The 230,686-nt window shown below is 38.8% G+C and carries 203 protein-coding genes, 1 tRNA gene, 3 rRNA genes, 1 other RNA gene and 2 pseudogenes (2 of these 210 cut by a window edge); 143 read left to right on the forward strand and 67 right to left on the reverse strand.

Annotation, left to right across the window (positions count from 1 at the left end):
- The 5 genes from ACZ48W_RS09715 to rrf all read left to right on the forward strand — a co-directional run.
- A protein-coding gene (locus ACZ48W_RS09715; protein ID WP_464828214.1) for a citrate/2-methylcitrate synthase crosses the window boundary here: on the forward strand, positions 1 to 1,253 show its 3' portion. 562 nt of this gene lie to the left of the window's left edge; 1,253 of the gene's 1,815 nt are visible here — the last part of the coding sequence; its start codon lies off the left edge, out of view; its stop codon occupies positions 1,251 to 1,253.
- A 564-nt stretch (positions 1,254 to 1,817) separates the two neighbouring features.
- A 16S ribosomal RNA gene (locus tag ACZ48W_RS09720) occupies positions 1,818 to 3,329 on the forward strand.
- Between the two features lie 173 nt (positions 3,330 to 3,502).
- A tRNA-Ala gene (locus ACZ48W_RS09725) sits at positions 3,503 to 3,578 on the forward strand.
- Positions 3,579 to 3,943: 365 nt separating this feature from the next.
- Positions 3,944 to 6,818: ribosomal RNA gene (locus ACZ48W_RS09730) — 23S ribosomal RNA — on the forward strand.
- Between the two features lie 157 nt (positions 6,819 to 6,975).
- Positions 6,976 to 7,091 (forward strand): 5S ribosomal RNA (gene rrf, locus ACZ48W_RS09735).
- Together the 16S, 23S and 5S rRNA genes with 1 tRNA gene alongside form the textbook arrangement of a ribosomal RNA operon.
- An 87-nt stretch (positions 7,092 to 7,178) precedes the next feature.
- Here the strand turns inward: rrf and ACZ48W_RS09740 are convergent.
- Positions 7,179 to 8,153: an IS30 family transposase gene (locus tag ACZ48W_RS09740; protein WP_464827468.1), complete on the reverse strand. Its 975-nt coding sequence runs from the start codon at positions 8,151 to 8,153 to the stop codon at positions 7,179 to 7,181.
- A 1,435-nt stretch (positions 8,154 to 9,588) separates the two neighbouring features.
- On the opposite strand from ACZ48W_RS09740, the gene argH reads away from it, so the two are divergent.
- The 3 genes from argH (at position 9,589) to ACZ48W_RS09755 (ending at position 13,576) form a co-directional block, all read left to right on the forward strand.
- Positions 9,589 to 10,977, forward strand: a complete 1,389-nt coding sequence (gene argH, locus ACZ48W_RS09745) for an argininosuccinate lyase (RefSeq protein ID WP_464828215.1) — start codon at positions 9,589 to 9,591, stop codon at positions 10,975 to 10,977.
- 340 nt (positions 10,978 to 11,317) lie between these two features.
- Complete coding sequence (locus ACZ48W_RS09750) at positions 11,318 to 11,764, forward strand: REP-associated tyrosine transposase (protein WP_464830496.1); 447 nt, start codon at positions 11,318 to 11,320, stop codon at positions 11,762 to 11,764.
- A gap of 216 nt (positions 11,765 to 11,980) precedes the next feature.
- The gene (locus ACZ48W_RS09755) at positions 11,981 to 13,576 is read left to right on the forward strand and encodes an IS1182 family transposase (protein ID WP_464828216.1); all 1,596 of its coding nucleotides are present in this window, start codon (positions 11,981 to 11,983) and stop codon (positions 13,574 to 13,576) included.
- Between the two features lie 89 nt (positions 13,577 to 13,665).
- Here ACZ48W_RS09755 and ACZ48W_RS09760 read toward each other — a convergent pair.
- From ACZ48W_RS09760 to ACZ48W_RS09770, 3 genes and pseudogenes are all read right to left on the reverse strand, one after another.
- Positions 13,666 to 14,905 (reverse strand): annotated as a pseudogene (locus ACZ48W_RS09760) (IS256 family transposase).
- 73 nt (positions 14,906 to 14,978) lie between these two features.
- Entirely contained in the window at positions 14,979 to 16,574 is a 1,596-nt protein-coding gene (locus tag ACZ48W_RS09765) for an IS1182 family transposase (protein WP_464828216.1), read from the reverse strand.
- 122 nt (positions 16,575 to 16,696) lie between these two features.
- Positions 16,697 to 17,263, reverse strand: coding sequence for a lytic transglycosylase domain-containing protein (locus ACZ48W_RS09770; protein ID WP_464830497.1), 567 nt, complete (start codon positions 17,261 to 17,263; stop codon positions 16,697 to 16,699).
- A gap of 817 nt (positions 17,264 to 18,080) precedes the next feature.
- Here ACZ48W_RS09770 and ACZ48W_RS09775 point away from each other — a divergent pair.
- The 3 genes from ACZ48W_RS09775 to ACZ48W_RS09785 all read left to right on the forward strand — a co-directional run bounded on the left by ACZ48W_RS09775 (position 18,081) and on the right by ACZ48W_RS09785 (position 20,747).
- Positions 18,081 to 19,358 (forward strand): putative glycoside hydrolase, encoded by a 1,278-nt coding sequence (locus ACZ48W_RS09775; RefSeq protein WP_464828217.1) that lies wholly within the window; start codon positions 18,081 to 18,083, stop codon positions 19,356 to 19,358.
- A 7-nt stretch (positions 19,359 to 19,365) separates the two neighbouring features.
- Entirely contained in the window at positions 19,366 to 20,151 is a 786-nt protein-coding gene (locus ACZ48W_RS09780) for a polysaccharide deacetylase family protein (RefSeq protein WP_464830498.1), read from the forward strand.
- A 131-nt stretch (positions 20,152 to 20,282) separates the two neighbouring features.
- Positions 20,283 to 20,747, forward strand: a complete 465-nt coding sequence (locus tag ACZ48W_RS09785) for an OsmC family protein (RefSeq protein WP_464828218.1) — start codon at positions 20,283 to 20,285, stop codon at positions 20,745 to 20,747.
- A 24-nt stretch (positions 20,748 to 20,771) separates the two neighbouring features.
- Here the strand turns inward: ACZ48W_RS09785 and ACZ48W_RS09790 are convergent, their stop codons facing one another.
- Positions 20,772 to 21,389 (reverse strand): EF-hand domain-containing protein, encoded by a 618-nt coding sequence (locus ACZ48W_RS09790; protein ID WP_464828219.1) that lies wholly within the window; start codon positions 21,387 to 21,389, stop codon positions 20,772 to 20,774.
- A gap of 481 nt (positions 21,390 to 21,870) precedes the next feature.
- On the opposite strand from ACZ48W_RS09790, the gene ACZ48W_RS09795 reads away from it, so the two are divergent.
- Positions 21,871 to 23,706 carry an ABC-F family ATP-binding cassette domain-containing protein gene (locus ACZ48W_RS09795; RefSeq protein ID WP_464828220.1) on the forward strand — a complete coding sequence of 612 codons (1,836 nt, stop codon included), beginning with the start codon at positions 21,871 to 21,873 and terminating at the stop codon, positions 23,704 to 23,706.
- A 266-nt stretch (positions 23,707 to 23,972) separates the two neighbouring features.
- On the opposite strand, the gene ACZ48W_RS09800 is transcribed toward ACZ48W_RS09795, so the two are convergent.
- The gene (locus ACZ48W_RS09800; protein ID WP_464828221.1) at positions 23,973 to 24,326 is read right to left on the reverse strand and encodes a histidine triad nucleotide-binding protein; all 354 of its coding nucleotides are present in this window, start codon (positions 24,324 to 24,326) and stop codon (positions 23,973 to 23,975) included.
- A gap of 178 nt (positions 24,327 to 24,504) precedes the next feature.
- On the opposite strand from ACZ48W_RS09800, the gene pheS reads away from it, so the two are divergent.
- The 33 genes and pseudogenes from pheS (at position 24,505) to rnpB (ending at position 65,206) form a co-directional block, all read left to right on the forward strand.
- Positions 24,505 to 25,497 carry a phenylalanine--tRNA ligase subunit alpha gene (pheS, locus tag ACZ48W_RS09805; protein ID WP_464828222.1) on the forward strand — a complete coding sequence of 331 codons (993 nt, stop codon included), beginning with the start codon at positions 24,505 to 24,507 and terminating at the stop codon, positions 25,495 to 25,497.
- Positions 25,494 to 27,827: a phenylalanine--tRNA ligase subunit beta gene (pheT, locus tag ACZ48W_RS09810; RefSeq protein WP_464828223.1), complete on the forward strand. Its 2,334-nt coding sequence runs from the start codon at positions 25,494 to 25,496 to the stop codon at positions 27,825 to 27,827. Before pheS ends, pheT begins: the two co-directional genes overlap by 4 nt.
- Positions 27,828 to 27,829: 2 nt before the next feature.
- Positions 27,830 to 28,666: a 4-hydroxy-3-methylbut-2-enyl diphosphate reductase gene (locus tag ACZ48W_RS09815; RefSeq protein ID WP_464828224.1), complete on the forward strand. Its 837-nt coding sequence runs from the start codon at positions 27,830 to 27,832 to the stop codon at positions 28,664 to 28,666.
- Positions 28,667 to 28,676: 10 nt separating this feature from the next.
- Positions 28,677 to 29,960 (forward strand): 3-phosphoshikimate 1-carboxyvinyltransferase, encoded by a 1,284-nt coding sequence (gene aroA, locus ACZ48W_RS09820; RefSeq protein WP_464828225.1) that lies wholly within the window; start codon positions 28,677 to 28,679, stop codon positions 29,958 to 29,960.
- A gap of 116 nt (positions 29,961 to 30,076) precedes the next feature.
- Complete coding sequence (locus ACZ48W_RS09825; RefSeq protein WP_464828226.1) at positions 30,077 to 31,729, forward strand: 30S ribosomal protein S1; 1,653 nt, start codon at positions 30,077 to 30,079, stop codon at positions 31,727 to 31,729.
- A 133-nt stretch (positions 31,730 to 31,862) separates the two neighbouring features.
- A complete protein-coding gene (serA, locus tag ACZ48W_RS09830; protein WP_464828227.1) occupies positions 31,863 to 33,452 on the forward strand; it encodes a phosphoglycerate dehydrogenase in 1,590 nt (529 codons plus the stop codon).
- Between the two features lie 197 nt (positions 33,453 to 33,649).
- Complete coding sequence (locus ACZ48W_RS09835) at positions 33,650 to 35,005, forward strand: TolC family protein (protein WP_464828228.1); 1,356 nt, start codon at positions 33,650 to 33,652, stop codon at positions 35,003 to 35,005.
- Positions 35,002 to 35,799, forward strand: a complete 798-nt coding sequence (locus ACZ48W_RS09840; RefSeq protein ID WP_464828229.1) for an efflux RND transporter periplasmic adaptor subunit — start codon at positions 35,002 to 35,004, stop codon at positions 35,797 to 35,799. Before ACZ48W_RS09835 ends, ACZ48W_RS09840 begins: the two co-directional genes overlap by 4 nt.
- A 2-nt stretch (positions 35,800 to 35,801) precedes the next feature.
- Entirely contained in the window at positions 35,802 to 37,409 is a 1,608-nt protein-coding gene (locus ACZ48W_RS09845; RefSeq protein WP_464830499.1) for an efflux RND transporter permease subunit, read from the forward strand.
- A complete protein-coding gene (locus ACZ48W_RS09850) occupies positions 37,409 to 39,130 on the forward strand; it encodes an efflux RND transporter permease subunit (protein WP_464828230.1) in 1,722 nt (573 codons plus the stop codon). The genes ACZ48W_RS09845 and ACZ48W_RS09850 overlap by 1 nt, the downstream gene beginning before the upstream one ends.
- A 94-nt stretch (positions 39,131 to 39,224) precedes the next feature.
- Complete coding sequence (efp, locus tag ACZ48W_RS09855; protein ID WP_464828231.1) at positions 39,225 to 39,791, forward strand: elongation factor P; 567 nt, start codon at positions 39,225 to 39,227, stop codon at positions 39,789 to 39,791.
- Positions 39,792 to 40,254: 463 nt separating this feature from the next.
- Entirely contained in the window at positions 40,255 to 41,208 is a 954-nt protein-coding gene (locus ACZ48W_RS09860; RefSeq protein ID WP_464828232.1) for an NAD(P)-binding domain-containing protein, read from the forward strand.
- A gap of 9 nt (positions 41,209 to 41,217) precedes the next feature.
- Complete coding sequence (locus ACZ48W_RS09865; protein ID WP_464828233.1) at positions 41,218 to 41,778, forward strand: DJ-1 family glyoxalase III; 561 nt, start codon at positions 41,218 to 41,220, stop codon at positions 41,776 to 41,778.
- 94 nt (positions 41,779 to 41,872) lie between these two features.
- Entirely contained in the window at positions 41,873 to 42,208 is a 336-nt protein-coding gene (locus ACZ48W_RS09870; protein WP_464828234.1) for a hypothetical protein, read from the forward strand.
- A 38-nt stretch (positions 42,209 to 42,246) separates the two neighbouring features.
- Positions 42,247 to 42,810 (forward strand): annotated as a pseudogene (locus tag ACZ48W_RS09875) (alpha/beta hydrolase); the annotation flags it as partial.
- Between the two features lie 290 nt (positions 42,811 to 43,100).
- Entirely contained in the window at positions 43,101 to 46,670 is a 3,570-nt protein-coding gene (gene dnaE, locus ACZ48W_RS09880) for a DNA polymerase III subunit alpha (protein WP_464828235.1), read from the forward strand.
- 652 nt (positions 46,671 to 47,322) lie between these two features.
- Positions 47,323 to 48,012, forward strand: coding sequence for a rhodanese-like domain-containing protein (locus tag ACZ48W_RS09885; protein WP_464828236.1), 690 nt, complete (start codon positions 47,323 to 47,325; stop codon positions 48,010 to 48,012).
- A gap of 280 nt (positions 48,013 to 48,292) precedes the next feature.
- Positions 48,293 to 50,227 (forward strand): hypothetical protein, encoded by a 1,935-nt coding sequence (locus ACZ48W_RS09890; protein WP_464828237.1) that lies wholly within the window; start codon positions 48,293 to 48,295, stop codon positions 50,225 to 50,227.
- Positions 50,228 to 50,393: 166 nt separating this feature from the next.
- Complete coding sequence (locus ACZ48W_RS09895; RefSeq protein WP_464828238.1) at positions 50,394 to 52,577, forward strand: NADP-dependent isocitrate dehydrogenase; 2,184 nt, start codon at positions 50,394 to 50,396, stop codon at positions 52,575 to 52,577.
- A gap of 165 nt (positions 52,578 to 52,742) precedes the next feature.
- Positions 52,743 to 53,705 carry a malate dehydrogenase gene (locus tag ACZ48W_RS09900; RefSeq protein ID WP_464828239.1) on the forward strand — a complete coding sequence of 321 codons (963 nt, stop codon included), beginning with the start codon at positions 52,743 to 52,745 and terminating at the stop codon, positions 53,703 to 53,705.
- Between the two features lie 6 nt (positions 53,706 to 53,711).
- Positions 53,712 to 54,668 carry a malate dehydrogenase gene (locus tag ACZ48W_RS09905; protein WP_464828240.1) on the forward strand — a complete coding sequence of 319 codons (957 nt, stop codon included), beginning with the start codon at positions 53,712 to 53,714 and terminating at the stop codon, positions 54,666 to 54,668.
- A 2-nt stretch (positions 54,669 to 54,670) separates the two neighbouring features.
- Entirely contained in the window at positions 54,671 to 55,522 is an 852-nt protein-coding gene (locus ACZ48W_RS09910) for a fumarate hydratase (RefSeq protein ID WP_464828241.1), read from the forward strand.
- Between the two features lie 9 nt (positions 55,523 to 55,531).
- Entirely contained in the window at positions 55,532 to 56,089 is a 558-nt protein-coding gene (locus ACZ48W_RS09915) for a Fe-S-containing hydro-lyase (protein WP_464828242.1), read from the forward strand.
- Positions 56,090 to 56,314: 225 nt separating this feature from the next.
- A complete protein-coding gene (gene fumC, locus ACZ48W_RS09920; protein ID WP_464828243.1) occupies positions 56,315 to 57,712 on the forward strand; it encodes a class II fumarate hydratase in 1,398 nt (465 codons plus the stop codon).
- Positions 57,713 to 58,059: 347 nt separating this feature from the next.
- Entirely contained in the window at positions 58,060 to 59,232 is a 1,173-nt protein-coding gene (gene sucC / locus ACZ48W_RS09925) for an ADP-forming succinate--CoA ligase subunit beta (RefSeq protein WP_464828244.1), read from the forward strand.
- A gap of 3 nt (positions 59,233 to 59,235) precedes the next feature.
- Positions 59,236 to 60,108, forward strand: coding sequence for a succinate--CoA ligase subunit alpha (sucD, locus tag ACZ48W_RS09930; RefSeq protein WP_464828245.1), 873 nt, complete (start codon positions 59,236 to 59,238; stop codon positions 60,106 to 60,108).
- 261 nt (positions 60,109 to 60,369) lie between these two features.
- A complete protein-coding gene (locus ACZ48W_RS09935) occupies positions 60,370 to 60,648 on the forward strand; it encodes a heavy-metal-associated domain-containing protein (protein WP_464828246.1) in 279 nt (92 codons plus the stop codon).
- A 163-nt stretch (positions 60,649 to 60,811) separates the two neighbouring features.
- Positions 60,812 to 61,144 carry a 4Fe-4S dicluster domain-containing protein gene (locus ACZ48W_RS09940; protein WP_464828247.1) on the forward strand — a complete coding sequence of 111 codons (333 nt, stop codon included), beginning with the start codon at positions 60,812 to 60,814 and terminating at the stop codon, positions 61,142 to 61,144.
- Positions 61,144 to 62,283 carry a 2-oxoglutarate synthase subunit alpha gene (locus ACZ48W_RS09945; RefSeq protein WP_464828248.1) on the forward strand — a complete coding sequence of 380 codons (1,140 nt, stop codon included), beginning with the start codon at positions 61,144 to 61,146 and terminating at the stop codon, positions 62,281 to 62,283. The genes ACZ48W_RS09940 and ACZ48W_RS09945 overlap by 1 nt, the downstream gene beginning before the upstream one ends.
- Positions 62,284 to 62,285: 2 nt before the next feature.
- Complete coding sequence (locus tag ACZ48W_RS09950) at positions 62,286 to 63,143, forward strand: 2-oxoglutarate ferredoxin oxidoreductase subunit beta (RefSeq protein ID WP_464828249.1); 858 nt, start codon at positions 62,286 to 62,288, stop codon at positions 63,141 to 63,143.
- Between the two features lie 9 nt (positions 63,144 to 63,152).
- Positions 63,153 to 63,707, forward strand: coding sequence for a 2-oxoacid:acceptor oxidoreductase family protein (locus tag ACZ48W_RS09955; RefSeq protein WP_464828250.1), 555 nt, complete (start codon positions 63,153 to 63,155; stop codon positions 63,705 to 63,707).
- 204 nt (positions 63,708 to 63,911) lie between these two features.
- Positions 63,912 to 64,835 (forward strand): glutaminase, encoded by a 924-nt coding sequence (locus tag ACZ48W_RS09960; RefSeq protein ID WP_464828251.1) that lies wholly within the window; start codon positions 63,912 to 63,914, stop codon positions 64,833 to 64,835.
- Positions 64,836 to 64,859: 24 nt separating this feature from the next.
- Positions 64,860 to 65,206, forward strand: an RNA gene (rnpB, locus tag ACZ48W_RS09965) — RNase P RNA component class A.
- On the opposite strand, the gene ACZ48W_RS09970 is transcribed toward rnpB, so the two are convergent.
- Positions 65,207 to 65,455, reverse strand: coding sequence for a hypothetical protein (locus ACZ48W_RS09970; protein WP_464828252.1), 249 nt, complete (start codon positions 65,453 to 65,455; stop codon positions 65,207 to 65,209). It lies immediately after the preceding RNA gene.
- Positions 65,456 to 65,636: 181 nt separating this feature from the next.
- Between ACZ48W_RS09970 and ACZ48W_RS09975 the strand changes: the two genes are divergently transcribed.
- The 7 genes from ACZ48W_RS09975 to ACZ48W_RS10005 all read left to right on the forward strand — a co-directional run bounded on the left by ACZ48W_RS09975 (position 65,637) and on the right by ACZ48W_RS10005 (position 75,023).
- Positions 65,637 to 65,777 (forward strand): hypothetical protein, encoded by a 141-nt coding sequence (locus tag ACZ48W_RS09975; RefSeq protein WP_464828253.1) that lies wholly within the window; start codon positions 65,637 to 65,639, stop codon positions 65,775 to 65,777.
- 327 nt (positions 65,778 to 66,104) lie between these two features.
- Positions 66,105 to 66,896, forward strand: a complete 792-nt coding sequence (locus ACZ48W_RS09980; RefSeq protein ID WP_464828254.1) for an HlyD family secretion protein — start codon at positions 66,105 to 66,107, stop codon at positions 66,894 to 66,896.
- Positions 66,896 to 68,686, forward strand: a complete 1,791-nt coding sequence (locus ACZ48W_RS09985) for a molybdopterin-dependent oxidoreductase (protein WP_464828255.1) — start codon at positions 66,896 to 66,898, stop codon at positions 68,684 to 68,686. Before ACZ48W_RS09980 ends, ACZ48W_RS09985 begins: the two co-directional genes overlap by 1 nt.
- Before the next feature lie 146 nt (positions 68,687 to 68,832).
- Positions 68,833 to 70,659, forward strand: coding sequence for a site-specific DNA-methyltransferase (locus tag ACZ48W_RS09990; RefSeq protein ID WP_464828256.1), 1,827 nt, complete (start codon positions 68,833 to 68,835; stop codon positions 70,657 to 70,659).
- Complete coding sequence (locus ACZ48W_RS09995) at positions 70,659 to 71,954, forward strand: AAA family ATPase (RefSeq protein WP_464828257.1); 1,296 nt, start codon at positions 70,659 to 70,661, stop codon at positions 71,952 to 71,954. Before ACZ48W_RS09990 ends, ACZ48W_RS09995 begins: the two co-directional genes overlap by 1 nt.
- Positions 71,951 to 72,469 carry a DUF4276 family protein gene (locus tag ACZ48W_RS10000; RefSeq protein ID WP_464828258.1) on the forward strand — a complete coding sequence of 173 codons (519 nt, stop codon included), beginning with the start codon at positions 71,951 to 71,953 and terminating at the stop codon, positions 72,467 to 72,469. Before ACZ48W_RS09995 ends, ACZ48W_RS10000 begins: the two co-directional genes overlap by 4 nt.
- Before the next feature lies 1 nt (position 72,470).
- Positions 72,471 to 75,023, forward strand: coding sequence for a restriction endonuclease (locus tag ACZ48W_RS10005; protein ID WP_464828259.1), 2,553 nt, complete (start codon positions 72,471 to 72,473; stop codon positions 75,021 to 75,023).
- Between the two features lie 552 nt (positions 75,024 to 75,575).
- Here the strand turns inward: ACZ48W_RS10005 and ACZ48W_RS10010 are convergent.
- Positions 75,576 to 76,895 (reverse strand): IS1380 family transposase, encoded by a 1,320-nt coding sequence (locus tag ACZ48W_RS10010; protein WP_464827689.1) that lies wholly within the window; start codon positions 76,893 to 76,895, stop codon positions 75,576 to 75,578.
- A gap of 213 nt (positions 76,896 to 77,108) precedes the next feature.
- Between ACZ48W_RS10010 and ACZ48W_RS10015 the strand changes: the two genes are divergently transcribed.
- From ACZ48W_RS10015 to ACZ48W_RS10035, 5 genes are all read left to right on the forward strand, one after another.
- On the forward strand, positions 77,109 to 77,312 hold the full coding sequence (locus ACZ48W_RS10015; RefSeq protein ID WP_464828260.1) for a hypothetical protein: 204 nt from the start codon (positions 77,109 to 77,111) through the stop codon (positions 77,310 to 77,312).
- Between the two features lie 5 nt (positions 77,313 to 77,317).
- Positions 77,318 to 77,791, forward strand: a complete 474-nt coding sequence (locus ACZ48W_RS10020) for a nucleotidyltransferase (RefSeq protein WP_464828261.1) — start codon at positions 77,318 to 77,320, stop codon at positions 77,789 to 77,791.
- Positions 77,792 to 78,103: 312 nt separating this feature from the next.
- Positions 78,104 to 79,288 carry an acetylornithine transaminase gene (locus ACZ48W_RS10025; RefSeq protein ID WP_464828262.1) on the forward strand — a complete coding sequence of 395 codons (1,185 nt, stop codon included), beginning with the start codon at positions 78,104 to 78,106 and terminating at the stop codon, positions 79,286 to 79,288.
- Positions 79,263 to 80,456, forward strand: coding sequence for a TolC family protein (locus tag ACZ48W_RS10030; protein WP_464828263.1), 1,194 nt, complete (start codon positions 79,263 to 79,265; stop codon positions 80,454 to 80,456). Before ACZ48W_RS10025 ends, ACZ48W_RS10030 begins: the two co-directional genes overlap by 26 nt.
- The gene (locus ACZ48W_RS10035; RefSeq protein ID WP_464828264.1) at positions 80,446 to 81,438 is read left to right on the forward strand and encodes an SAM-dependent methyltransferase; all 993 of its coding nucleotides are present in this window, start codon (positions 80,446 to 80,448) and stop codon (positions 81,436 to 81,438) included. The genes ACZ48W_RS10030 and ACZ48W_RS10035 overlap by 11 nt, the downstream gene beginning before the upstream one ends.
- A gap of 4 nt (positions 81,439 to 81,442) precedes the next feature.
- On the opposite strand, the gene ACZ48W_RS10040 is transcribed toward ACZ48W_RS10035, so the two are convergent.
- The 3 genes from ACZ48W_RS10040 to radA all read right to left on the reverse strand — a co-directional run bounded on the left by ACZ48W_RS10040 (position 81,443) and on the right by radA (position 83,643).
- Positions 81,443 to 81,829 (reverse strand): hypothetical protein, encoded by a 387-nt coding sequence (locus tag ACZ48W_RS10040; protein WP_464828265.1) that lies wholly within the window; start codon positions 81,827 to 81,829, stop codon positions 81,443 to 81,445.
- A gap of 86 nt (positions 81,830 to 81,915) precedes the next feature.
- On the reverse strand, positions 81,916 to 82,266 hold the full coding sequence (gene acpS / locus ACZ48W_RS10045) for a holo-ACP synthase (RefSeq protein ID WP_464828266.1): 351 nt from the start codon (positions 82,264 to 82,266) through the stop codon (positions 81,916 to 81,918).
- A gap of 24 nt (positions 82,267 to 82,290) precedes the next feature.
- The gene (gene radA / locus ACZ48W_RS10050; RefSeq protein WP_464828267.1) at positions 82,291 to 83,643 is read right to left on the reverse strand and encodes a DNA repair protein RadA; all 1,353 of its coding nucleotides are present in this window, start codon (positions 83,641 to 83,643) and stop codon (positions 82,291 to 82,293) included.
- Positions 83,644 to 83,834: 191 nt separating this feature from the next.
- Between radA and ACZ48W_RS10055 the strand changes: the two genes are divergently transcribed.
- The gene (locus ACZ48W_RS10055) at positions 83,835 to 84,521 is read left to right on the forward strand and encodes a lysophospholipid acyltransferase family protein (RefSeq protein ID WP_464828268.1); all 687 of its coding nucleotides are present in this window, start codon (positions 83,835 to 83,837) and stop codon (positions 84,519 to 84,521) included.
- A 3-nt stretch (positions 84,522 to 84,524) separates the two neighbouring features.
- Here the strand turns inward: ACZ48W_RS10055 and ftsY are convergent, their stop codons facing one another.
- Together ftsY and ACZ48W_RS10065 are read right to left on the reverse strand one after the other, a co-directional pair.
- Entirely contained in the window at positions 84,525 to 85,391 is an 867-nt protein-coding gene (gene ftsY / locus ACZ48W_RS10060) for a signal recognition particle-docking protein FtsY (RefSeq protein WP_464828269.1), read from the reverse strand.
- 3 nt (positions 85,392 to 85,394) lie between these two features.
- Positions 85,395 to 86,093 carry a TlpA family protein disulfide reductase gene (locus ACZ48W_RS10065; protein ID WP_464828270.1) on the reverse strand — a complete coding sequence of 233 codons (699 nt, stop codon included), beginning with the start codon at positions 86,091 to 86,093 and terminating at the stop codon, positions 85,395 to 85,397.
- A gap of 66 nt (positions 86,094 to 86,159) precedes the next feature.
- On the opposite strand from ACZ48W_RS10065, the gene ACZ48W_RS10070 reads away from it, so the two are divergent.
- From ACZ48W_RS10070 to ACZ48W_RS10100, 7 genes are all read left to right on the forward strand, one after another.
- Positions 86,160 to 86,723, forward strand: a complete 564-nt coding sequence (locus ACZ48W_RS10070) for a 5-formyltetrahydrofolate cyclo-ligase (RefSeq protein WP_464828271.1) — start codon at positions 86,160 to 86,162, stop codon at positions 86,721 to 86,723.
- 29 nt (positions 86,724 to 86,752) lie between these two features.
- Positions 86,753 to 88,279 (forward strand): ribonuclease Y, encoded by a 1,527-nt coding sequence (rny, locus tag ACZ48W_RS10075; protein WP_464828272.1) that lies wholly within the window; start codon positions 86,753 to 86,755, stop codon positions 88,277 to 88,279.
- A 183-nt stretch (positions 88,280 to 88,462) separates the two neighbouring features.
- Positions 88,463 to 88,756, forward strand: a complete 294-nt coding sequence (locus tag ACZ48W_RS10080; RefSeq protein ID WP_464828273.1) for a hypothetical protein — start codon at positions 88,463 to 88,465, stop codon at positions 88,754 to 88,756.
- A gap of 1 nt (position 88,757) precedes the next feature.
- A complete protein-coding gene (locus tag ACZ48W_RS10085; protein ID WP_464828274.1) occupies positions 88,758 to 89,315 on the forward strand; it encodes a peptidylprolyl isomerase in 558 nt (185 codons plus the stop codon).
- Positions 89,316 to 90,221: a tRNA 5-methoxyuridine(34)/uridine 5-oxyacetic acid(34) synthase CmoB gene (gene cmoB, locus ACZ48W_RS10090; RefSeq protein WP_464828275.1), complete on the forward strand. Its 906-nt coding sequence runs from the start codon at positions 89,316 to 89,318 to the stop codon at positions 90,219 to 90,221.
- A gap of 144 nt (positions 90,222 to 90,365) precedes the next feature.
- Positions 90,366 to 91,025: a winged helix-turn-helix domain-containing protein gene (locus ACZ48W_RS10095; protein ID WP_464828276.1), complete on the forward strand. Its 660-nt coding sequence runs from the start codon at positions 90,366 to 90,368 to the stop codon at positions 91,023 to 91,025.
- Positions 91,026 to 91,368: 343 nt separating this feature from the next.
- Positions 91,369 to 91,752 carry a hotdog domain-containing protein gene (locus ACZ48W_RS10100; RefSeq protein ID WP_464828277.1) on the forward strand — a complete coding sequence of 128 codons (384 nt, stop codon included), beginning with the start codon at positions 91,369 to 91,371 and terminating at the stop codon, positions 91,750 to 91,752.
- Positions 91,753 to 91,827: 75 nt separating this feature from the next.
- Here the strand turns inward: ACZ48W_RS10100 and ACZ48W_RS10105 are convergent, their stop codons facing one another.
- Complete coding sequence (locus tag ACZ48W_RS10105) at positions 91,828 to 92,433, reverse strand: MBL fold metallo-hydrolase (RefSeq protein ID WP_464828278.1); 606 nt, start codon at positions 92,431 to 92,433, stop codon at positions 91,828 to 91,830.
- 176 nt (positions 92,434 to 92,609) lie between these two features.
- Between ACZ48W_RS10105 and ACZ48W_RS10110 the strand changes: the two genes are divergently transcribed.
- The 7 genes from ACZ48W_RS10110 (at position 92,610) to ACZ48W_RS10140 (ending at position 101,868) form a co-directional block, all read left to right on the forward strand.
- Positions 92,610 to 93,425, forward strand: a complete 816-nt coding sequence (locus ACZ48W_RS10110; RefSeq protein ID WP_464828279.1) for a ferritin-like domain-containing protein — start codon at positions 92,610 to 92,612, stop codon at positions 93,423 to 93,425.
- Positions 93,422 to 94,351, forward strand: a complete 930-nt coding sequence (locus tag ACZ48W_RS10115; RefSeq protein ID WP_464828280.1) for a tetraacyldisaccharide 4'-kinase — start codon at positions 93,422 to 93,424, stop codon at positions 94,349 to 94,351. The genes ACZ48W_RS10110 and ACZ48W_RS10115 overlap by 4 nt, the downstream gene beginning before the upstream one ends.
- Positions 94,352 to 94,392: 41 nt before the next feature.
- Positions 94,393 to 95,247 (forward strand): acetylglutamate kinase, encoded by an 855-nt coding sequence (gene argB / locus ACZ48W_RS10120; RefSeq protein WP_464828281.1) that lies wholly within the window; start codon positions 94,393 to 94,395, stop codon positions 95,245 to 95,247.
- Positions 95,232 to 96,170, forward strand: coding sequence for a cytochrome-c peroxidase (locus ACZ48W_RS10125; RefSeq protein WP_464828282.1), 939 nt, complete (start codon positions 95,232 to 95,234; stop codon positions 96,168 to 96,170). The genes argB and ACZ48W_RS10125 overlap by 16 nt, the downstream gene beginning before the upstream one ends.
- Positions 96,170 to 99,037: an EAL domain-containing protein gene (locus ACZ48W_RS10130; protein WP_464828283.1), complete on the forward strand. Its 2,868-nt coding sequence runs from the start codon at positions 96,170 to 96,172 to the stop codon at positions 99,035 to 99,037. The genes ACZ48W_RS10125 and ACZ48W_RS10130 overlap by 1 nt, the downstream gene beginning before the upstream one ends.
- Positions 99,038 to 99,181: 144 nt before the next feature.
- A complete protein-coding gene (thrC, locus tag ACZ48W_RS10135; protein WP_464828284.1) occupies positions 99,182 to 100,648 on the forward strand; it encodes a threonine synthase in 1,467 nt (488 codons plus the stop codon).
- A gap of 11 nt (positions 100,649 to 100,659) precedes the next feature.
- Positions 100,660 to 101,868 (forward strand): 3D domain-containing protein, encoded by a 1,209-nt coding sequence (locus tag ACZ48W_RS10140; RefSeq protein WP_464828285.1) that lies wholly within the window; start codon positions 100,660 to 100,662, stop codon positions 101,866 to 101,868.
- Here ACZ48W_RS10140 and ACZ48W_RS10145 read toward each other — a convergent pair whose 3' ends face one another.
- Positions 101,869 to 103,803, reverse strand: coding sequence for an ABC-F family ATP-binding cassette domain-containing protein (locus ACZ48W_RS10145; protein WP_464828286.1), 1,935 nt, complete (start codon positions 103,801 to 103,803; stop codon positions 101,869 to 101,871).
- Positions 103,804 to 104,145: 342 nt separating this feature from the next.
- Here ACZ48W_RS10145 and ACZ48W_RS10150 point away from each other — a divergent pair, with 342 nt between their 5' ends.
- The 5 genes from ACZ48W_RS10150 (at position 104,146) to ACZ48W_RS10170 (ending at position 108,274) form a co-directional block, all read left to right on the forward strand.
- Positions 104,146 to 105,432: a M48 family metallopeptidase gene (locus ACZ48W_RS10150; protein ID WP_464828287.1), complete on the forward strand. Its 1,287-nt coding sequence runs from the start codon at positions 104,146 to 104,148 to the stop codon at positions 105,430 to 105,432.
- A gap of 5 nt (positions 105,433 to 105,437) precedes the next feature.
- On the forward strand, positions 105,438 to 106,265 hold the full coding sequence (prmC, locus tag ACZ48W_RS10155) for a peptide chain release factor N(5)-glutamine methyltransferase (protein WP_464828288.1): 828 nt from the start codon (positions 105,438 to 105,440) through the stop codon (positions 106,263 to 106,265).
- A gap of 43 nt (positions 106,266 to 106,308) precedes the next feature.
- Positions 106,309 to 106,788: a DUF4149 domain-containing protein gene (locus ACZ48W_RS10160; protein WP_464828289.1), complete on the forward strand. Its 480-nt coding sequence runs from the start codon at positions 106,309 to 106,311 to the stop codon at positions 106,786 to 106,788.
- A gap of 170 nt (positions 106,789 to 106,958) precedes the next feature.
- Positions 106,959 to 107,447 (forward strand): DNA-deoxyinosine glycosylase, encoded by a 489-nt coding sequence (locus ACZ48W_RS10165; RefSeq protein ID WP_464828290.1) that lies wholly within the window; start codon positions 106,959 to 106,961, stop codon positions 107,445 to 107,447.
- Positions 107,447 to 108,274 carry a symmetrical bis(5'-nucleosyl)-tetraphosphatase gene (locus ACZ48W_RS10170; RefSeq protein ID WP_464828291.1) on the forward strand — a complete coding sequence of 276 codons (828 nt, stop codon included), beginning with the start codon at positions 107,447 to 107,449 and terminating at the stop codon, positions 108,272 to 108,274. Before ACZ48W_RS10165 ends, ACZ48W_RS10170 begins: the two co-directional genes overlap by 1 nt.
- A 321-nt stretch (positions 108,275 to 108,595) precedes the next feature.
- Here the strand turns inward: ACZ48W_RS10170 and ACZ48W_RS10175 are convergent, their stop codons facing one another.
- The 5 genes from ACZ48W_RS10175 to ACZ48W_RS10195 all read right to left on the reverse strand — a co-directional run bounded on the left by ACZ48W_RS10175 (position 108,596) and on the right by ACZ48W_RS10195 (position 114,553).
- Complete coding sequence (locus ACZ48W_RS10175; RefSeq protein ID WP_464828292.1) at positions 108,596 to 109,774, reverse strand: glutathionylspermidine synthase family protein; 1,179 nt, start codon at positions 109,772 to 109,774, stop codon at positions 108,596 to 108,598.
- A gap of 3 nt (positions 109,775 to 109,777) precedes the next feature.
- A complete protein-coding gene (locus ACZ48W_RS10180; protein WP_464828293.1) occupies positions 109,778 to 110,371 on the reverse strand; it encodes a UPF0323 family lipoprotein in 594 nt (197 codons plus the stop codon).
- Positions 110,372 to 110,502: 131 nt separating this feature from the next.
- Positions 110,503 to 111,657, reverse strand: a complete 1,155-nt coding sequence (gene ftsZ, locus ACZ48W_RS10185) for a cell division protein FtsZ (protein WP_464828294.1) — start codon at positions 111,655 to 111,657, stop codon at positions 110,503 to 110,505.
- Positions 111,658 to 111,698: 41 nt separating this feature from the next.
- Positions 111,699 to 113,081: a cell division protein FtsA gene (gene ftsA / locus ACZ48W_RS10190; protein ID WP_464828295.1), complete on the reverse strand. Its 1,383-nt coding sequence runs from the start codon at positions 113,079 to 113,081 to the stop codon at positions 111,699 to 111,701.
- Positions 113,078 to 114,553, reverse strand: coding sequence for a peptidylprolyl isomerase (locus tag ACZ48W_RS10195; RefSeq protein WP_464828296.1), 1,476 nt, complete (start codon positions 114,551 to 114,553; stop codon positions 113,078 to 113,080). Before ACZ48W_RS10195 ends, ftsA begins: the two co-directional genes overlap by 4 nt.
- A gap of 84 nt (positions 114,554 to 114,637) precedes the next feature.
- Between ACZ48W_RS10195 and ACZ48W_RS10200 the strand changes: the two genes are divergently transcribed.
- On the forward strand, positions 114,638 to 115,948 hold the full coding sequence (locus ACZ48W_RS10200; RefSeq protein ID WP_464828297.1) for an adenosylmethionine--8-amino-7-oxononanoate transaminase: 1,311 nt from the start codon (positions 114,638 to 114,640) through the stop codon (positions 115,946 to 115,948).
- A gap of 117 nt (positions 115,949 to 116,065) precedes the next feature.
- On the opposite strand, the gene ACZ48W_RS10205 is transcribed toward ACZ48W_RS10200, so the two are convergent.
- Entirely contained in the window at positions 116,066 to 117,325 is a 1,260-nt protein-coding gene (locus ACZ48W_RS10205; RefSeq protein ID WP_464828298.1) for a tetratricopeptide repeat protein, read from the reverse strand.
- 57 nt (positions 117,326 to 117,382) lie between these two features.
- Positions 117,383 to 117,973 (reverse strand): class II aldolase and adducin N-terminal domain-containing protein, encoded by a 591-nt coding sequence (locus ACZ48W_RS10210; protein WP_464828299.1) that lies wholly within the window; start codon positions 117,971 to 117,973, stop codon positions 117,383 to 117,385.
- 106 nt (positions 117,974 to 118,079) lie between these two features.
- Between ACZ48W_RS10210 and rsmH the strand changes: the two genes are divergently transcribed.
- Genes rsmH through ACZ48W_RS10225 form a run of 3 tightly spaced genes read left to right on the forward strand, consistent with a single transcriptional unit; the run spans position 118,080 to position 122,396 of the window.
- On the forward strand, positions 118,080 to 119,003 hold the full coding sequence (gene rsmH / locus ACZ48W_RS10215) for a 16S rRNA (cytosine(1402)-N(4))-methyltransferase RsmH (protein WP_464828300.1): 924 nt from the start codon (positions 118,080 to 118,082) through the stop codon (positions 119,001 to 119,003).
- A complete protein-coding gene (locus ACZ48W_RS10220; RefSeq protein ID WP_464828301.1) occupies positions 118,993 to 119,271 on the forward strand; it encodes a hypothetical protein in 279 nt (92 codons plus the stop codon). Before rsmH ends, ACZ48W_RS10220 begins: the two co-directional genes overlap by 11 nt.
- The gene (locus tag ACZ48W_RS10225) at positions 119,268 to 122,396 is read left to right on the forward strand and encodes an efflux RND transporter permease subunit (RefSeq protein ID WP_464828302.1); all 3,129 of its coding nucleotides are present in this window, start codon (positions 119,268 to 119,270) and stop codon (positions 122,394 to 122,396) included. The genes ACZ48W_RS10220 and ACZ48W_RS10225 overlap by 4 nt, the downstream gene beginning before the upstream one ends.
- Positions 122,397 to 122,703: 307 nt before the next feature.
- On the opposite strand, the gene ACZ48W_RS10230 is transcribed toward ACZ48W_RS10225, so the two are convergent.
- Entirely contained in the window at positions 122,704 to 123,516 is an 813-nt protein-coding gene (locus tag ACZ48W_RS10230; RefSeq protein WP_464828303.1) for a lysophospholipid acyltransferase family protein, read from the reverse strand.
- Positions 123,517 to 123,643: 127 nt separating this feature from the next.
- Here ACZ48W_RS10230 and ACZ48W_RS10235 point away from each other — a divergent pair, with 127 nt between their 5' ends.
- The 17 genes from ACZ48W_RS10235 to ACZ48W_RS10315 all read left to right on the forward strand — a co-directional run bounded on the left by ACZ48W_RS10235 (position 123,644) and on the right by ACZ48W_RS10315 (position 140,570).
- A complete protein-coding gene (locus ACZ48W_RS10235; protein ID WP_464828304.1) occupies positions 123,644 to 125,557 on the forward strand; it encodes a TonB-dependent receptor plug domain-containing protein in 1,914 nt (637 codons plus the stop codon).
- A gap of 71 nt (positions 125,558 to 125,628) precedes the next feature.
- Entirely contained in the window at positions 125,629 to 126,009 is a 381-nt protein-coding gene (locus ACZ48W_RS10240; RefSeq protein WP_464828305.1) for a hypothetical protein, read from the forward strand.
- Positions 126,006 to 127,904: an EAL domain-containing protein gene (locus ACZ48W_RS10245; RefSeq protein WP_464828306.1), complete on the forward strand. Its 1,899-nt coding sequence runs from the start codon at positions 126,006 to 126,008 to the stop codon at positions 127,902 to 127,904. The genes ACZ48W_RS10240 and ACZ48W_RS10245 overlap by 4 nt, the downstream gene beginning before the upstream one ends.
- 46 nt (positions 127,905 to 127,950) lie before the next feature.
- Positions 127,951 to 128,226: a DUF2018 family protein gene (locus ACZ48W_RS10250; protein ID WP_464828307.1), complete on the forward strand. Its 276-nt coding sequence runs from the start codon at positions 127,951 to 127,953 to the stop codon at positions 128,224 to 128,226.
- Positions 128,227 to 128,241: 15 nt separating this feature from the next.
- Positions 128,242 to 129,138, forward strand: coding sequence for a polyprenyl synthetase family protein (locus ACZ48W_RS10255; protein ID WP_464828308.1), 897 nt, complete (start codon positions 128,242 to 128,244; stop codon positions 129,136 to 129,138).
- The gene (hemA, locus tag ACZ48W_RS10260) at positions 129,138 to 130,445 is read left to right on the forward strand and encodes a glutamyl-tRNA reductase (RefSeq protein WP_464828309.1); all 1,308 of its coding nucleotides are present in this window, start codon (positions 129,138 to 129,140) and stop codon (positions 130,443 to 130,445) included. Before ACZ48W_RS10255 ends, hemA begins: the two co-directional genes overlap by 1 nt.
- On the forward strand, positions 130,442 to 132,148 hold the full coding sequence (locus ACZ48W_RS10265; protein ID WP_464828310.1) for a proline--tRNA ligase: 1,707 nt from the start codon (positions 130,442 to 130,444) through the stop codon (positions 132,146 to 132,148). Before hemA ends, ACZ48W_RS10265 begins: the two co-directional genes overlap by 4 nt.
- A 3-nt stretch (positions 132,149 to 132,151) precedes the next feature.
- Positions 132,152 to 132,574, forward strand: coding sequence for an FxsA family protein (locus ACZ48W_RS10270; RefSeq protein WP_464828311.1), 423 nt, complete (start codon positions 132,152 to 132,154; stop codon positions 132,572 to 132,574).
- Positions 132,519 to 133,352 carry a DsbA family protein gene (locus tag ACZ48W_RS10275; RefSeq protein ID WP_464828312.1) on the forward strand — a complete coding sequence of 278 codons (834 nt, stop codon included), beginning with the start codon at positions 132,519 to 132,521 and terminating at the stop codon, positions 133,350 to 133,352. Before ACZ48W_RS10270 ends, ACZ48W_RS10275 begins: the two co-directional genes overlap by 56 nt.
- 97 nt (positions 133,353 to 133,449) lie before the next feature.
- Positions 133,450 to 134,403 carry a hydroxymethylbilane synthase gene (hemC, locus tag ACZ48W_RS10280; RefSeq protein ID WP_464828313.1) on the forward strand — a complete coding sequence of 318 codons (954 nt, stop codon included), beginning with the start codon at positions 133,450 to 133,452 and terminating at the stop codon, positions 134,401 to 134,403.
- A 181-nt stretch (positions 134,404 to 134,584) separates the two neighbouring features.
- Complete coding sequence (locus ACZ48W_RS10285; RefSeq protein WP_464828314.1) at positions 134,585 to 136,405, forward strand: menaquinone biosynthesis decarboxylase; 1,821 nt, start codon at positions 134,585 to 134,587, stop codon at positions 136,403 to 136,405.
- Positions 136,406 to 136,503: 98 nt separating this feature from the next.
- The gene (locus ACZ48W_RS10290) at positions 136,504 to 137,100 is read left to right on the forward strand and encodes a peroxiredoxin (RefSeq protein WP_464828315.1); all 597 of its coding nucleotides are present in this window, start codon (positions 136,504 to 136,506) and stop codon (positions 137,098 to 137,100) included.
- 87 nt (positions 137,101 to 137,187) lie between these two features.
- Positions 137,188 to 137,610: a Fur family transcriptional regulator gene (locus ACZ48W_RS10295; protein ID WP_464828316.1), complete on the forward strand. Its 423-nt coding sequence runs from the start codon at positions 137,188 to 137,190 to the stop codon at positions 137,608 to 137,610.
- 617 nt (positions 137,611 to 138,227) lie between these two features.
- Positions 138,228 to 139,595, forward strand: coding sequence for a DUF4832 domain-containing protein (locus tag ACZ48W_RS10300; RefSeq protein ID WP_464828317.1), 1,368 nt, complete (start codon positions 138,228 to 138,230; stop codon positions 139,593 to 139,595).
- A gap of 130 nt (positions 139,596 to 139,725) precedes the next feature.
- On the forward strand, positions 139,726 to 139,959 hold the full coding sequence (locus tag ACZ48W_RS10305) for a hypothetical protein (RefSeq protein ID WP_464828318.1): 234 nt from the start codon (positions 139,726 to 139,728) through the stop codon (positions 139,957 to 139,959).
- A gap of 15 nt (positions 139,960 to 139,974) precedes the next feature.
- Positions 139,975 to 140,289: a hypothetical protein gene (locus ACZ48W_RS10310; protein WP_464828319.1), complete on the forward strand. Its 315-nt coding sequence runs from the start codon at positions 139,975 to 139,977 to the stop codon at positions 140,287 to 140,289.
- Between the two features lie 56 nt (positions 140,290 to 140,345).
- Positions 140,346 to 140,570 carry a hypothetical protein gene (locus tag ACZ48W_RS10315; RefSeq protein WP_464828320.1) on the forward strand — a complete coding sequence of 75 codons (225 nt, stop codon included), beginning with the start codon at positions 140,346 to 140,348 and terminating at the stop codon, positions 140,568 to 140,570.
- Here the strand turns inward: ACZ48W_RS10315 and ACZ48W_RS10320 are convergent.
- Positions 140,544 to 141,077 (reverse strand): REP-associated tyrosine transposase, encoded by a 534-nt coding sequence (locus ACZ48W_RS10320; RefSeq protein ID WP_464828321.1) that lies wholly within the window; start codon positions 141,075 to 141,077, stop codon positions 140,544 to 140,546. The genes ACZ48W_RS10315 and ACZ48W_RS10320 overlap by 27 nt on opposite strands.
- A 514-nt stretch (positions 141,078 to 141,591) precedes the next feature.
- Here ACZ48W_RS10320 and ACZ48W_RS10325 point away from each other — a divergent pair.
- On the forward strand, positions 141,592 to 142,104 hold the full coding sequence (locus tag ACZ48W_RS10325) for a DUF6843 domain-containing protein (protein WP_464828322.1): 513 nt from the start codon (positions 141,592 to 141,594) through the stop codon (positions 142,102 to 142,104).
- A 466-nt stretch (positions 142,105 to 142,570) separates the two neighbouring features.
- On the opposite strand, the gene ACZ48W_RS10330 is transcribed toward ACZ48W_RS10325, so the two are convergent.
- Both ACZ48W_RS10330 and rseP read right to left on the reverse strand, forming a co-directional pair.
- Positions 142,571 to 143,254 (reverse strand): YggS family pyridoxal phosphate-dependent enzyme, encoded by a 684-nt coding sequence (locus tag ACZ48W_RS10330; RefSeq protein ID WP_464830500.1) that lies wholly within the window; start codon positions 143,252 to 143,254, stop codon positions 142,571 to 142,573.
- A 101-nt stretch (positions 143,255 to 143,355) separates the two neighbouring features.
- Positions 143,356 to 144,411 (reverse strand): RIP metalloprotease RseP, encoded by a 1,056-nt coding sequence (gene rseP, locus ACZ48W_RS10335; RefSeq protein WP_464828323.1) that lies wholly within the window; start codon positions 144,409 to 144,411, stop codon positions 143,356 to 143,358.
- Between the two features lie 123 nt (positions 144,412 to 144,534).
- Between rseP and ACZ48W_RS10340 the strand changes: the two genes are divergently transcribed.
- Positions 144,535 to 145,647 (forward strand): hypothetical protein, encoded by a 1,113-nt coding sequence (locus tag ACZ48W_RS10340; protein WP_464828324.1) that lies wholly within the window; start codon positions 144,535 to 144,537, stop codon positions 145,645 to 145,647.
- Between the two features lie 29 nt (positions 145,648 to 145,676).
- On the opposite strand, the gene ACZ48W_RS10345 is transcribed toward ACZ48W_RS10340, so the two are convergent.
- The 20 genes from ACZ48W_RS10345 to cysS form a co-directional block, all read right to left on the reverse strand.
- Positions 145,677 to 148,730 carry an efflux RND transporter permease subunit gene (locus ACZ48W_RS10345; RefSeq protein ID WP_464828325.1) on the reverse strand — a complete coding sequence of 1,018 codons (3,054 nt, stop codon included), beginning with the start codon at positions 148,728 to 148,730 and terminating at the stop codon, positions 145,677 to 145,679.
- 9 nt (positions 148,731 to 148,739) lie between these two features.
- On the reverse strand, positions 148,740 to 149,846 hold the full coding sequence (locus ACZ48W_RS10350; RefSeq protein ID WP_464828326.1) for an efflux RND transporter periplasmic adaptor subunit: 1,107 nt from the start codon (positions 149,844 to 149,846) through the stop codon (positions 148,740 to 148,742).
- The gene (locus ACZ48W_RS10355; RefSeq protein WP_464828327.1) at positions 149,839 to 151,023 is read right to left on the reverse strand and encodes a TolC family protein; all 1,185 of its coding nucleotides are present in this window, start codon (positions 151,021 to 151,023) and stop codon (positions 149,839 to 149,841) included. Before ACZ48W_RS10355 ends, ACZ48W_RS10350 begins: the two co-directional genes overlap by 8 nt.
- A 325-nt stretch (positions 151,024 to 151,348) precedes the next feature.
- A complete protein-coding gene (locus tag ACZ48W_RS10360; RefSeq protein WP_464828328.1) occupies positions 151,349 to 151,672 on the reverse strand; it encodes a hypothetical protein in 324 nt (107 codons plus the stop codon).
- 167 nt (positions 151,673 to 151,839) lie between these two features.
- Positions 151,840 to 152,580 (reverse strand): metal ABC transporter permease, encoded by a 741-nt coding sequence (locus ACZ48W_RS10365; protein ID WP_464828329.1) that lies wholly within the window; start codon positions 152,578 to 152,580, stop codon positions 151,840 to 151,842.
- Positions 152,571 to 153,452 (reverse strand): metal ABC transporter substrate-binding protein, encoded by an 882-nt coding sequence (locus tag ACZ48W_RS10370; RefSeq protein WP_464828330.1) that lies wholly within the window; start codon positions 153,450 to 153,452, stop codon positions 152,571 to 152,573. The genes ACZ48W_RS10365 and ACZ48W_RS10370 overlap by 10 nt, the downstream gene beginning before the upstream one ends.
- Positions 153,453 to 153,461: 9 nt before the next feature.
- Positions 153,462 to 154,703, reverse strand: a complete 1,242-nt coding sequence (locus ACZ48W_RS10375) for a porin family protein (protein ID WP_464828331.1) — start codon at positions 154,701 to 154,703, stop codon at positions 153,462 to 153,464.
- 207 nt (positions 154,704 to 154,910) lie between these two features.
- Positions 154,911 to 155,201 (reverse strand): hypothetical protein, encoded by a 291-nt coding sequence (locus ACZ48W_RS10380; protein WP_464828332.1) that lies wholly within the window; start codon positions 155,199 to 155,201, stop codon positions 154,911 to 154,913.
- A gap of 69 nt (positions 155,202 to 155,270) precedes the next feature.
- On the reverse strand, positions 155,271 to 156,404 hold the full coding sequence (locus tag ACZ48W_RS10385) for an OprD family outer membrane porin (protein WP_464828333.1): 1,134 nt from the start codon (positions 156,402 to 156,404) through the stop codon (positions 155,271 to 155,273).
- A 79-nt stretch (positions 156,405 to 156,483) separates the two neighbouring features.
- Positions 156,484 to 156,708, reverse strand: coding sequence for a FeoA family protein (locus ACZ48W_RS10390; RefSeq protein WP_464828334.1), 225 nt, complete (start codon positions 156,706 to 156,708; stop codon positions 156,484 to 156,486).
- Between the two features lie 4 nt (positions 156,709 to 156,712).
- The gene (feoB, locus tag ACZ48W_RS10395; protein WP_464828335.1) at positions 156,713 to 158,836 is read right to left on the reverse strand and encodes a ferrous iron transport protein B; all 2,124 of its coding nucleotides are present in this window, start codon (positions 158,834 to 158,836) and stop codon (positions 156,713 to 156,715) included.
- A gap of 269 nt (positions 158,837 to 159,105) precedes the next feature.
- Complete coding sequence (locus ACZ48W_RS10400) at positions 159,106 to 160,230, reverse strand: OprD family porin (protein ID WP_464828336.1); 1,125 nt, start codon at positions 160,228 to 160,230, stop codon at positions 159,106 to 159,108.
- A 96-nt stretch (positions 160,231 to 160,326) separates the two neighbouring features.
- On the reverse strand, positions 160,327 to 160,887 hold the full coding sequence (gene pgsA, locus ACZ48W_RS10405) for a CDP-diacylglycerol--glycerol-3-phosphate 3-phosphatidyltransferase (protein ID WP_464828337.1): 561 nt from the start codon (positions 160,885 to 160,887) through the stop codon (positions 160,327 to 160,329).
- A 273-nt stretch (positions 160,888 to 161,160) separates the two neighbouring features.
- Positions 161,161 to 161,940, reverse strand: a complete 780-nt coding sequence (locus ACZ48W_RS10410) for an enoyl-ACP reductase (RefSeq protein ID WP_464828338.1) — start codon at positions 161,938 to 161,940, stop codon at positions 161,161 to 161,163.
- A gap of 1 nt (position 161,941) precedes the next feature.
- Positions 161,942 to 162,835 (reverse strand): 4-hydroxy-tetrahydrodipicolinate synthase, encoded by an 894-nt coding sequence (gene dapA, locus ACZ48W_RS10415; protein WP_464828339.1) that lies wholly within the window; start codon positions 162,833 to 162,835, stop codon positions 161,942 to 161,944.
- Positions 162,836 to 162,849: 14 nt separating this feature from the next.
- The gene (locus ACZ48W_RS10420) at positions 162,850 to 164,109 is read right to left on the reverse strand and encodes a M16 family metallopeptidase (RefSeq protein ID WP_464830501.1); all 1,260 of its coding nucleotides are present in this window, start codon (positions 164,107 to 164,109) and stop codon (positions 162,850 to 162,852) included.
- Between the two features lie 173 nt (positions 164,110 to 164,282).
- Positions 164,283 to 165,353 carry a quinone-dependent dihydroorotate dehydrogenase gene (locus tag ACZ48W_RS10425; RefSeq protein WP_464828340.1) on the reverse strand — a complete coding sequence of 357 codons (1,071 nt, stop codon included), beginning with the start codon at positions 165,351 to 165,353 and terminating at the stop codon, positions 164,283 to 164,285.
- 43 nt (positions 165,354 to 165,396) lie between these two features.
- Positions 165,397 to 165,885 carry a hypothetical protein gene (locus tag ACZ48W_RS10430; protein ID WP_464828341.1) on the reverse strand — a complete coding sequence of 163 codons (489 nt, stop codon included), beginning with the start codon at positions 165,883 to 165,885 and terminating at the stop codon, positions 165,397 to 165,399.
- 89 nt (positions 165,886 to 165,974) lie between these two features.
- A complete protein-coding gene (locus tag ACZ48W_RS10435) occupies positions 165,975 to 167,678 on the reverse strand; it encodes an ABC transporter ATP-binding protein (protein WP_464828342.1) in 1,704 nt (567 codons plus the stop codon).
- Between the two features lie 2 nt (positions 167,679 to 167,680).
- Positions 167,681 to 169,081 carry a cysteine--tRNA ligase gene (cysS, locus tag ACZ48W_RS10440; protein WP_464828343.1) on the reverse strand — a complete coding sequence of 467 codons (1,401 nt, stop codon included), beginning with the start codon at positions 169,079 to 169,081 and terminating at the stop codon, positions 167,681 to 167,683.
- Positions 169,082 to 169,292: 211 nt separating this feature from the next.
- Between cysS and ACZ48W_RS10445 the strand changes: the two genes are divergently transcribed.
- Positions 169,293 to 169,835 carry a PAS domain-containing protein gene (locus ACZ48W_RS10445; protein ID WP_464828344.1) on the forward strand — a complete coding sequence of 181 codons (543 nt, stop codon included), beginning with the start codon at positions 169,293 to 169,295 and terminating at the stop codon, positions 169,833 to 169,835.
- Between the two features lie 4 nt (positions 169,836 to 169,839).
- Here the strand turns inward: ACZ48W_RS10445 and murJ are convergent, their stop codons facing one another.
- Positions 169,840 to 171,246, reverse strand: coding sequence for a murein biosynthesis integral membrane protein MurJ (murJ, locus tag ACZ48W_RS10450; protein ID WP_464828346.1), 1,407 nt, complete (start codon positions 171,244 to 171,246; stop codon positions 169,840 to 169,842).
- 259 nt (positions 171,247 to 171,505) lie between these two features.
- On the opposite strand from murJ, the gene ACZ48W_RS10455 reads away from it, so the two are divergent.
- Both ACZ48W_RS10455 and ruvA read left to right on the forward strand, forming a co-directional pair.
- Positions 171,506 to 171,970: a rhodanese-like domain-containing protein gene (locus tag ACZ48W_RS10455; protein WP_464828348.1), complete on the forward strand. Its 465-nt coding sequence runs from the start codon at positions 171,506 to 171,508 to the stop codon at positions 171,968 to 171,970.
- 101 nt (positions 171,971 to 172,071) lie between these two features.
- Positions 172,072 to 172,629, forward strand: a complete 558-nt coding sequence (gene ruvA, locus ACZ48W_RS10460; protein ID WP_464828349.1) for a Holliday junction branch migration protein RuvA — start codon at positions 172,072 to 172,074, stop codon at positions 172,627 to 172,629.
- A gap of 34 nt (positions 172,630 to 172,663) precedes the next feature.
- On the opposite strand, the gene ACZ48W_RS10465 is transcribed toward ruvA, so the two are convergent.
- On the reverse strand, positions 172,664 to 173,344 hold the full coding sequence (locus ACZ48W_RS10465; protein WP_464830502.1) for an IS1595 family transposase: 681 nt from the start codon (positions 173,342 to 173,344) through the stop codon (positions 172,664 to 172,666).
- 162 nt (positions 173,345 to 173,506) lie between these two features.
- Between ACZ48W_RS10465 and ACZ48W_RS10470 the strand changes: the two genes are divergently transcribed.
- Positions 173,507 to 174,208 (forward strand): outer membrane protein, encoded by a 702-nt coding sequence (locus ACZ48W_RS10470; RefSeq protein ID WP_464828350.1) that lies wholly within the window; start codon positions 173,507 to 173,509, stop codon positions 174,206 to 174,208.
- A 291-nt stretch (positions 174,209 to 174,499) separates the two neighbouring features.
- Here the strand turns inward: ACZ48W_RS10470 and ACZ48W_RS10475 are convergent, their stop codons facing one another.
- The 4 genes from ACZ48W_RS10475 to ACZ48W_RS10490 all read right to left on the reverse strand — a co-directional run bounded on the left by ACZ48W_RS10475 (position 174,500) and on the right by ACZ48W_RS10490 (position 177,462).
- The gene (locus tag ACZ48W_RS10475; protein ID WP_464828352.1) at positions 174,500 to 175,066 is read right to left on the reverse strand and encodes a hypothetical protein; all 567 of its coding nucleotides are present in this window, start codon (positions 175,064 to 175,066) and stop codon (positions 174,500 to 174,502) included.
- Between the two features lie 6 nt (positions 175,067 to 175,072).
- Positions 175,073 to 175,900 carry a damage-control phosphatase ARMT1 family protein gene (locus tag ACZ48W_RS10480; protein WP_464828353.1) on the reverse strand — a complete coding sequence of 276 codons (828 nt, stop codon included), beginning with the start codon at positions 175,898 to 175,900 and terminating at the stop codon, positions 175,073 to 175,075.
- Between the two features lie 461 nt (positions 175,901 to 176,361).
- A complete protein-coding gene (locus ACZ48W_RS10485) occupies positions 176,362 to 177,042 on the reverse strand; it encodes a C40 family peptidase (RefSeq protein ID WP_464828354.1) in 681 nt (226 codons plus the stop codon).
- A gap of 66 nt (positions 177,043 to 177,108) precedes the next feature.
- Positions 177,109 to 177,462, reverse strand: a complete 354-nt coding sequence (locus ACZ48W_RS10490; RefSeq protein ID WP_464828356.1) for a hypothetical protein — start codon at positions 177,460 to 177,462, stop codon at positions 177,109 to 177,111.
- Positions 177,463 to 177,700: 238 nt separating this feature from the next.
- Here ACZ48W_RS10490 and ACZ48W_RS10495 point away from each other — a divergent pair, with 238 nt between their 5' ends.
- The 4 genes from ACZ48W_RS10495 to ACZ48W_RS10510 are packed head-to-tail and all read left to right on the forward strand — an operon-like array spanning position 177,701 to position 182,279.
- On the forward strand, positions 177,701 to 178,837 hold the full coding sequence (locus tag ACZ48W_RS10495; protein ID WP_464828358.1) for a BaiN/RdsA family NAD(P)/FAD-dependent oxidoreductase: 1,137 nt from the start codon (positions 177,701 to 177,703) through the stop codon (positions 178,835 to 178,837).
- Between the two features lie 2 nt (positions 178,838 to 178,839).
- Positions 178,840 to 180,081: a L,D-transpeptidase family protein gene (locus ACZ48W_RS10500; protein ID WP_464828360.1), complete on the forward strand. Its 1,242-nt coding sequence runs from the start codon at positions 178,840 to 178,842 to the stop codon at positions 180,079 to 180,081.
- Positions 180,082 to 180,095: 14 nt separating this feature from the next.
- Positions 180,096 to 180,824, forward strand: coding sequence for an alpha/beta fold hydrolase (locus ACZ48W_RS10505; protein WP_464828362.1), 729 nt, complete (start codon positions 180,096 to 180,098; stop codon positions 180,822 to 180,824).
- Positions 180,825 to 182,279: a Mur ligase family protein gene (locus ACZ48W_RS10510; RefSeq protein WP_464828364.1), complete on the forward strand. Its 1,455-nt coding sequence runs from the start codon at positions 180,825 to 180,827 to the stop codon at positions 182,277 to 182,279.
- 143 nt (positions 182,280 to 182,422) lie between these two features.
- Here ACZ48W_RS10510 and ACZ48W_RS10515 read toward each other — a convergent pair whose 3' ends face one another.
- Positions 182,423 to 182,857: an META domain-containing protein gene (locus ACZ48W_RS10515; RefSeq protein WP_464828366.1), complete on the reverse strand. Its 435-nt coding sequence runs from the start codon at positions 182,855 to 182,857 to the stop codon at positions 182,423 to 182,425.
- Between the two features lie 61 nt (positions 182,858 to 182,918).
- Here ACZ48W_RS10515 and ACZ48W_RS10520 point away from each other — a divergent pair, with 61 nt between their 5' ends.
- The 3 genes from ACZ48W_RS10520 (at position 182,919) to ACZ48W_RS10530 (ending at position 187,904) form a co-directional block, all read left to right on the forward strand.
- Positions 182,919 to 183,713 carry a hypothetical protein gene (locus ACZ48W_RS10520; RefSeq protein ID WP_464828367.1) on the forward strand — a complete coding sequence of 265 codons (795 nt, stop codon included), beginning with the start codon at positions 182,919 to 182,921 and terminating at the stop codon, positions 183,711 to 183,713.
- A 340-nt stretch (positions 183,714 to 184,053) separates the two neighbouring features.
- Positions 184,054 to 186,027, forward strand: a complete 1,974-nt coding sequence (locus ACZ48W_RS10525) for an AAA family ATPase (RefSeq protein WP_464828369.1) — start codon at positions 184,054 to 184,056, stop codon at positions 186,025 to 186,027.
- Positions 186,024 to 187,904: a TRAP transporter large permease subunit gene (locus ACZ48W_RS10530; protein ID WP_464828371.1), complete on the forward strand. Its 1,881-nt coding sequence runs from the start codon at positions 186,024 to 186,026 to the stop codon at positions 187,902 to 187,904. Before ACZ48W_RS10525 ends, ACZ48W_RS10530 begins: the two co-directional genes overlap by 4 nt.
- Positions 187,905 to 187,954: 50 nt before the next feature.
- Here the strand turns inward: ACZ48W_RS10530 and ACZ48W_RS10535 are convergent, their stop codons facing one another.
- The 5 genes from ACZ48W_RS10535 to ACZ48W_RS10555 all read right to left on the reverse strand — a co-directional run bounded on the left by ACZ48W_RS10535 (position 187,955) and on the right by ACZ48W_RS10555 (position 192,655).
- Complete coding sequence (locus ACZ48W_RS10535) at positions 187,955 to 188,380, reverse strand: hypothetical protein (RefSeq protein WP_464828373.1); 426 nt, start codon at positions 188,378 to 188,380, stop codon at positions 187,955 to 187,957.
- 80 nt (positions 188,381 to 188,460) lie between these two features.
- Positions 188,461 to 189,333: a GIY-YIG nuclease family protein gene (locus tag ACZ48W_RS10540; protein ID WP_464828374.1), complete on the reverse strand. Its 873-nt coding sequence runs from the start codon at positions 189,331 to 189,333 to the stop codon at positions 188,461 to 188,463.
- 640 nt (positions 189,334 to 189,973) lie between these two features.
- Positions 189,974 to 191,164: an ATP-binding protein gene (locus ACZ48W_RS10545; RefSeq protein WP_464828375.1), complete on the reverse strand. Its 1,191-nt coding sequence runs from the start codon at positions 191,162 to 191,164 to the stop codon at positions 189,974 to 189,976.
- A 318-nt stretch (positions 191,165 to 191,482) separates the two neighbouring features.
- Entirely contained in the window at positions 191,483 to 191,704 is a 222-nt protein-coding gene (locus ACZ48W_RS10550; RefSeq protein ID WP_464828376.1) for a hypothetical protein, read from the reverse strand.
- Positions 191,705 to 191,878: 174 nt separating this feature from the next.
- A complete protein-coding gene (locus ACZ48W_RS10555; RefSeq protein ID WP_464828378.1) occupies positions 191,879 to 192,655 on the reverse strand; it encodes a c-type heme family protein in 777 nt (258 codons plus the stop codon).
- Between the two features lie 327 nt (positions 192,656 to 192,982).
- On the opposite strand from ACZ48W_RS10555, the gene ACZ48W_RS10560 reads away from it, so the two are divergent.
- Positions 192,983 to 193,729 (forward strand): hypothetical protein, encoded by a 747-nt coding sequence (locus ACZ48W_RS10560; protein ID WP_464828379.1) that lies wholly within the window; start codon positions 192,983 to 192,985, stop codon positions 193,727 to 193,729.
- Between the two features lie 195 nt (positions 193,730 to 193,924).
- On the opposite strand, the gene ACZ48W_RS10565 is transcribed toward ACZ48W_RS10560, so the two are convergent.
- Positions 193,925 to 194,308 carry a thioredoxin family protein gene (locus ACZ48W_RS10565; RefSeq protein WP_464828380.1) on the reverse strand — a complete coding sequence of 128 codons (384 nt, stop codon included), beginning with the start codon at positions 194,306 to 194,308 and terminating at the stop codon, positions 193,925 to 193,927.
- Between the two features lie 110 nt (positions 194,309 to 194,418).
- On the opposite strand from ACZ48W_RS10565, the gene ACZ48W_RS10570 reads away from it, so the two are divergent.
- Positions 194,419 to 195,384, forward strand: coding sequence for an AAA family ATPase (locus ACZ48W_RS10570; RefSeq protein ID WP_464828383.1), 966 nt, complete (start codon positions 194,419 to 194,421; stop codon positions 195,382 to 195,384).
- Between the two features lie 74 nt (positions 195,385 to 195,458).
- Here ACZ48W_RS10570 and ACZ48W_RS10575 read toward each other — a convergent pair whose 3' ends face one another.
- A complete protein-coding gene (locus tag ACZ48W_RS10575; protein WP_464828385.1) occupies positions 195,459 to 195,845 on the reverse strand; it encodes a cytidine deaminase family protein in 387 nt (128 codons plus the stop codon).
- Positions 195,846 to 195,947: 102 nt separating this feature from the next.
- Here ACZ48W_RS10575 and ACZ48W_RS10580 point away from each other — a divergent pair, with 102 nt between their 5' ends.
- The 4 genes from ACZ48W_RS10580 to ACZ48W_RS10595 all read left to right on the forward strand — a co-directional run bounded on the left by ACZ48W_RS10580 (position 195,948) and on the right by ACZ48W_RS10595 (position 198,133).
- Positions 195,948 to 196,169, forward strand: a complete 222-nt coding sequence (locus ACZ48W_RS10580) for a hypothetical protein (protein WP_464828387.1) — start codon at positions 195,948 to 195,950, stop codon at positions 196,167 to 196,169.
- A complete protein-coding gene (locus ACZ48W_RS10585; protein WP_464828389.1) occupies positions 196,170 to 197,024 on the forward strand; it encodes a fructosamine kinase family protein in 855 nt (284 codons plus the stop codon).
- 83 nt (positions 197,025 to 197,107) lie between these two features.
- Positions 197,108 to 197,515 (forward strand): protein disulfide oxidoreductase, encoded by a 408-nt coding sequence (locus ACZ48W_RS10590; RefSeq protein ID WP_464828391.1) that lies wholly within the window; start codon positions 197,108 to 197,110, stop codon positions 197,513 to 197,515.
- A 78-nt stretch (positions 197,516 to 197,593) separates the two neighbouring features.
- A complete protein-coding gene (locus tag ACZ48W_RS10595) occupies positions 197,594 to 198,133 on the forward strand; it encodes a PhnA domain-containing protein (RefSeq protein ID WP_464828393.1) in 540 nt (179 codons plus the stop codon).
- 100 nt (positions 198,134 to 198,233) lie between these two features.
- Here ACZ48W_RS10595 and ACZ48W_RS10600 read toward each other — a convergent pair whose 3' ends face one another.
- Positions 198,234 to 198,767 (reverse strand): REP-associated tyrosine transposase, encoded by a 534-nt coding sequence (locus ACZ48W_RS10600; protein ID WP_464828395.1) that lies wholly within the window; start codon positions 198,765 to 198,767, stop codon positions 198,234 to 198,236.
- Between the two features lie 262 nt (positions 198,768 to 199,029).
- Here ACZ48W_RS10600 and ACZ48W_RS10605 point away from each other — a divergent pair, with 262 nt between their 5' ends.
- Genes ACZ48W_RS10605 through lipA form a run of 6 tightly spaced genes read left to right on the forward strand, consistent with a single transcriptional unit; the run spans position 199,030 to position 204,956 of the window.
- On the forward strand, positions 199,030 to 199,983 hold the full coding sequence (locus ACZ48W_RS10605) for a thiamine pyrophosphate-dependent dehydrogenase E1 component subunit alpha (RefSeq protein ID WP_464828396.1): 954 nt from the start codon (positions 199,030 to 199,032) through the stop codon (positions 199,981 to 199,983).
- The gene (locus ACZ48W_RS10610) at positions 199,970 to 200,947 is read left to right on the forward strand and encodes an alpha-ketoacid dehydrogenase subunit beta (protein ID WP_464828398.1); all 978 of its coding nucleotides are present in this window, start codon (positions 199,970 to 199,972) and stop codon (positions 200,945 to 200,947) included. Before ACZ48W_RS10605 ends, ACZ48W_RS10610 begins: the two co-directional genes overlap by 14 nt.
- On the forward strand, positions 200,937 to 202,241 hold the full coding sequence (locus ACZ48W_RS10615; RefSeq protein ID WP_464828399.1) for a 2-oxo acid dehydrogenase subunit E2: 1,305 nt from the start codon (positions 200,937 to 200,939) through the stop codon (positions 202,239 to 202,241). Before ACZ48W_RS10610 ends, ACZ48W_RS10615 begins: the two co-directional genes overlap by 11 nt.
- A complete protein-coding gene (locus ACZ48W_RS10620; RefSeq protein WP_464828400.1) occupies positions 202,242 to 203,558 on the forward strand; it encodes a dihydrolipoyl dehydrogenase family protein in 1,317 nt (438 codons plus the stop codon).
- Positions 203,555 to 204,139 (forward strand): lipoyl protein ligase domain-containing protein, encoded by a 585-nt coding sequence (locus ACZ48W_RS10625; protein WP_464828401.1) that lies wholly within the window; start codon positions 203,555 to 203,557, stop codon positions 204,137 to 204,139. Before ACZ48W_RS10620 ends, ACZ48W_RS10625 begins: the two co-directional genes overlap by 4 nt.
- Complete coding sequence (gene lipA, locus ACZ48W_RS10630; protein WP_464828403.1) at positions 204,126 to 204,956, forward strand: lipoyl synthase; 831 nt, start codon at positions 204,126 to 204,128, stop codon at positions 204,954 to 204,956. The genes ACZ48W_RS10625 and lipA overlap by 14 nt, the downstream gene beginning before the upstream one ends.
- Here lipA and recO read toward each other — a convergent pair.
- A complete protein-coding gene (gene recO / locus ACZ48W_RS10635; RefSeq protein ID WP_464828405.1) occupies positions 204,951 to 205,568 on the reverse strand; it encodes a recombination protein RecO in 618 nt (205 codons plus the stop codon). The genes lipA and recO overlap by 6 nt on opposite strands.
- Before the next feature lie 87 nt (positions 205,569 to 205,655).
- On the opposite strand from recO, the gene gltB reads away from it, so the two are divergent.
- From gltB to ACZ48W_RS10670, 7 genes are all read left to right on the forward strand, one after another.
- On the forward strand, positions 205,656 to 210,077 hold the full coding sequence (gltB, locus tag ACZ48W_RS10640) for a glutamate synthase large subunit (protein WP_464828407.1): 4,422 nt from the start codon (positions 205,656 to 205,658) through the stop codon (positions 210,075 to 210,077).
- A 1-nt stretch (position 210,078) separates the two neighbouring features.
- A complete protein-coding gene (locus ACZ48W_RS10645) occupies positions 210,079 to 211,461 on the forward strand; it encodes a glutamate synthase subunit beta (RefSeq protein WP_464828409.1) in 1,383 nt (460 codons plus the stop codon).
- 41 nt (positions 211,462 to 211,502) lie between these two features.
- Positions 211,503 to 212,249, forward strand: coding sequence for an inositol monophosphatase family protein (locus ACZ48W_RS10650; protein WP_464828410.1), 747 nt, complete (start codon positions 211,503 to 211,505; stop codon positions 212,247 to 212,249).
- A gap of 13 nt (positions 212,250 to 212,262) precedes the next feature.
- Complete coding sequence (accD, locus tag ACZ48W_RS10655; protein WP_464828412.1) at positions 212,263 to 213,096, forward strand: acetyl-CoA carboxylase, carboxyltransferase subunit beta; 834 nt, start codon at positions 212,263 to 212,265, stop codon at positions 213,094 to 213,096.
- A gap of 295 nt (positions 213,097 to 213,391) precedes the next feature.
- Positions 213,392 to 213,928 carry a cytochrome P460 family protein gene (locus tag ACZ48W_RS10660; RefSeq protein ID WP_464828413.1) on the forward strand — a complete coding sequence of 179 codons (537 nt, stop codon included), beginning with the start codon at positions 213,392 to 213,394 and terminating at the stop codon, positions 213,926 to 213,928.
- The gene (locus ACZ48W_RS10665; protein ID WP_464828414.1) at positions 213,928 to 214,611 is read left to right on the forward strand and encodes a response regulator transcription factor; all 684 of its coding nucleotides are present in this window, start codon (positions 213,928 to 213,930) and stop codon (positions 214,609 to 214,611) included. The genes ACZ48W_RS10660 and ACZ48W_RS10665 overlap by 1 nt, the downstream gene beginning before the upstream one ends.
- A complete protein-coding gene (locus tag ACZ48W_RS10670; protein WP_464828416.1) occupies positions 214,601 to 215,596 on the forward strand; it encodes a sensor histidine kinase in 996 nt (331 codons plus the stop codon). Before ACZ48W_RS10665 ends, ACZ48W_RS10670 begins: the two co-directional genes overlap by 11 nt.
- Before the next feature lies 1 nt (position 215,597).
- On the opposite strand, the gene ACZ48W_RS10675 is transcribed toward ACZ48W_RS10670, so the two are convergent.
- Positions 215,598 to 215,978: a TetR-like C-terminal domain-containing protein gene (locus tag ACZ48W_RS10675; protein ID WP_464830503.1), complete on the reverse strand. Its 381-nt coding sequence runs from the start codon at positions 215,976 to 215,978 to the stop codon at positions 215,598 to 215,600.
- A 44-nt stretch (positions 215,979 to 216,022) separates the two neighbouring features.
- On the opposite strand from ACZ48W_RS10675, the gene ACZ48W_RS10680 reads away from it, so the two are divergent.
- Positions 216,023 to 216,208: a hypothetical protein gene (locus tag ACZ48W_RS10680; protein ID WP_464828417.1), complete on the forward strand. Its 186-nt coding sequence runs from the start codon at positions 216,023 to 216,025 to the stop codon at positions 216,206 to 216,208.
- Between the two features lie 278 nt (positions 216,209 to 216,486).
- Complete coding sequence (locus ACZ48W_RS10685) at positions 216,487 to 217,071, forward strand: tetratricopeptide repeat protein (protein WP_464828421.1); 585 nt, start codon at positions 216,487 to 216,489, stop codon at positions 217,069 to 217,071.
- A 19-nt stretch (positions 217,072 to 217,090) separates the two neighbouring features.
- Here ACZ48W_RS10685 and ACZ48W_RS10690 read toward each other — a convergent pair whose 3' ends face one another.
- Positions 217,091 to 218,053 (reverse strand): aminotransferase-like domain-containing protein, encoded by a 963-nt coding sequence (locus ACZ48W_RS10690; protein ID WP_464830505.1) that lies wholly within the window; start codon positions 218,051 to 218,053, stop codon positions 217,091 to 217,093.
- Positions 218,035 to 218,481 (reverse strand): GntR family transcriptional regulator, encoded by a 447-nt coding sequence (locus tag ACZ48W_RS10695; protein ID WP_464828422.1) that lies wholly within the window; start codon positions 218,479 to 218,481, stop codon positions 218,035 to 218,037. The genes ACZ48W_RS10690 and ACZ48W_RS10695 overlap by 19 nt, the downstream gene beginning before the upstream one ends.
- A gap of 186 nt (positions 218,482 to 218,667) precedes the next feature.
- Between ACZ48W_RS10695 and ACZ48W_RS10700 the strand changes: the two genes are divergently transcribed.
- The 9 genes from ACZ48W_RS10700 to ACZ48W_RS10740 all read left to right on the forward strand — a co-directional run bounded on the left by ACZ48W_RS10700 (position 218,668) and on the right by ACZ48W_RS10740 (position 224,706).
- On the forward strand, positions 218,668 to 219,762 hold the full coding sequence (locus ACZ48W_RS10700) for an IS5 family transposase (protein WP_464828424.1): 1,095 nt from the start codon (positions 218,668 to 218,670) through the stop codon (positions 219,760 to 219,762).
- A 13-nt stretch (positions 219,763 to 219,775) separates the two neighbouring features.
- Positions 219,776 to 220,090: a transposase gene (locus tag ACZ48W_RS10705; RefSeq protein ID WP_464830471.1), complete on the forward strand. Its 315-nt coding sequence runs from the start codon at positions 219,776 to 219,778 to the stop codon at positions 220,088 to 220,090.
- A gap of 93 nt (positions 220,091 to 220,183) precedes the next feature.
- Positions 220,184 to 220,462 (forward strand): hypothetical protein, encoded by a 279-nt coding sequence (locus ACZ48W_RS10710; RefSeq protein WP_464828426.1) that lies wholly within the window; start codon positions 220,184 to 220,186, stop codon positions 220,460 to 220,462.
- Between the two features lie 2 nt (positions 220,463 to 220,464).
- Positions 220,465 to 220,878 (forward strand): PaaI family thioesterase, encoded by a 414-nt coding sequence (locus ACZ48W_RS10715; protein ID WP_464828427.1) that lies wholly within the window; start codon positions 220,465 to 220,467, stop codon positions 220,876 to 220,878.
- A gap of 368 nt (positions 220,879 to 221,246) precedes the next feature.
- On the forward strand, positions 221,247 to 221,636 hold the full coding sequence (locus tag ACZ48W_RS10720) for a tautomerase family protein (RefSeq protein ID WP_464828428.1): 390 nt from the start codon (positions 221,247 to 221,249) through the stop codon (positions 221,634 to 221,636).
- 3 nt (positions 221,637 to 221,639) lie between these two features.
- Positions 221,640 to 222,320: a class I SAM-dependent methyltransferase gene (locus tag ACZ48W_RS10725; RefSeq protein ID WP_464828430.1), complete on the forward strand. Its 681-nt coding sequence runs from the start codon at positions 221,640 to 221,642 to the stop codon at positions 222,318 to 222,320.
- Positions 222,321 to 222,355: 35 nt separating this feature from the next.
- Positions 222,356 to 222,916, forward strand: coding sequence for a YqiA/YcfP family alpha/beta fold hydrolase (locus tag ACZ48W_RS10730; protein ID WP_464828431.1), 561 nt, complete (start codon positions 222,356 to 222,358; stop codon positions 222,914 to 222,916).
- A gap of 84 nt (positions 222,917 to 223,000) precedes the next feature.
- Positions 223,001 to 224,410, forward strand: a complete 1,410-nt coding sequence (locus ACZ48W_RS10735; protein WP_464828434.1) for a CCA tRNA nucleotidyltransferase — start codon at positions 223,001 to 223,003, stop codon at positions 224,408 to 224,410.
- The gene (locus ACZ48W_RS10740; RefSeq protein WP_464828436.1) at positions 224,407 to 224,706 is read left to right on the forward strand and encodes a hypothetical protein; all 300 of its coding nucleotides are present in this window, start codon (positions 224,407 to 224,409) and stop codon (positions 224,704 to 224,706) included. Before ACZ48W_RS10735 ends, ACZ48W_RS10740 begins: the two co-directional genes overlap by 4 nt.
- A 239-nt stretch (positions 224,707 to 224,945) precedes the next feature.
- Here the strand turns inward: ACZ48W_RS10740 and ACZ48W_RS10745 are convergent, their stop codons facing one another.
- A complete protein-coding gene (locus ACZ48W_RS10745; protein WP_464828437.1) occupies positions 224,946 to 225,701 on the reverse strand; it encodes a VIT1/CCC1 transporter family protein in 756 nt (251 codons plus the stop codon).
- Positions 225,702 to 226,310: 609 nt separating this feature from the next.
- Here ACZ48W_RS10745 and ACZ48W_RS10750 point away from each other — a divergent pair.
- Complete coding sequence (locus ACZ48W_RS10750; protein ID WP_464828439.1) at positions 226,311 to 228,566, forward strand: sensor domain-containing protein; 2,256 nt, start codon at positions 226,311 to 226,313, stop codon at positions 228,564 to 228,566.
- Positions 228,567 to 228,897: 331 nt separating this feature from the next.
- Here ACZ48W_RS10750 and ACZ48W_RS10755 read toward each other — a convergent pair whose 3' ends face one another.
- A complete protein-coding gene (locus ACZ48W_RS10755) occupies positions 228,898 to 229,344 on the reverse strand; it encodes a low molecular weight protein-tyrosine-phosphatase (RefSeq protein WP_464828441.1) in 447 nt (148 codons plus the stop codon).
- A 217-nt stretch (positions 229,345 to 229,561) separates the two neighbouring features.
- On the opposite strand from ACZ48W_RS10755, the gene ACZ48W_RS10760 reads away from it, so the two are divergent.
- Positions 229,562 to 230,686 carry the 5' portion of an IS110 family RNA-guided transposase gene (locus tag ACZ48W_RS10760; protein ID WP_464827685.1) on the forward strand. The gene runs 126 nt beyond the window's last position, so the window shows 1,125 of its 1,251 coding nt (coding positions 1-1,125); its start codon is at positions 229,562 to 229,564; its stop codon lies off the right edge, out of view.

A 230,686-nucleotide genomic window follows, 5' to 3' on the forward strand; every position in this document is an offset into this window, starting at 1 on the left:
TTAATGCAGACGGTATTGCAGAAGGTGTTGCGATCGGTGGTGACAGATTTGTCGGTTCAGTATTTATTGACAACCTTCTTAGAATGCAAGAGAACCCGGATGTTAAATATATGATCCTTCTTGGTGAAGTCGGTGGTACTGAAGAGTATAAAGTAATTGAAGCGATCAAAGACGGAAGAATCACTAAACCTGTGATCGCATGGTGTATCGGTACGATCGCTAAATATTATGATTCCGGTGTTCAGTTCGGTCATGCAGGTGCATCTGCAAATGCTGAATCTGAAACAGCTGAATATAAAAACAAAGCGATGGCTGAAGCAGGTATTCATGTACCGGCATCATTCAACGACCTTCCGGAAGTAATTAACGGTGTATACAAAGAATTGCATGCAGAAGGTATTATTAAAGATATCGAAGAGCCGGCACTGAATGTCGTACCTAAAGTAAGAAGACCTAAGCAGTTCATCTGTACAATCTCTGATGACAGAGGCGAAGAAGCAACATATGCCGGATTCCCTATCTCTTCAGTGGCAACACCGGATACAGGTAAAGGTATCGGTGATGTTATCTCACTTTTATGGTTCAAAAAACAGTATCCGGAGTGGGCTACGCAGTTCATTGAAACAGTGATCAAAACAGTTGCAGACCATGGACCGGCAGTATCAGGTGCACACAATGCAAAAGTAACAGCAAGAGCTGGTAAATCAGTAGTTGAAGCATTGGTAACAGGTCTTCTTACTATTGGACCAAGATTCGGTGGTGCTATTGATGGTGCAGCGAAGTACTTCAAATATGCAGATGACAATGATCTTGAACCGAAAGCATTCTTGAAATATATGAAAGGTGAGGGTGTGCCGATCCCAGGAATCGGTCACCGTATCAAATCTCTTAAAAACCCGGACCTTAGAGTTGAGGGACTTAAGAAGTTTGCTAAAGAGTATTTCCCGGCAACACCGCTTCTTGACTATGCATTGACAGTTGAGCAGTTGACTACCTCTAAGAAAGAGAACCTCATTCTTAACGTTGACGGTACTATCGGTATCCTTATGGTTGATATGTGGAGAGCATTAGGCTACTCTGAAGAAGAGATCAATGAGTTTATCGAGTCAGGTACATTGAATGCATTCTTCATCGTTGGTAGATCCATCGGATTCATCGGTCACGTACTTGATGAAAAACGTCTTGCTATGCCTATGTACAGACACCCAATGGATGATATCCTATATGATGTTCCAGTAGCAGAAAAGATCTAATTCTTTCTGCTTCACAGTCTATGTGACCGAATAAATTTTGTTCGGTCACATGCTATTTAATTCAGTTCTCTCTCACTACACAAAATGTGTACAGTAAAATCAACTATAAATCAAAAATATTTTTATATTATTTCTCATATTTTAATTCCTCATATTGTCTATTTTGCCATACAGTACTTTGCTATAGGCGAATTCTCTACAAAAATAAGAAAAATAAATACAATAATATTGATCATTTCTTTAAAAAATATGGTAAATTTTAAGTAAAAATTGCATATATAATGTAAGCAAAGAATTTTTTTCAATAAATTTCAAATATTTTCACAAAAACCCTTGACAAGGGAAAGTTTCGGTGCTATAATACGCGTCCAACAACACATGGACGGCTAGCGAGTTGCTAGGAAGAGTGTTGATGAATGATCTTTGACAACCAAATATAAGTAAACAAATCAACGTCTATTTGAGATTTAATTTTTGCACTTTTTTAAAATAATAAAAGTGATATGAATTAACTTAAGTAGAATAACTTAAGTGATTCTGACAATGGTTCAAACCATTCTATTTTTAATGGAGAGTTTGATCCTGGCTCAGAGTGAACGCTGGCGGCGTGCTTAACACATGCAAGTCGAACGAGAACGGTCCTAGTTTACTAGGATGTCAGCTAAGTGGCGGACGGGTGAGTAATGTATAGTTAATTTGCCCCTTGGAGGGGGATAACAGTTAGAAATGACTGCTAATACCCCATACTCCTTTCTACTTAATGTAGATTGGGAAATGTTTTTTCGCCAAGGGATAAGACTATATGGTATCAGTTAGTTGGTGGGGTAATGGCCTACCAAGACAATGACGCCTAGCTGGTCTGAGAGGATGATCAGCCACACTGGAACTGAGACACGGTCCAGACTCCTACGGGAGGCAGCAGTGGGGAATATTGCACAATGGAGGAAACTCTGATGCAGCAACGCCGCGTGGAGGATGACGCATTTCGGTGTGTAAACTCCTTTTATATGGGAAGATAATGACGGTACCATATGAATAAGCACCGGCTAACTCCGTGCCAGCAGCCGCGGTAATACGGAGGGTGCAAGCGTTACTCGGAATCACTGGGCGTAAAGCGCGCGCAGGCGGTCTGATAAGTTGGATGTGAAAGCCTACGGCTCAACCGTAGAACTGCATCCAAAACTGTCAGACTAGAGTCTGGGAGGGGAAGATGGAATTAGTTGTGTAGGGGTAAAATCCGTAGAGATAACTAGGAATACCAAAAGCGAAGGCGATCTTCTGGAACAGTACTGACGCTGAGGCGCGAAAGCGTGGGGAGCAAACAGGATTAGATACCCTGGTAGTCCACGCCCTAAACGATGAATGTTAGTCGTCGGGTAGCTAGTCTATTCGGTGATGCAGCTAACGCATTAAACATTCCGCCTGGGGAGTACGGTCGCAAGATTAAAACTCAAAGGAATAGACGGGGACCCGCACAAGTGGTGGAGCATGTGGTTTAATTCGAAGATACGCGAAGAACCTTACCTAGCCTTGACATATATTAGAACACACCAGAGATGGAGTGGTGCCTTCGGGAGCTTTTATACAGGTGCTGCACGGCTGTCGTCAGCTCGTGTCGTGAGATGTTGGGTTAAGTCCCGCAACGAGCGCAACCCTCGTCACTAGTTACTAACGGTTCGGCCGAGGACTCTAGTGAGACTGCCTTCGCAAGGAGGAGGAAGGTGAGGACGACGTCAAGTCATCATGGCCCTTACGGCTAGGGCAACACACGTGCTACAATGGGCAGGACAATGAGACGCGATACCGCGAGGTGGAGCAAATCTATAAACCTGTTCTCAGTTCGGATTGTAGTCTGCAACTCGACTACATGAAGCTGGAATCACTAGTAATCGTAGATCAGCTATGCTACGGTGAATACGTTCCCGGGTCTTGTACTCACCGCCCGTCACACCATGGGAGTTGATTTCACCCGAAGCGGGGAAGCTAAACTGGCTACCCTCCACGGTGGGATCAGCGACTGGGGTGAAGTCGTAACAAGGTAACCGTAGGAGAACCTGCGGTTGGATCACCTCCTTTCAAGAGTATAGTTCATGCTTCTCACAAAGTATGAACACAATCAAAAGACTTGGTTTGTTTATATGTTCGATCATAACTTATGTTTGGTTGTCTAAGATCATTGGGATCTTTGACTTAAAAGTATAGTTGAGAAAGATAGTCTATCACTATCGACTGTCACTATCACTAATTCTGGGGAATTAGCTCAGCTGGGAGAGCGCCTGCTTTGCACGCAGGAGGTCATCGGTTCGATCCCGTTATTCTCCACCATTTCATGTAATGAACATAAAATGGTATTGAGATATAAAGCTTAATACAAAAACTCACTAGAGTCTTTGTATTAGGTTTTACACCTAAAGTTATTTAACTTATTATTGTTAAGAGTCTAACGTAATGTTGCAAAACGAGACGAAGTAATTTATTTTACTAAGTCAGATTTTACAAAAAATTACAATTTAACATAAACATATTAACTATAAAGAATTATCTTTAGAAATTAATATCTTTCATGTGCAAGAAACTCAATATTTAGAAGACGTAAGAAATCTTCGACTTATTAAACATACAAAAACGAACCAAACGTGGAAACACAGAAGAGTTCATTTTGCATTTAATAAGGTAGTACCTTAGAATTAAGTAAATTAATCTAAGGGCAGATGGTGGATGCCTAGACCAGGAGAGGCGATGAAGGACGTACTAGGCTGCGATAAGCCGGGGGGAGCTGCCAAGAAGCTTTGATCCCCGGGTTTCCGAATGGGGCAACCCGGCATGGTGCGAATCATGTCACTCTTTCGAGAGAGCGAACGTAGGGAAGTGAAACATCTCAGTACCTACAGGAAAAGAAATCAACCGAGATTCCCAAAGTAGCGGCGAGCGAAATGGGATTAGCCCTAAAATCTTTGAGGTGTTAGTAGAATAAGCTGGAATGCTTGACCGCAGAGGGTGAAAGTCCCGTATACGAAAACTAATCATAGACTATTCGAGTAGGTCGGGACACGTGGAACCCTGACTGAATATGGGAGGACCACCTTCCAAGGCTAAATACTACTCCAGGATCGATAGTGAACCAGTACCGTGAGGGAAAGGTGAAAAGAACCGCGGCAAGCGGAGTGAAATAGAACCTGAAACCATCTGCCTACAATCATTCAGAGCCCCATGCTATATGCGGGGTGATGGACTGCCTTTTGCATAATGAGCCTGCGAGTTATGGTGACTAGCAAGGTTAAGCAAACGCGAAGCCGTAGCGAAAGCGAGTCTTAATAGGGCGCTAGTTAGTTGCTGTAGACCCGAAACTAAGTGATCTATCCATGGGCAGGTTGAAGCTGGTGTAAGAGCTAGTGGAGGACCGAACGGGTGAAGGTTTAAAACTTCTCCGATGACCTGTGGATAGGGGTGAAAGGCCAATCAAACTTAGTGATAGCTGGTTCTCTCCGAAATATATTTAGGTATAGCGTCATGTTCGAAGCATGAGGGGGTAGAGCACTGATTGGGCTAGGGCCTATACCAAGGTACCAAACCCAGTCAAACTCCGAATACCTCATGTGAATTCATGGCAGTCAGGCGTAGGGTGATAAAATCCTATGTCGAAAGGGAAACAGCCCAGACTACCAGCTAAGGTCCCAAAGTTCTATTTAAGTGGAAAAGGATGTGGAGTTGCTTAGACAACCAGGAGGTTGGCTTAGAAGCAGCCATCCTTTAAAGAAAGCGTAACAGCTCACTGGTCTAGCGATTCTGCGCCGAAAATATAACGGGGCTAAAATAGACACCGAAGCTGTAGATTTGTACATTAGTACAAGTGGTAGGAGAGCGTTCTAGTCAGCATTGAAGCCATACCGGTAAGGAGTGGTGGAGCGGCTAGAAGTGAGCATGCAGGCATGAGTAGCGATAAAACAGGTGAGAATCCTGTTCGCCGTAAACCCAAGGGTTCCTACACGATGCTCGTCAATGTAGGGTTAGTCGGGTCCTAAGCTGAGTCCGAAAGGGGTAAGCGATGGCAAATTGGTTAATATTCCAATACCAACTGATAGTTTAGTACGAAGGGGGGACGCATAGGGTTAAACGAGGTCACTGATGGAATAGTGGCTCGAAGGGTGTAGATAAGCTGGATAGGAAAATCCGCCGGCTGTTTTCGAGACCTGACAGGCTGATGACGCTCTTCGGAGTTGATTCAGAATCGTTGATACCGTCGTGCCAAGAAAAGCCTCTAAGTGTATTATTAGTTGCCCGTACCGTAAACCGACACAGGTGGGTGAGATGAGTATTCTAAGGCGCGTGGAAGAACCCTGGTTAAGGAACTCTGCAAACTAGCACCGTAACTTCGGAATAAGGTGTGCCTACTTTTGTATATGGATTTACTCCAGAAAGCAAAAGAGGTTGCAACAAAGAGTCCCTCCCGACTGTTTATCAAAAACACAGCACTTTGCTAACTCGTAAGAGGATGTATAAGGTGTGACGCCTGCCCGGTGCTTGAAGGTTAATTGATGGGGTTAGCTTCGGCGAAGCTCTTGATCGAAGCCCAAGTAAACGGCGGCCGTAACTATAACGGTCCTAAGGTAGCGAAATTCCTTGTCGGTTAAATACCGACCTGCATGAATGGCGTAACGAGATGGGAGCTGTCTCAACCAGGGATCCAGTGAAATTGTAGTGGAGGTGAAAATTCCTCCTACCCGCGGCAAGACGGAAAGACCCCGTGCACCTTTACTATAGCTTGACACTGCAATTGGGATATATTTGTGCAGGATAGGTGGGAGGCTTTGATGCTGTGGCGCTAGCTGCAGCGGAGCCATCCTTGAGATACCACCCTTATATATTCTGATTGCTAACTTGCGCCAGTTATCCTGGCGGAGGACAATGTCTGGTGGGTAGTTTGACTGGGGCGGTCGCCTCCTAAAAAGTAACGGAGGCTTACAAAGGTTGGCTCATGTCGGTTGGAAATCGACAGCAGAGTATAATGGTACAAGCCAGCTTAACTGCGAGACGTACATGTCGAGCAGAGACGAAAGTCGGTCATAGTGATCCGGTGGTTCTGTGTGGAAGGGCCATCGCTCAAAGGATAAAAGGTACGCCGGGGATAACAGGCTGATCTCCCCCAAGAGCTCACATCGACGGGGAGGTTTGGCACCTCGATGTCGGCTCATCGCATCCTGGGGCTGAAGCAGGTCCCAAGGGTATGGCTGTTCGCCATTTAAAGCGGTACGCGAGCTGGGTTCAGAACGTCGTGAGACAGTTCGGTCCCTATCTGCCGTGGGCGTTGGATGATTGAGGAGAGTTGCCCCTAGTACGAGAGGACCGGGGTGAACGAACCACTGGTGTACCAGTTGTCCTGCCAAGGGCATCGCTGGGTAGCTATGTTCGGATGTGATAACCGCTGAAAGCATCTAAGCGGGAAGCCAACTCCAAGATGAATCATCCCTGAAGATCCGCAGAAGACTACTGCGTTGATAGGCTGGGTGTGTAAGTGATGTAAGTCATTTAGCTGACCAGTACTAATAGATCGTTTGTATTTACTTTATTCTTCAATAGGTACTACCTTATTAAGTGCAAACTTATTAAGAAAGTATTTCTTAAAGTTGTAATTACAACATTACGCCTAGACTCTTAACAATACTAAGTTTCTCTAAACTCAATCAGAGAGAATTAAGCACATTACGGTGTTCTTACTTCTCTTTGTGGTGGGGCTAGAGGGAGGGTCATACCCAGCTCCATTCCGAACCTGGAAGTCAAGCCTCCCATCGCCGATAATACTGCAGGCTACGTCTGTGGGAATGTAGGTCGCTGCCACATTGAGTTTTTTAACTATCTTCAATTTCAACTTATCAATCAACTTTTTACAATCGCCCATTCAAATCATAAGTGCAATTCACCTCTAATTTACGCAGCTAATTCCTTAGTAAACTCTTCAAAAAATACTTCATAGGGCGTTCTGTAGTTCAGTACTTTTCTTGGTCGATGGTTTAGCTTCTCTTGTATGATAATCACATCTTCCTTAGATATTTGTGTGAAGTCTGTCTTCTTCGGCAGATATTGTCTGATCAATCCATTGGTATGTTCGTTCAATCCTCTCTCCCAGGAGTGATACGGATTAGCGAAGTAGAAGTCTGTATCCAGTATCTGTGAGACCTGCTTGTGATAAGCGAATTCCTTTCCGTTGTCACTAGTAATAGTCTTGATCACCTGTTTGATAGGTTCGAGCATTTCAATCAGTGCAGTAGTGACAATCTCTGCATGTTTGGAAGGTACTTTTTTGATCAGAGTAAATTTGGACTTTCTATCTACAGCTGTTACCAATGCTCCAATATGATCCTTACCAATAACTGTATCGATCTCTAAATCCCCTATACGTTTTTTCTTCTCTACAATCTTAGGGCGTGTATTGATCATCTTTCTGTCAATGATCGTTCCTCTGCGTTGATAGTCATTACATCGTTTATGGTACTTCTTGTTCTTGTGTCTGAGATACTTATAGAGTCTGCCTTTACTGGCTTTGTTTCGATAAATGAACTGATAGATCGTCTCATGTGAGATACTTCCGATATTATCACGTTTCATTCTGCCTGCAATCTGCTCCGGGGACCATCCAGCTTTGAGCTTCTCTCTAATGTAGCTCTCTAGCTGAGGAGTGATAACAGTATATTTTGGTTTGGATCTATGTCGATATTCCGTATTGAAGTGAGCAGTGGTGTATTGATATTTATCTGCATGTGTATCCCAATTTCTTTTGATTTCTCTACTGATTGTTGAGGGATGAACACCTAACTCTTCTGCTATCTCTTTTTGGGTATAACCTCTTTCTAAAAAAAGAGAAATATGGTATCTTTCCGTGAGGGTTAATTGTTTATACTTCATAGTGCATTTCCTGTTTTTGTGGTGAAAAAAGGATAACCTATGATCGATTAACCCTCTCTTTCAAAACTATCTCTCAGAAATTGCACTTATCCCTTGAATTGGCGAATTATAACTTACTCTTAACAGTTTATCTTCATCTTTTTTCTATTGTTCTGTTATGTTCTATCATTTTCTATTATTTCCTTATCTTAGTTTAACTTGCTCTCCTCTTTTGCTTTCTATTGTTCATTTTTTTTCTTTGTTGATGTGACAAAGAAAAAGAATGAACCAAAAAAAAGAAAACACAAACTGCTGGCGACTGGGCAGGGCTTTAATTGTTTACAGTTTTAATTGGCTAATGGATTGCCTGTCTAAAGAAGTCTTTGCTATCGCAAACCACATTTGCTGACTTTGGGTTGTTTTCTTGTTTGTTGATGCAACAAACAAGAAAAGGAATGAATCAACCAAATTATAAACGTAAATAAAACTTTACGAGTTTTTATCAAAACCTTGATGAAAAAACTATTGATTAATCGTCGATTAACCCCTCCTTAACTTCCCTAGTTTATAATGTTATTAGAAAAGGTGACCATCCCCCCTCTTTCAAGAGAATTTGTTTTTACTCCTTGTCCAAATTTGTAAATTTCCTTGTTTTTCTCTCTTGATCCGGTCGCCTTTTACAGAAGAGCCTTTTTCCCTTAGATTTAACTTCCCTTATTTTGTTGGGCTCTTCGCCCTTTAATAGATAAATAATATCTGTATGCAAAAAACTGACGTATTTCAAGGATTGCCTTCGTTCTTTATATAGCCCTATATTAATAATTGAGTCAATGTGCAAATGGTTATCTCTCTATAAAATTTAAGTATTGGCGATAGCTTAGACATATTCATAAGAACTGTCACTACAAACGACCAATGCACCCCACTTACGCTTTAGCAACGGAGAGTATCGCCCTTTAGTGGCAGAAAAGCGAAGCGATTGTCCTCGTTCCTGCGGGATTGCATCGAAAGTAGTGACGATTTTTTGCTTCTGCCTACAGGGCTACGTGTTGCTCCGATCATTTCGGTTCCGATACTATAAATGACAAAATGATGAAAATAAAAATATCCATAATTTTTCAAATTATCTGATGCATTAACATATAAAAACCATTGATTAATCGTAAGTTAATCTTTGATTACTCTTGGTTAACTTCCATCGTTTATAATGTTATTAGAAAAGGTGACCATCCCCTTTCAAGAGAATTTGTTTTTACTCCTTGTTTAAATTTGTAAACTTCCTTGTTTTTTCCCTCTCTTGATCCGGTCGCCTTTTACAGAAGAGCCTTTTTCCTTATCTCCCCCTAGATATAACTTTCCTATTTTAGGCTCTTCGTCTTTCCCAAACTGATCAAAACCTTTTTAAAACGTATATTACGATAAAATAGCAATAATTTATTATTTCAGGAATATAACTATGGCTAAAAAAATCGCTTCTGCTAGAATCTCAGAGAAGAGTTCTCAACTACTTCAGGATCTTAATAACTCACTCCCTTTTGACAAGGTACTTTACAGAGAAGATATAGAGGGTTCACGTGCGCATGCCTATATGCTTTGTGAGCAGGGGATCATAAGTAAAGAGGATTATGAGAAGATAGAGTCCGGACTTAAAGAGATACTTACTGAAGTGGAGTCTGGTGTGTTTAAACTCGACGGTGATGATGAAGACATTCACATGGCGATAGAGGGAAGACTGACTGAAAAAGTAGGGGATGCAGGGAAACGTCTGCATACTGCTAGAAGCCGTAATGACCAGGTAGCGCTTGACTTTAGACTGTATGTGCAGAATAACACGAAAGCCATAGCAGAGCTTCTTTTGGAAAATATCGAAACACTTGTAAAGGTAGCAGAAGAGAATGCGGAAACCATGCTTCCCGGCATGACTCACCTGCAGCACGCACAGCCTATAAACTTCGGTTACCATATGATGGCTTATGCGAGTATGTTCAAACGTGATTATGAGCGTTTTATGAGCTCATATGAGCGTAACAACTACTCTCCTATAGGTTGTGCTGCTTTGGCTGGTACGCCGCATCCTATAGACCGTCAGATCACTTCGGACAAACTTGGGTTCAATGCTCCGACGTTGAACTGCCTTGACACGGTAAGTGACCGTGACTTTGCATTGGAGATACTCTTTAACATCTCTACAATGATGATGCATATGAGCCGTTTGAGTGAAGAACTCATCTTGTGGTCTGCAAGTGAGTTTAAGTGGGTGACTTTGAGTGACCGTCATGCGACTGGATCTTCCATCATGCCACAAAAGAAAAACCCTGACATCCCGGAACTTCTTCGTGGTAAGACAGGTCGTGTAAACGGTAACCTTGTTGCACTTCTTACTGTGATGAAAGGTTTGCCGCTTGCATACAACAAAGATATGCAAGAGGATAAAGAGGGAGTGTTTGACTCTGTTAGAACAGCACTACTTAGCCTACAAGTGCTAAATGAAATGATAGCTGACATGACAGTAAACAAAGAGGCAATGGAAGCTGCGTGTATGATAGGCCATCTTTCGGCTACAGACTTGGCTGACTACCTTGTAAAAGAAGCAGGGCTTCCGTTCCGTGATGCGTACCACATTACCGGTAATGCTGTAAACCTGGCAGAAGAGAAAGGACTGGACATCTCTGAACTTAGTTTAGAGGACTTACAGAGCATAGATGAGCGCATCGGTGAGGGTGTGGTAGCACTACTTGACAACCGTGCCTCTATGAATGCCCGTATGTCTGAAGGTGGAACCGCTACGGTTAGGACTTTGGAGCAGGTGGAGAGTTTGAAGAAGTGGTTGGCGAAACAAAAATAATTTGATACAATTAATCTTTCTCAGTATTTTATGCTCTGACTTATATTCATTTTTCGCTAGCGATAATATGCTCTCCTCGTTACCACCATGTTCGTGGTAATGCATAGTTCACTTCAAATAACCAATTAATTTCCATTTTTTTATAATATTATATACAATTGGTGCGTTGGCAAACGCACCCTACAACAAAATATATTCATAAAAAACACCACCATCCAAATCCAACCCGTAGGGTGCGTTTGCCAACGCACCTTTGGGATGTAAAATACAGACAACATCAAAAAACATGACAATTTGACATACTCTCAATAAGAATCATAATTCTTCGTTACACTTCAAAATAGCAAATTATAAACGACTTTTTTTAACAGGGCACAGCTATTACTTGACCATTGTTACACATAGGCGTAATCCTATTTTGATGGAGAATATTGAACTGTTGCGTGAGAGCTTTCGTGAAAGTAAACGATTCTTTACCTATAGCATAGATGCCATTGTGGTGTTGCCTGACCATATACATATGATCATTACTCCTAAAAATGTGAGAGATTATCCTAAAATTGTTAAATCCATAAAATATAATTTCTCAAAGCATTTTAATCTGGAAGAAGAACAATCATATAGCAGATATAAAAGAAAAATCAAACCTATATGGCAGAAGCGATATTACGAACATACTATACGAGATGAGAAAGATTATGCACGGTGTTTAGAATATATTTGCAATAATCCGTTGAAATATCAATATGTCGATAATGATGCAAAGTGGGAATATATGTCATCGTAGGGTGCGTTTGCCAACGCACCTTTGTATTTGCATGAAGAAAAATATTATATTGCATATTGAATTTAGCGGTGCGTTGGCAAACGCACCCTACAGTGTAAAGATTGTCTTAGCTCGTTACGTCTCTCCTGAGACTGTGAAAGAACCTAAAATTCACCCGTCTCAAACCCCTAAAACAGTATAATAGATATACACAAGAAGCATAAATTGGGTATATCTATGAGCAATATCTATAAACAAGGTCTTAACCGTAAACAACAACAATTTTTTCCACCAAGCATCGATGAGTATGTCAGCCAAGATAATCCAGTAAGAGCGATAGAGGATTATGTAGAGCTATTGGATATGGTAGAGCTTGGATTTACCAAAGCTGCACTTGGTAGTGCTGATGGGCAACCAGCCTATCATCCAAAACTCCTTCTAAAAATCTATATCTATGGTTACCTCAATAAAATAAGAAGCTCCAGAAAACTAGAGAGTGAGATAAAAAGAAATATAGAGATAATGTGGCTGTGTGCAGGGCTTACTCCAAGTTATAAGACTATAGCTGATTTCAGAAAAGAGAATGCTAAAGCATTAAAAAAAGTCTTTAGAGAATTTGTACTACTGCTTAAAGAGTTAGACCTTATTACAGGTAAAGTTGTAGCTGTAGATGGAGCATTTCTTAGAGCCAATGCATCTAAAAATCAACTTCTACTAAAAAAGAATCTGCAAAAAGATATTGAAGCAATAGATAGTAAAATAGAGAGCTATTTAAAAAATTTGGAGTTTGAAGATGCAAAAGAGAAGAGAGAGCAAATACTCAAACCTCTCTCCAAAGATAAACTTCAGACAATGAGAGAGAAAAAATCTAAACTTGATAAAGATTTGGCTCTGCTTGAAGAGATGGGAGTTACACAATACAATAGAACAGACCCTGATGCAAGACTCATGAGAAAACCAGCCCATAACCTAATGGCATACAATTCTCAGATCGTAGTAGATAACAGTTTTAAATTTATTGTTGCTACAGATGTAAGTTCAGAAAATAATGACTATGGAAAGCTACACGCTATGGCACTGCAAACAAAAGAGATAACCCAACAAGATGATCTTACTATTATTGCAGATACAGGATACTACAGTGCTAAAGAGTTATCTAAATGTAAAGATGATAAGATAAAAACATGTGTAGCTATCCCAAACAAACAAAGCAAAGCTAAAAAGGATGGTTACTTTACTCAAGATGATTTTACATACAATGAAGCCAAAGATTGCTTTATCTGTCCAAACAATAGAGAGTTACACAAAAGCCCATCATTCAATACTAAAAAAGATGGCACTAAATACTACTTCTATAGAGCAGGAAGTAAAACATGTAATAGCTGTCCACTAAGAGATAACTGTATCCCACCAAAAACAGCATATAAAAGGGTTTCTGCCTCTGAGTATTTTAAAATCATACATGAGCATAAACAGATGATGCAAACCAACAAAGCCAAAGAGCAGATGAAGCTAAGAGCTTCATTAGCAGAGCATCCCTTTGGCACTATCAAACAAACATTGGGTTGGAGTCACTATCTTCTAAGAGGTCAAGAGAAAGTTTCTAGTGAGAATGCTCTGATCATGTTTACCTATAACTTTAAAAGATTACTCAATCTCATAGGGATAACTCTGTTTAAAAAACTTATTATTGCCATAAAAGAAAGAAATATAGCAGCTATAAGAGCAGAAATAGAAGAGTATATCGCTCATTTTAGGCTTAAATTGGTCTATTTTTTAAATTTTAGAGGATTAGATTGGTTAAAGCCGAAAGGCTTGAAAATATTGGCTTGATTGAGAAGTCTGAAAGAGAGGTTCTTTCACAGTCTCTCCTGAGACGAGATCGTTTAGAATTCCGTGTCAGTCCAAAATAGTAACATAAGTTACACCTCTAGATATTTATCTAATCTCCCTTCAAAGAAGATAGCCAGTTGAGAAATGGTCAGCGACCAATTCCAGACTGGCATAGTCCATTTTTTAGATGCATTCAATATACCCATATAGAGTAATTTCATTAGGCTGTTTTCATTAGGAAAAGCACCCTTGGTTTTGGTCAGTTTTCTAAACTGGCGATGTACTGATTCAATAATATTGGTCGTATAGATAATCTTTCTGATCTCTTTAGGATACTTGAAATAATAAGAGAGGTTCTCCCACTTACTTCGCCAGGACTGGATAACAATAGGATACATAGCACCCCATTTTTCCTCTAGTCTATCCAGGGCTTCTTCAGCTACTTCTTTTGAGATAGCTTTGTATACAAGCTTCAAATCTTTCATAAATTCTTTTTGGTTTTTTGAAGCAACATATTTTAGTGAGTTTCTTATCTGATGTACGATACACAGCTGTACTTCTGTTTGAGGGAATATACTGTTAATAGCTTGAGGGAAACCAGACAAACCATCCACTGATGCAATAAGTATATCTTCTACACCACGGTTCTGCAGATCAGTGAGTACCTGTAGCCAGAAATTAGCTCCTTCATTCTCAGAGATATAAAGACCCAGTACTTCTTTTCTGCCTTCAAGGTTTACTCCCAGTATAGTATAAACAGCTTTGGATACATATCTTCCATCTTCTTTAATCTTGTAGTGTATGGCATCAAGCCATACGAAGGGATACATAGCCTCTAGTGGTCTTGCCTGCCACTCTTTGACCTTGGAGATGATCTTGTCTGTTACAAGGCTTATTGTGGCTGTAGAAATGGAGACTTGATATATCTCTTCAATATGAGAAGAGATGTCTCTGTAACTCATTCCTAAGCCGTACATAGAGAGGATCTTCTCTTCTATTTCATTACTGATACTTGTTTGGTGTTTTTTAACAATTTGAGGTTCGAATGTACCATTACGGTCTCTTGGAGTTTCAAGTTCAAAGGTACCATCACTGGTGCCTTTTATTGTCTTCCTGTTAGATCCATTGCGCCTATTCTTTCTTCCTGAAAGTACATCATCTGCAATATGGGATTCTATTTCTGCTTCAAGTGCAGCCTCTGTGAGTTGTTTGATAAGTGGAGCAAGAAGCCCACCTTTGCCAGTAAGCTTCTTTCCACTTCTAAATTCATCGAGTATCTCATCAAAATCAAATTTGTATTCTTCTTTCATTGTCAGTCCTTGATAGTATTTTATCAGACTGACACGAAATTTCTAACACTCCCCCTGAGACTGTGAAAGAACCTCTCTTTCAGACTTCTCAATCAAGCCAATATTTTCAAGCCTTTCGGCTTTAACCAATCTAATCCTCTAAAATTTAAAAAATAGACCAATTTAAGCCTAAAATGAGCGATATACTCTTCTATTTCTGCTCTTATAGCTGCTATATTTCTTTCTTTTATGGCAATAATAAGTTTTTTAAACAGAGTTATCCCTATGAGATTGAGTAATCTTTTAAAGTTATAGGTAAACATGATCAGAGCATTCTCACTAGAAACTTTCTCTTGACCTCTTAGAAGATAGTGACTCCAACCCAATGTTTGTTTGATAGTGCCAAAGGGATGCTCTGCTAATGAAGCTCTTAGCTTCATCTGCTCTTTGGCTTTGTTGGTTTGCATCATCTGTTTATGCTCATGTATGATTTTAAAATACTCAGAGGCAGAAACCCTTTTATATGCTGTTTTTGGTGGGATACAGTTATCTCTTAGTGGACAGCTATTACATGTTTTACTTCCTGCTCTATAGAAGTAGTATTTAGTGCCATCTTTTTTAGTATTGAATGATGGGCTTTTGTGTAACTCTCTATTGTTTGGACAGATAAAGCAATCTTTGGCTTCATTGTATGTAAAATCATCTTGAGTAAAGTAACCATCCTTTTTAGCTTTGCTTTGTTTGTTTGGGATAGCTACACATGTTTTTATCTTATCATCTTTACATTTAGATAACTCTTTAGCACTGTAGTATCCTGTATCTGCAATAATAGTAAGATCATCTTGTTGGGTTATCTCTTTTGTTTGCAGTGCCATAGCGTGTAGCTTTCCATAGTCATTATTTTCTGAACTTACATCTGTAGCAACAATAAATTTAAAACTGTTATCTACTACGATCTGAGAATTGTATGCCATTAGGTTATGGGCTGGTTTTCTCATGAGTCTTGCATCAGGGTCTGTTCTATTGTATTGTGTAACTCCCATCTCTTCAAGCAGAGCCAAATCTTTATCAAGTTTAGATTTTTTCTCTCTCATTGTCTGAAGTTTATCTTTGGAGAGAGGTTTGAGTATTTGCTCTCTCTTCTCTTTTGCATCTTCAAACTCCAAATTTTTTAAATAGCTCTCTATTTTACTATCTATTGCTTCAATATCTTTTTGCAGATTCTTTTTTAGTAGAAGTTGATTTTTAGATGCATTGGCTCTAAGAAATGCTCCATCTACAGCTACAACTTTACCTGTAATAAGGTCTAACTCTTTAAGCAGTAGTACAAATTCTCTAAAGACTTTTTTTAATGCTTTAGCATTCTCTTTTCTGAAATCAGCTATAGTCTTATAACTTGGAGTAAGCCCTGCACACAGCCACATTATCTCTATATTTCTTTTTATCTCACTCTCTAGTTTTCTGGAGCTTCTTATTTTATTGAGGTAACCATAGATATAGATTTTTAGAAGGAGTTTTGGATGATAGGCTGGTTGCCCATCAGCACTACCAAGTGCAGCTTTGGTAAATCCAAGCTCTACCATATCCAATAGCTCTACATAATCCTCTATCGCTCTTACTGGATTATCTTGGCTGACATACTCATCGATGCTTGGTGGAAAAAATTGTTGTTGTTTACGGTTAAGACCTTGTTTATAGATATTGCTCATAGATATACCCAATTTATGCTTCTTGTGTATATCTATTATACTGTTTTAGGGGTTTGAGACGGGTGAATTTTAGGTTCTTTCACAGTCTCTCCTAAGACGTAACGAGAGGTGAAGTTTGCATCTTATGCAAACTTCTTTTTCCAATATCTTATCCATGTTTTCTTGAGATTGGATCTACTTGTCAATCTTAATTTTTTGGGAAGGTTATGTCTGATATTTCTTTCTAATTTTTTTGTAAGCTTTTTATTCTTCACAATAGCATTAAAACCACCTGCTCCCTGTTGATGAGAACCATAGATAGAGAATGCACTGATTTTTATTTTATTTCGCTTTAAGCTTCGTATATTATCACCTAATATAGCTTTAAAAATTTTATCCTGGTTATGTGGCATTTTCCATTTATTTTTGGGTATTTTTAGCTTTTTAGCATAGGATATAGCAGTTTTAGGCATGATCTGATAACGTCCATAAGCACCACTTTTACGATTTTTAGTATGATAGTTACCGGTAGTTGATTCAACTTTTACTATTTTTCTAACTATCTTTTTCATGTCTTTATCGCTTAATCCTGCATTTTTAGCCAGTTTGGCATAAGAAGCTTCAGCAGATGTTGCAGTCAGAAACAGAGTAATAGGAATTATAAATCCTCTTCGAATAAGTATTTGTATCTTTAATTTATTTGATAGGATTGAGGGGTTGATTAAAAGTTTGGCAGCAAGAAAAATAATAGCTGTATAAAATAATATTTCTATGGTGTGACTCCTGTCTTTATTTATATAAAATTGAATTCAAAAAAGATAAAGATGATCTAAAATGATCTTCAAATTCTTTTAAATACAGAATAGTATAGTTAAAAAGTTAACAATCGATTAATAAAATTTGTTTTTTTTCTTAAAATAAGCTTTGTTTAAGTAATATTAATGTTAGGTTGGCATTGTTTTTAGCCCGTTTCACCTCTCCGTAGGTGGACTGCATATATCAATACAAGTTTCAAACCAAATCTAATTCTACCGGTAGGTGTATTCACTTTTAAGTTACTTACCACTTAGCAGTAGATTAGCATTTCATTTTGTATCAAATGCAGTATGCACCCCAAGGGCACTTCTTCCCTTTGGTCAGGGTGCATTACGTCTCAAGAGAGACTGTGAAAGAACTCATGGAAGTGGAGACTTCAGTCCCACCAAAAAGCTTTTTTTCCTAAAAAAGTTTGTATTTGATGGAAAATATTGCTTTTTCTGTCAAAATAATCTAAAAATATGCAAATATTTGGGTGAGGCTGAAGCCTTCACTTCCGAAGTACCTAGTTCTTTCACAGTCTCGAGAGAGACGTAACGAGAGGTAATCCACAATATATTTCACATATTAAATATGATATCCGTTTAAATAAATGTCAGTATGAGGGCAACCAACCTACGTAAATTATAATGAAAGATTATGCCCAACCCCGATAAAATCAGATATAATATCTATAGATTTATGTGAACTGCGATAGATGAGGAGACTGATATGAGACATTTAGGTAAATATTTTATCTTGGGAAAAGTAAAATGTATTGTCCTCCTTTTCATTGGAAGTATTACAATGGCATGGAGCAGTGTGACATCAGGTGTTGTTCTGGACAAAAGAAGTGCCAGCCCTATAGTCTCTGCGATCATTACGGCAAACGGAAAAGAGTATCGAACGGATAAGAAAGGAGCTTTTTCTATACCATCGTCAGAACTTATCGGGGTACGTGCAGTAGGCTATGAGCGTAAATTTTACAAAAGAGGCGGGAATATCTATCTTAATCCTGTCAGGCCTAAAGCCCTGTATCTCTCCAGTTTTGGAGCAGCAAGCAGCAAAATTATGAAAAAAGCCAAACATCTCATCCATACTACCGAGATCAATGCACTTGTGATCGATATGAAAATGGATCGTGGACAGATAGCTTTCAAGACTTCCAATGCAACGGCCCATGCCATAGGTGCACAAAAGATGGTTAAATTTAAAGATCTAAAAAAATTTGTGGGCAAGTTGAAGAAAGAGGGAATCTATCTTATCGCTCGTATCGTATGTTTTAAAGACAGACCTTTTGTTGCTGCTTATCCGCAATGGGGAGTGAAAAGATATAATGGAAGATTGTATATAGACAGAGAGGGGCTCTATTGGATAGATCCGTCGCGAAAAAAATCATGGGATTATATCCTTTCGATCGCTGAAGAGAGTGCTCAGGCAGGATTTGATGAAATACAGTTTGATTATGTTCGCTTTCCGGACAGCAGAGGGCTTAAATTTTCGGTTAAAAACAGACAATCAGAGCGGGTGAAAACCATTAGTGGATTTTTGAAACGTGCCAGGGAACGTTTACTTCCTTACAATGTTTTTATCTCTGCAGATATTTTCGGGTATGTGTGTTGGAATGATGCTGATCTTGGGATCGGTCAGAGGATCGATGCAATGGCACCCTATGTTGATTATTTTTCTCCAATGCTTTATCCAAGCGGTTTCCAGGCAGGTATCCCCGGTTATAAAAATCCTGTCAGGGCCAACTATGAGATCGTTAAGCACACACTTGATAAAGCATTGACGAAATCCGGAGGTTCACCTTTGGCATACCGCCCATGGCTTCAGGCATTTCGCGATTATGCATTTGACCGGCGTACTTATGGTGCAACAGAGATCAGAGACCAGATCCGAGGCTCTGAAGATTTTGGAAGTGATGGATGGATGCTGTGGAACGCCCGTAATATTTATAGCTCCAGGGGGCTTCGGCACCTAAATATGACAGCCGATAAAAAAAAGTGATAAAGTGATGCTTCTTCAAGCCATGTGGAAAATCATCTTTCGTGTGCTTGTTGCAATTTTGTTATTTGAAGGGTTTTCATGGGGTGTCGAAGCTGAGAAAGAGATCCCCATTTTATGTTATCATCGTTTTGGTGCTAAAGTGAATGATTCTATGACGATCAAAACATCTGTATTTGCCGAACAACTTGCATGGTTGAAAAGTAACGATTATAAAGTGATCTCTCTTGAAAATGCGATAAAATACCTTAAAGGGGAGATCAAAACAATTCCAGACAGATCTGTCGTGATCACAGTGGATGACGGTCACAGAAGTGTTTATTCCGATATGGCACCGCTGGTAAAAAAATATGCTATCCCTGTAACACTTTTTATTTACCCCAGTGCTATTTCCAATGCCTCATATGCTATGACATGGAAACAGTTGCGAGAGCTCGAAGCAACAACATTTTTTCGTGTTGAATCCCATACATATTGGCATCCTAATTTCAAACGTGAAAAGAAAAAACTTTCATCAGAGAAGTATAAAAAATTTGTTGGCCTGCAGCTTGCAGGTGCCAAACGAAAACTTGAAGATAAGATGGGACATGAAGTGAAATATTTGGCATGGCCGTTTGGAATATATGACAAAGAACTTGAAGAACAAGCCACACAGGCAGGTTATGTTGCGGCCCTGACAATTGAGCGGAGACATGCCAGGCAAAGTGATCCTATCATGGCACTGCCGAGATATATGATCGTGAGCAGATACAGGATCTTTACATTTGGCAATATAGTGAGGGGAAAAGGAAACTAGTCCATAAAACTTTATAACCTTGGATTCAGGTGATAAAAATGAACAAGACGCATGATGATCAGGAATGATCATAGCAGTGAACTCTGAGCCTCATACAGTACACTTATAAAAATAAATAATCAGGAAATATAATGAATGTATCAGTAGAATATCTAGGCGAAAAGAAATTTAAAGCAAACACAACAAAATCTTCTTATATTTTGGACTGTAAAGAGATAACCCCTGTGGAGTATTTTGCGACAGGTATCATAGGGTGTACGGGTATAGACCTTGTGATGATGGCTGAGAATGACGGGTATGTAGTGAGTAACTACAAAGTAAGTGCAGAAGTGGAGCGTACAACTTCTGTGCCTATGAAGTTCAGCTCTATGCATATCATTTATGATTTTGAAGGGTCATTTGACTCGCTGAAAGCGAAGCGTTACATCCTGGCTTCTTTGGAAAGTTACTGTACGACAGTGAACTCCATACGTGACTCAGTGAAAATAAGCTACACCATCATCCATAACGGACAGACCATCGCCAACAAAGTGAGCATCGCATCGGGTGGCGGTACGGAGTTGGAAGACGGCTTTGGCGGGGCCTGCTGTTCGTAGGCTGGAATGAAGAGAGAAGTACTTCTACCTCATTCTCTCTTCACGCATCTTTTGAAACTCTTCTTTGCTCATCTTCCCATCATGATCCAGATCCACCTTTTGAAAATAGAGATCTCCCCGGAAGCTTTCCGGGTCTATCTTGTTGCGTTTGGCACGGAAAAGCTTGAACTCTTCAGATGATATGCCGCCGTCACCGTTGCTGTCGATCGTCTCAAAGGTGATTCCCTCACGACTCTTCATCTCCATCTTTACAAAAGCTTCACGGGGAAAAGTATCGGACATCATTTCTGAGATGGCTGCACCCTCATCTGGGGTTACTACATTTTTCATAGAAGGCATCAGACCAAATTTGTCGATGGAAGCACAAAGAGCCTTTTGGACATCAGGCTGCATGATGTAGTCTACCATGAATTTGACAGCTTCCTCTTTTTCCGGATACCTCTCCTTGACATGGAGCATCACCTCGTCAGCAGGAGGGCCTGTGAGGTTTCCTTTTTCCTGTAGTGTCACCAGCTTGGTTGTATGGCAGACCTTACACTTGTTTTTGTAGAGCAGCTTGGCATCTATTTCGCTTGCAGATGCTTCTATGCCCGATAGAGTGAGTAGGGTAATGATCGTTATTAGATTTGCAGTAAATTTCATCTTTTCTCCTTTTTTCGAGATCTCCATTGTACCATCTCTCTATAAACGTAATGTAAAGCAACTGAACTGTTACTTTAGCCAAAGGATGTTGTTTACATGTTTTACACATATCTATGCATGATTTGACAATGACGGTGTCATCCGGAAATGCTTTTGTGAGCATTTTTCGAAACTTCTTGATGTTGGAAAAGTGTTTACATATTTTTATCTTCATATTCTACTATAACATATTTGATTTCTTTTATTAAGTTTCCAATTATATTACTTGAGGCGTTGTTGTTCTCTTCATTTTTTTAGAAAAAACGAAGCAAAGTCAGCAAATGCGGTTTGCTTTAGCAAAGACTTCTTTAGAAAAAAGCGTTGCGGCTCTCGAATCGCTTCGCTTTCAAGGGCGTTCAGCACAACAGAGGCACACTACGTGTGATTTATGAATAGTCTTTCTGCTATAATTCCACAAAATTTACCTTTATACGGATACTGCATGATACAACTTACCAACCTCTCTAAAAGCTTTGGGGGACAAACCCTTTTTCGTGACATTAACCTTAAAGTAGCCAGAAACCAGAAGATAGGCTTTGTGGGGCGTAACGGGTCAGGGAAATCTACCTTGTTCAAAATGATACTGGGTGAAGAGAGCTGGGACAGCGGGGATATAAGCATTCCTAAGAATTACCGCATCGGGGCACTTAAACAGCATTTGGTTTTTACGGAGAAGACCGTGCGTGAAGAGTGCGCGTTGGTACTTCCTGAAGATGAGCAGTGGAACTTTTACAAAATAGAAAAACTGCTTTTTGGACTGGGGTTCACCGAAGAGGACCTGGAGAAAGACCCTTTGAGCTTTTCGGGTGGGTATCAGATACGTATCAACCTTGTGAAGCTTTTGGCTACCGAGCCCAATATGCTTCTGCTCGATGAGCCTACCAACTACCTTGACATCCTCTCTTTACGATGGTTAAGAAGCTTCATTCGAGAGTTTGACGGTGAAGTGATACTCATCACCCACGACCGTGACTTTATGGACTCTGTGACCACTCATACGATGGGTGTGCAGAGAAAAGGGCTTCGTTTGGTACAGGGTGATTCGCATAAATACTACGCTACCCTTGAGATGGAAGATGAAACATACGAGAAGACTAAAGCCAACCAGGACAAAAAGCGTAAAGAGTTAGAAGAGTTTGTAGCACGTAACAAGGCGAGGGCATCTACGGCAGCACTGGCACAGTCGAAACAAAAAGAGTTGGACAAGATGGGTGAGATGGAAGACCTGGCAACCGATACGAACCTCTCTTTTAATTTTAACTACAAAGAGACCCCTGCAAAGATCCTCTTCCGTGCGGAAGATCTTGGTTTTGGGTATAACCCGGATGAGCCGCTTTTCCAAGGGGTTACATTTGCTATGGAGAAGGGTAAGCGGCTTGCTATTATTGGTAAGAACGGTAAGGGTAAATCGACATTGCTTAACTACATTGCAGGAGAGTTGGAGCATCAGCAGGGGAAACTTGACTATCATCCCTCAACGGTTTTTGCACACTTCGGGCAGACGAACATCGAGAGGCTGAATGTTAAAAATACGATCGTAGATGAGATCGCTTCTATGAGTAAAGAGATAGGCATCCCTCAGGCACGTAACATCGCAGGACGTATGATGTTCAGTGGAGATCTTGGAGATAAGAAGATAGAGGTACTCTCCGGTGGGGAGAGAAGCCGTGTGATGCTGGGTAAGATCATCGCTACACCGGCGAACCTGCTTTTCCTCGATGAGCCGACCAACCACCTTGATATGCAGTCCATTGATGCATTGGCAGATGCTATAGATGCCTTTGAGGGGTCACTCATCATGGTTACCCACTCTGAGATGCTTTTAAGAAGATTGGCTGACGCTCTCATTATTTTCCATAAGGGAGGGGCTGAGTATTTTGACGGGACATATGATGAGTTCCTTGAAAAGATAGGCTGGGAAGAGGAAGAGGGTAGTAAACCCAAAAAGAAGAAGCCGAAGATCGACTATAAAGAGCGTAAAAAGTTGCGTAAAGCGTTGACCAAAGAGAGAAATGAGCTTAGAAAACCTTATACCAAAGAGATCAAAGTATGTGAAGAGAAGATAGAGGTTCTGGAAGCGGAGATGGCGGTAAAGAATGAAGCATTGGAAAAGGCTTCAAACTCCGGTGACAATGATGCCATTATGGAGCTTTCCAAAGAGGTTGGACTTGTACAGCAAGAAGTAGATGCGTTGTTTGAGAAGTTGGAGATTGCTACAGAGAAGGATGATGAGATCGTGGCTGAGTATGAGGAGAAATTAGCGGAGATCGATGCTTAATTTCTTTTAGTTTAATTTGATTTCCTCTTCTTTGGGTTGAGGTGTTGTTTCTCTTTTCATTTTTTAAAAAAAAACGAAGCAAAGTCAGCAAATGCGGTTTGCTTTAGCAAAGACTTCTTTAGAAAAAAGTGTTGCGGCTTTCGAATCGCTTTGCTTTCAAGGGCGTTCGCCACAACAAAAGCACACTTCATATGGTTTAATGGAATTGATGTAAGGTGCGTGGTACCCAACGGAAATGCCCTTGGAGTGCCAACGCACCTTTTTAATTATAAGCTTTTATGTGGATCTTCGTGATGGTGATCCCATACGAGCTTGCCTCCGCCCAGCATATGGAAATGGAGGTGATTTACCTCTTGGCCGCCATCAGGACCATTGTTGGTGATGAGTCTGTATCCGGTTTTGTCTATACCTGTTTTGTTTGCTACTTCCTGTGCAAACTCTGTAAGTCCAGCCATGATTTCACCGCTGACATCCTGAAAACAGTCCACATGTACTTTAGGGATGATAAGAACATGGATAGGAGCCTTGGGATAGAGGTCATGGAATGCCAGAAAATGGTCACTTTCATGTACAGTATTGTTAGGGATCTCCCTATTTACGATCTTACAAAATATACACATTATTATAGTCCTTTGGTTATTGAATTTTGCTATTCCTGATGCCCAAAGAAAATACCCCTTCTTGCAACTTGGAATAACGTAATTTTGGTAATTATAACACACAAAAAATAGAATAAATCCCCTTATTATGAAATTTTAGATAAAATCACGATTATTACTGAAGGCATATAGAGGTTTTATGAAAGAATTAGAAGAAAAAATACTTCAGGCTGACTCGCTTGAAACATTGGAAAAAGTACGTGTTGAGCTTTTTGGCAAGAAGGGTGTTTTAGCATCACAGTTCGCCAAAATGAAAGATATTCCGGGTCCTGAGAAAAAAGCATTTGCTGAGGGTTTAAATAAGCAAAAAGCTGCCTTGCAGGCAAGTTTTGACGTGCGTTATGAAGCACTTAAGGCTGAAGAGATAGAAAGAGTATTGAAAAGTGAAGCCATAGATGTTTCGCTTTACGGTACACTTGCCCAAAAAGGTGCATTGCACCCTGTCATGGAAACAATGGATAAGATCATTGACTATTTTGTGGCACTTAACTTTGCGGTAGAGAGCGGTCCGATGGTAGAGGATGACTTTCATAACTTTGAAGCATTGAATCTTCCCAAGTATCACCCTGCACGTGATATGCAAGATACATTCTACTTTAAAGATGGCGGTTTGCTTCGTACGCATACTTCACCGGTACAGATACGTACAATGTTAAAAACAAAACCGCCTATACGCATGATAGCACCGGGAACAGTATTCAGACGTGATTATGACTTGACACATACACCGATGTTCCATCAGGTAGAGGCTCTTGTGGTAGAGGATAAAGGCAAAGTAAGTTTTGCGAACCTCAAGTCTATATTGACTGATTTCCTACAGTATATGTTCGGTGATGTTGAAGTCCGTTTCAGACCTAGTTTCTTCCCGTTCACCGAGCCTTCGGCTGAGGTGGATATCTCCTGTATCTTCTGTGAAGGTGAAGGATGTCGTGTCTGTTCACATACAGGCTGGCTGGAAGTCCTCGGATGCGGGATCGTTGACCCGAATGTCTTTAAGGCAGTGGGATATGAAGATGTGAGTGGTTATGCCTTTGGTCTGGGTGTGGAGCGTTTTGCGATGCTCATGCACAAGATACCGGATCTGAGAAGTTTGTTCGAGGGAGATATTCGTTTGTTGGAGCAGTTTAGATGATAGTAACAAGAAGTTGGTTAAATGAATTTATAGACCTAAGTGATGTTTCAAATGAGAAGCTGTACGAAACATTCAACTCCATAGGATTGGAAGTTGACAGTATCAAGCAGATTGAGATCGCAGAAAAAGTTGTGATAGGGAAAATACTCTCTTGTGAAAAGCATCCTGATGCAGATAAACTGAATGTATGTCAGATAGATATAGGTTCAGGTACAAGACAGATCGTCTGTGGTGCTGCCAATGTAGTGGATGCTGAATATGTAGCTGTGGCGACTATCGGTGCAGTACTTCCGGGTAATTTTGAGATCAAGCATGCAAAACTTCGTGGTGTAGAGAGTGAAGGGATGGTGTGCGCCTCTTCTGAACTTGGCTTGCCGGATACTGGTAAAGGCATTATGATACTTGATGAGAGCATCGGTGAACTTGAAGCGGGACGTGAATTCGGTTCCTATGAGAAAGTAGCAGACACGATTATAGAACTTGAGCTTACTGCGAACAGGGGTGACTGTCTTTCTGTATATGGTGTGGCAAGAGACTTAAGTGCTGCCCTGGATATAGAGATGAAACCTTTTGAGTATAAGCAGGAAGAGAAGATGAAGCTTGGTATAGCAAGAGAAGCAGACCTGCATACCGATGGAGAAATGGATGTAGACCTATGCTATAAACTTGTAACTATAGACAATATTAAGAGTGGCTTTTTGTTGCAGTTACGTTTGGCGATGGTAGGTGTAGAAGCAGAAGGCCACTTATCGAAGATATTAGCATATGCGACACATACTACAGGCGTTATTTTACGTGCGTACGACAGTGATGTGTTTCGCAATAAAGAGGGTAAAATTGTTGTAAAGCCTAAGGCAAAAACCAAAGGCATCACAGAGATTATGGCTGATGAAAAAGTTTTAAGTGTCGTAGGTGTCTATCAGGCAGAGGAAGGAACAGCGACAGATGATACAATGAATATTTTGCTTGAAGCAAGTTATATTCATCCGGATATTTTGGTAGAAGCTGTTGCGAATAGTTCTCTGAAAACAGATGACCTTTACTATAAAACATCCAGAGGTTCCAACCCGGATCTTGCATTTGGTCTTACTTTTTTAGCTTCATTGATGGATAGATATACAGATATCAACTGTTATGAAGGTTCTCTGGATGTTAAAGCAGAAAGGGAAAATGAAAAAGTGATCGTAGATGGAAAAGAGATATCTGCCATTATAGGTATGGATGTAGAGTTGAACAAGATCGTAACGATCTTGCAGAAACTCGGGTTTGGGATCAGTTCTATGGGAGACCATATCATTGCTGTTTCGGTACCGCTTTTCAGACATGATATTAAACATATACAGGATATCGCAGAAGAGATCGTACGTATCATCGGTATTAACAATATAGAAGCTAAACCTCTGGCCTTTTTTGAAAAAAATCGTCTGAATGATACAACTGACAGATATAAAGCGAAGAAATCATTTAAAAACCGTGCCGTAGGTGCAGGGTTTTATGAGAATGTCTCTTATGTTTTCTCTGAAAGAGCTGCTCTGGAAAAATATGGTTTTTCTACGATAGAAGAAGAGCTTGACCTTGCGAACCCTATTGCAGAAGAGCTCAATACTCTCAGAAGTACAATATTGGTCAACCTGCTGAATGCTGTAAAACGTAATGTAAGTTATACGAAAAAATCCATTCCTCTATTTGAGATAGGTGCAGTGTTCGGAAGCAAAAGAGAACAGTCTGAAGTACTTTCATTCGTATTTTCGGGACATGTTGATGGTGAAAATGTACATAATGCCGGGAAACCGAAGATGATCGACTTTGCTGCATTTACACAAAAAGTAGGAGCAGTAGTAGGTAGTTTTGAACTGGTACCATGTACTTATGGGAACAGGTTGCTCCATCCGTATCAGTCGGCAAATATTGTGATCAATGGTAAAGTGTGCGGATTCATGAGTAAACTGCATCCGACAGTTCAGGAAGCTTATGATATTCCTGATACATTCTTTGCAGAGTTGGATTTTGATGCACTGTTGCCAAAACATATTAATGCAAAACCCATTTCAAAATTCCAGGGAGTCTATAAAGACCTGAGTGTTGTGATAGAAAAATCCATTTCCTACTATGAAGTGGCCAAAGTACTGAATACTCTTGAACTTCCTATGTTAAAAGACAGCTATCCAGTTGATATCTATGAAGATGAAAAACTAGGGGACAAAAAGAGTTTAACGATCCGTTTCTTTATCCAGTCCATGGAAAAAACGCTGGAAGAGGGTGATATAGAAGCAGTGATGAGTCAGATCATGACCAGTCTTGAAAAAGAATGTAAAGCAGAATTGAGATAAAAATGAAGATACAATTGGCATCGAGTTACGGATTTTGTTTTGGTGTAAAACGTGCGATCAAAATAGCCGAAGAGCATAAAGGCAGTAAAACCTACGGCCCTCTTATCCATAATAAAGATGAGATCAACCGTCTCAAAGAGGGGTTTAACATAGGATTGGCTGAAAAATTTGAAGATGTTACCCCTGATGATGCTGTTGTGATCCGTACACACGGTATCCCCAAAGATGAACTTACAAAGCTGAAAGCACAGGAAAACAGTATTATAGATGCAACATGTCCTTATGTGACCACACCACAGAACATCGTGGCTAAAATGAGTGAAGAGGGGTATAGCATTGTGATCTTCGGTGACAAGAATCACCCTGAAATCAAAGGGGTTGTAAGTTATGCGAAAGATCTGAGAAATGCGTTTATTGTAGAAGATGAAAAAGCGTTGGAAGGACTGCCGATACTCTCTAAAGTAGCACTGGTCGCACAAACCACAAGAAAACCGGAAGATTTTTTAAAGATCGTCAATGCTCTTATTCTTACACATAAAGAGGTAAGAGTGTTCAATACCATCTGTAATGCCACATTTGAAAATCAGGATGCTGCGGCAGAGCTTGCGAAAGATGCGGATGTAATGATCGTTATAGGAGGGAAACACTCTTCCAATACCAAGCAGTTGCATTCTATCTGTAAAAGTTATTGTGAGACGAGCTATCTGATAGAGAATGAAAAAGAGCTCCAGCCGGAATGGTTCGAAGGTAAAGCACTTTGCGGTATCTCTGCGGGTGCCTCTACACCAGACTGGATCGTACAGAATGTGATCAATGAGATCCAAGAGATAAAAAAATAGAGTTGAAAGCATGAATACTTTAACACTGAAACCTATCAGGAAAATAGAGGGAGAGATCAATCTTCCAGGCTCTAAGAGCCTTTCTAACAGAGCATTGCTGCTTGCAGCACTTGCAGAAGGTACAACAGAGATTACAAATCTTCTTGACAGTGATGATACCAGACATATGTTGAATGCATTGAAGCAGCTTGGTATTGAGTATATACTCTCTGAAGACAGAACACGGTGTAAAGTTGTAGGAAATGCCGGACCTATAGGCAGTGAAAAAATGCAGGAACTGTTTTTAGGAAATGCCGGCACTGCAATGCGTCCGCTCTGTGCAGCATTGTGTTTGGGAGAAGGTACCTATCTGCTTACAGGAGAACCTCGCATGAAAGAGAGACCCATAGGGCATCTGGTGGATGCTTTGAGAGAAGCGGGTGCAACGATCAGCTATAAAGAGAATGAAGGGTATCCGCCGCTTGAGATAGAAGCAAATGGTTTGAGAGGTGGTGAAGTAAAGATAGAAGGCAGTATTTCAAGTCAGTTCCTGACCGCACTGCTGCTTGCTGCACCTATGTCGAAAGAAGATATGACCATATCCATCATAGGTGAACTGGTTTCCAAGCCTTACATAGATATTACATTGCATATTATGAAAACTTTTGGAGTGGAGGTTGTAAATAAAAATTATAAAACCTTCCATATCAAAGGGGGACAGACCTATAAAGCAGTGGATTCTTTTATGGTTGAGGGAGATGCCTCTTCCGCTTCCTATTTTCTGGCTGCAGCTGCTATAAAAGGCGGGACGGTTAAAGTGACAGGTATAGGTAAAAAGAGTATCCAAGGAGATATACAGTTTGTTGATGTACTTGAAAAAATGGGTGCGATCGTAGAGTGGGGTGATGATTTTGTTTCTGTGACAAGAGGAGAACTCCATGGGATCGATATGGATTTCAATCATATCCCTGATGCTGCGATGACCATTGCTACTACGGCACTTTTTGCCAAAGGCACTACTACGCTTCGTAATATCTACAATTGGCGTGTAAAAGAGACGGACAGGCTTTTTGCCATGGCTACAGAACTTAGTAAAGTAGGTGCTGAGGTTGAAGAAGGTGAGGATTATCTGAAGATCATTCCGCCAAAAGAATTGAAACACGCGGCTATAGATACCTATGATGACCACAGAATGGCAATGTGTTTTTCTCTTTTGGCACTTGACCCTGTCTCTGTGACCATCAATGAACCTGAGTGTACGGCTAAAACTTTTCCTACATACTTTGAAGAACTTGAAAAAATCAGTCTTTTTTAACCATAAAATATCAAACCGTTACGTTTGATATTTTTTGCTTCTTTTTTACAAAATTCAACTACTTTAAATAAAAAATAGTATAATAACGCAAAATTTGTGTACACATAAGGATAGGTATGAAGTTCGAAGATATCGAAATAGAAGAAGTAGATTTTGAGGCGATGCTTGAGGAATCGTTCAAAAAGTCAGAGTCAAAAAGTGATTTGGTTATAGGTACGATCGTTAAAATAGATGAAAAAGATGATTTGGCAGTAGTTGATATCGGTGGTGGAAGAGATGCCAACCTTTCTCTTGATGAGATCAAGGATGAAGAAGGAAATATTGCTTTCAACGTAGGTGACACTATTGATGTAGTAACTATGGGCAGAGGTCGTATCTCTCATAAAGCAGCACTCAGTAGAGCAGCGCTTAATGAATTTATCGATGAGTATGATGAAGAGCAAGAGTATATCATTGAAGGTGTTGTTACGAAGAAGAATAAAGGTGGATATGTTGTTGAAGTAGATGGTCTGGAATTCTTCATGCCTCGTACACTTTCTTATCTTTCCTCAAAAGTTGATCCGATAGGAAAAAAAGTCAAAGCAGTTATCGTTAAAGTAGATAAGGATAAAGGTTCTGTAGTCGTTTCCAGAAAAGAACTTATTGAAAGAGATAAAGCAAAAACAGATGAGATCGTTGCTGCATTGCTTGAAAACAAAGAGCCTGTGATCGGTACGATCAAAAAGATCACTTCTTACGGTATGTTCGTAGATGTTGGTGGAATGGATGGTCTTGTCCACTATTCACAGATCTCCCATAAAGGTCCTGTAAACCCTTCAAAATACTTCCAAGAGGGGGATGAAGTAAATGTCATCGCTTTGGACTATGATAAAAAGAAAAGACATCTTTCACTTTCTATCAAAGATGCAAATCCTGATCCTTGGGCTGATATCGATGCGATTATCGGTGTGGGAGATACGGTAACAGCGACAGTAAGTAATATAGAACCTTATGGTGTATTTGTAGATCTTGGTGAAGATCTTGAAGCTTTCCTTCATGTGTCTGAAATCTCTTGGGATAAAAATGTGAAACACCCTAAAGATTACCTGGAGAACAATTCAGAGATCAATGTTGAAGTAATCGAGATTGATAAAGAAGGAAGAAGACTCAGAGTAAGTCTTAAAAACCTTCTTCCTAAACCAATGGATGCATTCACAGCTGAGAACAGAGTTGGTGATATAGTTACAGGTACTGTAACTTCAATTACTGATTTCGGTGCATTTGTAAAAGTTGGTGCTGTTGAAGGTCTTCTTCATAATCAGGAAATTTCCTGGGATAAGTCAAAAAATGCAAAATCTGAGCTCAAAGTGGGTGATGAAGTTGAAGTGAAAATCATCAAGATCGACAGAGATGCTGGAAAGATCTCATTGAGTAAAAAAGCACTTGAAGCTTCACCGGTAAAAGCATTTGCAGAAACACATAAAAACGGTTCGATCGTGACAGGTACAGTGAAAGACAAAAAAGACTTTGGTGTATTCATTGCACTTGAAGACAATGTGGATGCACTTATTAGAACAGAAGATCTTCATCCTCTTAAATTTGATGAGATCGAAAAAGGTCAAGAGATCAAAGGTGTGATCAGCTTTATCGATGCCAACAGCGACAGAATCAGAGTTTCGGTAAAAAGACTTGAGCGTCAGGAAGAGAGAGAAGCGATGGAGCAACTTAACTTGGACCAAGATGACAGCATGACTTTAGGTGATGCTTTTGGTGATAAATTTAAAAAATAAATGCTACGTTAATACTGAGTTGCACCGGAAGTCTATTCCTTTTGGTCGCTTCAGTAGTTAACTTATACGACTAGTCGTATTCTTCGCCTACTTTATGGTACTTAAAATTTTATAGAGATAAAAGGGTTATTCGATGTCAAAAAAGACGATAGTTGTTTGTGACCATATACACCAGAGTGGATTGGACATCCTTGCAAATGATAGTGAAATAGAACTTATAAATGCAGCAGATGAGCCTAAAGACAAGCTCATTTCTGAGATCATTCCTCTGGCAGATGTGGCGATCACACGTTCATCAACAGACGTTGATGAAGCATTTTTGGCAGCAGCTAAAAAGATCACAGCTGTTGTACGTGCCGGTGTAGGTGTGGATAATGTAGATATTCCCGGTTCAAGCAAGCAGGGGATCGTTGTGATGAACGTTCCTACAGCAAATACCATTGCTGCAGTAGAACTTACAATGACACATATGCTTTCCTGTGTCAGAACATTCCCTTATGCACATAATAATCTGAAACTTGATCGTGTCTGGAGAAGACAGGACTGGTATGGTACAGAGCTTAAAGATAAAAAGCTCGGGATCATCGGTTTTGGTAATATCGGTTCAAGAGTAGGAAAAAGAGCAAAAGCTTTTGAAATGGATGTACTTGCTTATGATCCATACATTGATCCAAGTAAGGCAACAGATCTTGATATAGCATATACAAAAGATTTTGAAGATATTCTGGCATGTGATATCATTACGATTCATACACCAAAGACAGAAGAGACTATCGGTATGATAGGAGCTGAAGAGATCGCCAGAATGAAAGACGGTGTCATACTCATTAACTGTGCCAGAGGTGGTTTGTATGACGAAGATGCACTTCTTGAAGGTTTAAAGTCCAAGAAGATAGCAATGGCAGGTATCGATGTATTTAACAAAGAACCGGCTACAGATCATCCTCTGCTTGACCTTGATAATGTAACAGTGACACCACATCTTGGTGCCAATACAAAAGAGTCACAACGTAATATTGCGGTCCAGGCGGCAGAAAATGCAATAGCAGCTGCAAAAGGTATTTCATATCCCAATGCGCTTAATTTGCCTATTAAAGAGAATGAATTACCTGATTTTGTAAGACCATACCTTGAACTTATTCAAAAGATGGGACACTTATCTGCGCAGATCACAAGAAGTGCTGTAAAATCTATCAAAGTAACTGCAAAGGGACCTGTAGCTGACTATATTGAATCTATGGTAACATTTGCCACTGTGGGAGTACTTACAGAGTCTTTGGCAGATCAAGTGAATTATGTGAATGCTGAGTTTGTTGCCGAAGAACGCGGTATAGAACTTAACAAAGAAGTAAAACCAAATATAAGCGGCTTTACGAATAAAGTGGCTATAAAACTCACTACTGCAGAGAGTACGATCAGAATAGCAGGTACAGTATTTGACGATACTGTTCAACGCATTATCGAAATAGATGACTATATTCTGGATGTTGAACCAAAAGGAACTATGATCTTCTTTAGAAACACAGACACACCGGGTGTGATAGGTGATGTAGGTAAGATCATGGCAGAAAATGATCTTAATATCTCTGACTTTAGATTAGGAAGGGACAGTAAACAGCAAGCATTGGCCGTTGTCCGTGTAGACGGACAGATCTCTAAAAAAGTCCTTGATGAACTTTCATCTTTGGAAGCCTGTATCAGCGTAGCTCACGCAACACTTTAAGAGAAGCAGTTTCTGCAGGACTTTTGCCTGCAAAAAGCTTCCCTGTTTTAAATATTCAAAATTATTGATATAAACATCAATTTTTAATCATTAAATTCAATTCAATTAGATATAATCGCGAGTATATTGCTGTAGCGTAGCATAGTGCTACATCTTGTGCTATAATAAATTTTTATATCAGTCAGGAGTTTACTATTATGTTTAGAAGAACCCTTCTTTTAGTGTGTCTATCCTTGCCGCTTTTTGCAAATGTAAAGCATTTAAGTCTTGACCATGCCATCGAAATATTGAAAAAAGATAACCTGGAACTTAAAATATCCCGTTTTAATGAGCAGATGAAAATCTATGAAGCCAAAGCTGCAAAAGGCTTCAACTATGGTAAGCTCGATGTGACGGTCATGGGTATGCGATCCAATGATGCGGGGAATGTATTTGGATTTAAGTTGCAAAGCAGGGAAGCAACTTTTGGTGATTTTGGTTTTTCTGAATTTGATGGAACAAATCCAAATATATTAAATGTACAACCTACAGACTTAAATTATCCAGAAGCAAGAAATCATTTCCAGACAAAGTTCTCTTATATGCTTCCACTCTATACCGGGGGTAAATTAACCGAATATGGACATATTACGGAATCTTTATACCGTATGAGTCAGTTTGATACACAAAAACTTCTTAATGAAAAGATCTTCCAAACAAAGAAAGCATTTTATGATATTTCATTGGTGGAAAACTATATTATCAATCTTTCAAAAATTATTCATAATATCAATAAACTGGAATCGATCGTAAGAAATATGAAGAAAGAGGGATATGCAAAAGATATTGATCTTCTTGAAGTTCAGGCCCGTAAAGCAGAAGTACAAAGTATGTACAACCAGGCAAAACTGAATAAAGATCTTGCCTATCAGTTCCTCTCTTTCCTGCTCAATACAGATGTTGATTCGATCAAGCGGTTACATGATATGGCTCCTATGCCGCATATCAGCAAGCAGGCACTGGAAGCAAATAATATTGATATTCAAAAAGCAGAGTTGGGATTACAGATCTCAAAAATGGCTGTAAATGTTGAAAAATCCAATTTCCTTCCGGAAGTGGGGGCTTTCGCAGAATATGGAAGTGCTGATGATGAACTCTGGAACGAATTTTTGGATAAAGATGCCTATACAGTCGGTGTACAGGTGAAATGGAACCTTTTTAACGGTGGAGTGGATGCGGCGAACCTTGAAAAGGCCAAAGTGAATTATATGCTGGTGCAGGACCAGGTCAGGTTAGCCAAAAAAGGTATAGCACTTAAAGCGAAGAAACTTAAAACAGAAGTCTTGAGCGCAAATGCAGATATCCGAAGTTATAAAAAACAGTTAAGATTTGCAAGAAAAGTGTATGAGAACTACAGAGCACGATACCGAGAAGGAATGGTTTCTATCTCTGATGTACTCATAAAGCAGTCAAAAGAGCTTGAAATGCTGTTGAAACTTTTAACAGCGAAAAATAAACGTAATACAAAGATATTTGAACTTGACAGTATTTTAAACAGAGGAGGAAAAGTATGAAAAAGATCATTATACTGATGACAATAGCATTTCTGACAACAGTCAGTGCGATAGAAATAAACTTAAGCGGTTCGGTCGTTTCAGATAATCAAAAAATGATGACAAGCCGTTATATGGGATTTGTAAAAAATATGGCTGTAAGTGAAGGAGATATTGTTAAAAAAGGTCAATTGCTTTATGAGATCGATTCTAAAGAGATTGAATCGGCGGAAAGACAGGTTGATCTTGCGATTTCTCAGGCAAGACTGGCACTGCAAATGAACAGAAATCAGCTTAATAATGTACTTGTGAATCTGGCGAGACACAAAAGACTTTATGAAAAGAAAATGGTTTCTAAATTTGAATTGGAAAATCTTGAACTTGCAGCAAAAAATTTAAAAGATATGGTAAAAATTGCTCAGGAACAGGTTAATCAGGCATTGGCAAAAAAAGAAGAAGTACTCAATCAATATAACTATCTTAAGATACAGGCACCCAATGATGGTGTGATCGTCGCAAAAAAGCTTAATGAAGGAGAAATGGCAATACCCGGAATGCCGGCTGTCATTCTTACAGATCTGAGTCGTTTGAAGATTGTTGCAGAGATATCAGAAACACAATTGAAATATATTAATTTAGGGAAAAAAGTAGAGATAGAGATACCTTCGCTCGGATTTGTGACAGAAGGAAAGATCAGCTCAATTATTCCCAATTCAAATCCAATGACACATAAGTTTAAGATCAAAATAGAATTTGATCTTCAGGGCCGTTCGGTTTATCCCGGTATGTATGCTAAAATCCTGATCAGGTCATAATGATGGAAGTAAAAAAAGAGTATCAGATTACGGATTATGCCGGAAAACTGGCAAAAGGCTTTTTGCGAAATCCTCTGACTGCAGTATTGGGTGCTTTTTTACTCATTATGGGGTACCTGGCACTTAATATCATGCCCAGAGAGGAAGATCCACAGATTTCTATTTCAGGTGGGGCAGTTATTGTCGCTATGCCCGGAGCATCTCCCCGAGAGATAGAAAATATCATTGTAAATCCTTTGGAAAGAAAGCTTCGTGAGGTGAAAGGGATAGAACATGTTTATGGTATGGCCATGGACAATGTGGGGATTGTGAATGTTATGTACTATATTGGTGAGAATAGGGAAGATTCAAATTTGAAACTCTATGACAAGGTCATGCAGAATATGGATAAAATGCCCAAAGGAGTGATGCAGCCTTTGATCAAACCATTTGATATTGATATTGACATTCCTATTATTACAGTAGCGTTCTATCCAAAAAATGGAAGCAAAGTGGATGATATTGCACTTTTTGAAATGGTACGTAAAGTACAACAAAAAATCAATGCAGTTGATAATGTAGCGAAAACAACACTTCAAGGAGCAAGAAAAGCACAGTACAACATTGAAGTAGATATGGGTAAACTTTCAGCCTATCATCTCTCTTTAGGGCAAATTATGCAGGCAGTACAGTCCGTAGCCGTGGATGTGCCGGATGTCAAAGGAAGAACCAGAGACAATAAACTGGTTATTTTCGGTATAAAAAATGCCATAGAGAGTGTAGATGATGTAGGCAGTGTCATTGTTGCCCAATATATGGGATCACCGATCTATCTGAAAGATGTTGCCTCTGTGACAGAAGGTGTGGATATTCAAAACTTTCAAACAGCAAAAATTCGTTTCAAGGAAGATGAAAACAGCACAAAGCTAAGTAAAGAAAAGAGTCAGATCACACTTACAGTAGCGAAACTTGCAGGAACGAATGCCGTATTCGTAGCGGAAGATGTTCTGGAAGTTCTCAAAGAACATGAGAAAGAGTTTGCGGATGCAGGTGTCGGTTATCTGATCACACGTAATTATGGAGAGAGAGCGAATGAAGCGGTCAATGAATTGATGCAACACTTGGTGATCACTATTATAATCATTGCCCTTATGCTTGTATTTGCTTTAGGATGGAAAGAGTCTCTTATCGTTACTTTTACTGTACCTGCTATTTTGGCCATTACACTGTTTATTGCTTATCTTTCAGGACAGACGATCAATAGGATCACACTTTTTGCTTTCCTTCTCTCTTTGGGGTTACTCGTGGATGCAGCTATCATAGTGATCGAAAATATTCACAGGCATCTGCATAGTCACGGCATTGAAGATAAAGAGATGGATGAACTGCTTGTAGAAGCGACTGATGAGATCGGTGCACCGACTAATATCGCAACACTTGCGATCATCCTGACCATGGTACCTATGGCATTTGTCGGAGGGATGATGGGGTCATTTATGAAACCGATTCCATATAATGTACCTGTTGCATTGATCGCTTCTCTCTTTGTAGCGTATATCTTTACACCATATTTAAGCTTGAAACTGTTAAAAAAACCTGAACATGGACATCATCAAAAGGAGGCTAAATAATGAAAGGCTTACAACAATTCGTATATGGCATCCTTAGCAGTAAAAAGAAAAAAACATTAGTGATCGTTCTGACAGCTGTAGCATTTTTTGCTTCATTGTTGATGTTCCCTTCTAAACTGGTACTTGCAAAAATGCTTCCGGGGAAAAGTGACAATACTTTTTCTGTTTATGTAGATACACCTACAGGTAGTTCAGTGGAACAGACGAATATGGTGAGTCAGTGTATCATTGACATTTTAAAAGAGGAAAAAGAGGTGATGAACCTAGAACTCTTTTTAGGACAGGGGATTCCTCTTGATTACGCCGGACTTGTAAAAGGTGCCAGTATGAAAAGGACAGAGAATGTAGCAGAGATCTCTGTGAATCTTACCGATAAACACAGCAGGAATGAGCCTTCGTTCCTGATGGTACAGAGACTCAGACCTGTTGTAAAGCAGAAGTGTCTGCCTATCGTTAAAGGAACGAACATTAAGTTCATAGAACAACCTGCCGGTCCTCCGACACTTGCCTCAATCGTACTTGAAGTGCATGGTGACAACCTGGATAAAGTACGTGATATCTCTATGAAAGCAGCCCAAATCCTGGAAAAAACAGAAGGGCTTGTTGATGTGGATATCATGGCAGATGAAATATTTGATAAATATGAACTTGTACCAGATAAAGAGAAGATCGCAAGAAGCGGATTAAGTGTGAAACAGGTCAATAACATTCTTTATCTTGCTTTTGAGGGTATGGTGATAGCACATAAAAACTCAAAAAATGTCCCGGATCAGATCCCCATGTTCTTAGTACTGGAAAAAGAGAGTAAAAGTCTTGCATCTTCAAACGAAGATGCACTGAGAAGCAAACTTTCATCATTGAATTTGATGAATAAGAAAGGAATGATGGTTCCACTGAGCGAAGTGGTCATGCTGCGTAAAGTAAAGTCAAATCCTATGATCATGCATAAAGACCTTTCCCGTATGGTCAATGTCATTGCAGAGACGGATATGGTCTCTCAGGTCTATCCTTTACTTGAGGCAAGAGATGTGATGATAGAAACATTTTCCAAGGACTATGATATTGAGAAGGCAGGATTTACAACGTATATGTTCGATCTTTATTTGACGGATAAAAAAACAGGAGAGAAATTCCTGCTTCGCTGGGATGGTGAGATGAAAGTAACCCTGGATACATTCAGAGATCTGGGTGGAGCATTTATATCGGCACTGGTATTGATCTTCCTGCTTTTAGTGATCTACTATAAAAGTTTTGCTATCAGCGGTATCATCCTTCTTGGTTCATTCCTCTCTTTGATCGGGGTGATCGTAGGACACTGGGCAGCGAACCTTTTCACAAGTGAGACCTTCTTCCTGACAGCGACATCATTGATCGGGTTTATTGCATTAATGGGGATCAGTTCAAGAAATTCACTTCTTTTGATCGATTTTGCCAAGTCATTGATGGAGTGTCAGGGTATGGAGAAAAAAGAGGCGATTGCAGTGGCTACAGCAACAAGAGCAAAACCGATCGCACTAACGGCAGTAGCGATCATACTCGGGTCTGCACTGCTTGCAAGCGACCCTGTATTCGGTGGGCTGGGAGTAGCACTTATCTCCGGAACTGTTGCCGCGGTATTTGTATCGTTGCTTTTTGTTCCTGTACTCATGCATAATACAAAAGCAATGGACTTTGATGTTGCTGATCATTGTGATGTGGAGAATATCTCTATTACAAAATAATCTCTCTATTTCTTTTGGGTACTCCTGCCATGGGGGGGGTACCTTTTAACCAAGCATCTGCTATAATCATTCAATTAATTTTCAAGGACTAACTATGGCTACAATCGGAATGGGCGACATCAAAAAAGGTGCAAGACTCGAAATCACAGGAAACCCTTATAAGGTAACAGAATTCCAACATGTGAAACCGGGTAAAGGTGCAGCGTTTGTACGTATGAAGGTTAAAAATCTTCAAACAGGAAAAGTGATCGAAAAAACAGTGCATGCAGGTGATAAATTCGATGTACCTGAATTAGAGCAGAAAACCATGCAGTTTCTTTATGATGACGGAGAGATGCTTCAATTTATGGATACAACTACATTTGACCAGATTGGGCTTACCCATGAACAGGTGGGGAAAGAGACATTTGATTTCATGATCGATGGTATGGAAGCAGAAATACTTTTCCATAACGGAAAAGCGATCTCTGTTGAGATCCCTCAAACGGTTGTACTTAAGATCGTTGAGACTCCACCTAACTTCAAAGGTGACTCACAAGGCGGTAAAAAACCTGCAACACTTGAGAGTGGAGCAGTGGTTCAGGTGCCATTCCATATTCTTGAAGGTGAGATGATCAAAGTCGATACTGTTGAGGGTAAATACTTGGAGAAAGCAAAGTAGTTTTTCTGCTTGAAAAAAGGAAAAAAGGGAATTTGAAACATGATGCAAATTCTCTTGACCGGCGAGTCAAAATCTGTAAAATTTCTTAGCACTTAGCACTTAGCACTTAGCACATAATTATTTAAATATTTTTTCACATTCCTTTACAATAGCATCGGGTACTGTGGCAATGGTTATGAATTCTGACATTTACAGCAGAGGATACATGATCTTTGCTTTACCATTTTCTACAGGAAGAGGATAGGGAAGCAGTGCAGCATTGTTGGTATCATCCCCGATGGAAACCCTATGACATATAAGATCAAGATGCGTATATCATTTGATAGTGGAGAGGCAAATATCTTTCCTGGTATGTATGCAAAAGTAGTCATTAAGAGTGATAACTAAAAGATATTTTCTGTTTATATAGATTTATGTTTTATAAAATGGTACACTATTCTTAATTAGATTTGAGGAGTACTGTATGGAGAATATTTACGATTTAATTATCATTGGCGGTGGGCCTGGGGGGATCGGTTCTGCAGTAGAATCAAAAGTACTCGGTCTTGAAAAAGTACTGATGATTGAGAAAACAGATAATCACTCTCATACTATTCGAAAATTTTACAAAGATCAAAAACGTGTTGATACGGATTGGCAGGGTCAAGAAGTAGAGCTTGAGGGAAATGTTGCCTTTGTAGATGGTACCAAAGAGAGTACTTTGGACTACTTTGATAAGCTCTTAGATGATGAAATGATAGATGCACGTTTTAACTGTGCTGTTGAAAAAGTGGATAAAGAGGGAGATATTTTCTTTGTTACTTCCGGTTGCGGTGTGGACAAGGCTAAAAATATTATTGTCAGTATCGGTCGGATGGGAAAACCAAATAAACCTTCCTATAAAATACCCCCTTCACTCAGGACCCAGGTCAACTTCAATTTGGACAAATGCAGCAATGGAGAAAAAATACTTGTCGTAGGGGGAGGAGACTCTGCAGTCGAGTATGCCTGCGAGTTAAGTGAGACTAATGAAGTAACATTGAATTACCGTAGAGATACTCTGACCCGACCAAACCCTACCAACCAAGAGATGATCAACAAGTATAGTGAAGATGAAGCTGTGATTTTAAAACTGGGTGTAGATATAGAGAGTTTGGAGAGTGAACATGGACAAATCAAAGTCAACTTTTCCGATGGTGCTGAACTGTTCGATAGGATCATTTATGCAATTGGCGGGACAACACCGAAAGACTTTCTGAAGAGTTGCGGTATTACCCTGGATGATGCAGGTGAGCCTATTTTTGATGAGAATTATGAGAGTGAGGTCAAAGGACTTTATATTGCCGGGGATATCGCCTTCAAAAGTGGTGGAAGTATTGCGATCGCACTGAATCACGGGTATCGTATCGTAACACATATACTAAAAAATAAAGCATAGGAGAATAAAATGGCAAATGTACTTTTACCTTTAGCAAACGGATTTGAAGAACTTGAAGCAGTAGCACTTATCGATGTAATGCGTCGTGGAGGTATAGAAGTGCGTGTAGTGTATCTTGAAGATGAGCTTCATGGTAGATTGGTCACCGGAGCCAATGGTATCACGATCGAAGCGGATATGTCTATCAAAACAATTATTGCTGATGACTTTGATATGATTGTACTCCCCGGTGGTTGGGGAGGAACCCATGCATTGGCTGAAAACGCACGTGTGATAGAACTTATCAAAGAGTTTAAAGCCAACAAAGTAGTGGGAGCTATGTGTGCTGCTCCATTTGTATTGAAAAAAGCAGGTGTATTGGGTGAGAACTATACCTGTTACCCTGGTGCAAAAGAGGAAATAGACCATCCGGGCTATAGAGATGATCTCAAAGTGGTTGAAGACGGTAATGTACTCACTTCTCAAGGTCCGGGGACTGCTGTATGTTTCGGCTTGGCTATCCTAAAAAGACTTGTGGGGGAAGAGAGTATGCAGGCTGTGAAGGACGGGATGCTCTTAGACTACTGTTAAAAAACGACTAGTCGTTTGAGCCTGCTGCTGAGTTTGCACAGCTAATACACACACTTTTTTTATACTGTTCATAGCTTCTTAAAAAGGAGATGCTATGAACACTCGTTTCAGACACTTTGGTGAACTTTACTCTTACCTTGAGGATCAACCTCCTAAAGAGGATTTTTTACACCATCGTATCACAGATGGATGGAAAACATTTTCTAAAACAGAGTTCCTTCTTGCTGTCCGTTATCTTACTTTGGCCGCCTATGAAAATGGATGGAGAGGTAAACAGATAGCTATTGTAGTATCCCCTTCTCCTTACTGGGTGATGTTTGACTATGCGTTAATGCTCTGTGGTGCTGTATCTGTGCCGCTTTTTACAAATATCTCTTCAAAAAACCTTCTTTTTGAGTTTTTGGATGCTTCCATACATACTGAGCATTAAAGAGTGTAAGTGCTAAAGACTGGGAAACAGATTTTGAACGTGCTTTTACTGCCATGAGACAGGTCTGTTCCAAAGTATTCATCGGTGGTTTTTCCACAGGAGGACTGCTGGCTCTGCTACATGCGGCACAGTATAAAGTAGATGGAGTCATTGCCCTGAACTCTGCACTGAAGCTTCATAACTTGCAGGTGAGTTATGTTGTGCCGACCTTGCATTTTTTTAATGAAATGATATCTTATCTTAATGCAAAGGGTATCCGAGAGTGGATAGACAATTCCCATACCGAGCAACCCAATGTCAACTACCTCAAGCACCCTCTCTCTTCAGTGGCACAAATGGAAAAACTCATGACAAAAGTAAACAAAAGATTAAAACAGGTAAAAGATCCTATACTCATCATACAGGGCGATAATGACCCGATCGTAAAAGCAGAGAGTGCACAACTCATCTACGATAATGTAAGTTCCAAAGATAAAAAACTGCTTTTGATCCCGCGTGAAAGACATAGTATCTTAGCAGATAAGGGTCATAATGAAGTGTTTGAAGCGATAGATAGATTTATACAAAACCATCTCAAAACCATCGATGAACCTTTAGGTTAATCGATGGTTTTTTGTAAATACCTTAAACTCAAACATAAACACTCATTTATAATTTTTATTGCATAGTCAGGGTTGAAATTAGTGTGAATTTTCAATCCATTTTTACCTAAACTCTGCTATATTAACTTCAATATTTTCGTCATCCTCGGGCTTGACCCGGGGATCCACAATTGGCATACTGTAGAAGTGCTACATCCCTGGTTTAATTGGATTGCATACCTCTGGGTGCAAGTCCGAGAATGATGGTATGTTTTTGGTGGATAATATAAAAACAATCAAAGGTCAATTTAATGTCAGAAGAACCAAGATCAACCCCTCAGTTTACCCACTTACACCTCCATACAGAGTACTCGCTGCTTGATGGGGCAAATAAGATAAAAGCATTGGCCAAGAAGGTAAAAGAGCAGGGGATGACTTCAGTGGCTATGACTGACCATGGGAACATGTTCGGGACGATCGACTTTTATAATACCATGAGAAAAGAGGGTATCAAACCTATTATCGGGATGGAAGCCTATGTGCATAACCAGGAAGAGTTAGGTGACAAGTCTGTCCGTCAGCGTTTTCACCTCTGCCTGTATGCAAAGAATGAGGTAGGCTACAAGAATTTGATGTACTTGAGTTCACAAGCCTACATTAACGGATTTTACTACTATCCGCGTATCAACTGGGATCTGCTTAAAAATAATTCTGAAGGGCTTATCTGTTCAAGTGCATGTCTGCAGGGAGAGGTCAACTGGCATCTTAATCTCTCTGAAAGAAACAAGAAGTTCGGGGCAAAAGGATATGAGGAAGCCAAACGTGTAGCCCTTAAATACAAAGAAGTATTCGGTGATGATTTTTATCTTGAGTTGATGCGTCACGGTATCGGAGATCAGCATCGTATAGACAAGCAGATCATCCAGCTTTCACAAGAGACAGGCATCAAGATCATCGCGACGAATGATACGCACTACACGGTACAAAAAGATGCGGATGCGCATGAGGCATTCATGTGTATTGCAATGAACAAACTTTATGATGACCCGAACCGTCTGCGTCACTCAGTGCATGAATTCTATGTAAAGTCACCCCAACAGATGGCGGAACTCTTTGCAGATATCCCCGAAGCATTGGAAAATACCCAAGAGATCGCAGACAAATGCAACCTTGAGATCAAGCTTGGGAACCCGACACCGCCTAACTTCAAATTTGCCAGAGAGAGAGCGGCAGAATCCGGTATTGAACTTCCTGAACCGGATGTGGAGTACTCTCTTGAAAATGACATTGTACTTTTTATAGAAGAGTCCAAACGCGGATTGGAAAAACGACTGAAGATTGTTCCTCCGGAAAAACATGATGAGTACCGAGATCGTCTTAAAGTAGAGATGGACATTATCAACTCCATGAAATTCCCAGGCTATATGCTCATTGTTTGGGATTTTGTGGATGCGGCGAAGCAGATGGGCATACCTGTAGGGCCCGGACGGGGTTCTGCTGCAGGATCACTCGTAGCCTATTCGCTGGGGATCACCGATATTGATCCTATGCCGTATGGACTGCTCTTTGAGCGTTTCCTGAACCCGGAACGTATCTCCATGCCGGATATCGATATGGACTTCTGTCAGGCCCGTCGTCAGGAGATCCTTGACTATGTGGTAGAGAAGTATGGGCGTGTGAACGTGGCGCAGATCATCACTTTTGGTAAGCTCTTGGCAAAAGGGGTCATCCGTGATGTTGCAAGGGTACTTGATATGCCTTATTCCAAAGCGGATGCGATGGCAAAACTCATCCCTGATGAACTGGGTATCGACCTCAAAGGCTCGTATGAGAAAGAACCAAAGATCAAGGAGCTTTTAGAGAGTGATCCGCAGGCAAAACGTACCTGGGAGTACGCCTTGGCACTTGAAGGGCTGAACCGTAATGCAGGAACACACGCAGCGGGTGTGGTAATCTCCAACGAACCGTTGTGGCAGAAGACACCACTTTTTAAACCTACAGGACTTGACACGCTGGCAACACAGTACTCCGGTAAGTATGTAGAAGATGTCGACCTGATCAAGTTTGACTTTTTGGGTCTGAAGACCCTTACTGTTATCGAAGAGGCACTGCAACTGGTTGAGCGAAGACATGGGAAACGTATCAACTTTGTTGAAGAGAACATCGAAGACCCTAAGGTTTATGAGTATATAGGTACGGGTGAGACACTTGGACTTTTCCAGATAGAGTCGGCCGGTATGCAGGATTTGGCAAAAAAACTTAAGCCAAACGGTTTTGAAGATGTTATCGCGATGCTTGCACTCTACCGTCCCGGACCAATGGAGTCAGGGATGCTTGATGACTTTGTCGAGCGTAAACATGGTCGTGCGGAGATCACTTATGCGTTCCCGGAACTTGAGCCTATCCTGAAGCCTACGTATGGGGTCATTGTCTATCAGGAACAGGTTATGCAGATCGTGCAGACCATTGGTGGGTTCAGTCTGGGAGGTGCGGACCTGGTACGTAGGGCTATGGGTAAGAAGATCAAGGAAGAGATGGACAAACTCAAAGGGGAGTTTGCAGATGGTGCAGCTAAAAAAGGTTTCGACAGAACCAAAGCGGAAGAGCTTTTCGATCTCATTGTAAAATTTGCCGGGTACGGGTTTAACAAATCCCACTCTGCTGCCTATGCGATGATCACTTTCTATACCTCTTACTTGAAGTACTACTATCCTACAGAGTTCATGGCGGCGATCTTGACACTCGAAAAGAATAATACGGATAAGGTCGTCAAGTATGTAGATGAACTCAAACGTATGGGCATTAAACTCCTTCCGCCTGACATTAACAAATCAGGGTTAGTGTTCGAGGCACGTAATATTGATGGTGATGAGGTTGTCATGTTTGGTATGGGTGCGGTGAAAGGTGCAGGGGACATTGCTATTAACACCATGCTTGAAGCCAGGGGTGATACTGAATTTAAAGACTTTTCTGATTTTGTCTCACGCATAGACTCAAGTAAAGTAAACAAAAAGGTTATTGAGTCACTCATCAAAGCAGGAGCTTTGGACTGTTTTGGTTACAGCCGTAAGGCGATGCTCTCACAGATAGAAGATATCATCGATACAGCCAAAAAAGCGGGTGAAGCCAAAAAAATGGCAGTAGGTTCACTTTTTGGTGAAGGGGATGAGATGACAAGTGTTACTTTAGAGCTTACACACATGGATGAGTTTGAACCTATGGAGATACTGGAGATGGAAAAAGAGTCCCTAGGCTTCTATGTTTCAGGGCACCCATTGGACAAATACCGTGAAACTTTGGACGGTATCAACTATACACTAAGTTCGGAGATCGATGATCTGGCAGATGGTTCTCAAGCCTTGTTCATAGGCAAAATAGAGGAGATCACAGAGAAGATCTCCAAAAAAGGCAACAAGTTCGGGATCGCCAATATTATGGACTTGCACGGAAACATAGAATTGATGCTTTTTGAGAACCGGCTCAAAGAGTTGGATGAAGATTTTGACTTGAACAAACCCATAGCCTTTAAAGTGAAGATCACTAAAGATGGTGATTTTACCCGTATGAATATTCTTAAGATCGAGTCACTCAAAGATGCGAAAAAAGAGAAGATCAAAGTGAAAAAAGAGGAGAAGCATACGCCTGAACCTGAACAGCCGCCACTTATATTGGCTCTTAACCTTATGCCGGATGCCAAGACGGTAGAAGATTTGATGTGCCTGGTAGAACGTTATCCCGGGAAACGTCCGCTGGAACTGCATATCAAGTCCAAACTTGCTGATGTGATCATCGAATCAAAACTTAAAGTAAGTGAGATGATACTCGAAGAAGCTAAAGAGCTTGGGGTTTATTTGGAGGAGAGTTTAGCTGTTGAAGGGTAAGGGCTGTTATCTTCTTCCCATCGTCCGAGAGAGTGAAAGCACTTATTATTTTGGAAGTGGAGACTTCAGTCCCACCAAAAAGCTTTTTTACCTAAAAAAGTTTGTATTTAATGGAAAATATTACTTTTTCTGTCAAAATTACCTAAAAATATGCAAATATTTGGGTGAGGCTGAAGCCTTCACTTCCGAGGTACCTAGTTCTTTCAGCGTCTCAAAGTATGGGAATGAGATTGTAATTTTATGCTAGTTTAAGTTAATAAATGTAAGAATGTTGGAAAGGGTGCACAGAAGCATAGAAAGCGGTCACTTTCTATGCCTTGTGAGACATTAGTCTTTGTCTGTGTTCTTTTGCTTCTTACAGTTTTTATAATCAAGCCACATAAATATCACTTTCAATACGCCAACAACTATAATAGCAAGTATGGAAATTACTTCCATCATACACCCCTCATTTTAAATTTTTACCACCCACACTATAAATTCCTAGCCCGACCTAAGTAAAATAAAAAATAAGAACACCACCAATTTGCAAAGGGTGCGAGAGAATTATACATAGAGATTTTTACATGAGATAAAAATATGTCAAATTGTCATATTCTTCTTCCTTTAAGCTATTCCAAGTAAACTTATCTAAAATAGACAGGAATAAGCCATGCTAAAAACACTTATCTCTTCATTACTCATTCTCTCAGCAACCTATGCAGAAATCAAACCGACTATCCTACACGATCTGAGCGTAGAGATCAGCTACACTACTCCAGACGGCAAAGTCAAAAAAGTCACTATTGCCAGAGATATGGACTTACGTTGCAGGCAGATACCTTTTAATGCCAGAGAGTACTGGGAGGGGAACTATGCGAGCAGGGATGTGGCGGATTTTTGTAAAAAGACATTCATCACTACTGCAGGGAAGATCGCTCCTATGAAGATGGATGATAAAGTGGAGACTTACGGAGAGCTGGAAGTGTTGGGTTTTCTGGAAGATATGCAGGATGACAAAGAGCTTCTTTTTGTGGACAGCAGAAAACCGCAGTGGTATGAGAGTGTCAGTATTCCCGGTGCTATTAACGTACCCTTTACCTATTTTACCGACCCTAAGAACATCAAACTCAAACAGGAAGCACTCATACGTTTTGGAGTGAAGAGTATAGAAGGCGGGTATGAGTTTACCCATGCCAAGACCATACTGTTCTTCTGTAACGGTGTATGGTGCAGACAGTCTCCCCAGATGATAGAAGCACTCCTTGCCTTAGGATATCCGCCTCAAAAGATGAAATGGTACCGTGGGGGAATGCAGAGTTGGCTGAGTCTTGGAATGACTTCTACACGTTCTCCACAGTAGAAAAAAGCTTTTATTACACACTCTTTTCATACCCCAGACAGGACATTCCGGTATGGACAAATGGAAATTGCTATGAAAAGACACTCACTTTAAACCCTTAAAACAAGATTATTACCTGGCAAGTCATTGTAATGACAAGTGTTGTATTAAGCGGTTATTTTTACTTTTTGTATCAAAAAATAAAAATTTTTATAAAACTACAACATAAATATAAATTATAGATTCTATTAAGATTCATCAGATAAAATATAATTATAATTTCTAATAGTAAAGGATTTAAATGAAACTGACTAAAATTCTATTGGCTTTAATGCTGGTAATGGGATATGCAAATGCTGTGGATGTACAGTCGAATATAGCAAAAACAAAACTCACAGGTGAACTTTACGGTTCAGAAGGCAATCAAGAGGCAGAGATAGATGAACTGATCAAAAAGATAGGTACCATCGGCTATGGCACGGTAGCAGCCAACAGAAACATACAAGTACATTATTATAATAAATTTAAAGAAAAGGGTGTAGAGATGATCTCTTTCTTTGGTGTGGTCAACAAAGAGAAACTCAGACCGCTTTTGCTAAAGAACCCGGATTTCGGTGCATATGCTCCGTTTAATTTTCTGGTCTATAAAACGTTGGATATTGAAAACGATGATAATACATGGTATGGACATCTTGCACCGGGTACGATGCTCGATATCATTGATGAAAAAGATCCGGATACAAGAAAAGCCTTTGCTGATATGGTGGGTGGATTTGATGCGTTGGTAAAAAAAGAGATGAAACCGACTAAAACAAAAAGATTTGAGCATTCAAAACCGCTTCCTGAGCACGGACTTACAAAAATGGTGAAAAAATTCGAAGCACCGGATGACCTTGAAGAGTTTATAGAAGATTTTGTCATGGAGCATGACGGACGTTTTTCTAAGCATGATTTTATTATTGCAGGTTTTATAGACTTTAAATTCGAGTATAGCGATATGGATCTTGAATTTGAAAAATATGATGCATACTGGGTCTCACTGCTTTGCCACTTTAAGTTCTCAAACTCTATCTTCAACAGAGGTATTCCTGAAGCAGGTATGTTCGCACCTTGTTCGATCTATTTCTATATCCCTAAAGGAACCAATGAACTTCATGTGGGGTATGCAAGTGTAGATAACTGGATCAATGCATTGAACTTTAAAGACCAAAAAACGATCGACTATATGAGGGCTATTGATGCAGAAGTAATAGAAACCTTCAGAGAGTTAGGATTTGAACTTGAAGCACAAGGCGCAAAAGTACCTGAAGTCATGTCTCTGGATGAGGAAAATAAAGCACTCAAAGAAAAGATCAAAGAGTTGGAAGCAGAATTGGCAAAATATAAAAAAGGTGCTCCGGTGACTGTACCGGCAACTACCGAACCGGCACCCAAACCGGCTGCTAAAGCAGTTGAACTTCCTAAAAAGGTTTTTAAAGGTAAAAAGTTGGTTATCGGAGGTAAAGCACCCAAGGAGCTTACAGCATATTATGTGGCAAATCCACAAACTATTGACGGATTGAAAGCAAAGTTGAAAGCAGCCGGTTTTATAGTACTTGCTACAACAAAAATACTCAATGGAAAAACTGTGCTCACTGTTACAAATGATGAACTGAAAAAAACCAATACTTTTGTTGCTACGCTTCAAGTACTGGTGCACGGGGAAGATGAAGTACGTGTACAGAACCCTTCCTATTTCGGGGCTGCATATCTTCAGGAAAAATTTAAATATGGTCAGTTCTCTGCAACACTGAAAGCACTGCAGGCAGCTTTGGGTGATATGTATGAAACAAATGACAAATTTGAGTTTGATGATCTTGCCAAATACCAGTTTATGTTCGGTATGCCGTATTTTGATGATACGATTACGGTAGCAGAGGGGGAAAATCTTATAGGAAGACTCAGTGGTGAAAAGGTTTCAAAATATGTTGCCTATACACTGAAACTTCCTAATGGAGCAAGCATTGTAGGACATAAACTCAGAAGCCGCACCAATAAATTTCTTCAAAAGATCGAGGCAGAACGTAATGCCAATATCTTGCCTTATGAATCAATGATAAAAGATGGCAAAGCAGTTATTTTGGATCCTAAATACTATTTGGCACTTTCTCTTCCGCTTTTGAGTATGTCAGATTTTATGAAGATCGCATCTGCACCGGGTGAAATAGAAAAAGATATTAAAAGAGCCTATAAATAAGAGGAATAATGTAATACAAAAAAACATATGGGGTTTTCCCTGTATGTTATTGTGTAATATAGAAACAAATAATAAAGATAACTTTTTCGTAACCTGTCATTTCAATCACCTCCAACCATAAGAGTGCTACAATTCTTCTACATAAAACTTAATTTAAGGAATACACATGTCTAAACCAACTATTATTTGGTCAAAAATCGATGAAGCTCCGGCTTTGGCAACCTACTCACTTTTGCCGATCGTAAGTAAATTTACGAATGCAGCAGGTGTAGATGTAAAAGTAAGTGATATCTCTTTGGCAGGTAGAGTACTTGCTGCTATGGGTCTTGCTGAAGATGAACTTGCAAAGTTGGGTGAATTGGTAGTTAAACCGGAAGCCAATATCATCAAACTTCCAAATGTTTCAGCGTCTATCGGCCAGCTTAAAGAGTGTATTGCTGAGCTGCAGTCTCAGGGCTTCGATATTCCTGATTTCCCGGAAAATCCTGAAACTGAAGAAGAAAAAGCGATCAGAGCAAAATACAACCCTTGTCTTGGGTCTGCTGTTAACCCGGTACTCAGAGAAGGAAACTCAGACAGACGTGCTGCAGCAGCAGTTAAGAGATATGCACAGCAGCACCCACACAGACTTAAGGCGTTTGCTGAGAACTCAAAAGCATATGTAGCACATATGGAAGGTAACGGAGACTTCTATGGTAATGAGCAATCAGTGACCATGGATAAAGCTCAGAAAGTGAAGATCATGCTTAACGGTAAAGAACTTGCAGCGATCGAAGCACTTGAAGGTGAGATCCTTGACGGTACATTCATGTCAGTAAAAGCACTGAGATCATTTATCAAAAAATCAATTGATGATGCAAAAGCGAACGGGGTACTTTGGTCGATTCACCTTAAAGCAACAATGATGAAGATCTCAGATCCGATCATGTTTGGTCATGCATTTGAAGTATTCTTCCAGGAAGTATTTGACAAGTATGCGGATGTATTTAAAGCACTAGAAGTAAACCCTAACCTCGGTATGTCAGACCTTGAGAAAAAAATCGCTGGTCATGAAAAAGAGGCAGAGATCAAAGCTGCATTCCAGGCGGTTGTAGATGCTGATTCTCCAAAGATAGCGATGGTTGACTCTGATAAAGGTACTACAAACTTCAATGCTTCAAATGATGTGATCATTGATGCTTCTATGCCTGTAGTGGTTAGAGAAGGTGGTAAACAGTGGGACAGAAACGGTGATGCAGTTGAGTGTGTTGCGGTTATTCCTGACAGTACTTACGCAATGTTCCACCAAGAGATGGTAGCGGACTGTGTGAAAAACGGACAATACGATGTTACAACTATGGGTAACGTAGCAAACGTTGGTCTTATGGCACAAAAAGCAGAAGAGTATGGTTCTCACCCGACAACATTCGAGATTGCAGAAGCGGGTACGGTAGAAGTTCTGAATGAAAATGGTGATGTACTGATGAGCCATGAAGTGGAAGCCGGAGATATCTGGAGAATGTCACGTGCGAAAGATATCCCGATCAAAGACTGGGTAAGACTTGCGGTTGAAAGAGCAAGACTTACAGGAAACCCTGCGATCTTCTGGTTGGATGAAAACAGAGCACATGATGCGCAGATGCTCAAGAAAGTCAATAAGTATCTTGAAGAGCATGACACTACAGGTCTTGATATCAAGATCATGGATATAGCAGCAGCGACAAGATATACAAATGAGAGAGTAAGAGCGGGTAAAGATACGATTTCTGTAACAGGTAACGTTCTAAGAGACCACCTTACTGATATGTATCCGATCTTGGAGCTTGGAACATCTGCAAAAATGCTTTCTATTGTTCCATTGCTTGCAGGCGGAGGACTCTTTGAAACAGGTGCGGGTGGATCAGCGCCTAAGCACGTAGACCAGTTTCTGGCTGAAGGTCATCTCAGATGGGATTCACTTGGTGAGTTCCTTGCATTGGCCGAATCACTTAGAATGGAATACCAGAAGAGTGAAAACAGCAAGATCGGTGCATTGACAGAAGCACTTGACAAAGCGAACCAGGGTTACCTTGACAATGACAAAGCACCGTCAAGAAAAGCAGGTGAGCCTGACAATAAAGCATCTCACTACTATGTTGCAAGATACTGGGCTGAAGCATTGAGTACTCAGACGGCAGATGCAGAACTTGCTGAGAAATTTGCTCCGGTTGCGGATGCACTTGCAAAAAATGAAGAGCAGATCATTTCTGAATTGCTTGCAGCTGAAGGTTCTGCGAAGGATATCGGCGGTTACTATCATCCGGATGATGCGAAAGCTGAAGCTGCGATGAGACCGTCTGCTACACTTAACAGCATCATTGATGCTATCTAATCTGGTCACAACTGATCATATTAATACTTCACACAGAGCATTCTGCTCTGTGTAAACATAGGGTTGTTTGACTTCTATAGCATTGCAAAACATTATTGATAATAAAAGTTATGAGTTATGTTTTGCTTGAAAGTCACCCTATGATTCTTAACTAAAAGGATTTCCATGGCAAAAGGTAAAAAAGTAACGGTTATCGGTACAGGTAATTTTGGTTCGACAGTGGCATTCATATTGGCAATGAACGGATCATGTCACCATGTTATGCTAAGAGGCAGAAACTATGATGTCGCTAAAGGTAAAGCACTCGATATGTCCCAGGCAGCAAATGCAGCCAGACAGCATACTATTGTAAAAGCTGCAAAAGGTCCGGAAGATATGGCTGATTCCGATGTAGTGGTTATTACTGCCGGTGCACCTAGAACACCTGGAATGAGCAGAGATGACCTGCTTACCAAAAATGCAAAAATAGTAAAATGCTATGCAAGAGAGATCAAAGAATATGCACCAGATTCGATCGTTATTGTTGTTTCAAATCCATTGGATGTAATGACGTATGTTGCACTTAAAGAGACAGGTTTTCCCAGACAGCGTGTCCTGGGTATGGCAGGGATACTTGATGCAGCAAGAATGGCGCATTTCATTTATGAAAAACTGGAATATGGTGCGGGTCAGATACGTGCAACTGTTATGGGAGGTCATGGAGACACTATGGTTCCGCTTCCAAAATTTACAACAGTTGCGGGTGTACCGATAGAGGATCTTCTTGATTCCGAAGAGATCGTTGAAATTGTAAGAAAAACAAGAAATGGCGGAGCAGAGATCGTAAATCTCCTTGGTAGCGGTTCGGCCTACTATGCACCTGCAAAATCAACAACAGTTATGGTAGAGGCTATCCTGCAGGATACCAACCAGATCCATTCCTGTGCCATCATGTTGAAAAATGATTATGGTTATTCAGATATTGTTTCAGGTGTACCTGTAATGATCGGTGCAGGTGGTGCTGAAAAAGTGATATCAATGACACTTAAGCCTCTTCAGCAGACACGCTTTAAAAATTCTGTGGCTTCAGTTCAGGAGATGGTTGATAAACTTTATGAACTGAATTTCTTTGATGAAGACAAGAAGTAGTTTAGCATGTTTGGACGTAAAGTAGGAATAATCGGAGCAGGTGCTGTTGGTGCGACAGCTGCTTATAGTTTAAGTATGCTGGGAACCTGTCAGGAAATAGTACTTTTTGATATTGTACCCGGTGTTGCCAAAGGTAAAGCCATAGATATAGGTCAATCAACTCATTATGCGCCACGAGGGACTATTATATCTGCAGCAGAAGATCCAAGCGATATGAGAGATTGTGATATTGTAGTGATCACAGCAGGAGTTCCAAGAAAAGGTGATATGACCAGAGAAGATCTTTTGCTGGTCAATGCAAAGATCATGAAAGAGGTTGTAGGCAATGTCCAAAAATATTCACCTAATGCTATCATTATCTGTGTCTCCAACCCGTTGGATGTCATGACATATGTGATCCATAAGATGACAGGCTGGGAAAGTAACCGTATTATAGGTATGGCTGGAGCATTGGATGGTGCCAGAATGGCTTATCAGATCTATCAGAAACTTGGATATGGTGCAGGTCAGACAGGCTCTCTTGTGATTGGTGATCATGGGCAGAACATGATACCTTTGCCGCATAAAGTCAAAGTAGGATCTGTCTCTGTAAAAGAGCTTCTGACTCAGGAAGAGATGAATGAGATCATAGAACGTACCAAGAATGGCGGTGCAGAGATCGTTCAGCATCTGGGTACTTCAGGTTACTATGCCCCTGGTCGTGCCATAGCATATATGGTCGAAGCGATAATGAATAACAGCAGGATTGTTGTCTCTTCATCAGTACTTCTTCAAGGTGAATACGGATATTCTGATATTACAGTAGGAGTACCTGTTGTCCTGGGAAATAACGGAGTAGAGAAGATTCTTGAAATGGCTTTGGATAAAGAGACCAAGGAGAAGTTCAGGATCTCTGTTGACTCTATCCGTGAAGGTATTGATATATTGAATGCAAACAAATTTTTTGATGAAGGGAAAGTGTAATAATGAGAGAAATCGAATTTGATGAAGTTGTAAAAGCTGTCAGAGATATTATTGTACATTGCGGTACAGATCTGCCGCAAGATACATATGATGCTTTAAAAGAGGCTATGGAGAAAGAGAAATCTCCGGTAAGCAAAGAGGTTATACGTCAGATTCTTGAAAATGCAGATATTGCAAAAGATGAAAAAAGACCGCTCTGTCAGGATACAGGATTGGCTGTTTTCTTTGTAAAGGTAGGAGATGAAGTAAAGATCAAAGGCGGTTTGCTCAAAGATGCTATCAATAAAGGTACTGAACAGGGGTATACTGATGCGTATCTCAGGGCTTCGACCTGTGAACCTTTCAGTCGGGCGAATTTAAAAGATACCGTAGGTTACAATCTCCCAGCCATTATTCATTTTGATATTGTTGCCGGGGATAAGATCGATATTGAATATGCTGCAAAAGGCGGAGGAAGTGAAAATGTTTCAAGAGCGAAAGTTTTTCCTCCGGCAGCTGGGAAAGAAGGGATCATCAATTATGTAAAAGAAGTGATCTCTGATGCTGGCGGGAATCCCTGCCCTCCTATTACTGTAGGTGTCGGGATCGGCGGTACATTTGAAAAAGCATGTATCTCTTCCAAGCATGCACTTTTTAGAGATATAGGTTCTGTAAATCCTGATCCGGAGATGGCTGAACTTGAAGGGCAGATACTGGAAGAGATCAACAAGCTGGGTATCGGTGCTATGGGTATGGGTGGAACCAAAACAGCATTGGCTGTTCATATTGAATCAAACCCTTGTCATATTGCTTCACTTCCTGTTTCAGTTAATGTCCAGTGCCACTCATCAAGACATACACATATCACAATATAAGGAGAAGGAATGGCAACTTATACTTTTACAACACCACTTACTTCTGAAGATACAAAACAATTGAAAGCAGGTGATACGGTTCTGCTTAACGGAACGATCTATACGGCCAGAGATGCAGCACATAAAAGATTGGTAGAATTGATTGAAAAAGGCGAGGAACTGCCTTTTGATCTGGAAGGATCAGTGATCTATTTTGTCGGGCCGACACCTCCGAAACCGGGTGACCCTATAGGCAGTGCGGGACCTACAACTTCTTATAGAATGGATTCCTATTCTCCAACGATGCTCGAACACGGTTCAAAAGGAATGATCGGAAAAGGAAAGAGGAACCAGGCAGTAAAAGATGCCTGTGTAAAATATGACGGGATCTATTTCGGTGCGACAGGTGGAGCAGGAGCACTGCTTGGTAAAAAGATCACATCAGCAGAAGTGATCGCATATCCTGAACTTGGCCCGGAAGCTGTACGAAAGATCACAGTAAAAGATTTTCCGGTAACAGTGATTAATGATACTTACGGGAATGATCTTTACCAAATGGGCCGTGAACAATATGAGGTCAAGAGCTAAACCCATATAGAAAAAGGCTAATCCCTGACCCTCTGTCATCCTGAATTTGTATCCAGGAGCCTTTCCAAAGAGGGTATTCAGGGACACTTTGTATTTCAGAATTATTTTTAAATCTTCAACCGTCTTGAATGATACTGACAGATACTCCTTCACTACTCTCATGACTTTTCCCCATTAATCAAACTATAGTATGATAAGTAATCTTGATATATCAAAGGATCAATCATGCATTATAGAACAGAAAAAGATACGATGGGTGAAGTAAAGGTCCCTGCTGATGCATATTGGGCAGCACAGACACAAAGATCGATCCAGAACTTTGAAATAGGAAATGAAAAGATGCCTTTTGAAATAGTATACGGATTTGCCAATCTTAAAAAAGCCTGTGCTTTGACAAATCATGCACTGGGCCGTCTTGATCATGAAAAAACTTCAGCAATTACACAAGCATGTGAAGCAGTACTTTCCGGTGAGCTTGATGACAACTTTCCTTTAGTTGTATGGCAGACGGGTTCAGGAACACAGTCAAATATGAATATAAACGAGGTTATTGCAAATAAAGCTACAGAGATCCTCGGTGGTGATTTTAGAAGTGAAAATCTTGTTCATCCGAATGACGATGTCAATAAAGGACAAAGCTCCAATGATACATATCCTACTGCTATGCGTATTGCGGAAGTGGTTGCCGTCATGGATGATCTTATTCCCTCACTTAATCAATTAAAAGCAACATTGGATAATAAAGCTAAAGCATTCGGAAATATTGTAAAGATAGGCAGAACACATTTACAGGATGCAACACCGTTGACATTGGGACAGGAACTTAGCGGATATGTTGCAATGCTGGAGACAAATCTTAAGCAGATCAATGATGCACTTGTATATTGCAGAGAACTTGCTATCGGCGGTACAGCTGTAGGAACAGGGCTGAATTCTCATCCGGAATTTTCGAAAAGGGTAGCTGTCCAGCTTAACAGTTTTATGTCCAGAAATTACGGGTTTGTCTCTCAGCCGAATAAATTCCATGCATTGACCGGACATGATGCAGAAGTAGTATTGAGTGGTACCCTTAAAGCACTTGCAGCAAATTTAATGAAGATCGCAAATGATATCAGGTGGCTGGCTTCCGGTCCGAGATGCGGGATCGGTGAGATCAGTATCCCGGCAAATGAACCTGGTTCCTCCATTATGCCTGGAAAAGTTAATCCTACACAGGCTGAGGCCATGACTATGGTAGCAGTACAGGTCATGGGAAATGATGTAACAGTCGGTATTGCTGCAAGTCAGGGAAATTTTGAGCTTAATGTATTTAAACCGGTCATTGCCTATAATATCCTACAATCGATCAGGCTTCTTGCCGATGCAATGAGAAGTTTTGATACAAACTGTGCAGTGGGGATAGAACCCAATAAAGAAAAGATTGATAAATTTCTTAATGACTCGTTGATGCTGGTAACAGCACTCAACCCTCATATCGGGTATGAAAATGCAGCGAAGATAGCTAAAACTGCCCATGCAAATGGTACAACACTCAGAGAAGAAGCCATTGCACTGGGATTGCTCAGTGCAGAAGAGTTTGATGCCTATGTCAAACCGGAAGAGATGACCTCTCCCCGGGAATAAAAGCCAGTGCCGATAAGGAATTAAATCCGGATCGTACAGGAGTTGAAAGCTCAGTTAAAGTGAGGAACTAAATTCCGAATCGTACAAGAGCTAAAGCTCAGTGCAAGTGAGGAACTAAATTCCGAATCGTACAAGAGCTAAAGCTCAGTGCAAGTGAGGAACTAAATTCCGAATCGTACAAAGTAAAGAATATTGCCATAAAATATCGGAAAAATCCTCTTTCCCTTTTAGCCAACTGTGTAAAAATTTACCACTTTATTAAAATCACCCTTTATAATAATTCAATTAACCAAATATTATCTGCGATAGACGTATAATATTGGAACTTATTGTAAAAAGGAGTGCACATGAATATTCATGAGTATCAAGCGAAACAAATATTCCAAAAGTATGGTGTTCCGACACCTAGAGGTATTGTAGCAAATACACCAGATGAGGCAGTAAAAGCTGCGCAGGAATTAGGTGGGAGCATTTGGGTGGTTAAAGCCCAGATCCATGCTGGAGGTAGAGGACTTGGAGGCGGTGTTAAACTTGCCAAGTCTACAGAAGAAGTCAAGCAGCTTGCAGGTGAGATCCTGGGAATGACATTGGTAACGCATCAAACCGGACCGGAAGGGAAACTGGTTCAAAAGATCTACATTGAAGAAGGTGCAGATATTAAAGATGAGTTGTATCTTGGTGTTGTTCTTGACCGTGCGAAAGAGATGCCTGTAATCATGGCTTCTACAGAAGGCGGTATGGATATTGAAACAGTAGCAGAAAAAAGTCCTGAAAAGATCATTAAAGTAGCTGTTGATCCGGCGATCGGCTTCCAGGGATTCCATGGGAGAGAGCTTATTTTCGGTTTAGGTATTACAGATAAAGATGAACAGAAGAAGTTCATTAAATTTGCAAATGCACTCTACAAAGTTTATATGGAAAATGATGCGGAAATGATCGAGATCAACCCGTTGATCAAAACAGGTGCCGGAGACTTTTTGGCACTTGACGGAAAAATGGGATTCGATGATTCAGCACTTTACAGACACCCTGAGATCGAAGAGATGAGAGATATCTCTGAAGAGGATCCGGATGAGAGAGAAGCAAGTCAATATGGACTCTCTTATATCGCTCTTGATGGTGAGATCGGTTGTATGGTAAATGGTGCCGGTCTTGCAATGGGTACAATGGATACGATCAATTATATGGGCGGAACACCTGCAAACTTCCTTGATGTGGGTGGTTCGGCAAATGCTGAAACAGTGGCAAAAGGGTTTGAGATCATTCTTAAAAATCCGAATGTCAAAGCGATTTTCGTAAATATTTTCGGTGGTATCGTTAGATGTGACCGTATTGCGAACGGTATCCTTGAAGCAACAAAACTTGTAGATGTAAATGTACCGGTGATTGTTAGACTTGACGGTACGAATGCAGCAGAAGCAGCAGAAATTTTAAAAAATGCAAATATTGACAATGTAATCGCAGCAACTGACCTTGGTGACGGTGCAAAAAAAGCAGTTGAAGCGGCAAAGGGAGCGTAAGAGATGAGTATTTTAGTAAACAAAGACACAAAAGTAATTGTACAAGGTTTTACAGGCGGCGAAGGTACATTTCATGCGGAGCAATGTCTTGCATACGGTACAGATATCGTAGGTGGTGTGACACCGGGAAAAGGTGGTCAGACACACCTTGATAAACCAGTGTTCAATACCGTAAAAGAAGCAGTAGCTTCTACGGGTGCAACAGTATCCATGGTATTTGTTCCGCCTGCATTCGTAGCAGATGCAGTGATGGAAGCAGCAGATGCCGGTATTGAACTTGCCGTGATCATTACAGAAGGTGCACCGGTAAGAGATATGCAAATGGCCAAAGCATATGCAGTGAAGCATGGCATGATGACTATAGGACCAAACTGTCCAGGTGTGATCACTGCTGAAGAGTGTAAGATCGGTATTATGCCGGGGAATATTTTTAAAAAAGGAAATGTAGGACTTATTTCTAAATCCGGTACATTGACGTATGAAGGTGCGAACCAGGTATGCAATGAAGGTTTCGGTATCACTACTGCAGTAGGTATCGGTGGAGACCCTATCATCGGTTTGAGTTATAAACAGCTTCTTCCTATGTTTGAAGCAGATCCTGAAACTGAAGCGATCGTTATGATCGGTGAGATCGGTGGTGATCTTGAAATTCAGGCAGCAGCATATATTAAAGAAAATATCACTAAACCAGTAGTGGCATTCATTGCAGGTCAGACGGCACCGGCAGGTAAAAGAATGGGGCATGCAGGTGCGATCATCTCTGGTTCAGCTGGTACAGCTAAAGAGAAAATGGATGCTCTTGAAGCAGCCGGTGTAAAAGTAGTTGTTTCTCCGGCAGAGATCGGTAAAGCAGTGAAAGAAGTATTGTCAAAGTAGGCTTTGATTTCTTCGTAAGGTGGGTTTCCCCACCTTCAAAATTTAATTTATTCATTTTTAGATCACATTTTTCTTATTATAAATATACGGACAGTTCTCAGGTGTTTTGTTTTACAATGTACACCCCCCTGTATATATCTACACACTTAGTATTCAAGAATCTATAATTTATGTCAAAAGATTTGCGTATAAACGCTTTACACTGCACATAAGCTACACAAAATTTTTGCTATACTTTTCAAAAAGAACAGAGGTAACCAAATGATACAGACCTTTCAGGTACAGAATGTAAAATGTGGAGGATGCGCTTCCACACTTAAAAATAAACTCTTGGATACCTTTGGTGAAATAGAGGTGGATCTGACCAAAGAGCCCAGAGAGATCACACTTGATATTGATGAAGAGCAGGTTGCTGTGCTTGCTGAAAAACTGAAATCACTGGGCTACCCTTTTGTGGGTGAAAATATGGGTTTTATTGACAGTACTTCCGCAAAAGCAAAAAGTTTTGTATCTTGTGCTATAGGTAAAATGAATACATAATGAGAAGTAAAAACTCTTCTTTTTGTTGCTTCAAAAGGTAACAACCCCACTTATCGTACCAATAATTCCAGGTTATTCATAGCATCCTTACAAAAAGTAAGTTATCCTCGTTTTAGTGAATAATAAATCTCACTTAATATTTCAAAAATAAAAAGGGGAAAATATGGCAGCAATGGTAGCTCCGGAGAATACTCCAGTATGGGTAAATACCGATAGATGTAAAGCCTGCGATATCTGTGTGGATGCATGTCCAGCAGGTGTGCTTTCAATGAAAGCGGAACCAAGTTCAACTCTAGGTGCAATGATCAGCGTGATCGCGCCGGAAGCTTGTATAGGATGTAATGAGTGTGAACTCTCATGTCCGGATTTTGCTATATATGTAGCAGAGAAAAAAGAGTTTAAATTTGCAAAACTCACTGACACTTCAAAAGCAAGACAAGAAGCGATTGCAAGTAACGGGTATAGATTACCCGCAGATTATAAGGAGGCTAACTAATGTCAGCAACACGAGAAGTAATATCTACAGGTAATGAATTGGCAGCTTTAGCAGCTATCGACGCTGGATGTATGTTTTTTGGGGGATACCCGTTAACACCATCAAGTGAAGTAATGCATGTTATCTCTGACCTTTTACCGAAAAAAGGCGGTGTAGCCATTCAAATGGAAGATGAGATCGGAGGAATCTGTTGTGTGATCGGTGCTGCAATGAGCGGTAAGAGAGCACTGACAGCAACTTCAGGTCCGGGTATGTCACTCAAGGCAGAGAATCTGGGTCTGGCACAAATGGCTGAAGTACCTTTGGTATGTGTGAATGTAATGAGAGGTGGTCCGTCAACAGGTCTTCCGACGCGTGTATCACAAGGGGATATCCTTCAATCTAAAAACCCGTCACACGGTGATTATAAATCGATCACTCTTTGTGCAGGAAACTTGGCTGAGTGTTATACAGAAGTAGTAAGAGCATTCAATATCGCAGATAGATTCATGCAACCGGTTATCGTATTGCTTGATGAGACTTTAGGGCATATGCACGGTAAAGCAATGCTTCCGACACCTGAAGAAGTAGAAGCAGGAATCGTTCCAAGAAAAACATTTGACGGTCCGGCGGAAGAGTATCACCCATATGAGTGTGGTCCAACGGATCCGGCAGTACTTAATCCAATGTTCCAAGGGTACAGATATCACTTTACAGGGCTTCATCATGATAAAAATGGTTTCCCGACTGAAGAGATAGAGACTTGTAGAAAACTGATCCAAAGACTTGAAGATAAAGTTGAAGCTCATAAAGATGAGATTGAATCTTACGAAGAGTTCATGATGGATGATGCAGAAGTAATGATCATTGCTTATGGTTCAGTATCACTAGCAGCAAAAGAGGCTATTAGACACTTAAGAGACGATGGTATCAAAGCAGGACTATTCAGACCTATCACTATTTGGCCAAGTCCGGCAGAGAAGATCAAAGAGTATACAGACAAGATCAAGAATGTAATGGTAGTTGAACTTAACATTGGTCAATTCCATGCAGAAGTTCAAAGAGCTTCCAGTCGTTTGGATGTCGAAGGTCTATTTAAAGTAAACGGAAGACCAATTTCACCATATGAAATTGTCGAAAAAGTTAAGGAGGTATTTTAACAATGGCATTTAATTACGATCAATATTTAAGACTTGAAAAGATGCCAACACTATGGTGTTGGGGATGTGGTGACGGTGTTATACTTAAAGCCTTCATTAGAGCAGTAGATAAACTCGGTATCAGCAAAGATGATATGTGTGTGGTTTCCGGTATCGGTTGTTCAGGAAGATTCTCTTCATATGTAGATTTCAATACAGTACATACAACGCACGGTAGAACAGTAGCGTATGCAACAGGTATCAAGTTGGCAAACCCGGACAAGCACGTAGTATGTGTTGCCGGTGACGGTGATGCGCTTGCGATCGGTGGTAACCATACGATACATGGTTGTAGAAGAAACATCGATATCACGATGATTGTTATCAACAACTTTATCTATGGTTTGACAAACTCTCAAACATCTCCAACTACACCAAAAGGTATGTGGACAGTATCTCAAAAAGCGGGTAACATTGACCCGACATTTGACGGTTGTAAACTTGCCATTGCAGCAGGAGCTTCATTTGTAGGTAGAGAGAATGTAACTGCACCTAAAAAACTTGAAAAACTTTTTGTTCAGGCACTTGAGCATAAAGGTTTTGCATATGTTGAAGCACTGTCTAACTGTCACATCAACCTTGGTAGAAAGAATAAAATGGCAAATGCTATGGAAAATCTTGACTGGATCGACAGTATCACTGTTTCTAAAAAGAAATATGATACATTGAGCCCGGAAGAACAGCTTAACCTACTTCCTACAGGTATCTTGAAACAAGATACTGAGGCAGATGAGTACTGTGATATGTATGCAGAAATCCAAAAAGTACACCAAGGTCAAAGAGCTAAAATTACTCAAGATGACTTTGAGAAAAAAATATAAGGAGACACTATGGCACGAACATTAATGAGATTTACAGGCGTTGGTGGACAGGGTGTTCTTCTTGCTGGAGAGATCTTTGCAGCTGCAAAGATCAAAACTGGAGGTTACGGACTAAAAACAGCTACATATACATCACAAGTACGTGGTGGTCCAACGGTTGTTGATATTACTTTGGATGATGATGAGATCTACTATCCATATGCGAATGAGGGTGAAGTAAACTTCATGTTATCAGTTGCAGATGTAAGTTTCCAATCATTTAAAAATGGTGTAAAACCAGGGGGAACAATCGTTGTTGAGCCTAACTTGGTACATCCAAGTGAAGAAGATAGAAAAAAATGGAATATTATTGAGATTCCTATTATTACTATCGCCAAAGAAGAGGTAGGAAACGTGATTACTCAATCTGTAGTTGCACTTGCTATCGCTAACACTATCATGAATGCGATCGATAAAGATGTACTTATTGAGACTATGCTTTCTAAAGTACCTAAAAAAGTGCATGAGCTTAACCTCAAAGCATATGAGTTAGGCGAAAAATACGCAAAAGAAGCAATGAAATAATCTTTCTTCTTGCGCGTTATTGCATCTTCGGGCGATGGAGTCAGTCATTTACTGACGTAAGCTCCTTCGTCCAAATACCCAAATCTACAACAAATCAAGAAGAAACCTTTACTTCATTGGTTATTTAGATCTTTTTTTAACTTTTTTATTTCTTTTCCATTTTTCCTTTTTATTTCAGTATAATAATTTAAAAAAGTACACATAATGAATTATCAAACTATACTCGATGAAATTTACGATGAAATACAGCCTGAACTTATGCGAGGCAAGGTTGCTGACTATATTCCTGCTTTAGCAGCAGTTGAAAAAGGGCAGTTTGCTATGACCGTGACACTTGACGATGGTCAAGTATTTTCAGTGGGAGACAGTAAGAAAGAATTTTCAATACAGAGTATTTCTAAAGTCTTTACTTTCACATTGGCATTGGATATTTACAGTAAAGATCTCTATAAAAGAGTAGGGGTAGAGCCTTCAGGTAATCCTTTTAACTCTTTGGTACAACTTGAGTATGAAAATGGTATTCCACGCAACCCTTTTATCAATGCAGGAGCTATAACGATCACCGATACGCTTATCAGTCATTATAAAGATGAGTACAAAACACTTGAAGTCATTATGAACTTTATACGGGAGATAAGCGGTAATCCCCATCTCTCTTTTGACTCTATCGTTGCAAGATCTGAAATGGAACATGGAGATAGAAATCTGGCGTTGGCAAGGCTGATGAAGAGTTTTGGAAATTTTGATAACGATGTTATTGCCACGGTGATGACCTATTTTAAACATTGTGCGATCACTATGAATACAGAAGAGTTATCCCGCTCAATGTTATTTCTGGCATTTGGAGGAACGGACCCCATAACAAAGAAGCAATTTATTACACCTGCACAGGCAAAACGTGTGAATGCTGTAATGCTGACCTGTGGACATTATGATGCCAGTGGTGAATTTGCCTTTCATGTGGGACTTCCTGCAAAAAGTGGTGTGGGAGGCGGTATTGCTGCAACTGTTCCCGGCAAGATGTCCATCGCAGTATGGTCACCGGGACTCAACAAGTATGGTAACTCTCATGCAGGAACACTTGCTTTGGAAAAATTTACAACTAAAACCGGACTATCTATTTTTTAGCTGTAAAATATGCTATAATTCGCGCAGGTGCAATAGGTAGTTGCTGGTGGTGTAAACCACGAGAGGAAAGTCCGGGCTGCAAGTGAGACAGGACTCCATCTAACGGATGGCCAGAGTAATCTGAGGGCAAGTGCAACAGAAAGTAAACCGCCAAGCTTTGCTTGGTAAGGGTGAAAGGGTGGGGTAAGAGCCCACCGGTGCCTGTGGTAACATGGGCAGCCAGGTAAACCCTGTCCGCAGCAAGAAGTATATGGTATAAGTCTCACAAGCTGTTAGATCAGCACTCATACTTCGCTTGAGCGTATTGGCAACAATACGCCTAGATAAATAACTACCCACGACAAAACCCGGCTTATCGTTGCACCTTATATCTATGCAAAATGATGCAAAATTCCCATATAATCGGCACTTTTAGCTATTTTTACATGATTCTCTATTTTGCAAACAAATCTATCAAACATATGACTAAATACCTGTTTAACACTATCACTCTTCATATTGGAATATCGTCTAGTTGTAGCAGTTGAAGTATGTCCAGGTACCGCACCAATCTGCTCTAAACTATATCCATTATTGATACTTACTAATCCTATTAAATGAGGTATATCATGTAATCTCATTTTAGGAAGTCCAGCTTATGCTCTGATATTTCTCTATTGAAAATCTATACCTGTACTAGAGATACCCAGGAGAACCAGTTCCTTTAAATTATGTAAGCTGAACTTTTTGTATTTCCTCTCTTAGTCTCCTTTTGGGTATAATTTTCTTGTCAGCAAAAATCAATTTAAAGGACACAGTCAAATGGAAAATAAAACAAAAGAAAAGATTGAGAAGATCTATGAAGTTGTTTCCGTGCTTGAGCGTGCAGTACGAACCAATGTTAAAGATATTGCTGCACTGAAAGAAGAGATCAAAGACCTCAAGAAGCAGTTAGAGAAGTAAATCTCTGTGTTTCTTTCTGGCTACACTAAACCCCAGATGCTATCATAGAACAATCAATTATAATAAGCGTATGAGATATTATACTGATTTGGTATAATACCACTCAAGAAGTAGCATATCACTACTATTAAAATAATATAAGTGTACTAGAACAGTAACTAAATGCCTATATAGCGAAAATAGTACATAACTTATCGTTGTACCTATTTTTAGTGTTATGTGCCAAGCGTTAAGTGTTATGATTTTCTTTCTTATACGATCTTCTTAACATTTAGTATTTAGCAATTAACGCTATTTTGATATAATCAATTAAAAAAGAGATTACGTATGAAAATATTTCTACTATTATTTATCCCATTATTTATCTTCGCAAAAGTACACTATGCAAAAGTAGAACCTTATGAATCAGTAGTCCTTAAATCTGCTGTAAGTGGATTGGTCATTGAAGTTGATCTGGATGCTGAAGGGGAGATGGTGGATGCTAAAAGAGTGATCCACTTGGATGATGCGCTTGATAAGATCAATCTTGAAGATACAAAAAAAAGTGTAGAACTTTTAGAGAAAATGTTAGATATTAATAAAGAGATAGCAAACAGTTTAATCGGTACAGTCAAGAGACAGGAAGGCTACTATCAACGTATTTCCAAACTCTCTACAGCATCAAGAACACAAAAAGACAATGCCTATAGCAGTTTTGTTTCTGCAAAGACCCAATATTTGAGTACTCGTGAAAAGATCATCAGTTTAGAGAAACAGATACTCGATATGAAGTATAAAATTTCACAGCTTAAAGACACTATCTCTAAAAAGTCTTTAGTATTAGAAAATAAATATCTTTATAAACTAATGGTACGTAAGGGAGACTTTGTGGCTCCGGGCTCTCCTCTTGCACAGGTTGAAGATGCGAGTAGAGCAAAGTTGGTACTTTTTTTAGAGCCTGAAGAGTTAGAAGAGATAGGCCAAAAGAGAGTCTATATTGACGGGAAGAGAACAGCGTATAAAGTAGGTAAAGTATGGCGTGTGGCGGATGAGAAGTTTATTTCCTCTTATAGGGCTGAGATCTATATTTCTGCACCTGAGAACGCATTTTCAAAACTTGTGAAGGTTGAGATAAAGTAATGCAGACAGCTTGTGGATTGGATTGTTATGATGCATGCAGCATCATTGTTGAAGAAGGTAAGTTCCCTAAGCTAAAGGGAAATGTGAACCACCCTACAGGTAATGGTGCTTTATGTGCGCTACTCAACAAGATCATGTTTGAAACTCCCCGTATAGAGAAACCCAGGGTTGATGGTAAAGAGGTGAGCATGCAAGAGGCTATGGAAGCTGTTGCTGATGCCTTTAAAACAGATAAGTCACTTCTCTGGAGAGGTTCAGGTAACTTTGGCGTAATGCAGGAGGCGACGAACCTTTTTCTGGAGAAGATAAAAGGCTCTCTAACGAGAGGAAGTCTTTGTGACGGTGCCGGTGATGCGGGTATAGCGTTGGGACGAGGAATTAACAAATCTCTGCCTCTTGAACAGATAGCAAAAGCAGATACGGTAGTGGTATGGGGACGTAATGTGACAGTGACAAATTCACATATTATGCCTTATCTTGAAGGTAAAAAGATAGTGGTTATCGACCCTGTACGTACATCCATTGCAAAAAAAGCAGATCTGCATCTTCAGATAGCTCCTCGAACGGATTATTATGTAGCGATCATGTTGGCAAGGTTTATCTTTATGGAAAATAGTGAAGACACGGAGTGGATGGATGAGTTTGCTTCAGAGTATGAGGATTTCTATGACTATACACGTGAACATAGAATCAAAGCGATCTTAGCCTATATCGGTGTAACTCTGGGAGATATGGGCAAGGTATTGGAATATCTGCGTAACCAGAAAGTAGTTTTTTTGGTCGGGAACGGTGTACAGAAATACTCAATAGGCTCCTATACGCTTCATGCTATTGATTCTTTGGCAGCTACACTCGGACTCTTTGGTAAAGAGGGGTGCGGGGTGAGTTATCTGTCTAATTCCAAATTGGGCTTGGATAATCCTTTTGAAGTAAAGTGTGATCGTGTACCCAAAGCCACAACAAACTTTTCAGAGTTTGATACCGTACTGGTGCAGGGAGGAAATCCTGCAGAGTCCATGCCGGACAGCAATCGTGTGAAGAAGGAGCTAGAGGGTGTCGAAAATCTTATCTATTTTGGGCTTTATGAAAATGAGACTTCCAAAATGGCTAAGATCGTCATCCCTGCGAAGAACTTCTTTGAAAAAGAGGATGTACGGTTAAGTTACGGACACCAGTATGTGGAAAAGATGAACAAAGTGATGGATTCGGACATAGGTATCAGCGAATATGACTTTACGAAAACACTTTTTGATGCTTTTGGCTTTGAAGGACTTGAGTCTGAAGAATATTACATCAATAGCTGGCTTGAACAGTGTCAAAAAGAGGGGGAGCAGTATATCTCTCCTGGCCATCAGAGTGTACCGTATAAAGAAGGTTTCGGTGAAGACGGAGATGATGAATTTGAGTTCATCGAAGAGTATGAAGATGATTTTGTCAATACGAAGCGCTTCAGGAAACACCGTAAAGAGAGGAAGAACAAGCCCAAAGACGAAACTTTTTGGCTTCTTTCTCCCAAGTCAGGTAAAGCCCTCAATACGCAATTCATCAGAGGTAATGAAGTGCAACTTCATCCAGAATTAGGCTATAGTGAAGGTGAGAGGGTAAGGATAAGTTCAGAATATGGAGAACATGAATTTTCTGTGAAATTAAATGAAGATATTCGCCTTGATTGTATTGTCATAACAAATAATACAGTGGGAGTGAATTACCTTACGCCAAGTATCCTCAGTGAAGAGGGTGAGAGTGCCTGTTATCAGGAAGTAAAAGTACGAATAGAAAGAGTCATTTAAGACATTTTTTTATAATTGCTTGTTTCCATGTTACGAAAAAAAATAAAAATGTATGAGGTGCTTTATAGGAGTTTTGTCACTAGGAGTTAGCCTTGATTTTTGCTTTTTACGCTAAAATAAATAATCTTATTTTTTAGGGATATTTAGTGACTTTAGAGAGCCTTGATATTAAACAACAGAAACTACGAGAACTTCAGCAGATACTTCCTGAGATATTTGAAGATGGGGAGATCATTCCTGAGAAGCTTAAAGATGTTTTTGCAGATGAAGTCAATGAGTCTCGTGAACACTACAACTTCACATGGGCTGGTAAGCGTGACTGCTACAAGACTATACGTGAAAAGACCCATGCTACGCTTAAAGTAGATGAAGAGGTGGCTAATGATAATGAGATTCCTGATGGTGAGAATGTTTTCATAGAGGGAGACAACCTAGAGGTACTTAAACTTCTTCAACTCTCGTACCACAAAAAAATTAAGATGATTTACATCGACCCACCCTACAACAAAGACAAGGACTTCGTCTACTCTGATACATGGGGAGACAGCATACAAAACTACCTCATACAGACAGACCAGCTCCGTGAAGAGGGCTACACAACGACCAAAACAAACTCTACAGGACGCAGACACACCAACTGGCTCAATATGATCTACCCACGGCTTTGGCTGAGTCGTAATCTGCTTAAAGATGACGGAGTGATCTTTGTGAGTATTGATGATGATGAAGTGCATAATTTGCGGAAGGTGATGGATGAGATTTATGGGGAGGAGAATTTTGTAGCCAATGCTATTTGGGAGAAAAAATATAGTCCTCAAAATGATGCAAAATGGCTTAGTGATAATCATGACCACATATTGATTTATGCTAAAAACAAAGAAATATGGCGACCAAATTTATTGCCTCGTACAGATGAACAGAATGCACGATATAAAAACCCAGATAATGACCCGAGGGGAAATTGGAAATCTACAGATTTATCTGTTAAGACCTATTCTGAAAAAAATGATTATCCCATTAAAACACCTTCTGGAAGATTAGTTAATCCGCCAAAAGGGAGATGTTGGTCAGTTTCCAAAGTAAAGCTTCAAAAACTTATAGAAGATAAAAGAGTTTCATTTGGAGATGATGGTGATGGTGTACCAAGATTAAAAAGTTTTTTATCAGAAGTGCAACAAGGAACAGTACCATTAACAATATGGAAATATAAAGAAGTTGGTCATAATCAAGATGCATTAAAAGAAATAAAAGACTTATTTGATGGATATGCTTATTTCGATACACCTAAACCGACCAAATTACTAAAGAGAATGTTACATTTAGGAAGTAGTGAAGATGACATCATCTTAGACTTCTTCGCAGGAAGTGGTACTACAGCTCATGCGGTCATGGATTTAAACCAAGAAGATGAAAAAAATGCGAAAAGAGGTAATCGTAAATACATCTTAGTGCAACTCCCTGAAGCCACAGATGAAAAGAGTGAAGCCTATAAAGCAGGGTATAAAAAGATAAGTGACATTACCAAAGCACGCATTAAGAGAGCTATGAAAAAACTGGAGTACAAAGAGGGCTTTAAGTCGTTTTACCTGGATAACTCCAACTTCCAAATCTTTAAAGAGGTCAAAAAACGCCCCGACATGAGTTATGAAGAGATAGAGCAGATGCTTAAGATGAGTATGTTCCACGAAAACATACTCACCCAAGGAGCCAAAGAACTCGACATCGTCTATGAAGTGGGGCTCAAAAATGGATTTACACTGAGTGCAGAGGTAGGTGAGGTGAAGTCTGAAAAATACAGCTTCATTACCCTTACAGAAGGGGAAAGAGTTTTTTACTTTAGCTTCGACAAAGAGATAGAGGGTGACATCGTACATGATGTACCCAAAGATGCCAAACTCATTTGCTATGAAAAGGCTCTCACGACCAATGTGAAGCTTAATCTACGTGAGAATTTGGATTTGGAGGTATTGTAATGTCGAGTGTTTTGTTAAAGCGTTTGTATCTTCATAACTTTAAAAGTTTTTGGGAGAGTGAATTTGAGTTTGGAAAGTTAAACTGTCTTATAGCTCCTAATAATACTGGTAAGAGTAACCTTATCGAAGCATTGAAGTTTTTGGATAATCTTATCTATAAAAATAGTATTGTGGCTATCGATACAATAGGCTTGGATAAGATAAAAAATTATCATCATGATGAGCCTTTGACTATGATTGAAGCTGATTTCCTTGTGAAAAACAGGGTACTTGTAGGCAATGAGCTGATAGATTATGACATTATTCTATATTTTCACTATTGGTTCAACTTTGAGACTAAAGTACCCAATATTGACATAAGTATAGCAGGTAAGATAAAGTCTATTATCATAGATAGAGCAGATTTGAAGCAGGGTGTAGGTGCTAGAATCATAGGAGATTTTGAATCATTCATAGAAGGGTATAATAAGTCTTATGATGAGCTTTTAAACAAGAAAAACTATCAGGGGTTTAATTTTAACTATAACCATACAACCTTACGATATACGATTTTCACAAGATATGCAAAAACACAAGAGACAATTGCCAATCTATTTGCATTGAACATTGAGAAACAAAATGAAGTACTTAGAAAAGAGATGAATTTAACCTTTATCTTTAACAAAAACTCTCTTTTTTCTTCTCACTATTTTAAAGCAGATAGTATGAAAAGACCTGAGATGACAGGTGTTCCATTGTTGATGGAAAATGGTAAAAACCTACCAGAATTTTTACAAGAATTAGATGATGAAACGTTTGAAGATATCTCAACCTCTCTCATAGGAGAAGTAGAGTTGGTACAAGGTATACGTATAGAAAAAGGCGTTGTACCACAGTTGGTTTTTGAAGAGGAAGTTAGCGAGAAAAAACATTATGTAGCATTACAAGATATTTCAGACGGTACTGTGCACTTTATAGCCATTATGAGTGCGATACTGGGCAATAAACAAGCTGTAGGACTCATGATAGAAGAACCAGAGCGACATATGCATATGAAAGTACTATCTTATATACTTGATACAATGAGGGATGATGATAAGCAGATATTTTTTACGACGCATAATATGGAGATATTGCAACAACTTGAACTTAATGAAATTATTTTCATGTTTAGGGATTATAAAGGAGATACAAAATCTAAAAGAGCAGAGGATATATATAATATTAAAAAATTAATGAAGATCTATAAAAATGATTTGGTTGAAATGTTAAAAATAGGTATTTTGGATGATATGAATTTAGAGGAAGATTCATGAAGGTTGGAGTGATTGTTGAAGGGGATAGCGATAAGGAGTTTTTTGAAAAATATTTCAAACCAACATTAAAACGAGATATGCTTATTACATCTTCTGGAGGAAGTAAGTCTTGTCGCATATTAAATAAAGCAGCAGTACATCAAGATATAAAGGCACTGATAGCTAAACAATGTGAACATGTTTTTGTTTTAGTTGATTTGGATACAAAGTGTGAAACAAAACAAGGGCAATTTACTTGTATTTTAGAATTGAAAAAATGGTATAGACGAAAAATAGGTACCGATAGTTTTGAAAATGTTACAGTTGCAGTGGCATCTAAAGAGATAGAAGCATGGATGTTGTCTGCATGGGAAAACAGTAATAATAAATCGAAAGAGGATTTTAAAAAACATTTTCCCTCAAAAAAATCTCTTAGTGAAAAAGATTTAATAAAAAGGTTTTTAGGCTCCAGAAAAGACATAGATCGCTCTAAAAATGACTCCTTAGATTATTTTATGACAAAGTTGGGAATATAGTATGCAACTAAAATACACTATCCAGCCTCACCAAACCAAAGCCATAGAGTCTATAGTAAGCCTCTTCCAGGGGCAGAGTAGACAGGTGTGTGAGTATGATATTTTTGATGGTGAGGCGGTATGTGGTAATGGGTACATACTAGATGATGTGTCACTGCTTGAAAATTTACAGAGAGTACAAAGGGACAATACCATAGAAGAGTCTTTGATGTTACAAAGTCGTGACTTCTCTGTGGAGATGGAAACGGGTACAGGCAAGACCTATGTGTACATCAAGTCTATACTTGAACTCTATGAGAAGTATGGGTGGAACAAGTATATTATCATTACCCCGTCAATAGCCATACGCGAGGGAGTGCTGAGTTCTTTGGCTAGCATGAGGGCACATTTTGAGTCACAGTATAAATTTCCTTATGATTATTTTGAGTATGATTCCTCCAGACTTGGGAGTTTGAAGCATTTTATCCGTGATGATGGCTTACAGATAATGGTAATGACCATAGACAGTTTTAAAAGAGCCAATACCATACTCAACATGCCCCAAGAGGGATTTGCAGGGACACCTAAAGAGAGTCTACAAAAGACAAATCCTATACTCATACTTGATGAACCACAGAACATGGAGAGTGAGTTAAGCAAAACCTCTATAAATGAGTTAAATCCACTCTTTACCCTTAGGTTTTCTGCAACACATAAAAACTATTACAATCTTATTTATACACTTATGCCAAGAGAGGCACTGAGTCAAGGACTCGTCAAGCAGATAGATGTACTGGCACTGAGTGAAAACCAAACGGTGAATGACAGCTATGTGAATGTACTCAAGATAGAGATAGATAAAAAGTCTAAAAGACCTGTGGCGATGTTGGAACTCATCGTGAAAAACAAAGATGAGTTTGTCACAAAGTCTGTCAAAATAAAAGGAAATGATAGCCTTAAAGAGAAGACAAAAAACCCCATTTACTCTGGGTTTATAGTCGATGAGATCAATGCCAGAGAGATGTATATACAGTTTGAAAATGGTTTACGTTTAGAGGTTAGTCAGATCAATGGACAAGTTAAACGGCAGATACAAGAACAGCAGATAACTGAAGCCATAGCTATGCATATGAAGAAATATGAAGAGCTCAAAAAGAAAAACATCAAAGTGTTGAGTCTCTTTTTTATCGATAGGGTGGCTAACTTTTTGACAGAAGAAGATGGCTGGATGCAGGATCATTTTTGTAAAGAGTTCGATAGACTCAAAGTTGGGTATGAGAGTTTTAAAGATGTGCATACCGAGGATATATATAAATATTATTTTGCCAAGAGAAAATCTGGGTATATTGATGACTTGAAAAATAATGACAGTGATAGAAAACTGGCAAAAAAGACCTATGACCTTATTATGAAAGAGAAAGAGAAGCTTTTGAGTTTTGAAGAGAAGACAAGTTTTATCTTTTCTCATAGTGCATTAAAAGAGGGCTGGGATAATCCTAATGTATTTTTCATTACGACACTTAACGATACAAAATCGGAAATGAAAAAACGCCAAATTCTTGGACGTGGTGTGCGTTTAGCTGTTGATAGATTTGGAAATAGGGTAGAAGATAAAGAGATCAATAGACTCACAGTGGTTGCCAATGAGAGCTTTGAAGCATTTGCAAAAGGTTTACAATTGGAGTATGAAGCTAGTGGGGTTAACAGTGGAACAACAGTTAATAATATTAAAGAGAAAAAGAAAGCCAAACGTAAGTATACTGAAGCACAATTAAATGATGAATTCAAGGTATTGTGGAAAAAACTAAAGAGCAAAACAATTTTTGAGCTTAAGTTAGATGAAGAGAAATATAAAGAAAAAGTTATTGGAAAACTACAAGATATAGAAACTAGAGAGCAAAAAATAGTAAAGCAGTTTGGAACTATAGCAGATGACATCTATGGTTATGTGGCAGAAGAGAAGAGTTATGCACTTCACTTTGAACAGACGCTTCCTGATTTGGTGAGTGTGATTGAAAAAGAGACAGGTATCACTAGAGGGATGATCATAGATATACTCAATGCTGTAGATCTGAAACCGTTTATACGAAACAGTGATGAGTATGTAAAAAGAGCGATAGAGGCTTTCGATGATGCTAAACATGAGATACTTACAGAGAGTAGTGATGGTATAGCCTATAAAGAAAGTGGTGAGTATTATGAATTTGTAAATGTTTTTCCTGAAGAACTGGAGGGATATGATCTGGAAGCGTGTAAAAAAGGTTTATATGATGCAGAGCAGTGGGATTCAGATATAGAAAAAAACTTTATAGACTGTGCAGATATGCAATTTAAATTTTTTGCAAAACTTCCTAAGCGATTTAAGATCAAAACACCACTTGGTAATTACAGCCCTGATTTTGCAGTGATTAAGTATGATGAGAGCGAAGGAGCTTTTGTGGTAGAAACAAAAGGAAGTGATAAGAATAGAGACATGAGAAGTAGAGAATCATGGCAGATAGCTTATGCTAAAAAGCATTTTAAGTTTTTAGATGTGAAGTATAGGGATAAGATTAAGAACTGTAATGATATATAGCAGAATCTTCTGAATGTATAGGCTTATTCAGAGGGTTTAATGTTCAATGACTGAATATTTTTTACTCTAAGTTAGAAAACAGATAACAACACTCTGCTATAATATCATCAATAATAATTTACAATAACGGAAAAATAAAATGACTTTAGAACAACAAGACAAAAAATATGTGCTTCAAACCTATGCACGTGATTATACAAACTTTGTAAAGGGTGTGGGCTCTACACTTTATGATGAAAATGGAGAATAGGGGTCGGGTGACAATGACAACCCTACTTGTTTAGCCCTTGGTGGGTGTGACCCACCCTACAAGAGCTTTAGACCCAAATCCCGAAATAGAAAATTCATTTCATAAAAATTGAGAGACTATAACCCGTTTTTGTCTCCGAACTGTAAAAAAGTGTGCTTAAAAGAGCTCTTTGTATCCCTATGTCAACAAAGTGGTGCGTCAAATACTCTTTTTAAAGCCATTTTCCTGATTTTTTGACATAGCTATCCTGTCACTTTGTCTGAAGAAGAAATGATAAAGGGAATGCCGCAGTGGTGAAGTTGCTACTCTAAACTGAGCAAATAGCATTGATGCCGTATGTGATTGAGGATATCCACAAACGCTTCATTGACTTTAAGCACGATTTGGCGAGCATGATGGACTACTTTACCTGCAATATGATACAGTTTATAGCGAATGGTTTGAATGGTGTGTTTTTGCCAGCTGACATGTAATATACGTTTAAAGAGTATGAACAGGTTGTATGCCAATGTACCGATATGAAAGTAGAGCGCATTGGCTTGAAAGTCTGAAGTTGGCAGGTACTTCAGATTGAACCCGTTTTTCAGTTCTTTGATTCGGTTTTCACTGGTATCACCCCGTTGTCGGTAAAAGCGTACAATCTCTTCAGCTGTTTTCTCCAAGTCATTGGTGGCAATCACACTGTAACGTTCAGAAGCGAGTGCCAGCTTCTCTTCCTGGCTTAGAAACGCCTCCATGCCATGCAGCAATGGGGTGGTGGTTTTTTTAATCACAATCATACGAAAGGCATGATCGGTATTCTGCATCGTGTGGTAAAATTCTGCTACCTCTTCTTTGAGATGATGTGCGGTACCTTTTATTGTTCTAAGGGGTTCCCAGGAATCAATTGTTTCAATGTTTGTCAGTACACTCCTGTCAAGATGCCCGCCTACCACATAGATGATATTACGATTATTGCAATAATTGAACAGTGATGACTGATACGAAGCGCTATCGGCTCTCAGATAGGAGAGTTTTCGATGTTTGGGAAGTTGTGCTTCACACTGTTTGACGAATGCAAGATTATGATCAGCAGGTGCTACATTACCGGCTCTAAACTCCTGATGAATCACATAGCCGCCATTAAGATGCCCAATGATGGGAGTAAATCCCGGGAACATTTTATAGGTGGTAAACGCAATAGATTTATGGCTTTCTATCACGGTTGCATCAATATCAAGCACCAAAGGTTCATCTATTCTGCGAAGATAGCGTTGTAGCAAGGTACGGTTGAGTTTTTCCATCCCCGACATCTTGACTTTGCCGGAGCGTTTGAGCCATTTGCCGATACTGTCTGCTGTGGGAATATGCTTTATCCCAAGTAGTTCTTGGAGTGCGTGATCGGACTGAAGGGTGCGGATATCCTCCAGATATCTGCCTCCACTGTGTAACATTAGAACAAGTGAATGGATAAAGGTATAAGGATCGTAGCCTCGGTTACTTTTAGGTAAAGGAAGATATCGGTTGCATAACCGATCAAGCTTGATTGCTTTTAAAAACTCTCCAAAGACTGCCTCTCCTGCTCTGGGTGTCAGTCTCTCTTCGGTGCTCTCTACAGTGAAATTTAAAACACTTTGTGCCATACTTTTATCCTCCTGGAAAAAGCTCACCCATTGGGTGAAAGCGTTGAGTGGGCTTTTTCTCTGGCTTTCTTCGTATTTTACAGCATCTTCACTTATTCTTTTGTTTTTCTATTTCGGGATTTGGGTTAGAAATCCTTATTCCCTTCCAACATCTATTTATGCTAAAATATAACAACTAAAAAAGATAGAAATCAGTCATCAAGGATGTGTAGTGTGAAACAGAAAAAAAGAATCATAACCTTAAAAAAAATATCTTTGCATGATGAAGCACACCATAGTTTTATTGTTGGGCTAAGTGGTGATGAACTCTTTAAAATGATGACATCTATGACAGCACAACATTACTTTGAGATACATGGAAAGTACCCAGCACGATTAGATAAAACAAAAATAGCATTTAGAAGCACAAAGGCTTAATCTTGATGGATTACTTTGAAGATTATAAAGATATGTTGCAACTGTTTAACAAATATCAAGTTAAGTATTTGGTAGTAGGTGCTTATGCAATGGGTAACTATGGGTATAGTAGACACACGCTAGATATAGATTTATGGATAGAAAAATCTGTAGAAAATGCAAAGTGTATTCAAAAAGCCTTTCATGACTTTCCCGTACCATATGAAATTACAGTAGATGACTTAAATGCAGACAATCTTGTATTGCAAATTGGTATTGAACCTATGAGGATTGATATATTAACAGATATAGATGGTGTTGAATTTTCAGAAGCATGGAACAACAAAACAAATAATAGTCTATATGGTGAAGAGATTCACTTTATAGGTATAAAAGACCTTATCAAAAATAAAACCTCCACAAATAGAACCAAAGATAAATATGATGTGTTGGAATTAGAAAAAATTAACCCGAATTTAAATCCAAAGTGCAATTTCTAAACTTTTAATATTTGTTTGAATACGAAAAGCTAAAAAATCTGCACCATCAGAACAGCAGCTCAAGGCATACAATTTGAACTTACAAAATCTTTCCGAAATGACGGTGTGCTTTGTGGGAAGTTTATTTCTGTTGTAAGTGATTGCTTGAAAAATTTATAAAAATATACAATACTATAAAGGTTTGTAAAAAGAGTAATGTTTTTTTCATAAACATAAAGTACATAATTATTGAAATGTAAAAAACCATTTTTGATGTCTACCATAATAACTCTTCGCTATAATAATACCCATAATTAAAACATGGAAACAAAAATGACATTAGAACAACAAGATAAAAAATATGTGCTTCAAACCTATGCGCGTGACTATACGAACTTTGTAAAAGGTGTGGGCTCTACACTTTATGATGAAAATGGACGTGACTATATAGACTTTGCATCAGGGATCGGGGTGAACTCTGTGGGCCATGGCAATGAGAAGTTGACACAGGCTATTTGTGAGCAGGCTAAGAATATCATACATATCTCAAACTTGCAGGTAATAGAACCGCAGGCAAAGCTGGCACAGCGTATTGTAGAACTAAGTGGTTATGATATGGGTGTATTCTTTGCAAACTCCGGGGCAGAGGCAAATGAAGGAGCTATTAAAATAGCGCGTAAATACGGTGAGACGAAATTTGAGAATAAGCGTTACAAGATCATCACACTTGAGCACTCATTTCACGGTCGTACCATCACTACTGTCAAAGCTACAGGACAGGAGAGTTTTCATACACCTCATTTCTCTCCTTATCCGGCCGGATTCTCTTATGAAAAGAGTATAGAAGATGTCTATAAGGCTATAGATGATGAAACAGTAGCCGTGCTTATAGAACTTGTACAGGGTGAGGGCGGTGTTCAGCCTTTTGAAAAAGAGGAGATACAGAAACTTGCAGCACATTTAAAAGCCGAAGGTATTCTGCTTATTGTGGATGAAGTACAGACAGGTGTTTACAGAACAGGTGAATTCTTTGCATCAAATCTCTATGAAATAGAACCGGACATTATTACCCTTGCCAAAGGTTTAGGCGGTGGAGTACCGATCGGTGCAGTGATGACAAAACATAAAGATGTCTTAAGTGCAGGTGATCATGGAAGTACGTTTGGCGGGAATTATTTGAGTACAAGTGCCGGCTTGGCTGTATTGGATGTATTGGAAGATTTGTATGAGAGTGGAGCTATCGCCGAGGTACATTTATATTTCGAACAAAAATTAGAAGCTATGGCTAAAAAATATAATACTCTTTTTAAAAAAGAGGTTGGACTGGGACTTATGCGTGGATTGCGTGCTAAAAGTTCTGATATTCAAGGTGCTATCATAAAAAATAGTTTAAAAGAAGGTTTGATCGTATTAAAAGCAGGGCGTAATACGGTACGCTTTTTGCCAAGTATTACCATTAGTAAAAATGAGATAGACAAAGGGTTTGAACGTTTTGAAAAAGCTATATCTTCTTTGTAGTTTATTATTCTCCTCTGTGTTGGCAGATGAGTTGAGTGATATACTCTCAGACAATAAAAATATACTATTTGACTATGAGTTCCGATCAAATACTGCTCAGAGTGATATGCTTGAAAAGAGTTGGATCAATCCTATTATGTTGCAGTACAGTAAAAGTTACTCAAAACAATTTACTGATCAAACGGTCCAGACGGGTAGTTTCAGTATAGGTATCGATCAACCTATTTTCCGTTCGGGTGGGATTTATTTTGCTATTGAATATGCTCAGGCACTTAGAGGAGCAAATGAAGCAGAGATCAAACTTAAAAAACGTGAGATGATAGGCTCTGCAGTTAAACTACTCTTTGAAATGAAAAAGATGAATCTGGAACAGAAAAAACTGGCACTACTCATTAAAAATGATAAGCTTGATATTCGCCAAAAACGTGAAAGTTATGAAGCAGGATTGATGGATAGCAGCTTTTTGGATCAGGCTATTCTCAAAGCCAATCAGGATGAGACAAAAAAGTTGGAAACAGAGATATCTTTAATGAAACTCAAACAAAGCTTTGCACTTTTGAGTGAGAAAGATCCAAATAAACTGAAGCTGCCAAAACTAAAACTTATCTCAGCACAACGTTATAAAGGTTCGAATCTTGAACTGGTTCGAGATAGACTCAGAGCTAAAGAGAAGGGTTATAATGCAAAGATGACTTGGGCTAAGTATCTTCCTTCCATATCGTTACAGGGAAGGTATACAGATGCAGACCTTAATCCTCTTTTTCCACAATCCGGACTTGAAGAGAAGTATTGGACTTATGGGTTTACTGTCTCTATGCCATTGAATATCAATATGTTTTCAGATATAGAAGCTTCTAAAGTAGCACACCTTAAAGCACAAACTGAAGTGATAGAGCGTAAACATACTATAGATGAAGAGTATAAATTGATTCAAAACAAATTGAAGATCATAGAGAAGAAAATAAAACTTGCACGTAAAGATGAAAAACTTTATGCAAGACTTTATAAAACAACAAAAAATCTTGCCAAAGCAGGTGAAAAAACTTCTTTAGATACAGCAATGATGTTTAATTCACTCAAAGTAAGAAAACTTGATCAAAAAATATATGAATTAGATAAACAGATAGAGCTTATAGAACTCTATACAAAGGTCGCTAATGCAATTTAGTACTTATATGAATGAATGGCTCTATGGAGAAGAGGGGTATTATAAAAACTTCAAGGACATAGGTAAATCAGGTGATTTCTATACGGCAGTAAGTACAAGCAGATTTTTTGGTGCAAGTATTGCGAACTATTTTTATTCACTTTTAAAAGAGGGAAAAGCGGACAGAAACGGCTGGCTTATAGAAATAGGTGCACACCAGGGATATCTGCTCTGTGATATGATACAGTGGCTCTATACCTGTGATCCTGCATTGGTAGAGACACTTAAGTTCGGTATAGTAGAGCGTCAGCCTCAGGTACGCAAAGCACAGCTTGCTTATATCAAAGAACGTTTTGGTGACGACATCACTATCACACACTTTAATGATATCTCTGAAGTTGAAGTAGAGTATGCTTTTGTTGTAGCCAATGAAATATTTGATGCTTTTCCCTGTGAACTTATTAAAGATAAAAAAATAGCCATGGTAGAAGAGCATGAAATATTTTGGGAAGAGGCTTCTGATGAAATCCTGGAGTGGGCAGAAAAGCACAGATTGGTTCAGGGTGAGATAGCGATCGGATATGAAAATTTTGCAAAAGAGATGGCAACAGGTATCAGGAAATGTGATTTTGTCTCTTTTGATTACGGTGAAAAGTATGTACGTAATGACTTTTCTGTCCGTGTCTATAGAGCTCATGAAACCTTTCCTCTTTTTGATGAAGCATTGAAATTATCGGAATCTTATAAAAAAGACGACATTACCTATGATGTGAATTTCGGACATGTTGTTGAGGCATTCTGTGCCGAAGGATTTGAAGAAGTAGCTTATGAGACACAGGCAAGGGCATTAGTACGTTTTGGGTTGATCGATATACTTGAACAGTTTGCAAAACAGACAACCCAGGAGAAGTATATGAGAGAAGCAGATAAAATTAAAACCCTCATATCACCCACCATGATGGGTGATAGATTTAAGATGGTGCATTTTCGAAAGAATCAGTAGCTGACTATTGCATCGCTTTAAGCATGGCACATCTTTTAATAGATGATGCTTCATTGCCGAACATTTGTGTATATTTTTCAAACTTTTCCTGACCTATCATCCCAATACACTCTTCTCTGCTCATAGCAACGGCTGCCGGATACGTGGTATTTGCTTCAGCCACTTTAACTTCTTTTTCACCTTTATCTTCAGGGTACATATATGCTTCACTGAAGTTGTCATCTTCGACTTTTTTTAATTTGATCTTTGTTTTCGGTCTTTGGGGTACATGCTTTTTAATGGTATTTGCTTCCTTTGTTTCAGAAACAGGTTTTGGTGTAACTGTAGGGGCCTGAGAACTGCATCCGGCTATAAAGAATGCTGTACTTACAGGAATAATCCAAAATCGCATTGTATGTCCTTTCTTTTTTAAATATATATATTGTAATATAATCCAGATAGAAATACAACTTTCGGAGAAGAGGGATCATGTCTGAATTAATAAGTGATCACAACTACGGCAATTGCAAATCCTGCATCATGGCTTATAGAGAGGGAAGCTTCTTTGATCTGATGTCTTTTTTGAGCCTTTGGGCTTAGGGTGAAAGAGGGTGCCCCTTTTAGATCCTTCGATAAAATTATATCGTGAAAAGCCAGTTCTGTACCTATACCACAGCCTAATGCTTTGGCGATAGCTTCTTTAGCAGCCCAGAACCCTGCAAGAGATTCCAATTTCTTTACGAGTTCGATCTCACTTTCATTTAAAAACTTTGTTTTAAACTTGTCACCGAATTTTTCCAATGAACTTTCGATTCTTTGAATGTGTATAATATCTGTACCAATTTTCATAGTGGTAGTGTATCTAAAAAAGGTTTACATCCATTCCACCACTTTAGAAACTTCATCCGCTACAAAGCATTTTATTTTTGTATCCTCTATCGGTTTATTGGGAATCACAGCTTTGGAAAACCCCTGTGTTTCTATTTCTTTTAGACGCTGGCTGAGTCCGGATATCTCCCGTATCTCCCCTGTGAGACTTACCTCTCCCAGGAAAAGTGTTTCCGAACTGAGCTCTCTGTCTCTGTAACTGCTTAAAATTGCTGCAATGATGGCAAGATCGGCAGAAGGTTCGTTTATTTTGATCCCCCCTGATATATTGATGAAAACATCATAGGTTCCCAAAGGTAGATCAAGTTTCTTTTCCAAAAGGGCCAGCAGCATGCCAAGACGATTATTGTCAAAACCGGTGGAACTGCGTTTTGCATGTCCGTAAGATTCTGATACAAGAGCCTGTACTTCTATGATGATAGGACGGCTTCCCTCCATGATAACGGTAAGTGCAGAACCTGACTGGAGTTTCTCTTTGTTGAAAAATTTTCCAGCCATACTTTTGGCATCGTTAAGCCCCTCTTTGTTCATCTCAAAGATACCTACTTCATTGGTGGAACCGAAACGGTTTTTGAAACCCCTGAGCAGTCTTAATTCCGAGTTCGTGTCTCCTTCAAAATAGAGTACTGTATCTACCATATGTTCCAATACCCTGGGACCTGCGATAGAACCGTCTTTAGTGATATGCCCGATGATGAAAATAGGAATATGCAGACTTTTTGCTATACGCATCAATTCAAAAGTAATGGTTCTTACCTGTGTTACGGAACCTGGAGCGGATGGCGTTTCATCAGAGTAGAGTGTTTGAATGGAGTCAATGACGATGAATTCATAATTTTCATTGGATATCTCAGAGATGACAGAGTTTAAACTTATCTCTGGAAGAAGATAGAGATTTTCATGATTCGCATTCAGTCTGTTGGCACGCAGTTTTATCTGCCCGGCTGATTCTTCTCCGGAGACATAGAGGACTTTCTTGTCTGTCTGTGCAAGGTTGCCTGCTATCTTTAAAAGCAAGGTTGATTTACCTATGCCGGGACTCCCTCCGATAAGGGTCAGAGAACCGGGGACAATACCGCCACCCAATACCAGGTCCAATTCATTGCTCCCTGAAGGGAAACGGGTGATATTGTCTTCTTCTATCTCTGTGATGGATTTGGCTTTTGAAAATGCAGAACCTGAAGCACTGCCGGCTGATGTCTCCTTTAAGAATTTAATTTGATCTGTAGTGAGCTCTATCATTGTTTCCCACTGATTGCAGGAAGTACATTTTCCCATCCATCGCGGGGACTGAAATCCGCATGCCTGACATTCAAATAATGTTTTTTTCTTTGCCATTGTCTTTCCTCTGTTTAGTAATATTATTGTAGACAGTATTTTCCGAAGAGTGTAAAAATATGTCAAATTGTAATACTTTTCAGGCATTACAATACTATTTGCAAGTGTGGACCTCCTTTGGTTATATTATGTTTTGGCTTTTAATTCTTTTTGTTATAATTTTGATTATTTATTCTTAAGAAGGATATGGATTGAATCTCAACCAGATTAAACAGCTCTTTTATGCACTTTACCTAACCAACAGTTTTGGATTTAAATTGAAAAAAACAAAAGATCCATTGGAGAAAAAAAAGATAAGACTGGCATATTCCAAAGCACAGTTGAATGCACTCAATATAGATGTCAAGATTGAAAATACAGAAAAATTACCTAAGGAAGGGCAGTATCTTCTTGTAAGTAACCATCGTACCATTATCGATCCTCCTCTGATAGAAATAGCATTGGAGAATACAAAGATCTTTGGATTATGGGTTTCAAAAAAAGAGCTTTATAATTCATTTTTTTTCGGCTTGTTTGTTCGTAATGCAGGTTCTATACTTATAGACAGAGAAAAAAGTCAAATGAGTGGTTTTTTTGCAGATATCAAAAAAGGTGTAAAAGAAGGAAATTCGATCTTTATTTTTCCTGAGGGTACACGAAATAAAACAGATGCACTGCTGGCTGTATTTAAAGAAGGATCCCGTATCATTGCTTTAAAAAACAGGTTGCCAATGTTGCCTGTATATATCAAAGGGAATGCTGCAGAGGTTTTGAAAGAAGCACTTAAAGACAGTAGCAAAAAACGGGAGATCACCGTAATCATAGGTGACATCATAGATTATAAAGAAAAAGGAGACCTAGAGACATTTTATCGTGAGAGATTTTCTCTAGTAGCCTGATTTTTAGATAAAAATTTCATCCAAAATAGTGTTGACATATTCATTTGCTTTAAATCGAATCAAGTCTTTGGGCTGCTCTCCCGTACCTATATAGAAAATAGGCATTTTGAGTTCATCAGCGATACTCAGTACCGAACCGCCTTTTGCAGTACCATCAAGCTTTGTGATAATGATACCGTCAACTCCAATCATTTCATTGAATGCTTTTGCCTGATTGATGGAAGAGCTTCCCTGAGTGCCGTCGAGTATGAGCATTTTCCGATGAGGTGCCCCCTCTTGTGCTTTGTTTGCGACACGTATCATTTTTTTAAGTTCTTCACTGAGGTTGGTTTGTGTATGAAGTCTGCCTGCCGTATCAATAATGACATTGTCAATACCTTTTGCTTTGGCTGATTCTATTGTATCATATACTACAGCAGAAGGGTCATGCCCCTGCTGAGTCGCAACGATCGGTATGTTTAGTTTATTTGCCCATCTGCTAAGCTGTTCTATGGCAGCTGCACGGAAAGTATCTCCTGCACCGAGAATGACACTGTGTCCCATCTCTTTATATCGGTATGCAAGCTTAGAAATAGTAGTTGTTTTCCCCGCACCGTTTACTCCGATGATCATTTCAACAAAAGGTTTGACATCACTCTCTTTCCAGTCTGCTTTATACTGAAATACAGAGATCAGGGAGTTAAATGCCTGTATACGGTTAATATTGTTTGGAAGAGATTCTAAGAGTCTTTCTGCAAGTTCATAGTTGACATCTGCTTCAAGCAGGATATCTTCAAAATCTTCTTTAGAGATCTCTTTTTTCTTGATCGGGGCAACTTCTTTGATAGCTTTGTTTGTCTTCCCTAATACTTTTTTAAATAGATTGAACATTTTTTATAATCCTTTATCTTTGATTGCTTCTTGCAGATCGTGTTCCAGCATTTCCATAGGAACAGCACCTTCATAATGTGTGTAGTAGTTTCCTTCTTTATAGATCACTGTAAGTGGAATGGGAAAGTTTTCCTGGAGCTGAAGTGCCTTGACAGCTTTTGTGGCAAAGGCATCATTTTGTCTACTGTTTGAGATGAAATATTCTACATGATATTTATGCATGAATTCTTCGAGGGCATGGTCATTCAGTATATCATTGACAAGAATACCCATGACAAAAATATTCTTTTTATATTTTTCCTGAATGTCTGAGAGATAGGGTACCTCCCAACGGCAGGGAGAGTACCATGTTGTGAAAAAATTTACAATTACTATAGATCGGTTAATATCATGAAAATCTATTTTTTGACCATGCATAGAAAGCAGATGTTTATTTTGTTTACTGTCAGTAAGGGTAAAAGTATTTGCGGATGTCTGTTCTGCTACAGCTTTTATACGGTTATCTGTCTGTCTGGTTTCTTCTGTATCGAATTCTTCTTTTTTTTCATTCAGTTGTTTTTTGTCTTTTTGTATCAATATCTCAGTGGTATTTTCCACAGAAGGGGGAGACTTTGGCTCTTTTTTATCTTCACAACCAGTAAAAAAGAAGAGGATAAAGCATAATAAAAAAAGAGATAAGAGATAAGATCTGATTTCTTTCACACGGTTCCTTTGGGTATAATAAGTATAGGGATTATACCTAAAGAGCACTAAAAAAGAATGGAAGTCATGCAAAGAGAGATGAAGAAAAAGCATTTTAGAGCACATTGTCTGGAACGTTTAAAAAAAGCAAGCGGCAGAGGTTCTTATAAAAAAGACAAAATTGTAGTCCAGCGGTTATACCGGCTTATCGTGCAAAGCCGGGCACAGAAGATCATGCTTTATCTGCCGTTAAGAACAGAGGTTGACCTTTATCCTCTTATTAGACTGCTGAGAAAGGAAAAAAGAGAACTCTATGTACCGTTTATGGAAGGTAAAAGTTTCAGGCTGGTAAAATATAGATACCCGCTGAAAAGAAAATGTTTTGGGATAAAAGAACCGAAAGATTCAAAACAATATAGAAATAAAAAAATAGATATAGCTATTGTACCGATTGTGGGGCTGGATATGATGCATAGACGTGTAGGATTCGGTAAAGGAATGTATGATAGATTTTTTGAAAAAGAGATTAAAAATATAAATAAAACAGTGTTTGTGGCACGTGAATTGTGTTATAGCTGGGAGATCGTTACAGACCATTATGATGTTAAGGCAGATATAGTTGTCACACCACAGAATATAATACATTTTTAGGCTTTTTCTTGTATTAAGAAGGATAAGTGATGTTAGGAATAATAGGAATTTCCGGCCTTGCCGGAGCAGCAGTAGGGGCAGGAATCTGCTACTTATGGTTAAAGCACAGTACCTGGAAAAAATTTTCACATCTGGAATTGGAAGCAAAAGCAAAAGCAAAGGCCATAAGTAATGAAGCAGAACTTTTACTACAGGAAACCCATGTAAAGATCAAGGCTAAAGAGTTGGAACAGGAGGCAGAGTTCCAAAAACGTATTACTCAGGCCGAAGAGAGAAACCGTACTTTGATCCTACAGACAAAAGAGTTGGCTAAAGAAGAAGAGAGACTTGCCTTCCTGCAGCATAAAATACTGGAGAAAGAGGCGAATTTAGAAAAACTGGAACTGAAAAAACAGGAAGAGATCAGCAAGGCTGTAGAAAAACTGCAAAGTGCAGCTTCTCTTACACATGAAGAGGCAAAAACATATATTCTGGAAAAAGTTGAGGAGCAGAGCCGTTCAGAAGTAGCAGGTATTGTACGAAAATATGAGCAGTTGGCCAAGGAAGAGGGAGAGAAAAAAGCTAATTATATTTTGGCACAGGCAACTACACGCTATGCAGGTGAATTCGCAGGTGAGAGGCTTATTAATTTTGTAAATTTGCCAAGTGATGAGCATAAAGGGCGTATTATAGGTAAAGAGGGACGGAACATTAAAACCCTTGAAATGCTTTTGGGGGTGGATATTGTCATAGATGAAACTCCCGGTGTGATACTTGTCAGTTCTTTTAACCTTTACAGAAGAGCCATTGCAACCCGGGTAATAGAAATACTGGTTGAAGATGGGCGTATACATCCCGGACGTATTGAAGAGGTACATGAAAAAGTTCAGGCAGAATTTGAACAAAAGACGTATGAAGAAGGTGAGAATATACTCATAGATCTTGGACTTTTTCCTATGCATGAAGAACTTGTAAAGTTACTGGGCCGCATGAAGTACAGAGCAAGTTATGGACAAAATGCTTTGGCACATACTTTGGAAGTTGCTAAACTTGCACGTGTGATGGCTGCAGAAATGGGTGGGGATGAAAAGCTTGCTCTGCGTGCGGGATTGCTGCATGATATAGGAAAAGCATTGACACAGGATATGGGAGGTTCCCATGTTGATATCGGTGCAGAACTTTGCCGCAGACATAATGAGCATCCTACTGTCATCAATGCTATTTATGCACATCATGGACATGAAGAACCGGATTCTGTAGAAAGTGCAGCTGTTTGTGCAGCTGATACACTTTCAGCCGCAAGACCAGGAGCTCGACGGGAGGTACTTGAGAGTTTTACCAAACGGGTTAAAGAGGTAGAAGAGATCGCTATGTCTAAAAATGACGTAGAACAGGCCTATGCCATCAATGCAGGCAGAGAGATACGTGTTTTTGTCAACGCACAAAAAATGAGTGATAATGAAGCAGTACTTTTAAGTAAAGAGATCGCAAAAGAGATCCAGGAGAGAGTACAGTATCCCGGTGAAATAAAAGTAAATGTAATACGCGAAACAAGAGCAACAAGTTATGCGAGATGAGCCCCGTTAAGCAAACGTGAACTGCTTCACGTTTGTAGGGGCGGAACCGAAGCGGTCGGAACGCAGTGCAGCCGTGCAGGCAACACCGTTAAGCAAACGTGAACTGCTTCACGTCCAGACTTATTAATTAAGCAAAGCACAACTGTGTTACAATGCTTTCAAATGATTATAAAAAGGTAAAAAATGGACAGATGTCAAGAGATAAAAGCACATTTTAGAATGGAAGAACGGTATGAAGGACTTGGCCTGATGTTTGGAGACAATCAAACATTGAAGAGTGAAATACTTCAGGCAATAGAAGAGGTAAAAAAAGAGACAGGTCAAGCCCCTTTTATTTTTGACAAGATATCCAATGACAGACCTGATATTCAGTGTATCTATATTGAATTTTATGATGATGTCCATAGAGAAGGCGGAGATTTTTTCAATAGAGTACTTAAAAAACTTCATATAGACCATTGTGAAAAGGATATATAAAATGCGGAAAATATTTTTCGGACTGCTTTTTTTAGGATTAGCTTTACAGATAAATGCACAAGAGATAAAAACAGCTGCAATGAAAGCACCTGTTGTTGTATTGGAAACGAATGCCGGGAAAATAGAACTTAAGCTCTATCCTGAAAAATCACCTTTGGCAGTAGAGAATTTTCTTGGCCTTGTAAAAAGAGGATACTATAATGGTATTATTTTCCATAGAGTGATCGAAGGATTTATGATCCAGGGTGGGGATCCGACCGGGACCGGTATGGGTGGTGAGTCTATTTGGGGAAAAGAGTTTAAAAATGAAAATACACCTAACCTTGTTTTTGATAAACCTTTCCTGCTAGCTATGGCAAATCATGGTATGAATACCAATGGTAGTCAGTTTTTCATTACTACTGTACCAACGCCACATCTCAATGGGGGCTACACTATCTTTGGTGAAGTAATTGCGGGGCAAGATGCTGTGAAGAAGATAGAAAATGTGTCTGTCTCTCGTGGAGCTAACAGACCACTCTTTGATCAAACGATCAAAAAAGCCTATATAAAACAGTAAATGAATTTAGATACTTTAAGGCAGGAACGCCGGAAATGGCTTACATGGAAAAATATCAGACCCTATCAAGAGGCTATAAAAGCTTTACCGGAGTACTCAACTGTTGAGGTAACTCTTGGTGACAGAGTAGAACTTCAAATAGAAAATCTTTCTGATGAAGCAGCGGAGCAGATAAAACAGACTGCTTTGCTTATGAAACCCTGGCGCAAAGGTCCATTTCAGATCAATGATCTCTTTATTGATTCAGAGTGGCAGAGTCAGATCAAATACAATCTGTTGGAGCCCCATTTTGATCTTAAAGATAAAATTGTAGGTGATATTGGCTGCAACAATGGTTATTATCTTTTTCGTATGCTTTCACAAGCGCCGAAGAAACTCATAGGTTTTGATCCATCAGCTATCTACTATTCTCAATTTCAATTTATCAATCACTTTGTCAAAAGTGATATTGTTTATGAACTTTTAGGTGTGGAGCATGTGGAGTTCTACGAGCATAAGTTTGATACACTCTTTTGTTTGGGTGTACTTTATCATAGGTCTGACCCCGTTGCGATGCTGAAATCACTCTTTAAGGGACTTAACAAAGGTGGAGAGTTAATACTTGATACCTTTATGATAGATGGTGAGGAGGAAATGTGTCTTACACCTAAAGACAGATACTCCAAAATCCCGAATATTTACTTTGTGCCTACAGTCAATGCATTGAAAAATTGGTGCCATAGAGCAGGGTTTGAAACGGTTGAAGTACTGAAAATTATGAAAACAGAGCATAATGAACAAAGAAAAACAGAGTGGATAGATACCCAAAGTCTTGAAGATTTCCTTGACCCTAATGATGCTACAAAGACGGTAGAAGGGTATCCTGCGCCTAAAAGAGTCTATATAAAAGCGATTAAATCACTTTAAAAGTAGTAAAATACCATAAGAAACTAAAAGTTGGTTTTATTTTTAAATAAGGTACATTTTGCTATAAATACGCTAATAAAAGAGAATAGTAGGTAAAACTTAAGGTTTTGTTTACTTTTTGAGTAGATTGGATAGTATAAAAGAATGAGAATACTAACAGTAGGTTTCAGTGATGAATATGTCAAGGAACTTGAAAAAGAATTAGATAAATACTTTATTTGTATTGTTGATAATGCAAAAGATATGTATGATGCAACAAACTTTACAGACTTTAGGCATTATGAACTTGTCATTATTGTGGATGAAGGTGTAAAGTTTTCACTTGAGCGTTATGTCAATGAAGTGAAGAAGAAAAAAAGTGAAACGAAGATGATGATCCTGACTGATAATTATCAGCAGCAGGCCGGATTTTTCTCTTTGGGTGTGGATGATGTTATTTATGAGCACTGCGAACATCCGGACCTTATCGCTGCAAGAGTACTTGCAAATATGAGACACCTTTTTGGAACGACAGTAGACATAGGTAAACTTGTTATTGATATCGCAAATAAAAAGATAGAGTATGATGAAAAGATCGTTTCTCTGAACGGTAAAACATTTGATATTTTGGCTTATCTTGCACTTCGGAAACAAAGAGTCTTTTCAAAAGACGAGATCATCAATGCACTTTGGGAAGAGCCGGAGTATGTCAGTGACAATACGGTTGAGGTTGCGATCAACCAGATAAGAAAACGCTTGAAGAGTATTCTTGGATTCCAGGTGATCCATACTGTCAGACGTAGAGGATATAAGTTCTCATATTAATCAATAATATGTCAATCCTGTAGGGTGCGTTTGCCAACGCACCTTTAACGCATTCAATACATCAAACTAATTTTTGTTGTAGGTCGGGTTGCCCTCATCCCGATACCAACTTTGCATAATTCTTAACTGTTTCCTTTCATTTTAACTGTGGCGTTGTTTCTTTTTGTTCATTTTTTTTCTTTGTAGCACCACAAAGAAAAAAGAACGAACCAAAAAAAAGCACCGTCCCGGCATAAACAAAAAGGTGAGGTGCTGACGCGTTTTATTTTTTCCTTGAGCTTCATATTTCAATTTTCTCTATAATAGTTCTTTGCTATAATTTTAAAAATTATCAAGGATCATCATGCAGTTAAAAACCCATCTAAATATTAATACATCACTCTGTGGAAAAGTCACAAGACTTGAAAGTAACTACGCAGAAGTCCTACTTCACACCACGCAACAAATGGCAGCAGATACCCAAGGTTTAGTTCACGGCGGTTTTATCTTTGGTGCTGCGGATTATGCTGCTATGTCCGCAGTGAATGACCCTTATGTTGTATTGGGCGCATCCGCCTCTAAATTCATTGCTCCGGTAAAAGCAGGGGATGCTGTTTTGTGCAAAGCTGTGATAGTCAGTGAAAAAGGGAAGAAAAAAGTAGTGGAGGTACAAGCTTTTGTTGATGAAAAGCTTGTTTTTGAAGGGAGTTTTACTACTTTTGTGCTTGATAGACACGTATTTGGTTAAAACGTACTTAGCCTATGCGGGTCGCTTTGCTCCACCGCTTCGGTTCCGTCGGACTAATCGTGAAACTGTTCACGATTATATTGTCCTCCTCACCTGTTCTATCCAATAAGGCATCACCCTCTGCTCTGCTTTAAGTGTAGTACTCAAACCATGACCGGGATAGATGGTATAATCACCTTCTATCTTCATGGCTTTCTCTAAACTTTTTACCATATCTTCTCCACTTGAAGCAGGGAAATCCCATCTTCCTATGGATTGCTGGAAGAGGAAGTCTCCGCTGAACCATACGTCACCTATTTCAATGATGGAGTTTCCCGGTGTATGTCCTGGGAAATGGCGATATTTTATTTTAACACCTTCCAGAATGAGCTCTTCATCACCTGTGACTTCATGATCGGGAATACTTTTGGGTGTTCCTTGTCCCAGAGGATCGTCAGTAAGCATAAAAACATCACCCTTCGGACAGTAGATAGGAAGTTTAAGTTTCTCTTTGACCTCTGCGTTAGACCATACATGGTCAAAGTGTCCATGGGTGTTGAGGATGGCTACAGGATTGGTGACATTATTTAAAACCCACTCGGTTGCATCTACACCCGGGTCGATGATGAAGTCTTTGCCATCTACTGTGGCAATGTAACAGTTGGTTTGGTAAGGTCCCATAGGTTGTATTTTAATCTGCATTAGTAGCCTTCTTTTAAAATAATGAAAAGACAAATATGTTATAGCACATCATCTTTCATTTTAAATCTTCTTAGTTTAGCCAGGCTAGGCTTTCGAAGCTTTAAAACAAAAGCTATCGCACTCTAAAAAATTTCTCACTCCATGAGTTTTAAAAGAAGTCTACTATATAATTCCTTATGAATATTTATAATGTTTTAGAACAAGCCATTATCAGTGATGATATTCTTCTTAAAGAGGAGTTGACACTTCAATGTTTGGAGTATTGCAAGCAAAATGAAGTGAGAGTAGAGGATGGCTTTGTAGCTAAAATATTTGAAAAACCCTCCTATGCTTCAAAGTGTCACATCGTAGATCCCCGGGAATTGCCGGCAAGAAAGGATTTTGATACTACGGAGGGATTGGCTACGTTGGTACATGCCATCACTCATATAGAGTACTCAGCCATTGATCTGGCACTGGATGCAGTCTATCGCTTTCCTCAGATGCCCATGGAGTATAAAGTAGATTGGTTGGTCGTAGCCCAGGATGAGATACGGCATTATAAGATGCTTAAAGAACTTCTTGATGCATTGGGCTACAGGTATGGGGACTTTCCTGTACATTGCGGGCTTTTTGATGCAGCAGAGCATACGGCAGGCTCTGTACTTGACAGGATGGCGATCGTTCCGCGCTATTATGAAGCTTCCGGACTCGATGTGAATCCTCAGATCATTAAAAAACTGGATAACAAACGTAAAAACCCTTTAGTAAAAAAACTTATAGATGCATTGAATATCATCTATGAAGAAGAGATAGACCATGTCTATAAGGGTGACAAATGGTTTAAGTATCTTTGCAGGATAGAGGGTCTGGAAGAGAGTGTCTATTTTGAGATACTTGAACGCTATAAACTCCTCTCCAAACATCGACCTCACATTAACGTAGATGCAAGGAAAGAAGCAGGGTTTACGTGTTCTGAGATTAAAAAACTGGGTGCGAAAGAGTGTTCATGACCAGCTTTTTTGAAACAATGTTCTTTTCTCCCAGATGGTATCACTATCCTGTGATACTATTGCTTTTACCGCTCTCTCTTTTGTATGGTGTTCTGATGTCATTACGAAGAGCAGCTATACCTAAAAAATCATTTGGTATCCCTATTGTAAGTGTAGGTAATCTTATTGTCGGGGGAAGCGGTAAGACACCTTTTGTGACAGCTTTGGCTTCAAGATATAAAGATGTAAGTATCGTATCTCGAGGATACGGCAGACAGAGTAAAGGTTTGGTTGAAGTAAGCCAAAAAGGCAAGATACTTACAAATGTAGAACAGAGTGGTGATGAGCCGATGCTTATGGCTGCTTCGTTGCCTTATGCTTCTGTCATAGTGAGCGAAGACAGACATAAAGCGATAGCATTAGCCAAAGAACAGGGAGCAAAATTTATTATATTGGATGATGGGTTTAATCGTGTAGAGATAGAAAAGTTTGAGATACTTTTAGAACCTGAAATCATTAAAAACTATCTACCGTTTCCTGCCGGAGCTTTTAGAGAGTTTTGGTTCAGTAAAAAATATGCAGATATAGTTGCCAAGGAGGGAGAATCATTTGTAAGGAAAGTATACTTTGAAGATCTGACTTCCAAAATGTTACTTGTAACTGCTATCTCTAATCCTGAAAGGCTGGATAAGTATCTTCCTGAAGGTGTTATTCAAAAAATATATTTGGAAGATCATGCTTATTTTAAAGAGAAAGAGTTGCTGAAATTAATACAGCAGTATGGAGCAACAAGTCTGCTTGTTACAGAAAAGGATGCTGTAAAAATGCAGGATTTTAAGTTGCCCCTCTCAAAAATGAAGTTAGAATTAGAGATCAACAATAAGATTTTTATCCAGGTAGATAGATACCTGGAACAATATAAGAGTTTAAATTCCAAGTTTCAGTAAGAGAGATCCGGCTGAAATTTGGCTTTAGTAAAAGGAAACAAATGTATAAAAGTAAGATAGATGTAGTTAAGACGCTCCTTGATGCGTTACCATTTATTAAAAAATTTTCCAATGAGAAGATAGTGATAAAGTATGGTGGTTCTGCACAAACAAGTTCTGAACTTAAAGAGCAGTTTGCCCAGGATGTTGTTCTGCTTCATCTTGTAGGTATGAAGCCGATCATCGTACATGGTGGGGGTAAAAGTATTACAAATCTTCTGGCTGACCTGGGAGTAGATACGAAGTTTGTTGACGGACAAAGAGTCACTACCAAAGAGGTTATGCGTATTGCGGAGATGGTTCTTTCCGGAGAGATCAATAAGGAGATCGTTTCGCTGCTTGATAATCATGGAACAAAAGCCATAGGTATTTCAGGGAAAGACGGCGGATTTTTAAAAGGTATCCCTAAAGACTTTGAAAACTTTGGTTATACAGGGATGATAGAGCATGTCGATCCGGAGATCGTGGATCATATTATTGAGGATGGAGCAGTTCCGGTCATTGCACCAATTGCAGGAAGCAGTACTATGGGGCATCCGGGATTCAATATCAATGCGGATCTTGCCGCAAGCAAAATCGCTATTGCACTTGAAGCACGAAAAGTACTTTTTCTAACAGATACACCCGGTGTATTGGATAAAAATATGAAACTCATTACCAACCTGAGTATTGAAAAGACAGAAGCCCTGAAGGCAGATGGTACGATACACGGTGGTATGGTACCTAAAGTAGATGCCTGTATCGAAGCGTTAAGAGGAGGAGTCAAAAAAGCACATATTATTGATGGACGTGTAGAACATTCTTTACTTCTTGAAATATTAACAAGTTCAGGTGTGGGAACTTGTATCGAACTTTAAAAAGCATAGCTGTATTGGTTATAGGCGTTGCCTTCTGGAATACAACACTTTTCTGTGCATTCATTAAGCCGATTCCCAATACATTGAAAGTAGATATGAAAAAAGTCCAACTGGGAAAGAAACTGTTTTTTGATCCTGTTCTTTCCAGGAACGGTACCATTTCATGTGCTACCTGCCATGATCTTCAAAATGGCGGAGATGATGGTTTGAAGTTCTCTTTTGGTATTGGAGGACAACAAGGGAATATCAATTCTCCTACAGTATACAATGCTGTATTTAATTTTCGCCAATTTTGGGATGGACGTGCCAAAGATCTGAAAGAACAGGTATTTGGTCCTATTAAAAACCCGGTTGAGATGGGCCATAATATGGATTTAATGGTCGCAACACTTCAAAAAAACAAAATGTATCTTAATGAGTTCAATGATATTTATTCTGATGGTATTACATCAGAGAATGTAGCAGATGCCATTGCCGAATTTGAAACAGTATTGATCACACCGGATTCCCCTTTTGACAAATATCTGAAGGGGGAAGAAAATGCTATTAGTCAGAAAGCCAAAGAAGGATATCGTCTTTTTACCTCCAAAGGGTGTGTACTTTGTCATAATGGTGTGAATATCGGAGGAAACTTTTATAATAAATTCGGTATTTACAAAAAGGTACGCAGTAGTAATCTGGGAAGATATAATGTTACAAAAAGGGAGGACGACAAATATGTCTTTAAAGTACCTTCCTTAAGAAATATTGCTTTAACAGCACCCTATATGCATGACGGAAGAGAAGAGACATTAAAAGGTGCTGTTGAATTCATGACAGAACATCAGTTGGGAAGACATATGGAGGATGGAGAAATAGATGCTATTGTTGTATTTCTTAAATCTTTAACAGGAGAAATTCCTGAAATTGTAAAAGTGAAATAATGATTAAAACTAACAATTTTTGGCAAAGAAGAATCGATAAATTCATTATATTGCTTATTTCTTTCGTATTGGTCCTCTCTTTTCTTTTCCTCTATTTGCAAAAAATTGATGGTGAGATCAAAAACTATAATACCTATCATCAGGAACTTGAAAAAATGATTACTTTAGATCATCAACTGAGTGATTTTTTTTTAAAATCGTATCGTTATATAGATTATGATGAAACAAGTCAGGTATCAAAAGAGTTTGAAGCGAGTATTGATTTTCTCAAAAAAAGTAACCTGAAACAGGAGTTTGGCTGGGATATTTATAAAGAACTTGAGACGATTGATAATATGTATCAGGAAAAATCAAATTTGCTTGAGCATTTTAAAACACTGAATGCAAGGGTTACGAATTCTATCCATTACCTTTATGACCTGCGTAGAACAATAGACAAAACATATATGAATGATAGAGAGAAGCAAGAGCTGTTAGACCAGATCTTCTTTACTATAGGTCAAAGTCTCATGGATCTTCCGATCAATAAAACCAGGTTCTTGACACATTTGAAAGAATTGAAGGACTATAGTAAAGAAGATCAGGTATTCAGTTATTTTTATCAGCACTCTAAACAGTTCCTGTCTGATATTGAAGCGATCAAAAAAGATTTGCTACAAAGCAGGGGGATCAAATTTTCAGATGAGCTTGAGTATATGATGTCCTATATGGATAATTATTATGACCTTAATCGTTATCAACATAAAGTAATTACGTTTTCATTTTTTCTATTGGCTTTTTTAATTTTGATCATTCTTATGTTCAACTATCAGCAGGTACGTCAAAAAACACGTGAATTGCAGGCATTTCGTTATGCTATAGAAAACAGTGATGATGTGATCATGATCACCAATAAAGATCGTCAGATCGAATATGTCAATGAAGCCTTTGAAGCACATACTGGATATACAAAAGAGGAAGTGCTTGGAAAAAATCCGAAGATCCTCAAGTCAGATCTTCTCAGTGATGACTTTTATAAGAATATGAATGAAACACTTGACCGTGGTGAGAAATGGCAGGGAGAACTGGTCAACAGGCGTAAAGATGGTACGCTCTTGTATGAAAAAGCATCTATTGTCCCTATTTTCATGGAAGGGGAACTTGTGCAATATCTTGCGATCAAGCTCGATATTACCGATTATAAAGAACAACAGCAGAAACTGCAGCAGTCTGCTGCAGTTTATGAAACGATCGGTGACGGGATCATGATCACAGACAGTGAGAAAAAGATCCTTTCGATCAATCCGGCATTTATACATATGTTCGGATATCAAGAAGAAGAGCTTATCGGTCAGACTCCAACGATCATTGCTTCCTTGAAACAGGATAGACTCTTTTATAAAAGAATGTGGTATGCCCTTACTACAAAAGATCGATGGACAGGGAAAATATATAATAAAACAAAAAGCGGGAAAGTTCTTCCTGTCTGGCTTACTATTACAGTGGTCAGAGATAAAATAGGGGCAATAGCCAATTTTATTGCGATCTATACCAACCTTGAAGAGATCATTGAGATGGAGGAAAAAGCAAATTTCCTTGCCTACCATGACAGCTTAACACATCTTCCGAACCGTGCACATTTTGAGAGAGAGATCGTTCGTATTTTTAACCTTGCAAAGATCAATCATGAAATGGTAGCGATTCTTTTTATTGATCTGGACCGTTTTAAAGTGATCAATGATACCCTGGGGCATGATATCGGAGATGATATGCTGATCCGCCTATCCAAACGGATCAGTAATATATTAAGAAAGGATGATCTGTTTGCCCGTATAGGAGGAGATGAATTTGTGATCATACTTGATCCTGTAAAAGAGAGAAAGAATGCTGCACGAATAGCAGAAAAGATCCTTTCAGTTATCAGAGAGCCTATACAGACCCACAATTATCATCTTAATACGACAGCAAGTATCGGTATCGCTATCTATCCAGATGATGGAATTGAGAAGAATGAGATCATCAAACATGCGGATTCTGCAATGTATTATGCCAAAGAAAAAGGGAAGGATAGATATGAGTTTTATACAGAACAACTTTCTATTGATATTCAAATACGTCTGGATCTTGAGCAGGAACTCAAGCATGCTTTGAGAAAGAAGGAACTCTATATCTATTATCAGCCGCAATATGATCTGAAAAGCGGTAAAGTAACAGGTGCAGAAGCACTTGTACGGTGGTACAACCCAAGTCTTGGACAGGTTTCACCTGATCTGTTTATTCCTGCGGCGGAAGAAACAGGTATCATTATTGATATTGGGTATTTTATTTTTGAAGAAGTATGTCGGGAATATATGCATTGGAAAGCAGAAGGACTGAATATAGAGAGGGTAGCTATCAATATTTCCAGTATACAGTTCAGGCAGAAAGATATGTTTAAAAATTTTAAAAGGATCATAGAAAAGGTGGGTATCCCTCCCCAAAATATAGAAATTGAGATCACAGAGCGTTTCATTATGGAGTATTCAACCACAAATCTGACTATTTTGGAAGATTTCCGTGAAATAGGATGTCAAATAGCAATTGATGATTTCGGTACAGGATATTCATCTTTGAGCTATATGAAAAGTCTGCCGCTGGATACGATCAAAATCGATAAATCATTCGTTATGGATCTTCCAAAGGATATTCATGATGCGGAAGTATCCAGAGCTATTATTGCTCTTTCCAAAAGTCTTGGGTACCAGGTCATAGCAGAAGGGATAGAAAATAAACTACAGGAAGTATTTCTCAGTGAAAACGGATGTAATACAGGACAGGGGTATTATTTTGCCAAACCAATGGATGCAAGTGCATTTGTAGCTTTTGTCAAAGAAAAAATGAAGCAATGATATAAGTCATATATTGCACTATTAGGTGAGAGTAATAGTTTCAAAAGGGATAAAAACTTTTACATGATCAAGTTGCGAAAACAGTAGTCCTTAGCTTATTTAGCTATAATTATAAGAAATATAATGAAATACAGGATAATATAGATGCAATTTGTTGAGACACGGGGTAATGACGGGCAGAAGCCGAAAAGTGTAACATTTTCTGAAGCGATACTCAGTCCAAGTGCCAGTTTTGGCGGGCTTTACGTACCCGAAACACTTCCAGATTTAAATAAAGAATTTTTAGAAAAACATCTTTCCAGCCATTATAAAACACTGGCATTGGATTTTTTGCAGCAGTTTGATATAGATATAACAAAGGAAGTACTTGAAGAAGCTTTGAACAGATATGATGCTTTTGATGATCCGGAGAATCCGGTCCCTCTTGTACAAATAGAAGAAGACTGTTTTGTTTCTGAACTCTATCATGGGCAGACACGTGCATTTAAAGATATGGCATTACAGCCCTTTGGCTATATTTTAAGTAAGCTTGCCCAGGAGAGAAATGAGAACTATCTGATTATGGCAGCGACAAGTGGTGATACAGGACCGGCAACATTAGAGACATTCAAAAACCAGAATAATGTTAAAGTGGCATGTCTTTATCCTGATGGCGGGACAAGTGATGTCCAGAAACTTCAAATGGTTACGGAAGATGCAGACAATCTCAAAGTAATAGGTGTCAAGGGCAACTTTGATGATACGCAGCATACACTTAAGGATCTGCTCGCTTCAGATGACTTTAAAGCAGAACTCAAAGAGCGTGGCATTAAGCTTTCTGCAGCGAATTCCGTGAACTTCGGACGTATTATCTTCCAGATCATCTATCATATCCACAGTTATCTGGAGATGGTACGAAATAAAAAGATAGCAATGGGAGATAAGATCTATCTGGTAGTGCCAAGCGGTAACTTTGGTAATGCATTGGGTGCATACTATGCAAAAAAAGCAGGACTTCCTATTCAAAAGATACTGATCGCTTCGAATATCAATAATATTTTGACGGACTGGATTACTACAGGCTCCTATGACCTGACAGAGAGAACACTGATCCTGACAGAATCTCCTGCAATGGATATTCTAAAAAGTTCGAATATTGAGCGTGTGATGTATGATAAATTCGGTGTATCAAGAACCAAAGAGTTGATGGATGATCTGAATCGTGATGGCAAATTTCAGTTAAACAGTGAGGAGCTGAGATCTTTACAGGAAGATTTTTCTGCAACTTTTTCAAATGATGAAGAGGGTGAAGCTGTGATCGCCGCATATGCGAAAAAAGGATATATTATGGATCCTCATACTGCAACCTGTATGAAAGCATATGAAACACTCAGAGACGAAAAACTTCCTACTGTGATCTATTCGACCGCAGAGTGGACTAAATTCAGTACCACTGTAGCTAAATCACTCGGACACAGTGTCAAAGATGATCTCGAAGCATTGAAATGGGTAAGTGAACATGCACAGGTTCCTGTACCTCCGATGATCCATGGTCTTTTTGACAAACCGGTTATACATACTGTAGTGGTAGATAAAGAATCTATCAAAGGAGAGATGTTGAACTTTTTATAGTTTGGCAGAATATGATGTCTAAAAATCATTTAACTATTTTTATCATACCCTTTATTATATTGGAGATCGCAGCGGCAAAGAGTATTGTAGACTGTAGAGTTGTTACGGGGGGAACAACGGAATGTGATCCTTACAGTTTAAAATTCATCAGGGCAGAAGAGATCAAATATGATCTTGACAGAAAAAAGTTGATAGTAGTTAAAACACTCCCTATACCAAAGAAAAAACATTCTTTAAAAGTCATTTCTGTTGCAGATATGATTGAAAGATATGTCAAAGTTGAAGACTCTATGCGTTTTAAAGGAACAGAAGAGGCCCCACCTTTAAAAGAAACAAAAAAAGCAATAGATACACAGATAGAAAAGATCAAATCCAGAAGAAAAGAGCTTCTGGAAGTGATGCAGAAGTTCAGAGAACGAAAAGAGAAGAAAAGACTTGAAGCATTAAAGCTTGCTGAAGAGAAGAAGAAAAAAGAGTTAGAAGAAAAGAAAAAAAAGCAGGGTGTGTATGTGGTTAGAAAAGGTGATACTTTAAGTATGATCGCTACGAAACTCAATATGAAAACAAAAGCATTAAGAAGGTTGAACCACCTTAAAAAGAAATCAGCACTTCAAATAGGACAAAAATTAAAGGTTCCCTACAGTCAAAAAAGAATGGATGCTTTAATCAATGCAGAATATAAAGTCGAATCAGGTGACACACTGATCTCTATTGCTGACAAATTTGATCTTTCACCTAAAGCTTTGGCTAAATTCAATCATATGAAAAGCAATACGTTTATCCGTACAGGGAAGGTACTTCTCCTGCCTTTGCCTTATAAGCTGGCAGAGATAAAGAAAAAGAAGAAAGCTGAAGCAAAAAAGAAGAAAGCAGCAATTTCCAAAAAAAGAAAAATGCTCAAGCCTTTCGGTAAACGGAAACTTCGTGTTACCGCAACAGCTTACAGCTCACATAGAGGACAGACCGATAAAACACCGTTCCTGGCTGCATGGAACAACCGTTTACGTCCGGGTATGAAGATCATTGCTGTTTCCCGAGACATGTTGACAAGATATGGTATGCGTAACGGTACAAAGGTAAGAATAGGCGGATTACCGGGTATTTACAGAGTAAGAGATAAAATGAATAAACGTTATAAAAAACGAATTGATATCTATATGGGTACGAACAGAAGAAAAGCATTACGCTGGGGAAGACGCAGTGTAGTGATCTACTGGTAATTAAAGAGATTCAAAAATCTCCAACACCTCAAGATACCTGTCACTTTTCTCTTCATACTTCTTTTGGAGCAGAGCCAGCTCTTCGCTGATGACATTCAACCCTTTTTCCTGATAGCATTCCGGATTTGCCAGACAACGGTTGAGTTGCTCTATCTCTTCTTCCAGTGCTTCTATTTCATCAGGTAATTTATCAAAATCCTGCTGTTCTTTGTAACTCAGTTTCGTCTGTTTTTTTTCTTTTGTTTTCTCTTCTTTTTTTGCAGTGCTGTGGACCTCTTTTTCTAAAGATTCCAGATCTTTCATCTCTTTTTCTATTTCCAGATATTCAGTATAGCTCTGATAAGACTCCTCTACCACACCATTGCCTTTAAAGATGAAGAGTTTAGAGGCTATTTTGTCTATGAAGTATCTATCATGAGAAACAAATATAAGTGCTCCTTGAAAGCTGATAAGCTTATCTTCCAAGATGGTAATAGTTTGAATATCTAAATCATTGGTAGGCTCATCGAGAATGAGACACTCCACATTTTTGGTAAAAAGCAGTGCCAAAGCGACGCGGTTTTTCTCTCCACCACTGAGTTGCCCTACTTTTTTGGTCATATACTCTTCTGGAAAGAGAAAGGTCTTGAGGTAGGCATAGACATGCATATGTGACCCTTGCACATCTACATGGTCTCCACCATTGGGACAAAATGTTTCTATGAGGGTATGCTCATCATTGAGCATCTCTCTATGCTGATCGAAGTAACCTATGGAGAAGTCACCCTTTTTGATGCTGCCGCTATCTGGTTTCAGACGCCCAAGAAGCAGTTTAAGCAGGGTCGATTTTCCTGCACCGTTGATTCCTACAATAGCTATCTTGTCGCGTTGCAGGATACGGGTAGAGAGACCTTCTATGAGGTTTTTGCCTGCAATGGTGTAGTGTAAGTTCTCTACATCAAAAAGCATTTTGCGTTTACTTAGTCCCTTTTCACCTTTCCAACTGCGTTTTTCACGTTCTAACTCTACTTGCATTTTACGTATGAGTGTAGGATTTTTCCTGGCTTGTTCCCGCAGTTCAAAGACCCTTGCTTTACGCCCCTGGTTACGCTTCTCTCTGGCACGTACACTCTTACCCAGCCACTCTTCCTCTCTTTTAAGGAGTTTAAGCAGGGTATCATGGCTTTTAGCCAGAGATTTCATACGCTCCTCTTTTTGTACAAGATAGTCACGGTAACCGCCTTTATAAGAGACAAGATGTTGGTTCTCTACTTCTATGACACGTGTTGCTATGGTATCAATGAAGTGTCTGTCATGTGAGATGAACAGCAGGGTGAACTTCTCTTTAAGTAGAATCTCTTCCAGGAACTCCACCATATAGACATCGAGGTGGTTGGTTGGTTCATCAAGCAGGAGTACATCAGGTTTTTTTAGTACCAGTGAAGCCAAAGCTGCACGACGCTGCTCTCCGCCTGAGAGTGAGATGACCAAACGGTTTTCGTACTCTTTGAGCTTAAACTCTTGTAAAATACGCTCTATTTTGTCATCAAGATTCCATGCATTGTGATGGTCTAGAAAAGATGAGATATCCTCAAGCTTAGCCAAAAGTTCTTTATTTTCAAAATTTTGGGCAACTTGGTTGCTTAGTTTTGCATGTGTCTCTTGTGCGGTTCGAAGTTCTGTAAGTTCGTTTAATATGGCATCTCTTACTGTAAGTGTTGCATCAAAGTGAGGCTGTTGTGCCAGCATTTCGATCTGTATGCTGCTATTGACAATACGTTTACCCTCTGTAGGCTCTTCGCTCCCAAGGGCTATTTTCATAAGGGTAGATTTTCCACACCCGTTTTGCCCCACAATGGCGATACGCTCCCCCTCATTGAGGTGAAAATCCACATCATTAAGAAGTAATTTAATGTCATACTGTTTTTTGATGTTAAAGAGGTCTACAAGTGCCACGAGCTATCCTTATGTAAGTTGATGAAATTATAGCAAAATGGCTCTGCTTTAAGGCTTGATAAAGTTCATCGTGATATATTTGGTGGAATTGTTTTATATTCACTTTTTTGTGTTAGTGCAAAGAAAAAGAAATGTGAGAAGCGTTAAGGAAACGACACCTGCGTGTCGTTTGTAGCTTCGGAACCGGAATGGTCGGAGCGTAAGCGGAGCCATGAAGGAAGAAAAAAGAAAAACCAAAGAGCTGACGCGTTGTCAAAGTATTCCCTTTTATAGTGATACTTCCTTGGACAACAATAATGTGACTTCATCACATGTCAGAAAAAATGAAAGGAATAGAATTTTATGTTGGAAGTGATTATTGCGGTCTATTCGCTTTATACTTTTATGCGTATTTACATCTCAGTGATGCAGATAGGTTATATTAATCAGGAGAAACGAAAAGATCCTGTACTGATGCCTGCAGGTAAATATATGGTGGCTGCCAACTATGCGGTGGCTAAAGAAAAAGTTGCCATTATCGAACATTTTGTGGATTATCTGATGTTTGTCTGGTGGATCTTTGCAGGGTTTGCATGGCTCTCTTCATTCGTACAGGTTGAGGGTAGCATACTTCAGGCAGTACTGTTTCTGTTTGGTTTTATAGCTGTGAATTATATGGTAGGACTTCCTTTTGAACTTTATTACAAATTCAAGATAGATGAAGATTTTGGCTTCAATAAGATGACCCCAAAGATGTTCATTACAGATTCACTGAAGTCTGTACTTCTGTTCCTCATCATCGGTGGGGCTATTTTTGCACTGTTGGCGTGGATCATAACCAGTTATGAGATGTGGTGGCTTTGGGGGTTTGTAGCGATGTTTACCGTGGCAGTACTTGCCAACCTTCTTATGCCTACCTTTATGGGGATTTTCAATAAGTTTACACCTATTGAAGAGGGAGAACTTAAAATAGAGATCACCAAACTGATGAATGATGCTGGACTGAAGAGTGACGGTATTTTCATTATGGACGCAAGTAAGCGTGACAGCAGACTCAATGCATTCTTTGGAGGTCTAGGTAAAAATAAAAGGGTTGTACTTTTTGATACTTTAAGAGAGAAACTCAATACCAAAGAGTTACTGGCAGTACTTGGACATGAATTGGGCCACTTTACCCATGGAGATATCTGGAAAAATATAGCGCTTATGGGATTGCTGTTATTCATAGCCTTTTATCTCTTTGGGCATCTTCCTGATACACTTTTTACGCAAATGGGTGTCATTCCCCATGCCGGAGTGAAGATAGCTATGCTGATGTTGTTGCTTCCGCTTGTCAGTTTTATTTTCAACCCGTTCATGAGTTTTGTCTCTCAGCACAATGAATATGCGGCAGATGAGTATGGATCAAATGTTGGAGGACAGGAACATCTTGTCTCAGCACTGCTTAAATTGGTAACAGAGAACAAATCATTTCCAAAATCCCACCCGCTTGTGATATTTTTCTACCATACCCATCCTCCGATCCTTGAGCGTTTAAAAGCAATGAACTATGATGCCACAGGTGTGATCGTAGAGGAAGAGGATAAGATAGAAGAGTCGGCTTTGCCTAGTGACGGTATTTTTGCATTTGTGAATAAAGAAGAGAAGTAGATCGTTTGAAAAAAAGTATTAAAGAAGCTTTGAACTGGGCGAAGGAGCAACTCACAGAGTCATGTGAACGTCCTTTGTTTGAAGCAGAGTTATTGTTAGCATATCATCTTGAAAAAGACCGTATTTATCTCTTCATGCAGGAAGAGGAAGAAGTAAATAATCTTGAAACTTTTGTCAAACTGGTTGAAAGACGTGCCAAACATGAGCCTTATGAATATATTACAGGAAAGGTCAGTTTTTATGATATCCATCTGGCTGTTGAAAAGGGTGTACTCATTCCCCGTCCTGAAACAGAGATACTTATTGAGTTAACAGCTCAGATCATTCAAAGAGAAAATATTACACAGATTGCAGAGATAGGAGTAGGTTCAGGAGCTATCTCGATCATATTGGCTCGTATGTTCCATGAACTGAAGATCATTGCTACAGATATTTGTGATACACCGCTCAAAGTGGCACAAAAAAATATTGACAGTTTCGGACTGAGTGGGCAGATAGAACTTCGCAAGTCAAATCTCATAGATGAGGTAGACAAGCCTGTTGAACTGGTGATCTCAAATCCACCATATATTGCAGAAAATTGTCTGCTTGAGTCTAATGTGATTGACTATGAACCTAAAGAGGCTCTTTTTGGAGGTAGGGTTGGAGATGAACTCTTAAAGCAGATCATTTTAGATGTCAAAAACAGAGGTATTAAGTGGTTGGCTTGTGAGATGGGCTATGACCAGAAAGAGCCAATTTCAGAATTTGTTAATGAAATTGGGGTAGAATCCATTGAATTTTATAAAGATTTAGCAGGATTTGATAGAGGTTTTGTAATTCAATTTACGTAGGGTTGGCTTTAGCCGACCATGATATACAAGAAGGAAAATAAAAATGAAGAAAAATTTTAGAATAGTAACGATCGCATATCTTATACTTCTGGGAGCAACACTGGGTGCAGGGTTATTTGCCGGTATTGTGGTAGCACCTGTGACGTTTCATACGGAGAATTGGTTAGGAAGTGAAGTGTTGAGTCATTATCAGGAAGGACTTATTATGACGCAGAATTTTGTAAAACTTTCTTATCTTGTGAATGTAGTCCTTGTTGCTATAGCACTGTATGAAGGATATAAATATAAAAAGTTTGAGAGAGATACCATTACACAGGTAGCTACATTTTTTGTATTTGCAACAGGCTTGCTTTTTTCACAGTACTATATCCCTGATATTCTTACGATGCAAATGGCAGGTGAGGCTATGACACAGAGTGAAGCATTTATCAATACGCATAAAGGCAGTGAGATCAATTTTAAGATATTTTCTTTTGCACTTTTAGTATTGATTGTGCAAAATATGCGTAAGGCTTGTAAATAGGATTATTATGTTTTTTCAAATTTCCTTTTATTTTACTTGTGCTGTTGTTCTTCTTTCATTTTTTTTAGAAAAAAACGAAACAAAAAAATCGTCACTGCTCTCAAATCGCTTCGCTTTCAAGGGTGTTCACAGTGACAGAAGCACACTTTGTGTGATTGATGGAGGGGTATATGAGTAGTGAAATTTTGGAGCATCCATTTCAACCAATCGTTTATAAAGATACAGAAATACTTATATTAGGTTCTTTTCCAAGTATTCAATCTTTTGAAAAGAACTTCTATTATGCTCACCCACGCAATCAATTCTGGAAAATTCTTGAAGCAATAACAGGTTATCCTGTTAACAATCGTGATCAAAAATTATGGTTACTGAAAGAGTGTAAATTCGGTCTGTGGGATATGGTTAAAGAGTGTAGTCGCAACAACTCTCTGGACAGTGCATTGGAAGAGGAAGAGGTTAATGATATTGAAACATTTTTGAAAGCACATCCCAGTATCAAAAAATTGGCATTTACAGGTAAAAAAGCCGAAGCATTATTTAAAACACATTTTTCAGACTTGGAGACCGAGACTGTCTACCTGCCTTCACCTTCATCTGCTTATGCTAAAATGAATTTTGAAGAGAAGTGTATTCAGTATAAGGCAAGGTTGGACAGATAATGGCAGTTTGGGCTATAGGTGATATACAGGGGTGCAATGATGCGTTGCAACAGTTGCTTGCAAAGATCGATTTTGATGTAGTAAAAGACAGGTTGTGGTTGGCAGGTGATCTGGTCAATCGAGGTGAGAATTCTCTTGAAGTACTTGAGTATCTATATAGTATTAAAGAGAATGTGGAGATCGTTCTTGGAAATCATGATATTACGCTTATAGCGGCCTATTACGGTATCAAAAAGAGCAATCCGACCATAGATCCTATACTTCAGTCACCTAGAGCAAAAGAGCTTATAGAATGGCTTAGGAAGCAAAAATTCCTGCATGTGGACTATACACTGGGATATTGTATGGCACATGCAGGGATCTCTCCGGAGTTTGACCTGGGAATGGCGATCCGTTATGCAAGGAGAGTAGAGGAAAAACTGCAAAGTGACCATGCAGATATATGGCTTGAAAAGATGTTCAGGATCGGAGAAAACCGTTTCAACAGAGGCTCTAGCAAGATAGACATCGACCGTTATATTGTAAGTTCTTTTACACGCATGCGTTACTGCTACAAAGATCATCGTTTAGATTTTGATCAAAAAGGTGCACCAACGGATACCCTTAGAGCCAAAGGCTTAAAGCCCTGGTTCGAGTGTGAGAACCGAAAAGAGATAGACCTAAAGATCATCTTCGGACACTGGTCAACACTTGGATTTTATCAAGATGAACATGTCCTGGCTTTGGATACAGGGTGCTTATGGGGTGGTTCACTAACTGCTGCCCGGATAGATCTGGATGAGGTGGAGATTGTACAGGTGGAGTGTGATGCGGCTATGGAACCGTAGGAGAAACTTTCGTTCCCATGCTTTGAGACTGTGAAAGAACTCATGGAAGTGGAGACTTCAGTCCCACCAAAAAGCTTTTTTGTCTAAAAAAGTTTGTATTTAATGGAAAATATTGCTTTTTCTGTCAAAATAACCTAAAAATATGCAAATATTTGGGTGAGGCTGAAGCCTTCACTTCCGGGGTACCTAGTTCTTTCACAGTCTCTTTGCGTGGGAATGCATATACAATATTATAACGAATTGACAGTGATTTTATTATTTAAATGTGGTGTATGTTCCATATCGGGAGATATGGAACAAGAGTGGAACAGTTATGATTCTTTATCTAACAACATGTCCCACAAACTTAGACATATTATCCAATATCTTTCCACCTTTTCTAAACCCGAGTCCACAGGCTTCATAGGCATAAAAAATACCTGCCTGATAGCTGTTGCCTTGTTTATCTGTTGGTAGCTCTGTGTAAGCTTGGTAAACCATTTTATGGCTGTCGTAGTCACCGGCTATGTTTTCTAACTCATTAGCATCTTCATCTAAGATACTTATACTTCCCCCTTCTCTGCCAAATACAGGTTTCTTGACTTGTTTTTGCCCCTCTAACGGTTCAAAAGAAGTTTCGAGTAGAAGAGGATGGTTTGGATATAAGTCCCATAGGATTTTGAGTAAGCCTTTACTTTGAAAGAGCAGGGTGTAGGCTGGATTGAAGATGATGGCTTTTTGGTTTTTGATGATATTGGTCAGCAACATAGCCAAGTCAGACTCTTCCAGGGCTATGTCTTCCCAAGGTATGAGTTTAAACCAAAGTTCATACGTCTCATCATTATAACTGATGCCCTCTTCAGTGGAAAACTCTATATCATCGATATACGCGAACTCGGTTTCAAATCCTGCTTCGGTTGCGATATGTTGTAGTAGTCTGACTGTATTTTCCTCTTCTGAATTTCCACGTATAGAGGTAAATAAGAATTTCCAGCCATCATAGCGTTCTTCAAAAGCAGAGACATCCTGTTCAAGGGTGACAAGTCTTTTGAAATTGTCAATAAGAGCTTCGTATAGAGAGTTGAACTGACTCTCTTCTTCTAAGTTGTTCTGTTTAAGCATCGCCCACTGAATGACAGCTGTCTCAAAAAGTGCTGTCGGTGTGTCAGCGTTAAACTCCAAAAGTTTAATGGGCTTGCCATCGATACCTCCAGCAAGGTCAAAACGTCCATAGAGGTGCCAATGGACATCATTTTCCCATGACTTTTTGATGGCATCTACGAGATTAAAAGGGATGCCCATTTCATGGAATAGATTGTTTACTATTACATATTCTGCTGCTTCAACATACATATCATAGAGTTCATTGGTCGCTTCATAGTATGCTTCTGCTTCAGATTCAGAGATGACAACAAGTTCATCTGAGATATAGCTTGTCTCATCGCTGTCTGTATGCCACACAAAACCTAAAGATTCCAGATAATTTGTATCAAGAGGGGTTGTTTTTTGTAAGGTCATCATCTGTTAACCACCAAAGAAGCCACCGCTTCTTGAAGTACTTTTCTTTCCGCCGAAGAAACCGCTTCTTTTAGTACTGCTGCCTGTTCTTGCTTTATTGAAACTGTTCTTGCTTTTGGTGTAGGTGGATGGAGATTTATATCCGGCTTTACGGTTGTTCTGATAGTTCTGGTTTCCAAAAAGCTTACTTCCTATCCATGCTCCCAGCATATAGCCGGCAGCACTTGCCAGAATAGTCTCACCTAAACCCATACCTCCTTGTTGAGATACTTGTGCATTCTGTTCTTTTGTGAGGTTGGAAGTACCGTTGTCTATTTTGGCTGCTTCTTCTTTAATGAGAGCATCCAGTTCAGGTTTGGTAAGTACTTTTTCTGTCCCATCCAGCTTTTTAAGTACGATACGTGTTTCATCAGCCGGAAATTCATCTTTGATCTGGTATCTGCCAGGTGTTGTCTCTTCAATGATGACAAAAGCACCTTTTGCTTGTGCTTCTTCTTGCTGTTGCTGACTATTGCCTGTACACCCGGTTATACCTGTAGCAAGTAGTGCCCCAAGTCCAGTAGCAGTAGCTATAGTTGAGAATTTTTTAATATATTTCATCGTTGTTTCCTAAACAAAAATTTGAGTAATCATAGCAAAAAATGGTTAATAGTAAGGGAGGAAAGTTATTTAAAGATAGGGGAAAACAGAGAAGGAAGCGTTTCTCTGTTTAAATCATAGAAAAGGTTTATTTAGTCCATTTGTTTTCTAAGGAATGTAGGAACATCCAAAATGTCTTCATTATCACCGTTATATCCACCTACAACCATTTTATTTGCAGATCTTATCGTATTGATATTGGTTGTATTTGTACTGCCTAAAAGTGATTCCTGCTTTTTGACTATGGGTTCAGAAATAGCATTATGGTCTTCAAACCCGGTGGCAACGATAGTGATCTTCACTTCATCTATATCCATATCTGGATTTGTTGTCGTTCCAAAGATAACAGATGCATCTTCATCCGCACTCTCTTCAACAATGCTCATGGCTTCACCGATCTCCATAATAGGATAATCAGGGTGAATATCAAAGTGTACTAGTACACCCATTGCACCGTCAATAGAAATATTGTCAAGAAGCGGTGATTCAATCGCTGCTTTTGCCGCATCGTATGCTGCATTGGTACCGGTACTGTATCCTGCACCCATAAGAGCAAGACCTCTGTGACCCATAACGGTTTTTACATCGGCAAAGTCAAGGTTGATATCATTTTCCCCGTGGGAAAGAATGACTTTTGAGATACCGCCGACAGCCTGTGCAAGAATGTCATCTACCATTCTGAAACTCTCTTTGATACCAAGGTTTTTCTCAACGATAGAAAGGAGTTTCTCATTTGGAACGACAATGATGGAGTCACTTTCTCTTTTGAGCTCTTCCAAACCTTCTTTAGCAAGCTTCGTTCTTTTACGACCTTCAAATTTAAAAGGACTGGTTACGATGGAAACAGTCAAAGCACCTACTTCTTTGGCTGCTTGTGCAATAATAGGTGCTGCACCTGTACCTGTCCCCCCGCCAAGGCCGGCAGAGATAAATACGATATCGGAACCTTCAAGCATGGATTTGATGTCTTCAAAACTCTCCAGAGCAGCTTCTCTGCCCTTTTCAGGGACCATACCTGCTCCAAGACCTCTTGTCGCATTGATACCCAGTTGCATTTTGTATGGTGCAAGCGATGATTCCAATGCCTGTGAATCAGTATTGGCAACGATCAGATCAATACTGTTGATCCCCTCATTTATCATGTGGTTGATCATGTTACCACCACCGCCACCTACACCGATCGCTTTGATCTTTGCACCATTTGTATGACATTTTGTTTCGACAATGTCGATTTCAAACTCTTCCATGTTTTCCCCCTTTTTTTGATGTATTTAAATAGGCTTCCTGTTTAAAAAAGCTGCTTTGCCCAGTTTGCAAACTTTTTAAACGGGTTACTGTTCTCATTTCCGATATCGGGAAGATCATCAAATGAAATTGATGAAAGTTCATCAGATCCGCTTTTGACGTTCTTCTCTTCTTTTGGCTTTTTACTCTCTTCCACCTCATTGACCGTATTTCCTATTTTTATATCATTGAGGTTGTCTTCATACTCTGTTTTAGAGTGTAACAGCTCCTGTTGGAAATTGATCTCATATTGTGTATGTTCACCGGCTTTGTAAAGAAGCAATCCTATCACTGTAGAAAATGCAGGATCTTTAAGCTCATCGAAAAGACCGCCGATCTTATTTGACTGGGCTATACGTACAGGCATACCTGGAAAAATAGATTGGGCCAATTCTCTAATGCCTTTCAATTTCGTCATCCCCCCGGTAAGGATGATGCCTGCACCTATCTGTTCTTTCAGTGCAGATTTTTCAAGAGATTTTGCCAGGATCATCAATGCTTCTTCGACACGGGAGAAGATAACACTGTGTACTATCTCCAGTGAAACACCGTTGCGGTTCTCTTCATCTCCGATAATAGGGAGTTCTATGACCTCATTGCTGGTTTCTATAAGGTTGCCGTGGCGTATTTTTACATTTTCTGCGATCTGCAGTGGAGTATGCAGTGCCATGGAAAGATCATTGGTGATATGGTTTGATCCGACACCGAGGAAATCATTATATCTGATAGAGTTGCCGGTATGGATGACAAGATTACTGGTCTGTCCACCCAGGTCAATGACTGCTACACCAAGTTCTTTTTCATCTTCATCCATTGTTGCGATAGCGGAAGCATAACCGCTAAGTACGATACCGTCTATCTCTACACCGGCAGAACGAACAGCTTTTTTAAGATTTGAAAGATTTGATTTTTGTGTCATGATGATATTGACATCCACTTCCATACGGCTTGCATTCATACCGAAGGGATCTTCAATGAAGTCCTGGTCATCTACTCTGAAGTTATAAGGAAGTACATGGATAACTTCATATTCATTAGGTACATTTGCATTATAAAGTGCTGTTTGCATCACCCTGTTGATCTCTTTGATGGAGATATCTTTATGCGGTATATTGACAATACCCGTTGAATTCAGACTTTTTGCATATGCATTGGAGATAGAAACAGTTGCTGAAGTGATATTGCTGCCAGAGATACGTTTTGCATCATTGATAGCTTTTTTGATAGATTTTGAAGCAAGTTCAATGTTGGTAATGGCACCTTTTTTGATTCCCTGGGATTTGGTAATGCCATGACCCTGTATCTGGACTTTTCCGTCTTCAATTTCAGCTATGAGTGCGCATATTTTAGTGGAACCGATATCTATAGCTAAAATTGTTTCACTCAATTTACAAGTCCTCCCATATAAACTTCTGTAGGATACTTTTTATCTAACATCTTTATGAAGTTGGTTTCAAATGTTCTTTTTTTCATTTGATTGACTGTTTCTTTTACAAAATCTGTTTTGTTAGCATCCATTGGCAGAAGTTTCTGTTCCATAATATCATACACTACTACTTTATTTGCTACACTAATAATACCTTTTTCTTTTGATGATGTAAAGAGTTTTTGTAAAAATTGTAAACTTTCTTGGGAATTTAATGGTTTTAGCTTGTCACGTTGCTCTAAAGTAACAAAGTCTGATACTGTTGCATTCCTTTCTTTCAGGTTTTCAAGTGTTGACTCCGCAAGTGACAAAAGAGCCTCTTTCTTTGCCTGGACAGCATAGCGTTCCGTTACTGCTTCTTTCGCCTTTTCAAAACTCATAATCTCAGGCTGCTGAATACTGATGATCTTTACGGTAGCATATCGATCGCCGACAACTTTCGGTTTAAGTATGTCACCGGAGTTCTTTTGCTGTATCTCATCCCAAAGCGCTTGACTTAGCTTAAGGTCACCGACAGGAAGAGTAATATTCTCAGAACTTTCTATCTTGCCTTTTTTAAAAGCAATATAGTTCTTCTGGGCACTCTTTTTTGTTTTCTTAAGTTTTAGATCTTTGGCTGCCTGCTCTTTGGCTGCATCAAAAAGAAGTTGTTTCCCCTCTGCATCAGTATAGTTGAATGAATTTGTTTCATAAAAAGTCTTCAGTTCCTCATCAGTAATGGCTGTATCACTGCTTGGTGTCCAGAGAACGGAAAGTGTATATGTCTTTTTTGTCATAAAATTTTCTTTTTGTGATTCCCAATAGGCTTTCAGTTTACTTTCATCTATGGTCAGGTTGATATCGGAAGGTGTCAATACCTTGTATAAAAGTTTGTCCGCTGCATTCATTGCTGCAGAGAGAGCTTCTTCTTCAAGAGGCAAACTTTCAGTTTGCAGTAATGCAAGTGTTTTATTGATAGTAAGTTCGTCTCTCAGTGTTGCTTCAAAAACTTTTGCTTTGAGTCTTTGGCTTTTAAGGTAGCCTTCGTATATCTTCTTATTGAAGACACCGTCTTTTTGGAAGCCTTTGATCGATTCAAGCATATCGGCTACTTCTTTATCTGAAACAACAATACCGATATCTTGTGCGAAGTTCAGTATTTTTGCCTGTGTGGCAAGTGTTGCAAATGCCTGTTTGACAAGACCCATCTCTTTGGCTTTCTTGTCATCAAGTTTGCCTTGCATCATTTCATTATATTGGTTGTATATATTGCTGTAAACCATATTGAGTTTAGACTGTTTGATCTCAATATTACCTACTTTTGCAACATTTCCTGCTTTGGAACCGAAGTCATAGCTTCCCCATCCTACAAAACCTGCACCTATAAATGCGATGGTTGCTACCCAGATGGTCCATACCAGATATTTATTGTGTTTTTGCATCCAACTAATCATACTTCATCTACCTTCAATCGAAAAATTTGTACAATATTCTATCTAAATAACCTTATCGTTCAGGGTTCTAAATATGGAAACAAGATGATTAATAAAAACAGTGAAATGATGCAGCGTGACCTTGAGGTCATATGGCATCCGTGTACACAAATGAAAGATCATGAAACACTGCCTCTCGTACCTATCAAATCGGGAAAAGGTGTCTATCTTTATGATTTTGAAGGTAATAGTTACATCGATGCGGTGAGCTCCTGGTGGGTGAATCTTTTCGGGCATGCCAATGAGAAGATAAATAAAAGGATCAAAGCCCAGCTTGATACCTTGGAGCATGTGCTTTTGGCAGGATTCACACATGAACCGGCAATAGAGTTGGCACATAAACTTGTGAATATCACTCCTGAAGCATTAGCGAAGGTATTTTATGTTGATAATGGTTCAAGTGCAGTAGAAGCTGCATTGAAAATGAGCTACCATTATCATCTCAATCGCGGGAAGCGTAAACCTCTTTTTCTCTCTTTGACGAATTCTTATCATGGTGAGACCATAGGTGCACTTTCAGTTGGGGATGTAGCACTCTACAAAGAGACCTATGAACCGCTGCTTATAGCCAATATGCAAGTACCTGTACCTGAAGATCAGAGTGAATCAGCAGCGGAAAAGGCATTAAAAAGTCTTGAAGAACTCTTACAGAAGAAAGCGGATGAAATAGCGGCATTGATACTGGAACCCCTTATTCAGGGAGCAGGGGGAATGCATATGTATCATGCTTCCTATCTTGTCGGAGCAAGAGTATTGACACAAAAATATGATGTACATCTTATTGCAGATGAGATCATGACAGGTTTCGGACGTACAGGAAAAATGTTCGCTTGTGAACATGCAGATATCTCACCGGACTTCATGACGCTTTCCAAAGGTATCACAGGAGGATATCTGCCGCTTTCTGTAGTGATGACAACAGATGAAGTTTACAATGCTTTTTACTGTGACTATAGTGAGTATAAAGCGTTTTTGCATTCTCACAGCTATACAGGAAATCCTTTAGCCTGCAGTGCTGCTTTGGCTACTTTGGAGATATTTGAACAGAATGATATACTGGGTGAAAATGAGAAAAAACGTATGTATATCAAAGAAAAACTGGAAAAGTTCTCACTGCTTGCCAATGTAAAAGAGATAAGACAACAGGGGATGGTGGCTGCAGTGGAGCTCAAAGGGTATGAAGCTACGGAGCGTATAGGTTTACGCATCTATGAATATGCTTTAACTCAGGGAGTTTTACTTCGGCCACTGGGGAATGTGATCTACTTTATGCCACCTTATATCATTACCCATGAAGAGATAGACAGGATGATGGAAGTTGCGTATGAAGGAATTAGGCAACTGTTGACTGATTGAGTATTTTTGTCGGGGTCTTCTGACCCCGACATAAAAATGTTGATGAGAAAAAAGTTTATTTTTGATTTGATATTGAATTTAGAAGTCGGGGTGAGGGCACTCCGGCCTACGAGAAAATTATCGTTTGAGGAATGAAAAAAGTCCTTTGTTGGTCTTTTGTAATCTTTTATAATGGGTTGCAGCTCTTTGGATACCAAGATCCATAGCCTCTTTGTAAAGTACTTCGGCTTTTTCCCTGTCTTTGCCGATACCGATGCCATGTTCATAAAACTGAGCCAGGTCACAGATCGCTTCGGGGAAGTCGTGATCCATAGCTAAACGATTGATGAGTGTAAATGCTTCAGGAAGGTTTTTTTGAAGGAGTTCACCTCTGAAAAGTTCCCTTGCCAACATGAATTGTGCAAATTTGGATTCTGTTGCTCCCGAGATCAGAAGTAACTGTGCGGCTTCTGCTCTTTGATCTGTTTCTCTCAATGTTTCAATATGCTCAATCATCTCTTCTATTTCACGATCATTATATCCTTCATTGCTGATCTGCAATAACCAGGCATTGACAGAGGAGAAGTGTTCATCCCTCTCTTCGAGAGGAGGATATTGGGTATGTATATTTTTGAATTTCTGATCTATGTATGTGATGGCTTTATAGGATGATACGGTATTTTTTTCAACTTGGACAGAAAAAGGCTCTTTCTTTATAGTTTCACTAAAGCCTTCTTCATGGAAAAATACAGTTTCTTCTTGAAAGACAATAGGTTCGTTTCCCCCTTTTTGTCTATCATCTCTCTCTTCTTTCAGATCTTCGTCTATATCAAAAAAGGTATCCTTAGGTATCAGTGATGTATCTATAGGATTCTTTTCCAGTTCTTCTTCATAGGGGCCAGGTTCATCAAAAAAGGTATCTTTCGGGGTATATCCGATATTAATGTCTATATTGTCAGACAGAACATTGTCAGCTTCAATATTCAGCAATGTATCAAAATCAATACTCTGAGGCTTCTTTATGGAAATATCTTCATCTTTTTTATCTTCATCTTCCAATAATGTAAAATCAAATAGTTCTTTCTCTTCTTCTGATGTCTCAGGTGTTGTTACAAAGAGATCAAATTCTTCAATGAGAGTTTTTTCTTCTTCTTCCTTAAGCTGTTTTTCCGCCTGAGAAGTTCTTTGCAGTATCTCTTCGTTAGGTGTTTCGATATAAGTAGTGATAAGTGCCTGTGTCTGTGCATAATTCTCTGCACGGAGTCCGGCAATGATCTCCTGGATCTTATCATCCGTTTTAAGTGCACTCAGTTTTAATATCTGAAGTTGTATCGTTTCAATATCTGTAATAGAGATAGCAAGTTTAATAATGCTTAAACGTTTTTTTGTTTGATTCATACACTTATCCTAAACTATAGTGAAAAAGTATAACAAAACTATGCTTTACAAGAGTGTTTACAAATTTGCAGACAATGCCAGCAGTCTGCATGAATTTTCCAAAATAGAAACTTTTTTTGCCATTTCAGTAATATCTCTGTCATAGGAAATGAGTCCATATCCTTTGATAAGGAGGAGATGTGTATCATGTTTTTGGAAAAACAGGGGGATTTCATACGGGGCGCGTTCCAGCCAGTCATCTATATTTTTCGGGTCATAGACAATGATCTCTCCCAATACTTTTTTCCCATGATAGTCCTGAGGGGATACTTTGCCATGCTTTAGAGAATATGCAGTGGCATATGGCGGCATAGTAAAGCAGACATATTTTGCATTCGGGATGGTTTCGTAAATGTGTTCGTGTATAAAAGCATCTGCATTTGCCTCACCCCATCTGTAGTCTTTCTTTTTACAATCAAGCCTTATCAGGGAGGCTTCCGTCAGTTCATCCAGAATAGTGTCTTTGGAGTTAATGATGAATCCGCTGGCAGATACTCTGGCAGAGATAGAACCATGGTAGACGCCAAAGAAGTTTTTGTTGAATAGAGAGAGGGAAACATGCTTGATGTCATCAATGAGATGTTTATCCATAAAAAGAGCCTTTTTCATCTAATTTTGGTATTATAGCACTAAAAAAGAGTGAATCGTGCAGAGTAAAGCGTGAAACAATGTATACATACATGCTTCACAACGCTTTTGTAAAGAAAGGAAACATGTGGAAACTCCTCATATACCGGTATTGTTGGATGAAGTGTTAGAAAGTTTTAAAGATGTCCCTGAGGGATATTTTGTAGATTGTACACTTGGGTATGCCGGACACAGTTCTGAGATCCTGGTACGGTATACACACCTGAAACATATTGGAATAGACCGGGATGATGAGGCTTTGGCATTTTCAAAAAAACGACTGGAATCTTTCAGTGATAGAAGTAGACTTTACAAAGGTACATTTGCAAGCGTTCTTCCTATATTAAAAGAGGCACCTGTTACTGCACTGCTGGCTGATTTCGGTGTCTCTTCTTTACAGCTTGACAAAAAAGAGCGTGGATTCTCTTTCAGTTCTGAAACTCTGGATATGCGTATGGATACCTCTGCCCCTTTGAGTGCCTATGAAGTAGTCAATGAATATCCTAAAGAAAAATTGGAATATATCTTTGATACCTATGGTGAAGTACGTTCTTATCGTAAATTGGCTGCTGCAGTTGTCGAGGCGAGAGCCAAAGCACCGATAAAGAGTGCAAAAGCATTAAGTGAAATAGCCAAAGAAGTGATCCCCTCCGGCGGCAAGATACACCCTGCAACTCTGATGTTCCAGGCCATTCGTATAGAAGTGAACAATGAACTGGGTGAGATAGAAGGGCTTCTTGATGCTATAGAAGCAAAACACTATAAAGGTGAAGTGGTTTCACTCATTACTTTTCATTCATTGGAAGACCGTTTGGTAAAGAACCGTTTTAAGAAGTGGAGTACAGCGTGCATTTGTGATCCGCAGGCAATGCGATGTACCTGTGGTAAAAACCATGCACTGGGTAAAGCGCTTTCCCGCAAACCTATTACTGCATCAAAAGAGGAACTGAAAATCAATCCTAGAAGCAGGTCTGCCAAATTGAGAAGTTTCAGGTTTAAAAGTGACAGCTAAAAAGAAAAAATCAAATCCGAACGGTATTACTTTCAGTATGATAAGTGTGATTCTTATGTCTGTAACCATTGTCCTGATACTGACAATGATCAAAATCTATTTGAGTAACCAGATCTATTATGAAAGTAAAAAAGTCAATAAAATGCAAAGAGAAGTAGAAGCCCTTAAAGCGGAAAAAGTGATATTGCAACAAAATGTGGAAGCACTGAAATTCAAGAACAGGGTCACAGATACGATATTTGTTATTAATGATATGGAGGATGAATGATCAGAAAATTTATTACCTTTGCCATAGATAAGCCCATTATCAACCATATTCTATTGGTCTTTATGTTACTGCTTTCCATATTTTCTTATCAGAATATCCCCAAAGAGATATTTCCTCCTTCGGAACTTGACCAGATCACAGTAACCGGCGGTTATCCGGGTGCCAGTGCAGATGTACTGGATAAAATGGTGGTCAAAAGTATTGAAGACGATATGAAAAGTGTCAGTGAAATAGAAAATATCGATACCATAATACAAAACGGTTCTTTTTATATCAAAGCAGATATCAAACCCGGAAGCGACAATCAGCTTGTTCTTGGAGATGTTAAAGATATTTTATCCAATACCAGACGGGATCTTCCTGCAGATATGAACGAACCTGTTGCCAAGATATCGATCCATGATTTTCCTTTATTGCTTGTTGCGATCTCTGCTGATCTGCCGAATAAAGCATTGTTGGATATTGCGGAAGATCTTAAAAGCAGATTGAGTACCTACAAAGACCTTAGCGGTATTACGATACGCGGTGATGCAGATGATGAAGTTTTGATCAAGATAGATGAAGAGAAGCTTCATGCATATGCTTTGCCTAAAGATGCAGTCTATGGAGCTATAAGTGCTTTAAGTTCTATTTTCCCTATAGGAACGATAGAGAAAAAAGGGAGTCACCTGTATATCTCTACGATCAATGGAGAGAAGAGTGCTGAAAAAATGGAAGAGACCCTTATTACCGTCGCAGGTAAAAGAGTACGGTTGGGTGATATCGCAACGGTGAATTTTGGGCTGAGTGAACAAAATGAGATCTCTCATTTTAACGGAAAGAAAAATATTTCTATCAATATCAATAAAACCAAAGAGGGAAATGCGATCGCTTTGAGTAAAGAGATCAAAGCAATGCTTGTGGAATTCGGCAAACAGTACAAGGATGTGGAGTTTGAAGCATACACCGATACTTCTGTATGGATCAAAAACAGACTGAACCTGGTCTCTTCCAATATTCTCTTTGGATTGATACTGGTCTTTTTAGCACTTTTTATGAGTGTGAACTATAAGATCGCATTGGTGGTAGCCATAGGGATACCGGCCAGTTTCATGATCACGATCATAGGTGCGGACCAGATGGGGTATAGTCTCAATATGCTGACACTTCTTGGAGCTTTGATCGCTTTGGGTATGCTGGTGGATGAAGCGATCGTTGTGGCAGAAAATATTTTCAGACATATGGAAATGGGCAAATCTCCCAGAGAAGCAGCAATAGATGGTTCGGTAGAAATGTTCCCTGCGGTCATGACAGCAACACTGACAACGGTTTTTGCCTTTCTGCCTCTGTTGATCATGAGTGGAGAGATGGGTATGTTCATGAAAGTTCTGCCGGTGATGATCACCATTCTTCTGCTCAGTTCCCTTTTTGAAGCATTTTACTTTCTTCCCCTGCACTCGAAAGAGTTCTATACAAGAGGAGATGTGGACAAGGAGCATAGCAGAAGTGATTTCTGGTTGAAAGTAGATCATATTTATGAAAAGATACTCGGAAGATTATTGCAGAGAAAGAAACTCTCTTTATTCTTTATGGTACTTTTTATCATCCTGGCAACATTTGGTATGGCAAAGATCACCAAGTTTCAGCTTTTTCCGGAGTTCGATACAACACAAATATATCTCAATGGTAAAGTAGATATCAATTATAAACTTGAAGATACAGAAAAAGCAGTGACACAGATAGAAGAAAAGCTGTTGGCAAGTCTGGAAGAGAGTGAAGTAGCTTCAGTCACCTCTGTGATCGGAATGATGTTCAACCCGGATCAAAGTTTTGAAACAGGCAGCAATCTTTTTCAGATCTTTGTGAATCTTCATGAAAAAGCACCGGAAAACTTTTTTGATACCTATATCAATCCTGTTTTTTCTCTGGAGTATGATGACAGTGATATGGTTCGGAAAAAGAAAGCGCAGGAGATCGTCAAAGAGGTGCAGAAAGATGTCGTAGAAAAATTTAAGAATGTTAAAGTAGAAAGTGGTGATCTGCTCTTCAGGGAGATCAATCTTTTTGTACAACAGACAGGTATTGTAGGACATGATATCGAGATAGGGTTGAGTACCTCTGATACACAGAAGATCATGGAGGCTTTGGAGGCTCTGAAAAAGGCACTTTCCAGGATCAATGGGGTACATGATATCGCCGATAATGCCCAGGAAGGTGTGCAAGAGCTTAAACTTCGTGTCAATGAATACGGTCAGGCATTGGGATTTACCGAAGCATATGTCACTTCTGTGCTAAAGGGATCTTTTCTTAAAAGTGAATATGGAAAAATGTTCAATGATACCGGTCTGGTCCGTATACGTATAGAAGATCCCAATAAAGATCACAATATCAAAATGAAGTCCATCAGGATCTCTACACCTGATAAGCAGTACTTTGTAAGGTTGGGAGATATTTGTGATTTCAACTATCAAAAAAGTTTTGTAAAGATATTTAAAGAAGACAGTGAGAGAGTACGGTCTGTAACGGCAAGAGTAGACAGCAAAACAGTTTTGGCTACTGAAGTAATGGAACAGATAAGACCTCTGCTTCAAAAATTGGAAGATGAGGGGATCAAAGTCATCATCAAAGGAGAAGAGAAAGAGAACAAACAGATGAAAAGGGAGATGAGTCAAGCGGCATTGATCGCTATTTTCCTCATCTTTATTTCATTGGTATGGATGTTCAACTCTTTGGTCCTGCCTCTGATCATCATCTCTACCATCCCTCTTTCAATTGTAGGTGCTCTGGTCGGAACGTATCTTTTGGGTATCAATTTAACCATGCCCGGAGTGATGGGTATTATAGGGCTTGCCGGAGTGGTAGTTAATGACGGATTGATCATGCTTGATTTTATTAAAGGGAGCAAGGATTATGATGAAGTGCTGGAAAAAGCAGGCATGAGACTGAGACCGATCCTGCTTACTTCCGTTACCACTGTCCTGGGGTTGTTGACCCTGATGTTTTTTGCAAGCGGACAAGCACTCATTATCCAGCCTATGGCGATCTCACTTGGATTTGGTATTGCATGGGCTACGGTACTAAATCTTTATTATGTACCCCTAATGTACACCGTGATCTATAAGGTGAGTAGCGTTAAGGAAACGTGAACTGCTTCACGTTTGTAGCTACGGAACCAGAGCGGTGGAGCGAAGCGACCCGCGGAGGCAAAAGCGTTAAGGAAACGTGAACTGCTTCACGTTTGTAGCTACGGAACCAGAGCGGTGGAGCGAAGCGACCCGCGGAGGCAAAAGCGTTAAGGAAACGTGAACTGCTTCACGTTTGTAGCTACGGAACCAGAGCGGTGGAGCGAAGCGACCCGCGGAGGCAAAAGCGTTAAGGAAACGTGAACTGCTTCACGTTTGTAGCTACGGAACCAAAGCGACCCGCGGAGGCAACTATCTATTGGGGATACTTTTAAGCCTCTTTGCTTACTTCTTTTTCGCCCATTAAAAGTGACAGCGCTACATCATCTCCATATTCTTCAAAAAGTTGGCAAATTCTATCTAACTGGATATCTGAACGCTCCAGGTAAGGGTTGTTGTCTATGAATTGCCAAAAGGGTTTTGGGTTTTTACAGAGTTCTTTGAGGTAGTATCTTGTGATCTTTCCCATTGTATCCTCTGTATCATTTAAAAGTTTTTTTCTTTTTATGGCATAGGGGATTCTTAATCCATAATAGTTGATAGGTTCACCTATTTGTTCAAAGTTGACACCTTGTCTTTTAAGAATACGGTGTAAAGAAGATTCCATGATAGAAAAAACTATAGAATATGCATAGAGAATAAAATTAATACGCGTTGCTACCATAAGTCCATAAGTTAACATTGTTCGTAACTTTAGTCTGGAAAAATGTTTATAATTTGGTATATCTTGAATAAGAGCACCTCTGGAAATTTCACAAATAGGTATATTCTCTGAGAGGTGTTTAATATTTTTAATATGAAAATCTTTTTCCATGGGTATCTGTTGTATAGGTGTATGTTTGTTTAGAAAAAAGACTCTTACTGAACCAATATTTTTTTTTGTTGCTCTATGTTGCAAAAGATAAATAAAGGATTGCTCATCATCTTGACTAAAAAGATATGGTTTAATTTCTTTAAGTTCTGGATAGTTGTGAGAAATAACATCACTTCTTAATTCTTTTACAGCTTGGAAGTCCTCTTTGGTTGTAGCAAGGATCAGAGCATATTCTTTTGTTAAAAGATGAATAACTTCGTTTTCGGGCATATTAGGCAACCCCTATTTAATAATTATTTTGTTTTGTAGAGTATAGAGTGCTTTTTATTATAGTTTACTAAAAAGGTAATAATATTTCTTATAAAAATAGGATATAATTAAATAGGAATTTTATAAAATGGATGAAGTTATGGAATATATAGGTGGGCGAAAGATAATACAAAGGAGCTTAATTTTTTTATGTTTGTTTTCTCAAGTTGTGCTTTATGCAGAGAGTGTTGACCGCATACTAGAAGAGTATAATCAAAAAAATGATTTAAGTCAAAAAACCATTGATGAAAATAAAGGTCATTTAGTACTTTTTACCAGAGAAAGACTGGAAAAAATGCATGCGAAAACATTGAAAGATGTTTTTAAAACTACACCGGTTATTTATTATCATGAAAACAGATATGGGCTTCCTGATCCTCTGACTTCTGGAACATTTGAATCTTATAGAAGTAATTTTATCCGCCTGTATGTAGATGGTGTAGAGATCACTCAGGGATGGATGGGAAGTGGGGTGGTACTCTATGGCGATGTAAATATAGATTTTGTGGACCATATAGAATTTTATTATGCTATCCCTTCTTTTGAGACAGCAGTGGAGCCTGCTTATCTCACAATTTTTCTCTATTCAAAAGATCCTAAACGGGATAGTGGTGGAAAAGTAGACCTCATTCAGGGTAGCAGAGGGTATAACTCCCAAAGTATCAGCTACGGAGAGCAAAAAGAAGATTTTGCCTATATGGTTAACTTTTCTCATACGGATGCAAAAAGAGAGACTATAGATAACGGAACTTCCACTCCTTTAAGTGCAGACTTTGAACGTACACAACTTTTTTCCTATATCAAAACTGAAGATCAGATATTCCATCTGCAGGTAATGAAAAAAAATACAGATAGCCTTGCCGGGATGAGCTGGGATGCTACACCTCTAGTTTCAAAAATAGATTACCTTAATCTACATATGGATTATAGAATTAATTTCTCTAAGCATTGGCATGCACAGTTTGCCTATGATTGGCTGAAAACAAATATGATACAGGCAGATGAATTACCTTTGTTTTGGGCAGATGCCCTTGGGTCCAATACCTTTAATGGAGAGTATAAAAACAGTACTTATACAGCGGAATTAACCTATAAGGAAACAATAGGAAATAACCATATTACAGCAGGTATTAAAGGAAGATTCAAGAAACTTGATTCTTTTGAAAGAGATGGACAAGATGCCTTGATTGTTCCTTTTACTTCTGAAAAGGTAGCATCAATTTTCTTTCAAGATCAGTATGCACTTAGTGAGCAGGAACTTTTAACACTGGGGGTATCTTATAATTATATCTCACGGAACGGTGGAATAGAAGATGACTCTCTTTTGCAGTTACGTTTAGGGTATATTTATACCAGTGAACACTGGAGTTATAAAACCTATCTTTACCGTACACAGTTTGCTTTAGAACCTTTGGTACGTTATTTAGATATTTCAAACTATCAGGATGTAGAAATACAAACTACATCAGGTATTACTCAAGAAGTTACCTATAATAATGAGAATTATCGTTTAAGATTAATGCTGCTTATGATGCAAGATGAAGATGGTCTTGTGCAGAATAATACCAATGGTACATCAGGAAATACAAAATATTTCTTTACAGTTTTTAATTATGATTATAATTTTAATATAGATAATAAAGTAAATCTACAACTTTATTATGCACACTATGAAGATATTTTTAATTTAGATAAACTTGAAGACCTGAGTGGATATATCAGTTTTACAAATAGTTATGAAAACTTTGATTTCTACAACGGTATTGTATGGCATCAAAATAGTCTTGATTGGAAAAATTATTTTGATGTGACAAGTTCTGTTTCTTGGAATATCAATAAAGATTTTACTTTAACACTAAAAGGGCAAAATCTTCTTGGTAAAGCTAAAAAATCATCTTTATTTAGAGTTGACCCTACGACAGTACCGCCTACTATGTTAAGCCCTTTAGAAGTTTCTCCTATTGACCAACGTATAACTCTTGAGATGGAGTATACATTTTGAGAAAGATATTCCTTTGTTTAATCCTTTTCTATGGGCATTTATATGCATTAGACAGGGAGAGTACACTTAAAATGTATCATAAACTGCTCTTTTCTTTGTCTCCAAAAGCGATAGTTTCAGTATATGTTGATGATGATGAGTATCGGAAAGTATTTTCATTTTCTAAAAGAATTCAGCTTATTAATGAACCTGAAAATGCGGATATTGTACTTATTACCAATGAATCAACCCTTTATTCAATTCTAGAGAATCCTATATTACAGAATAGTATATATAAAAAACCTATTTTATTTGCTACTGATTATCGGTTCTTAAAGAGATCAGATGATATTATCGGTGCTTTTTACTGGAGAAAAGGGCGTTCACAGTTGTTATTTATTAAAGATCGTCTGGATAGACATCATATTCTCCTTCCCCGGGAGTATAAAGATTTTCTGGTAGATGAGTTATGAAACATCGGTATACCGACAAATATATCTTCGTGATCATGGGACTGCTTATCCTTTTTGCAATCTATCTGCAATTTTCGATCGCCAAAAGTACAGAGAAACTGAAAAATGAAGAGATTGAGAAAACAGAACGGTATGCTGAGAGGATCACTAACTATATCCGGTCAGAGACCAACAGCACGACTTTTAAATCATATTTGGAAGCACATCCTGACAAAAGGGAAGCACTTAATAAAATGCTTCATGCGTTCCTGACAAAAGAAATTCAGTATATTTTTCTTTTATATAAGGATGAGAAGGGGCATTATCGTTTTTTGCTTGACGGTTCATTGCATGACCCCGTTGAATACAATACGATCTTCTTTCCCAAAAGCAAACTTTTTGACCATGTATATTATACGAAAAAACCCCGAATCATTAAACAATCTGAAGGTGTTGAAGAGATTTGGCTCTCTTTACTCTATCCTATTGTAAAAGAGGGTGAGACACAGGCGCTTCTTGTAATGGATCTTTCGGAGAAATACGGGGATTATCTTAATGACTTTAATTCACCTATTGTATATATAGTTACACTGATACAACTGTTTTTGCTTGCAAGTTTTTTCTTTTTTGCTTATTTGGCATATAACTTCCACAGGCTGAGAAAAAGTATGTTGATCGACCCTTTGACTTCAGCCTATACCAAGCTTTATCTGAAAGAATTTTTTGATGTAAAAAAAGTAAATCAGTATAATGCCATGATGATAGACATAGATACCTTTAAACTGGTGAATGAAAAGTACGGATATGAAACAGGTGATATGATATTGAAATTGTTCACAAAAGAGATGGTCTCACTTTTACCTAAAGAATCAAGGGTCATACATACCGGGGGAAGTGAGTTCTTTATTATTCTGGAAAAAAACAGTGCTGACGTAAAAGAAATGGCAGAAAAGGTATTTAAAGGATTGACAAAGAAACGTTATCTGATCGACAATGAAACGATCTCCTTGACTATTTCCATGAGTGCTATGGTGATCCCTGAGGATGTAGAACATATAGGGAATATTCAGAGATGTTTGGATGAAAAACTTTTGGAGATCAAAAACCGCGGAAAGAATGGTTTGGGTATTATTGACAATGTTTCAAAAACCGAAGTAAAATATAAAAATATGGATTATATTAAAGAAGCATTGGAAGAAGAACGACTTACCTGTGTATATCAGCCTATTTTTGATACAAAAACACAACAGATCATTAGATATGAAGCTTTGGTACGATTGCTCGATAAAGAAAATCCTCAAAAGCTGATTGCACCATACTATTTTTTGGATACCATTAAAAAAACCACACAATATATCAAAATGAGTAAGCTGGTATTTAAAAATGTATTTTATACCCTGCATATGTATCCGGATATAAAGATATCGGTCAACATTGATCTTTGTGATCTTTATAATGCAGATATGATGAAGCTCATTACACAAGAACTGTTTAAACATAAGCAGAATGCACATAGATTAACATTTGAGATATTGGAAGATCATGAAATCAAAGATTATGACCAGGTAGCGATGATCTTTCAGCAGTTAAAAACATTTGGTTCTAAAATTGCTATTGATGACTTTGGAAGCGGATATGCAAATTATATCTATCTGATCAAACTGGATGTAGATATCCTGAAGATCGACGGAGCACTTATCCAGGAGCTGCTTTATTATCCGGAGCGTACAAAAATGATGTTGAATTCCATTAAAGTACTGGCAGATATTTACGGATATGAAGTTGTGGCTGAATTTGTTTCCAATAAAGAAATCTATGATATTATCTGTGAACTGGACATACCTTATTCCCAAGGATATTATTTGGGGGAGCCGAAGCCTATAGAAGAGTATATAAATAATGAAGAGCAAAATTAAAATTATTTGGCTATAATAATCTCCTTTTAAAACTAAGGAAATAAAAATGAATATATTTGATGATGAAGATGATGCATTTGTAGGAACACCGAAATCCAACTATTTCAGTATTGCCAGAACAGCGAACCAGAATATTGTAGAGATGGAGATCGAAAAGATGTTCAGACGATTTGCAGTTGCAGAAAAAATGCTTGAGGAAAGAGGGCTTGACGAAGAGCATGAAAAACTCATTAAAGCAACAGTATTGGATAAAGATATTGATAACAGGGTCGACTCTCTTTTTATTGAACTTGTGGGCAGTATTGTCACTCAGTGTGAATAAAACAGGGATCTGCCAATGTTAAGTGCCGTTGAAAGAAAGATAGAACAGTTCATAAATGACTTGAACGATAAAGAGGTCTCGACGCTTTATACCAAGCTTCCTCATGGGAAAAGGCTTAGGGCAAAACTTATTTTAAAGATCGCAGGATCAGATCTTTCTGTAGTGAAAACAGCAGCAGTGGTAGAGATGATACATGCAGCAAGTCTTTTGCATGATGATGTTATAGATGATGCATATACACGTCGAAGCAAGCCTTCCCTTAACGCGCTTTACGGTAATAAAACAGCTATTATGCTGGGAGATATTCTCTATTCCAAAGGTTTTTTGGAATTAAACAATATCAGTCCTGAAGTAGCAAAGATCGTTTCCAATGCAGTTGTCCAACTCAGCCTTGGGGAACTTAAAGATGTTTCACTTTCCAAAACATTCAATATAGATAAAGAGATCTATCTCGATATGATCTACAAGAAGACAGCCTCACTTATAGAAGCAAGTGCAGGTGCAGCAGCTGTGTTGGCAGGTAAACCAAAGGATGCCTATTTAACATACGGCAGGAATCTTGGATTGGCATTTCAAATGATCGATGACCTTCTTGATATTACTTCAGACAGTGAGACGCTGGGCAAACCGGCACTGCATGATTTCGTTGAAGGGAAAACGACACTGCCGTATATTTATCTTTATGAAATTCTGGAGAGTGAAGACCGGAAAAAACTTCTTTCTTTACATGCGAAAGTATTGCATAAAAAAGAACAGGCATGGATCATGCAGAAGATGGATGAACATCAGATACTTATAAAATGTTATGCACAGGCAAAAGAATTGATCGATGAAGCGGTAGAATTGATGAATGAAAATGGTGAAGAAGTGCTTTCTGATATTGCTCAAGAGATGATAGACAGGGATTTTTAATGTATTATCAAGTGGTGAGTTTTTCGCATAAAAATTGTGATCAGGCAATGAGAGAGAAATTGGCCTTTGCCAATGATGAAGAGAAAAAGGTTTTACTTGACCAGCTGGTAGGCTTTGAATTTGTTTATGAAGCTTTTGTTATTTCTACATGTAACCGTGTTGATATTGTACTTGCAACCAGAGATAATTTTTCAAGTTATCATGCAGTTTTAGGTTTGATGAGCCAAAAGAGTGATCTCAATTTCTATGAACTCAAGACCAATGCAAAACGTTATGATGATGAAGAGGCAGTAGAACATATTTTTTCAGTTGTTTCTTCTTTGGATTCACTGGTGATAGGAGAATCACAGATCACAGGGCAGGTGAAAGAAGCATTTAGATTCTCTCATGCCAACGGTACAGCAGGACGTAAACTTAACCGTATGCTCTCTTATGCGGTGAAGTGTGCTGCAGCAGTGCGAAATGCAACCAATATTTCACAAAACCCTATCTCTATCGCTTCTGTTGCTGTTGCCCAGGCACATAAACTTTTAGGCGATAATATACAGGGAATGAAAGGCATCGTTGTGGGTGCCGGTGATATGGGTGTACTTGCGGCAAAACATCTGCTTAGAGTAGGATGTGATGTGGTGCTCATAGGACGCGATCTTGAAAAAGTACAGGCCGTGGCAGATAGTTTGGGCGAAAATGTAAAAGCGGATACGATGGATAATTTGGCAAAATATCTCAATAGATATCGTCTTCTTTTTTCGGCTACTTCATCAAAAGAGCCTGTGATCACCAAAGAGCTGATAGAGAATGAAACACTTCCGAGACATTGGTTCGATATGGCGATCCCACGTGATATTGAAGATATGGATCTGGAAAAATTGAAGCTTTTCCGTATAGATGATTTGCGCAGTATTTCAAATGACAACCATGCGTTGCGTGAAGAACAGGCAGTCAGAGCGACAGAAATAGTAAACCAGTATAAAGAAGAGTTCTATACATGGCTGAGAGCCCTCTCTATAGAGCCAGTGATCAAACAGATGAGAGAACATGTATCTGAAGCTATAGATGCAGAAATGCAAAGAGCGATCAAAAAGGGATTTGTACCTGTAGAGTATGAAGAGAATATGCGCAAGATGGCTATCCAGATGTTCAACCGTTTCCTGCATGATCCTACAAGGAATCTGAGGCACTCTTCTGCAGAAAAGAAAAATGCGAATTGCATTGAAGCTGTAAAAAAAATGTTTAATATAGATACTGAGAATATCGATTTCAAACAATATAAAAATGATCACCATACAAAAGGATACAGTACGTGAGATTTTCAAGATTATTAGTTCCTACAACAAAAGAGACTCCGAATGATGCTGCTTTGGCAAGTCATATTTATCTTATACGCGGAGGATTCATCCAGTCTGTAGGCGGAAGCGGACTTTATAATTTTTTGCCATTGGGTAAAAAAGTCTTGGACAGAGTACGTGAAGTGGTAAAAGATGAACTGGACAAAGCAGGTTGCCAGGAAGTGAGTCTTAGTTTTGTGACACCTGCTTCGCTTTGGCAGGAGAGTGGACGTTTTGAGAAGTACGGTAAAGAGCTTTTACGTTTTAAAGACCGTAAAAACAATGATTTTATTTTAGGACCGACACATGAAGAGATGATGGTAAATCTTGTAAGACAGACAGTAAAAAGTTACAAGCAGTTACCTTTGAATCTTTATCAGATCAACCTCAAATTCCGTGATGAGATAAGACCTCGTTTCGGTTTGATGCGCGGACGTGAGTTTTTGATGAAAGATGGTTACAGTTTTCATGCTACAACAGAAGATATGCAAAGAGAGTTTACTCTTATGGAAGAGACCTACAAAAAAATCTTTAGACGCTTGGGACTGGAGTTTAGAGTGGTTGAAGCTGACTCTGGTGCCATAGGCGGCAGTGGTAGTAAAGAGTTCATGGTACTTGCAGATTCCGGTGAAGATACTATTGTGGTATGTGATGGTTGTGACTATGGTGCCAATATCGAAGCAGCTGTTCGTAGAGAAAAAGCATGTATGGCCGAAGCTCCGGAAGCTGTTTTTTCAAAGTTCCATACACCCGATACCACTACCATAGAAGCTTTGAGCGATTTCTTTAAAGTTGATCCCTACTATTTGGTAAAAACGGTAGCCAAACGTGCATTGTATGATGAGGGTAAAAGTGAAGTTGTACTCTTCGCACTTAGAGGTTCAGATGAGCTGCAAGAGGTAAAAGCCTGTAATGCTGTTGATGCAAATGACCTGGTTGACATTAGTGAAGAAGAGTTGGCTGAGGTTGGTTTGGTTGTAGGTTATATGGGGCCAACTGTTCTACCGGAAAGTGTGCGTGTTGTATTTGACAATAATCTCAAAGAAGCAAGTTCCATGATATGTGGGGCAAATGAGAAAGACTATCACCTTGTAGGAAACAGTTTCAAGGGTGTAGAAGCTGATTATCATGATCTTGTAGCAGTACAAGAGGGGGATCTATGCGCATGTTGCGGAAAACCTTTACGTTATACCAAAGGTATAGAGGCAGGGCATATTTTCCAACTTGGTACACAGTATTCAGAGCCATTGGGAGCAACATTTTTGGATGAAAACGGTAAAGAACAACCTATGGTAATGGGAACCTATGGTATAGGAGTAAGTCGTTTGCTTGCTGCTATTATTGAGCAAAATCATGATGACAAAGGGTGTATCTGGACAAAAGAGTCTGCACCATTTGACTTAGAGATAATCATCTCAAACATAAAAGATGAAGAGCAAATGGCTTTAGGTGAAAAACTCTATGCATCATTAAAGTCCCAAGGATTGGATGTTCTTCTTGATGACAGAAAAGACAGATTTGGTGCAAAGATCAAAGATTATGAACTTCTGGGTATACCTTATGCTGTAATTATAGGTAAAAAATTACAAGACGGATATGTGGAATTTGTGACTAGAAGAGGACTTGAAAAAGAAGAGGTCTCTATAGAGACTATTTTAGATGTTGTGAGCCAAAAGGTATAAATAATGATCATTATACTTATCCCCCTTTTACTGTTGGAACTTTATCTCTCACTTAAAGTAGGTGAAAGCATAGGTTTTATGTGGTCGGCTATATGGATAGTAGTGAGTATGCTTGTAGGGATAAGACTTCTTCAGTCCACTCCTTTTACACTTATGGGAAATTTAGCTGTAGTTTCTAAAGGAAAGTTGAGCATGCAAAGCTTTCAAAATGCAAGTACTGCATATCTTATAGGTGCACTACTTCTGATCATACCGGGGGTCTTAAGTGACTTTGTAGGTCTTGTAGCATTGCTTTACACGGTTTATTTACAATTTGTTGCTAAAATAACACCGGAACAAACAAAATTTGATACAAAAAAAGGAGATGACAATGTCATTGATGTCGAAATTATTGATGAGCACACTGATCGCAACAGTCGCGCTTAGTGCCAATGCTCAACCAGATAATAAAACGCTGCTAAACTATATTAAAAAAAATATAGTTAAAAATCCTCAAGTAAAAGTAAAAGGTATTACAATCCTTGAGACAAAGCAGCATAAAGATCTTCCTGGTTGGGATGTACTTTTAACCATAATGGATCTTGAGTATCAAAAAAAAGATATCCATGTTCCTGAAATGATCTTTGTTAAAGATGGATTGGCAACAGGACATTTGGTTGATCTGAAATCAGGTAGAGATTATCGAAATGGGATCAAACCAACAGTACCTGCCAGTATGTATGATGATGCCCATCTTCTTTTTGGTAATAAGAATGCAAAGCATAAAGTACTGATATTTTCAGATCCTCAGTGTCCATTCTGTCAGGAAGTAATACCTGAGATTTTTAAAGCAGCCAAAGAGAACCCGACAAAATTAGCAGTCTATTACTATCATTTACCGCTTTTAAGGATCCATCCTGTTTCAGATGTATTGACACGTGTAATGCATGTGGCACAGCATGAAGGTAAAATGGATGTGGTAGAAAAAATATATTCACTAAAGATCAATCCAAGAGAGACAAATGTGACTAAAATACTTGCCGCAGTTAAAAAGCATGCAAAGTATAATGTTACGGCGGCAAAGATCGATACTAAAGAAGTAAAAGATGCAATTAAGGCAGATGAACTTGCGGCAGGGAAGATGATGGTTTCAGGTACACCTACTGTCTATATAGACGGTGAGTGGGATAAAATGAGAGACGGGTATAAAAAACTCATAAAGTGAGTTTTTTATAGTGAAGAGTGAGGAGTGAAGAGTGAGGAGTGTTGGTACGCTTTTCCTTCAGAAAAGCTCCTTGATAAAATAAAGAGAGGGGAACTTTTTGGAAAAACTGATTATAGCAACGCGGGCAAGCAATCTGGCGCTCTGGCAAGCGTATCATATTAAAGAGAGAATTGAAACATCGTTTCCGGAAGTGACCGTTGAACTCAATGAGATCACTTCCAAAGGTGACAAGATATTGGATAAACCTCTTGCCTTGGTAGGAGGCAAAGGGCACTTTACCAAAGAACTTGAAGATGAGATGTTGGAGGGAAATGCCCATTTGGCAGTGCATTCACTTAAAGATGTTCCAACCTACATACCTGAAGGACTGGAACTTTGTGCGATCACAGAGCGTCAAGACCAAAGTGATGTCTTTCTTTCGCATACTTATAAAAGTCTGGATGAACTTCCAGAGGGTGCGGTAGTAGGTACAACAAGCCTTAGAAGACGTATGCAACTTTTGGAACAGCGTCCGGACCTGAAAGTGAAAGATCTCAGGGGCAATGTGAATACACGTCTCAGAAAGCTTAAAGAGGGGCAATATGATGCAATTATTCTTGCATACATTGGGCTCTATAGACTTGACCTGCTCAAGGATATTCCATTTGTAGAGAAACTCACTTTTATGATCCCACCTATGGGACAGGCTGCACTTGGTATAGAGATTGTAAGCAGTAATGACAGAATACGTGAAATCGCGATGAGTTTAAATGATGAGAACAGTTTTATCTGTACTAAACTTGAACGTGATTTTGTTTCCAGGATAGGTGCGGGATGTTCTGCGCCTGTTGCTGTAAATGCTGTTATTGATGGTGACAATATTACAGTAAAAGCAATGCTTGGCTACCCTGATGGAACACATATTATGCATAGAGAACTTTCTTCTTCAGTATCTGAGTGTGACAGCCTTGGTGAACAACTGGCAGAAGAGATGATAGATGAAGGTGCTTTAGGTATCCTCTCTAAGGCTGAAGAGATCGCTTTTAAGGATGAGATGCCGGAGAGACTGTAAAATCTCTTTGTTATATTTCATCTCTTGGAAGTGATGCTTTAGCTTCACCATTATACTTATCGAAGCCAAAGCATCGGTTTCGGAATATTTAGATAATCTTTTCATTTAATAGCACTATATTCCTCTTATTCATATACACTTTTCGCTATAATTTACACAATAAAATGCAAAGGGTAGTGCAATGCAGGACGTAGTACAATGGCTCAAAGATAACGGTAACTTAAAGATCATAAATGAACCACTGGATGTAGAGTTGGAGATTCCTCATGTGGCATATGTGGAGGTGAAAAAAGAGGACTCAAGACCTATCCTTTTTACGAAACCTGTCAACAAAGCCAAAGGTATTGAATATGAAATGCCTGTACTTATGAATATCTTTGCAAATAAGCCCCTTACTGAAAAGATATTCGGAAAACATCCTGATGATGTGGCACAAGGGATAGATGAACTGCTTAAGCTCAAACCCCCTAAAGGATTAAAAGCCAAATTAGCGATGATCCCAAAACTTTTTTCACTTAAAAATGTATTTCCAAAACGTTTGAACTTCAGAGGAGAGTGTCAAGAGATTATCATTCCCAAAGAAGAGGTGGATCTGGATACCTTACCTATACTTAAAACCTGGGAAGAGGATGGAGGCCCTTTCATTACGATGGGGCAGGTTTATACGCAGAGCCTTGACGGACAGATGCAAAACCTTGGGATGTACAGACTTCAGCAGTATGACAAAAACAGACTGGGGATGCACTGGCAGATTCATAAAGATGCATCTCACTTTTTTGACCAGTACCAAAGAGCCGGGAAGAAGATGCCTGTGACGGTTGCTATAGGAGGTGACCCGCTTTACATTTGGTGTGGACAGGCACCGATGCCTCACGGTATGTTTGAAATGCTGCTTTACGGTTTTGTACGTAATAAAAATGTACAGTTGGTGAAGTCTGTTACAAATGACATTTACATTCCACGTGATGTAGATATTGTCATAGAAGGTTTTGTAGATCCTGAGCTTATGGAGATAGAAGGTCCTTTTGGTGACCATACGGGTTACTACACACTTAAAGAGCCTTTCCCTGTAATGGAAGTAGAGACGATCACAATGAAAAAAGAGCCTGTTTTTGCAGCAACGGTTGTAGGAAAGCCGCCATTGGAAGATAAATATATGGGGTGGGCCACAGAAAGAGTATTCCTGCCGATGCTCAAACCTATGGCACCTGATCTTATAGACTACAATATGCCGGAAAATGGAGTGTTCCATAATCTAATTCTTGCAAAGATGAAAACACTTTACAAAGGCCATGCACAGCAGTTCATGCATGCCTTTTGGGGGGTAGGTCAGATGAGCTTTGTGAAACATGCTGTTTTTGTGGAGGAAAATGCTCCTGAACTTGAAGAGAGTGAAGCATTGACCGAACATATACTCAACAGACTTGATAAAAGTAAAATACTTATTACCCAGGGGATAGTAGATCATCTTGACCACTCTTCAGAAGAACAATTCGTTGGCGGTAAATTGGGTGTGGATGCAACGGGTGATGAAATAGATGAGGGAGTAGGGCTGCTTTTAAGTGACAGTGAACTTCATGAATACATGATCAAGATCGATGATTCCATTAGAGAGGTCAGACAGTATATGACACATACCAAAACACCGGTATGTGTGATCTCTGTGGATAAAAAAGAGTCCCAAAAATATCTTATTTCAAAGTTGCATGAATTGAAAGAGTACATTAAGCTTCTTGTCATTGTAGATAAAACCAATAATGATCTTGACAACCCTTATATGTTAATCTGGAGAGTCGTTAACAATATCGATGCGCAAAGAGATATCGTACTTGAGCCTTTTATTGCAATAGACGGAACCAATAAGAATGAAAAAGATGGTTATGAAAGAGAATGGCCGGGTGATACCTTCTGTACAGAAGAAGTACTTGACAGGCTTCAGAAAAAGGGATTGATCGATATTGATGAAGTGTTCGTCAGAAAATTCGGACTGCTTCCCTATTAAATAGGATAAAATTTATCTTATTTTATGATTTTTTATCTTTCTTTAAAGAAAATAAGATAGAATTCTTATGTAATAAAAATTATCGTTAAGGAATAAATATGTTAGTTACTAAAAAAGCTCCGGATTTTACAGCAACAGCTGTACTTGCAAATGGTCAGATCGTAGAAGGTTTTAACCTTATGGAAAACTTAGGTGAAAAAGGTGCGGTACTTTTCTTCTATCCACTTGATTTTACTTTTGTATGTCCATCAGAGATCATTGCATTCTCTCACAGAGCAAAAGAGTTTACAGATAGAGGTATCAACATCATCGGTGTATCTGTAGATAGCCAATTCTCACACTTTGCATGGAGAGAAACTCCGGTAGAAAAAGGTGGTATCGGTAGAATCAACTTCCCATTGGTTGCTGATCTTAGCAAACAAATTGCCAGAGATTATGATGTTCTTCTTGATGAAGCTGTAGCGCTTAGAGGTTCTTTCCTTATTGATGCTGACGGTACAGTAAGACATGCAGTGATCAATGACCTTCCACTTGGAAGAAACATCGATGAGATGATCAGAATGGTAGATACTATGTTGTTTACCAATGAACATGGTGAAGTATGTCCTGCCGGTTGGGTCAAAGGTGACGAAGGTATGAAAGCAGACACTGAAGGTGTTGCTGAATATCTTGAAAAACACGCAGACGAATTGTAAGATACAATAACCGTTCCCAGGTGTAGCCTGGGAATGCATATATAAGTTCATAGAGATTGAATTTATATATACATTGAAAGGATAAAAATGACAGATTATGCAGCACTTCTTAAAGAGAGTGGACTTAAAGCAACATTTCAACGTATGAATATTTTGGAAGTAATTGAAAAGTATGGACATATGTCCGTAGAGAATATCTATGAAGAAGTGATCAAAGTACACCCTTCACTTTCACTGGCAACGATCTATAAAAATATTATTTTAATGATGGAAAAGGGTGTTTTGGTTGAAGTACCTATTGCCGGTAAAAAATCAAAATATGAGATTTCCAAAGTGGATCATATGCATCTTATCTGTACAGAGTGCGGAGAAGTGGAAGACAGACTCTGTTTGGACAATACCGATAAAATATTTCATGAGTTAACAGAGCAAGAGCATTTCAAGCTCAAGAAGCGACAGATAAATCTTTATGGTGTTTGTGAAAAATGCCAGATGCAAGAGGCATCGTAGTATTACGATCGTACAGGTGTCTGTACCTGTAGCAGATAGATGACCCTTTTCTTCGTTCCTATATTGTGAGACTGTGAAAGAAGCCATGGAAGTGGAGACTTCAGTCCCACCAAAAAGCTTTTTTCCTAAAAAAGTTTATATTTAATGGAAAATATTGTTTTTTCTGTCAAAACAACCTAAAAATATGCAAATATTTGGGTGAGGCTAAAGCCTTCACTTCCAAAATAATAAGTTCTTTCACAGCCTCTGTACGTGGAAATGCATACGAGAATACAAACTGCCAAAAATACTTAACTTCCAGTAGACCATTAACTCCTTCTCTTGTTCCCAGGCTCCGGCTTGGGAATATACATACAGTATTGTTGTGTGTTGGAAGTGGAGACTTCAGTCCCACCTAAAATCTGCATAAATATCTATTTTTACGCCAAAAGAAGCATAATTTCTAGATAAATACAAATTTTATAAAGCAAATGAGCTTTTTGTGGGACTGAAGTCTCCACTTCCTTTGGTTCTTTCACAATCTCTGGAGTTTGGGGATGAGAAATTGATTTTACAGTATGTAATGACTTTCTTTTTTCTTTTGGTTATAATCTGAGAAAGAAGGGGGAGGGATTGCAATGCTATTTAAGTTATTGGGAAGTTTGATATCTCTTTTTTTGCTCTCCGGCTGTGGCGGAAGCAGCTCAACAAATGAAGAGAACCCATCTGTTATTAAATTCACTGAAGACAGCAGTGCCAATATCTTAAATCCGGACAGGGGATTCTACGATGCCGACTATGAGTTGAATGCCGATACGAACTATAATATGTTCGAAGGTGTCATAGAGAGCGGATATACTTTAGTGTATGCACCGCTTAACCTGGAAGAGTATAATACTACAGCCATACTGCCCAGTGCACTGATCAATACGATCAATAAAAATTTAAATGATGCCAATACCAGCGGTGTCAAGCTGATCTTCCGGATCAAATATCGTTCTGACCTAAATGGGTATGACCCTTCAAAAAGTATCATATTGGACCATTTGGATCAATTAAAACCACTGCTTCAAACCTATAAAAATATCATTTCTGTTATCCAGGCCGGGACTATAGGTGCATGGGGTGAATGGCATAGTTTTACAGGTGATTATGCTGATAATGATGCAGAGTATAAGATCAATAGAAAAGATATTATTGCAAAACTGGCTGATATATTTCCCAATAAATATATTCAGATAAGAACGCCTATGCATAAAGAGTTGCTGTATGGTGCTTCAAATGATTATGCAGATGAAAGTGATGAGGGGAAAATTACACCGGATATTGCATACAGTGATGATATAAGAGCAAAAATAGGACATCATAATGACTGTGTACTTGCCAGTGAAACCGATATGGGAACCTATCCGTCCGACAACATAGAATTTTGGAAAAGTTATGTAGTCAATGATTCCAGGTATGCTCCTGTCGGCGGAGAGACATGTGGCATAGGAGAGGGGAGTGAAGCTTCTTTATCCGGTTGTACCAATGCATTATCGGAATTAAAACGATTACAATACTCTTATCTCAATGATGCATATCATCCGGATGTCTTACAGAAATGGAAAGATGAGGGATGTTATCAGGAAATTAAAGAAAACCTGGGATACAGACTGGTTGCCGATGAACTGGATATACAAAAGAGTTCTGATATGCTTACACTCTCTTTATCTATTCAAAACAAAGGGTATGCCGCACCCTATATAAGATCGGATGTGAATTTCATCCTTAAGAACGATACCCAAGAATATAGTTTCAGACAAGATATTGATATGCGAACATTTTATCCGGAAGAGACAAAGCAAATAGAAAGCAGTCTCTCTCTGGACGGTATACCAGGCGGTGAGTATTGTCTATATCTGCAAATAGGGGAAAATTATTCAGCTATCAGGTTGTCAAACAGCCAATTATGGGATGAACGCAGTAAAACAAATAAGCTGGCCTGTAATATTGTTTTGGAATGATCTTACGGGTGGTTATTATTCCCACCCTGTATATTATTTAAAGAGAGCTGACCCTATACGGACAAGATTGGATCCACACATCTTTAGTATACGACGAGGAACAGATATAGATATTACTAAAAGAACAGGCATGGAAGAAGGATCGCCATTTTCAAAGGCAATGAATAAAATTCCTGGAATCAATGCGGTTGCTGGTATGCATGATTACTTTCAAAATACATGGGATAAATTGCAAGGTACACAATATGGAAGCTTACGTGAAATGCTTAATGTTCCAGGTATGTTACCTGCAGCAACATTAACATACACTGCCTTAATTTCTGATTATACTAGTTGTTTTACAATTCAAAAATCTATATATTGAAAGGAGCTTTATTGAATGAATAAATATTTTGTTTTAATTATATTTTTGGTTTTGCAAGGCTGTACATCTTATACTTTAAGAGATTATGCCAATAATAGTATTAATACAGCAGGTTATAGCTCTCTTCTTCGAGCAGAATCTTTACCTCCATCAGAATGTGATAAAGAGTGGAGAAAAAGTTACACCAAAAAGAGAACATATCCTTTACCTAATGGTAATTTTGTTTATGTAAATCATGGAAAATGTGGTTGTATCATACATTGGGAAATAGAGAAGAAAACTAATAAAGTGGTTGGATATAAATTTGAAGGTGATAGATGTCCTAAATAAAAGGAACTATAAATGGCAAAAGCTACCCGCACGGACTTACCAGAGGAATTATCACCGTGGCACAGGGTGGAAAGTTCGGTGCAGGGTTTGCCAGCGGGTTTGTTTCAAGCGGGTTCTCTGTAGGCAGAACAGCATTTGGCAACCTTGCAAAAGAGACAGCCAAGATGGCAAGAACAGCAGTCATGGCAATGGTGGACGGAGTGACTTTTCTCGTTCCCATCCGTCCTCGGTGGGAATGCATACGAGAATCTAAATCACCAAAATCTCTCAACCTCTATTAATCCTTCTACACCCTCATAATCCCTAGCAGAACTATATCGCCAATGTATGGCTGTATCTACATATCCACGTTTTACAGGGTTTTCATGAATATATTTTATTTTACTTATCATCATTACATCGGTTTGTATGAGTTTAGGCTGATAGCCCTCTTGCCAAAGCTGATAGATTTTATCAGCTTTGTGTGCTTTTTTGTAAAATTGAAATTGTTTCAGTAGTGTTTGGGCATTTTCTTTTTGTAGGAGTTTTAGTAATGCTTTGGCTGTAAATGATTTAAAGTGCCTCATGCTTTTAGCAACATCATCACTTTGTATTATAAGGTGTATATGGTTTTCTAGTATCACATAGGCATAGAGCTTTAGACTCTCCTCTTTCTGTAGATATTTGAGGCTATCTAGTAGTATTTCTACACTCTCTTTGCGTGTAAAGATAGGTAGCCAATTTAGTATGGTACAGGTCACAAAGTGTGGATGTGTTGGTTCCTGTATTTTATATCTGCTTCTGCCCATTGTTTTATCTTTTTTCTTGTATTATAGTTTAGAAAATTGTTAGAGTGTAAAAATATGGCATATTGTCATGTTTTTTGGATTTTAGTATGCATTCCCACCGAGGACGGATGGGAACGAGGAAAGATTTTGTTCCTGATTTGAGATATAATAAATAAAAAAGTTAGGTAGTTATTATGGATGTATGTGACAATATATGTATTTTTCTTATTTCTTTATTATATTGTTCTCCAATTCTTATATCATATTGTTGTTTTGCACTCCAAAAACAACACATTATAAAAAGAAGAAAATATATTCTATTAAATTCCCTTGTGGGATATTTTTGGATGATTTTATTCTATTTCATTATGAATTTGCTGCAACTAAATAAAGAAATAGCCTATAAAATAGGTGGATTTATTATTGATTTTCCTACTCTTTCTTTTTGGATATTATTATCTATATGGGTTTTACCTATTTTTGGTTTAAATTATATGCTCTCTAAAAATAAAATTGTAAATTTTGGTGAGACTAAATGAAAATATCCGATAAAACACTTAAAATATTTAGGAGAACAGCAGGTACTCTGCTTGTTTTGGTGATAGCTTATATGGGTTTCATGTATTACGCATTTCACCCAAGAGAGGGTAAGAAATATTTTTTCCCTGAAAAATACAGAGGATGGGTATGTATTACCTATGAAAAAAAGGGTGCTGTTCCTTTGGATATAGAAGAAGATGCTCTTATTCTAAAAATTCCACCAGACGGGAAGATAGAAACTTCTTCTAGATCCACAATTGTTGATGCAAAAGGGTATTATGTTCCGACATATAGTGAGAATTACTATTATTCAGAAAAGGGAACAAGAGAAGCAGAAGAGTTGGCTATGGGTGGAGGTTTTACTGTACAAAATGAGGGGAGTGATGAGTTTACTTCTTATTTTTGGATTAGTACAAAAGAAAACCTGGAATATGATTATGAGAAGTATGTAAAGAACAGAGATGTGTTAAAAAATCCTCTTTGTGGTAAATGGGAAAAAGCAAAATGAAAATGAAATTAAAATGTTATCACTACATAGGATTAATTTTTGCATCTATCAATTTGTTGATTTTTATTAAGTTTTATCTTGAAGCAATAGAGATGGGTGCACAGTATCAATTGCTTTGGATACCTTTATCATTTATCGACTTTCCTATTACTATTATATTTTTCATTTTAATGTCAATAGGTGTAGCTCCCAATATATCAGCACTCATTTCTTTTGGGATATTAGGAACATTTTGGTGGTATCTAATGACAAGTTTTATTACAAAAAAATTTTGTCATTATAGCAAGGGAGTGTAGAATTTTAAGTTTTTAATATAACTCTAAAAGACCGTGCAATAAGGCTTTATAGCACTTTTTTGGTGAGGTTGCTACATAATACCGAGATTTAATCTAGCCTCCTTGTCCCTGTAGAATGTTTTGTTACTTGAAGTTGTACTTACGGGTGGTTATTATTCCCACCCTGTATATTATTTAAAGAGAGCTGACCCTATACGGACAAGATTGGATCCACACTTTATAGCCAACCGGTAATCTCCGCTCATCCCCATAGAACAAACAGTAGCTCCCTCTTTCCCCAGCTTTTCATAGATGCTGTGTGTGGTCTCGAAACTCTGCTGAATGAGCTTTGTATCCTCACTGTGGGCTCCTATGGTCATGACACCCTTGAGGTTGATGTTCGGACAGCTTTCTCTGATCTCCTGGTAGATATCTGTAGCCTCTTCAGCAGATACACCCGACTTACTCTCTTCCTTGGCAGCGTTTATTTGCAGTAGGCAATTCATTTTTGCTTCTTTTGCTTCAAGTTTTTTGTTAAGTTCCTGTGCCAGTTCAATGCTGTCCAGTGACTGCATGAGAGCAGGACGAAGGTCTATGAGATTGTTGATCTTGTTTTTTTGCAGGGTACCTATCATATGCCATTCAAGTGGCAACTCTTTAAGTTCTGTCATACGTTCTTTAAGCTGTTGTACCTGATTTTCGCCAAAGGCTCTTTGTCCCAATTCGTAGAGTGTTTGGATGTTCTCTATTTCAGTATATTTTGCAACAGTCACAAGTTTTACGATGTGGTGTTCACTGACAGCGATACGTGCTTCTTCTATGTTCCAGATGACTTCATCCAAGTTTGCTCTTAGTTGTTCTTTGTCCAGTATCATTTTTTCCTCTCCTGTAAGAAATATGTCATCCTGATCCTGTTTCAGGATCTCTTTATGCATTTGAAATTATAGGGGATTCTGAAACAAATTCAGAATGATGTTTAGCCCCAAAGTCTATTAATATCATTATACAGTCCTAATAGCATAAGACTGATGAGCATTGCCCAACCTACCAGTGTGATGTAGTACATGGCATTGTCACTAGGTGCTTTGCCGCGTATCATTTCATAGAGGTTAAACATAATATGTCCTCCATCCAGTGCCGGAATAGGAAGAAGGTTAAGTACCCCTAAATTGACTGAAATGAGTGCAGTAAAGAAAAAGAGGGCTAAAATACCAGCAGAACTGGCTTGTGCAGTAACATCTACGATGGTAATGATACCACCCAGTTTATCTGTACTGACAACACCAGTAATGAGTTTTTGTACACTTTTAAAAATAAGAAGACTTGCTTTTTTTGTCTCTTCCCAGGCATAACTGAAACCATCTGTGAAACCATAATGAACCGTTGTGACCTGTCCTGCTAAAGGAGAGATACCGATAATTCTGCGCGTGATCTTTTCACCGAACATATTTTGGTCATCAATGACTTTAGGTCTCAACTGCAGAGAGATCAGTTTCTGCTCCCGTTCTACAATGAGTGAAATATCACCTTTGCTTTCATTGATATGCTTACCTATCTCTTCCCAATAAAGAATATTGTCACCATTGATCTGGATAATTTTATCTTTTGTTTGCAGTCCCGCCTGAAATGCAGGTGTATCTTTACCAACTTCACCTACATAAGCCAGGAGCTTGGGGACACCCATATAGGAGATCGCCAGGTAGAGTAGAAATGCCATTAAAAAGTTTGCAAATGGGCCGGCAAGAAGAATGATGATACGCTGCCATGGTTTTTTAGCAGTGTAACTGTCATCATCATAACTTATTTTTGTCGGGTCTGTATCATCCTGACCTTTCATCTTCACATATCCTCCAAGGGGGATAGCGGAGAGACTCCACTCTGTTCTTCCTATTTTTTTTGTCCAGAGACGTTTCCCGAATCCTATACTGAATACATCTACCTGTACACCAAAAAAACGTGCAGCAGTAAAATGCCCCAGTTCATGAAAAAATATTAGTACCGATAAGACCAGAAGTGCAACTAAAATACCCATAAAATTCCTAAATAATTTTTATGTAGATTATATCCAAGTGTATTGAAAAGTTGATATAGATTAAACATTTATGAAATAAATTTGATAAAATATAAGACAAGCATGATGTTGAAAGGATGCAAAATGAAAGAAAAGAGTGAAATCATAGAAAATTCTGAAAATGAAATCCGGGAAGAGAGATTGGAAACCATAGCAGAAAACAGTTCAGAAACAGATGCAATAAAAGAAATGGAAGAAGAGACGGAAGAGGATACAGCAACAGAAGAGAATCCGGAAATTGAAAATGAAATCGTTTCCCAGATCAAGAATATGAAAAAACATGATGCTGCCAAATTACTGGTTCAAAAAGCAAAAATAATTGTTCAGGAAGCTGAGAAGCAGATGGAAGCATGCAAGCTTCTGCTCTCTGATGACCTAAAAGGCTATGATGAAGCCAAACATGCGCTGAAAGAGGGTGGTCTTGAAGCAAGTGAAGCATTGCTGCTGGAACTGGGATATAGCAATGATGAAGAAGAGAATATTGAAGAAGAGACTGTGGTCTTTGAGGCGAAGGAAGATCTTGAGCCTATTATTCTTCATGATGTTCCCAGCGGTAAATTCACAGGTTTCCTTTTTGCTCTGATCGGCGGTGTTGCTACATTGGCAGGATTGATCTATCTGGCAACAGAAAAATTGGGTGTTACACTTGATATGACGAAAGTACCTTCATATGATACGATAAGCCCGATCTTGGGCTGGTTCAGTACGCTTTTTGGTGCAAAACCGGATGCATTTCTCGGCGGGGCTTTTGTACTTTTTACAGTGCTTGCTGTTATGGGGATCATTTATGCTGTCCGTGTGGGTATTCAGGGAAGAAAAAATCTTGATTTTGCTACCAAACAGCTTGAAGAAGCGGAAATATATACTGCACACAAAGGCAACTGTAAAGAGGAGATGGATAAGGTAGATGCACATATTCAGGAAGCAATCAGAACGCTTAAAACCTACCAGATCCTCTTCAATGAACAAAAAGGAAAACTTCAGAGGATTCTGTATATTGAAGGAGAGAAAGAAGTACCTTCCGAATATCATGAAAAATCTATTTTGGAGATGAGAGATACTCAGGCATTGATCAATGCTATTCGGAATTTTATGGCTACACCAATGTCCGAAGAGGGAAAACTTTCAGGTAAAAGTACACTCTTTTTACATAGTGCCAAAAACAAAATGCAAAAGATGATCGAAAGACTTTACTGATCTTCCGATCATCTATTCAAGAGAATGGGTTAGGGTACTTTTTTCCTGAAAAAGAGTACATAAAGACCTGGTAAAACCAATAATGTTAATATGGTTGAAGAGATGATCCCTCCTGTAACCACTACAGAAAGCGGATATTGTATCTCGCTTCCTACACCTGTGGCATAGAGTAGCGGGAGGATACCGAAGAGTGTTGTGAATGCTGTCATGAGGACGGGTCTAAGACGCAGAAGTGTTGCATTTTTAACCAAGTCTATCGTTTTGATATCAGGAAACCTCTTACGCAGTTCATCGATAAAAGATACCAGTACGATACCATTAAGTATGGCAATGGCAAAAATAGCGATGAATCCTACAATGGCAGATACACTCAAGTACTCCCCGCTGACCACTAATCCTACGATACCGCCAATGAGCCCCAATGGAACACCCAGAAGAATAAGTATAGCTTTTTTAAAGGAGTTGAATGCCGTATAGAGTAAAAGCAGAATAAGAAGGAATGTCACAGGAATGATCATTGCCAGGGTTGCTGTGGCTTCCTGCATATTCTTGAAGTCACCTGCCCACTTGATGTAATATCCGTCCGGGATCGTGACATTCTGTATGATCTTTTCATTGGCTTCCTCAACGAAACTGGCAATGTCCCGATCCTCAACCTCCATAGAGAGTACCATATAGCGACTCAAATCTTCACGTTTGATGAATGCCGGTCCCTGTACGACAGAGATATTACAGACTTCCTGCAGTTGCACCACTTTACCGCTTTTTGAACGTAGCAGTAAGGTTTTGAGGGATGCGATATCTGTTTTGGCATTGAGCAGTTTTGCTACGATTCCAAAGCGTTTGACACCTTCTATCTTTTGTGTGACGGCTTCTTCACCGACACCGTAGCGGATCACCTGCATGACATCATCTACACCCAGACCATAGCGGGAAAGTGCCAAGTAGTCTGGTTTAATGTTGATCTGTGCCTGTCCTAGCTGTGTTTCAACCTCTGCATGATCAAGTCCTTCTATACCTGAAAGTGTTTGAGAAATCTGTGCAGCAATGCTACTCATTACTTTCTGGTCTTCACCATAGATCTTAACGGCAAGTTCTGCGCTTACGCCTTCAAGTAACTCTTCTATACGCATGGCTATAGGTTGTGTAGAGATAAACTGTAAATAGCTAAATTTCTCTTTAAGCTTTTTGGTCATCTCCTTATCTAAGGCTGATATCTCCTTGAAGTCCGGGTTTAGCGTTAAAAGTACTTCCATATAGTTTGCTTGCGCTGTCTCCCCCTTTTCACTTCTTCCTATCATACTTAGTACGGAAAGTACTTCATTTGGATAGGTCTCAAGTATAAATTTCTCGATGGCTTGTGCATTGTCAACACTTTGTGTGAGAGCGGTCCCTGGGATGGCAATCACTCTGTACATGATCGTCTCTTCATTGAGCTCTGGCATAAATTCCCGTCCTTGTTGGGAGAGTAATCCTGCCAATACAAGAAAGAGTAAAAAAGTAATAGTCACTATTTTTTTTGCATGATGCAAGCAGAAGACAAGCATAGGTGTATAAAATGATTTAATGGCTGTCATCAAGGGACTATTTGCATGTTTTCCCTGTTTTAGCATCATATAGGAGAGTACAGGTACCAACAACAGTGCTACTGCAAGTGAACCCAACATAACAAAAACAATGTCAAGTGCCATAGGAGTATAGAGTTTTCCTGCAAGTCCTTCTAAACTCAATAATGGGATGAATACAGTTGCGATGATAAGTAGGGCAAAAAGTACTGGTTTTGCTACTTCAGCCGTTGCTTTGGCAATCACTTCAGCTCTAGACATATTAGGATTATCATGTAAAAGCCTGAAACTATTTTCCACTACTACGATAGTACCATCGACTATCATCCCTATGGCGATGGCAAGACCACTTAAACTCATAAGGTTTGCAGATATACCATACTCTTGCATCATTAAAAATGCGATGAGTAGTGAGATAGGCAGTGAAATGATCACAATAAATGCTGAGCGTAACTCAAACAAAAAGAGAAACAAAATAATGGCAACAAGCACAGAACCAGTCAAAAGTGCATTTGTCATCGTGCTTACTGCTTTATGTGTAATTTCTGTTCTATCGTAAATCACCTCTAAACTTACACCTCCGGGAAGTGCTGCGTTCACCAAAGGCATCTTAGCCTTAATGAGTTCTACCACTTTGGCTGCATTGGTACCAGAACGTTGGAGTACCATACCGAAGACTCTCTCTTTACCATCTACACTTACTGCACCAAAACGAGGTGCTTTGCCCTCTTGTACTGTAGCAACATCTTTGATGGTGACTGTTTTTGCTTCTTTGGTTCGTATAATTGTATTACGTATGTCATCCATTGTTCCATAAAGGCCTGCACCTCGTATAAGGTATTGTTCTTTATTGAATTCCAGGTATTGGCCACCTACGGACTGGTTACTTTTTTCCAGCGCTTCTATGACTTCATTGTACGTGACATCTACAGACTGTAAACGTTTGGGATCTATAAGTACTTCATATTGCTTTTCAAAGCCACCCCAGGAAATAACTTCTTCCACACCATCTACAGATTTAAGCAGTGGTGCTACAACATACTCTTGTATTTGACGCAGTTGGCTTACTGTGTGTGTTTTATTACTATCTTTAAGTGCATACCAAAGCACTTGGCCTAGACCTGTCGTATTTGGACCCATGACCGGTGTTCCCCAGCCTTGAGGGATGTCTACCGTATTGAGCCGTTCTGTTACTAACTGACGTAACAAATAGGTATCGTACTCATCTTCAAAAAAGATAGAAACGTAAGAGAGCCCGAAGATAGAGTTTGAGAGTATCATCTTCACACCCGGCAAGCCGGACATGGATGCCTCTATAGGATAAGTGATGAGTTTCTCAATGTCTTCAGCTGAGTTTCCCGGACTTTCAGTATAGATCACTACCTGTTTAGGTGTAATATCCGGAAAAGCATCTACAGGTATATTTTGATATGCTTTATATCCAAATCCGGAAATAGCGATAAAGAGTGCGAGCATGAGAAATTTATACTGTATAAGTATTTCAAAAAATCGTTTCATAGTACGCTCCTAGTGACCGTGTTCGCCAAGTGAAGATTTGAGTATCATAGACTTGACAAAATATACACCTTCACTGACGTACTCTTCATCTGCTTTGATACCCTCTACAGCTACATAGTCACCAGTATATGCGATGATTTTGACGACTTTTGGGCTATATGGAAGCTCTTCATGTTCATCATGACCTTCTTCATCATGCTTTTCTTCATCATGTCTTTCTTCTTCCTGTTCATCATGATGCTCTTCAACAAATACTACCCATTCACCTTGAAAAAGTGTCAAAGCACTCTTTTTAACCATCATGACATCACGATAAGGCGCTAGTGAAATTTCTATTTGTGTGTAGGCACCAAGTAGGAGATTTTCAGGACTTTTTTCTATCTGAAACAGTACTTTTGCACGTTGTGTCTCTTTGTCTATGTGTGGCAGTAGTTGTATAAAATGACATGGATACTGTTTTTTTGCAACGCTTAACCATCCTTTGGTCTGAGCTGATACTTTCATGGCATCTTCTACCCCAAGATAGGCGATAGCATAGTATCCGCTTTGACTGACCAATGTCATTAAAGATGTTTTCGCATCTACATTACTGTGAAGTGGAACCAATATTCTACCCACTACACCATCGGCATGTGCATAGAGTATAAACTGATCTGTTGCTTTAGTGAGTTTTGATGGTGTAATACCCAATGATTCCAATTGTGAAGCTAAAGCATTTTGTTTAGAACGTATCTCTTCTAGCGCTATAATAGAGTTACTCAGATCATTTTTCGAAGTTAGTCCCTTTTTATAGAGCTTTCTAGCTGTGCTCAACTGTTCTTTTGCTGCTTTTACTTGCTGCAAAAGTGCTATATATGTGGCACTCATCTTAGAGAGTTCTATGGACTCAATAAGTACGACTTTATCACCCGATTTTACTTTTTCTCCAGCTTTCACAAAATAGGCTTCCACATGTCCGGAAAGTCTGGAGACGATTTCTTGTTTCTGATCAGAGAGTTGGGTAATTTCAGCATTGGTTTGTATGATTTTTCCTAAAGGTCTCATCTGTGCATGTTCCACTGTGATTTGATTTGCCAAACCCAATAGTGGTAATAGCAATAGTAAGTATTTAGTCATTGTATTGTCCTTGTAAAAAACGTAATTGTATTTTTTGATTGTTAATCTTTTTTTGTGTCTGAAGCAGTGATTTCCGTGTTTGTATGAGTCTGCTTTTTGCATTCATCAGTTCAAAAAGTGAGCCTTGAGCTATTTGATATCCTTCTTTGAGCAGTGCGCTCAGTGTTTGTTGTTCTTTTTGAAGCACTTTTAGCGAGTGGTATTGTGCAGAGAGTTCTTTTATAGAAGCTTTCAGCATTTGTTTTTGTGATTTCAGATCAAGAGAGAGCTGTGCGTTATCTAGCTTTAACTGTTGCATTTTCAACTTAGCTAAGGTCTTCTCTTCTTCTTTGTTGTGTCGTACAGGCAAGGGGAGAGAAACACCTAATCTCAAGATAGACTGGTCAGGTTCTTTTTCTATACCGGCAGAAATCTCATAGCTGTTAAAGCGACTTTCACTCATACGTATCCTACTTGCATAGAGTTTCTCTTTGGCCAATAATATTTTCTGTTTTGGACTTAACTTAGATGACTTTTTTGTCTTATGAGAAATAGAGTAGATAAACTTTTTTTCTAAAGAGACCTTCTTGTTAAATCCTGCTATCGCTAAGAGTTGATAGTAAAGCGTTCCTGCTTGCTGTCTGGTAGTGTGCATCTGTGTTTTAAGTGTCAGTGTTTCCGTTTTGGCTTGCAAGTATGCTACTTTGTTCTCTGATCCATTTTCATAGCGTTCTTTTACCATAAGAGTCACTCTGTTTGAGAGTTTGTACTCTTGTTGGAGCAATGAGAGAAGCTTACTTTGATAGACATACTCCGTATAGAGTTCTTCAAGTGTTTTAATGTATCCCGCTTTTCCCTGGGCTACGTAAGCTTTACGAAGCAGGGTAGAAGCATAGGCTTTATCTCTAAGCCCATCCAAATAATTTTCAGTACGGACAGTTTGTGATATACTGACACTGTATCCATATCTGGAAGAGGAGAAATCGGGATCATATTTCCCTACTTCAAGGTTCAGTGCAGGGTTTTCGGTTCTTAAAAGTATATTATTCTCTTGTTCAGTGGTTTGAAGTGAGAGGGCTTGACTTTGTAGTATCTTTGAGTGTTTAAGTGTATGTTTTTTAAACTTTGTATAACTCATTCCAAAAAGAGTGAGAGAAAAAGTGAAAAAAAGAATGATGGTTTTTTTAAAATTCGGCATTTAGTGCCTCACTGTACTGAATTTCACACAAATCATTTAGTGATTCGCTGCATGGTATTTTAATACTTGTAATTCTTGTCATGGTCTATTTCCTATATGTATATTGTTGTTTTCATTCGAGAGTGTACAAAAATCTATTGCTTCTTGAAGTGGAGACTGCAGTCCCACTTAGAATCTATATGCAGTGTATATATTTACGCCAAAAGAAGCATAATTAACAAAGGAATAAATTTTTTTGAGCAAATAAATTTTTGGTGGAACTAAAGGCTCCACTTCCAAATATTTTTATATAGTTCCTTTAGAGAACTATGGTGTATTGAAAATGTTAAACAATAGGAGGTTTTATAGTAGTCTCTTTAAAAGGAGGGTGGTAGAGAAGTATCTCTTGTGTTGGTTGTTCGTTATGTGTTAAAGTATCAAAGTCTATGTTTGGTGTATTAAGGATAGCCATAAAATGAAAGAGGTGATGCATGTCGCATAAGTCGCCACACTCATCAGCAATATTTTTCTCCATCACATACTCTGTAAGTGTATCATGATGACACTCATTTTCCATAGCAATGATAGAGGCATGTGTAATATTGAAAAACAGTGACAGTAATAATAAAAGCTTTATTATTTTTAATTTCAATACTCTACCTTTTTCCATTTGTTTCATTATAGCTTAAAATATATAATTTGGAAAGACTCTTAGGTTTTGAACTGATTCATCTCTATGCAACTGAAGAAAGGAAGTTTTCAGGGAAAAAAGTATACTTTTTTTGCACTATGTAAAAAGTACAATATAAAAGATGCCTGAAAGACGTTAATAGTCTTTCAGGCACTAAACACTAAAGCACTCAAAACACCTATGAGAGAAGCAATGAACACGATAGTATATCCTGTAGGCAAGTCAAAAAAATAAGAGAGTATCATCGATATGATAATGATCAATGAACCAACTATCCATGCGAAAGGTAATTTTATAAATTTTGTCTGAAGCAAAGATAAAAATGAGGGAACAATTAAAAGTACAAAAACCACCAATACCCCTGCAAGTTGTACAGATGATGTCACTGTCAATGCCAAAAGTCCAAAGAAAAACATCTCCTTGGCTATCCCTGATAGCTTATGGTGAAAAAGAAAGAAGAGCATAGCAATACCACTATAAAGAATCAATGGTTCCCATAGGTCGGTTGCTATCGTAAAAAGTATATCTGTTGCTTGAAGCTTATTAAAGAGTTCTGTTCCTTGTGTGGTATTGGAAAGTAGCACAATAATGCTACTCGCCCCCAATGCATACAGCATACCAATAAATGCTTCAATATGTTTTACACGATATGTAGCCGCAGAGATAAGCAAAGCCCCAATAAGTGCAAAGAGCAATGTTAAAAGAAAGGTATATCCTCCCTCAAAAAACAACAAACTCACTGCTACACCAATAGCAGCGAATTGACCAATGGCAAGATCGGTGAATATTACCCCTCGTTTGATGATCTCCAGCCCAAAGATCGTATGAATGAATACCAGCAGTATCGCCAAGGCGAATGCCGGCCATAAAAGAGTGATTAGTGACATAGTCGTTTGGCTATGGTTTCATAAAGTGCTTCCAAAGTCTCTGTGTCTTTGATACTGCCTACATCATGAGGAATGACAACGACTTTTGCACCTGTTTTAGAGGCAATGAACCGTGCCGTTTTTTTCTCATGATATGGATCTTGCAAAATAGTTTTGATCTTTTCTTTTTGCATTTTCTGTATCAATGCGAGGGTATGCTTTGAACTGGGTGCGATCCCTGGAAGCGGTTCGATGGTGGCTACAGCATGTATATCATAGCGTTTTAGCAGATAGTTGTAAAGTTCATGGTATTGTACGACTTGTTTGCCTTTGCATGCTTTCATCTGTCTGTCAAATGTGTTGAGAAATGCATGCCATCTGCTGATGAATTGGCTAAGGTTATGCTGATATGCTGCCTTGTGAGCCGCATCTAAACGTGAGAGTTTCTGTGTCAGATATTTTGCAATAGGAATGATGTTGTGTGGATCAGTGTCGAAGTGCGGATTGCCCTCTGGATGGACATCCCCATAGGCACGGGAAACAGCAGTTGGTTTATCTATCAGTGCGATGGCATGGCTGGCATCTACAAATCCTTCTGTGCCTATGCGTACTTTAGGGTTATTCGCACTTTTAAGTAAGGGAGGTAACCAGCCTATTTCTAGTCCTGCCCCATTGGCTACGATCATATCAGCCCGTGCAATGGCAGGAATGAGTGAAGGTTTGGGGATGATGAAATGTGGATCAAATTTAGGCGAAGCCAACACTTTGACTTTGACATTGTCTCCCCCGACAGCTTGTACGATCTTTCCCAGGTAAGGATAACTTGCGACAACGTTGAACTGCGCAAATGACATAGCCGAGAATAATATAAAGATAAAGAATGTTTTTTTCATGTTGTACTCCTAAAATGCATGTGCGCCGTGTGCGCCTGTTTCAACAGTAAATCCCAAGAGGATCTCAGAAATATTTTTGCGCTCATCATTGCTACCGAAGGCTTTCGATCTATCGTATGTGTACTGTAGTCTGAATTTTGTAAATTCAAAGGGTTTATACTCTACCATGGCCGTATATCGGTCAAGGTCGTCGGGTTGATCGGAGATATTTTTAAAGAGATCGTCATAGCGGATACCTGCTGCCCAGTTCTGGTCATACTGATAGATCAGTTGTGTATAATATCCTGCCTGTTTTTCTCTACCGTTCTCTGTTTTTTTATCACGATAGAGTAGTTCAGATTGCCATAAAAGATTGCTGTAGCTGTCCAGAGCAGTTTTTATGGTCAAGTCAGCGCCATATAGGTTCGTATCGTGTCCATCTTCGTTTTTACCGTGTGCGATGGAAGTACCTGCTAACAGGGTTGTAGTATCGGTTATGTCCATACTTCCTTTGAGGTAGCCTATATAGAGGTTGTTTTTTTCTGTATCTCCAAAACTGACATTGTTGCTGCCTTGTAAAGCTTCAAGTCCAGCCATCATATAGGTATCGGTAGGGAGTACCCATTGGAGCTGTGCACCTGCATCGTTGATCCCCTCTCCGCCGAGGAGTGCTTCGTAAACAAGCGGTTTTGATGTAAACTTCCATGCATGTTGATGGATCGCATTGATACGGCCAAATTCACTTCTGAATTTTCCGACTTTGGCACGAAGACCGTAAGGGAATGTTCGGGAAGTAATGTATGCTTCTTCTATCTCGAATTCATCTGGACTAAGATGGAAAATGGCATCTGCATCAAAATAAGGACCTACGGTCGAATGCAGGGCAAGTTCCGCATAGTTAAAGTTAAATCCACGGTTCCTGTTAAAAGGGATCTCGCTCTCTTCGTTGGGATCGTATTCGCTAAATCCCGGGATATAATAGGTTTCATATGTGCTGTTGTCTATATTTCTTCCGACAGCTGAACCGTCCAGGATCAATGCAATGTCAGGCAGAAATGATTTTTGATCAAATGTTGCAGAAGGTGCTTGTGTGGTTTTATTAGTGTTTGCAACTGTCTCTATCTGTTTTTTTTCAAGTTCTTCCACGCGTTTTTGCAAGGCTTGTGTTGCGTGTATCTGTTTGGCTAATTGTGCTTTGAGTTGTGCCAGGTCGCTTTGTGCAAAAAGTGTTGCAGAAGCAGCCAGGGACAAGAAGATCATTTTTTTTGTCATGGGTCTTTTCTCCTAAAATAATTAAAATAATGGAACCCTCTGATTATTTTACAAATTTATCATCTGTCTTATTCTAAATTTATACCCAAGGGCATTTCCTTCGGGCATTCAGAAATCCCTATAGTGGATACTGTAAATATCCTTGGGATGTAAGTTCAAGATGATGTGAAGCTCATCAGAGAGTTTAATGAAGTTGATGTTTTTGTTTTATCTGTTCCAGAAGAAAAAAGGAGGTGCTTGTGCGTTAAAACCTTTTGCAATGGTAAAGTAGAGAATAGTTTCATAAAATATGATCTGTTCAAAAACAGTATTCCAAACTGCAGGTAGAATGCCAGGCTCAGGCATATCCCCACTATGAAGATTTTTAACGACCACACATACTTTACAATCAGCATGAGATTCAAGTGCATCATGATGGATATGCGTTGCTCCCAGATAGGAAGAGAACAGGTAGAAAAAGAGGAGAAAACGTATGATGTGTTGTTTTAGCTGTCTCACAAATTTCTCCTGTTTTTTTGAAAGTATATTCTATTTTTTATTTATTATGGATTGAAGTGTTGTGATAGCTTAAAATATATAATTTGCAAAGACCCTTAAGTTTTTAAATGAATCTTCTCTATCGTCTATGTCGCTATAGATCGCAGAAAAATTTAAACTGTCGTTATATTTATATGTTGCGATGAGGTCATATTCATTTGCATCATCCTTTGTACCATTGCTATGTACATCTGCATTTGCAGTTAAAACAAGACCCTCTAATCCGATTACAGAAGCATCCCACTCCAGTGTATAAAGTATGTCGTCTCCATCATGTCCTGCTTCTGACAGGGTATGGTGTTCTGCATTGCTTACAAAAGGTCCACCACCAAAAAAGTTTTCTGCTGCTCTGCCATCTGTTTTATTATAGGCAATAGATGCTGTTAACCCTGTACTTTTCAAACCGAGAGAGCCACTGAGCCCATAGATAGTTGATCTTGTAGCATCATCATAGTCTTGTAAAGCATATTGAGCAGTAATACCATAGGTAAGGCTATCTGTTTCTCCCTCATAATTTGCTTCCAGGTAGGTTAATGTAGCAACCTTATTGATATTGTAAAACCACCCTGAAAATGTAGTGTTTTTAACTCCTTCATAGGTAAGTCCCAAAATCTGTACGCCATCATTTCCATTGATCTCTGTAAAACTGCTTGGTGCATCACTGTCTACGCCAGACCATTTTTGGACTTGAGAGAAAAACAGGGTTGTATCGGGTATATCTTTGTTGATGAGAGTGAAAGCTTCAAAAGTATTGGGTACCATACCTACATCATCACTGTCAGCAAAAGGTGTTTCCAATGTTTGTCGTCCTATGATGAATGTTGTATTGCTATAGGTTCCTTTCAGGTAGGCTTCCGCCAAAGTAGCATAGTTATCATTGTTTTCATCAAAAAAGGGTACACCTTCAAAATTTTCCTTTCCATTTCCCTGGGAGGTAAAAAGCGTTGCACCGACCTGCAGACTATAATAAGATGCTGTTTCCATATGAAGTTTTAAGCCAACAGCAATTTCATTATCTGATTGTTCTCCTATTTGGTTACTCTGATAACCGACTCTTACAGAACTTTCATATTTTGCATTGATTAGGGCATCTGCCAGTTCGTTACTATAAATACTAATACTCATTATCATTAAGAATATAATGCTTCGCTTCATTGTTTTCATTTTTATTCCTTTTATTAGTATATTTTTGGTGTATTGGTATCACAAGGATATTTCCCGGGATACCACGTACACTGCGAATCTATTTTTTTTCTACTTCTATTTTGGCTGCTTCATCTGCTCTAACTGCAATGAGGGTGGAACCTACTTCTATCTCCATGGTTTGTTTGGCAAGAGAACAGCCTTTAACAAGAAGCTCTTCTCCTCGCATTACACCAAAAGAGCTGAAACGGTCTCGTAGTGCTTTATCTGCATTGATCTTAATGATTACTGCTCTGTCGCCTTTTGTTAATTCACTTAGTTTCATATGGTTATCCTCCTGTTATCATTAATGTTACTCTGTATGCTATAAAGCTCAATGTCCATGCCGTAGCAGAGGTCATAACAAATAGATAGACCAGGTATTTCCAGCCTCCGGCCTCTCTGGTAAAGACCATAGAAGCTGCCAGACAAGGAAGATAGATCATCACAAATACGATAAATGCAATAGCAGAAGCAAACGGAATGTTCTCTTTGATCTGTGCTATTAGACCTTCATTCCCTTCATCTACTTCATCCCCTAAGGCGTACAGTACTCCCAGTGTTGAAACTACTACTTCTTTTGCTGCCAGTCCGGCTTCAAGTGCTACTGACATACGCCAGTCAAATCCCAGTGGAGCGAAGAATGGCTCTGAGGCATGTCCTATTTTCCCCAAATAACTCTGTTCAAGCAGAAGAAGAGAGAGTTCATTGTTCAACTGGCTTTTTATATCGTCATTCAAGGCTTGTTCTATCTTTGTTTCATACTGAGCTTCAAGATCATGGTTCTTTGGATAGTTGCTTGCAAACCAGACAAGTACAGAAGCTGCCAGGATAAAGGTACCTGCTTTTTTGAGGTAAGATTTAGCCTGACCATATACAGTATGCCAAATGAGTTTGAGTGAAGGCAGACGGTACTTTGGCATCTCCATTACAAATGGTTCATCCTCCCCTTTAAAGACAAACATTTTTAGTGCTTTTGCCATTAAAAGACCTAGTATAGCCCCAGAGATATAGATGATGAACAGGATGTTCCCTGCTTGCTCCTGACCAAAGAAAGCCCCAGCAAAAAGTACATAAATAGGCAATCTTGCACCGCAACTCATAAATCCTATGATAAAGAGGGTGATGAGTCTGTCTTTCTCATTTTTAAGGGTTCTTGCTGCCATGTAGGCTGGTACTGAACACCCGAATCCTGTGACAAGCGGGATAAAACTTTTCCCGTGAAGCCCAAATTTATGGAAGAACCCATCAAGTAAAAATGCCACACGACTCATGTATCCTGTAGTCTCCAGCAAAGCGATACCAATAAAAAGGATAACAATATTGGGTAAGAACATTATAACAGCACCTACACCGCCTATCATTCCATCTGCTACTAAAGAGCCTAATTCGCCATCACCAAGGATAGTTTTAGCCTGATCTCCAAGCCATCCAAAGGCTGCATCAATGTAGTCCACAGGGATGGACCCTACTTCAAAAGTAAGCTGGAAAAGTCCCCACATAAAGAAAAGGAAAAGGGGAATACCAAGTATTTTATTGATGAGCAGGTTATCTATCTTTTGTGTAAGGTTTTTAGCTCTCATTGATTTTACAGATATGACTTCCATTTTTGCACCTTTAGCAAACGCAAAGTGTTCATCTGCAAAAATCTGTTCCAGATCTTTTGTGCCATTGTGTACATAAATGTGATTGAGAGCTTCTCTTACGATAGGAAGTAACTCTATCCAGATTGGTTCATCATGCATCTTTTTATATACATCTTCATCTTCTTGTAAAAGTTTTACTGCAAGATGACGGTAAGGAAGTGTACTTTTGTAGTTTTTTTCTTTCATGAAGCTGACAATATGGGCTATCTCTTCTTCAATAGGATCAGAATAAACTACTTTAGAAGAAGTTTCTTCTTTTTCAAATACTTCAATAATAGCTTCTTTAAGTGCATCTATTCCCTCTTTAGTGGCAGCTGAGGTTTTGATACATGGTACACCCAAGATAGCAGAAAGTTGTTTCTCATCTATCTCAATACCCTCTTTTTTTGCCTCATCACTCATATTGAGTGCAACAACAACTTTTTTACCTGTTTCCAGAAGTTGTGTAGTAAAGAGTAGATTTCTTTGTAAATTGGAGGAGTCCACAACATTCACGATGATATCATACTCATCACTCTGTAAAAAACTTTTGGTAACCTTCTCTTCGATGGTATATTCTGTAAGTGAGTAAGCACCAGGCAGGTCTATGATATGTACTTCATAATCCTTACAAGCTACTTCATCACAGATGTTAAATACTACTTCTGTTTTATCAACCGTTACACCAGAGAAGTTTCCTACTTTAAGCTTGGCATTGGAGATAGCATTGATCAGTGAGGATTTCCCTACATTAGGTTGACCTGCAAGTGCAACTATAATCGGTTTCATGGATTATATATCCTTATATTTATTTAGAAGTAAAAATGAAAGTAATTATCATTAAGCTTTCTTTAGGAGTAATTTACTCTTTTTATTCTTAAACTATGTTAAATTGATATGCATTATCAATAAAATATTGCAATTTCTGAATGATTGGAAAATTTGGAGAATATTTTTATATGAAAAGTAGAGAAAAAAATCAGAAATTAGTGTATCCCCAAACACTCTCCCGTGAGGAGAGTAATGTATTCAAAAGTTTGGGAAATTACATGTTTGGATTAAAATTTATAGGTAGCTATCAATTCAAGGGCATTAATGTCATCACCTGTACCATAATCAGTGTTGGAGTAAATAGCATCTACAGAAATACAATCAGTGATTCCATATCCTAAGATAACATCAATTTCATGACCTTCGTCATTACCTTGATCATATTCATAGTAAGCATAACTAGCTGTTGCAGAGACACCACCGAACTCTTTAGCTGCTTCTATTTTGAATGCGTTACCTACAGAGTTTGAAGTAAATGTATTCCAAGAACTTGTATAAAGTGAATCTCTTCCTACAAATCCTACAGTGTTGTCAGATACATTCTCATATGCTGCCATTAGATCAAATCCTGCAGCGGATCCAGAAGCCTTAAGACCAACTGCTGTAGAACTGTCAGCAGAATCCCAATCAGTATAAATGAATTGTCCGGCAAGTTTTACACCGGAAAAGTCCATACCGGCATCTGCATATACTTGTGTATAATTAAATGCATCTACATTATAGTACCAAATACTTGCATCAAAGGCATCACTGTAGGCTGCACCAAGTGTCCAGTTGTTTCCATCACCGATATCAGTTAAATCTATAAATTGGTAACCGCTGTTGTTAGGTCTCCATTTAGCAACATAAGAAGCCACTACAGTAAGATTTGAGATAGATTTGTTTACTAATGTATAGGCTTCAAAACTTCCTGGAGCCAATAACCAGTCAAAACCACCCAACATTGGTGTATCAAGTAATTGACGTCCAGCTACCAATGTAGTGTCAGCAAAAGTTGCTGTAATGTTGGCAACATTGAAGAAACCATCAGTTTCTATACCTTCCATGTAGTTGTCATCGATAAGATTTGTAAATCCAACAGCAGTGAAGTTTGCTGTGATACCATCCATGATCTTATGTGATACATCCAAAGTTACAGCTGCACCAAGAGCGCTACTTGCATTATCAAAAAGACCTACTGCATCATCTGTATAATAATAAAGCTGTGCTTTTCCGTTGATCGTTGTATTACTGTTGCAAGCTTCTGCTGCTACAGGTGCCTCAACAACTGGCTCTACCGGAGCGATGTCTCCGCCTGCAAATGCAGAACTTACAGCCAATGCTGCTACTAAACTTAATTTTGTGAATTTCATATCTATTCCTTGTTTTAAATTGAACAGGAAAATAGTATCATAATAGTTAACAACAGATAAATGAATGAGTGGTTAATTTTTAAGCAATTAAACTTTTTACTGAATTGGAGCGTTTTTAAAAAAGTCTCTGACATATTCATAACCGGAATAAAGGGTAAGAACAACAGCTGTCCATAAAAGGATCTCTCCCCCCGGCCACTGCATCAGCAGAAAACCTATGGCGATCATCTGTACTACTGTTTTAACTTTTCCCATCCAGGAGGCTGCAATATTCAGGCCCTGACTTACAGCTGAAACACGTAATCCTGTGATGAAAAGTTCACGGGTAATGATGAGGAAAATCGCCCAGGGAGAAGCAGTACCCAGCATCATGAGACCCAGAAAACCTGCAAGTGTCAGCATTTTATCTGCCAGGGGGTCAAGTATGGATCCCAGTACGGTTACCTGATCAAAGGTTCTTGCGATATACCCGTCAAAAAAATCTGTAGCAGAGGCAAGTACAAAAATAAAGGCTGCAAAGTAGTTGAGCCATGACTTATGTATACCTTCAAATATAGATGCGTCCTGATTTACCAAAAAGAGGAACATCACAGGAGCGAGAAGAAGGCGGATAAATGCTAAAATATTAGGAACATTTAAAATTTGTGATTTAGTCATTGTTGCTCTGCTCCTCTCTTTATATAAATATTCATCTTGTTCTCAACGTCTTCATTGGGAATGTATACTTCAAATCATTGTTTATATCAATGGGTATTTCTTGAAGATTGGATTCTTCTTGTTACTTTTTTTTCTTTGTTTTCGCAACAAAGAAAAAAAGAAGTAACCAAAAAAAAGAAAATGCGAAGAACTGGCGTGTTGCAAGTATTTCCTTTGCAAATTAAGTTCCCTATAAAGTAACCTGTGACAGCGTATTTTTAATACTTAACACTCTTATCTAAAAGTGGTTCCGCCGTCCACTACTAAAGTCTGACCAGTGATCCAGCTTGCTTCATCGGTACATAAGAAGTAGACTGAACCTGCAAGATCGTCAGGGTTACCCATTCTGTTCAGTGCTGAACGTTTAATTGTTTCAGCTTTTACCTCTTCATAGTTTGTAAAGGCCTTTAGTGCATCTGTATCGATAGGCCCACCGGAGACGGCATTGACACGTATGCCCATCTCACCCAGCTCTACGGCTGCATAGCGGCTCATAGCCTCTACTGCTGCTTTGTTCGTACCATGACCGGCATAGTTTTCGATGTAAATAAGGTTACCTGTTGAACTTAGCGTAACAATGGCTCCTCCACCTACTTTTTCCATACGTTTTGCTGCTTCCTGTGAACCGCATACAAAAGCACCGACGGTTGCAGTGTAGATATTTGTTAAACCTTTTTTAGGTTTAAGACGCATGAATTTACCGTAACCGCCTACTACAGGACGGCCATAGATCATGGCATTGGAAACAAAGAAATCCACCCGGTCAAAATCCTGATCAATGGCTTCAAAAAGAGGTTTGAACTCATCAAGTTCCAAAATATTAAGAGGGTATGCTTTTGCTTTGATACCATATTTTTCGGTTAGATCTGCAGCAATTTCATCTGCAGCTTCTTTATTGGAATTATAGGTAAAAGCAACATTGACACCATTTTTAGCAAATTTTTCAGCAACAGCTTTACCGATCCCTTTGGTTGCACCAGTGATAACAAGTGTTTTGCCTTTCATATTCGACATCTTATACTCCTACTATTTTGTATTTTTTCATCACTTCTTCGATCTTTTTCATATTCTCACTGCTTGGTGCTAGAAGAGGTAATCGGTATTCCAGTGTATCGATCAGTCCTGCGATATACATCGCTGCTTTAATAGGAATAGGATTGCTTTCACAGAAGAGTACTTTGTTGATGGCAAACAGATCATCGTTAATGGCTTTTGCTGTTTTGAAATCACCTTTGAGTGCAGCGTGGGCAAGCTCAGCTTTCATATCCGGAAGAAGGTTGGAAGTAACAGAGGTGATCCCTTTCCCTCCGCTTGCCAAAATAGGAAAATCGATCGCATCATCACCTGAAAATACGTACAGTTCAGGTATTTTCGCTAAAAGTTCAACAGTTCTTTCAATGGAACCGGTTGCCTCTTTGATACCCATAATATTCTCTACATCATCAAAAAGTCTTTTGACAGTATCAGGCAAGATATCCACACCGGTCCTTCCCGGAACATTATAAAGCATAAACGGGACGTTTACTGCAGAAGCGATAGCTTTATAATGTTGGTACAGTCCTTCCTGACTTGGTTTATTGTAGTAGGGACTTACAGAGAATAGGGCATCAACCCCGCAAGCTTCAGCATGTTTTGCAATATCGATAGCTTCATGTGTGGCATTGCTTCCTGCACCTGCAAGTACTTTGGTCTTTGTACCTTTACATACTTCTACAGCGATCTCAATACATCGTTTATGCTCATCATGGCTTAATGTAGCACTCTCTCCAGTTGTTCCTACCGGACAGACTGCATCGATACTGTTATCGATCTGTCTCTGTATGAGTTTTGCAAAAGTAGGTTCATCCAATATACCATTTTTAAATGGTGTGATCAGTGCAGTCGTTGCACCTGTAATATAATTACTCATTTATCTCTTCCTATTTACTTGGTCTTTTTCAGTATCACAGTGGTTGAATGGTCGTGATTAAAATACTTTTTAGCGACATCGCTAATATCTTTGAGTGTAATTTTATCTAATTTCTCTTCATATTCAAGTAAAGGCTGGATATTTCCTTTGGCATAGTAGTCTCCGTAGAGCTCTGCCAAAGAACTGGAACTCTCAAGAGAGTAGATGAACTCTGCTTTTGTATTGATTTTGACTTTGTCCAGTTCAGCTTGTGTAACATCGCCTTTTTTCAGCTTTTCCAGTTCAGAGAGTATCTCTTTTTCTACCGTTTCCGGTTCTGTACCAGGAGAACAGAGTGCCATAATAAGGAATACTCCCGGGTCTTTTAGTTCCATATTGTAACCATAGATCTGATTGACAAGCTGTTTTTCATGTATGAGTTTCTTTTCAAAGCGGCTGCTTTTCCCCGAACTTAAAATATGACTGATAGCGGAGAGCACTACCTGATCTTCATGTTCATAGTTGGGAATAGGATAGGTGATGGCAATTGTATCGACCTGATTACTTTCTTTGTGTAAAATGGCTCTTTTTGCTCCATCCACTTTAGGTTCCACTGCTGTTACTTTTGGAATTTCGTGTTCATTTTTAATATTCCCGAAATATTTTTCTGCTTCTGTAAATACTTTTTCAGGCTTAATGTCCCCTGCAACAATCAGGATAGCATTGTCCGGTTGGTAATAACGGTGGTAGAAATCCCTTATATCCTCTATTTTCCAGGAGAGAATATCCTGCATGAATCCTATAGGAAGCCAATGATAAGGATGATAAATATAGTGGGTATTGAATACACGGAAATAGAGGTAGCCCATAGGGTTGTTGTCTGTACGTAAACGTCTCTCTTCTGCTACGACATCACGCTCTTTCTGGAACTCTTTGTCCGTAAGTTTAAGATTATGCATCAGTTCAGAAAAAAGGTCAAGACTCAGTCCGAGGTTTTTACTTGCTGTTTTAATGTAGTAGTGTGTTTTGTCAAATCCGGTTGAAGCATTATTTACACCGCCTTGTGCTTTTACAATAGTGTCAAATTCCCCTTCTTTAAGTTTTTTGGTGGATTTGAAACTCAGGTGTTCAAGCATATGTGCCATACCGCTTTTTCCCATTACTTCATTTCTACTGCCTACTTTATAGTAAATATCTGTTGTAATGACACCTGAATCGTTATCCATAGGGATAACAACGATCTGCATACCGTTATCCAATGTTTTTGTAAAATGTTTTGGCAATGAATTAGCCATTAATACTCCTGATGATAAAAATAGTACAAGTGCTATTTTACTGATGAGTGATGAGTGATGAGTGATGAGTATCGGTTTGCATTGCTCTGCAATGCTTCTTTTTTTCAGATTAAGCAAAAGCTTTTTAAAGAAAATCATACCATAATTCTTCATTCTTCATTCCTCACTCGTCATTATTTATAGTCTGCCCCGATGGCTTCTGAAATATGATTATATCCATCCTTCTTTAACAGAGTGATAAGTCCTTCGTTGATCTCTTTGATCAGTGCAGGTCCTTTATAGATAAGCATACTGTAGACTTGTACCAACGAAGCACCAGCTTTGATGCGTCTGTATGCCTCTTCTGCAGAGTCTATACCGCCTACTGAGATAAGCAGTGTTTTACCATAAAGCTCTTGACCGATAGCTTTAAAGAGTTGATACGATTTTTCTGTAAGCAATGCACCGCTTATACCGCCAAAATCTTTTTTGGATGGATTGTCTGTGAGTGAGTAATCTATAGTAGTATTGGTTGCAATGATGCCGGCTGCTCCTGCTTCTACAGCTGTTTTGCAGAGTATTACAGCATCTTCAGGCTCCATGTCGGGAGCAATTTTAAGTAGAACAGGCTGAGAGGTGATCTCTTTCGCCAAGGCAAAGACAGCGTTGATGAAATTCTCATTTTGCAAGTCTCTTAATCCCGGTGTATTGGGAGAAGAGATATTGATAACAATGTAATCACCGTATGCTTTAAATGCTTTGAAAAGTGTTTCATAGTCACTGAGTGCTTCACTTTCCGGTGTGATCTTGTTTTTACCGATATTAATACCGATAGGGTAGTCAAAAAAGTAAAGTTTTTTAAGTTGCTGCAGCATGTAATGGCTGCCTTTATTGTTAAAGCCCATTGCATTTTGTATAGAGTTGTCTTCAATAAGTCTAAAGAGTCTCGGTTTAGGATTACCATTCTGTGGACGAGGAGTGACTGTTCCTATCTCGGTAAAGCCAAAGCCCATAGTCGGCATGGCTGTAATGTACTGACCATCTTTATCAAAGCCTGCACCAAGACCTACAGGGTTTTGAAAGGTGCGTCCAAAGATCTCTTGCTTTAGCATAGGATGTGTAACAAAATTTTGTTTTGAAAGATAGCGTAAAAGGGCAGGACAGTGTGAAGCAGTTCGCAAGCCAAATCCAGCAATTGCGTGAGCAGTTTCCGGATCCAGTTTGAAAAATATTTTTTTGAGGTTCTGATAAGAAAAAAGTGACAAAGTGTAACTCCATAATGTAATATGGCTGATTATATCACAATAATCAATAAAAATAGTGGATACCGAGGGATATTCCCTGTATTTTATCTATAGATTCTATCTTCTGTACCGAGTAATAATGATAGGAAAGATCTATATCAACAGTGTCTGTGGTATAGAGGATAAAACCGGTATTTGCACCGTAATAGTAGCCACTTGTATCTGCCAAACTCTCATAATCCAGTTTGAGTATTCCTGCACTGATTCCGAGATAGGGTCGTAGTTTGGGTGTACCAAAAAGTTCATCCAGTAATATCCTGTCTACTTCTACAGAGAAAGAACGGTACTCTTCAGCATCTTCATAGATAAAGACCGTTCTCCAGTCCAAAGTCTGTTTTCCGCAGCGTAAACCTATGGAATCTACCTGTTCTGTATCGGGGCTCATCTCAATAGTATGTTTTGAAATACTGAGCCCCAAAAAGGTGAACTCTTTCTTCTCTTGAGAAAAAAGTGAACTGAAAAGCAGTGCCGCAAGCAGGATGATCTTTAACATTCTTTGCTCCAAAAATTAAAATATCAGTATAGTATTTCTTCTGTTATAAATCTCTTACTAAAGGGGTTCAATGGATCTTGATATACATGCTAAAGGTTTTTTGACAGTTTTTGATAGGTTGGACAATGCTGAAGCAATTCATCATGTGATCCTCGACAGATGATCTCCCCATCCTGAAAGACCAAAATAGTGTCAGCATCTTCTATAGTACTGAGTCTGTGTGCTACGGTAAAGGTGATCATTTCAGATTTAAGTTCCTTCAGGGCTTGTTGTATAAGTGCTTCACTTTTATTGTCAAGAGCAGAAGTTGCTTCATCCAAAATGAGAATATCCGGGTTCTTATAGAGTGCACGAGCCAATGCAATACGTTGTCTTTGGCCTCCGGAAAGGTTTTCCCCGCTTTCAGACAATATGGTATGAATACCATCTTCCAGTTTTTCTATAAACTCCATAGCGTAAGCTTTATGCAATACTTCTATAACTCTTTTCTCATCTATTTCTTCCCCATAGGCAACATTGGCTGCAATGCTGTCATTGAAAATATAAATACGTTGTGTGACATATGAAATTCTTTGGTGTAAAGAGGTGAGGGTAAAGTCTTTAGTGTCACTGTTGTTGATAAGGATTTTCCCGGAACTCGGGTCATAAAAACGTACCAGTAGATTGACCAGGGAACTTTTGCCGGCACCACTGTCACCTACCAGTGCAATGGATTCTCCCTTTTTGGCTTCCAGTGAGATGTTTTTTAATGCAGGTGTATTCGTATAGCTCAGTGAAACATTTTCTAAAGAGATAGTTTCAATCTCCTCTGTAAGTTCTTTTGTACCGGATGTAATACTGGGCTGAATAGCCAAAAGTTCATGCATACGGGTATTTGCTGTAATGGCATCCTGTGCTTTGTTGTATAATCCTGATAGCCGTTTTATAGGAGTATAGAGCATAAAAAGAGCAGTAGCAAAAGCAAAGAATTCACCTACAGACATATGTCCGTCTATGACTTCTTTGCCTCCAATATAAATGACTATACCTATGGCTATAGAGCCTAGTATCTCCATGATCGGAGAGGTGAGGGCATTGGTTCTTATCTGTTTCATAATGAACCTGAAGACATTTTGGTTTTCTATAGAGAAACGCTGATGTTCATAGTTTTGTGACGAGTTGGATTTTATCACTTCAATATTCGATAGGATCTCACCGAGCCGGGAAGTCATATCGGCTGTACTTTCCTGAGAAAGTTTAGAATATTTACGCATTTTTTTAGCAAGTCTTGAGAGAGGGAAAATAGCTAATGGCATAATGATGAGAAAATATAAAGCAAGTTTGGGATTCTCGTAAATGACATACCCTGTCAGGGCCAGTATGGTCAAACTTTCTCTGATAAGATTAGGTATGATGTTCGATACAACATTTTGTATACGATTGATGTCGTTAGTAACTCTGGAAAGTATCTCTCCGGTATGTGTCTTTTTAAAAAATTCCATATCAAGGTAAGTAATATGCGATACGAGTTTATTCCGCAGCTTTCTGATTACATCCTGACCAATGTATGAGGTGTAGTACGTTTGTATGTAGGCTCCTGTACCTTTAAGGGTAAAAACACCGACTAAAAGGAAAGGTATGAGTGTAAGCATCTCTCTATCTTTGTTGATAAAAACATCATCGAGTACAGGTTTAATGAGTTGTGCTGTTCCCGTAGTCCCTATGGCAACAGCTATCATTCCAAGAATAGCAAAGAAAAACTGTTTTTTATAGCCAACAAGATAAGGAAGATACTGTTTTAAAAGGTTTTTCATGATCAGGCTTTTTCCCAGACAGTACCATCAGCTGTATCCATGATGGCTATACCCATAGAAATGAGTTCATTACGAATAGCATCAGAACGTGTAAAGTCTTTGGCTTTTTTTGCCTGGGTACGTTCTTCCAGTAGTGTTTCTATTTTCTCTTTGAGTACTTCATCTACACCGATCTGAAAGTAGGAAAATGGTTCTTTTCCTCCAAATCCAAGAAGAGTCTCTATAAACTCTATGTTGGCAATAGTCTCTTTTTTGAGTGCTTTGTCTTTAGGGTTAGCATCAAACTTTTCATTGGTTGTAGCTATCATCTCATCTATGACTGAAAGTGCTATTGAAATATTAAGGTCATCAGACATAGCATTCAAGAGAGATTGTTTAAATGCTTTATTTGTACTTGAACCTTTTCCTGGAGTTACACGTTTTTTAAGTCTATAGAGTTTATCCAGTCTCTTTTTGGCTGTAAGCAGATCCTCTTCATTGAAGTTGAAATCATTACGATAATGTATAGAGTTAAGATAGTACCGCAGTACTTCTCCATCATAGACTTTAAGTGCATCTTTGAGAAAGAAGCTGTTGCCAAGAGATTTACTCATCTTCTCTCCATCTATCTGTACAAACCCGTTATGCATCCAGTATTTGGCCAGTTCATGTCCTGTAGCACAACGACTTTGGGCAGCTTCATTTTCATGGTGAGGGAAAAGCAGGTCTGCTCCGCCACCATGGATGTCTATGCTGTACTTTTCTGTACCTTCAAAGTATTTTTCTATCATGGCTGAACACTCTATGTGCCATCCCGGACGACCTAAACTAAAAGAGGTGTCAAAACAGATATCTTCATCTCCTTTACATGCTTTCCAAAGGGCAAAGTCTTTAGGGTTACGTTTTTCACTGGTATGTTCTACACGACTTTGGTTGACATCATCTTCACCTACCTGATGCGATATCTCTCCATAGTGAGCATCTTTTCCGGTATCAAAATAGACATCACCGTTGGAGATGACATAGGCACATTCTTTATTGATAAGGGTCTGTACCATATTTTCTATAGCCTGGAGAGATTCAGTGGCTTTTGGTTCAATGTCTGCTCTTTGTACTCCTAAAGCTTCCATCTCTTCAAGGTATCTATTGATGTAATAGGAGGTGATCTCCTCCATGGATTTGCCTGTAGCTTCTACTTTTTTAATGATCTTGTCATCAATGTCTGTAAAATTTTTTGCTAGTGTAACTTTGTAGCCAAGAGCCCTGAGTGTACGGGAAAGCAGATCAAAAGCCAGAGAACTGCGGGCATGGCCCAAATGTGCATCATCATAAACAGTAGGTCCGCAAATATAGATGCTTGCTTCACCTTTTCTGATGGGTTCAAAAAGAAGTTTTGTTTTTTGTACGCTGTCGTAGATGTGCATGGATAGGTTGACCTTTTTGTAATTGTAATACCGTGATTATAGCTAAAATCATCCTAAATAAATCCTTTTGTACAGTTTTAGGAATTTATTGTATAATTTTTTAAAAATCATTAGAGATGTACCCTAAAGTCGAACTGACAGTGATTTGAGAACGGAGAGCTACGGTTCTTTTCCAAGATAACCAGGGTTAAAATTTATAGCAAGAATTAACGTGGAGAATATAGATAAAGTGATTGAGAATAGATATACAAAAGAAAAAGTTGTATTGGCAAAACCAATAGACAACGAGATAGAGATATATGAGAACAGTATACTGATCACCGAAATTGACAAGGATGGTTATATTACCTATGCGAATCGTCGGTATATTGAGTTATCAGGTTTTTCCAAAAAGACATTGATCGGCTTACCTTATATTGTCGATCGTCATCCTGATATGCCGGAGGGACTTTTTCATGCACGGGATCAGATCGTTGCACAAAAAAAGATTTGGCGCGGTTATGTAAAAAGCCTCTGCAGAGATGGATCTTTTTATTGGACATTGACCTATATGCAGCCAAAATTGAATGATGAATGTAAGATTGTCGGTTATACACTTACGAGGAGACAGGCATATCCTGAATCAATCAAAGAAATGGAAAAAGTGTATAACACATTACAAGGGGAAGAACATATAGGAGATCCGTTCTTTATGCGTGGGGAGTTGTTCCATGGTGAAGATTTGGCAACTCATGCTAATATAGTCGGATCTTAAGTCGTTATCTGATAAATTCAACTATATAGATATTGAGAAAATAGATGATCACTGAAAAAACGATCATCATCACAATAAAATAGAGTGATTTTTTGGAGTTGATGATCTCCATAAACTTCTCTGTTCCTACCTCTTTTACTGTAAAGATAAAGAGCACCCATCCACCGATACTCCCGGCTAAAGCAAGTCCGGAAGGACCTAAAGGATGCATGAGTATAAGTGAAGAACTTACGCTTGCTATGAGAGAGTAGACAGCGATTTTTGCTGCTTTGAGGTGTCTGTGTGAAGCATAAAGAAAGAGTGAAAAGAGTTTTGCCAGTCCAAAAGGTAAAAGTCCTACCATATACATGCGCAGTACATTTACGGTCTCCAGTGTCTGAACCTGTGTAAATTTTCCTCTCTCAAAGAGCAGCCAGACAATGGGTTCTGCCAGTAAGATTCCTCCGACCATAGCAGCACCCAGCAAGAATGCAAGTAACCAAAAGGCCTGGTTCAGGTTTTGATAGGCTACATCTTCCTGACCGTTCTTTAGTGCTTTGGAGACAGAGGGAAAAAGTACTGTAGCTGTAGCAATGGCAATGATAGCAAGGGGAAGTTGAAAGACACGATTTGCATAAAAAAGATAAGAGACTGAACCTGTCATTAAAAATGTAGCCAGGATAGTGTCAATAAAAGCAGAGATCTGAGGGGTGGAATTCCCCAATATTCCTGGTAAAAAAAGAGATTGGAAATGTTTTTTCTCATTTTGTACATCTTTGTGTTTTCTATACTTCCATCCGCCTAAAAGAAGTTTATGCAGCTTAAATCTGTTGATGGAAACAAGATGTGCAATAACTTGCAGTGTACCTCCTGTGAGTACAGCAAAACTGAGTGCATACGCGACAGTTTCCGGATCCTCTTTCATGTAAATATAAAGTGCCCCTATCATAGAGATGTTTAGCAGGGCTGTAGACATGGCAGTGGTCGCAAAATGTTCTTTATACTGCAGCAGTGTAGCCAAAAAAGTCACGATGAAGATAAGGTCCAGGTACCAAAAGTTTATGGCAGTGAGCGGTGCAGTATTTGCTATGAGCTCCTCTCCCCATCCCCATGCCAACAGTTTGGTAATGGGTTCGGGAAAGAAAGTAATGAGTAAAGAAAATGCCATCAAAAAAAGTAAGAACCGTAAAAATACAGCTGTAGCAAAAACCCCTTTATGTTTTGATGCGATGAAAGAGGGCATAAAAGCCTGTGTGAATGCACCTTCTGCAAAGATACGACGAAAGAGATTGGGCAGTTTAAAAGCAACGAAGAACATATCACTCCATACTGAAGCTCCCAGTGCGGAAGCCATAAGTACATCACGACCTAACCCTGTGATACGGGAAAGCAGGATGCCAAAACTGTTGGTAAAGACGGATTTTAGTTGCATAATTTTCTTTAGTTGTTATTTTTAGAAGGTATTTTAACATAGATAAACCAAGCATTGCGACTTATCAGCAATATTGCAAAAAATGATAGATATTTCTGATCTCTTTTCTGGGATTGGACAGAATTTGCCATAAATCCAAATATAACGAATGAATATATCTGGTATTTAACTGATTTATATACTGAAATACTATAATAAAGTCCTTTGAATATCAGGTATGCTCTACATGGTATGATAATACAATATACAAGGAAACAGAATGAGAAAAATTTTATGGATTGTTGCATTCGCTATGGTTATAGTGAATGCAAAAGATACAGTAGATGCAAAAACCTATATTAATTCGGTGCACTCGAAACAGATAGAGGCAAAAGAACTTTATGCACTGATCAAAAAAGATGAAGATAATCTTTATATCGTTGATATTCGGGAGCCTGATCAGGTAGGACATGGAGAAATATTTCATTTGAACCTGGTAACGATCACCAGAGGATATCTGGAGTTTAAGATAGGAAAAGAGATCCCCGATAAAGATGCACAGGTTGTGATCTACTGTTGTACAGGTAAGAGAGGGAATCTGGCTGCCAAAACATTGACAGATATGGGGTATACGAATGTTTCTTCACTCAAAGGTGGTATCAGAGAGTTGGTAACGGAAGGTTATCCTCTTGATACAGTGTATGGCGAGGTATTTCTAAAAGATATTAAACCGGCAGTGAAATAATAGTATTGTAAAACCTGTAAAAGTATTACAATATGACATATTTTTCAAGTTTTCAGAAAAAGTGTTGATATACTTTGATAATTAATTGCTAAGGGTATGTCATGATAGTAGGTATAGAAGGAACAGTGGAACGTAGAGATCCCACTTTTGTGCATTTGAATGTCAGTGGGATCATCTATGAAGTGCAAGTGTCGATCAATACTTCAAATGCTATTCAAGAGAAGAAAGTAAAGCTTTTTATAACACAGGTCATCCGCGAAGATGCAAATCTTCTCTTTGGATTTATGGATACCAATGAAAAGAAAATGTTCGATACGGTACTCAAGATCAATGGAGTAGGTCCCAAGGTCGGGCTTGCTATCTGTTCAACTTTTACTCCGGAAACATTTGCCAAAGTGGTAGCTTCCAAAGATGTAAGTATGCTTAAACGGGTACCGGGTATCGGTCCGAAGGCAGCAAGCCGCATTTTGGTTGAGTTGGCAGACTTTATTGTGGATACAAATGCAGAGAGTGGGAGTTCCGGTGCACTTGGTGAAGCGGTTATGGCGCTGGAGAGCCTTGGCTTTAAAAAAGATGCAATTCAAAAAGCACTTTCAGGTTGTTCGGGAGATACAAGTACTTTGGTCAAAGAGGGATTGAAAAGACTGCAAAGACTATGATCTTCAGATCCTCTATATACTGTAAGGGTCTAGACTAGTTCAGGGGTTCTTTTCTGAAGATTTTCAACAAAATTTTGTATAAATCTTCACCTCTATGATTGAACCTAAACTCACACTCTTTGAGATGCGTATTAAAGTGTTCTTTGTCCAGTCCTCTGAATTTGACTAATCTAATTTTAGCATAACTCCAGAAGGATTCAATACCATTGATATGGCAATGGCCTCTAGCAAATTCATTTTTGCTATGATGGACTCTGAAATGTTTGTCATATCCAATATCAACCAACCCATCATAGCCTTTCCAACCATCTGTATGGATTTCACTTTGAATATCTATCTTACCCCGTATGATAGCCTGCAGTGTGGCTTTCTTGGCATCTGGTATAATTTGCGTATAGACCTTATCATTACGTTTCAACAAACCAAATACAATAGTTTTCCCTGATGCACCTCTACCTCTTTTGCCTCTGACTCTTCTTGCCCCAAAGTAACTCTCATCCATCTCTATCTCTCCTGAGAGAGGAGATTCCTTTTCTTGAATCTTAACAATTCTATCTCTGAATAATGAATAGTATCGGTTAATAGTATTACGATTAATGCCTGTAAGATTAGCTGTCTGAGTAGCTGAAAGATCATTAGCAAAGCACTTTACAATGAGCCTAAATTTACTCTCTGAAATCTTCGCAACTTTTATATACTTGTTTTTCATCGGTATAATGGTACTTTCTTTGCACTTTATACCCTCTGTTCTAGTCTAGACCCACTGTAATTTTCTCTGATCTTTATCATAATTTTTTAAAAATTATCCATTTTGTCACATTTTTGTCACATTCTAATGTTACAATTAAATTGAAAGATAAGATAAGGAGAATTGATCATGAAAAAATTTACACTTTCAGTAATCGCGAGTTTGGCAATGGGATCGTTTGCAGTAGCAGGCGGAGATATCGTACCGGTGGTCGAACCGGTAGTAGAGGCAGTAACGCCGGCAGCAAAGACCGGGTTCTATGTAGGTGGTGCCATTAGCGCAATTCAGAATGATTTTAGGGCTTTTTGGCGTGATAGTGATGGGTCTGAGAATACGTGGGCAATAGGAAATACAGATCATGTAGGAGGAATGCTGCAGGTTGGATACAAGTTCAATAAATACCTGTCAGTAGAGACACGCTATTGGATCTCAAGAGATGAAGATTGGTCAGATGAAGAGAATTGGGGAAACTCAGAAGATTATACTTTTACGACAGGGTTTGATGCGATGGGACTCTACCTTAAACCTATCTATCCATTAACAGATGCTTTTGATGTATATGCATTAGTGGGTATTGCAAATATTAATTATGACTTGACTTATTATGAGTATGGTAGTCCTTATGCACATCGTGAATTTGGTGAAACGGCTTTCTCTTATGGCGTGGGAGTTTCTTATGCTTATAATGATTCATTGGCTTTTTTTGTGGATTATGTGAAACTTTATGATGATGAAATAATGGTGTTTGATTATTCTAACTGGGATGGCGGTAGTGATAATGCAGATATTTCTTCTGCTACATGGAACTTCGGTGTTACTTACAGTTTCTAAAATATTTCTGCCGCATTTTAATGCGGTGGGATTTATAATGTATATATGCCTCCAAGGTCGGTGGAAAATATAATATTATTTTTCATTTAGGCAAAATTAGGATGTATAGGGATTCTTTATTCAGAGAGATAGAGTATAGAATATTCTCTATATAGGTATTCTTTCCTTTTTTTTACTCTTTTTCACAAAAGCAACTTTTAAATATTTTCCATTAGCAGTTTTATCATTTTATTATTTGAGAAAAGTTATTATAAAAATTGTAGTTACTTATAACTTATAGGTTTCCGGAAGTTACACTCTATTGTAAATTTCTTCAAGCAAGTTTAGAAGTGGAAGGAAGAGTATCTCTATCTCAGGGATATCTACTTTTCCCTGATTGGGAAAGAAAAAATGATTGTTACGGTTTCGGCGTGTCCGTATGATGATATAGATCATTTCAGAGATCAGTTTTGCTTTTTTTGGATCAAGAGAGATAGCGTCAAAAAGCAGTTCCTCTGCACTTCTGATCGCTGTACTGATCGTACCGGTATTGATCTGTGCAATATGATCGATCTGTAAGCTCTTAAGTGTTTCTTCAAGCCAGGGATTTTCAAGAGCTGTAACTTTTTCTCCATATTCACCGTGGGCTCTTTTTTTGAAAAAAGGTATTTTATGTCTTAGCAAAGAAGCTTTCAGAAGTACTTCTGCCGCAAGAGAGACATTACGCCAAAAATCGACTGCTTCAAAAGGCTCCTGTTCACTGACAGTATTGAGTGTAAAAAAGCCATTCCTGTAACAGAGTATGTTTTGAGAGGTAGCAAGATGTATGGCATAGCGGTGGTTTTCTTTGTCAATATAACTGATATCAATAGTATTCATAAGGGGTCATCCTCTTTTAAAGATCAATTCTTGTACCTCTTTCCCGATTGCCTGGGCAACAACGTTACACTTTACGACAAAGAGGAAATAGACAGGACGTACGGCAGCCTCATAAAGGCTTTCAAAATTTCCCATTCCTTTTGCAAGTACGATATCGGCACGTTCAAAGATCTCTTTTGACCGGGTATTGGCTTCTGAAAGATCATAACCGGGTGTTTTTACTCCGGTGTCTATGATAGAGGCACAATGTTCAAGTATCCGGGCTTCTTTGACTGTGACATCATTGATAATAGGTTTGCCTCTGACAAAATAGTAGATAGCTATATCATAGCTTTTTTTAATGGTCTCTATCAGTATTTTGTCAAAAATATGTTCTCCGGTATTGTCACCGATAAGTACCAACTCTTTAGCTTCTTTCAATTCCTGTTCAAATAGAGCAAAGTCATCAATACCGAATGTCCGGTAAAAATGGTTTTGGATCATCTCATTGAGATCAAATTGATTTTGTGCCCCAAAATCAATGACATTCCCGATCACAGCCAGTTTGATCGCATCTGAAATATTTTGTACGAAGGAGGTATCTACTTTCAGTGCTTCTTCTGTTGCCTGTTCTTTGGAAAGAAGAACAGGATCTTCCTCTCCGGTGATATCTGAAATAGCCTGATAAATATCTTTTGCAATTTGTGGCGGTGTATATGAGAAATCATGATCTATAAGTATCTGTGCAGTTTTATCAAATACTTTTTTACTTGTATCATCATTCAGCTTCAGGAGTTTTGAGACTTTTAGAGACTGGTTGAATAAGCAAGCAATACAGTCTGGTCTAATGTTCACTTTTTTCTTTCCTTCCTAATGAGCTGTCTTATTTTAGCATGATTAGGCAAACAGAGATCAGAGGGACTTCAAGTATCAGTAAAAAAGAAGATTTATCATGATATGCTTCGAAAATCAATGTATTACGGAGTCAGGATATCAGACAGTCTTTACTTAAAATTCTATTTTTTCTCTATCTTACATCCTCTTATCTGAGTGCAGCACATATACATTCTGATGATGAAATACATACAGATACCTGTCAAGTCTGTGTTCTTGCTAAGGTTTTTCAAAGTGCTAATATAACAGGATCCTGGACCGATATCCCGCTCACATCCGATCAGGAACGGTACTGAAATCAGACTTAACAATATATTTCTCTTCATTTTCTTTCTCCTTGTTTTGTAAAAAATTAAGATAATTCTATTTTAATAAAAGAAGTGTTAGCGGAGTGCTAATTGTGTGATCGTTTTGAGGGAGATTTATGATCTTTTGTTCAATACTCTTTTGGCAGAGATGAATTTCTCGGCATAGTATCCATGATACAGAGGAGAGATAATGATCCCCTTCTTTTTTGATGCAGCATGAATGAATTTTCCATTACCGAGATAAATACCGACATGGGTAACGGGGATGCCGCGTTTTTTGTCAGTAAGGAAGAAGAGCAGATCACCTTTTTGAAGACTGTTCCTGTTTACAGGAGTCCCTTTTTTAGATTGGGCATAGGCGGTTCTCGGTAAGTTGATGTTGTGTTTTTTGTAAAGGTACTGTACGTAGCCTGAGCAGTCAAATCCTTCGGGTGAAGTACCTCCCCAGACATATTTCCCGCCTTTGAAGAATTTGGCATCTTTGAGAAGCTGCTGTCGGTCTTCTTCCGAGATATGATAGACCTTCCCTGCTTTTTTTGCTGCCTTTTGGGCATTGGCTATACGTTCGGCTCTTTTTCTTGCCGCCTCTGCCATGCGGGCAAGGTTCTCTGCTCTGTGAAGTTCATTGTAGACAGCCTGAAGGGAGTAGTCGGTAGCTTTTTGATTGATACAGGCATTTTCGGTATGTTCGATATTTTTACTGTGTATGACTTTGCCTGCTTTATCGGTTACTATAAATATGTTCCCGTATGTAAATGATATGGCTACTGTCAACATAAAAAATTTTTTGAACACAACACACTTCTTTTTTTGAATTAATACTCTTTATAAGTATAGCATAACTCATTTCAATAGTGTATCTTAATGCCGTGTCCCACAGAAGTTTGCATCACAGCCATGTACTTTTCCAGAAAACTTTGAATTGTTGATCAAGAATTTCAGTAGACGTTTTTTTCGTTTTTTAAAGAGAGGGCTTTTTAAGTTTTTAATCGCTTTTGGTTTGTTTTTGTGAATAGATAAAAGTTTCCCATCCTCCTCAAAATAGAATTCCCAGTCATCATCATCTATCTGTTTAGCAGCATAAAATGGAGTCCCATGACAGGGTGTACAGAGTTTCGTAAAGGTACGAAAGGCTGTTGTATCATACTTCTCAGCAGCGCTTAGGAGGGTAGATAGACTTGAAGTAAGAAGTAGTAGAGCCATTGTTTTTTTCATAATACAACCTTTTGTTATGATAAATATTTTATGAATTATGTCATAGCAATGTGTAGTGTTTGTGTAGTAGCAGAAACCCCCTGAATAAGTCTGGGCTAGGCACTCACATTCAGGGCTGGCCGTACTGATTTGAACGGGTGTGACGACATATAAATGGAAAGCTGGTTTTGTCCAGAAGATAAGCTTTAAAAAGGTGATTTTTTATAAGATATCTGTTCGACTTAGCTATAATATCGTTATGAATAAAAACATCGTCATTATAGGAGGAGGAGCAAGTGCATTGATGCTGGCTTCTTTGCTTCCCAAAAATACTGTTACTATGATAGAAAGTAATGCCAAACCAGGAGCTAAAATTTTGGTTTCCGGTGGAGGAAAATGTAATATTACCAATGCACTGATGGGAACGCAATATTATCTCGGGGATAAAGCATTTGTACAGCACGCATTGAAATCTTTTAATGAAAAAGCGCTTTTAAGATGGCTTGAGAGGCAAAATCTCATGCCCGTCCTTCGTAAGAAGACGCAATATTTTTGTAAAAATTCAGCTAAGGAACTTTTGGATATTTTGCTCAAAGAGAGTAGAAAACAGAAAATACTGACAAATGAAAAAGTGTTGGATGTTTCAAAAAGAGATGATATTTTTTATGTGAAAACAGATAAACGAACAGTGACAGCAGATGTTGTTGTCGTAGCGTCTGGAGGATTGAGCTTTCCTAAGCTTGGGGCAAGTGCAATAGGGTATGAGATCGCAGAATCTTTTGGACACAGTATTGTCAAAACAGCTCCTGCTTTAGTAGGTTTCACAGTGCAAAAAGAGCAGTTCTTTTTTAAGGAACTCAGTGGTGTTTCTACAGAAGTAGAGATAAAAGTAGGGGATGAAATGTGTAAGGGGTCACTTTTGTTTGCCCATAAAGGAGTGAGTGGACCGGCTGTATTGGATGCTTCACTGTATTGGGAAAAAGGAAAAATTGAGATAGATTTTTTACCAAGATTCTCATGGAACGGCTTAAAAGAGAGTAAAAAACAGATAAGTTCACTTTTACCGATGCCAAAACGCGTTACTAAGGCATTTTTGCTACAATTTGGTATCGAAGATAAAATGGGATCTAAATTAACATCAAATGAATTGGCACTGCTTCAATCGCTTCATCACTATATTTTTGCACCTGCAGGAACCTTTGGTTACTCAAAAGCAGAAGTGACAAAGGGTGGAGTGTGTACAGATGAGGTGGATGCCTGTACGATGATGAGCCGTAAGGCAGACGGACTTTATTTTATCGGGGAAGTATTGGATGTGACGGGGAGACTTGGGGGTTATAATTTTCAATGGGCATTTTCAAGTGCCTATATATGTTCGAAAAGTATTAAGGGATAAATATGGGGATAAAAGTTTTATTGGCGGTAGTATTTGCTGTTTTATTAAGCGGATGTGTAGATACACCAGATAGTGAGGGATGGAAATCATCGCAGAAAAATGAGTTTTTAAAGATCTTGAAAACAGATAAGTATGCTTCGATCTGTGATCAACAGGCACTGTATGCAAAAGAAAAAGAGAGTCAAAATTCCAGGCTTATGACTAAAATGCTTGTAGCCTATACCAATAATCTTGCGAATGGCTGTATTGATCTTCAAAGTTTTAGAGCATCACAACATGAGAAACAAGAGAAGAAGATAGAAACACATTATGAAACCTATATGCAAAAGGTGAGTAAGTCTGATATTATGAGGAAGCTGAGAGCAGGGCAGAGTATAGAACAGATATTAAAACCTTATGTACCGCAGTATGGTCAGTTTCATGCACTTGTAAAAAGGTATAAATTATTGAAGTCAGATGCAAATACTTCAAAAACAGTACTCCGTAAGATCCGTCTTAACATAGAAAGAGTAAAGTTGATGAAAACAGGTCTTGGAGAAAATTATGCTTTGGTCAATATTCCTGAATTTGTTGTTCGTATTATGGAAAAGGGAAAAACAGCAGTAGCAATGGCTATCGTGGTCGGTAAGAGAGATCTGCAAACACCTGTATTCAGTGCAGATCTTCAATATGTGACATTAAATCCTCAATGGAGTGTTCCTGACAGTATCGCTAGAAATGAGATTATTCCGAAATTGTTAAAAGACCCGAATTATTTGACAAAAAAACGTATGGTGATACGTTCATCATATGATCTCAATTCGAAAAAGTTAACTCCCGGTTCTGTAGATCTGGAATCCTATGTGGGAGGAAAAGGTGATGTACCGTTTAAATTTATAGAAGTACCTTCTAAACGAAATGGTTTGGGACGTGTAAAGTTCATCTTTCCCAACAGGCACTCTGTATATATGCATGATACACAGTCAAAATATCTTTTTAAACGTAAAGTACGTGCATACAGTCATGGATGTGTGAGACTTGAAAAACCGGTGACTATGCTAAAATATATTACAAAACATTATACATCTAAAAGTACTGATCAAGTTAAAGAGTGGTATGACAGTTTAAAAACACATCATCTTGCATTAACTAAGAGGTTACCGGTGCATACTGCATATTTAACAACGTATGTAGATGAGTGTGGCAATCTATTGATATTTAATGATATATATGGCTTTGACAAGTCACAAAAACTTAATTTTTAAAATAATGGTGAAACATGGCATCTAAAGAGATACAGTATAAAGAACATATTTTTCAACTCTCCTATGAGTTGGTGAACCCTTCACAAGATGTTGCACTCCTCGTACTGCATGGATGGGGAAGCAACAAAGAGATTATGAAACAAGCCTTTGGTAAGTTTTTGCCGGAGTATAAACACATCTACCTTGACATGCCGGGTTTTGGTAAAAGTACCAATGATATGATCCTGACTACTGAGGATTATGCCAAGATAGTACAACTCTTTTTAGATGAACTTGGTATTGCACCTGCCATAGCCATGGGACACTCTTTTGGGGGTAAAGTTTCTACGTTACTTAATACGCCTTGTTTGGTGCTTCTCTCTTCTGCCGGTGTGGTTACTGAGAAGCCTTGGTCAGTGAAGATCAAGATCGCTACCTTTAAACTTCTTAAACCACTTGGCATGAAGAAAATACGTGAACTTTTTGTAGCACCGGATGCACAGGGTATGAGCCATGAGATGTATGAGACATTTAAAAACGTGGTAGATGAAGACTTTGAGGCCAGTTTTGCCAAAAGCAAAAGCAAGGCACTTTGTTTCTGGGGCAAAGAGGACACTGCAACACCACTCTATACGGGTGAGAAGATCGCTGGGCTCATAGAGAACAGTAAGTTCTATCCGCTAGATGGGGACCACTTCTTTTTCTTGAAACACGCTGCCTTCATCGCAGAGACTATTACTGAACAATGTAAGGATAATAACTAAATGTTACTGCTCAATATACTTTTTTATACACTTTTTATCTTGGCTATGGGTTACTATGCGATCACCAATCTTCAATGGTACAGCTATAAACTTGAACGTGTCATGTTTCACCATACTAAAACATGGTGGCACTTTGCTTACTTCTTAGTGCCGTTTGCACTTTATGAACTGGTAAGCAGCACCTCTGACTATGGTTTTGTAGTAGTCATTGTCTATTTGGCAGCACTGTTCCAGTGGTACAGAAGACTTGACAAACCACTGGTATGGACAGGAAGAGTGAAACGTTTCTTTGCGGCTATGCTTCTCTTTGCCATTTTCATCGCGGTAGCGTTTCATCACTTTGCCGTGATCTTGCCTATCTTCTTGGCGTACTTCATTTCACTTTTCATTGAAAAGATGCTTTTTAGCGGTTTCAAGGTCAAAGCACAAAAGAAGATAGAAGCTATGGAGAATCTTACCGTAGTTGGTATTACTGCGAGTTATGGGAAAACAAGCATCAAAAACTATGTGGAGCATCTTCTTAAAGCGAAGTACAGAACCTATGCAACACCACGTTCTGTCAACACACTTGGCGGTGTCGTGAAAGATGTCAATGATGACCTGCCTGATGATACCGAAGTGTATGTCGTTGAGATGGGTGCCAGGTGTGAGGGTGACATTGCTGAGATCACTACTTTTGTAAACCCTCATTATGTAGTCGTGGGCAAGATAGGACCGGCACACATTGAGTACTTTAAGACTATGGAGAACATCCGTAATACCAAAATGGAGATACTTCAAACTGAAAGACTCAAAGAGGCATGGGTACATGAGAGTGCGATGGTCAAACCAGAATCAAACATCCATACCTTTGGTGAAAAAGCAAACTTGGACATTAGGGCAAATATACCTGCACCAAAGTATGTTATAGAAGATGTGGAAGCCACACTTGATGCAACGAGTTTCACCCTTGATGGTGTGCGTTACTCTGCAAGTATCCTGGGTGCATTCAATGCAATGAACCTGGCTGCTGCAGTACTGGTAGCCAAAGCATTTGGACTGACCGATGAAGAGATACAAAAACAACTCTCAACACTCAAACCTGTGGATCACAGACTCCAGCGTATCGATGCAGGTGGTAAAGTCATTCTTGATGACAGTTTCAACGGAAACATAGACGGAATGATGGCTTCATTTGACCTGGTATCTACCTATGAGGGCAGAAAAGTGGTGATCACTCCGGGGCTTGTTGAGGTAGATGATGAACTCAATGTACAGGTAGCCAAAAGAGCCAATGAAGTGTTTGATCTGGTAGTCGTTACAGGTGATCTGAACTATGCCATTTTTAAAGAGCATGTCGATGCAGACAAGTTGGTCAAACTTGCGAGTAAAGCTGAGATGGAGACGATGTTGGTTGAGCAGACAATGCCGGGAGATTTGATTTTATTTGCAAATGATGCACCGTCTTTTGTTTAACTTTCTTTTGTCTCTCCTTGTTACTTTTTCTTTTTTGTACTACGACAAAAGAGAAAGAAGTAACCAAAAAGAAAAAAACGTAAGGAACTGACGTATTTTAAAAATCGCCTTGACAAACAAAGTTTATTGTGTCAAGCTACCTGCTATTTCCCCATCCTCTTAAAAAAGAGTTCATGATTTGGACTTTTGATGGTAATACCGTCTATCCCGTATTTTCTATCTTCTCTTACAGAAAATCCCTCTTTGAGTGTTTCATGCAGTCGTTTGCTTACCCAGTTGTGAATTGGCTCCCTGCATGCCATTTTGGTTGAGATGAGTACCGGGGTTGTCATATTGCTATTGGAATTTTTTTTCAGTGCTCCGCCTATACGGTTACATCCGTCAAATCCACTGAGCTTCATTTTGTTCATATCAAAATCTAAAATGGCTCTTGCTTTACGTACTTCTTTGCCATCCATCACGCGCAGATGCCAGTTCCCGTTGAGTTTGTCAAGGTCAATACGCTTTGTCTCGGCCGATACCTGATGGGTTAATAAAGAAACCAAAGCGGTGATAATAACTATTTTTTTGTAAAGCATTCAAAAACTTCCTTAGGGGATATTTTTGATATTATATTGCAGATTAACCAACGGAGCATAAATGAGATCGGTTTTTTTATTTTTTTTATTTTTGACTACACTTTTCAGTCAGGATATCCAACTTACACAAAAACAGGCAAACTATATCGCCAAAAAAGTATGGCAGAATGAAGGTGCAGGAAAAGACAAATATTTGATATGGTGGAACAAAGGTGAAGATTTTGCTTCACTTGGCATAGGGCATTTCATCTGGTTCCCAAAAGATCATACTGAGCGTTTTAGAGAGGTTTTTCCTATGGTGGTGGAATTTATGCAAAAAAAAGGTGTAGAGATGCCAAAATGGCTTACTCCCGAAACAGATCTTCCCTGGCAGACGAAAGAAGCGTTCTTCAGAGCAAAAAAAGCCAAAACCAAACAGTATATGGAACTTTTTCATTTTCTTAAAAGAGCCATGCCTTACCAGGCAGAATTCATGGCAGACAGGCTTAGTAAAGCACTCCCTGAAATGCTGGAGAGCATAGAAGATGAGAAAAAAGCAGATGTCATCAAAAGACGTTTTTATGAAGTGATGCATAACAAAGACGGAAACATTAATGAAAGAGGTCTTTATGTGCTCCTGGACTACACTAACTTCAAAGGTGAAGGTACACTTAAAAGTGAACGTTATAAAGGGCAGGGATGGGGATTGCTGCAAGTACTTTGGAATATGGATGACAAAGAAGCCAACAAACAAAAAGCTTTTGCCCAGTCTGCAAGCCGTATGCTCTCTAGACGCATCAAGAACTCACCGCCTGCCCGCGGTGAAGAGCGTTGGAGAAAAGGGTGGAATGTTCGGTTGGATACGTATTGGAAATAAATATGATAATTTGACATATTTTTGAGTAAATTGAAAAAAGTAGGGTAAAATTTGAATGCAGTCTAATTAAGTTGTTGTAAACAACAGCTTCCGAGGGCTGCTGTTTGAACTTCTAAGTCAAGTCTTGACTGTGGAAAGGTGTGAGAATCATGGATTTACTGATCCTGATACTCGCAGTTATTTTGGCTCTTTTAAGATACTACAATAACTGACAAACACTGAGAGAGTGAACACTCTCTTCAAACGTTATTTTAGCAGAATATTTTGGGATGTAAATAGAAGCTTACTACAAACCTATCTTGATAAAATTAGGTATATTTGAATATTAGGGGGAATTTGAATGAGTGATAAAAAGATTTGGACAATTTATGTAGAACCAAAATATAAAAAAGGTAAAAAAAGAACTTTTATTATAGAAGAGTATAAGAGTATTACTAAATTAACAATAAAACTGAATAAATTAACTATATTAGTTGGTGAAAATGCATCAGGAAAATCAAATATATTAACTTATATGACATATAATTCTAATAATACATTTGACCTTAATGATAGTATAAAAAAGATGGGTAAAAAATTTTATAATCATGCTGCTGGTGCAGCAATTGATGGATATAAATCTGGATATGATGAAATTTATGTAAAAATATTTGGTTTTAAAAATATCTATATTAGACTAAATGAAGAAAAAAAAATATTTAGTTATCAAGCAGGTAGTTATAAAACTAAAGATTTACCAATTGAAAAAACTTTAGGTATAGGTGGTTTTTTAGAAGAAGGTGAAACCGATTATAAAAAAACTATTCAATTTTTTACTGAATCATTTCCTCATGCTTTAAAAAACATTAAACAAAAAGGTATCAATTCTTTTGATGACTTAATCCCTTTTAGAGTAATTTCCTTAGATGTTGCCAATATGCAAAAAATGGATGTTGAAAATAATATTAGTACACATTTGATGAATTTATTGACAATTGGATATAATCTTGAAGAAAAACAAAATGATATATATGAAGTACTTTCTTTTCTTCCTGAGATTAAAACTAACATAAATAAAGTAATATATGAAGATATTGGTTTAAAAAAACTGGATGAACAAACTAATAAAGATAAAGAAATTTCAGTATATCTAACACTGAAAACAGAAACTAATAAAAGTGGTATTATCCAAGCAAATGGATTTCAAATACTTGTAAGGGATGAGGCTGAAAATAAGGTTTTCCCTCCTAATATGAAAAGTTCAGGTGTTAATAATATTATAACAATCATCATTGTTGTAGAGTTTTTAAAATATTTAATTGAAAAATATCCTGAAAAAAACTTTAACAAATTAAATTATTTAATCACTATAGATGAACCAGAATTATATTTACATCCAAAAATTCAAAGAAATTTAATTAATTATATATATAAAGTTTCTAAAAATATAGATGAAATACATTTTTTGCTAGCTACACATTCACCATATATTGTCCATCCCAATGTTATTGAATCTACATACTTATTGGAATATGAAGTAAATAAAGGCACGGTAGCTAATAAACTTATTGATATTGTAGAGAAAAATGAAGATAAGTATAGTATTTTATCCCCTATTGAGGATGCCTTAGGTTTAACATTTAATGAGTTTTTACATCCAGTAATCTTTGTTGAGGGAGAAGAAGAACTTGATTTATTTAGAAATATATCAAAAATATATAGACATACAAGTTCTATTCACTCATTAAATGGGAAAAATAAATTTTCACCTATTGCAATACTTATGAAAAGGTTTAAAAAAGTAAATGATAAATCATTTGTATTTTTAGATGCAGATTTTTCATTTAAAGATGATTTTAAGTCTGTTGAAGATGGAACAAAAGTATTAGAATCATTATCTAAACATATATTCTTTATTGGTAAAGAAATATATGATTATGAAACATATAAAACATTGAAAACAAAAGATGAATGTTTAGAAGATTTTATAATACAGAATATATTAGATGATAAAGAGTATATTTTATTACAAGATATAGTTATTGAAGTTTGGGATAAATATTTTGAACTACCAATAGACCTTACTAAGAAAATAAAAAATTTCCTTCAAATCAGTAGTAAAATCCGAGGTATATTAAATACAAATAAAAAGAATGGTACTTCATTTATTAATGATAAAATACTAAAAGATGATAAATTTATTGATAAACATACAAAAGATATTTATCATTATGTTGAAGTAGAAATAAAAGAAAAGATAAAAAATCATTTATTAAATAATGAAGATGCTTATGAAAAATTCGAAAAAGAGATAATAAAGATAATTACTAAATGAAAAACCTACAATTCTCCTATCTTCTAGACCGTATCAGTAAATACGCAGGCTATATTGCCGCTATCCTAGTTGCCATTCTCTCCCTCTTAGTAGCTTACGATGCAGGGATGCGTTACCTGTTCTCTGCCGGCTCCATCGCCTTACAAGAAGTAGAGTGGCATCTTTTTGATGTGATTTTTTTACTTGGGCTTACCTATGCGCTTAAACATGACAAACATGTAAGAGTAGATATTTTCTTTGAGCGTTACAGTCCCGATACAAAATCCATAGTACAGATACTCTCTATGCTTCTACTTGTTGTGCCTTTTTCACTTTTGTTCTTGAATGATGCGTTTGACATGACCTATCAGAGTTATGTGCAGCATGAAGTCTCTTCAGACCCCGGGGGATTGACGCATCGTTGGCTCATAAAGGCTATGTTGGTGGTGGCTTTTGTGTTGTTGCTTCTTCAGGCTGTGAGTGAAGTGCTCAAAGCGTATCATAGATTAGAGAACAAAACAGCTCTCATCAAAACCCTCGTAGGGGTAGCCCTAGTGGCTACCCTTGTTTACATAGCGTGGTTTAACCGTATGGCATTTTGGTTTGATCCGGTATTTCTCATGTTCGGCTTGGCTTTGGTGTTGCTCATGGCAGGCTTTCAGGTGGCCTTTGTCTTTGCAGGAGTGGCACTCTTTTTTGCTCTCATAAGTGATGAAGTAGGGCTGGGAGTACTTGAAATGCTTCCTTACAGGACCTATGGCATCATGGGTAATGTTACACTGATGGCTGTACCGCTTTTCATCTTCATGGGGCTCATTCTTGAAAAGTCCAAGATGGCAGAGAATCTGCTTAGTTCTATGGGGAAACTTTTTGGGCAGGTAAGGGGCGGTTTGGCTATCTCTGTGGTGCTTGTGGGGGCTATTTTGGCAGCGAGTACAGGTATAGTAGGAGCTTCAGTGGTGATGATGAGCCTTATTGCTCTGCCTTTGATGCTGAAACACCATTACTCACCTGCATTGGCTTCAGGGAGTATTGCAGCGAGTGGAACACTGGGGCAGCTTATCCCGCCGTCCATCGTCCTCATTGTTCTTGGAGATCAGATGCACCTCTCTGTGGGAGATCTCTTTAAGGTGGCAGTCGTACCGGGACTGCTGCTCATCATCCTTTATATCATCTACATTTTACTCATTGCATATTTCAATAAAGAAGTTGCACCGGCCATTGTTTCAGACGAGCCATACGCAAAAGTGGTCAAAGAAGCGGTTAAAGCCATCATCCCGCCGCTTTTACTCATAGGGGCAGTGCTTGGGTCCATCTTTGCAGGGATCGCATCTCCTACAGAATCGGCGGCTATCGGTGTGCTGGGTGCGGTGTGCCTGGCAATGTTCAACAAAGCCTTTAACTTCGAGCTTGTACGCTACGCAGCCATAGAGACCGTCAAACTCACAGCCATGATCTTCATGATACTCATAGGAGCAACAGCATTCTCACTGGTATTTAACGAACTGGGCGGGGGAGATATGGCTCTGGAGTTCTTTACAGGAGACTTGGGAGACAAATGGGCATTCATCCTCTTAGCGATGCTTGTCATCTTCCTGCTGGGATTCTTCATAGACTTCATCGAGATCGCCTTTGTGGTCGTGCCTATCTTAGTGCCTATTGTGGCAAGTTTCCACATAGACCCAATTTGGTTCGCCATCCTCATCGCGATGAACCTGCAAGCCTCGTTCCTCACACCACCTTTTGGATTTGCGTTGTTCTATCTTAAAGGTGCAGCAGGAGACAAGGTAAGTACGGGAGCTATCTACAGAGGGGTGGTACCGTTTATCTTGTTGCAAGTATTGGCTTTGGGGATTATTGTGTTATTTCCTGAGTTGATCTATCTGTTTGGGAAGTAGGTGGTGCGGGCAACGAGGGCGTAGCGTCCGAGACAACTATGTTTTGTTATCTATATTGGTAATGATTCAGATTTTTCTGTAAAAAAATAAATTTGTTTTATTGTTTCCTGAAATACTTCATCATATTCTCTTTTTGGTACTCCTAAATATACTTTTTCATAAGGTTCTTTATAATATTGATGAATAATTTTATTTCTTAAAGAATTGAATTTTTTAAATTGTAAATATTCCTTTTGATTTATCTGATTTAATATTCTAAGAACCTTTAGTACATTTACAAATGATAGTTCATCTGATAAATCCCAAACATCTTCTTGTTTAGAATCATAATGAACACAACCAAATAACATTAAATAGGAACTCGCTTGATTTTCAATAAAACCATGTAAATGCTGAATTGCTTCCATGAAATGGCCTTTATCATATGCATTTTGAGCTATTTCATCTGGTAAACCTTTGAATTTAATATATTCCATTGAATCCTCTATTCATTAGATAACGGCTGAGTATAGCCCAATAAATTGCCGTTAGGTAATTTATTGGCTACTATGTTTTGTTAGCTTTTAACACTTTCCATGTCTTTTAAGCTTTTACCTTTGTTGTTCTTCCATTCCATCAAACCATTTGCACTTCTTCCCATAACAATCGCAGCTGCAGCAGATGGACTATTAAATAAATAATCGTTAGAAAAAACTAATTTTCCATTTTTTTCAATAATAGTTCCATTGTTAATTAATTCTCGTCTTGAATTTTTCCAACCATCAGGATAAGAATCAACTGTTGATGAAGCTATCTCAGAATCTTTGAGGACAACAAATCCGTCAGATGTTTGTTGTCCTTGCGCATTTGCACCTCTCGCAGCTTTAATAAAAAAGTTTGAACTAACTTTTTTATCATTGGTTGGTTCCTGAATTAACTCTTCAAAAGCTTTAAACCCTAAGACATTTACAAGCATTTTAATATTTTCAATAAATTCTTCCATTTCTGCTTGGTCAGATTCAGAGATTGAAGGTTGAGTTGGTGTATTACTATTTTTTACTTCATAGCGATTAACCTTAACAGCTATTTGGTGTAGTCTATTTTCTAAATATTTTATGTGGGCTTTATTTAGGTTGTCATCTTTACTTATGAGAACAACAGCTTCATTCCAATAATCTTTTTCATTAAGATGTTGAGAAAGCCTTTTTATTATATTCTCTGCTTCTCCAATATATATGACATCTTTTTCAGATGTCATATCGGGTTTTCCAAACAAAAAATATACACCCGTGCTTGATAGTTCTTCTCTGCTAGAGCTATCTTTAATCATATTTCTTGGTAATTTGTATGCTTTACCCGTCCAATTTGAAAGCTCACATGTCATTCTTCCATTTGGAGTTCCATCTAATAAAAATAGTTTGATTGTTTTAGCGAATACTTTTCCTGTCATAATACTCCAATTTTATGTAAGCTAACTATTTATTCAACGAACACTTTGTCCTGCTATTACATTATTTTTGTATTAAGAGTATATCAAAAATGTCTTGATAATGATGAAATATGATGTTTTTGGCAAAATACAAAAAATTATAAAAATTTCTAATGTCCTTTTTGCAGGATATTAGACATTAATAGGAGAAAGTGTTCCGTTAATTGTTGATTTCGGGAATTAACAGACATTTTGTCCTTTTAAAGTTTGGAGGTAGATATGCAACAACCAAAGAAGAAACTATTAGAGATTGTAAGAGAGAAGATACGCTTTCTCGTTTGTACCTCTCCGGAGACTGTGAAAGAACCCATGGAAGTGGAGACTTCAGTCCCACCAAAAAGCTTTTTTGCCTAAAAAAGTTTGTATTTAATGGAAAATATTGCTTTTTCTGTCAAAATAACCTAAAAATATGCAAATATTTGGGTGAGGCTGAAGCCTTCACTTCCGGGGTACCTAGTTCTTTCACAGTCTCTGGAGCTTGGGGACGAGGAATGTATTGGCTTTGGGGATCATTGTGATGTTTCCGGAACTGATCTATTTGTTTGGGAAGTAGGTGGTGCGAGAAACATTTGATATCTTCTCCCGGATAAGTAAGAGCTTATTAGACCATTAACCCAAAGAGCCACATAGGTATCTTGTTCGTCTCCATCGTATAATCTGTATCTACAACATAACTATGTGGTATATCTTTTATTTGTTTAAAAGATTTATTTTCCCCACCTATCTTAAAAATGTGTTCGCCAACTCTGAAATCACCAATATCACTGTAGTAAATGTTCTCAAAGCAAGATGCAAAAAAAGTTTCACGTACTGTACCTATATCTACTTCTATGCTAAATTCATCGGCATAGGTATAGAGTATATTAGTATTTGAAAAGAGAAGTTTTTCGGGTTTTTTGGAGATATTTGTTGAGAATTTTCGTATAGGACGGATGATTTTTGTCTCCTCTAAAATATTTATGTAGGTAGCCAAAGTAGGATGGGAAACTTCAAACTCTTTGCATAAAGCAGTAATATTGACTTTATAAGGTACACGGGAGTAGATAAGTTTTGCTATGAACTTTTTGAAAATACTTAAGTGTGTATAGTCTATCTTATTGAGAGAAGGAATATCTTCTGCAATAATTTTGTCAAGGGCATTAAAAAGTTTGTTTTTGTATTCCACTTCATCTTCTATGAAAAACGGATAAAAACCAATTTGTAAATATTTTAAAAAGTTTTTGTAAAGTTCAGGGTTTTCCAGGGCTAAAGTAGAAGAGAGTTCAGACGCATTGCTGAGTATTTCATCTAGCGTTAAAGTGGGCAGTATGATATCTGCTGAGAGCTTAAGGTACTCTCTAAAGCTCAGAGGTGTTACATAGGAGATAACAGCACGTCTGCTTAAATCATACTTTTCATTAAGTATATTTAGCATCGAACTTCCCGAAAATCGTACCAAAAGGTCAGGAAAAGAGTCGTAGATGCTTTTAAGTTCTAAAGCCCAGTTCTTATACTTATGTATCTCATCTATGACTATAACCTTCCCACCCAAGCGTACAAACTCTGTTGCAATGTCATAGATAGAGCTGTTTATGATGTAAATATCATCTGCAGAAAAGTAGAGATACTCTGTGGCTTTAAAGTTTTGTTTTAGGTATTGCAGGAGTAGGGTAGTTTTACCCACACCCCGTTGTCCTATCAGACCAACCAAGCGATTTTTAGAGATGAGCTTTCCTAAATATTTGTCACGTGTGAAGTTTAAAGAGATGGAAGATATAAGTCTTATTTGTTTATTTTGTATATACTTTATCATATTTAAAGTCTATTTTTAATTTTATAAAATTATACATCATTTATTTAAAATTAACTTTAAATAAATTAATAAAGAATTTAAAGTCCATATTCAGTATATGGATTTAAATCCAAAGTGTAATTCTTTTCTCGTTCAACCTCTCCGAAGGTGGAATGCATAGGCAGTCATAACATTATCCTCAATATGATACTTCTAAAAATATTACAATTTGAGATATTTTTTTTCGTTCCCACGCAAAGCATGGGAACAAAAGGGAGAGTATATATGATTACGAAAACAACCTCGAAAAAAACGATCCTTTCTCCGCCAGTTTATCGATCAAATTGAAATAGTATGCTTCATTGTTCTTGATGATCTTTTCATAATTTTTATAAGCAAAAATACGACAATAAACAAGTAGAATAAAGAACTTTGTTTAACATCAGTTTTATTAACAGGATGAGTTTTATTTGTTATTTCTTTTTTCTTTTCATTCCAGTCATCTAGTCGCTTATTGGTTTCTTCTTTCATCTCATCTAGGAGGTTTTTGGGTAAATCCATAATTATCTTGCCCTTATCATGTTGTATAAATGTTTATTTTGGAATTACTTTATACTTTCTTTGTTCTTAGAAAATTTTGAGAAATTCAATGCAGGTCTGTATATTCTTTTGATATGTGATTATCTTGATATCCAAGGCTCAGGATAAAAGATGTGCGAGATATACTATATGGTTTTACTTAATGGGAACTGCAACACTAATAATTCCGCGAAGAGCATTTAATTTCAATCCTTCCTTTTTGTAACCAAGAATATCCAGAGAACCCTTCTCCTCACCATGACACTTTAGACAAAGGGGGATATTGGCAACGACTGGTATCACTTGGCGATACACTTTTTGTTTGCCAATAGTACCTATGGCACCAAACTCTCCATACGGTTGTTTAGAATAATCTTTTTTGCTAAATTTGGCGATTACCTCCGTTTCAAATACATCTGGTATACTCGTAGGAATTCTGTAAAAAGGACCAGACTGCTTAATAGGAATACCTGTCATTGCTCTGAATATCATATTGGTTTCTTTTGCCCAACTAGCAGGCAGAACATATTTAAATCCAACACCTTTGACATTGAGTCTATCTTGATTAAAGGAAATAACCATTCCACTAGCTTCCATATATTTATCTAACATTTTTTTCTGTACCGGAGTCAATTTTGGTATGGCTTCTGCCAATAAACTTCTTAGGAGTTTTTCAAAATTATCTGGTCTGATACCTTTGTCTCCTATCTTTGGATCCAATATTCTTGGTAGATGCGTAAGTATCGCTGTCCGACCTGCTTCTGTAGCACGTGCCAACATTTCAGCAACTTCTTTTGCCTCTTGTTCTGTAAATTTTGTAAAAAAATTATATTCAATTTGTCCTCCAGGTGTGTGGTAGGGTGTACCGCTGTATACGGGGACAACTACACCCATCATTGCATATGCGAACATCGTATAGAATATTGTTTTCATCTGTTTCTCCTATTTACTATAAATATAATCAAGAAATACTTCTTAGGTCTATTTTACCATAGAAAGGAGAATTTTGATTACAAATGTGAATAATTCTTTCTCTGAAAGTCTTATAGTACTTATTGATTGTATTGAGACTAAGACCTGTTATCTGAGCAGTGTGATCTGCTTCTAAATCAAGAGAGAATAGTTTAACTATTTCTCTAAATTTTGGCTCTGAAATTCTTGAACGGTTGACAAGTTTGACTTGGCATTAGATTTGACCATAAGCAGGTTCTTCATAGTAATTGCTTATAATGACATCATAAAACATCGGGAGAAACCAACATGAAACTCAAATACTCACTAATCGTACTTGCTCTAGGAACCCTACTTTATGCCGAGCAGGGCAAAATCGATATGCATGGCGGAAAAAATAGCACTCTGAATGTACAGATGAGCTATGGAAAGGTACTGGAGGTTATAGCAGTACCTGGATTCAAATATCTTAAAGTGGAAGAAAATGGTAATGAAGCATGGGTGGGCATTATGGATGTGCCAGTGCCTGTAGAGGCTTCTGTAGGCGACATGATCGGGTACGACACAAGAACCATAATGAAGAATTATAAAAGTAAACTACTCAACAGAGAGTTTAAGGAGATTATTTTTGCATCCAAAGTAGAATTACTTAAGAAAAAAGTAGAAATTCCAAGTAGTATAGTTAATCAGACAAACAACAGACCTAAAAACACTATTGAAGAAGTAAAAAAAGCACCAAAGGCATTTAGTAAGAAAGATAGCTATACGGTAGAGGAACTATATGCCTTTAGTGAAAATCTAAATGGTCAGACCATAACAATCAGAGGAAAAGTCTCAAAAGTATCCAAAGGTATTATGGGGAAAGACTGGGTGCATCTGAGTGATGGCACTGGCAGTGAGACCCATGAGACTAATGATCTTACGCTAACAACACAATCTGCCGATATGTACATAGGTGAAAATGTCACAGCCAAAGGAAAGCTAGTAAAGAACAAAGATTTTGGTAGTGGATACTTTTATAAAGTCATCATTGAAGAAGCCATATTTACAAAATAATACTATCCTTTAAAATGCATGATAACCTGAATTCAACGAGCTAGTGCAACACTTTAAAAATAGAAGAGATAAGGTCAAAGATGATATAAAAGACCTTTAAACTTCTGACATTTAAAAGGTTGCATATGAAATATCATCGTTTGACCCAAGAAGAAAGATACCAAATTTATGCTTTACTCAAAGAGAGATTGAAACTTACTGCAGAGAGTTTAAACTTCCAGCTATGTTTGAAAACAATCTAGAAAAGAACGACCCTTTCCTCGCCAGTTTATCGATCAAATTGAAATAATACGCTTCATCTTTCAACCCAAGTTCCGGGTATTTGAGTTTTTCGTTTGGCATGACAACAATGGTGAACGGTACGGACTGTATCTTGAAAGCCTGAGCCAGTTTCGGGTTTCTGCTTACGTCACACTTTACAACAGGTATACCATTCTCCTCTCCATACTTTTCAAGCCTCTCATCTATAAGCTGTGTCAACCTTTGGCAAGGACCGCAGGTAGGGGAGTAGAAGTCTATAAAGACAGGTTGTTCATTGTTCTTGATGATCTTTTCATAATTTTTATCTGTAAGTTCCATGAAGCATTGTATCTATATTTAGCTTGAAGATATTATGTGATAATAAGCAAAAATACGACAATAAACAAGTAGAATAAAGAACTTTGTTTAACATAATGAAAAGGTGAAACATGACACCCAGAGAATCCATTAAAATATTATTAGAGAGAATGAATGAAGAGATCATAGGGCAGGAACACATTGTCGAGAGATTCGTTATGGGACTGCTTGCTGATGGCAACCTGATTGTGGAAGGACTGCCGGGACTGGCAAAGACCAGAGCCGTACGTGCAATGGCAGATGTGATCGATGCCAAATTTTCCCGTATACAATTCACCCCGGACCTGCATCCTTCGGATGTTACAGGGCAGGAACTGATATATGAAGAGAACGGAAAGCATATCTTCCGTTTTCACGAAGGTCCTATATTTGGAAATATCATATTGGCAGATGAGATCAACCGTGCTCCTGCAAAGGTACAGTCTGCCATGCTTGAAGCTATGGAAGAACGACAGGTGACAGTGGCAGGACAAACACATAAACTTCCCAAACTGTTCATTGTGATGGCAACGCAGAACCCCATAGAACAAGAGGGTACCTATCCTCTATCAGAAGCACAGAAAGACCGGTTTCTGATGCATGTAGAGATCACCTATGTCAATATGGAATCTGAATTCAAAATGATCAAGATGGTGCAGGAAGAGAAACATAAAGAGAAACAACAGAAAACAAAGATCTCCCAGGAGATGATCTTTGCGGCACGTGATGAAGTCGCACAGGTAGAACTCAGTGATGAGATCGGACATTATATTGTTGAGCTGGTATTCTCAACACGCTATCCGCTTCGCTACAGCAAACAGCTTGAAGTCATGATCGATGTCGGGGTCAGTCCGAGAGGATCTTTGGCACTGACCCAGTGTGCACAGGTACATGCATGGATGAGGGGAAGAACACAGGTAACAGTTGAAGATGTGCAAGCTGTTATTCATGATATTTTTCGCCACCGTTTGATCATAAGCAAGCATTCACGTTTTAACAATGTACAGATCGATGAAGTTGTAGATATTATTTTAAAACAGGTTCCGTTGCCAAAATAGTGATTTGTATGGTGCAGTATAAATGATGTATCTGTATGTATATGAAGAAAAAAGTGGCTGAAAAATGACCTTGACTAAATACTGGGTTCCCAGCGGTTAGGCAAGAGTTCATCCAGTGTCATGTATTTCTCTTCGGATACATAGACCTTTGTATCTATATTTTTGCAGTCGATCTGAAACATAAGTTCCCTGCAGCGTCCGCATGGTGCGATAATAGAATCCAAATGTATGGCAACGATCATTTCGATCTGTGTTTCCCGATGTTTTAACATTTCAGCAATGGCTGAATGCTCTGCACAAAATCCGATGCCGCAGGCTATTTCTATGTTGATACCGGTGTACACATTTCCTTGTACCGTTAAAAGGGCAGAACCAACGGCTCCTGCAGAAAAATCAGGACGGCTAAGCGTATATTCACCGACAACTTTACGTGCTTCTTCTATTAACTCTTCTGCGTTCATAATACCCCTCTTGATACAGTAATAACGACAGTATATCAAAATCCAAAAAAGAAGGAAACAGGCTGATGAGGTTATTCAGAGGTTCTATAGTAAAATACCAATATGGAACAGAATATTAAAATAGAATTGAAACAGACTACAGTAGAAAACCTTCAGGCTTTTTCAGAGATCCTGAAAAAGGATATCAATACGATACTGGAAGAAGCACTGGAACAGTACTTTGAAAGTGAACAGCAAAAACTCATGGAGAAGAGCAGGGATGATGAAAATGCCATGACGAACCTGGATTATGATGAGTTCTGGGACGGGTTGGACCTGGGTTAGATGCATCAACTCAAAGAGCATCTTTCCCGTAAACTGGACAAAGAAGTCAATACTATACACTTCTTTGCAAAAGGGCAGATAGGGGATATTTATAAAATAGATACGTCAGAGTCAAGCTATATACTTAAAACTTCAGAACCCTCGGACAGACTTGTTACAGAAGCAAAGATGCTCCAGGATATTAATAAATATGATATACCTGTCCCCAAGGTGTATGATGCTGCTGAAACTTATCTGCTTTTAGAATATATAGAAGAGAAGAGAGTGGAAAAAGAGATACAGGAGAGAACTGCCGCCCAGGTATTGGCAGACCTGCACAGTGTGACAAATGAGAGTCGTATGTACGGCTACTATTATGATACGACCATTGGACCTTTCAGGCAAAATAATGAACAGACCCAATACAATTGGGGACTTTTCCTGGGGCAGATGCGTATCATGCCTATGGCAGCAGTCTGTTATGACCGGGGACAATTGGACAGACAGACAATGGAAAGACTTGAAAGGTTAAGCAGAGACATCTACAAGCGTATTGATATGAGCACCGTCATGCCTTCTCTCCTGCACGGAGACCTGTGGAGCGGTAATATATTGTTTAATATTAAAGGTGCAGTGTTGATCGATCCTGCACTCTACTTTGGAGACAGAGAGATGGAACTGGCGTTTATCCTGATGTTCAATACCTTTGGTGAGACATTTTTTAATGCCTATACAGACGTACATCCTTTAAGTGATGATTTTTATGATACAAAGGTACCACTCTATCAAATATATCCGACTTTGGTACATATAGCACTTTACGGTGGTGCGTATGCCGGACAACTGGAGAATCTTCTTCAAAGGCTGAAGGCATGAAGAAGTGGAATATAAGATCAATATTCAAAGAGATAGTCACAATAATGGCAACAGTATTCATATTAACTAATATAATAAGTTATGTGCGTAAACCCGAGCTTGTGCAAACCAGGCTGCCGAATATAGAAGCAGTGCTTCTGGACGGCAGTCAATTTAAAGTGGAAGAGGGTAAACCTCTGGTCATACACTTCTGGGCTACATGGTGTCCCACCTGTAAACTTGAAGCACCAAATATAGAGACAGTATCAAAAAAATATGAAGTCCTGACCATTGCAGTCAATTCCGGAGATGACAAGAAGATAAAAACCTATTTGAAAGAGAGAGGGTTGACATTTAAAGTGTTGAATGACAGTGACGGAAAGTGGGCAAGGCAGTTTAAAGTAGAAGCTTTCCCTACAACATACATCTATGATGGTCAAGGTGAACTGAGGTTTACAGAAGTAGGTTATACGACAACGGCAGGATTGTTGGCGAGATTGGGATTTCTGTAGAGTAGCTGGAAGGAACCAGCCTACGGATATTTAATGAAAAAAGAGTAAAATACGACCAATAATACAGAAGGAAACAAAATGAGTATAGATAAAGCATTGATGGAGAGATCCGGTGGTAAGTGTGAACTTTGCGGTTCAGAAGAAGGTTTGACAGCGTATACCGTAGCACCCAAAGATGAAGCTATCGTTATCTGCAGTACCTGTGCCGCTTCCATAGAAGATCCTACGCAGAATGAAAAACACTGGAACTGCTTACATGACAGCATGTGGAGTACAGAACCGGCAGTGCAGGTCATGGCATTCAGACTGTTGACCAAACTGGGTGCGCAGGACCAACTGGATATGATGTACCTTGAAGATGACGTCAGAGCATGGGCAGAAGAAGGGCTGGCAGATGAGAGTGTAGAGCCCACAAGAGACAGCAACGGGAACATACTCAATGAAGGTGACTCCGTAACGATCATCAAAGACCTGCCGGTCAAGGGAGCAGGCTTTACGGCTAAACAGGGGACAACAGTGAAGAATATCCGTATGGCACCGGGTGACCCGACACATATTCAGGGTCGTGTGAACGGAACGATGATCTTTTTGAAAACAGAGTTTTTGAAGAAACTGTAAAGGTTTTTTTTATTGCATAAGGTTATTTTATAGCAGTCAGAGAAAAACATATTTTCCCTCGTTCCCACGTTGCACGTGGGAATGCATAGGGGAGTACAAACTACCAAAAACGCTCAATCTCCAACAACCCATCCATCCCCTCATAATCTCTAGCACTAGAGTATCGCCAATGCGATGCCTCATCTATGTATCCGCGCTTGACAGGGTTGTGATGGATATAGTTTATCTTGCTTATCATCATTGCATCTGTCTGTATGAGCTTGGGTTGTAGACCCTCTTGCCATAATTGATACTCTCTGTCTGCTTTGTGAGCCTTTTTGTAAAAGGTTAGTTGGTCTAGTATGGTTTTTATATTCTCTTTCTGTAGTAGATTGAGTAGTTGTCTGGCTGTATGCCTTTTGAACTTTGCCATGCTTTTACCGATGTCGTTGCTTTGGGCTACGAGATGTATATGGTTTTCGAGTATCACGTAGGCATAGAGTTTTAGATCATCAGTTTTTTGTAGGTATCTGAAACTCTCCAGTAGTATCTCCGCACTCTCCTTTCGTGTGAAAAGAGGTAGCCAGTTGATGACTGTGCAAGTAATAAAGTGCGGATGAGTTGGTTCGTATATCTTGTATCTACTTCTTCCCATAATTTTATCTTTTTTCTTGTATTATAGTTCATGAAACTATTGGAGTGTAAAAATATGTCATATTGTCATGATTTTTTAGAGTGCAGTATGCATTCCCACGTGCAACGTGGGAACGAGGGAAACTTCCTCGTGCCACTTCTTTTGAGGGGCATGCATACCTCAAATTTTTATCTACTAAACTTTTCAATAAAATTCATTTGTATTCCATTTCTGCCAATTTGTGTGTATAATAAAAAAAGACGTAACTAAAGTGAGGTTTACAATGGATAAATTATTGCTTGAAGAGCTCTATTACCTTATGGTATTGGGCCGGCAGTTTGAGTATGCGGCAAAAGAGCACTATATGCAGGGCAATATTTCAGGTTTTCTGCATCTGGATATCGGGCAGGAAGCATTGAGTGTAGCTTCTATGAAAGCGTTTGAAAAAGGAGATGTCTTTACCACCTACCGTGAACATGTGCTGGCACTTGCCAGAGGGATCGATCCCGGATCTATCATGGCGGAACTTTTTGGCAAAGTGACCGGTATCAGTAAAGGAAGAGGCGGGTCAATGCATCTGTTTGATCCTTCACACTTCTTTTACGGAGGAGATGCTATTGTCGGCGGGCAGTTACCCAATGCAGTGGGATGTGCCTATGCACGTAAACTGCAGGGAAGTGAATACGGTGTGCTGGTTCTGTTCGGTGACGGAGCGAGTAACGGCGGAGCGTTCTTTGAATCGCTTAATATTGCAGCAGCACAAAAACTTCCTCTGGTCTTCCTGTGCGAGAACAACCAGTATGCTATCGGGACACGCATCGACCGGGTGAGTCCATTTGAGAAACAGGCGAACAAAGCCAAACCTTATATGCCGATCATGGAAGTGAACGGGATGGATCTCATAGCGGTCTATGAAGCAGTTTCCAAAGCACAGCAGTATGTCAGTGAGGGGCATGGCCCTATTTTTGTTGAAGCGATGACCTGCCGTTTTGAAGGGCACTCTATGAGTGACTCCAACAGTTACAGAAGCGCACTGGAGATGAATATCTGCAAATCCAAAGATCCTATAGAATCACTTAAAAAGAGACTTGATCCGGAGAGGGCGGAAGCACTTGAAAGCAAAGCGGAAAAAGAGATCGAAGAAGCAGTAGCATTTGCCCTTAACTCTCCTGAACCGGATATTTCCGATCTGAAAAGATATACATTTACCCGGGAGTTACAGCATGTTGTATCGTGAAGCACTCAATAAAGCACTTGATGAGATGATGGAAGAGGACAGAAATGTTGTTGTTCTGGGAGAAGATGTAGGGCTGGTAGGAGGAGCTTTCCGTGTTACGGAAGGTCTCTTTGCCAAATACGGTGAAGAGCGTGTCATTGATACGCCTATAGCAGAGTTGAGTATCGTAGGAAATGCTGTAGGGATGGCCATAGGAGGTTTGCGTCCTGTGGCAGAGCTTATGACAGCCAATTTCTCTCTGCTTGCTTTCGATCAGATCATGAATCATATGGCAAAACTGCATTATATGAGTGCGGGGAAGATCATCCTTCCCATGGTTGTGAGATTTCCCCAGGGGGTCAGCAAGCAGCTTGCTGCACAGCATTCTGAAAGTTATGAACAGATGCTGAGTGCAGTACCAGGACTGATCGTATGGGCTGTTTCTGATCCGAATTATGCTTATCATGCAATGAAAAAAGCGATCATGATGGATGATCCTGTGATCTTTATAGAGCATGAGTTGCTTTATAACAAAAAAGGTGAAGTGTATCCCGATGTACCTCTTGATCCGTTTAAAGCACAGATCCGTAAAGAGGGGAAAGATATCACCATTGTCAGTTATCTGAAAATGGTGGATGATGTGCTTAAAGCAGTATCTCAGATCGAAGCAGCACTCAATTGCAGCTGTGAAGTGATCGATCTTTGCTCCCTGAATCCGGTGGATTATGCTACACTGGAAGCCTCTATCCAAAAAACGTCCCGCCTTGTGATGGTGGAAGAAGATCATAAAACAGGTGGTTTTGGTGCACAGATTATAAGTTGGGCTGCTGAAAATCTCTTTTATACCCTTGATGCTGCACCGCTTCGTATTGCCGGAGAAGATGTGCCGATCCCTTATAATCGTACTTTGGAACTTGCTTCCATACCGACACCGGATTCTATCTCTGACGATGTGATAGCATGGGGAGAAAAAAATGGCTTATGAGATCATGATGCCTCAACTCTCCGACTCGATGGAGGAAGGAAAGCTTATCAGCTGGAAGGTCAAAGAGGGAGAGGAGGTACATAAAGGTGATGTGATCGCAGAAGTCGAATCGGATAAAGCGATCATGGAGGTGCAAAGTTTTAGGAACGGCAGAGTAGGTACGATAGGGGTCAGGGAGGGAGAGAGTGTGCCCGTGGGTACAGTGATCGCTACCATAGAGACCGGTACAAATGAGATAAAAAGCGCTGAAACAACAAAAGCACCGGTCAAAGAAGAAATAGAGAAAAAAACGAAAACACCCGAAGCGTTGCCTAAGCATGAACCCCTTAGAAAGAACGACTCTCAAGAGCCGCAACGCATTTCAGGAAGCAGAGAAGAAGAAAGTCTGCAGGAGCATCTCCTCGTCACAAATGATATTTCACATCCTGTTTATGCGAATGCTTCTGCGAAAGCCAGAGCACTGGCAGCACGTTACGATATAGATATTAAAGGATTGCAGGAGCAGAAGAAGCTTCCTGTACCGACACATGAGAAGGATATCAAAGCGTATACGAGGAAGCACTATTTCACGCCAAAAGCCTTAAAACTTCTCTCTGAGTATCACTTGGATACTTCTCTTTTTGATCGGAACAGAAAACATGACAGTGCGGAGATCCAGGAGTATATCCGGATGCATAACATTCCTCTTCCCAAAGCATTGGATCCTTTCCGTAAAGCACTGATAAGATCGGTGGAAAATGCTGCACAGAAACCTGTCTATCACATTTATGACCGTATTGATGCGGAATTACTGCAAAGCCATACAGTGTATTCCATTACAGTATGGCTTATCAAGATCTTCTCCCAAGCAATGATGAGGCATGAGACTTTCTGTTCAACACTCGGAGAGAACGGCATACAGGTATGGCCGAATGCCTCCATTGCTGTAGCGATGGCACATGACGATTCTTTGTATATGCCGGTGTTCAAAAATGCCGATCTTATGAGCCCGGCACAGATCGATGACGTATTGAAGACCTATCAGCAGAAAGCCAAAAATGCTTCTATGCGTATGTCTGATATGCAAGGATCAACCTTTGGTATTTCTAATCTCGGGATGATGGGTATCGAGCGTTTTGATGCCATGATCAATCAGCAGGATAGCGGTATCGCTGCTATCGGTGCAGCCATAGACGGAAAGATCAGTATCACGCTTACACTGGATCATCGTCTCATCAACGGCTATCAGGCAGCTGAGTTCATGCAGACAGTGAAAACTCTGGCTGTTGATCCGACTTTATTCAAGGAATTTTAAATGTATGATATTATCTATATCGGAGGCGGATTGAACTATGCAGGTGCAATTATAGCTGCCAAACAAGGTCTGAAGGTAGCGCTTATTGAGCGTTCTTTGGATCAATTGGGAGGTGTGTGTCTGCATAAAGGGTGTATCCCCTCCAAAATGTTCCTGCATTATGCAGAGACGATCCGTCAAAGTAAAGAGAGTCTGTTTGACGGTGATCTTGTACTGGATATGCAAAAACTCACAGCCCAAAAAGAAAAACTCATTGTATCTGCTGCCAAAGCGGTAAAAGCACAATGCTCTCAAGTAGAACTGATAGAGGGTGCCGGACGTATTGTCGCGCCACATCAGGTTAAAGCAGGGGATAAGGTCTATGAAGCTGAATATATCGTGATAGGGACAGGTTCTTCTCCATTTATCCCTGAGAAAATTGCTTATGACGGAAAATATATCATTACAAGTGATGAGGTATTGGAACTCCAGGAACTTCCCAAAGAGATAGCCATTTACGGTGATGGTGCTATCGGGCTGGAAATGGCAAGTTTTTTTGCCTCGGCAGGTACAACTGTTACACTGATATCACGAAAAGATACTCTTTTAAAAAATGCCCATCCTCTCATTCAGAGTACGATGGAAAAAGAGATAGAAAAACTGGATATCACCTATTTGAAAGATCATCCTGTGGCTGAAGCCAAACAGACGGACAGGGGGGTACATATCAGTTTTGAAGACGGAAGTGACACCTATTTTGAAATGCTGCTTGTTGCAACAGGACGCCATCCCAATACTGATGTAGTTGCAACAGATGAGATCGCAGTAGATAGAGGCATTAAAACGGATCTGTTCTTTGAGACCACTCTGGCTAAACATTTTGCCGTAGGGGATTGTAACGGTAAATTGCAATTGGCACATGCGGCAAGAGCAGAGGTGTTGAACGTGACTTTGAGAATATTGGGTAAAAAACCTAAAACACTGGATCTTGACCATGTTGTGAAGTTCATCCATACCTTGCCAATGAGCTATGCAACCGTGGGACAGCATAGAGAGATGCTTGAGAAGAAAGGGCTTGCGTATAAAGAGAGTGTTGTACCATTAAAGCATTTTACCGGTTCTGTTTTTCATCAGGCAAGTAACGGTTACATGATCGTGTATGCAGATGAGGAAGGTTTTATACTGGGTGCTGAGATACTGGCACCTGATGCGGAAGAGCTGATCGCACCGGTGTCAATGGCACTTGCCGGAGAAATGGATGCACATTTGGCACAGGAGACCATCATGGCACATCCTACTTTCAGTGAAGCTTTGGAAAGAGCCTATTTTCGCTTATGATCCTGCATAAATGGGGTAGCTGCAGCTATGAAGAAGCACGGCGAAGGATGGATGAGGTACATCGATCGGCCTGTGAAGACGGGAAGAATCATCTTATTCTGGTACAGCATCCCAAAGTCTTTACTGTAGGTCGTGACGACTGGGAAAGGTCATGGGAGGTAGAGACGCTTAAAAGTGACAGAGGCGGTTCCATTACCTGTCACAGTGAAGGACAGCATATCTACTATTTTTGTTTTCACTATCCCCTGCCTGCCTCTTTTTTCCGAAAGGTCATTCGTGTTTTTGAAAACTTTTTTTCTGAATGCTCGGAAGATATTTTCTATGATCGGAACAGTCCGGGATTCTACATAGAAAACCGTAAGATCGCTTCACTCGGATTCCGATATAAAAATGGTGTATCTTTACACGGTGTAGCTGTGAATGTCGATGTTGATCTGGATTTTCATGCACAGGTACCTCCCTGTGATCTGCAAGGTATCATACCGACTTCCCTGAAGTATGAGGGTATAGCCCTAGATGGTGAGGCAGTAGACCAAAAGGTGATCACCTCTATTATGGATGTTTTTGATGAATCCCTATAAACCTAAAGTCAAAGTCCCTGATCCTGAAAAGATGGTACACATCAAGAATGTTCTGGATTCCGGCAGGTTGACAACAGTGTGTGAAGAGGCAGCCTGTCCCAACCGAAATGAGTGCTATGCAAGAGATACTGCAACCTTTATGATATTGGGTGATACCTGTACCAGAGCTTGCCGTTTTTGCAATGTTAAAACGGGTAAAGGAGAGCCCCCTGATCCTACAGAGCCTGAACGTTTGGCAATGGCAGTCAAAGCACTTCAGCTACGTTATGTAGTGATCACGTCGGTGGATCGTGATGATCTTAAGGATCATGGGGCAGTTCATTTTGCACGATGTGTCAAAGCGATCAGAGATACATCTCCTGAAACAAAGATCGAACTGTTGACCCCTGACTTCCGCTATGATACCCGGGCGCTTGATACTATCATAGAGGCAAAAGCAGACAAACTTGCGCACAATGAAGAGACGGTACGCAGGCTCTCTGCCGTCATACGTCCTCAAAGCAGCTATGAGAGATCACTGCAGACATTACGCTACTATGCGATGCACAGCAAGAGTCCGGTAAAATCTTCATTGATGGCAGGGCTGGGAGAGAGTGAAGAGGAGCTGATGGAAACGATGCAGGATCTTTTGGATGCGGGAGTGACGCAGCTCACACTTGGACAATATCTTCAACCCAGCCCGGATCATCATCCTGTTGTACGGTATTATCCTGAAACATTTTTTGAGAAAATGAGGGTACTGGCTCTAGAGATGGGGTATGAAGCAGTGGCTTCGGGAATATTGGTAAGAAGTTCCTATTTTGCGGAGAATTTATAAACCTTTCATTACGATATCAAACAGGTAGTCCACTTCATGATCTTCCAGATGGATCGTTTTCCTGCTCTTAAAGAATAGAAGTACTTTTTCTTTAGGCAGAGAGGAGGAGTAGAGGCATTCGGGGTGTGCCGGAATGAAGGCCTGCATGAGAGCCATCTGGTCTTCTATAGGATTTTCACAGATGTAGCAGTTCTCTTCATCATGCAGTCTGCCTTCATATTCCAGTAGTTCGATGTAACTTTCACAGACAATACGTTTTGGGTTTTGTCTGTCCCATTTTTTAGCAGCGCTCAGAAGCAGATCATAGTAAAAAGAGTCTATCTCTTCCGCATCTTTGAGATGCGGTTCAAAGCGTTTAATGAAGTTGTGCCAGAGAAGCAGTCTGTTTTTGTCAAAGAGCCAGGGAAAGCCGATGTGTGAGAGGGATCGGAGTCTGGGAAGAAAGCTGCTGCCTTCCCCTTCTACTTCAAAGTCGATCAGGTTTCCAAGCTGTAAAATGGAGTGTCTGGCACCAAAAAAACGGTAATAGGTTCTTACATCTTTAGCACTGAGTACAAGGGCGATACTGTCTTCATTTTTGGCTTTGCGAATGCTGAGAACAAACCCTTTCATCTCTTTTTAACCACCTTTTCAGTATAATCGTCCCCATTTATAGGGTATTTTGCGTAACCCTAGCGAAATTAAATTAAAGGTTGGCTTATGAGAGATTTATTTACCTCGTTTAAGGATAATTGTGGATTTGGACTGCTTGCTTCCATCGACAATACTCCATCACATAAAAATTTGGAAGATGCTGTTACTTCACTGTCACGTATGATGCACAGAGGGGCTGTAGCTGCAGACGGAAAGACAGGAGACGGTTCGGGTCTTCTTCTTTCTGTTCCCAGAAAGTTTTTTGCAAAAGTAGCGAAGAAAGAAAATATTACGCTTCCTGATACCTATGCTGTAGCAATGGTTTTTTCGAAAAATGAAAAAGATTTCGATGTGATCAAAGAGGTATGCCAGAATAATGACCTGAAATGTATCTATACAAGAGAAGTACCTGTAAATACGGATGCTTTAGGTGAGCAGGCGCTTGCTTCTCTTCCAACGATCAAACAGGTTTTCGTTGCACCAAACTCCATTATGGGTGCAAGAAGATTTGATGCACTTGTCTATCTTTCCCGTAAAGAGATAGAAGCAAAAATACAGGATGACAGAAATTTTTATATCCCGTCATTCTCTACTTCTGTAGTTTCCTACAAGGGACTTGTTATGCCTACGCATATCAAGGAGTTCTATCAGGATCTCGGAAATGAGGATTTTGAGATATCATTCTGTCTTTTCCACCAAAGATTCTCTACCAATACACTTCCGGAATGGAGACTTGCACAACCATTTAGAGCCATTGCACACAATGGTGAGATCAACTCTGTTACAGCCAACCGATTTAATGTAGCAGCAAAAATAGAAGCCCTGGAGAGTGAAGTATTCTCCGATGAAGAGATGAAAAGACTTGTGCCTATTATTCAGTCAGAAATGTCTGATTCGGCAAGTTTGGATAATTTCTTTGAATTCTTGCGTATAAACGGTATGGACTTTTTCAAAGCTGCAAGATCGATCTTGCCTGCACCTTGGCAGAATGCGCCGCATATGGATGCACAACTGAGAGCTTTCTATGAATATGCCAGTACCTGTTTTGAACCATGGGACGGACCGGCAGCTGTGAGTATGACGGATGGCCGATATATCGGTTGTGTATTGGACAGAAACGGACTGAGACCTGCAAAATATATCATTACAAAAGACAACAGGCTGCTTATCTCTTCTGAGTATGGTGTACTTCAGACACCGGACGAAGATATTCTTGAGAGAGGAAGACTTCAGTCCGGTGAGATGATGGGTGTTGATCTGAAGTATGGCAAGGTACTTAAAAATGATGATATTAATAATTATCTTAAAAATAGGGATCCGTACGACAAGTGGCTTAATGACAATATGGTCTATCTTCAGGAGCATATGGAGGATCCCTTCTCAAATGTTGATATTCCCGAAAAAACAGAAATGGAAGCAAAACAGCGTTTCTTCAACATTACACTCGAAGTCATAGAACAGGTCTTTGAACCGATGGTGAAAGAGGGTAAAGAAGCAACAGCCTCAATGGGTGATGACAGTCCGTTAGCCGCATTCTCTACAAAACAAAGAAACTTTTCTGATTTCTTTAAACAGAAGTTCGCACAGGTAACCAACCCGCCGATAGATCCTATTCGTGAAAAAGTGGTGATGAGTCTTAATACGGGATTTGGTGAAACAAGAAATATTTTAACTGATGATGCGGATCATGCCAAAAGACTTAAAACGGTCTCTCCTATCCTCTCATTGGAAAAACTGGAATTGCTTAAAGCATTTGGAAATGAAGAAAATCCTAAATATGATGCATGCTATAAGGCAAGAACCTATGAAACGACATTCGATTCCGATCTTAGAGGTACTTTGGCCTCTTTGGTCAAGAAGATCATTTCAGATGTGAAGAATGAAGGTATCAGAACAGTGATCCTGGATGACAGAGCTTTGGATGAAAAGACGAAAGTAATGCCGATGCTTATGGTCGTAGGTCGTTTGAACCAGACATTGCTGGAAGAGGGAGAACGTCATCTGGTAAGTATCGTTGCGGCAACAGGTGAAGTATATGATTCACATATGGCTGCATGTATGTTGGCATTTGGTGTAGCAGCGATCTACCCTCATATGCTTTATCAGACGGTAGCGATGATAGAGCATAGAAAAGATGAAAATGTAAATCTTGCTCCGGTACTTAAAAAGGTACGTAAATCCATTAATGCAGGACTTCTGAAGATCATGTCCAAAATGGGTATTGCAACTGTTTCAAGCTATAGGAATTCAAAACTCTTTGATATTCTCGGTCTGAGTGAAGAGATCGTTTTCGAATGTTTTCCAGGTGCCCATGCACTGCTTTCCGGACTCACGTATAAGGATATTGAAACACGTATCATAAAAGCACATGATGATGCATATGCAGCAGAGACAGCAAATCGTATCTTCCCGCTTAATATCGGTGGATTCTATAAGTACTTGAGTGGAGGAGAGTTCCATGACTACTCTCCGGCAACGGTACATGCGATCCATACACTCTCAAAATCCGGTAAAAAAGAGGATTTTGCCCACCTTAAAGAGCTTGTAGACGGCAGAGATAAGAAATTTATCCGTGACTTCTTTGAACTCAGATCGGACAGAGCTCCTATTTCTGTAGATGAAGTTGAACCGCTCTCTGAGATATTCAAACGTTTCTCAACTGCAGCAATGAGTCTGGGGTCTATCTCTCCTGAAGCCCATGAGTGTCTGGCAGAGGCTATGAATACTATCGGCGGTAAGTCGAATTCCGGTGAGGGTGGAGAAGATGAAGTACGTTTCGGTACGATCAAGAACTCCAAGATTAAACAGATCGCATCAGGACGTTTTGGTGTAACACCGGAGTATCTTGTTTCAGCTGAAGAACTTCAGATCAAGGTAGCACAAGGAGCTAAACCGGGTGAGGGTGGCCAGCTTCCCGGACATAAAGTCAGTCCGTTGATCGCAAGACTCAGACATACGATGCCGGGTGTAACGCTTATTTCACCTCCACCGCACCATGATATCTACTCTATTGAGGATCTTGCACAGCTTATTTTTGATCTTAAACAGATCAACCCGAAAGCAAAGATCGCTGTAAAACTTGTATCTACAGCCGGTGTCGGTACGATCGCAGCGGGTGTAGCAAAAGCCTATGCCGACAAGATCATCATTTCCGGTGCTGACGGTGGTACAGGTGCTGCACCTATCGGGTCTATCAAATTCGCCGGTAACCCTTGGGAACTTGGTCTTATTGAGGCACATAATGCACTCAAAGCCAACAACCTCAGAGGACAGGTGGAAGTTGAAACGGATGGTGGTCTCAAGACAGGTCTTGATGTTGTCAAGGCAGCGATCTTCGGTGCTGAATCCTATGCTTTCGGTACAGGAGCATTGACAGTGGTGGGATGTAAGCTCCTTCGTATCTGTCACTTGAACAGATGTTCTGTAGGTATTGCGACACAGGAAGAGAAACTGAGAGAGCATTATGAAGGTACAGTAGCGAGAGTGATCAATTACTTTACACTTCTTGCCGAAGATGTACGTGAAATTCTTGCTTCCCTTGGGTACAACTCACTTGAAGAGGTCATCGGTAGAAATGATCTGCTTGAAGTGATCGATGATGAGTTTGCGAAGAAGTTCTCTTTTGAAAATCTTCTTTACAAGCTGGATGGAGACAATACATGCCAGGTAGAGTTCAATGAACCTTATGACAAGAACGAGTATGAGCAGGAGATACTGAAAGAACTGATACCGGCGATCAAAAATCCGGATGATCCTATAGTTCTGGAGAAAAAGATCTCTAATCTCAATAGAAGTTTCGGTACACGTATTTCCGGTGAGATTGCGAAGTATTATGGAGACAAAGGACTTCCTGACGGAACGATCGATCTTAGACTTGAAGGTACTACAGGCCAGTCACTTGGTGCATTCCTGATCAACGGTGTGAGTATTCATGTAAACGGTGCAGGAAATGACTATATCGGTAAAGGGATGAGCGGCGGACGTATTATCATCACTGCAGATAAGAATGGTGCAGGGTTCTCACTGGGCGGAAATACCTGTCTTTATGGTGCAACGGGTGGTAAGCTTTATATCAATGGTCAGGTCGGTGAACGTTTCGGTGTGCGTAACTCAGGAGCTATCGCCATTGTAGAGGGTACAGGTGACCATCCTTGTGAATATATGACAGGTGGAGCTGTAGTGATCCTTGGTAAGACAGGGGTGAACTTTGGTGCCGGTATGACAGGAGGTATTGCTTTTGTTTATGATGAAGCACATGAATTCGTAGAGAATATCAACCAGGAGCTTGTAGAGGCAAGACGTATCGATACGGAAGATACGGATATTGAAAGATATTACCTCAAAAAACTTCTTAAAGATTATTATAAAGAGACAAAAAGCTGCCAGGCTAAAAAGATATTAGACAACTTCAGAGTAGAGATAAGAAACTTCTGGATGGTAAGACCAAAAGATATGAAGGGTCCTTTGAAGATAGAGGAGGGAGAATAAGATGTTAAGATTTTTTGATTTAGAGCGTATTGATGCTAAAAAAAGAGATGTGGTCGAGAGAACGAAAGACTTTGAAGAGATCTATGAAGTGTTCAAGCCTGTAAAAGGGAGTGAACAGTCAGACAGATGTATACAATGTGGCGATCCGTATTGTCATAATGGCTGTCCTCTCCACAATCTTATTCCCCAATGGCTTAAAGCAACAGCAAACAAAGATCTGGAATTTGCCTTTGATCTTTCAAATGAGACTTCTCCTTTTCCTGAAGTGATGGGACGTATCTGTCCTCATGACAGACTTTGTGAAGGTTCCTGTACGCTGAATGACGGATATGGAGCGATCACCATAGGTTCTGTAGAGACTTTTGTGAATGAAGAGGGGTTTAAAAAAGGGTTTAAACCTAAATTCTCCCAAAATAAAATAGGGAAAAAAGTAGCGATCATCGGTGCCGGACCTACCGGTCTTTCTGCTGCAACATTCTTGTTGAGAGAAGGTGTTGATGTAGAAATATTCGACAAGCAGGCAAGACCCGGAGGGCTTCTTACTTATGGGATCCCTGGGTTCAAACTCGATAAACATGTGGTTGCGAGAAGAGTAAAACTTCTTGAAGAAGCCGGTGCAGTATTTCATCAGAATGTAGAAATAGGAAAAGACAAGACCTTTGAAGAGCTTACCGAAAATTTTGATGCGGTCTTTATCGGTGTGGGTGCGATCAAAGGACGAAAGTCAGGACTTACAGGTGAAGATGCACCTAATGTACACTTGGCAATGGAATTCCTTGTAGATATCCAAAAGAAGATTTTTGAAGAACCCAGAGAAAAGCATATTGAAGTTAAAGATAAAAATGTAGTGGTCATCGGCGGTGGAGATACAGCGATGGATTGTGTGCGTACTTCTCTACGTGAAAAAGCAAGATCGGTAAAATGTCTTTACAGACGTGATGCACACAATATGCCAGGAAGCAGAAAAGAGTATATCAATGCCAAAGAAGAGGGTGTTGAGTTTGAATTTTATGTTTCTCCAAAGTCTTTAATAACTAATGATAATGGTAATGTGATTGCTATTGAAATGGTGAAAACAAAGCTTGGCGAACCTGATGCATCTGGCAGACAGCGTGTGGAAGAGATAGCAGGCAGTGAGTATAAAGTCGATGCTGATGTAGTAATCTTTGCATTGGGATTTGATAATGTTGAATATCCGTTCTTCTCCAGCAACGGTATAGAAACAGATAAATGGGGCGGTGTTCTGGTAGATGAGAATTACCAGACGACCCAGCCAGGCATTTATGCCGGAGGTGACTGTCACCGTGGTGCAGACCTGGTCGTAACAGCTGCACGTGACGGACGTGATGCTGCGAAAGCTATAGTAAAGAGTTTGACAGCTTAAAAAATGTAGGGGTATCCCTACAGTACTTCAGGGATGATTTTATGACAGATTTTATCACAGCCTGTATCTGTGCGAATGAAGAGATCGCATCGGCACTCAAAAAAGGCTTTGATCCTTCCTGGTTTGAAAAAACTGTTGTCGGTGCAGGTGGAGATATAAGTTCCAGACTTGACCTTTTTGCCGAAGAGATATTTGTGAAGCATCTCTCTTCTTACGGACAAATAGATTCTGAAGAATCCGGTATTATCGGAGAAGGCAGAGAGAAGATCATCATAGATCCTATTGACGGTTCATCCAATGCCCTTTCCTTTTTTCCTTTTTACGGTACTTCTGTAGCGAAGATCAATGCAGAGGGTATTTTGGATGCAGCGATCGTATGCAATCTTGCAACAGGGGATATTTTCCTGAAATCGGGTACGGGTGAAGTGCAGCAGGGGAAACTTTTTTCAGATATTTTTCATTCACCTTATACTGTTCCGGAAGCTGAAATAGGACTTTTTGAAAAAGCCTATGCCAATGCTGATTTGGTCGCGGCACTGGATAAAGAGAGATTAAAGTTCAGATCACCGGGAGCAGTAGCCCTTTCTCTTGCCTATGCAAGAAGTGTGAAGTATGTTCTTTTTATGGGAGAATTCCGTATTTATGATCTTGCTGCAGGGTTGGCACTTTGTGAAGGGCTTGAAGTGATTGTTGAGGCGGATTATGTTATAGTATCAAAAGATAAAAATACAGCCCGTAAAATTGAACTTTTAATAAAGGGCGCCTCTAAAAAAATGAAATTAGAATGATACAGGAGTGAAGATGTTCGGAAATTTATTTAGAAAAGATGAGACAAAACAGGAAACACCTAACCAGTGGATAAAATGTCCAAAATGTACTTCGTTGATGTATTACAAAGAAGTAGAAGCAAAACAGAATGTCTGCCCTAAATGTAATCATCATTTTCGTATTAATGCAGAAAAGCGTATTGCTTCTATTGCAGATGAAGGTTCTTTTGTTGAACATGATACAACCTTGGCTCCTGTCGATCCGTTGAAATTCTCTGATAAAAAATCTTATAAGAAGCGCTTGGAAGAAGCGAAAGCAAAAACAGGTAAAACATCATCGGTAATGAGCGGTTCCTGTACCATTGAAGGGACACCTGTAGAGCTGGTTGTCTTCGACTTTGCTTTTATGGGCGGCAGTTTGGGCTCTGTAGAGGGTGAAAAGATCGTACGTGCAGTAGACAGAGCTATTGAAAAGGAGTGCGGTGTGATCATTGTATCTGCTTCAGGAGGAGCAAGAATGCAGGAAAGTACCTACGCACTTTTACAGATGAGTAAAACATCTGCAGCACTCAACAGACTGCATCATAAAGGACTGCCTTTTATCTCTATTTTAACAGATCCTACAATGGGTGGTGTTTCTGCATCATTTGCAATGCTGGGTGATATCATTATGGCTGAACCGGGTGCACTCATCGGTTTTGCAGGTCAAAGGGTGATCAAGCAAACCGTCGGTGTAGATTTGCCGGAAGGTTTCCAGCGTTCAGAGTTTCTGCTTGAGCATGGGCTTATCGATATGATAGTGGATCGTGGAAATATGCACCAGACTTTAGCAGACTTGTTGACGTTCTTTAACAAAAAAGCCAGTTAATACTACACCTTATATGAGCAGATAAAGAAATATTTCTTTATCTGCATTTCTCAATATTTGATCTGTTTTCCCTCTTCATCACAGTAAGCTATACTTTTCTACTTCTTATCTTGACAAGGAAATACGGTGTAGTAGATTATTTTTATCTTCCTCACTTATTATATCACTCCTTTTGCCGCATTTTATCCGAAATCAGGTAGTATCTTTGAGAACCATGACTTTAAATAGCTATCTTCATGCAATCTTGATATTTCTCTTATATACTCTTTTCATAAACCAAAAATAGGAATCAAAAATGAGAAAATTAACAAAAACACTACTAGGCAGTCTAATACTTTTTGGAAGTTTGTATGCAGGTGATGTGTACTTAACAGATAAACAAAATATACCTGATCTGAAGATGCCTGACAGTAACTTGACGTTTAAAAGGATAGAAGATTATCAAAACTATAAAATAGTAGCAACACACTTTCGAACAGATAAAAATGAACTTCGATATATACTTGCCAATGCAATAGCGTATAATGCGTTACAGGCTAAAGAAAAAGTGATGCCAGAGGGCAGTAAAATCGTCAAGATAGGTTGGAGTGTTAAAAAAATGACACTTTTCCCCTCTGCACTCGAAGCAGATAAGATTCAGCGAGTTGAGTATATGATAAAAGATTCAAAACATTTTGATGCCAATGGTGATCATTGGGGTTATGCCAGATTTGTAAAAAAGGAAAATAAGTTTGTAGTATGGGATAAAGGAGCTAAAGGCTGTATAAGCTGTCACAGTATTGCAAAATCTGATGACTATCTCTTTACCAAGATGCAATCTACATTTAAATAATGAAACAAAAGATATTAATCGTAGAAGATGAACCTGAAATTGTTAAGTTAATAGTCAATCGTCTAGATAGTGGCCATTATGATATTTCTATAGAGTATGATGGTGAAAAAGCACTAAAGCTGATAGAAACCCGGCACTTTGATCTGGTAAGTTTAGATATCATGCTTCCTTCTGTCAATGGACTGGTATTATGTGAAGCACTACGTAAACGTCATAAAGATACTCTCATAATGATAGTAAGTGCTTTGGATAGTGAAGAAGAAAAAGCAAAAGCATACAGACTTGGTGCGGATGACTATATGCCTAAACCTTTTTCTCCTAAAGGCTTGGCTTTAAAGATGGCTACTTTGTTAAAGAGACGTTTTGAATTACAACATACGCATTTGATAGGAGTAAGGCTTTTGAAATATGATGAGATGCAAAAAAGCTTTTATGTAAAAGATCAGAAGTTGCCACTGACACTTAGTGAGCATATGGTTTTATTTACACTGTTTCAAACACCCAGGAATGTCTTTTCCAAAGAGGAGTTGTCACAGATACTTTATAATGAAAATATAGGTGATATCGATAGTAAAGGAATTGGTACACATATCTATCAACTTCGTAAAAAGATCGCAGAGATCAGTGATGAGAATATCATAAAAACTGTACGAAATACAGGGTATACACTTTATGAAAATTAAATCTTTTCTCATCATACTTTATGGTATAGCCGGTTTGGCTATTGCTCTATTTACAGCAGTGATGACTTACTTGATTATCGATGAGCCTATAGGCTTTAAGATGCTCTCACAGATAGGGCTTACTATCTTGATGACACTGCCGATCATTGTTCTGTTCAGTTACTTTATCGGTTCATATCTTTCTGAAAAATTTCGACATATTCGTCTACGTCTTGATGCAATCAATGAAGAACAGTTTTTAGATCAGATATATGAAGACAATATCCACGACATCACTGCCATACACCAATCTATCAACCGACTCTCAAGGCGTCTTGAAACAACGATCACTGAACTTCAGAACAAGAATAAAAACCTAACCCATATGATGACTTCACTCTCACATGATATCAAGACACCATTAACGATCATTAATGGTTACTTGGAAGAGTTGGAAGATGGACTTGTACCTAAAGATGAGATAATCAAAATTATTAATATATTAAAAAAAGAGACAGACTATTTTGGTGAACTTAGTTCAGAAGTGATCCACTACCTACAGTCTCTACAAAATACCCGGAAAAAAGAGACAATTTATCTGAAAAGATTTAGTACCCAAGAGATATTTCCTTTGGTTAAAGTAGAAAAATCTGTGATATTAAAATGTTCCATAGATGAAGAACAAAAGGTAGAGTTTAATCCTATTGCATTAAAAAAGATACTATTAAACCTCATGCATAATGCCAGTAAATTTACTACTGATGGTTATATCGAAATTTCCGGTGATAGTAAGTGTTTATGGGTGGAAGACAGTGGTATCGGTATATCAGTAGAGAATAGTAAAAATATTTTTGAACCTTTTGTTTGTTTGGATGAGAGTAAAAATAGGGAAAAAAGTGGATTTGGTCTTGGTCTGTCCATTGCTCAAAACCTGGCTTTGAGTAATGGATATGAACTTTCATTAGACAGTCGTTATCATGATGGCTGTAGGTTCATTATGAAATAAATTACTTTGTATCATTTGGTTGTAATACTTTATCTGCAAAGGGTAAAGTAGAAAGTATTTTTACTTTATTTGTAATGAGTCCGGCTAAAAGGCTTTTAAACATATTGTCATAAAATGCTTCATAGGAAGCTTCCACATCCATAAATCCGTCTATGATCAAAGAAGCTAACCCATGTAGTGAAGACCACACTACAACAGCTTGATGAAAACTGTTCTCTTTCTTGATAATACCGCTTTTATGTCCCTCTTCAATGGTCTTTTTTAGAGTACCGAATCCACTACATTCCTCATCCTGAAGACTCATGATCTCTTCTCTGATACATGCATATTTTTTTCCAAAAAGCAGTCGATAGAGACTGGGATTGGCTTTGGCATATTCGATGTAATGCTTTCCGCTTAAATAAAAACTGCTATAGCGGAAATGCGATGATCTTGACGACGCTCATCCTCTCTTTTACTTTTGCCGTCTTTGGAGTGAGCAGTTTCATCCCAAATGTCAATTTTGCTATCGTTACAGTGAGTGCACTGAATATTGCACTGCTACGGGATCTGGTATTACTGCCTGCTCTGCTCAGTCTGTTTTTTAGAAAGAGTTTTAAGGAAAATCTATAACTGTTTTTTGAAATTTGTTTCCAACTTTTTTTCTATTTTTGTAAAAAAGTTGAATAAATTTTATCTTTTTAGCGTAAAACTCATCACTCCTATTTTATGGGAGCTTTGAATGGTCTATTTGCGGAAGCAATTGACTTTAACTTGTTGAAAAGAAAAGTCATGTTAAAGCATATTGAACTTGTTGATTCAGCGGTGAAGTAGCCGGAGGGTAGTATGGCGCCAGAAATTATAGTATAATTCCCCAAAAGCAACCTAAGCTACTGAAAGGAGAAAGTTCAATGTATGAATATGTCGATAAGGATAGATATGAAGTACAGCAGTTCTATTGGGACTTTATGGAGAGAGAAGAAACAAATATTGCAAAAGGTATTAAAAAGCTCAAAAAGATCATTCAAAAAGACCCAGACTTTTTTGACAGTTATGTTGTGTTGGCTGAGTATTATGATGCCAAAGGGGCAGATGAAGATGCATTTGAAATAATCAAAGAGGGGTATGAGCGTGCGATGAATCTGATGATGCCTCAAGGTAGATTTCCGGATAAACTCGAATGGCTCTATATGGAAAACAGGCATATTATACGTATTATTTTTCAGTATGCAATGAGACTTTGGGAGATAGGCGAAACAAAAGAGGCATTACGTTTGTTTAAGCAACTGCTTGCCTCAAATCCTAATGACAATATCGGGGCACGCTATGCGATTGTAGCACTTTTGGAAGGTATGCCCTCTATGCAGACATATGAAGAGAAGTTTGCAACTGCTCAGGGCTACCTTGATGGTGCGAAAGTAGAAGAGTGGTTTCAAAAAGCTGCCGATAGGCATATGGATGAGATCGGCTGGTGGTTTGAACTTGATGAGGGATGAGAGGTATAATAGCAGATGATTAGTGTTTGAGTACCACACACTCTCTCCACACCTTCCCAAACGCGGCTACCGCTTCCTCGATCTCATCTACCGAAAATCCACCAAATCCCATACGTACAGCTTCAAATTCTCCACCACTGCGTTCTTTGGCAAGGTAGATGGCAATTTGTTTCTCTTCTGCCAAGCTTTTGAGTTTATCCCAGTTAAAATCCTCTTTGATAGGTACGATGAGTATAGCAAGTCCTGCACCTTCAGCGACTATTTTAAAGTTACTGCCTAGATGTTTAGTCAAGGCATTTTTCATGGCTTGGTGCTTCTTTTTGTTGAGGATACGGATGCGGCTTATGTGTCTGTCCCAATGTCCTTCTTTCATAAAACTTGCTAAGGTAAGTTGGGTAGCGAGGCTGACTCTTGCAAAAGGGGCATCGTAACTCTCTTTGTAAAGTTTATGTACCCATGATGGTACAACCATATAGCCTACACGAATAGAGGGAGAGAGCGCTTTAGCAAAAGTACCTAAATAAACAACACAATCACCTCTGTCTAGCCCTTGCAAAGAGGGAATAGGGCGATTATGGTAGCTAAGTTCACTGTCATAGTCATCTTCTATAATGAGACCGCCTATGGACTGCATGTGCTGAATGAGTTTTAAACGATTTGAGATCGGCATGGCAGCACCTGTAGGGTACTGGTGTGTAGGTGTGATGTAAACTACTTCTGCTTGACTCTGTTTTAGTTCTTCAATATCAAGACCATCTTTATTGACACCTATATTTTGAATGATATAACCATAGGCATCAAATACTTTGTGCGCAATGTGATAGCCTGGTATCTCTTGTGCAAAGTGTTTGTATCGTTTTTTAATGAGCTTGGCTAAAAGCTCCATACTGTCGCTAAATCCATGGGTAATGATGATATGCTCTGCATCACAGGTAACCCCACGTGAGTTTTGTAGATAATGGGCTATCTCCCCTTTCTCAATATATGCTCTCCTTGTCCGTTAGGGTAGGCACCAAAGTCCACGGTATCTATCATCACTTTATTATAAAGACGCTTCCAAAGTTTCAGAGGAAAATCCTCTTTATGTAGTCGTGCAGGGAAGAAGTCATAGGTGTAAGATTTTCTTGGTGTATCTGTTTTGGTGTGAGGTATTTCTTCTTTTTTATGATTATTAAAATAGAGTTCACACACATAGTACCCCGACTTAGGACGGCTATCACAGTAGCCTTCTGCATAAAGTTGAGAGTAGGCAGACTCTACAGTGTTTTTACTTAGGTTGTAGAGTGTAGCTACCTTACGTATAGAAGGGAGTTTTTCTCCTATGGTGTAGTTGGAAAGTATATCCTTTTTCATTGCTTCATAAAGCTGGATATGCAGAGGTTTTTTAGCGTCTTCATTAAGTCTATACACAAACTGTCCTTTATAAAATAAAATAATCTGTATCTTTACACAGGTACACTTTAGGTATATAATAGCGTAATTAGTCAGCCATGAAAAACCAAAACACTCCCCTAAAACAGGTACTTTGGAAGCGATAAAAGGGTATAATAACGACCAATAAACATAGTAAAACAGACCAATCCCCGGTCGAAACAGGTGTTAAAATTGCTTCCACAATCCCCTAAAAATACGCAACCTAATCTATTCTATAATCAACTGCGAGATATGCTCGATTCAAATGATCCTCTGATTGCTCTTGCAGATACCATAAACTGGGACTCCTTCAATGATTCATTCGCCAAATATTATGCAAATGAAGGAAGACCAGCAAAGCCGATCCGCCTTATGGTCGGACTACTGCTTTTAAAACAACTCAATAATCTAAGTGATGAAGATGTTGTGATTCAATGGAAGCAGAATCCCTACTATCAGTACTTCTGTGGTTTTAATGAATTTCAAATTGCCTTACCATGTCACGCTACTGAACTGGTCAAGTTCCGTAACCGTATAGGAACAGAAGGTGTAGAGCAAATATTCTCTATGAGTGTAGCACTTCACGGTAAAGATGCCCAGAAAAAACAAGTCATCATTGATACCACCGTCCAGGAAAAGAATGTTACCTATCCCACAGACGGTAAACTGGCAATCAAAATGATCCATCACCTGCACCGTATCGCCAAAGAAGAGAAGATACAGCTAAGACGTACCTACGTTAAGGAGATTAAAGGTCACCGTATCTCTTTGCGATTCTTCAGACATCCCAAAAAGATAAAGAAAGCCAGAGCTGCTATGAAAAGATTGGGAACTATCGTGGGTATCCTCATTAGAGATATTTCAAGAAACCTGGGGGATGCACAACTCGCCAAACACAAAGAGGCATTTGATCTCTATGAAAAAGTGATCAGCCAAAAGAAAAAAGATTCCAACAAAGTCTACTCACTTCATGAGAGTCATATCTATGCTATAGCAAAAGGTAAAGACCATAAGAAATATGAGTATGGGACAAAAGCTTCCCTTGTAACTACTATGAAAAGTAACATCATCATAGGTGTTGCAGCACATGAGAAGAATGAGCATGACTCAAAAACACTGGAAGCTGCATTGTCTCACGCGAACAAGCACAGAACAAAACCTATTGTTGAAGCCATCTGCGATAGAGGATACCGTGGCAAAAAAGAAGTAGACGGTACCGTTATCTGTATTCCTGACAGTCCCAAAAAAAGACTAGCTCAACAAGCGTCAGTGCAATAAATCCACTAAATGGATTTATGTAGATACCAAATACCAGAAAGAACAAAAGCGTAAGAAGTTCAGAAGAAAGGCTGCCATTGAACCCATCATTGGTCATGTGAAATCAGACCACAGGATGCAGAGGAACTATCTTAAAGGATTTGTGGGAGATGAGATAAACCTTCTACTGGCTGCAAGTGCATTTAATCTCAGGAAGTGGATGAATAACTTCTTGATGATACTTTTTTTAGTCAAAATAGCATACTTCACTTACCTTTTACGGCATATCAGAGCAGACGAAAGACAAAAATATGCTAAGCTTTATCTGATGTTTTACAGGTTGTGGTAAAATTGATGGTATAGAATTATTGGTTTGCCTTGGGGATAGGTTTTTCAGGGTTGACTACATATAGCTTTTAAAGAGGGGTATGCCTGCTGTAAAATGTTCAATACGAAGTTTTTACACTCTAAAGGGTACGGTCAAGAGGTATTAGATAGTGTGATTTATGACATAGGAACAGTTCCGTTTGATGAGGAACATCAAGCCTTATCAAAGTTTGCTATGAAAGCCATCTATGAGAGTTTGAAGTGTAAACAGAGTGATTTTAATACACTTTATGAAATGGGATGGAATCAAAAAGATGTATTTGATGCCATTGAACATGCAGGGACTATATTTAGAAATGGACGTATATTGACTGCTTATGCTGTGAAAGGATGATCATGCAGGTTACACAGATACCCTTTGTCCAACATACAGGCATCAATAAATTTACTGAACACAATCTTGAATTACAAAATAGAGAAACTGTACATAATCATCTTGGCACCATACATGCCGGAGCACTGTTTGCTTTGGCAGAGAGTCAGAGTGGGCTTTGTCTACAGCAGTTATTTCCGGAATTGGAAGGCAAAGTCGTACCCGTGCTCAGAGCGTCAACGTTAAAATATAAAAAACCTGTTACTGAGGGTGTCTATGCAGTTTCGGATGTAAATACAGAGGAGAAAGCAAGATTTGAAACTACCTTTTTGAAAAAAGGCAGAGGGAGTATTGTTGTATCGGTAGTATTGAAAGATGGAGATGGGACGGTATGTGTATCGGGTGATTTTACCTGGTTTGTGCAAAAGGTTTCCTAAAGGCAATAGTGAATACACTTTCATAATTAAAACTTTTAAGGAGCAAAATATGAAAACATTTATCCACATTCGATCTACAAGTATGCTTCTTAGAAGATGGCTTTAGCCATTACTTTCTTTTTTAGCTGATATTCTTATCTATCATCGATTTTGATTATTTATTGTTGTTTCCTCTTATTTTCATTGAGGCGTTGTTGCTCTCTTCATTTTTTTAAAAAAAACGAAGCAAAAAATCGTTGTTTCTCTCGATGTAATCCCGCAGGAACGAGGACAATCGCTACGCTTACAAGGTCGTTCGAGACAACAGGGCACACGTAGTGTGATTAGTGGAGGGGATTTTATTGTTTTGAAGTGCATTAAGGATGTATATGGCACAAATAAAAATATATGGGATAGATGCCTATTTAAATCCTATAAAAGAGCAGTTATCGGATGTGATTCATAACTGTGTGGTGGAAGCGTTGAAGTTTCCCAAAGATAAAAAGTTTCATCGTTTTTTTCCGATGAAAGATGAAGATATGTTTTACCCGGACAATAGAAGTAAAGCCTATATGATCATAGAGATAATGATAATGGAGGGCAGAAAAGTACAGACAAAGAAAAAGCTTATACAATTACTTTTTGAGAAGTTAGAGAAAAATTTAAATATAGATAAGTTTGATGTTGAAATATGTATCATTGAAACTCCAGCATGTAATTGGGGATTTCGTGGGATATGTGGAGATGAGATACAATTAGATTATGAAGTAGAGGTATAAAATATGAAACTGGAAAACATAGTCCCATGGGGACGAAATCTTGATGAGTATAGAGCGATGTTCTTACTCTCAAGTAAAGAGATAGAAACTAAAAAGATACTTGGATGTGGTGATGGTCCATCGAGTTTCAATACTGAGGTGGACTTGGATGGCGGAAGTGTTGTTTCTGTTGATCCTTTGTATGCTTACAGTAAAAAAGAGATCATGAATCGTATCGATGAAGTTTCCGATAAGGTCATGGAACAGGTAAAAGTACATAAAGATGATTTTGTATGGAATAATATTCCTGATCCTGATACACTTTACCAGGTACGTATAGAAGCGATGATGGAATTTATGATGGATTATGAAGAGGGTAAAGAGGAGGGCAGGTATATTGCAGCAGAGTTACCGGAACTTCCTTTTGAAAATGCCCGGTTTGATCTGGCACTCTCTTCACATTTTCTCTTTTTATATAGTGAGCATTTAGATGAGAAGTTTCATATAGATGCTATTTTAGAGATGTTGAGAGTAGCTAACGAGGTGCGTATATTTCCATTAGTGACTTTAGAAGGAGAGAGATCGCCCTATGTGGATATCATTGTAAAAACATTGCAAGGTCTTGGATACAATGTTGATATCGTTGCTACAAATTATGAGTTCCAAAGAGGAGCCAATGAGATGTTGAAAGTAGTGCAAGGATAGTAGAGTAAAAAGAGTAAGAAACAAGAGGAGGGGAAATGATCATTTATATACACGGCTTTGGCAGCTCCGGGCAAGGTGGAAAAGCCAACAAGTTTCGTCACTATTTTAAAAGTCGGAATATACCATTTATCGCACTATCACTCTCTTATGTTCCTGAATTGGCAATAAGCACCTTGGAGGAACTTATAGAGTCTTATGCTGAGGTAAGGCTTATAGGGTCATCTTTAGGTGGATATTATGCTATCTATTTGACTGAGAAGTATGGGCTTAAAACAGTGCTTATCAATCCTGCAATGAAGTCTGCCAAGACACTTAGACGAGTCATAAATAAACAGGGGCTTGCACGTAACTATTATGATGAGAGCAGTTTTGAGTGGAATGAATCTCATGTAAAGATGCTTGAGAAGTATGAGGTAGAAAAGCCTGATGCAAAACACTATTTACTTATGCTTCAAAAGGGCGATGATGTGTTGGATTACAATGAAGCATTGGAGAAATTGCCTGATGCCAAGCTGGTATTGGAGGATGGCGGTAGTCACAGTTTTGACGGAGTTGAAAGATATTTTGAACAAATAGATGATTATCTCAGCATATAAATAAGGGAAACTCTAAAACCCATTATGAGTATTCAGGGTTTTTAGAGGTGCCTTTAAGATATAATCATACAAAAAAGAGTTTATGTGAGAGTTCCAAAAATCCTCCAAACTATCTCCAAAGTCCTCCGGAAACAAAACGCCAAAGCCATCATAGTAGGTGGAAGTGTGCGTGACTACTTTTTAGGGCTTCCTATTAAAGATTATGATATTGAAGTGTATGGCTTAGAGAGTATGGAACAGCTTGAAGAAGTGCTTAAAGTCTATGGTTCGGTCAATCTGGTAGGTAAAAGCTTTGGGGTGTTAAAGTTCAGCCATGAGAGTGAAGAGTATGATTTCTCTTTTCCCCGTAAAGAGCAAAAGACGGGTACAGGACACCGTGGCTTTGATGTACAGGTTGATGGTTCTTTAAATTTTGAAGAGGCAGCAAAACGGCGTGACTTTACTATCAATGCAATGGGGTATGAGATAGAAAGTGCCAGGCTCGTAGACCCTTATGGCGGGAAAGCAGATATAGAGAAAAAGGTATTACGGTATATTGACGAGAAGACCTTTATAGAAGACCCTTTAAGGGTTTATAGAGCAGTACAGTTTTCTGCACGCTTTGGATTTGAACTCGCAAAAGAGACAAAGATCCTTTGTCGGCGTATGGTAAAAGAGGGCATGTTGGAAGAGTTGCCTAAAGAGCGTGTCTATGTTGAATTTACAAAATTATTACTCAAGTCGCCTAAACCTTCTATAGGTTTTGAACTCATGAGAGAACTGGGTATCCTGCACTATTTTCCGGAGCTTCAGGCTATCATAGGTGTACCACAGTCACCAAAGCAGCATCCGGAGGGAGATGTATGGGTGCATACGATGATGAGCGTCGATGCAATGGCAGAGCAGGTAGCAGGCAGCAGAGAGCAGGGAGCAGAGAGAATTGATGAAAAACAGAGATTGAAATATATGTTTGCCATCCTCTGCCATGATCTGGGAAAAGCTGCCACTACTACCATAGATAAAGATGGAAATATAAGAGCCATAAGGCATGAGTATGAAGGGATAGAACTTACAAGAAGTTTTATATATCGACTGAGAAGTGGACATCAGCTCATAGAAAGTATCTTGCCCTTGGTAGAATATCATCTGAAGCCCTCACAATTCTATAAAGAGGGTGCCAAGGATAAAGCTATCCGAAAATTAGCCACAAAAGTAAATATTGAGGAACTTGTTACAGTTGCAAAAGCAAACTTTCTGGGACGTACTGCAGAAGAGTCACTTCGAGGTCACTATGAGGCAGGGGAATGGCTGCTTGAAAAAGCAAAAGCTTTGAGGGTACAGAACAAACCTCTGGAGAATCTTTTACAGGGAAGAGACCTGATAAACCTTGGGTTGGAACCGTCTCCGGAATTTAAAAAGATTCTGGCAAAGGTATATGACTTGCAACTGGAGGGGACGCTCTGTAGCAAGGAAAAAGCATTGGAGTATGTTAAAAAGGAGTTTTTAGCGACATGACCATAGATAAAGTGACTACCGCAGTCAAGATTGTTCTGGCTATGGGCATCACTTTGTTTCTACTCTTCCTGCTTCTTAATACACTCTACCCTTTGGATGTCAAACGACTTTATAAACCGCAATCTACAAGAATCTATGACAAAGATGGGTATCTGATGAGGAACCGGCTGAGCGAAGACGGTTTTTTGAGGATACCGCTGAGATCTGATGAGATCACGGATGATATCAGGAAAACACTTTTGATGTATGAAGACAGGTATTTTTATACGCATATGGGTATCAACCCATCTCTATAGGCAGAGCGTTCTTGATGAGGGTGCGAAGATGAGGAGTATTGAGGTAGAGATGGAGGAGTTGTAGGGAGACATTATCTCTTTTGTAGTGCATATTTAAGGAGATTGGGTATTACTCTCGTATACATCCCCAAACTGGAGAGACTGTGCAAGAACTCATTGTTCTTGAAAGTAGAGACTGAAGTCTTCACTTCCGTAGGTTCTTTTCTTCTCGGAGCCTGGGATGAGGAAAACGCTGTGCATCAGATGCCGCCAAAAGCATTTCTCAGTATATAACCTGTGAGGAAAGCAAGGCCTGCTGCTGTACCGCCTGTGAATAGAGTCCTTAGACCGGAAACAAATGCTGGCTTAGTAAATACAAGGCCCTTAATTGCCCCGATTGAAAAGAACATTATTCCAGCAAGACCTGTACTTAGGGAAAACTGCTGCTGCATTTCCAAGGCTGGAATGAGAAATGGTATCAAAGGCATTGCTCCAACAAAAAGAAATGCAACAAAGGTTGTGATTGCTGATTTCCATGGGTTCGAGGTACTTTTTTGTACGCCATGTTCTTCTGTGAGCATTGTTTCGATCCATAAATGTCGATCCTGGCATATCGTATTAATGATCTCTTCAAGGGTTTCTCCCTCAAAACCTTTTTTTTGAAATATTTGCCGTATCTCTTCACGTTCACCATCCGGTATTTTGTCAATATGTTCTTCTTCAGTCCGCCTGATTCTTTCTACAAATTCTATCTCAGCCCTGATGGATTCATAACTGCTTATAGCCATGCTAAAGCCGTCTGCTAATAGGTTGGCAAAACCCATTATCAGGGCCACAGCGGAAGGAAGGCCGGCGCCAACAGCACTTGAAACAACAGCGAAGGTCGTTACACATCCGTCTATTCCACCAAGAACAGCATCAGAAATATTCTGAGACTTGGCTGGGAGTTTCAGGCGTTTTTCGATTGCCTCCGGATGATGTTCTCTAAGAAGTTCTTTATAGCTGTTCTTTTTCATTTTATCGTGCCTACATGCCCTTTATAATATGTCTAACTATCTCTTATAGGAACACTTTCTCCTATGATTGCTTTATTTTCATATTATCAGTATAACTTAAATGTCTGTATATTTTTGAAAATATGATATATTTTAAGGTTTTTTTGAAAATATCTATAGTTATTAAAAGTGCTCTTGTTTAAGTCTCACCTGTAATTTGTAAATAATAGAATAAATTTGCTTTTTCGCTAACGATGGATTTGGATCTATTTTAGGTTTTGAGTGAAGTTATACAAACTGGGAAAAAATACGATACTTTCATAACTTTTGAAATAACTGATGATTTATTAAACCAGTAGCTATAGTATTCGTTGTTATGTTGGATTTGGCTTATTGCTGGTGCATAATAATTATAATAATTTAATGTATCATTATTTCACAATGCCCTTTTCCTTTTCCAAACAAATACCAGTTGTTAACCCAAATATAATGAAAATTTAATAATAATTATTATTTAGAACTAAAATTAAGCAAGAAGGTATAACAATATCTAAAATGCACTTGCTTATTTAAAAAATCTACAGAGTGGATTAGACGTAATATATGCAAATTTAAAATAGGTTTTTTGTAATGTCAAATGAGTTAAAAAGAAAACTAAGATTATGTGAACAAGCATTACATCAAAATAATACCATCACTAAAAAATATGATCAAACTCTAACTCTTTTGAAACAAAAAGAACATTTTACTTCGACTGTTATTGAGTCAAATAAAAATGCGATTATTTCCACAAATGAAAAGCAGATTGTAACTATCTTTAATAAAAGTGCTGAAGATATGTTTGGATATTCAAAAGAAGAGATGTTAAACAAAGATTCTCTACTTAATATCATACCAGAGTATCTTTCTGCTAAACATTTAAAAGCATTTAATCACTTTATGGCTACAAGAGAATCAATAGGCATTATAAATAGCCATGTTGAACTTGAAGGAAAACGCAAAGATGGAACAATCTTCCCCATTAGAATCGGGTTTGGTGTTGCGATAGATGGAGATAAAATTATTCTTGTTGCAAATATTGAAGATATTACCTTTGAGAAAAAAGCTCAAAACTCTTTAAAAGAACTTACTGTATCGTTAGAGCAAAAAGTAAAAACACGTACACAGGAACTACATCAGCAATATAGATATTTACAGTCTGTAATAGATGGTATTCGTGACCCGGTTATGGTAATAGACAGTGATTATACCGTTAGTCTAATGAATGCAACAGTAAAAAGATCAATAGATAAAAAGATGATTGCAGATGTAAGTAAACCAAAATGTTATGAAATTTCACATCATCGTTCTACCCCATGTGATGGAGATGAACATCCATGTCCGCTTAAGCAAGTTCTTCAAACAAAGCAATCTACTACAGTAGTTCATAATCATACTGCTGTAAATGGAAAAGAATATTTTGCTGAGCTTGCGGTATCTCCTCTGTTTGACAATGAAGAAAATTGTATAGGTATTATTGAATCAGCCAGAGATATAACAATGCATCTTCAGGCTCAAAATAAATTACGCAAACAAAAAGATGTTTTGCATCATCAAGCTTATTATGATGGATTAACAGGATTGGCTAATCGTGTATTGTTTAATGACGCTTTAGAAGAAGGAGTCTCTATAGCCAAGCGGAATCATACAAGACTGGCTCTGTTTTTTATTGACCTTGATAGATTTAAACAGATCAACGATTCGTTAGGTCATGATATGGGAGATATAGTTCTTAAAGAGGTATCACAGCGTTTAAAAGCAAAAATCAGAAGTACAGATACACTTGCTCGTTTGGGTGGAGATGAATTTACTATTCTTATGGAAGATTTCAAAACGCCACACGATGCAGCATTGCTGGGACAAAAAATCATACATGTGCTAGAACAACCGATACATGTAGAGGGCCATACTCTATATGTCTCATCAAGCATCGGTATAAGTTTATATCCTGAAGATGGTGATGATGCTTCACATCTTTTAAAATATGCAGATGCTGCTATGTATAAAGCTAAAAAGGAGGGTAGACATAACTATAAGTTCTACTCTTCAGAAATGACAGATTTGGCATTTGAAAGAGTTCAAATGGAGACAAATCTTTATCAAGCTTTAAAAAATGAAGAGTTTCTAGTTTACTACCAACCACAAATAGATGGATATACTGATAAACTTATAGGTATGGAAGCTCTTGTAAGATGGCAACATCCCAGTAAAGGTTTAATTGATCCAGATAAGTTTTTATTTATAGCAGAAGATACAGGTTTGATAGTTGAACTGGATAGATGGGTAATGAAAACGGCAATGACACAGCTGGTAGAATGGTATAAAAAAGGATTGAATCCCGGAAAACTTGCACTGAACCTTGCTAGAAAACAGCTTCAGGAAGAGGATTTTATCTCTATGCTTTATGATATGCTGATTGAAGTAGGGATGAAGCCTGAGTGGCTGGAGTTAGAGATAACAGAGAGTGCAATAATGAACAATCCTCAACAGGCCATGGCAGTTCTAAAGAGTATTAGTGAACTTGGAGTTGAATTAGCGATCGATGATTTTGGAACAGGTTATTCCTCTTTGTCTTATTTAAAAAAACTACCTATAAATAAAATCAAAATCGATCAATCTTTTATAAGAGAACTTCCCTTTGATGAGAAGGATGCCGGAATCACAAAATCTATTATAGCACTCTCAAAAAGTTTAAATCTTAGAGTTGTTGCTGAAGGTGTTGAGACGTCTGAGAAAAGAGACTTTTTAGTAGAAAATGGTTGTATACATATTCAAGGATATTTTTACAGTAAGCCTATACCTGCAGATAAGATGGAAGTTATGCTTCAAAAAGGATTGAACCATTAGAAATCGAGTCCAATAAATATTGATAATCTGCTAACCCTGTTTTAAATCGGTCGTGTAACGAGACCATGATAATCGCCAACAATAACAATAATCCCATATTGATTACAGAGCACCAGCCAAAAAATTCTCTTATTACGTCGATTGTATTCATGTTTCCCCCCCCTTTGTATTATTTGAAGCTAACTGTTTATTAGTGGAACATTTGTCCCTCTATTAGCTTATTGCCGTATTAAGAGTATATCTAAAAGCTGAAGATAAAATTACAGAAATATTTTAACAGTACCATGATAACCCAAGGAAGCAAAAGGAATTTTGAAGGAAATACAGTGAACTATTTACACTCCTGTTCTAAAAAATCACTCACACAATTTTCCACCATTTCAAATACCTTTTCAAAGCCTTCAAAACCGGGGAAGAAGTAGGGGTCTGGGACATCTGATCCCTGATAGCCTCCGAAGTTACCTAGTTTATAGACATAGGTAAATCCAAAATTCTCCAGATCACTTTTGTTCTGTTCATCCATCGCTACGACACAGTCAAAGTATGTTATGTCCTGCTTTGTGACAGGTCGTGATCTTTGTTTACTGATATCTATGCCGTTTTGTCCGGCGACTTTAATGGAATGTCCACAGGGTTTTTCCCCTTCATGCCAGTTGCTTGTACCTGCAGAGTCTATCTCCAGATCCAAATCTTTCTGCTGTGCAATATATTGTGCAACACCCTCAGCCAGCGGACTACGGCAAATATTTCCTAAACAGACGAACAAGATCTTTTTCACGTTTTTCCTTCGTATAATCTATTTATCAACCAAATCGATAAAATAAGGTTGAGTTCAATAAAGACTCATAGTTTTCACAAAAGCTAACAGTAAACAAGTTTTTTTCCTTTTTGGACTTTGGTACCAGCACATAAAACGTCTTGTGTTAGCTTTATAAAATCATCTATAGGATGCTAAGGAGGAGTGTAAGAACTTCTACCTTGTATAACACGAAGCTATGAGAACTTTAAAACTAACACTCAAGGGGTTTAAAATGTATTATGTTGGAATTGATGTTGCTGAAAAAAAACATTATGTGTGCATCCTGGATGATGCTGGTGAATTTGCTGTAAAACCATTTTGGATCTATACGGATATTCTTGGGTTAAGAAGGCTGATTGAACAGTTTGCCAACCTGTCATTAGACAATGATGATTTTATTATTGGTATAGAATCAACAGGAGCTTTTTCTGAGAATTTGTATGAATATATTACAGACAATGACTACCAAGCCGTTTTGCTAAACGCTTATCAGACTGCCAAGTTTCGTGATTTCCGTACCATACGAAAAGTAAAGAATGATGCGATTGATGCCTATGTCATTGCGGAACTTTTATCTACCGGTAAATACAAAGAGAGTCATATCTCCAATGATGCCTATCATTCAGTCAAGGTATTAGGCAGAACCAAACGTTCACTGGAGAAGAAGATAAAAACCATCAAGAGGGAAATCTCTACTGTAATGGCGACTGTCAATCCTGAGATTGGCAGAGTATTTCCAAATATCTTTACCAAGACAGCACTTGCGATCATCAAAGTCTACCCTACTGCAATAGATATGCAAAAAGCTACGCCAAAGAAGCTGACTCGTCTATTCCGTCATATCAAAGGTAACAACTTCTCTGAAGATAAAGCCAAGTTCCTGATCGATCTTGCCAATACTTCAGTATATGCTGGTCGTGCCTATGAAGCCAGATCTCTAATGATCACTACTAATATTAGGATATTAGAGCTTTTATGTCAAGAAAAGAAGCATATTGAAGAACAAATCAAACAACTTATTACCGAAGAAATAAATACAATTGACAATTCTATTGAAAATCTCCAAAGTATACCCGGTATCTCAGATAAAACCATTTCTGCCATATTAGGAGAATGTGGAGATCTCAGGCGATTTGATTCAGCCAAAGCTTTTATTGGCTATCTTGGTCTTTATCCTACACAGTATCAATCTGGCAACTCCAATTCTATAGGCAGGCTTGCAAAAAGAGGCATACCTATTGCCAAACATGCACTTTATATGGCTGCAGTAGGATCTGTATTGCACAATCCTCAGCTAAACAAGATCTTTCGAGACAAAGTC

The sequence above is a fragment of the Sulfurovum aggregans genome, assembly GCF_055385215.1.

Coding starts and splice junctions, on each gene's coding strand:
- ACZ48W_RS09740 (WP_464827468.1), bottom strand. CDS start 8,153: ATGAAGTATAAACAATTAACCCTCACGGAAAGATACCATATTTCTCTT.
- argH (WP_464828215.1), top strand. CDS start 9,589: ATGGCTAAAAAAATCGCTTCTGCTAGAATCTCAGAGAAGAGTTCTCAA.
- ACZ48W_RS09755 (WP_464828216.1), top strand. CDS start 11,981: ATGAGCAATATCTATAAACAAGGTCTTAACCGTAAACAACAACAATTT.
- ACZ48W_RS09765 (WP_464828216.1), bottom strand. CDS start 16,574: ATGAGCAATATCTATAAACAAGGTCTTAACCGTAAACAACAACAATTT.
- ACZ48W_RS09775 (WP_464828217.1), top strand. CDS start 18,081: ATGAGACATTTAGGTAAATATTTTATCTTGGGAAAAGTAAAATGTATT.
- ACZ48W_RS09780 (WP_464830498.1), top strand. CDS start 19,366: ATGCTTCTTCAAGCCATGTGGAAAATCATCTTTCGTGTGCTTGTTGCA.
- ACZ48W_RS09785 (WP_464828218.1), top strand. CDS start 20,283: ATGAATGTATCAGTAGAATATCTAGGCGAAAAGAAATTTAAAGCAAAC.
- ACZ48W_RS09790 (WP_464828219.1), bottom strand. CDS start 21,389: ATGAAATTTACTGCAAATCTAATAACGATCATTACCCTACTCACTCTA.
- ACZ48W_RS09795 (WP_464828220.1), top strand. CDS start 21,871: ATGATACAACTTACCAACCTCTCTAAAAGCTTTGGGGGACAAACCCTT.
- ACZ48W_RS09800 (WP_464828221.1), bottom strand. CDS start 24,326: ATGTGTATATTTTGTAAGATCGTAAATAGGGAGATCCCTAACAATACT.
- pheS (WP_464828222.1), top strand. CDS start 24,505: ATGAAAGAATTAGAAGAAAAAATACTTCAGGCTGACTCGCTTGAAACA.
- pheT (WP_464828223.1), top strand. CDS start 25,494: ATGATAGTAACAAGAAGTTGGTTAAATGAATTTATAGACCTAAGTGAT.
- ACZ48W_RS09815 (WP_464828224.1), top strand. CDS start 27,830: ATGAAGATACAATTGGCATCGAGTTACGGATTTTGTTTTGGTGTAAAA.
- aroA (WP_464828225.1), top strand. CDS start 28,677: ATGAATACTTTAACACTGAAACCTATCAGGAAAATAGAGGGAGAGATC.
- ACZ48W_RS09825 (WP_464828226.1), top strand. CDS start 30,077: ATGAAGTTCGAAGATATCGAAATAGAAGAAGTAGATTTTGAGGCGATG.
- serA (WP_464828227.1), top strand. CDS start 31,863: ATGTCAAAAAAGACGATAGTTGTTTGTGACCATATACACCAGAGTGGA.
- ACZ48W_RS09835 (WP_464828228.1), top strand. CDS start 33,650: ATGTTTAGAAGAACCCTTCTTTTAGTGTGTCTATCCTTGCCGCTTTTT.
- ACZ48W_RS09840 (WP_464828229.1), top strand. CDS start 35,002: ATGAAAAAGATCATTATACTGATGACAATAGCATTTCTGACAACAGTC.
- ACZ48W_RS09845 (WP_464830499.1), top strand. CDS start 35,802: ATGGAAGTAAAAAAAGAGTATCAGATTACGGATTATGCCGGAAAACTG.
- ACZ48W_RS09850 (WP_464828230.1), top strand. CDS start 37,409: ATGAAAGGCTTACAACAATTCGTATATGGCATCCTTAGCAGTAAAAAG.
- efp (WP_464828231.1), top strand. CDS start 39,225: ATGGCTACAATCGGAATGGGCGACATCAAAAAAGGTGCAAGACTCGAA.
- ACZ48W_RS09860 (WP_464828232.1), top strand. CDS start 40,255: ATGGAGAATATTTACGATTTAATTATCATTGGCGGTGGGCCTGGGGGG.
- ACZ48W_RS09865 (WP_464828233.1), top strand. CDS start 41,218: ATGGCAAATGTACTTTTACCTTTAGCAAACGGATTTGAAGAACTTGAA.
- ACZ48W_RS09870 (WP_464828234.1), top strand. CDS start 41,873: ATGAACACTCGTTTCAGACACTTTGGTGAACTTTACTCTTACCTTGAG.
- dnaE (WP_464828235.1), top strand. CDS start 43,101: ATGTCAGAAGAACCAAGATCAACCCCTCAGTTTACCCACTTACACCTC.
- ACZ48W_RS09885 (WP_464828236.1), top strand. CDS start 47,323: ATGCTAAAAACACTTATCTCTTCATTACTCATTCTCTCAGCAACCTAT.
- ACZ48W_RS09890 (WP_464828237.1), top strand. CDS start 48,293: ATGAAACTGACTAAAATTCTATTGGCTTTAATGCTGGTAATGGGATAT.
- ACZ48W_RS09895 (WP_464828238.1), top strand. CDS start 50,394: ATGTCTAAACCAACTATTATTTGGTCAAAAATCGATGAAGCTCCGGCT.
- ACZ48W_RS09900 (WP_464828239.1), top strand. CDS start 52,743: ATGGCAAAAGGTAAAAAAGTAACGGTTATCGGTACAGGTAATTTTGGT.
- ACZ48W_RS09905 (WP_464828240.1), top strand. CDS start 53,712: ATGTTTGGACGTAAAGTAGGAATAATCGGAGCAGGTGCTGTTGGTGCG.
- ACZ48W_RS09910 (WP_464828241.1), top strand. CDS start 54,671: ATGAGAGAAATCGAATTTGATGAAGTTGTAAAAGCTGTCAGAGATATT.
- ACZ48W_RS09915 (WP_464828242.1), top strand. CDS start 55,532: ATGGCAACTTATACTTTTACAACACCACTTACTTCTGAAGATACAAAA.
- fumC (WP_464828243.1), top strand. CDS start 56,315: ATGCATTATAGAACAGAAAAAGATACGATGGGTGAAGTAAAGGTCCCT.
- sucC (WP_464828244.1), top strand. CDS start 58,060: ATGAATATTCATGAGTATCAAGCGAAACAAATATTCCAAAAGTATGGT.
- sucD (WP_464828245.1), top strand. CDS start 59,236: ATGAGTATTTTAGTAAACAAAGACACAAAAGTAATTGTACAAGGTTTT.
- ACZ48W_RS09935 (WP_464828246.1), top strand. CDS start 60,370: ATGATACAGACCTTTCAGGTACAGAATGTAAAATGTGGAGGATGCGCT.
- ACZ48W_RS09940 (WP_464828247.1), top strand. CDS start 60,812: ATGGCAGCAATGGTAGCTCCGGAGAATACTCCAGTATGGGTAAATACC.
- ACZ48W_RS09945 (WP_464828248.1), top strand. CDS start 61,144: ATGTCAGCAACACGAGAAGTAATATCTACAGGTAATGAATTGGCAGCT.
- ACZ48W_RS09950 (WP_464828249.1), top strand. CDS start 62,286: ATGGCATTTAATTACGATCAATATTTAAGACTTGAAAAGATGCCAACA.
- ACZ48W_RS09955 (WP_464828250.1), top strand. CDS start 63,153: ATGGCACGAACATTAATGAGATTTACAGGCGTTGGTGGACAGGGTGTT.
- ACZ48W_RS09960 (WP_464828251.1), top strand. CDS start 63,912: ATGAATTATCAAACTATACTCGATGAAATTTACGATGAAATACAGCCT.
- ACZ48W_RS09970 (WP_464828252.1), bottom strand. CDS start 65,455: ATGAGATTACATGATATACCTCATTTAATAGGATTAGTAAGTATCAAT.
- ACZ48W_RS09975 (WP_464828253.1), top strand. CDS start 65,637: ATGGAAAATAAAACAAAAGAAAAGATTGAGAAGATCTATGAAGTTGTT.
- ACZ48W_RS09980 (WP_464828254.1), top strand. CDS start 66,105: ATGAAAATATTTCTACTATTATTTATCCCATTATTTATCTTCGCAAAA.
- ACZ48W_RS09985 (WP_464828255.1), top strand. CDS start 66,896: ATGCAGACAGCTTGTGGATTGGATTGTTATGATGCATGCAGCATCATT.
- ACZ48W_RS09995 (WP_464828257.1), top strand. CDS start 70,659: ATGTCGAGTGTTTTGTTAAAGCGTTTGTATCTTCATAACTTTAAAAGT.
- ACZ48W_RS10000 (WP_464828258.1), top strand. CDS start 71,951: ATGAAGGTTGGAGTGATTGTTGAAGGGGATAGCGATAAGGAGTTTTTT.
- ACZ48W_RS10005 (WP_464828259.1), top strand. CDS start 72,471: ATGCAACTAAAATACACTATCCAGCCTCACCAAACCAAAGCCATAGAG.
- ACZ48W_RS10010 (WP_464827689.1), bottom strand. CDS start 76,895: ATGGCACAAAGTGTTTTAAATTTCACTGTAGAGAGCACCGAAGAGAGA.
- ACZ48W_RS10020 (WP_464828261.1), top strand. CDS start 77,318: ATGGATTACTTTGAAGATTATAAAGATATGTTGCAACTGTTTAACAAA.
- ACZ48W_RS10025 (WP_464828262.1), top strand. CDS start 78,104: ATGACATTAGAACAACAAGATAAAAAATATGTGCTTCAAACCTATGCG.
- ACZ48W_RS10035 (WP_464828264.1), top strand. CDS start 80,446: ATGCAATTTAGTACTTATATGAATGAATGGCTCTATGGAGAAGAGGGG.
- ACZ48W_RS10040 (WP_464828265.1), bottom strand. CDS start 81,829: ATGCGATTTTGGATTATTCCTGTAAGTACAGCATTCTTTATAGCCGGA.
- acpS (WP_464828266.1), bottom strand. CDS start 82,266: ATGAAAATTGGTACAGATATTATACACATTCAAAGAATCGAAAGTTCA.
- radA (WP_464828267.1), bottom strand. CDS start 83,643: ATGGCAAAGAAAAAAACATTATTTGAATGTCAGGCATGCGGATTTCAG.
- ftsY (WP_464828269.1), bottom strand. CDS start 85,391: ATGTTCAATCTATTTAAAAAAGTATTAGGGAAGACAAACAAAGCTATC.
- ACZ48W_RS10070 (WP_464828271.1), top strand. CDS start 86,160: ATGCAAAGAGAGATGAAGAAAAAGCATTTTAGAGCACATTGTCTGGAA.
- rny (WP_464828272.1), top strand. CDS start 86,753: ATGTTAGGAATAATAGGAATTTCCGGCCTTGCCGGAGCAGCAGTAGGG.
- ACZ48W_RS10080 (WP_464828273.1), top strand. CDS start 88,463: ATGGACAGATGTCAAGAGATAAAAGCACATTTTAGAATGGAAGAACGG.
- ACZ48W_RS10085 (WP_464828274.1), top strand. CDS start 88,758: ATGCGGAAAATATTTTTCGGACTGCTTTTTTTAGGATTAGCTTTACAG.
- cmoB (WP_464828275.1), top strand. CDS start 89,316: ATGAATTTAGATACTTTAAGGCAGGAACGCCGGAAATGGCTTACATGG.
- ACZ48W_RS10095 (WP_464828276.1), top strand. CDS start 90,366: ATGAGAATACTAACAGTAGGTTTCAGTGATGAATATGTCAAGGAACTT.
- ACZ48W_RS10100 (WP_464828277.1), top strand. CDS start 91,369: ATGCAGTTAAAAACCCATCTAAATATTAATACATCACTCTGTGGAAAA.
- ACZ48W_RS10105 (WP_464828278.1), bottom strand. CDS start 92,433: ATGCAGATTAAAATACAACCTATGGGACCTTACCAAACCAACTGTTAC.
- ACZ48W_RS10110 (WP_464828279.1), top strand. CDS start 92,610: ATGAATATTTATAATGTTTTAGAACAAGCCATTATCAGTGATGATATT.
- ACZ48W_RS10115 (WP_464828280.1), top strand. CDS start 93,422: ATGACCAGCTTTTTTGAAACAATGTTCTTTTCTCCCAGATGGTATCAC.
- argB (WP_464828281.1), top strand. CDS start 94,393: ATGTATAAAAGTAAGATAGATGTAGTTAAGACGCTCCTTGATGCGTTA.
- ACZ48W_RS10130 (WP_464828283.1), top strand. CDS start 96,170: ATGATTAAAACTAACAATTTTTGGCAAAGAAGAATCGATAAATTCATT.
- thrC (WP_464828284.1), top strand. CDS start 99,182: ATGCAATTTGTTGAGACACGGGGTAATGACGGGCAGAAGCCGAAAAGT.
- ACZ48W_RS10140 (WP_464828285.1), top strand. CDS start 100,660: ATGATGTCTAAAAATCATTTAACTATTTTTATCATACCCTTTATTATA.
- ACZ48W_RS10150 (WP_464828287.1), top strand. CDS start 104,146: ATGTTGGAAGTGATTATTGCGGTCTATTCGCTTTATACTTTTATGCGT.
- ACZ48W_RS10160 (WP_464828289.1), top strand. CDS start 106,309: ATGAAGAAAAATTTTAGAATAGTAACGATCGCATATCTTATACTTCTG.
- ACZ48W_RS10165 (WP_464828290.1), top strand. CDS start 106,959: ATGAGTAGTGAAATTTTGGAGCATCCATTTCAACCAATCGTTTATAAA.
- ACZ48W_RS10170 (WP_464828291.1), top strand. CDS start 107,447: ATGGCAGTTTGGGCTATAGGTGATATACAGGGGTGCAATGATGCGTTG.
- ACZ48W_RS10175 (WP_464828292.1), bottom strand. CDS start 109,774: ATGATGACCTTACAAAAAACAACCCCTCTTGATACAAATTATCTGGAA.
- ACZ48W_RS10180 (WP_464828293.1), bottom strand. CDS start 110,371: ATGAAATATATTAAAAAATTCTCAACTATAGCTACTGCTACTGGACTT.
- ftsZ (WP_464828294.1), bottom strand. CDS start 111,657: ATGGAAGAGTTTGAAATCGACATTGTCGAAACAAAATGTCATACAAAT.
- ACZ48W_RS10195 (WP_464828296.1), bottom strand. CDS start 114,553: ATGATTAGTTGGATGCAAAAACACAATAAATATCTGGTATGGACCATC.
- ACZ48W_RS10200 (WP_464828297.1), top strand. CDS start 114,638: ATGATTAATAAAAACAGTGAAATGATGCAGCGTGACCTTGAGGTCATA.
- ACZ48W_RS10205 (WP_464828298.1), bottom strand. CDS start 117,325: ATGAATCAAACAAAAAAACGTTTAAGCATTATTAAACTTGCTATCTCT.
- ACZ48W_RS10210 (WP_464828299.1), bottom strand. CDS start 117,973: ATGAAAAAGGCTCTTTTTATGGATAAACATCTCATTGATGACATCAAG.
- ACZ48W_RS10225 (WP_464828302.1), top strand. CDS start 119,268: ATGATCAGAAAATTTATTACCTTTGCCATAGATAAGCCCATTATCAAC.
- ACZ48W_RS10230 (WP_464828303.1), bottom strand. CDS start 123,516: ATGCCCGAAAACGAAGTTATTCATCTTTTAACAAAAGAATATGCTCTG.
- ACZ48W_RS10235 (WP_464828304.1), top strand. CDS start 123,644: ATGGATGAAGTTATGGAATATATAGGTGGGCGAAAGATAATACAAAGG.
- ACZ48W_RS10240 (WP_464828305.1), top strand. CDS start 125,629: ATGTATCATAAACTGCTCTTTTCTTTGTCTCCAAAAGCGATAGTTTCA.
- ACZ48W_RS10245 (WP_464828306.1), top strand. CDS start 126,006: ATGAAACATCGGTATACCGACAAATATATCTTCGTGATCATGGGACTG.
- ACZ48W_RS10250 (WP_464828307.1), top strand. CDS start 127,951: ATGAATATATTTGATGATGAAGATGATGCATTTGTAGGAACACCGAAA.
- ACZ48W_RS10255 (WP_464828308.1), top strand. CDS start 128,242: ATGTTAAGTGCCGTTGAAAGAAAGATAGAACAGTTCATAAATGACTTG.
- hemA (WP_464828309.1), top strand. CDS start 129,138: ATGTATTATCAAGTGGTGAGTTTTTCGCATAAAAATTGTGATCAGGCA.
- ACZ48W_RS10270 (WP_464828311.1), top strand. CDS start 132,152: ATGATCATTATACTTATCCCCCTTTTACTGTTGGAACTTTATCTCTCA.
- ACZ48W_RS10275 (WP_464828312.1), top strand. CDS start 132,519: ATGTCATTGATGTCGAAATTATTGATGAGCACACTGATCGCAACAGTC.
- ACZ48W_RS10285 (WP_464828314.1), top strand. CDS start 134,585: ATGCAGGACGTAGTACAATGGCTCAAAGATAACGGTAACTTAAAGATC.
- ACZ48W_RS10290 (WP_464828315.1), top strand. CDS start 136,504: ATGTTAGTTACTAAAAAAGCTCCGGATTTTACAGCAACAGCTGTACTT.
- ACZ48W_RS10295 (WP_464828316.1), top strand. CDS start 137,188: ATGACAGATTATGCAGCACTTCTTAAAGAGAGTGGACTTAAAGCAACA.
- ACZ48W_RS10300 (WP_464828317.1), top strand. CDS start 138,228: ATGCTATTTAAGTTATTGGGAAGTTTGATATCTCTTTTTTTGCTCTCC.
- ACZ48W_RS10305 (WP_464828318.1), top strand. CDS start 139,726: ATGGAAGAAGGATCGCCATTTTCAAAGGCAATGAATAAAATTCCTGGA.
- ACZ48W_RS10310 (WP_464828319.1), top strand. CDS start 139,975: ATGAATAAATATTTTGTTTTAATTATATTTTTGGTTTTGCAAGGCTGT.
- ACZ48W_RS10320 (WP_464828321.1), bottom strand. CDS start 141,077: ATGGGCAGAAGCAGATATAAAATACAGGAACCAACACATCCACACTTT.
- ACZ48W_RS10325 (WP_464828322.1), top strand. CDS start 141,592: ATGAAAATATCCGATAAAACACTTAAAATATTTAGGAGAACAGCAGGT.
- ACZ48W_RS10330 (WP_464830500.1), bottom strand. CDS start 143,254: ATGATACTGGACAAAGAACAACTAAGAGCAAACTTGGATGAAGTCATC.
- rseP (WP_464828323.1), bottom strand. CDS start 144,411: ATGGGTATTTTAGTTGCACTTCTGGTCTTATCGGTACTAATATTTTTT.
- ACZ48W_RS10340 (WP_464828324.1), top strand. CDS start 144,535: ATGAAAGAAAAGAGTGAAATCATAGAAAATTCTGAAAATGAAATCCGG.
- ACZ48W_RS10345 (WP_464828325.1), bottom strand. CDS start 148,730: ATGAAACGATTTTTTGAAATACTTATACAGTATAAATTTCTCATGCTC.
- ACZ48W_RS10350 (WP_464828326.1), bottom strand. CDS start 149,846: ATGACTAAATACTTACTATTGCTATTACCACTATTGGGTTTGGCAAAT.
- ACZ48W_RS10355 (WP_464828327.1), bottom strand. CDS start 151,023: ATGCCGAATTTTAAAAAAACCATCATTCTTTTTTTCACTTTTTCTCTC.
- ACZ48W_RS10360 (WP_464828328.1), bottom strand. CDS start 151,672: ATGGAAAAAGGTAGAGTATTGAAATTAAAAATAATAAAGCTTTTATTA.
- ACZ48W_RS10365 (WP_464828329.1), bottom strand. CDS start 152,580: ATGTCACTAATCACTCTTTTATGGCCGGCATTCGCCTTGGCGATACTG.
- ACZ48W_RS10370 (WP_464828330.1), bottom strand. CDS start 153,452: ATGAAAAAAACATTCTTTATCTTTATATTATTCTCGGCTATGTCATTT.
- ACZ48W_RS10375 (WP_464828331.1), bottom strand. CDS start 154,703: ATGACAAAAAAAATGATCTTCTTGTCCCTGGCTGCTTCTGCAACACTT.
- ACZ48W_RS10385 (WP_464828333.1), bottom strand. CDS start 156,404: ATGAAAACAATGAAGCGAAGCATTATATTCTTAATGATAATGAGTATT.
- ACZ48W_RS10390 (WP_464828334.1), bottom strand. CDS start 156,708: ATGAAACTAAGTGAATTAACAAAAGGCGACAGAGCAGTAATCATTAAG.
- feoB (WP_464828335.1), bottom strand. CDS start 158,836: ATGAAACCGATTATAGTTGCACTTGCAGGTCAACCTAATGTAGGGAAA.
- ACZ48W_RS10400 (WP_464828336.1), bottom strand. CDS start 160,230: ATGAAATTCACAAAATTAAGTTTAGTAGCAGCATTGGCTGTAAGTTCT.
- pgsA (WP_464828337.1), bottom strand. CDS start 160,887: ATGACTAAATCACAAATTTTAAATGTTCCTAATATTTTAGCATTTATC.
- ACZ48W_RS10410 (WP_464828338.1), bottom strand. CDS start 161,940: ATGTCGAATATGAAAGGCAAAACACTTGTTATCACTGGTGCAACCAAA.
- dapA (WP_464828339.1), bottom strand. CDS start 162,835: ATGAGTAATTATATTACAGGTGCAACGACTGCACTGATCACACCATTT.
- ACZ48W_RS10420 (WP_464830501.1), bottom strand. CDS start 164,109: ATGGCTAATTCATTGCCAAAACATTTTACAAAAACATTGGATAACGGT.
- ACZ48W_RS10430 (WP_464828341.1), bottom strand. CDS start 165,885: ATGTTAAAGATCATCCTGCTTGCGGCACTGCTTTTCAGTTCACTTTTT.
- ACZ48W_RS10435 (WP_464828342.1), bottom strand. CDS start 167,678: ATGAAAAACCTTTTAAAACAGTATCTTCCTTATCTTGTTGGCTATAAA.
- cysS (WP_464828343.1), bottom strand. CDS start 169,081: ATGCACATCTACGACAGCGTACAAAAAACAAAACTTCTTTTTGAACCC.
- murJ (WP_464828346.1), bottom strand. CDS start 171,246: ATGCAACTAAAATCCGTCTTTACCAACAGTTTTGGCATCCTGCTTTCC.
- ACZ48W_RS10455 (WP_464828348.1), top strand. CDS start 171,506: ATGAGAAAAATTTTATGGATTGTTGCATTCGCTATGGTTATAGTGAAT.
- ruvA (WP_464828349.1), top strand. CDS start 172,072: ATGATAGTAGGTATAGAAGGAACAGTGGAACGTAGAGATCCCACTTTT.
- ACZ48W_RS10470 (WP_464828350.1), top strand. CDS start 173,507: ATGAAAAAATTTACACTTTCAGTAATCGCGAGTTTGGCAATGGGATCG.
- ACZ48W_RS10475 (WP_464828352.1), bottom strand. CDS start 175,066: ATGAATACTATTGATATCAGTTATATTGACAAAGAAAACCACCGCTAT.
- ACZ48W_RS10490 (WP_464828356.1), bottom strand. CDS start 177,462: ATGAAAAAAACAATGGCTCTACTACTTCTTACTTCAAGTCTATCTACC.
- ACZ48W_RS10495 (WP_464828358.1), top strand. CDS start 177,701: ATGAATAAAAACATCGTCATTATAGGAGGAGGAGCAAGTGCATTGATG.
- ACZ48W_RS10500 (WP_464828360.1), top strand. CDS start 178,840: ATGGGGATAAAAGTTTTATTGGCGGTAGTATTTGCTGTTTTATTAAGC.
- ACZ48W_RS10505 (WP_464828362.1), top strand. CDS start 180,096: ATGGCATCTAAAGAGATACAGTATAAAGAACATATTTTTCAACTCTCC.
- ACZ48W_RS10510 (WP_464828364.1), top strand. CDS start 180,825: ATGTTACTGCTCAATATACTTTTTTATACACTTTTTATCTTGGCTATG.
- ACZ48W_RS10515 (WP_464828366.1), bottom strand. CDS start 182,857: ATGCTTTACAAAAAAATAGTTATTATCACCGCTTTGGTTTCTTTATTA.
- ACZ48W_RS10520 (WP_464828367.1), top strand. CDS start 182,919: ATGAGATCGGTTTTTTTATTTTTTTTATTTTTGACTACACTTTTCAGT.
- ACZ48W_RS10525 (WP_464828369.1), top strand. CDS start 184,054: ATGAGTGATAAAAAGATTTGGACAATTTATGTAGAACCAAAATATAAA.
- ACZ48W_RS10530 (WP_464828371.1), top strand. CDS start 186,024: ATGAAAAACCTACAATTCTCCTATCTTCTAGACCGTATCAGTAAATAC.
- ACZ48W_RS10535 (WP_464828373.1), bottom strand. CDS start 188,380: ATGGAATATATTAAATTCAAAGGTTTACCAGATGAAATAGCTCAAAAT.
- ACZ48W_RS10540 (WP_464828374.1), bottom strand. CDS start 189,333: ATGACAGGAAAAGTATTCGCTAAAACAATCAAACTATTTTTATTAGAT.
- ACZ48W_RS10545 (WP_464828375.1), bottom strand. CDS start 191,164: ATGATAAAGTATATACAAAATAAACAAATAAGACTTATATCTTCCATC.
- ACZ48W_RS10550 (WP_464828376.1), bottom strand. CDS start 191,704: ATGGATTTACCCAAAAACCTCCTAGATGAGATGAAAGAAGAAACCAAT.
- ACZ48W_RS10555 (WP_464828378.1), bottom strand. CDS start 192,655: ATGAAAACAATATTCTATACGATGTTCGCATATGCAATGATGGGTGTA.
- ACZ48W_RS10560 (WP_464828379.1), top strand. CDS start 192,983: ATGAAACTCAAATACTCACTAATCGTACTTGCTCTAGGAACCCTACTT.
- ACZ48W_RS10565 (WP_464828380.1), bottom strand. CDS start 194,308: ATGGAACTTACAGATAAAAATTATGAAAAGATCATCAAGAACAATGAA.
- ACZ48W_RS10570 (WP_464828383.1), top strand. CDS start 194,419: ATGACACCCAGAGAATCCATTAAAATATTATTAGAGAGAATGAATGAA.
- ACZ48W_RS10575 (WP_464828385.1), bottom strand. CDS start 195,845: ATGAACGCAGAAGAGTTAATAGAAGAAGCACGTAAAGTTGTCGGTGAA.
- ACZ48W_RS10580 (WP_464828387.1), top strand. CDS start 195,948: ATGGAACAGAATATTAAAATAGAATTGAAACAGACTACAGTAGAAAAC.
- ACZ48W_RS10585 (WP_464828389.1), top strand. CDS start 196,170: ATGCATCAACTCAAAGAGCATCTTTCCCGTAAACTGGACAAAGAAGTC.
- ACZ48W_RS10595 (WP_464828393.1), top strand. CDS start 197,594: ATGAGTATAGATAAAGCATTGATGGAGAGATCCGGTGGTAAGTGTGAA.
- ACZ48W_RS10600 (WP_464828395.1), bottom strand. CDS start 198,767: ATGGGAAGAAGTAGATACAAGATATACGAACCAACTCATCCGCACTTT.
- ACZ48W_RS10605 (WP_464828396.1), top strand. CDS start 199,030: ATGGATAAATTATTGCTTGAAGAGCTCTATTACCTTATGGTATTGGGC.
- ACZ48W_RS10610 (WP_464828398.1), top strand. CDS start 199,970: ATGTTGTATCGTGAAGCACTCAATAAAGCACTTGATGAGATGATGGAA.
- ACZ48W_RS10615 (WP_464828399.1), top strand. CDS start 200,937: ATGGCTTATGAGATCATGATGCCTCAACTCTCCGACTCGATGGAGGAA.
- ACZ48W_RS10620 (WP_464828400.1), top strand. CDS start 202,242: ATGTATGATATTATCTATATCGGAGGCGGATTGAACTATGCAGGTGCA.
- ACZ48W_RS10625 (WP_464828401.1), top strand. CDS start 203,555: ATGATCCTGCATAAATGGGGTAGCTGCAGCTATGAAGAAGCACGGCGA.
- lipA (WP_464828403.1), top strand. CDS start 204,126: ATGAATCCCTATAAACCTAAAGTCAAAGTCCCTGATCCTGAAAAGATG.
- recO (WP_464828405.1), bottom strand. CDS start 205,568: ATGAAAGGGTTTGTTCTCAGCATTCGCAAAGCCAAAAATGAAGACAGT.
- gltB (WP_464828407.1), top strand. CDS start 205,656: ATGAGAGATTTATTTACCTCGTTTAAGGATAATTGTGGATTTGGACTG.
- ACZ48W_RS10645 (WP_464828409.1), top strand. CDS start 210,079: ATGTTAAGATTTTTTGATTTAGAGCGTATTGATGCTAAAAAAAGAGAT.
- ACZ48W_RS10650 (WP_464828410.1), top strand. CDS start 211,503: ATGACAGATTTTATCACAGCCTGTATCTGTGCGAATGAAGAGATCGCA.
- accD (WP_464828412.1), top strand. CDS start 212,263: ATGTTCGGAAATTTATTTAGAAAAGATGAGACAAAACAGGAAACACCT.
- ACZ48W_RS10660 (WP_464828413.1), top strand. CDS start 213,392: ATGAGAAAATTAACAAAAACACTACTAGGCAGTCTAATACTTTTTGGA.
- ACZ48W_RS10665 (WP_464828414.1), top strand. CDS start 213,928: ATGAAACAAAAGATATTAATCGTAGAAGATGAACCTGAAATTGTTAAG.
- ACZ48W_RS10670 (WP_464828416.1), top strand. CDS start 214,601: ATGAAAATTAAATCTTTTCTCATCATACTTTATGGTATAGCCGGTTTG.
- ACZ48W_RS10680 (WP_464828417.1), top strand. CDS start 216,023: ATGATCTTGACGACGCTCATCCTCTCTTTTACTTTTGCCGTCTTTGGA.
- ACZ48W_RS10685 (WP_464828421.1), top strand. CDS start 216,487: ATGTATGAATATGTCGATAAGGATAGATATGAAGTACAGCAGTTCTAT.
- ACZ48W_RS10710 (WP_464828426.1), top strand. CDS start 220,184: ATGTTCAATACGAAGTTTTTACACTCTAAAGGGTACGGTCAAGAGGTA.
- ACZ48W_RS10715 (WP_464828427.1), top strand. CDS start 220,465: ATGCAGGTTACACAGATACCCTTTGTCCAACATACAGGCATCAATAAA.
- ACZ48W_RS10720 (WP_464828428.1), top strand. CDS start 221,247: ATGGCACAAATAAAAATATATGGGATAGATGCCTATTTAAATCCTATA.
- ACZ48W_RS10725 (WP_464828430.1), top strand. CDS start 221,640: ATGAAACTGGAAAACATAGTCCCATGGGGACGAAATCTTGATGAGTAT.
- ACZ48W_RS10730 (WP_464828431.1), top strand. CDS start 222,356: ATGATCATTTATATACACGGCTTTGGCAGCTCCGGGCAAGGTGGAAAA.
- ACZ48W_RS10740 (WP_464828436.1), top strand. CDS start 224,407: ATGACCATAGATAAAGTGACTACCGCAGTCAAGATTGTTCTGGCTATG.
- ACZ48W_RS10745 (WP_464828437.1), bottom strand. CDS start 225,701: ATGAAAAAGAACAGCTATAAAGAACTTCTTAGAGAACATCATCCGGAG.
- ACZ48W_RS10750 (WP_464828439.1), top strand. CDS start 226,311: ATGTCAAATGAGTTAAAAAGAAAACTAAGATTATGTGAACAAGCATTA.